Source organism: Actinomyces viscosus, from assembly GCF_900637975.1.
GTDB classification, from domain to species: Bacteria; Actinomycetota; Actinomycetes; order Actinomycetales; family Actinomycetaceae; genus Actinomyces; species Actinomyces viscosus.
The window spans coordinates 2,940,782-3,171,467 of record NZ_LR134477.1 but is presented as its reverse complement, the minus strand read 5'-3'; the positions used below and the strand labels follow the sequence as shown (position 1 = coordinate 3,171,467).

General features: G+C 69.7%; 166 protein-coding genes, 4 tRNA genes, 3 rRNA genes, 2 pseudogenes and 1 riboswitch (2 of these 176 cut by a window edge). Of the genes and pseudogenes, 66 read left to right on the top strand and 109 right to left on the bottom strand.

All coding sequences use genetic code 11. From position 1 onward, the window contains the following. The 10 genes and pseudogenes from ilvA to EL340_RS13325 all read right to left on the bottom strand — a co-directional run. Window positions 1-760: the 5' end (the start) of a threonine ammonia-lyase, biosynthetic gene (gene ilvA, locus EL340_RS13370; RefSeq protein WP_126415027.1), read on the bottom strand. The gene continues 806 nt to the left of window position 1, outside the view; 760 of the gene's 1,566 nt are visible here — the first part of the coding sequence; its start codon is at window positions 758-760; its stop codon lies off the left edge, out of view. Between the two features lie 435 nt (window positions 761-1,195). Beyond that, window positions 1,196-1,492, bottom strand: a pseudogene (locus tag EL340_RS15600) (transposase); the annotation flags it as partial. 694 nt (window positions 1,493-2,186) lie between these two features. After that, window positions 2,187-4,016, bottom strand: a complete 1,830-nt coding sequence (locus tag EL340_RS13360) for an ABC transporter permease subunit (RefSeq protein ID WP_232023100.1) — start codon at window positions 4,014-4,016, stop codon at window positions 2,187-2,189. After that, window positions 4,013-5,575, bottom strand: coding sequence for an ABC transporter substrate-binding protein (locus EL340_RS13355; protein ID WP_126415026.1), 1,563 nt, complete (start codon window positions 5,573-5,575; stop codon window positions 4,013-4,015). The genes EL340_RS13360 and EL340_RS13355 overlap by 4 nt, the downstream gene beginning before the upstream one ends. 69 nt (window positions 5,576-5,644) lie before the next feature. Beyond that, window positions 5,645-6,475, bottom strand: a complete 831-nt coding sequence (locus tag EL340_RS13350) for an ABC transporter ATP-binding protein (RefSeq protein WP_126415025.1) — start codon at window positions 6,473-6,475, stop codon at window positions 5,645-5,647. Further along, window positions 6,472-7,323 carry an ATP-binding cassette domain-containing protein gene (locus tag EL340_RS13345; protein WP_126415024.1) on the bottom strand — a complete coding sequence of 284 codons (852 nt, stop codon included), beginning with the start codon at window positions 7,321-7,323 and terminating at the stop codon, window positions 6,472-6,474. The genes EL340_RS13350 and EL340_RS13345 overlap by 4 nt, the downstream gene beginning before the upstream one ends. A gap of 216 nt (window positions 7,324-7,539) precedes the next feature. Further along, on the bottom strand, window positions 7,540-9,426 hold the full coding sequence (gene ilvD, locus EL340_RS13340; protein WP_126415023.1) for a dihydroxy-acid dehydratase: 1,887 nt from the start codon (window positions 9,424-9,426) through the stop codon (window positions 7,540-7,542). Window positions 9,427-9,674: 248 nt separating this feature from the next. Beyond that, on the bottom strand, window positions 9,675-10,139 hold the full coding sequence (locus EL340_RS13335; protein WP_232023099.1) for a DUF2992 family protein: 465 nt from the start codon (window positions 10,137-10,139) through the stop codon (window positions 9,675-9,677). An 83-nt stretch (window positions 10,140-10,222) separates the two neighbouring features. Next, a complete protein-coding gene (locus EL340_RS13330; RefSeq protein ID WP_126415021.1) occupies window positions 10,223-10,630 on the bottom strand; it encodes an FKBP-type peptidyl-prolyl cis-trans isomerase in 408 nt (135 codons plus the stop codon). A 310-nt stretch (window positions 10,631-10,940) separates the two neighbouring features. Further along, a complete protein-coding gene (locus tag EL340_RS13325) occupies window positions 10,941-11,885 on the bottom strand; it encodes a Bax inhibitor-1/YccA family protein (protein WP_126415020.1) in 945 nt (314 codons plus the stop codon). Between the two features lie 501 nt (window positions 11,886-12,386). On the opposite strand from EL340_RS13325, the gene EL340_RS13320 reads away from it, so the two are divergent. The 4 genes from EL340_RS13320 (at window position 12,387) to EL340_RS13305 (ending at window position 17,084) form a co-directional block, all read left to right on the top strand. Continuing rightward, window positions 12,387-13,352 (top strand): ABC transporter ATP-binding protein, encoded by a 966-nt coding sequence (locus EL340_RS13320; protein ID WP_126415019.1) that lies wholly within the window; start codon window positions 12,387-12,389, stop codon window positions 13,350-13,352. Between the two features lie 73 nt (window positions 13,353-13,425). Continuing rightward, the gene (locus EL340_RS13315) at window positions 13,426-14,325 is read left to right on the top strand and encodes a DUF2705 family protein (RefSeq protein WP_197722316.1); all 900 of its coding nucleotides are present in this window, start codon (window positions 13,426-13,428) and stop codon (window positions 14,323-14,325) included. A gap of 360 nt (window positions 14,326-14,685) precedes the next feature. Beyond that, complete coding sequence (locus EL340_RS13310) at window positions 14,686-16,386, top strand: sensor histidine kinase (protein WP_232023098.1); 1,701 nt, start codon at window positions 14,686-14,688, stop codon at window positions 16,384-16,386. Then, on the top strand, window positions 16,368-17,084 hold the full coding sequence (locus EL340_RS13305; RefSeq protein WP_126415017.1) for a response regulator: 717 nt from the start codon (window positions 16,368-16,370) through the stop codon (window positions 17,082-17,084). The genes EL340_RS13310 and EL340_RS13305 overlap by 19 nt, the downstream gene beginning before the upstream one ends. Window positions 17,085-17,116: 32 nt before the next feature. On the opposite strand, the gene pth is transcribed toward EL340_RS13305, so the two are convergent. From pth to EL340_RS13275, 6 genes are all read right to left on the bottom strand, one after another. Next, window positions 17,117-17,719, bottom strand: coding sequence for an aminoacyl-tRNA hydrolase (pth, locus tag EL340_RS13300; protein ID WP_126415016.1), 603 nt, complete (start codon window positions 17,717-17,719; stop codon window positions 17,117-17,119). Between the two features lie 99 nt (window positions 17,720-17,818). Next, window positions 17,819-18,430, bottom strand: coding sequence for a 50S ribosomal protein L25/general stress protein Ctc (locus EL340_RS13295; RefSeq protein WP_126415517.1), 612 nt, complete (start codon window positions 18,428-18,430; stop codon window positions 17,819-17,821). 320 nt (window positions 18,431-18,750) lie between these two features. Beyond that, window positions 18,751-19,713 (bottom strand): IS630 family transposase, encoded by a 963-nt coding sequence (locus EL340_RS13290; RefSeq protein WP_232022928.1) that lies wholly within the window; start codon window positions 19,711-19,713, stop codon window positions 18,751-18,753. Window positions 19,714-19,977: 264 nt separating this feature from the next. Continuing rightward, window positions 19,978-21,189: a hypothetical protein gene (locus EL340_RS13285; RefSeq protein ID WP_126415015.1), complete on the bottom strand. Its 1,212-nt coding sequence runs from the start codon at window positions 21,187-21,189 to the stop codon at window positions 19,978-19,980. 1,441 nt (window positions 21,190-22,630) lie between these two features. Continuing rightward, the gene (locus tag EL340_RS15595) at window positions 22,631-23,014 is read right to left on the bottom strand and encodes a hypothetical protein (protein ID WP_232023097.1); all 384 of its coding nucleotides are present in this window, start codon (window positions 23,012-23,014) and stop codon (window positions 22,631-22,633) included. Window positions 23,015-23,531: 517 nt separating this feature from the next. Then, entirely contained in the window at window positions 23,532-24,176 is a 645-nt protein-coding gene (locus EL340_RS13275) for a TetR/AcrR family transcriptional regulator (RefSeq protein WP_126415014.1), read from the bottom strand. A gap of 95 nt (window positions 24,177-24,271) precedes the next feature. Between EL340_RS13275 and EL340_RS13270 the strand changes: the two genes are divergently transcribed. Then, window positions 24,272-25,477, top strand: coding sequence for an alpha/beta fold hydrolase (locus EL340_RS13270; RefSeq protein WP_126415013.1), 1,206 nt, complete (start codon window positions 24,272-24,274; stop codon window positions 25,475-25,477). Window positions 25,478-25,618: 141 nt separating this feature from the next. Here EL340_RS13270 and EL340_RS13265 read toward each other — a convergent pair whose 3' ends face one another. Next, window positions 25,619-25,939: a hypothetical protein gene (locus tag EL340_RS13265; RefSeq protein ID WP_126415012.1), complete on the bottom strand. Its 321-nt coding sequence runs from the start codon at window positions 25,937-25,939 to the stop codon at window positions 25,619-25,621. Window positions 25,940-26,098: 159 nt separating this feature from the next. Between EL340_RS13265 and EL340_RS13260 the strand changes: the two are divergent. Beyond that, a pseudogene (locus EL340_RS13260) lies at window positions 26,099-27,488 on the top strand (IS1380 family transposase). Between the two features lie 156 nt (window positions 27,489-27,644). On the opposite strand, the gene EL340_RS13255 reads toward EL340_RS13260, so the two are convergent. The 10 genes from EL340_RS13255 to EL340_RS13210 all read right to left on the bottom strand — a co-directional run bounded on the left by EL340_RS13255 (window position 27,645) and on the right by EL340_RS13210 (window position 40,143). Next, window positions 27,645-27,839 carry a hypothetical protein gene (locus tag EL340_RS13255; RefSeq protein WP_126415011.1) on the bottom strand — a complete coding sequence of 65 codons (195 nt, stop codon included), beginning with the start codon at window positions 27,837-27,839 and terminating at the stop codon, window positions 27,645-27,647. Window positions 27,840-27,997: 158 nt separating this feature from the next. Continuing rightward, the gene (locus EL340_RS13250) at window positions 27,998-28,522 is read right to left on the bottom strand and encodes a hypothetical protein (RefSeq protein ID WP_126415010.1); all 525 of its coding nucleotides are present in this window, start codon (window positions 28,520-28,522) and stop codon (window positions 27,998-28,000) included. 91 nt (window positions 28,523-28,613) lie between these two features. After that, on the bottom strand, window positions 28,614-29,618 hold the full coding sequence (locus EL340_RS13245) for a type I 3-dehydroquinate dehydratase (RefSeq protein WP_126415009.1): 1,005 nt from the start codon (window positions 29,616-29,618) through the stop codon (window positions 28,614-28,616). Next, window positions 29,615-30,652: a Ppx/GppA phosphatase family protein gene (locus EL340_RS13240; RefSeq protein WP_126415008.1), complete on the bottom strand. Its 1,038-nt coding sequence runs from the start codon at window positions 30,650-30,652 to the stop codon at window positions 29,615-29,617. Before EL340_RS13240 ends, EL340_RS13245 begins: the two co-directional genes overlap by 4 nt. A gap of 127 nt (window positions 30,653-30,779) precedes the next feature. Continuing rightward, complete coding sequence (locus tag EL340_RS13235) at window positions 30,780-31,241, bottom strand: DUF501 domain-containing protein (RefSeq protein WP_197722413.1); 462 nt, start codon at window positions 31,239-31,241, stop codon at window positions 30,780-30,782. A gap of 92 nt (window positions 31,242-31,333) precedes the next feature. Continuing rightward, complete coding sequence (locus EL340_RS13230) at window positions 31,334-32,041, bottom strand: FtsB family cell division protein (protein WP_126415006.1); 708 nt, start codon at window positions 32,039-32,041, stop codon at window positions 31,334-31,336. A gap of 200 nt (window positions 32,042-32,241) precedes the next feature. Further along, window positions 32,242-33,528 (bottom strand): phosphopyruvate hydratase, encoded by a 1,287-nt coding sequence (gene eno / locus EL340_RS13225; RefSeq protein WP_126415005.1) that lies wholly within the window; start codon window positions 33,526-33,528, stop codon window positions 32,242-32,244. A gap of 189 nt (window positions 33,529-33,717) precedes the next feature. Further along, window positions 33,718-34,587 carry a hypothetical protein gene (locus EL340_RS13220; RefSeq protein WP_126415004.1) on the bottom strand — a complete coding sequence of 290 codons (870 nt, stop codon included), beginning with the start codon at window positions 34,585-34,587 and terminating at the stop codon, window positions 33,718-33,720. Window positions 34,588-34,907: 320 nt separating this feature from the next. Beyond that, window positions 34,908-38,753: a transcription-repair coupling factor gene (gene mfd, locus EL340_RS13215; RefSeq protein WP_126415003.1), complete on the bottom strand. Its 3,846-nt coding sequence runs from the start codon at window positions 38,751-38,753 to the stop codon at window positions 34,908-34,910. 10 nt (window positions 38,754-38,763) lie between these two features. Further along, the gene (locus EL340_RS13210) at window positions 38,764-40,143 is read right to left on the bottom strand and encodes a hypothetical protein (protein ID WP_126415002.1); all 1,380 of its coding nucleotides are present in this window, start codon (window positions 40,141-40,143) and stop codon (window positions 38,764-38,766) included. 499 nt (window positions 40,144-40,642) lie between these two features. Between EL340_RS13210 and EL340_RS13205 the strand changes: the two genes are divergently transcribed. Further along, window positions 40,643-42,649, top strand: a complete 2,007-nt coding sequence (locus EL340_RS13205) for a chain-length determining protein (RefSeq protein ID WP_232023096.1) — start codon at window positions 40,643-40,645, stop codon at window positions 42,647-42,649. 178 nt (window positions 42,650-42,827) lie between these two features. On the opposite strand, the gene EL340_RS13200 is transcribed toward EL340_RS13205, so the two are convergent. From EL340_RS13200 to EL340_RS13185, 4 genes are all read right to left on the bottom strand, one after another. Next, the gene (locus EL340_RS13200; protein WP_126415000.1) at window positions 42,828-44,768 is read right to left on the bottom strand and encodes a YncE family protein; all 1,941 of its coding nucleotides are present in this window, start codon (window positions 44,766-44,768) and stop codon (window positions 42,828-42,830) included. A gap of 475 nt (window positions 44,769-45,243) precedes the next feature. After that, a complete protein-coding gene (locus EL340_RS13195; protein WP_126414999.1) occupies window positions 45,244-46,236 on the bottom strand; it encodes a ribose-phosphate diphosphokinase in 993 nt (330 codons plus the stop codon). 110 nt (window positions 46,237-46,346) lie between these two features. Further along, window positions 46,347-47,339: a bifunctional UDP-N-acetylglucosamine diphosphorylase/glucosamine-1-phosphate N-acetyltransferase GlmU gene (locus EL340_RS13190; RefSeq protein WP_126414998.1), complete on the bottom strand. Its 993-nt coding sequence runs from the start codon at window positions 47,337-47,339 to the stop codon at window positions 46,347-46,349. Between the two features lie 199 nt (window positions 47,340-47,538). Continuing rightward, a tRNA-Gln gene (locus EL340_RS13185) sits at window positions 47,539-47,610 on the bottom strand. 252 nt (window positions 47,611-47,862) lie between these two features. On the opposite strand from EL340_RS13185, the gene EL340_RS13180 reads away from it, so the two are divergent. The 4 genes from EL340_RS13180 to EL340_RS13165 all read left to right on the top strand — a co-directional run bounded on the left by EL340_RS13180 (window position 47,863) and on the right by EL340_RS13165 (window position 52,206). Further along, window positions 47,863-49,083, top strand: a complete 1,221-nt coding sequence (locus tag EL340_RS13180) for an acyltransferase family protein (RefSeq protein WP_126414997.1) — start codon at window positions 47,863-47,865, stop codon at window positions 49,081-49,083. A gap of 4 nt (window positions 49,084-49,087) precedes the next feature. After that, window positions 49,088-49,891, top strand: a complete 804-nt coding sequence (locus EL340_RS13175; RefSeq protein WP_232023095.1) for a TetR/AcrR family transcriptional regulator — start codon at window positions 49,088-49,090, stop codon at window positions 49,889-49,891. Between the two features lie 278 nt (window positions 49,892-50,169). After that, window positions 50,170-50,829, top strand: coding sequence for a Wzz/FepE/Etk N-terminal domain-containing protein (locus tag EL340_RS13170; protein ID WP_126414996.1), 660 nt, complete (start codon window positions 50,170-50,172; stop codon window positions 50,827-50,829). Between the two features lie 114 nt (window positions 50,830-50,943). After that, window positions 50,944-52,206, top strand: coding sequence for a hypothetical protein (locus EL340_RS13165; protein ID WP_126415516.1), 1,263 nt, complete (start codon window positions 50,944-50,946; stop codon window positions 52,204-52,206). 30 nt (window positions 52,207-52,236) lie between these two features. Here EL340_RS13165 and EL340_RS13160 read toward each other — a convergent pair whose 3' ends face one another. Both EL340_RS13160 and EL340_RS13155 read right to left on the bottom strand, forming a co-directional pair. Then, window positions 52,237-53,256: a glycosyltransferase family 2 protein gene (locus EL340_RS13160; RefSeq protein WP_126414995.1), complete on the bottom strand. Its 1,020-nt coding sequence runs from the start codon at window positions 53,254-53,256 to the stop codon at window positions 52,237-52,239. Next, window positions 53,253-54,332, bottom strand: a complete 1,080-nt coding sequence (locus EL340_RS13155) for a glycosyltransferase family 2 protein (protein ID WP_126414994.1) — start codon at window positions 54,330-54,332, stop codon at window positions 53,253-53,255. The genes EL340_RS13160 and EL340_RS13155 overlap by 4 nt, the downstream gene beginning before the upstream one ends. A 288-nt stretch (window positions 54,333-54,620) precedes the next feature. Between EL340_RS13155 and EL340_RS13150 the strand changes: the two genes are divergently transcribed. Next, on the top strand, window positions 54,621-55,691 hold the full coding sequence (locus tag EL340_RS13150) for a glycosyltransferase family 2 protein (protein ID WP_126414993.1): 1,071 nt from the start codon (window positions 54,621-54,623) through the stop codon (window positions 55,689-55,691). A gap of 72 nt (window positions 55,692-55,763) precedes the next feature. On the opposite strand, the gene EL340_RS13145 is transcribed toward EL340_RS13150, so the two are convergent. The 4 genes from EL340_RS13145 to EL340_RS13130 all read right to left on the bottom strand — a co-directional run bounded on the left by EL340_RS13145 (window position 55,764) and on the right by EL340_RS13130 (window position 62,655). Next, a complete protein-coding gene (locus tag EL340_RS13145; RefSeq protein ID WP_126414992.1) occupies window positions 55,764-56,735 on the bottom strand; it encodes a diaminopimelate dehydrogenase in 972 nt (323 codons plus the stop codon). A 98-nt stretch (window positions 56,736-56,833) separates the two neighbouring features. Then, window positions 56,834-59,899, bottom strand: coding sequence for a LamG domain-containing protein (locus EL340_RS13140; protein ID WP_126414991.1), 3,066 nt, complete (start codon window positions 59,897-59,899; stop codon window positions 56,834-56,836). A 438-nt stretch (window positions 59,900-60,337) separates the two neighbouring features. Further along, complete coding sequence (locus tag EL340_RS13135; protein ID WP_232023094.1) at window positions 60,338-61,003, bottom strand: hypothetical protein; 666 nt, start codon at window positions 61,001-61,003, stop codon at window positions 60,338-60,340. A 140-nt stretch (window positions 61,004-61,143) separates the two neighbouring features. Continuing rightward, window positions 61,144-62,655, bottom strand: a complete 1,512-nt coding sequence (locus tag EL340_RS13130) for a hypothetical protein (RefSeq protein ID WP_126414990.1) — start codon at window positions 62,653-62,655, stop codon at window positions 61,144-61,146. A gap of 710 nt (window positions 62,656-63,365) precedes the next feature. Here EL340_RS13130 and EL340_RS13125 point away from each other — a divergent pair. Together EL340_RS13125 and EL340_RS13120 are read left to right on the top strand one after the other, a co-directional pair. Further along, complete coding sequence (locus EL340_RS13125; protein WP_126415514.1) at window positions 63,366-64,499, top strand: DUF1972 domain-containing protein; 1,134 nt, start codon at window positions 63,366-63,368, stop codon at window positions 64,497-64,499. Further along, window positions 64,496-65,671 (top strand): glycosyltransferase family 4 protein, encoded by a 1,176-nt coding sequence (locus EL340_RS13120; protein WP_126414989.1) that lies wholly within the window; start codon window positions 64,496-64,498, stop codon window positions 65,669-65,671. The genes EL340_RS13125 and EL340_RS13120 overlap by 4 nt, the downstream gene beginning before the upstream one ends. Before the next feature lie 89 nt (window positions 65,672-65,760). Here the strand turns inward: EL340_RS13120 and EL340_RS13115 are convergent, their stop codons facing one another. The 3 genes from EL340_RS13115 to EL340_RS13105 form a co-directional block, all read right to left on the bottom strand. Beyond that, on the bottom strand, window positions 65,761-66,666 hold the full coding sequence (locus tag EL340_RS13115; RefSeq protein ID WP_126414988.1) for an O-fucosyltransferase family protein: 906 nt from the start codon (window positions 66,664-66,666) through the stop codon (window positions 65,761-65,763). An 84-nt stretch (window positions 66,667-66,750) separates the two neighbouring features. Next, window positions 66,751-67,485 (bottom strand): CDP-alcohol phosphatidyltransferase family protein, encoded by a 735-nt coding sequence (locus EL340_RS13110; RefSeq protein ID WP_126414987.1) that lies wholly within the window; start codon window positions 67,483-67,485, stop codon window positions 66,751-66,753. A gap of 197 nt (window positions 67,486-67,682) precedes the next feature. Then, complete coding sequence (locus EL340_RS13105; protein WP_126415513.1) at window positions 67,683-68,951, bottom strand: oligosaccharide flippase family protein; 1,269 nt, start codon at window positions 68,949-68,951, stop codon at window positions 67,683-67,685. A gap of 697 nt (window positions 68,952-69,648) precedes the next feature. Between EL340_RS13105 and EL340_RS13100 the strand changes: the two genes are divergently transcribed. The 8 genes from EL340_RS13100 to EL340_RS13065 all read left to right on the top strand — a co-directional run bounded on the left by EL340_RS13100 (window position 69,649) and on the right by EL340_RS13065 (window position 86,300). After that, on the top strand, window positions 69,649-71,103 hold the full coding sequence (locus EL340_RS13100) for a sugar transferase (RefSeq protein WP_126414986.1): 1,455 nt from the start codon (window positions 69,649-69,651) through the stop codon (window positions 71,101-71,103). Then, window positions 71,103-71,543, top strand: a complete 441-nt coding sequence (locus EL340_RS13095) for an FAD synthase family protein (RefSeq protein ID WP_009398611.1) — start codon at window positions 71,103-71,105, stop codon at window positions 71,541-71,543. The genes EL340_RS13100 and EL340_RS13095 overlap by 1 nt, the downstream gene beginning before the upstream one ends. Further along, the gene (locus EL340_RS13090; protein ID WP_126414985.1) at window positions 71,540-77,866 is read left to right on the top strand and encodes an Ig-like domain-containing protein; all 6,327 of its coding nucleotides are present in this window, start codon (window positions 71,540-71,542) and stop codon (window positions 77,864-77,866) included. The genes EL340_RS13095 and EL340_RS13090 overlap by 4 nt, the downstream gene beginning before the upstream one ends. A gap of 80 nt (window positions 77,867-77,946) precedes the next feature. Further along, on the top strand, window positions 77,947-78,912 hold the full coding sequence (locus tag EL340_RS13085; protein WP_126414984.1) for an AAA family ATPase: 966 nt from the start codon (window positions 77,947-77,949) through the stop codon (window positions 78,910-78,912). A gap of 5 nt (window positions 78,913-78,917) precedes the next feature. Beyond that, the gene (locus EL340_RS13075; RefSeq protein WP_197722315.1) at window positions 78,918-80,309 is read left to right on the top strand and encodes a DUF58 domain-containing protein; all 1,392 of its coding nucleotides are present in this window, start codon (window positions 78,918-78,920) and stop codon (window positions 80,307-80,309) included. Then, window positions 80,306-80,632, top strand: coding sequence for a hypothetical protein (locus tag EL340_RS15590; RefSeq protein ID WP_232023093.1), 327 nt, complete (start codon window positions 80,306-80,308; stop codon window positions 80,630-80,632). The genes EL340_RS13075 and EL340_RS15590 overlap by 4 nt, the downstream gene beginning before the upstream one ends. 5 nt (window positions 80,633-80,637) lie before the next feature. Further along, window positions 80,638-82,875: a transglutaminase-like domain-containing protein gene (locus tag EL340_RS13070; protein ID WP_232023092.1), complete on the top strand. Its 2,238-nt coding sequence runs from the start codon at window positions 80,638-80,640 to the stop codon at window positions 82,873-82,875. Next, window positions 82,872-86,300, top strand: coding sequence for an RDD family protein (locus EL340_RS13065; protein WP_126414982.1), 3,429 nt, complete (start codon window positions 82,872-82,874; stop codon window positions 86,298-86,300). Before EL340_RS13070 ends, EL340_RS13065 begins: the two co-directional genes overlap by 4 nt. 123 nt (window positions 86,301-86,423) lie before the next feature. Here EL340_RS13065 and EL340_RS13060 read toward each other — a convergent pair whose 3' ends face one another. From EL340_RS13060 to EL340_RS13050, 3 genes are read right to left on the bottom strand one after another with little or no spacing between them, the layout of a single operon-like run. Then, window positions 86,424-87,890 carry a serine/threonine-protein kinase gene (locus EL340_RS13060; protein WP_126414981.1) on the bottom strand — a complete coding sequence of 489 codons (1,467 nt, stop codon included), beginning with the start codon at window positions 87,888-87,890 and terminating at the stop codon, window positions 86,424-86,426. Then, complete coding sequence (locus EL340_RS13055) at window positions 87,890-90,265, bottom strand: FHA domain-containing protein (RefSeq protein ID WP_232023091.1); 2,376 nt, start codon at window positions 90,263-90,265, stop codon at window positions 87,890-87,892. Before EL340_RS13055 ends, EL340_RS13060 begins: the two co-directional genes overlap by 1 nt. 8 nt (window positions 90,266-90,273) lie before the next feature. Beyond that, window positions 90,274-90,840 carry an FHA domain-containing protein gene (locus tag EL340_RS13050; RefSeq protein ID WP_232023317.1) on the bottom strand — a complete coding sequence of 189 codons (567 nt, stop codon included), beginning with the start codon at window positions 90,838-90,840 and terminating at the stop codon, window positions 90,274-90,276. 244 nt (window positions 90,841-91,084) lie between these two features. Between EL340_RS13050 and EL340_RS13045 the strand changes: the two genes are divergently transcribed. Next, window positions 91,085-91,630: a hypothetical protein gene (locus EL340_RS13045; RefSeq protein ID WP_009404882.1), complete on the top strand. Its 546-nt coding sequence runs from the start codon at window positions 91,085-91,087 to the stop codon at window positions 91,628-91,630. Between the two features lie 145 nt (window positions 91,631-91,775). Here EL340_RS13045 and EL340_RS13040 read toward each other — a convergent pair whose 3' ends face one another. The 7 genes from EL340_RS13040 to metG form a co-directional block, all read right to left on the bottom strand. Then, window positions 91,776-93,686 carry an ABC-F family ATP-binding cassette domain-containing protein gene (locus EL340_RS13040; protein ID WP_126414980.1) on the bottom strand — a complete coding sequence of 637 codons (1,911 nt, stop codon included), beginning with the start codon at window positions 93,684-93,686 and terminating at the stop codon, window positions 91,776-91,778. Beyond that, a complete protein-coding gene (locus tag EL340_RS13035) occupies window positions 93,686-94,693 on the bottom strand; it encodes a 4-(cytidine 5'-diphospho)-2-C-methyl-D-erythritol kinase (protein WP_126414979.1) in 1,008 nt (335 codons plus the stop codon). The genes EL340_RS13040 and EL340_RS13035 overlap by 1 nt, the downstream gene beginning before the upstream one ends. Beyond that, window positions 94,690-95,787, bottom strand: coding sequence for a 16S rRNA (adenine(1518)-N(6)/adenine(1519)-N(6))-dimethyltransferase RsmA (rsmA, locus tag EL340_RS13030; RefSeq protein WP_126414978.1), 1,098 nt, complete (start codon window positions 95,785-95,787; stop codon window positions 94,690-94,692). Before rsmA ends, EL340_RS13035 begins: the two co-directional genes overlap by 4 nt. 168 nt (window positions 95,788-95,955) lie before the next feature. Next, window positions 95,956-96,822, bottom strand: a complete 867-nt coding sequence (locus tag EL340_RS13025; protein ID WP_126414977.1) for a resuscitation-promoting factor — start codon at window positions 96,820-96,822, stop codon at window positions 95,956-95,958. Window positions 96,823-97,018: 196 nt separating this feature from the next. Further along, complete coding sequence (locus EL340_RS13020) at window positions 97,019-98,014, bottom strand: G5 domain-containing protein (RefSeq protein ID WP_126414976.1); 996 nt, start codon at window positions 98,012-98,014, stop codon at window positions 97,019-97,021. 344 nt (window positions 98,015-98,358) lie between these two features. Next, window positions 98,359-99,285 (bottom strand): TatD family hydrolase, encoded by a 927-nt coding sequence (locus EL340_RS13015; RefSeq protein WP_126414975.1) that lies wholly within the window; start codon window positions 99,283-99,285, stop codon window positions 98,359-98,361. 36 nt (window positions 99,286-99,321) lie between these two features. Then, window positions 99,322-101,169 carry a methionine--tRNA ligase gene (metG, locus tag EL340_RS13010; RefSeq protein ID WP_126414974.1) on the bottom strand — a complete coding sequence of 616 codons (1,848 nt, stop codon included), beginning with the start codon at window positions 101,167-101,169 and terminating at the stop codon, window positions 99,322-99,324. A 335-nt stretch (window positions 101,170-101,504) separates the two neighbouring features. On the opposite strand from metG, the gene EL340_RS13005 reads away from it, so the two are divergent. Continuing rightward, window positions 101,505-102,599, top strand: a complete 1,095-nt coding sequence (locus EL340_RS13005; protein ID WP_126414973.1) for a hypothetical protein — start codon at window positions 101,505-101,507, stop codon at window positions 102,597-102,599. A gap of 166 nt (window positions 102,600-102,765) precedes the next feature. Here the strand turns inward: EL340_RS13005 and EL340_RS13000 are convergent, their stop codons facing one another. Next, window positions 102,766-103,368 (bottom strand): isochorismatase family protein, encoded by a 603-nt coding sequence (locus EL340_RS13000; RefSeq protein ID WP_126414972.1) that lies wholly within the window; start codon window positions 103,366-103,368, stop codon window positions 102,766-102,768. 55 nt (window positions 103,369-103,423) lie between these two features. Further along, window positions 103,424-104,407 carry a 16S rRNA (cytidine(1402)-2'-O)-methyltransferase gene (rsmI, locus tag EL340_RS12995; protein ID WP_126414971.1) on the bottom strand — a complete coding sequence of 328 codons (984 nt, stop codon included), beginning with the start codon at window positions 104,405-104,407 and terminating at the stop codon, window positions 103,424-103,426. A 53-nt stretch (window positions 104,408-104,460) separates the two neighbouring features. On the opposite strand from rsmI, the gene EL340_RS12990 reads away from it, so the two are divergent. Continuing rightward, a complete protein-coding gene (locus EL340_RS12990) occupies window positions 104,461-106,653 on the top strand; it encodes a phospholipid carrier-dependent glycosyltransferase (RefSeq protein WP_126414970.1) in 2,193 nt (730 codons plus the stop codon). Between the two features lie 55 nt (window positions 106,654-106,708). On the opposite strand, the gene EL340_RS12985 is transcribed toward EL340_RS12990, so the two are convergent. After that, window positions 106,709-107,716: a hypothetical protein gene (locus tag EL340_RS12985; protein ID WP_126414969.1), complete on the bottom strand. Its 1,008-nt coding sequence runs from the start codon at window positions 107,714-107,716 to the stop codon at window positions 106,709-106,711. A gap of 84 nt (window positions 107,717-107,800) precedes the next feature. On the opposite strand from EL340_RS12985, the gene EL340_RS12980 reads away from it, so the two are divergent. Next, window positions 107,801-108,406: a TetR/AcrR family transcriptional regulator gene (locus tag EL340_RS12980; RefSeq protein WP_232023090.1), complete on the top strand. Its 606-nt coding sequence runs from the start codon at window positions 107,801-107,803 to the stop codon at window positions 108,404-108,406. 59 nt (window positions 108,407-108,465) lie between these two features. Here EL340_RS12980 and EL340_RS12975 read toward each other — a convergent pair whose 3' ends face one another. After that, window positions 108,466-109,146: an NAD(P)-dependent oxidoreductase gene (locus EL340_RS12975; RefSeq protein ID WP_126414968.1), complete on the bottom strand. Its 681-nt coding sequence runs from the start codon at window positions 109,144-109,146 to the stop codon at window positions 108,466-108,468. Window positions 109,147-109,157: 11 nt separating this feature from the next. Continuing rightward, window positions 109,158-110,081, bottom strand: a complete 924-nt coding sequence (locus EL340_RS12970; RefSeq protein ID WP_126414967.1) for an EamA family transporter — start codon at window positions 110,079-110,081, stop codon at window positions 109,158-109,160. Window positions 110,082-110,159: 78 nt separating this feature from the next. Between EL340_RS12970 and EL340_RS12965 the strand changes: the two genes are divergently transcribed. After that, window positions 110,160-111,041, top strand: a complete 882-nt coding sequence (locus EL340_RS12965) for a LysR family transcriptional regulator (protein WP_126414966.1) — start codon at window positions 110,160-110,162, stop codon at window positions 111,039-111,041. 133 nt (window positions 111,042-111,174) lie between these two features. Then, complete coding sequence (locus EL340_RS12960) at window positions 111,175-112,713, top strand: IS1634 family transposase (protein WP_126413381.1); 1,539 nt, start codon at window positions 111,175-111,177, stop codon at window positions 112,711-112,713. A 116-nt stretch (window positions 112,714-112,829) separates the two neighbouring features. Here EL340_RS12960 and rrf read toward each other — a convergent pair. The 7 genes from rrf to EL340_RS12925 all read right to left on the bottom strand — a co-directional run bounded on the left by rrf (window position 112,830) and on the right by EL340_RS12925 (window position 124,308). Continuing rightward, window positions 112,830-112,946 (bottom strand): 5S ribosomal RNA (gene rrf / locus EL340_RS12955). A gap of 173 nt (window positions 112,947-113,119) precedes the next feature. Then, a 23S ribosomal RNA gene (locus EL340_RS12950) occupies window positions 113,120-116,311 on the bottom strand. 401 nt (window positions 116,312-116,712) lie between these two features. Further along, a 16S ribosomal RNA gene (locus tag EL340_RS12945) occupies window positions 116,713-118,253 on the bottom strand. Together the 16S, 23S and 5S rRNA genes form the textbook arrangement of a ribosomal RNA operon. Window positions 118,254-118,833: 580 nt before the next feature. Further along, window positions 118,834-119,607 (bottom strand): polyphosphate--glucose phosphotransferase, encoded by a 774-nt coding sequence (gene ppgK / locus EL340_RS12940; protein WP_126414965.1) that lies wholly within the window; start codon window positions 119,605-119,607, stop codon window positions 118,834-118,836. Between the two features lie 146 nt (window positions 119,608-119,753). Beyond that, on the bottom strand, window positions 119,754-121,775 hold the full coding sequence (locus EL340_RS12935) for an OPT family oligopeptide transporter (RefSeq protein WP_126414964.1): 2,022 nt from the start codon (window positions 121,773-121,775) through the stop codon (window positions 119,754-119,756). A 266-nt stretch (window positions 121,776-122,041) separates the two neighbouring features. After that, window positions 122,042-122,986, bottom strand: a complete 945-nt coding sequence (locus EL340_RS12930; RefSeq protein WP_269471635.1) for an NAD(P)-dependent oxidoreductase — start codon at window positions 122,984-122,986, stop codon at window positions 122,042-122,044. Between the two features lie 74 nt (window positions 122,987-123,060). Then, entirely contained in the window at window positions 123,061-124,308 is a 1,248-nt protein-coding gene (locus EL340_RS12925; protein WP_232023089.1) for an MFS transporter, read from the bottom strand. A 115-nt stretch (window positions 124,309-124,423) separates the two neighbouring features. Here EL340_RS12925 and EL340_RS12920 point away from each other — a divergent pair, with 115 nt between their 5' ends. Both EL340_RS12920 and EL340_RS12915 read left to right on the top strand, forming a co-directional pair. Continuing rightward, window positions 124,424-124,750, top strand: coding sequence for an ArsR/SmtB family transcription factor (locus EL340_RS12920; protein ID WP_126414963.1), 327 nt, complete (start codon window positions 124,424-124,426; stop codon window positions 124,748-124,750). 107 nt (window positions 124,751-124,857) lie between these two features. Continuing rightward, window positions 124,858-125,310 carry a hypothetical protein gene (locus EL340_RS12915; RefSeq protein ID WP_232023088.1) on the top strand — a complete coding sequence of 151 codons (453 nt, stop codon included), beginning with the start codon at window positions 124,858-124,860 and terminating at the stop codon, window positions 125,308-125,310. A gap of 322 nt (window positions 125,311-125,632) precedes the next feature. Here the strand turns inward: EL340_RS12915 and EL340_RS12910 are convergent, their stop codons facing one another. The 8 genes from EL340_RS12910 to EL340_RS12875 form a co-directional block, all read right to left on the bottom strand. Further along, window positions 125,633-127,147, bottom strand: coding sequence for a glycosyltransferase family 2 protein (locus EL340_RS12910; protein WP_197722312.1), 1,515 nt, complete (start codon window positions 127,145-127,147; stop codon window positions 125,633-125,635). Window positions 127,148-127,194: 47 nt separating this feature from the next. Then, entirely contained in the window at window positions 127,195-128,517 is a 1,323-nt protein-coding gene (locus EL340_RS12905; RefSeq protein ID WP_126414962.1) for a UDP-glucose dehydrogenase family protein, read from the bottom strand. A gap of 87 nt (window positions 128,518-128,604) precedes the next feature. Then, on the bottom strand, window positions 128,605-129,882 hold the full coding sequence (locus tag EL340_RS12900; protein ID WP_126415507.1) for a polysaccharide deacetylase family protein: 1,278 nt from the start codon (window positions 129,880-129,882) through the stop codon (window positions 128,605-128,607). Between the two features lie 216 nt (window positions 129,883-130,098). Beyond that, the gene (locus EL340_RS12895) at window positions 130,099-130,236 is read right to left on the bottom strand and encodes a zinc-binding dehydrogenase (protein ID WP_269471655.1); all 138 of its coding nucleotides are present in this window, start codon (window positions 130,234-130,236) and stop codon (window positions 130,099-130,101) included. A 65-nt stretch (window positions 130,237-130,301) separates the two neighbouring features. Further along, window positions 130,302-130,374, bottom strand: a tRNA-Ala gene (locus EL340_RS12890). A 131-nt stretch (window positions 130,375-130,505) separates the two neighbouring features. Further along, a complete protein-coding gene (locus EL340_RS12885; protein ID WP_126414960.1) occupies window positions 130,506-132,185 on the bottom strand; it encodes a hypothetical protein in 1,680 nt (559 codons plus the stop codon). A gap of 219 nt (window positions 132,186-132,404) precedes the next feature. Then, entirely contained in the window at window positions 132,405-133,196 is a 792-nt protein-coding gene (locus tag EL340_RS12880) for a GNAT family N-acetyltransferase (RefSeq protein ID WP_232023087.1), read from the bottom strand. Then, window positions 133,196-134,407 (bottom strand): molybdopterin molybdotransferase MoeA, encoded by a 1,212-nt coding sequence (locus EL340_RS12875; protein WP_126414959.1) that lies wholly within the window; start codon window positions 134,405-134,407, stop codon window positions 133,196-133,198. The genes EL340_RS12880 and EL340_RS12875 overlap by 1 nt, the downstream gene beginning before the upstream one ends. Window positions 134,408-134,502: 95 nt before the next feature. On the opposite strand from EL340_RS12875, the gene EL340_RS12870 reads away from it, so the two are divergent. From EL340_RS12870 to mscL, 3 genes are all read left to right on the top strand, one after another. After that, window positions 134,503-135,165, top strand: a complete 663-nt coding sequence (locus EL340_RS12870; RefSeq protein WP_126414958.1) for a 5-formyltetrahydrofolate cyclo-ligase — start codon at window positions 134,503-134,505, stop codon at window positions 135,163-135,165. Window positions 135,166-135,476: 311 nt separating this feature from the next. Then, on the top strand, window positions 135,477-136,265 hold the full coding sequence (locus EL340_RS12865; protein ID WP_126414957.1) for an SAF domain-containing protein: 789 nt from the start codon (window positions 135,477-135,479) through the stop codon (window positions 136,263-136,265). Between the two features lie 103 nt (window positions 136,266-136,368). Continuing rightward, window positions 136,369-136,818: a large conductance mechanosensitive channel protein MscL gene (gene mscL, locus EL340_RS12860; RefSeq protein WP_126415505.1), complete on the top strand. Its 450-nt coding sequence runs from the start codon at window positions 136,369-136,371 to the stop codon at window positions 136,816-136,818. A gap of 225 nt (window positions 136,819-137,043) precedes the next feature. Here the strand turns inward: mscL and EL340_RS15585 are convergent, their stop codons facing one another. The 8 genes from EL340_RS15585 to EL340_RS12820 all read right to left on the bottom strand — a co-directional run bounded on the left by EL340_RS15585 (window position 137,044) and on the right by EL340_RS12820 (window position 148,632). Beyond that, window positions 137,044-137,337, bottom strand: a complete 294-nt coding sequence (locus tag EL340_RS15585; RefSeq protein ID WP_232023085.1) for a hypothetical protein — start codon at window positions 137,335-137,337, stop codon at window positions 137,044-137,046. A gap of 31 nt (window positions 137,338-137,368) precedes the next feature. Further along, window positions 137,369-141,682: a PDDEXK-like endonuclease domain-containing protein gene (locus EL340_RS12850; protein WP_126414956.1), complete on the bottom strand. Its 4,314-nt coding sequence runs from the start codon at window positions 141,680-141,682 to the stop codon at window positions 137,369-137,371. Between the two features lie 190 nt (window positions 141,683-141,872). Next, window positions 141,873-141,945 (bottom strand) — tRNA-Arg (locus EL340_RS12845). Window positions 141,946-142,084: 139 nt separating this feature from the next. Beyond that, window positions 142,085-143,023: a universal stress protein gene (locus EL340_RS12840; protein WP_126414955.1), complete on the bottom strand. Its 939-nt coding sequence runs from the start codon at window positions 143,021-143,023 to the stop codon at window positions 142,085-142,087. Window positions 143,024-143,227: 204 nt separating this feature from the next. Continuing rightward, window positions 143,228-144,043, bottom strand: coding sequence for a C40 family peptidase (locus tag EL340_RS12835; RefSeq protein ID WP_126414954.1), 816 nt, complete (start codon window positions 144,041-144,043; stop codon window positions 143,228-143,230). Between the two features lie 3 nt (window positions 144,044-144,046). Beyond that, a riboswitch (cyclic di-AMP (ydaO/yuaA leader) is annotated at window positions 144,047-144,202 on the bottom strand. Between the two features lie 453 nt (window positions 144,203-144,655). Next, on the bottom strand, window positions 144,656-145,327 hold the full coding sequence (locus tag EL340_RS12830) for a metal-dependent transcriptional regulator (protein ID WP_126414953.1): 672 nt from the start codon (window positions 145,325-145,327) through the stop codon (window positions 144,656-144,658). A 220-nt stretch (window positions 145,328-145,547) separates the two neighbouring features. After that, window positions 145,548-146,906: an MFS transporter gene (locus tag EL340_RS12825; protein WP_126414952.1), complete on the bottom strand. Its 1,359-nt coding sequence runs from the start codon at window positions 146,904-146,906 to the stop codon at window positions 145,548-145,550. A gap of 232 nt (window positions 146,907-147,138) precedes the next feature. Next, on the bottom strand, window positions 147,139-148,632 hold the full coding sequence (locus EL340_RS12820) for an NCS2 family permease (RefSeq protein ID WP_197722412.1): 1,494 nt from the start codon (window positions 148,630-148,632) through the stop codon (window positions 147,139-147,141). A 167-nt stretch (window positions 148,633-148,799) separates the two neighbouring features. Between EL340_RS12820 and EL340_RS12815 the strand changes: the two genes are divergently transcribed. Both EL340_RS12815 and EL340_RS12810 read left to right on the top strand, forming a co-directional pair. Then, a complete protein-coding gene (locus EL340_RS12815; RefSeq protein WP_164719397.1) occupies window positions 148,800-149,930 on the top strand; it encodes a DUF418 domain-containing protein in 1,131 nt (376 codons plus the stop codon). Window positions 149,931-150,009: 79 nt separating this feature from the next. After that, window positions 150,010-155,154: a DEAD/DEAH box helicase gene (locus EL340_RS12810; protein WP_126414949.1), complete on the top strand. Its 5,145-nt coding sequence runs from the start codon at window positions 150,010-150,012 to the stop codon at window positions 155,152-155,154. A 16-nt stretch (window positions 155,155-155,170) separates the two neighbouring features. Here EL340_RS12810 and EL340_RS12805 read toward each other — a convergent pair whose 3' ends face one another. Then, a complete protein-coding gene (locus EL340_RS12805) occupies window positions 155,171-156,931 on the bottom strand; it encodes a DUF3027 domain-containing protein (protein WP_232023084.1) in 1,761 nt (586 codons plus the stop codon). An 874-nt stretch (window positions 156,932-157,805) separates the two neighbouring features. Between EL340_RS12805 and EL340_RS12800 the strand changes: the two genes are divergently transcribed. Both EL340_RS12800 and EL340_RS12795 read left to right on the top strand, forming a co-directional pair. Continuing rightward, window positions 157,806-158,444, top strand: coding sequence for a DUF6318 family protein (locus tag EL340_RS12800; protein ID WP_126415503.1), 639 nt, complete (start codon window positions 157,806-157,808; stop codon window positions 158,442-158,444). After that, complete coding sequence (locus tag EL340_RS12795; RefSeq protein ID WP_408608550.1) at window positions 158,441-159,259, top strand: zinc transporter; 819 nt, start codon at window positions 158,441-158,443, stop codon at window positions 159,257-159,259. The genes EL340_RS12800 and EL340_RS12795 overlap by 4 nt, the downstream gene beginning before the upstream one ends. A 473-nt stretch (window positions 159,260-159,732) precedes the next feature. On the opposite strand, the gene EL340_RS12790 is transcribed toward EL340_RS12795, so the two are convergent. Next, window positions 159,733-162,267 (bottom strand): helicase-associated domain-containing protein, encoded by a 2,535-nt coding sequence (locus EL340_RS12790; protein WP_232023083.1) that lies wholly within the window; start codon window positions 162,265-162,267, stop codon window positions 159,733-159,735. Window positions 162,268-162,552: 285 nt separating this feature from the next. Here EL340_RS12790 and EL340_RS12785 point away from each other — a divergent pair, with 285 nt between their 5' ends. Next, window positions 162,553-164,235 (top strand): DNA repair helicase XPB, encoded by a 1,683-nt coding sequence (locus EL340_RS12785; RefSeq protein ID WP_126414947.1) that lies wholly within the window; start codon window positions 162,553-162,555, stop codon window positions 164,233-164,235. Between the two features lie 72 nt (window positions 164,236-164,307). Here the strand turns inward: EL340_RS12785 and EL340_RS12780 are convergent, their stop codons facing one another. The 4 genes from EL340_RS12780 to EL340_RS12760 all read right to left on the bottom strand — a co-directional run bounded on the left by EL340_RS12780 (window position 164,308) and on the right by EL340_RS12760 (window position 167,730). Beyond that, window positions 164,308-165,216, bottom strand: a complete 909-nt coding sequence (locus EL340_RS12780; RefSeq protein WP_126414946.1) for a type 1 glutamine amidotransferase — start codon at window positions 165,214-165,216, stop codon at window positions 164,308-164,310. A 141-nt stretch (window positions 165,217-165,357) separates the two neighbouring features. Then, window positions 165,358-165,795: a hypothetical protein gene (locus tag EL340_RS12775; protein WP_126414945.1), complete on the bottom strand. Its 438-nt coding sequence runs from the start codon at window positions 165,793-165,795 to the stop codon at window positions 165,358-165,360. A 250-nt stretch (window positions 165,796-166,045) separates the two neighbouring features. Beyond that, window positions 166,046-166,468: a hypothetical protein gene (locus EL340_RS12765; protein ID WP_164719396.1), complete on the bottom strand. Its 423-nt coding sequence runs from the start codon at window positions 166,466-166,468 to the stop codon at window positions 166,046-166,048. Between the two features lie 26 nt (window positions 166,469-166,494). Further along, on the bottom strand, window positions 166,495-167,730 hold the full coding sequence (locus tag EL340_RS12760) for a hypothetical protein (protein WP_126414943.1): 1,236 nt from the start codon (window positions 167,728-167,730) through the stop codon (window positions 166,495-166,497). Window positions 167,731-168,502: 772 nt separating this feature from the next. Here EL340_RS12760 and EL340_RS12755 point away from each other — a divergent pair. From EL340_RS12755 to EL340_RS15755, 7 genes are all read left to right on the top strand, one after another. Beyond that, window positions 168,503-170,692 carry a TPM domain-containing protein gene (locus tag EL340_RS12755; protein ID WP_126414942.1) on the top strand — a complete coding sequence of 730 codons (2,190 nt, stop codon included), beginning with the start codon at window positions 168,503-168,505 and terminating at the stop codon, window positions 170,690-170,692. A 241-nt stretch (window positions 170,693-170,933) separates the two neighbouring features. Then, window positions 170,934-171,782, top strand: a complete 849-nt coding sequence (locus EL340_RS12750; protein WP_126414941.1) for a PspA/IM30 family protein — start codon at window positions 170,934-170,936, stop codon at window positions 171,780-171,782. A gap of 379 nt (window positions 171,783-172,161) precedes the next feature. After that, the gene (locus EL340_RS12745; RefSeq protein WP_126414940.1) at window positions 172,162-172,755 is read left to right on the top strand and encodes an NYN domain-containing protein; all 594 of its coding nucleotides are present in this window, start codon (window positions 172,162-172,164) and stop codon (window positions 172,753-172,755) included. 240 nt (window positions 172,756-172,995) lie between these two features. Beyond that, entirely contained in the window at window positions 172,996-173,733 is a 738-nt protein-coding gene (locus EL340_RS12740) for a response regulator transcription factor (protein ID WP_126414939.1), read from the top strand. Then, the gene (locus EL340_RS12735) at window positions 173,733-175,331 is read left to right on the top strand and encodes a sensor histidine kinase (RefSeq protein ID WP_126414938.1); all 1,599 of its coding nucleotides are present in this window, start codon (window positions 173,733-173,735) and stop codon (window positions 175,329-175,331) included. The genes EL340_RS12740 and EL340_RS12735 overlap by 1 nt, the downstream gene beginning before the upstream one ends. A gap of 183 nt (window positions 175,332-175,514) precedes the next feature. After that, entirely contained in the window at window positions 175,515-176,954 is a 1,440-nt protein-coding gene (locus EL340_RS12730; RefSeq protein WP_126414937.1) for an HD domain-containing protein, read from the top strand. Between the two features lie 217 nt (window positions 176,955-177,171). After that, window positions 177,172-177,537 (top strand): WXG100 family type VII secretion target, encoded by a 366-nt coding sequence (locus EL340_RS15755; RefSeq protein WP_126414936.1) that lies wholly within the window; start codon window positions 177,172-177,174, stop codon window positions 177,535-177,537. Window positions 177,538-177,732: 195 nt separating this feature from the next. Here EL340_RS15755 and groL read toward each other — a convergent pair whose 3' ends face one another. The 3 genes from groL to EL340_RS12710 form a co-directional block, all read right to left on the bottom strand. Beyond that, window positions 177,733-179,355 carry a chaperonin GroEL gene (gene groL / locus EL340_RS12720; protein WP_126414935.1) on the bottom strand — a complete coding sequence of 541 codons (1,623 nt, stop codon included), beginning with the start codon at window positions 179,353-179,355 and terminating at the stop codon, window positions 177,733-177,735. 276 nt (window positions 179,356-179,631) lie between these two features. Beyond that, window positions 179,632-181,137 carry a glycoside hydrolase family 15 gene (locus tag EL340_RS12715; RefSeq protein ID WP_126414934.1) on the bottom strand — a complete coding sequence of 502 codons (1,506 nt, stop codon included), beginning with the start codon at window positions 181,135-181,137 and terminating at the stop codon, window positions 179,632-179,634. Window positions 181,138-181,153: 16 nt separating this feature from the next. Beyond that, window positions 181,154-181,801, bottom strand: coding sequence for a LytR C-terminal domain-containing protein (locus tag EL340_RS12710; RefSeq protein WP_126414933.1), 648 nt, complete (start codon window positions 181,799-181,801; stop codon window positions 181,154-181,156). A 119-nt stretch (window positions 181,802-181,920) separates the two neighbouring features. Between EL340_RS12710 and EL340_RS12705 the strand changes: the two genes are divergently transcribed. From EL340_RS12705 to EL340_RS12685, 5 genes are all read left to right on the top strand, one after another. Beyond that, window positions 181,921-182,598 carry a uracil-DNA glycosylase gene (locus tag EL340_RS12705; RefSeq protein WP_126414932.1) on the top strand — a complete coding sequence of 226 codons (678 nt, stop codon included), beginning with the start codon at window positions 181,921-181,923 and terminating at the stop codon, window positions 182,596-182,598. A gap of 366 nt (window positions 182,599-182,964) precedes the next feature. Beyond that, the gene (ispF, locus tag EL340_RS12700) at window positions 182,965-183,621 is read left to right on the top strand and encodes a 2-C-methyl-D-erythritol 2,4-cyclodiphosphate synthase (protein ID WP_232023082.1); all 657 of its coding nucleotides are present in this window, start codon (window positions 182,965-182,967) and stop codon (window positions 183,619-183,621) included. Window positions 183,622-183,881: 260 nt separating this feature from the next. Further along, on the top strand, window positions 183,882-185,525 hold the full coding sequence (cysS, locus tag EL340_RS12695) for a cysteine--tRNA ligase (RefSeq protein ID WP_126414931.1): 1,644 nt from the start codon (window positions 183,882-183,884) through the stop codon (window positions 185,523-185,525). A 110-nt stretch (window positions 185,526-185,635) separates the two neighbouring features. Then, window positions 185,636-186,634 (top strand): 23S rRNA (guanosine(2251)-2'-O)-methyltransferase RlmB, encoded by a 999-nt coding sequence (gene rlmB / locus EL340_RS12690; RefSeq protein WP_126414930.1) that lies wholly within the window; start codon window positions 185,636-185,638, stop codon window positions 186,632-186,634. Window positions 186,635-186,789: 155 nt separating this feature from the next. Then, window positions 186,790-188,031, top strand: a complete 1,242-nt coding sequence (locus tag EL340_RS12685; protein ID WP_126414929.1) for a hypothetical protein — start codon at window positions 186,790-186,792, stop codon at window positions 188,029-188,031. A gap of 99 nt (window positions 188,032-188,130) precedes the next feature. Here EL340_RS12685 and EL340_RS12680 read toward each other — a convergent pair whose 3' ends face one another. From EL340_RS12680 to EL340_RS12665, 4 genes are all read right to left on the bottom strand, one after another. Continuing rightward, window positions 188,131-188,592 (bottom strand): hypothetical protein, encoded by a 462-nt coding sequence (locus EL340_RS12680; RefSeq protein ID WP_126414928.1) that lies wholly within the window; start codon window positions 188,590-188,592, stop codon window positions 188,131-188,133. 6 nt (window positions 188,593-188,598) lie between these two features. Next, entirely contained in the window at window positions 188,599-189,063 is a 465-nt protein-coding gene (locus EL340_RS12675; protein ID WP_126414927.1) for a hypothetical protein, read from the bottom strand. Window positions 189,064-189,176: 113 nt separating this feature from the next. Continuing rightward, window positions 189,177-190,547, bottom strand: coding sequence for a DUF4032 domain-containing protein (locus EL340_RS12670; RefSeq protein ID WP_126414926.1), 1,371 nt, complete (start codon window positions 190,545-190,547; stop codon window positions 189,177-189,179). Window positions 190,548-190,797: 250 nt separating this feature from the next. Next, window positions 190,798-191,925 carry an ABC transporter ATP-binding protein gene (locus EL340_RS12665; RefSeq protein WP_126414925.1) on the bottom strand — a complete coding sequence of 376 codons (1,128 nt, stop codon included), beginning with the start codon at window positions 191,923-191,925 and terminating at the stop codon, window positions 190,798-190,800. 371 nt (window positions 191,926-192,296) lie between these two features. Between EL340_RS12665 and EL340_RS12660 the strand changes: the two genes are divergently transcribed. The 4 genes from EL340_RS12660 (at window position 192,297) to EL340_RS12645 (ending at window position 197,134) form a co-directional block, all read left to right on the top strand. Beyond that, window positions 192,297-194,363 carry a serine/threonine protein kinase gene (locus tag EL340_RS12660; protein ID WP_126414924.1) on the top strand — a complete coding sequence of 689 codons (2,067 nt, stop codon included), beginning with the start codon at window positions 192,297-192,299 and terminating at the stop codon, window positions 194,361-194,363. A 248-nt stretch (window positions 194,364-194,611) separates the two neighbouring features. After that, window positions 194,612-195,571, top strand: a complete 960-nt coding sequence (locus EL340_RS12655) for a DsbA family protein (protein WP_126414923.1) — start codon at window positions 194,612-194,614, stop codon at window positions 195,569-195,571. Window positions 195,572-195,718: 147 nt separating this feature from the next. Continuing rightward, a tRNA-Thr gene (locus EL340_RS12650) sits at window positions 195,719-195,794 on the top strand. A gap of 89 nt (window positions 195,795-195,883) precedes the next feature. Beyond that, window positions 195,884-197,134, top strand: coding sequence for a methyltransferase domain-containing protein (locus EL340_RS12645; protein WP_126414922.1), 1,251 nt, complete (start codon window positions 195,884-195,886; stop codon window positions 197,132-197,134). 49 nt (window positions 197,135-197,183) lie between these two features. On the opposite strand, the gene EL340_RS12640 is transcribed toward EL340_RS12645, so the two are convergent. Beyond that, on the bottom strand, window positions 197,184-198,548 hold the full coding sequence (locus EL340_RS12640; protein WP_126414921.1) for a PAS domain-containing protein: 1,365 nt from the start codon (window positions 198,546-198,548) through the stop codon (window positions 197,184-197,186). A gap of 310 nt (window positions 198,549-198,858) precedes the next feature. Here EL340_RS12640 and EL340_RS12635 point away from each other — a divergent pair, with 310 nt between their 5' ends. Further along, window positions 198,859-200,214 (top strand): serpin family protein, encoded by a 1,356-nt coding sequence (locus tag EL340_RS12635; protein WP_126415498.1) that lies wholly within the window; start codon window positions 198,859-198,861, stop codon window positions 200,212-200,214. A gap of 156 nt (window positions 200,215-200,370) precedes the next feature. Continuing rightward, a complete protein-coding gene (locus tag EL340_RS12630; protein ID WP_126414920.1) occupies window positions 200,371-200,817 on the top strand; it encodes a GNAT family N-acetyltransferase in 447 nt (148 codons plus the stop codon). A 74-nt stretch (window positions 200,818-200,891) separates the two neighbouring features. On the opposite strand, the gene EL340_RS12625 is transcribed toward EL340_RS12630, so the two are convergent. The 10 genes from EL340_RS12625 to EL340_RS12580 all read right to left on the bottom strand — a co-directional run bounded on the left by EL340_RS12625 (window position 200,892) and on the right by EL340_RS12580 (window position 210,815). Continuing rightward, entirely contained in the window at window positions 200,892-201,695 is an 804-nt protein-coding gene (locus EL340_RS12625) for an HAD family hydrolase (RefSeq protein WP_232023080.1), read from the bottom strand. Between the two features lie 109 nt (window positions 201,696-201,804). Beyond that, window positions 201,805-202,668, bottom strand: a complete 864-nt coding sequence (locus EL340_RS12620) for an HAD hydrolase family protein (protein WP_126414919.1) — start codon at window positions 202,666-202,668, stop codon at window positions 201,805-201,807. A gap of 84 nt (window positions 202,669-202,752) precedes the next feature. Continuing rightward, window positions 202,753-203,394, bottom strand: coding sequence for a hypothetical protein (locus EL340_RS12615; protein WP_232023079.1), 642 nt, complete (start codon window positions 203,392-203,394; stop codon window positions 202,753-202,755). Beyond that, the gene (locus tag EL340_RS12610; protein WP_126414918.1) at window positions 203,391-204,170 is read right to left on the bottom strand and encodes an HAD-IIB family hydrolase; all 780 of its coding nucleotides are present in this window, start codon (window positions 204,168-204,170) and stop codon (window positions 203,391-203,393) included. The genes EL340_RS12615 and EL340_RS12610 overlap by 4 nt, the downstream gene beginning before the upstream one ends. A gap of 248 nt (window positions 204,171-204,418) precedes the next feature. Then, window positions 204,419-205,276 (bottom strand): PTS system mannose/fructose/sorbose family transporter subunit IID, encoded by an 858-nt coding sequence (locus EL340_RS12605; protein WP_126414917.1) that lies wholly within the window; start codon window positions 205,274-205,276, stop codon window positions 204,419-204,421. Between the two features lie 18 nt (window positions 205,277-205,294). Continuing rightward, window positions 205,295-206,227, bottom strand: a complete 933-nt coding sequence (locus EL340_RS12600; RefSeq protein ID WP_126414915.1) for a PTS mannose/fructose/sorbose transporter subunit IIC — start codon at window positions 206,225-206,227, stop codon at window positions 205,295-205,297. Window positions 206,228-206,374: 147 nt separating this feature from the next. After that, window positions 206,375-206,866: a PTS sugar transporter subunit IIB gene (locus tag EL340_RS12595; protein ID WP_126414913.1), complete on the bottom strand. Its 492-nt coding sequence runs from the start codon at window positions 206,864-206,866 to the stop codon at window positions 206,375-206,377. Then, window positions 206,866-207,306: a PTS sugar transporter subunit IIA gene (locus EL340_RS12590; protein ID WP_126414911.1), complete on the bottom strand. Its 441-nt coding sequence runs from the start codon at window positions 207,304-207,306 to the stop codon at window positions 206,866-206,868. The genes EL340_RS12595 and EL340_RS12590 overlap by 1 nt, the downstream gene beginning before the upstream one ends. Window positions 207,307-207,590: 284 nt before the next feature. Beyond that, window positions 207,591-209,906 (bottom strand): NAD(+) synthase, encoded by a 2,316-nt coding sequence (locus EL340_RS12585; protein WP_408608549.1) that lies wholly within the window; start codon window positions 209,904-209,906, stop codon window positions 207,591-207,593. 609 nt (window positions 209,907-210,515) lie between these two features. Continuing rightward, on the bottom strand, window positions 210,516-210,815 hold the full coding sequence (locus tag EL340_RS12580; RefSeq protein ID WP_126414909.1) for a PspC domain-containing protein: 300 nt from the start codon (window positions 210,813-210,815) through the stop codon (window positions 210,516-210,518). 277 nt (window positions 210,816-211,092) lie between these two features. On the opposite strand from EL340_RS12580, the gene EL340_RS12575 reads away from it, so the two are divergent. Beyond that, on the top strand, window positions 211,093-213,918 hold the full coding sequence (locus EL340_RS12575; RefSeq protein ID WP_232023078.1) for a GH32 C-terminal domain-containing protein: 2,826 nt from the start codon (window positions 211,093-211,095) through the stop codon (window positions 213,916-213,918). Between the two features lie 137 nt (window positions 213,919-214,055). On the opposite strand, the gene EL340_RS12570 is transcribed toward EL340_RS12575, so the two are convergent. After that, window positions 214,056-215,066 carry a LacI family DNA-binding transcriptional regulator gene (locus EL340_RS12570; RefSeq protein WP_126414907.1) on the bottom strand — a complete coding sequence of 337 codons (1,011 nt, stop codon included), beginning with the start codon at window positions 215,064-215,066 and terminating at the stop codon, window positions 214,056-214,058. Window positions 215,067-215,274: 208 nt separating this feature from the next. Between EL340_RS12570 and EL340_RS12565 the strand changes: the two genes are divergently transcribed. Next, the gene (locus EL340_RS12565; protein ID WP_126414905.1) at window positions 215,275-215,955 is read left to right on the top strand and encodes an HAD family hydrolase; all 681 of its coding nucleotides are present in this window, start codon (window positions 215,275-215,277) and stop codon (window positions 215,953-215,955) included. 170 nt (window positions 215,956-216,125) lie between these two features. On the opposite strand, the gene EL340_RS12560 is transcribed toward EL340_RS12565, so the two are convergent. Next, entirely contained in the window at window positions 216,126-216,929 is an 804-nt protein-coding gene (locus EL340_RS12560; RefSeq protein ID WP_232023077.1) for a TetR/AcrR family transcriptional regulator, read from the bottom strand. 384 nt (window positions 216,930-217,313) lie between these two features. Further along, complete coding sequence (locus EL340_RS12555) at window positions 217,314-218,675, bottom strand: hypothetical protein (protein ID WP_197722309.1); 1,362 nt, start codon at window positions 218,673-218,675, stop codon at window positions 217,314-217,316. A 248-nt stretch (window positions 218,676-218,923) separates the two neighbouring features. Here EL340_RS12555 and EL340_RS12550 point away from each other — a divergent pair, with 248 nt between their 5' ends. The 3 genes from EL340_RS12550 (at window position 218,924) to EL340_RS12540 (ending at window position 221,338) form a co-directional block, all read left to right on the top strand. Continuing rightward, window positions 218,924-219,514, top strand: a complete 591-nt coding sequence (locus tag EL340_RS12550) for a hypothetical protein (RefSeq protein ID WP_126414903.1) — start codon at window positions 218,924-218,926, stop codon at window positions 219,512-219,514. 35 nt (window positions 219,515-219,549) lie between these two features. Next, window positions 219,550-220,140: an RES family NAD+ phosphorylase gene (locus EL340_RS12545; protein WP_232023076.1), complete on the top strand. Its 591-nt coding sequence runs from the start codon at window positions 219,550-219,552 to the stop codon at window positions 220,138-220,140. Window positions 220,141-220,294: 154 nt separating this feature from the next. Beyond that, the gene (locus EL340_RS12540) at window positions 220,295-221,338 is read left to right on the top strand and encodes a DUF3152 domain-containing protein (RefSeq protein ID WP_126414902.1); all 1,044 of its coding nucleotides are present in this window, start codon (window positions 220,295-220,297) and stop codon (window positions 221,336-221,338) included. Window positions 221,339-221,458: 120 nt separating this feature from the next. Here the strand turns inward: EL340_RS12540 and clpB are convergent, their stop codons facing one another. Continuing rightward, window positions 221,459-224,137 carry an ATP-dependent chaperone ClpB gene (clpB, locus tag EL340_RS12535; protein WP_126414900.1) on the bottom strand — a complete coding sequence of 893 codons (2,679 nt, stop codon included), beginning with the start codon at window positions 224,135-224,137 and terminating at the stop codon, window positions 221,459-221,461. Between the two features lie 397 nt (window positions 224,138-224,534). Here clpB and EL340_RS12530 point away from each other — a divergent pair, with 397 nt between their 5' ends. The 5 genes from EL340_RS12530 to EL340_RS12510 all read left to right on the top strand — a co-directional run bounded on the left by EL340_RS12530 (window position 224,535) and on the right by EL340_RS12510 (window position 227,519). After that, window positions 224,535-225,269, top strand: coding sequence for a hypothetical protein (locus tag EL340_RS12530; RefSeq protein WP_126414898.1), 735 nt, complete (start codon window positions 224,535-224,537; stop codon window positions 225,267-225,269). A 209-nt stretch (window positions 225,270-225,478) separates the two neighbouring features. Continuing rightward, entirely contained in the window at window positions 225,479-226,243 is a 765-nt protein-coding gene (locus EL340_RS12525) for a hypothetical protein (RefSeq protein ID WP_126414896.1), read from the top strand. Then, the gene (locus EL340_RS12520) at window positions 226,240-226,449 is read left to right on the top strand and encodes a helix-turn-helix domain-containing protein (protein WP_126414894.1); all 210 of its coding nucleotides are present in this window, start codon (window positions 226,240-226,242) and stop codon (window positions 226,447-226,449) included. The genes EL340_RS12525 and EL340_RS12520 overlap by 4 nt, the downstream gene beginning before the upstream one ends. Window positions 226,450-226,641: 192 nt before the next feature. Beyond that, the gene (locus EL340_RS12515) at window positions 226,642-227,109 is read left to right on the top strand and encodes an MmcQ/YjbR family DNA-binding protein (RefSeq protein WP_126414891.1); all 468 of its coding nucleotides are present in this window, start codon (window positions 226,642-226,644) and stop codon (window positions 227,107-227,109) included. A gap of 227 nt (window positions 227,110-227,336) precedes the next feature. Then, on the top strand, window positions 227,337-227,519 hold the full coding sequence (locus EL340_RS12510) for an Rv0909 family putative TA system antitoxin (protein WP_003780734.1): 183 nt from the start codon (window positions 227,337-227,339) through the stop codon (window positions 227,517-227,519). A gap of 226 nt (window positions 227,520-227,745) precedes the next feature. On the opposite strand, the gene EL340_RS12505 is transcribed toward EL340_RS12510, so the two are convergent. The 3 genes from EL340_RS12505 to EL340_RS12495 form a co-directional block, all read right to left on the bottom strand. Next, the gene (locus EL340_RS12505) at window positions 227,746-228,900 is read right to left on the bottom strand and encodes an ABC transporter permease (protein WP_408608588.1); all 1,155 of its coding nucleotides are present in this window, start codon (window positions 228,898-228,900) and stop codon (window positions 227,746-227,748) included. 106 nt (window positions 228,901-229,006) lie between these two features. Then, window positions 229,007-229,771 carry an ABC transporter ATP-binding protein gene (locus EL340_RS12500; protein ID WP_197722308.1) on the bottom strand — a complete coding sequence of 255 codons (765 nt, stop codon included), beginning with the start codon at window positions 229,769-229,771 and terminating at the stop codon, window positions 229,007-229,009. Beyond that, window positions 229,768-230,686 carry the 3' portion of a peptidoglycan-binding protein gene (locus tag EL340_RS12495; protein WP_126414889.1) on the bottom strand. Its footprint extends 191 nt past the window's final position, so 919 of the gene's 1,110 nt are visible here — the last part of the coding sequence; its start codon lies off the right edge, out of view — the gene reads right to left on this strand; the stop codon is at window positions 229,768-229,770. Before EL340_RS12495 ends, EL340_RS12500 begins: the two co-directional genes overlap by 4 nt.

Here is a 230,686-nt window from a genome sequence, read left to right as displayed (position 1 = left end):
CCTCGCCGATGCGGCGCACGGCCACTCCCTCGGCGAACAGGCCCACGTGGTGCAGGGTGATGGGCTCGCCGGCGAGCATGGCGGCCTTGAGGCAGGCCGACTCCTCGTGCTCGACGCCGATGACCTTGATCCCGGGCATGAGCTGCTTGATGAGGACGGCGACGCCGGCGGCCAGACCCCCGCCGCCCACGGGCACGAAGACGCGGTCGAGGTGGGCGTCCTGCTGGATGAGCTCCAGGCCGATGGTGCCCTGGCCGGCGATGACGCGGGGGTCGTCGAAGGGGGCGATGAAGGTGCGTCCCTCGGCCTCGGCGAGGCGCTGGGCCTCGGCCTTGGCGGCGTCGAAGTTGTCCCCGTGGAGGCGGACCTCGCCGCCCAGGGCGCGCACGGCGTCGACCTTGATCTGGGGGGTGACCGTGGGCATGACGATGATGGCGCTGACCCCCAGCAGGGCGGCGGAGCGGGCCACGCCCTGGGCGTGGTTTCCGGCCGAGGCGGTGACGACGCCGCGCTCGCGCTCGGCCGGGCCCAGGGAGCGCATGGCGTTGTAGGCGCCGCGGATCTTGAAGGAGTGGACCGACTGGAGGTCCTCGCGCTTGACCTCGACCGTGTTGCCCAGGCGGGCCGACAGGGCGGGCATCTCCTGGAGGGGCGTGTGCTCGGCCGCCTCGTAGACGGGGGCCTTGAGGATCTCCCGCAGGTAGCGGGCGCTGTCCCAGGCCGGGGTTCCGTTAGTGCTGACGCTGTCGAGCTCGTTCACGGGTGACAGCGTAATCGGCGGGGAGCCACCCGGCTCAAGCAGGACTACCGCGCCCGGCGCTCACGAGCGCTCGCGGCCATCGACGACTGCGGTCCGTCACAGGACGTATCTTCTCTTCGCGCCGAGAACCGCCTTCTCTTACGGACCGCTGATCTGCCACCCCAGCGGTCTGCGCGGAAACGCGGTCCCCAGGGGGCAGTACGTCCCGACGGCCACAGGAAACAGTGACGACCCTTATGTACTGCACGACTATGTATTGCACGGCGGTTAGAGGCTACTGGCCGATACATGGGCGTACTCCACGATGGTCGGGGGTTCGTGCAGTGCGGTTAACTGTCCTCCAGTAGGACCCGAGGTTCGTGGAGCAGCCCCTTAGGAACGGCGCATGAGCGGAGGCTGATCCGGCTCCGACCAACTCCGGCCGCCCCAGAGCGCCCCGATCAGTCCATCACAGATGACGAAGAACACGTCGGCCACGCCACGGTTGCGCGGGTCGGTCGGCACGGCCAGCTAGAACTTGGCCGATTCCCCACCGCCCTGGCCGGGCCAGATCCCCAGGATGTTCTTGTGGCCCTCCGGGTCGGCCCCGATCGCCGCATAGAACGGCTGGTTCCCGACCTGGCCGTCACGGCCCTTGACCCCGATCGCGTCGATGAAGATCGCCGCATGGACGCGCTCGAGCGGACGCGCTCACCACGACGGCATCTCCTCGACGATCTTGTCGGTAATCCGGCCTGGCAGCAATTGTGGTCTTAGTGGTTCGTGCGGTCCCTGTTTATGGAGCGCTCATAGCACTGGTGGCGGCTATATTGTGCATCGTCGCAGGTTTCGAAGTTGGAGGCGACAACACTCGTCATTTTAGGAGACAGAACCTCACAGCCTCACACCTGGTTCTTGGTGAGCTTTTGAGTTCTCGAATGGCCCACATAAACTTACTCGCGCTTATCGGTGCTGGAATAGTCATCAACTTATCGCTTCGCCGCCACAGCTCAACCTGGTCTCTCGGTTTCATTTTGGTGGTTTCAAATACTCCTCTAAACTCATATTTTTCTAGAAATCCAAGTAGCTGGCTTATGACCAAGTGTTGTCCTCGAACGTGGTTGTCTTACTGGCGCTTCGGTTTTCAACTCGCCGTATGCCACACAATCTGCATCATCATCGTGACACTTGCGCCGGGCTGGTCGACCACGACTCTCCTCAATCTGGCTGTGACCATGGTTGCTGCTATCGCGGCAGCCGCGACCGCCGCCATCATGGAGATGTTTTGGCCGCACACAAACTGGAAATCGGAGCGCGAAGTGCTCCGCCATCCCCGTAAATACGTTCCCGGGATCACAGCTTTCATCGCAGCGAGTTGCGTGTGGTTTCTCAGTGTTGTCTGACCTGAATCGAATAAGTTAAAAGTGAGTATGCACACTAGAAAAGCTCAGTTCGAGCGGGAGGCGGCGACCGCCGTCACCGACAGCACCACCAGCGCGAGCGCAGGGGCGCTAACCGCCCAGGGAGCGCGCTCGATGTAGGGCAGCGCCTCGGACAGGACCAGGCCCCACTCGGGAGTCGGGGCCTGCGCGCCCAGCCCCAGGAAACCGAGCCCGGCCAGGGCCAGGGCGATACCGGGAAGCCGCAGCGCCGCGTGACGCACCAGCGGAGGAATGACGGCGGGAAGCACCCGGGTCAGCATGATCCGCACGCGCCCCTCCCCCAGGACCGGAGCGATCCCGATGTCGGGACGTTGACGGGCCTCCATGACGAGGGATGCCGCGTGAGAGCCCATCGGAGCCCAACCGACAGTGGCCACGGCGATCACCGCGCCGATCTCGCTGGGACCGGTCACGGCCGCCACGATCAGTCCCGCCAGCACCGGTGGCGCCGCGTTGGCGACCTCGACGAAACCCACCGACGCTCTGGGGAACAGCCCCACCAGCAGCGCGATGACGAAACACACTACCATGACCGCCAAAGCGCTGAGCACGGTGGAGACCGCACCGTGAGCAACCCTGGCCAGCACGTCGCGCCCCAAGGCGTCGGCTCCCAGGGGCAGCGCCGGGCTGGGACGCTCCAAACGGCCTGCGACCGAGACCGTCGGATTGCGCGAGATGCCCGCCAGCACCATGAGCACCAGCGCGGAAGCACCCGCGATCGCCACCATCCGCGCCACCCGGTCCGAGTGCCCGACAGGCGGCGAGGCCGACAACCCGCCGGCGCCGGCCGCCTGTCCCAGCAGGGCGCGACGGACCAGCTCGGCGACGGCGCCCGTGCCCAGAGCCAGTGCCAGCAGCAGGAGGATCCCGGCCTGGAGCACGGGCACGTCCTGGGATATCGCAGCATTGAGCAGGCTGCGGCCGATCCCGGGAATGGCGAAGACCTTCTCCACGGCCACCGCTCCACCGGTCAGGCCGACCACGACCAGCGCCACCTGCCCGATCAGAGGAGTCAGAGCGCGCCGCAGCACCGCGACGGCCATCGCCCGCCCCGACACTCCTGCGGTCGCCCAGGTCGCCACCCAGCGCTCACCGAAGGTGGCGGTGATGGCGTCAGCGGCGAGCCCTCCCAGCAGTCCACCCGCGGGCATGCCCAGAGCCAGAGAGGGCAGCACCATGTTCTCGGGGCCGTTCCAGCCCAGCGGTGGCAGCAGCCTGACGTACACGGCCAGGAACAGGATGAGGATCGGTGCGAGGAGATACTCGGGCAGCGCGGTCAGGATCGCGGCCAAGGCGCCCCCGCTCGGCCGCGACCTGCCCCGAAGACCGTTGCGCAGGGCCGAAGCAGCCAGGGCGCCGCTGATGACGAGGGCCACCAGCAACGTGGTGCCCATGAGACTCAGCGAGACGCCGAACTCCTGCCACGTCGCCGCTCCGGCGTCGATCCCGCTCACCCAGGAGGTGCCCATGTCGCCACGGAGGAGCCCCGCCAGCCAGTGACCAATGGAGCGCAGTGGCCCGCCGTCCAGGCCCAGGCTCCGACGGATGGCGTCCAGAACCTCGGGAGTCGCCTCCCCCTCGGCGGAGGTGGCCCGGAAGATCGACAGCGCCGGGTCCTTGCTGGACAGCCAGGGCAGCATCCCCACCAGAGCCACCAGCGAGGCCAGGGCGACGACGCGCGACGCCGTGGTCACCCCGTCGTAGCGGCTGCGGGCTCGGGCCAAGGCGCGACCGACCCGGCCCCACCACCTCGGCTCCGAGACGGCGTTCGAATCGACACCCGGTACGACGTCTAGAGCGGCGTCGCCGCGACGCCCGGCCGCCGGCCGGCTCACTTGCCCAGCGTGGTGGAGGTGGTGACCAGGGCGCGCTCACGCGGATCGAGCGCGACCCCGGTGAGTTCCTTAGCGTGCCCGACCCGGATCCGCTCGTGGAGGATGGGGACGACGGCGCCGGTGGCCAGAATCGCATGCTCAGCCTCCATCGTGGCCTTCTGGCGCTCCTGACCCGGCTCGGTGACAGCCGCGTTGCTGATGGCCGCGTCCACGGTCCCGTCCTTGAGGAAAGTCAGGGCGTTGGTTCCCGTGGAGGAGTAGTCCGAGGCCATGTAGGCCACCGAGTCACCGGTGTCCAGGACCGTGTTGCGCGACATGAGAAAGGCATCGAATCTCCCCGCCAGGGCATCGGTCTCGATCTGGCTGTAGTCGCGCACGTCTTGAGTGACGGTGAAGCCGATCTGCTCCAGTTGCTGTGCCAGGAGGACAACGGCCTCCGGTAACTCGGGACGGTCGCTGTAGGACCCCAGAGTGATGCTGGTACCCGCGGGCACGGCGGTGGCGGCGGGGAATCCCGGCACCTTCCCCGCCGCAGCCGCACCGGAGGCGCCGGAGTAGACGTCGCGGCCCCAGGCCCGCAGGTCGGCGGCCCAGCTCACCATCGAGCCCAGGAGCCCGGCCGAGGCGTCGGCGTGGCCCTCGTAGACCTTGTCCACAATGTCCTGGGCGTTGATGGCGGCGCAAACCGCGGCTCGCAGACCCGGGTCGGAGAAGACCTTGGAGGTGTTGAGGTAAAGGGTGCAGGCGCGCGAGATGGCGATCTCGTCCACGGCAGCGCTCTGCTCGACGCTGGAGAGCTGGGCGATCGGTATGGCCTCGACCAGGTCGGCATTGCCCGAGATCAGCGAGCTGGCCCGGGTCGATCCCTCGGGGACGAAGGTGACGTCGAGGCCCTCGGCCTTGGCCTTGTCCCCCCAGTACTTGTTGTACCGGTCGAAGGTGGCCGAGGCCTTGCCAGTGATCTTGGTCAGCTTGAAGGCGCCGGTTCCATGGCCCACGGGGTCGACACTCCCGCCGGCGGCGTCAGGATAGGCGGCCGGGGAGAGAATGACCAGCGAGGGACCCGAGAGCCTCATGGGCATGAGCGGGTCGGCAGTCTCGGTCTTGATGACGACGTCCTTGCCCTCGGCGGTGGCGGTGAGCGTGACGCCGTTGAGGACCCGCGGCTGCTTGGGGGCGCTGGCGGTGAAAGTCAGGGAAGAGGCGACGTTCTCCGCACTCAGGACGGTTCCGTCGTGGAAGGTGACCCCATCGCGGATGGTGAAGCGCCATGTGGTGTTGTCCACCCGCGTCCAGGCGGAGGCCAGCAGCCCCTTGGCATTGCCCTCCTCGTCGAGCATGGTCAGGGTCTCGGCGCAGGAGCATCGGGTGAGGGTGAAGGCATCATCGGACAGGGGACTTAGGGCGGCCTTGGGCTCGGAGAACATGACGAGCCGGATACGTCCGCCGGCTTTCGTTCCTTTCGCTCCGAATGAGCAGGCGCCGACCGCGGTGGCGCCAGCGCCGATCCCCAGGGCTGCGAGGACCTGGCGGCGGTTGGGGCTAAGACGAGAGGACATGAGTGCTCCTTCTAGGGCTGGTGGTCGGTGCTACGGTTCGTACAGGGTCTGCGTCAGCCGGGGTCGGGGTCACGGCAGGTTGGGGACCGCGTCGCGCAGGGCGCGCGCGGCGGGGGTCTCGGGCGAGCTCAGCAGCCGGCACATGGGAGCGTCCTCGACCAGCGTGCCGTCGTCCATGACGATGCCGCGGTAGCAGATGCGGGCGACGGCGGCCAGGTCGTGGGACACGACGAGCAGGGCTGGGGCGGGCACGGCGCTGTCACCAGCCAGAGCGGCGTCGTTCTGCTCGTCGGCCTCGGGGGCCGCCTCGATACGGGCGAGGAGCTCGAGGACCTGCCGGCGCAGGGCGGGGTCGAGTCCTGAGACGGGTTCGTCGAGCAGGAGGTAGCGGGGGCGGGGTGCCAGCGCGCGGGCGATGGCCACGCGCTGGGCCTGACCGCCGGAGACCCGGTGCGGCTTGCTGCCCCATATGTCCTCGGGGATCTCGAGCTCGGTCAGGAGCGCACGGGCCCGCTCCTCATGGTCGCTGCGGGAGCCCGGGATCCCGAGGGCGCGCAGCGGCCGGGCGACCTGCTCGATAACGGTACGGGCGGGGTCGAGGCTGGCGGCAGCATCCTGAGGCACGTACTGGACGGTGCGCCGGTAGGGCAGCAGGTCGCGCACGTTGCGGCGGCGCACGACCGGCTGCTCGTCCAGGAGGATCTCACCGCCGTCGTGGGGTCCCAGGTGGTCCAGGAGCAGCAGAGCGCGCAGGAGAGTGGTTTTGCCGCAGCCGGAGCGCCCCAGCAGGGCGACGCTCTGGCCCGGGGGCAGGTCCAGGTCGACGTCGTGGAGGACCTGGCGGTAGCCGTCGAGGTCGGGGTGGGAGCGGGTCAGCCCGCGGACGGACAGGCCCTTCATGCGGCGGCACCGTCAACGGCGTCGTGCAGCTCGACCGCCGCCAGGGCGCCGTCGAGTGTCTCGTCCGCGGCGGCATCGCGCATGGCGGCGGTGACCGGGTGAGCGGGGTTGCTGAGGACCTGCCGGGTCGGCCCGGTCTCGACGACCTTCCCCTCGCTGAGAACGGCGATGGTCTCGCAGATGGTGGCGGCGGGCAGGTCGTGGGTGATGAAGAGGAGGGCGGGGGCCGTGGGCGAGTCGGTGAGGTCGGTCAGCAGCCTGAGGATCCTGGCGCGGGCGATGACGTCGAGCGCCGTGGTCGGCTCGTCGGCAAGGATGAGAGCGGGTTTCCCGGCCAGGGCAAGGGCCAGGCAGGCCCTCTGGCGCTGACCGCCGGAGAGACGCCCGGGCACCCTCGTGCCGACGGCCTCGTCCAGTCCAACCGCGTCGAGCATCTGGGTGGCACGCGCCCTGGCCTCGTCATCAGTGAGTCCGGTGGCAACGGCAGCCAGAGCGACCTGGCGTCCGACGGTGATGAGGGGGTGCAGAGACGCGGTGGGATCCTGAGGAACGAGGGCGATGCGCGATCCACGAGGACGCATGGCTGCGGGCAGGCCGAGCAGGTTGGGTGCGCGGGGCGGAGGAGTTGTCGCACCCGACTCGTCGCGTGGGAGTGAGACGGTGAGACTTCCGGTTGCGGTCAGACCGGGCGGAAGGGTACCGGCCAGGGCGGCGCACGTCAGGGACTTGCCGGCTCCGGAGCAGCCCACAAGCGCAGTGCGGCTGGCGGGGTTCAGGGTGAGGCTCACCTCGTCTACGAGCCTGCGTCTCCCGCTGCTGACGCACAGGGATCTAAGAGCAGTTACCACGAGAAGCACCTTAAGCAGAGATGAGACTCGTTTTCAATTCACCTTTAAGATACTTCCGTTAAATGACGTGAATAAAGCGTGTTCGTCCTCACTGGTTTGCCATGACGCCCTGTCCTCGATCCACAGTCAGCACCGGCCCCGCTCCGAGCGGGACAGCCCTATGCTGTCCCGCTCCCTGCACACCGAATGCTCCGTCATTCCCCGCAGGATCAACGATCACTTGACACCGAGCCGTTTGAGATCACGTACCGCACCCAGGTCGGCGCTGGTGGCGAGCATGGCATAGGCGCGCAGCGCCGCGGAGACCTTGCGGGGTCGGTCCACGTGCGGGGTCCATGCGGCTTCGCCGCGGGCCTCCTCCTCGGCGCGGCGACGTTCGATTTCCTCGTCGCTCAGGCGCACTGAGATGGAGCGGCGCGGGATGTCGATGTCGATGATGTCGCCGCTGCGCACCAGGCCGATGAGTCCACCGGCTGCCGCCTCCGGGGAGACGTGGCCGATGCTCAGGCCCGAGGTGCCCCCGGAGAAGCGCCCGTCGGTGAGCAGAGCGCACTCCTTGCCCAGGTGCATGGACTTGATGTAGGTCGTCGGGTAGAGCATCTCCTGCATGCCGGGGCCGCCGCGCGGGCCCTCGTGGCTGATGATGACGACGTCGCCGGACTTCACCTGCTTGCCGAGGATCCCGGCGACGGCGTCCTCCTGGGACTCGAAGACGACGGCGGTCCCAGAGAAGGTCAGGATCGACTCGTCCACCCCGGCGGTCTTGACGATGCAGCCCTTCTCGGCGATGTTGCCGAACAGGACGGCAAGGCCGCCGTCGGCGGAGTAGGCGTGCTCGACGTCGCGGATGCAGCCGGCGGCGCGGTCGGTGTCAAGGGACTCCCAGCGCGAGGCCTGGGAGAACATCTCGGTGGTGCGCGCGCCGGCGGGGGCGGCGAGGTAGCCGGTGCGGATCCTCTCACTGACCTGGGAGCCGGGGACACCGTCGGGGCCGGGGCGAGCGATGTCATAGGCGGCGAGCTCGTCGCCCAGGGTGGAGCGCAGGACGTTGGAGGTGGAGGTCTCCAGCAGGCCGCCGCGGTCGAGCTCGCCGAGGATGCCGAGGATGCCGCCGGCGCGGTGGACGTCCTCGATGTGGTAGAGGTTCGTCGACGGAGCCACCTTGGCCAGGTGGGGAACCTTGCGCGAGAGGCGGTCGATGTCGGCCATGGTGAAGTCGACCTCGGCCTCCTGGGCGGCGGCCAGCAGGTGCAGGACGGTGTTGGTGGAGCCGCCCATGGCGATGTCCAGGCTCATGGCGTTCTCGAAGGCGGCCTTGGTGGCGATGGAGCGCGGCAGGACGGAGGCGTCGTCGTGCTCGTAGTAGGCGCGGGTGATCTCGACGATCTGGTGGCCGACCCGCTTGAACAGCTCGCCGCGGTCGGCGTGAGTGGCCAGCAGAGTGCCGTTCATGGGCATGGCCAGTCCGAGCGCCTCGGTGAGGCAGTTCATGGAGTTGGCGGTGAACATGCCCGAGCAGGAGCCGCAGGTGGGGCAGGCCAGGCGCTCGATGGCACTGATGGTCTCGTCGGCGACCGTGGGGTCGGCGGCGTCCATCATGGCGTCAATGAGGTCGAGCTTACGGGTGGTGCCATCGGCGGCGGTCATCTTGCCCGACTCCATGGGGCCGCCGGAGATGAAGATGGCCGGGATGTTGAGGCGCATGGCGGCCATGAGCATGCCCGGGGTGATCTTGTCGCAGTTGGAGATGCACACCAGGGCGTCGGCGCAGTGGGCGCTGACCATGTACTCCACGGAGTCGGCGATGAGGTCGCGGCTGGGCAGGGAGTAGAGCATGCCGTCGTGGCCCATGGCGATGCCGTCGTCGACGGCGATCGTGTTGAACTCCTTGGCCAGGCCGCCGGCGGCCTCGATCTCGGTGGCCACGAGGCGGCCGACGTCGCGCAGGCCCACGTGCCCGGGGACGAACTGGGTGAAGGAGTTCGCGATGGCGACGATAGGCTTACCGAAGTCCGAGTCCTTGACGCCCGTGGCCCGCCACAGAGCACGGGCGCCGGCCATGTTGCGGCCGTGTGTGGAGGTAGCGCTGCGATACTGCGGCATGAGCGGTTCCTTTTCGGGCAGGCGGACCGGAACGGCGTCGCAAGGCGCCGGCCTCAGGGGAATGGCCGGCACGTCACGACGCCGTGTTGCCACAGCGTATCCCCAGCCGGCCCCCGGCGCCGCGCCGTACTCTCTCCCTGGGACGTGATACCGCTGACCCCGCGCGGTCCCGTGCCCCTCCCCGGCCTCTATTCCGACGACGGTCGGCAGGGTCTCGAAGGCAATATTTCCGGAACGCTCCTCTTGCGTCATCGGCTGCTGCGGCGGCGCTGGGCCCGCTGACGACGGCGGTCCCAGGCCTCGTCCGACTCCTGGCGGCGGCGTTGGCTCCGGTTGCGGGCCACTCGGGCCGAGATCTCCTCGCGGGCAGCGCCCAGGGCGGCCTGCGCGCCGGTGGAGGGACGCGCTCTGGCGGCCTCCTTGGCCGCCTGCCGAGCGGTGCGCTTGGGGCTGAGCGGACGCGCCGTCGTCGGGAAGTCCGCCGACCTGGATGCCGGAACCGGCGCAGATGCGGCAGCCCGGTCGATGAGGTCGCCGCCGTGGTTCAGGAGGAAGTCGTAGAGCTCGACGTCGCTGAGCTCGGCCCCGACGGCGTCATCCGGACTTCCTCCGGACCGTGCAGTTCGTGCTACCGGGTGTGGCGCGAGCGCGCCGCCCCCCAGAGTATCGCAGCCGCCGCAGCCCTGGGCGCCGCAGCGAGTACGCGTTCGCACGGAAGGCACCATAGACGCACTCCGATGGTGCGCCGAAGGCGCCTACCGTACGAACGCGCGTAGAGCAAGGTGAGGAAGCCGGCTCAGATGACGCCGAGGATCTCCGTGACGAAGACGAGGGTGTCGCCGCCGCGGATGCCGGCCTGCGGGACGCCGCGGTCGCCGTAGCCGAGCTCGGAGGGGATGGACAGCAGGAGGCGCGAGCCCACGCGCTGACCCACGAGGGCGTCGTCCCAGCCGCGGATGACCATGCCGACGCCGACCTGGAAGTTCAGCGGCTGGCCACGGTCGTAGGAGTTGTCGAAGACGTCACCGCCCCAGATCTGCCCCAGGTAGTTGGCCACGATCGTGTCGCCGGCCTCGACCACCTGGCCGTCACCGGCGTCGAGCACCTGGACCTGCAACCCCTCGGGGGCCTTGGCCCCGGGGAAGGTGAGCGTGGGCTTGGCGCCCATGGCGCCCTCAACCGAGGGCATGTTGATGTTGATCATGCGGCGAGCCTACGTGAGGCCTCTGGCCCGACGCCGCCGCGGACCTCGGCCCAGCGCGAACTGTCCGGGCGGGGTCGCCCAGCGTTCTGCGCGGGTCCGCTACAGACCCTGTGCGGGACTGCGCTTCGGGCGGCCCAGGACAGGTGGCAGCAGGTGGCAGCAGGCGACCCTGTCGAGGGGCGCGCGGCGGGTACCCACCGGACACGCAGCCGGGGCCGGGACACATCACCTGGGTGATACGTCCCGGCCCCGGCCGAGAGGATAGCGCGGCCCCGGAGACTCGGAACCGGATCCGGTCGCGCGACTCGAGTCAGTCGCGGAAGTAGCTCAGCAGGCGGAGGAACTCCACGTAGAGCCACACGATGGTGACGACCAGGCCGAAGGCGGCGGCCCAGGCGTAACGCTGGGGCAGTCCGTTGCGGACCCCGTTCTCGATGGACTCGAAGTCGATCGCCAGGAAGAGGGAGGCCAGGACGACTGCGAGAATCCCCAGCGGGATGCCCAGCGGGATCCCCATAACGGTCATGGAGCGCAGGCCCCAGGCCCCGCCGGCCAGGCCGGTCATCGACAGGCCGAGGTTGATGAGGCAGAAGATCGCGTACCCGAGCGTGGCCACGACCACCACTCGGCGGAACCGTCCCTGGACCCGGAAGCCGCCGTAGGAGTACGCGGCGAGCATGGCGCCGAAGGTGGCCAGCGTCGCCAGCACGGCCTGGACGACGATGCCCTCGTAGCGGGCCTCCATGAACCCGGACAGGCCGCCGAGCAGGAGGCCTTCAAAGGCCGCGTAGGCCAGGATGAGGGCCGGGGAAGGGTCCCGCTTGAAAGAATTGACGATTCCCAGGACGAGGCTGCCGAAGATGCCGGCGAGCATCGCCATGCCGCCCAGCGCGGCGGTGGACTCATCGGTGCTGGTCACCAGGTTCCAGGACAGAGCGCCCATGACCAGGATGACGGCGAACATGCCGCCGGTGCGGATGATGACGTCGTCGTAGGTCATGCGGCGCATGTCCGCGTTGGTGGCCGACGGCGCCTGGTACTGGGCCTCCAGGCCGGCCATCTGCTCGGGGCTCACCTGGCCGTAGCCGGTGGCCTGCCCGTACCGGTTTGCGACCTGACTGGTCTGGCCGTACTGCTGGCCGGCCTGGTAGCCGGGCATGGTGGGGTAGCCGTTGGGCGTCCGGGTCGGGGCCGACCCGCCCACCCGGGCGCCCTCCTGGAAGGCGGTGCTACGGCTGAAGAATGGGTTGCTCATGATCCTCTCGTCCTCTCTGAGGGGTCTGGGGCGAACGGTCCGCAGGAACCTCCGCTCACAGCCCGGCCGACCGGTTGAGGGCCGTTACCGGAGACTGTGCTCATTATGCGCACCCCTGGCGTGGTGAGGGAAACCCTTTTCCCTCAGGACGTAGTCCTCAGGGGAGAGATACCCACCCTGTTCGGGTCCTGTTCGGGAGGCGCTGGCGACTTTCTCCGACCGATCGGCTCATCCTCCAGGAGGAGCCGCCTCCCTCTGGCGGCCCGGGCCTGTCCGGTTCCGGGTTCGTCACCCCGGCCGATTCGCCGACGACGGCACGTTCCTAGGCTGGAGCCATCCGGTTGGACCCCGGGAAAACCGGGCCGCTCAGCCGCTGCCAGACACCAGCCATCCCACAGTCCGTCCCACAGTCACCGAACTGCTCGGGCACCTGTCCCGGTGTCCCCATCCCGAACCCGCTCCACCCGCCTCACCAGAGGTCTACGTCGAAGAGGAAGCATCATGATCGAGGCAGCCAATCTCACCAAGCGCTACGGCGACAAGACCGCGGTGGACAACATCTCCTTCACCGTCCAGCCCGGCACCGTCACCGGGTTCTTGGGCCCCAACGGGGCCGGCAAGTCCACCACCATGCGCATGATCATGGGCCTGGACAAGCCCACCGGCGGCACGGTCACCGTCAATGGACGCCCCTACCGCGACCTGCCCGCTCCCCTGTGCGAGGTCGGCGCCCTGCTGGACGCCAAGGGCCTGCACGGGTCGCGCAGTGCCCGCAACCACCTGCGTCAGCTGGCCGCCTCCAACGGCATTCCGGCCAAGCGGGTCGACAAGGTCCTGGAGATCACCGGCCTGACGTCGGTGGCCAAGAAGCGCGTCAAGGGCTTCTCCCTGGGCATGAGCCAGCGCCTGGGCATCGCCGCCGCCCTGCTGGGTGATCCCGGCGTGCTCCTGTTCGACGAGCCCGTCAACGGACTGGACCCCGAGGGCGTCAAGTGGGTGCGCGAGACCTGCCGCCGCCTGGCCGGCGAGGGCCGCACCGTCTTCATCTCCTCCCACCTCATGAGTGAGATGGCCCAGACCGCCGACCAGCTCCTGGTCATCGGCCGCGGCCGCATCCTGTCAGCCGGCCCGGTCGACGACGTCATCGCCTCGGCCACCACCGACCGCGTGCGGGTGGCCTCCCCCCAGGCCGGCCGGCTCGCCGAGCTCATGGCCGCCCGCGATCTGGCCGCCCGCCCCGTGGCCCCCAGCGTCCTGGAGACCACCGCCGCCACCGCCGCCGCCATCGGTGAGCTCGCCGCGCAGGGCGGCGTCGTCCTGCACGAGCTCACCACCATCCACGCCAGCCTCGAGGAGGCGTACCTGACGCTGACCAACGACTCGGTCGAGTACCGCACCGATCCCGCCGGCCAGGCAGCACCTCGGCCATCGGACCAGGCGCCTCAGCAGGGCCTGCCCCGGCACTGAGGCTCGTACTCCGGCAAGCCATCGACCGCCACGCACCCACCATCTCATTCGACTCGCGCCAGAAAGTCCTGTCATGACTGTCACCACCCCTACGCACGCCCCCACCAGCTCCATGCTCCAGACCCCTGCGAACACCTCCGCGCCCACCGTTGTAAGCACCATCCCCCGCCCCACGAACCTGCGCATCCAGGGCCGCCAGACCGTCCTGCGCTCCGTACGCGCGGAGTGGCTCAAGATCTGGACCCTGCGCTCGACCTGGATCATCTGCTTCATCGCCATCACACTGACCGTCCTGTTCGGTGCCGGTATAGCCGCCGCCGTCGGACAGACGGACCAGTACCAGGACATGGCCAAGGACGCCGTCACCGCAGGCCTGAGCTTCGGGCAGATCGTCATCGCGGTCCTGGGAGCCCTCATCATCACCGGCGAGTACTCCTCCGGACAGATCCGCTCCTCCCTGGCCGCCGTCCCCCACCGCGGGCGCATCCTGGTGTCCAAGGCCGTGGTCGTCTCCGTCATCTCCTTCATCCTGGGATCCGTATCCGTCTTCCTGTCCTGGGCGATCTCCAAGCCCTTCCTCGGCGAGCACGCCGGCTCCCTCACCGACTCCCACTACCTGGGCTACATCTGGGGATCGGGCCTGGCCTTCGCCGTTATCACCCTGATGACTCTGGGCATCAGCTTCCTGCTGCGCTCGACCGCCGGTGCCATCACCGTGGTCGTCTCCCTCCTGTTCGTCGTCATCGTCCCCCTCCAGCTCGCAGCCGGCAGGTGGGACTGGGCCAACAAGATCATCGGCTGCCTGCCCAGCACCGTCTCCACGGCCGTCTCCGATCCCTTCCAGCTCTCCACCCAGTGGGGCGGGGAGGGCTCCCAGTTCCTCACCCACGGCCAGGCCATTGCGGTCTTCATCGCCTGGGCGATCGTCCCCCTCATCGCCGCCTGGATCGTCTTCTCCCGGCGCGACGCCTGAGTCGGCGCCCGCCGAAACCGACAGGAGGTCATGACCCATGTCAGTCCCCACACCTCCTTCCTCGGCCTCCTCACCCGCCCCGCCTCGGGAGGATCCCGGTTCTCCCGAGGCGGGGGGGCGTCGGTCCGCTCGGTCCTGACCAACCCGGCTCTTCTGCGAGCCATGGTCCGTTCGTTACCGATGACGACCTCGTCCAGTCACTCGGCCCCCGCCAACGCGCAGAGGCCTCAACCCCGGCCCCAGCGGTCCCGGTCGTCCCAGCCGCTCAAGTTGCCGTCGATGACACCTCCGTGGAATGACACACTGAGCCCTATGCCCAGCCCGCTGCCCACTTCTCAGCCCGGCCGTACAGCCACAAGCATGCCCGAGGACGACGATCCCGAGCTCCGGCCGGAGCCCCGGGGCCTGCTGCGCGCGATCAGTCAGTGGTGCCACGGTCACCCGATGGTCGCGGATGCCCTCATCGCCCTCGGGACCCTCGCCTTCAGCATCCTCATGGGCATCACGGTTCTCTTCCGACATGACAGCCCCGTCAGCGCCTATCCCATCCTGCCACCGGCCTTGAGCTCGCTAACGCTAGCAGGAGCAGCACTGGCCTTGCGTAGACGATTCCCTGTCTGGACGTGGGCCGTCATCCTCTTCATCCCGGAGATCTACCAGTTCGGAGTCATATGGACCTTCGACCTCACGGAGGAACAGCTGTTGTACGCGGCCAGCGGCGTCAGCGGCATGAGCCTGCTGGCTGTCCCCATCACGCTGGGCACCATTGCCTCGCACCGAAAGCCGGCCGTCGCATGGACCGCGGGAGCGGTCTCCCTAGTCACCCTTGCCCTGGATGTCATCCTCACGAGCAACTTGACGCTTGAGCAGTTCCTGCGCAACGCGGCCCTCCTCATACTCCTCCTCAGCGTGGGTATCCTGGTGGGCCTCAATACCCGCTCAGCCCGCCTGCGACTCAAGACTCTGGAGGCCCATTCGGCCCGGATGGCCCTGGCCAGTGAGCAGGCCACACTGCTGGCTGCTGCCGAGGAGCGCAGTCGCATCGCCCGGGAGATGCACGACGTCGTCGCCCACTCCCTGGCCGTCATGATCACCATGGCCGACGGCGCCGCCGCCACCGTGGAGCGCAACCCGGCCACCGCCAAACAGGCCATGGAGACCCTGGCCGAGGCCGGGCGCAACGCTCTGGCCGACACCCGCCGCCTGGTAGGGGTCCTGCGGGAGGACCCCTCGGTCGCAAGCAGCTCCGCCTCCGCCCCAGCCGGCTCGACGAGCTCGGCGTCCTCATCCGGCTCGGGGCGCACCGCAACCTCCCCTGACCGGGTCCCACCGGCACCGCCAACGACTCCTGCCGCCAGTATCACCTCGGAGGTCCCCATGGCCTCCGGCCGGCCGCCCACTGCTGCGCGCCACCTCCGCTGGAACCTGAGAAGAAAGGCCGCATCCCCGGAGCTGTCCATACCCTCAGCGTCCTCGGCGCCGTCGGCCCGAAGCCACGAGGTCCGCGACGTGCCAGTACCCGAGTTCGCACCCCTGGGGACCGTGGCACCCGTCGAGCCCAGCGCTCCCATAGCCAGCCTGCGCCGGCAGGCCACCGACGCTGGAAGCGACCGGTCCCAGGGCGACCTGCCGCTTGCGCCGGCTCCCGAGCAGGCCGACATCACCGGCCTGGTCAAGCGCTTCGAGGCGGCGGGCGTCCCCGTCAGCTACCGGTGGGTCGGTACGGCGCTCCCAGCGGACAAGGCGCTCCAGCTCACGGTGTTCCGCATCGCCCAGGAGGCTTTGACCAACGTGCTGCGCTACGCGCCGACGACGCCGGCCGTCAGCGTCGATGTCGAACGACACATCGGCACCGTGGTCCTCACCGTGGACAACGAGACCGCCCCCGACACACGCCCGGTGCACGGATCCGGCAAGGGACTCATCGGCATGCGCGAGCGCGCATCGGTCTATGGTGGGACCGTACAGGCCGGCCCGACCCCCACGGGCTGGCGAGTCCGCGCGGTCCTGCGCTGGGACGAGCATGACGAAGGGACTTCCTCATGGCACACGCCCCTGTGAGTAACGGCGGGGCCCAGCGGCCCGGCGGGGTCAGCGGCCCGATCAACGTCGTGCTCGCCGACGACCAGGCGCTCATGCGCATGGGCTTCCGCATGGTGCTGGAGGCCGAGGACAACATCAACGTCGTCGGCGAGGCCTCCGACGGGACGTCCGCCCTGGCCCAGGCCAAGGCCCTGCACCCCGACGTCATCCTCATGGACGTGCGCATGCCGGGCATGAACGGCATCGAGGCCACCGAGCTCATCGCCCGGGAGTGCCCGGGCACACGCGTCCTCATCCTGACCACCTTCGACCTGGACGAGTACGCCTTCGCCGGGCTGCGCGCCGGCGCCTCCGGGTTCCTGCTCAAGGACACTCGGCCCGCCGAGCTGGCCGAGGCCATCCGCACCGTGGCCTCCGGGGAGGCGGTCGTCTCGCCACGCATCACCCGGCGAATGCTGGAGATGTTCGCCTCCTCGCTACCGAGCTCGGGCGCGCCGGACCAGGCCGCGGACCCGCGGATCGACTCGCTGACCCCGCGCGAGAAGGAGATCCTGGTGCTCGTGAGCCAGGGCATGTCGAACGCGGAGATCGCCGAGCACCTCGTCGTGTCGGCCACCACCGTCAAGACCCACGTGGGCAACGTACTCGCCAAGCTCGACGTGCGCGACCGCGTCCAGGCCGTCGTCGTCGCCTACGAGACCGGCCTCATGGCCTGACGATCATTGCTGGCGGAGTGGGCAGCGCCCCGTCAGCGGGGGGCGTGCAGGCGCTGCTGGGCGTCGTCGAAGCCGAGGGTGACGACCTGCTCGACGGCGTCGGCGGCCCGCTCCAGGGTGACGCCGAGGTCGGCGCGCTCGCGGCCGGGGAAGTCGGACAGGACGAAGTCGGCAGGGTCCTGGCGGCCCGGCGGGCGGCCGATGCCCACGCGCAGGCGCGCATAGTCCTTGGTGGAGACGGACTTGCTGATGGAGCGCAGGCCGTTGTGGCCGCCCTCGCCGCCGCCACGCTTGAGGCGCAGCTCGTGGGCGGGCAGGTCGAGCTCGTCGTGAATGACGAGCAGGCGGGCGGCGGGGTCGATGCCGTAGTAGGAGACGAGCCCGGCCACGGGGCCGCCGGAGAGGTTCATGAGGACTGAGGGCTCGGCCAGGATGACGCGGGGGCCCGGCGCCCCGCCGGGCATCATGCCCAGCCTCCCCTCGGCCACACGGGCACGGGCCTTCTTGTGGTTGGAGAACCGGGACCCGGTGCGCTCGGCCAGGACGTCGAGCACCATGTAGCCGACGTTGTGGCGGTTGCGGGCGTACCGGGCCCCGGGGTTCCCCAGCCCGACGACGAGCCAGGCCTCACTCATGCGGGCCGCCCCGGGGTGGGCCGGGTGCAGGCGCCGCGCAAGACGCCGAGGGCTCCGGCCGGCGCGTCGTCACGACTGTTCATGCGGGTCACGCGTGGTTCACTCGGCGGCGGCCTCGGCGTCACCCTCGGCGGGGACGGCCTCGGGGACCTCGGAGGCGACCGCGTGCTCGTTGGCCACGTTGACCACGGCGGTCTCGGCGTCGGAGACGGCCTCCAGGCCCTCGGGCAGGGCGATGTCGGCGATGGTCAGGACGGTGCCGGCGGCGACACCGGTGATGTCGACCTCGATGGCCTCGGGCACGGAGACGGCCGGGGCGGAGACCACGATGGTGGCGGCCTCGATCATGTGCATGGTGCCGGGGGCGGCGGTGCCGATGACGGTGACCGGGACCTCGACGTCGACGCGCTCGTTGCGGTTCACCAGGAGGAAGTCGACGTGCTGCACGCCGGGGCGGATGGGGTGGCGCTGCACGTCCTTGGCCAGGGCCAGGAGGGTCTCGCCGCCGTCGATGACCAGCTCGACCAGGGCGTTGTCGTTGTTGCGCAGGGCCAGGCGGGTGGCGTGCTCCTCGAGCAGGAGGTGGCGGGGCTCGGTGCCGTGGCCGTAGACGACGACGGGGACCTGGCCGGCGCGGCGGGCCTGGCGAGCCGAGCCCTTGCCGAACTCGGTGCGGTCCTGACCCTTGAGGGTGATGGCGTTGTTGGCCATGAGGCTCTCCTTGCGGATGAGGCGGGGCCCGGTGCCCCGCGGCTGATGGTGGTCCGGCTGGGCGCGACGACGCGCAGTACCGCCAGGTACCACCACGTCGATCACGGATGCGCGCCTGTGGGGCGCGTCCCTCGCCGGGGCAACGTGGGCAAGACTACGGCATGGGCGCGCCCCGCGAACAGCCGCACCCCCGGTGAGCCGCCCCACCTGGCGGGCCCGTCCCGCGCGCATCGCGTAACCGAGCCGAATCCAACAGTACATACGACAGCGCAGCAGCCCCTACCCGCCAGTTCCACCGCTATAGTGGAGTTTAAACGAGATTATTTTGTGAGTCGGTAGGGGAACTTGTTTGCCTGGATGAAGGTCTCGAATGCTTGTCGGGTTTGGGGGAATGTGGCTCTTTGGTGGTTGCTGATACTGTCCTTTGCTTCTTTCCAGACGTGCTCGATGGGGTTCTCGTCGGGGCTGTAGGCGGGTAGGTTGATCAGGTGGATCCTCTCGAGGTTCTTGATGGTCTTGAGGCTGTTTGTGAGCTTTGCTGAACGGTGCCAGGAGGCGTTGTCCCACACGATGACGATCTTCTTCTTGTCGGGGTGCTTCACGGTCAGGTCGATCAGGGCCTGGGTGATGGTGCCGGTGTCCTGCCAGTCGAGGGTCATCAAGTCGACGGTGCCGTCGGTCTCGTGCAGGAAGCCGATGTAGGACTGGGCCTGGCGGCGGCGGTCGACCTCCAGGCGGGCGGCGTCCCCCCGGCGGATCCACGCCCTGCGCACGATCGCCTCGTGCTCGATACGCACCTCGTCGGCGCACACCACCATCACCTCGGGATCGGACCACTTGCGGACGATCTCGGAACGGATCTGGCTCATGCGCTGGTCAACGTCCGCCTGGGGCGGGCGGCGCTGGTCAACGGTCTGGGGGCGGTGGAAGGACAGGCCCGCCATGTGCAGCAGGAACCGGTAGGAGGCGGCAGAGGCGTACTCCACCTCGAAGTGGTCGTAGACCCAGGCCGCCAGATGGGGCACGTCCCAGAACCCGATGGGCAGGCCCTGCTCCGACGGGGGCCGGGACAGTACCCCGGCCACCTCCTGGCGCTGGGTGGCGGTGAGCCTGGAGGCGTTGAGGTTGCCGGCGTGACCGGTGTGGATTGAGGCCAGGCGGTACCGGTTCCACTCCCGAGCCCAGCTGCGCACCGTCTCGGGCGTGCGCTCGACGACCTGGGCCACGACCGCGGTATCCACACCCTTGGACAGCAGCACGACCGCCTCGGACTTCAAACGCATCAACCTGTAAGGCGCCTGGTGCTTATAGCCCTGCAAAACAGTCCACTCATCATCACTAACCACGACCCTGTCCATCCCAGCATGATATTCCGCCCTCGACCCGAGAGCTCACACGAAACGCCGACAACACAAGAGACGACAACAAAAGAAGCCAGCACCAGCAGCCAAGCACCCCACGAGAAAGAGACACCCCCACATCGGACGCCCCACGAATACCCGATCACCAACCCAACAACAAAACCAGCAACACGAATCTTGTTTTAATCACACTATAACATGTCCGTCGATGTATGGCGGCTCCTCACCCACCTTCCAAGAATAAACCCGCGTTATCGTACCGCTTGTATCAAAGCTCCTGGCCCACCCCAGCTCCTCAAACCTACCATTCACAGCATCAGGTGCACCCGACATTATATCCCTGGCACCCTTATTGAAGTTCCAGCGATCCCTAGCCGTCATCGTTGTCGTCAGAGTGACAGTATCACCATCTACTTTCAACTCTGAATCACTGTAATAAAAATACGAACCAACGGTTTTCTGCCAATTTTCGGTCTCAGGATAGTTCGCATCGGCAGATGACTTCACTCCCGAATGAAAATCCGCAGAAGTATGCCCCTCCTTGACTAACTCATTAGCCGCCGTCAAGCTCTCGTTCATTTCACGGTCCACCTCTCGGCGCACCCCCATATCTTCCCGGTACCCCTTCTCGAAATCGAAATTCTTATCAGTCCCTTTACCGCTCAAGTAATGCTCATACATATCATTGGCGTCCTCACGCCCAGGAGTGGTTTTAGACAAATAAAGCAAGAGATGCCATAAATTCCACGAGTCAAGATCCACACAAGTGAATAGCCACTTGGAATTGTACGGAAAATCGTTGTCAAAATTAATTGTGCGATCAGGAATCTTGCCGACTACGTACCCGTTAGATGTGACATGTGGAGCACTATTCGCTCCAAGAAGAACTGAATTTAATGCCTCACTCCCGTTCAGCAGCGAGGTAGCCTCCACATCAACCAGGTCAATCATGCTGACATGCGAATTGATGACAACCTGAAGAATATTCATTTCGACAAGGTCAAAAGCAACATTACCTCCCACAAGTTGTAGCGGAGAAAGAGACAGCAGCCATACATCCGAGACAATGAAACCTTTGGCAGCCGCAAGATCCGCCATGGATACAGCCTTTTTACATGCCAGCTCCTTGGCTGCTGCGTACCAGTTCAGAAGCTGCGAGTGTTGAATAAGACTCCGTGACAGCCGCCAACCAGAGTTCTCCACCGTCCGAGATCGTTCCGAGAAAGCGCTAGCAGCGACCCCCTGCCACCCTTCGGCAGCCAATGTTCTCACGCCAGATAGGTCCTGACTCGCCTGCTCAAGCGTATGCCCTTGCAATTCCAGACCGCGCGCAGCAGAGAAATACGGGTTGGCATCAAAGGTGCGAGCAGCCGACAGTGTTACAGTCATATCAATCATTCTCCTCGAAGAAGTTGCCTAGCTCTGCTGGCAACAGATGAGTCAGCGTCAGAAAGTAGGGCGACAGCAGCTTTTACTCCAGAGACGAGAGTCTCGATGCCGTCCACAAGCGAAGTCATATCAGTACTGAGCCGGCCGAGCGAGGAGTTGAATGCCTCGGAGAACATTATTGCAGAAGCGTGAAGTGGCACCTCATGGTCTGAGGGAGAGAATGCCAGATCCTCCGCAGTTCGACTCATTCGAGAAGCCGCATGCTCGAGAGCCTCGTATTGAATAACTAAATCATGTGCCACGCAGCACCCCTTTCGTTGGGTAAATTCGTCAGAGGCGACAACCTCTGCTCTAACATAAGAATGCAGGCTGTCGATGTACTAAAACCCAGAAATCATTTTGACGTTTGGGACGACTTCACCACACATTAGATAGCCTCCTTCGCTTCAATCATTACGTCAACCAATGCGGATTCAAACCTGCACACAACACCTCCGCAATTTACATCATTTATGTACGACCCCCTTTTTTCTCAATCACTTTCAGCGGCAGGGATTGCGGCGCTGCCGAGCTGAAGCGCCCACTGCAAGCACATGCCGGAGGCGGCTCTCGCAAAGTTGTGTCCTTCGCAAGATCCAGGGAAACCATGCCGATACATGATGGCCCCGCCCATGGGTAGAACTACCAATTGACCACTCGAGAGGTTTCGCATGGGCACCGCCCTCTCCACCACCCTCAGGCACTTTGCCCCGATATTCTGCGGAAGTGTTGCTCGAAAGTCAGGACTATGACGACTCAGGCAAACAACTTAATCAAATACTCAACGTCGACAGGCTACCTTTGCTCCGTCGCCAATCGGGTTGTCACGACAATGATCCTAGGGGTCGTCGATTCAATCATCATCATATACTTAAGTTTAATGAGATTCCGGATTTCATACCCAACCTCCTGCAACCTACCATAACGAGTTCTCCTCTTTTAATGGTGCATTAAATTAACTGTGAGACTTACTCATAGGATGCGGATGAATATGATTCCGGGAACTGCTGTGATGGCTGTCGGGAAGGTTTGCAGTGGTCTTCTGTAGCCGATGTACAGGACACGCCAGGCCTTGATGTTGGCGATGAGTCTCTCGATCTCGTAGCGGATCTGGCTGGCGGCCCGGTTGCAAGTCTTGTCGCTGGGGTGGAGGGCTAGGCTCGCGGTTTTCTCCTCGGGGAGATCATGCCCAGCCCGATGTAGCCCTTGTCGCCGATATGCAACGGCGCCTTTGCCCCGTCGGGTAGTTCCTGAGGTAGGACGTCGAGCAGGCCGGAGCGGCGCAGCGCCTCGACGAGATCAAGCCCCTCGCGTTCGTAGGGTAGGTCGCGCGGTCGTACCCTCTACCCCTCGAACGCGCGATATAACCTACGACCGCATGGGCAGCAGGCCTGCAGCTGGGCCTGCCGAATCACATGTGCCACTCCTTCGCAATGAGGATCAGGAGGTTGGAGTCGGCGCAGATGACGGCCTGATCGGTTTGGAAGTGGTGCGGCTCAGCAGTATTCGGGTCATCCTGAATCATGTGCTCGACGTCGAGGATCTCTTCAGCCTTCGTCTTCGGGACTGTGGTGAAGGCGTCGTCCTTCGGAACGTACTGGCGCAGGTCGGGATAGATGCCCGGGAGCGGTTCGGCCGGGCCGCTCGAGGCCTCGGCAAGAGCCTGGGCGCTGCCGGGCTCGACGGTCATGACCACGTGAGTCCAGATCGGGCGGTCCTGCGGGGGCAGGAACTCACGCTCCTCCTGCCAGTACTGGGAGACCCAGTGGGCGGAGGAGATACCGATGCCCGGCATGCGTCTTCCAGGGGCCCCATATCGGTCCTGATCTCCAGCTTCTCCGGAACGTACTCGGTGAACTCCGCGAAACGACCGTCTGGCGTCTGCGTCGTCGGGCTTAACCGCCGCTGTCCGCTCCCCGCCGGTACGGCGCATCCGCTCAGTACCAGCGCGACTCCGCCGAGCACGCCCATGCCGACAACGCTGCGCCGCCCGTATCCGGCCATGCTCGCCTCTCCTTCACGCCCGAGCCCCCACCTGCGACCCGAGCTGTCGAGTGACACCACGGGCACAGTAAATGGTACTGGCGGAAGGCGGCCAGAAACCCGCGATCCCCTCGTCAAGCAACGAGCAGTTGTCCCCTTGCTCCAGACAGCACCGCCCATGGTTACCGCAACCGCAGGCAAGACGGCCTTCCACAGGTGTCCTGCGCCGGCTGGACGTCTAGCCCCTCCCTACGCGCGGTCATACCTTACAGCTCGAGGTCGTACCCTCTACCCCTCGAACGCGAGATATAACCTACGAACTCGCGGGGCTACGACAGTCCTGCGGCGGCGAGTGCGCGCCGCACGATGAGTCGGGCGGCGGCGTCGTCAATCTCCTCGCGCCGGAACAGGGCCCGGAAGTAGGTCTGCGCGGCGATCAGCTCGCCGACGGAGACGATGGCGGAGCGGTCGACGTCGTCGTCCAGCTCCCCTCGCGCGACGGCTCGGGTGAAGACCGGCTCGAAGCGCAGCAGGCGGGTGGTCCAGAACTGAGGCCAGTCGACCAGACGCTCAAGAACCTCCGGAGGCACGTCGATGAGGGCGCGCGCCATGGCGGCGCCAAGATCCGTACGCAGGAAGGCGGCCACCGACGTCACCGTTGCACACAGATCCCCCTCGAGGGAGCCGGTGTCGGCGACCTCGATGGCATCCAGGCTCAGGTCCTGGGCCGCGTCGAGGATGAGGACATCGACCCCCAGCCAGCGGCGGTAGATCGAGGAGGCGTTGACCCCGGAGCGCTTGGCGACCTCGGCGATGGCGACCGCCCGGACCCCGCCCTCGTCAAGCAGCTCGACGACGGCGCCGAGCACCGCCCGACGCACGCGCGCGGAGCGTCCCCCGGGGCGCGGACGGGCAGTCCCGTCGGGGCCCCTCACCCCGCCGCTCTTCCCCGTCTCCTCACTGTCCGCCCTCATGCCGTCAGCCTAGGACAGCAGCTTGCGCCGGTGGAGGATCACGCACTACAGTCGCTAAAAGCGATGAAATTGCTTTTAGGGATCAAGGGGACCTCATGGACGTCACGCACTCATTCGACCTGAACGCACCCGCCATCGGCTTCCGCCGACTGAGCGGTAACGCCTTCCTCAACCTGCAGGCCAACCGGTGGCTCGTCAGTGAGCAGGCGGTCGCCGACTTCCTACCGGCCGTCCCGCGCACGACCCGGATCGCCGAGTGGGTACGGACCTACCTGGACCTGGCCGATCGCGCCCAGGAGCAGGGCCATGACCTGGAAGCCGCCTTCTTCGCCCGCGGCGCCGAGTTCTTCATGCAGCCCGGCAACCCGCTCAAGGCCCCGACCCGCCGGAGGTTCGTCTCCTCGCTGCGGAGCTGCTTCGCACTGGATCTCGATCCGGTTCCCTTCGAGGGCGGGTTTCTGCCCGCCTATGAGCTGGTGGCCCCCGGCGCCGCGGTGCCCCCGGCGAGCACCTGGGTCGTCTTCGGCGGCTTCGACTCCTACATCGAGGAGACCTTCCCCGTCCTGGCCGCGGTGGCTCAGCGCGGCCGGAGGGTCATCGCCTTCGAGGGGCCCGGGCAGGGTGGCGCCCTGGAGGCGGACACGGCGCCCGGGCCCACCGGAGGCAGGCGTCTTGCCATGCGCGCCGACTGGGCGGAGCCCCTCTCAGCGGTCCTGGACCACTTCGACGTCGATGAGGCCACGGTCGTCGGCATGTCCCTGGGAGGCGGGCTCGTCATGCACGCCGCCGCCGGCGAGCCGCGGGCCAGGCGCGTCGTCGCCTTCGACGTGCTTGACGACTTCCTGGAGGTCCTGGTCTCCCAGTCGCTTCCGCCGGCGCTGGCACGCGGCGCCGGCCGGGCTCTCTCGCGCCTCGAGCCGCTCATCACCCACGCTCCCACAAGTGTCCTCAACCGGGTGCTGGCCGACAGGGCCCGCCACAGCCTGATGTCCTGGTGGGGCATGTGGCAGGGCATGCACGTGACAGGAGCACAGTCGCCCGCCGAGTTCCTGCGCGCCGCGGCCGCCTTCTCCACGGCCGACGTCTCCCCACGGATCACCGGGGACGTTCTACTGCTGCGAGGAGCCGAGGACGAGTTCGTGCCGCCGCACCAGATGGTTCGCCAGGCCGAGCGCCTCACCGCCGCCCGCTCGGTGACCACCCGCACCTTCACGCGGGCCGAGAGCGCGGCCAGCCACTGCCAGACCGGCAACACGGGTCTCATGGCCCGCACGGTCCTGGCCTGGGAGGAGGGGCTGTAGGGCCGAGCCACCGAGGAGCTCACGACCTCGTGCCTGACGGCTTGAGGTCGCCCGCTCTACCCCTCTAGCTCAAGACCACCCTGCGAAGCCACGGGGCTGCGGGACCCCTGGAAGGGCCGGCCCGTCACCTCGTCAGCGGACTCACATGTGATGTTCCGTCGCAATGAGGATCAGGAGGTTGGAGTCGGCGCAGACGGCAACCTGGTCCGTCCTGAACCGGTCGGTATCCGTGGTGCTGGGATCATCTTGAACCATGTGCTCGACGTCGAGGATCTCATTGGCCTTCTCCTTCGCCACCGTGGCGAAGACGTCATCCTTGGGAACGTACTGGCGCAGGTCAGGGTAGATCCCTGGAAGACGCTCGACCTCACCGGTCGAGGCCTCAGTGAAAGCCCGGGTCGCTTCCGGATCAAGCGATACAACCGCGTTAACCCAAAGAGGCCGGTCCGGGTACGGCAGCATCTCGCGCTTCTCCTGCCGGTACTGGGCGACCCAGCGAGCGGAGACGAAGTGAGCCTCGAGATTTCATCGTTGAGGTGGTGAAAGTGGGGTGAAGGTGTCGCTTCGCCTGGAATAATGCGGGTTGCTGAAATCCGAGAACTCCAGGGGGAGGACACCTTCGTGGTGAAGAATAGCGGGTTGTACCCGGTTGTGGGTGTGGAGTCCGGTCAGGTGCCGGCGGTGGGTCTGGCCGGGGCGAGGCTGCTGACCGAGACGAGCGGGGTCACGGGCCTGGGCAACGAGCTCTCGCAGGCCCTGTCTACGTGGCGGCGGCCGGGGTCGGTGCACGACCCGGGCAAGATCATCTTGGATCTGGCGGTGTGCGTGGCCCTGGGAGGCCGGTGCCTGTCGGACCTTTCGCTGCTGCGGTGCGACAAGGAGGTCTTCGGGCTTGTTGCCTCCGACCCGACGGTCTCGCGACTTGCAGGGGCCCTGGCCGACCACGTCGAGGCTGTCGAGGCCGCCGTCAACCGGGCCCGCAGGACAGCGCGGCATCGGGTGTGGGCCCTGGCCGGCGAGCACTCACCGACCGCCGGCGTCTCGGCGAACCGGCCGTTGGTGATCGACGTCGACGCCACCTTGGTTAATGTGCACTCAGACAAAGAGGGTGCGGCCCCGACCTTCAAGAAGGGGTTCGGCTACCACCCGCTGACCGCGTGGTTCGACCACGGCCCCGACGGTGGGGGTGAGTGCGCGGCGCTCGTGCTGCGTCCCGGTAACGCGGGATCGAACACTGCCGCCGACCACGTCGAGATCATCCGCCGGGCACTGGACCAGGCCGGGCTCGGCCCCAGACCCGGTAGAAAGGTGCTGGTGCGCATCGACGGGGCCGGAGGCACGAAGGAGACCATTGAGCTCCTGGCCCGTCGGCGGGTGTCCTACAGCGTGGGGTTCACGCTGCCGGACCACACGCCGCAGATCCACGGGCACCATCCCCGAGGCCGCCTGGGACCCGGCCTACAACGCTGACGGACAGCCCAGGCAGGGTGCGGACGTCGCTGAGATCACTGACCTGCTGGACCTGACCGCTTGGCCCAAGGGGGTGCGGGTCAACCGTGCGCCGAGAGCGGCCCCACCAGGGAGCCCAGCTGCGCTTCGAGGACGTCGGGGGCTACCGGCTGACCGCCTTCGCCACCAACACAAAAGTAGGTCAGCTCGCCGATCTCGAGGTCCGCCACCGGCTACGGGCCCGCTGCCAGGGGACCGTATCCGCTGTGCCAAGGACACCGGGCTTGACCGCTTTCCCTTGCAGGGGTTCGCCCAGAACCGTATCTGGTGCCTGATCGTGGCCCTGGCCTGTGACCTGCTGGCCTTCTCCCAGCCGCTCGCCCTGGCCTCCACCCCCGCCCGCACCTGGGAGCCCAGGACGATCCGCCTGCGCCTGATGAGCATCCCCGCCGTCATCACCCACCGTGCCCGCCGCACCGTCCTGCGCTACAAGGCCGACCACCCCTTCACCAGCCTCCTGCTGACCGCACTGAGCAGCTTTCAGGCCCTACCCGCACCATAGGCACCCGACCGCCGCCTCCTGCCCACCACGACCCTGAAGGAACAACCCTGGCCCCTGGAAAGGCCCGACCACCGCGAGACGACACGCGGCAGACCGTCACACCCAACCAGCATAATCGCCCCCACGACACCGGCAACGACGCCACCCACACCCCACTCAACCAACCAATGAAAGATCGAGGCTAGCGCCCGGCATGCGCTTTTCAAGGGGCTCCAGATCGGTCCGGACCTCAAGCTTCTCGGGGACGTACTCGGAGAACGTCTCGAAACGATCATCCTGTGTCTGACGCCGACGCCCCAGCAGAGAGGCGCAGCCGCTCAGCGTCGAGGCCGCGCCAACCACCACCGCCATGATGACGATGGTACGTCGTCGGCATCTGGTCATGGTCGGACACTCCTGTTTCCACTTCCCTCAGCGATCACCCTCATATTCAAACAGCAAAGGCACTGCTGCACAAGGAACTGAACAAGGACGAGAGGTCAACACCCACAGCAAAGGATAGGCCTCATTTACGGCTTGACTCCACTTCCGATAAGAATCATCAGGTTGGAGCCTGAACAGACCGCAAGCTCGTCCACGCCGAACGTTTCACTTCCCGAACCTTCATCACTGTCTTGCACGAGATGCTCGACATCAAGGATCTCATCGGCCTTCTCCTTCGCCACCGCGGCGAAGACGTCATCCTTGGGAACGTACTGGCGCAGGTCGGGGTAGATTCCCGGCAAGGGATCCGCCGTACCGTTCGAGGCCCCGACGAGACGCTGGGTACTATTAGACTTCAGCTCTATGACCGCATGGAGCCAGTACCTGTCCTCGGGCGCCGGGAGATCGAGCCGGCCACTTCCTTGACGTTGCGCGACCCAGTGAGCGGCGGATACCTGAACACCCGGCATACGTCTATCGATGTTCTTCAGATCAGTCTTGACCGTCAGCTTTTTAGAAGGTTCTGTGAACTTCGCGAAGTGAGGGCCGCCGCCTCGCAACCCCTCAAAAACCGAGGAGCAGCCACCGAGAAGACCACCGATTCCCGCCACGAATCCAGCCCCAATAATACTGCGTCTCCTGCAGGAACACATTCAGGTAAAGCCTCCACGGAAAATGCGATGCTTAAAGTAAGAGACGGGTTCAGGCACTCAGGAGCTCCAGGCAGCGGCGCACGTCCTGGATCGGCAGCTGACCGGGGGCGGAGGCCTGAGACTCCCCCAGCTCATCGGGGACGACGGCGAAGGTGAGCGCCGTCCCGAAGGCCGGGGCCACGCGGCTGACCGCGCCGAGCGCCCCCATGGACATGGCGGCCACGGGCACGCCGAGCCCCGTCCCCTCCCCCGGGCCCGCGGTGGCCCTGGCGCACACGCTCAGGAGGCGGGCAACGTCGTCGGCACTGGTGGGCCATACGGCAATCTTGGCGAGGTCCGCCCCCTCGGAGACCATCCGGTCCAGGACCTCCTCCAGGACGGCGTCGGCGGGAGTGGCCTCGAAGTCGTGGAAGGAGGCGACGACGTCGATACCCAGGCCGTGGGCCTGCTCAGCGACCTGCGGCAGGCATCCGCGCTGGACCTCGACATCGATAGCTCTCGGGCGGCGCTCGGGCGCCCAGTCGGCCAGCTCGTCGAGCACGGCACCAAGGACCGCGCCGTAGCCGGCGTCGTCCAGCTGGGCCCGTCCGCCCTCGGCGGCGGTGCGGCACGTGAGCAGGAGGGGGGCGCCGTCGACGACGCCGGCCATGCGGCGCAGGCACTCCAGGACCTGAGCGGCCGCCGTGGACACGACCATCGGGTCGGGGGCCGGCGCCTGCTCACCGGAGGACTCGGTAGCGCTCTCGTCGTCGGGCTCGGCTGCCGGGCCGGCCGTCCCGCGCCACCCCGCGGGCGACGTCGTCGGAGCCAGGATCGAGGCGCTCGCCGACGCCGCAGCGGCCGAGGCCTCGGCGAAGCCCACCAGGGCGTCGGCCTCCTCAAGCAGGTCGACCCGCAGCTCAAGAACGTCGGCGCCGGCGTCGATGGCGTGACGGGCCTGGACGCGTGCACGGGCGGCGGTCGGCCCGGTCAGGGAGACGGCCACCGCGGGCAGCTCCCCGGGGCCGCTGGTGATGGTGCGCCCGCCCCAGGTCAGCGAGGACTCCCGGCTCATGCCCCGACGCCTTCCGTGGGGCTCTGCGCGGGCACGAGCGACAGGGCGATGCCGTCGAGGATGTCGTAGAGGCTGGTGGTGACCCGTTCCAGCGGGTGCCCGGCGGCGGTGGTCCGCTCCACCACCCGGGAGACGACCTCGCTCCACACGAGGGCCCCGGCGGCGATGACGTCGCGGCGCCCGGGAGCCAGGTAACCCCAGGAGGCGCGCTGCTCCGCGGTGGAGTGGACGATCGCCTCGCAGGAGGCCAGGACCGTCTGCGGGCTCAGCTCGGCGCCGCTGAGGGCCTCGGGGTCGAAGGTCTGAAGGCCCAGGGCGTGGGCGGTGACGGTGGTGATGGTGCCGGCCAGGCCGACCAGCTGCCCGGGGGCGGACAGGTCGACGACCCGCTCGGCGCCGTCCAGCAGGCCGCGCACCTCGGCGCGGGCGGCGGCCTCGGCGTCCGGGGTGACGCCGCCCGACAGGAAGCGCTCGGTGATGCGCACGCTGCCGGTGTCCAGGCTGATGGCGGCGCTGGGGGCGTCCACGCCCAGGACCAGCTCGGTGGAGCCGCCTCCGAGGTCGACGACGAGGCGCGGCGCCTGCGCGGAACCCGCCCCGCCCTGCGCCTCCTCGCCGGGGTCACCGCCTGCGCGGGCCCCCAGGAGCGAGCCGCTGAAGGACAGGCGGGCCTCCTCCTGGCCGCTGACGACCTCGGGCTCAACGCCCAGCAGCCGGTTCACGCCGGCCACGAAGTCCTCCCGGTTGCGGGCGTCACGGGTGGCGGAGGTGGCCACGAAGCGCCGGGTGCCCTCCCCGGGGGCGACCCCCAGCTCGGCGCAGTCGGCGGCGTAGGCCTCCACGACCCTCAGCGTGCGCTCAAGGGCGGCGGGGTCGAGCCTGCCGGTGCGGTCCACGCCCTGGCCCAGGCGCACGATCTCGTTGCGTCGGCGCAGAACCTCCAGGCGGGGGCGCCCGGTCTCGTCGCGGTCAGCCTCGGCGATGAGGAGGCGGATGGTGTTGGTACCGCAGTCGATTGCGGCGACGCGGGTCATGGCGGCGGCCTCCTGGGCTGGGGCGGGATGGAGAGGACGGGGACGGGTAGGGGCCGGTAGGGCAGTGCGGACGGCTGACCGCAGTGGCCGGCGGGACCGCGACGGGTCGGGCGGGCCGCCCGGCCGGTCAGCAGAAGCAGCGCTCAGGATCCCACAGTCCGCGCTCCCGCAGCACCTCCAGCGTGCAGTCGCCGATCGGGTTGACGCCGGGCCCGGCGGCCAGGGCGTGCCCGAGCAGGGCGTGGAGGCACTTGACGCGGGTGGGCATGCCGCCGGCGGAGACACCCTCGATCTCGGGGACCAGCCCCAGCTCGGCCCGTCGCGCCAGGTAGTCGGCGTGGGCGGCGGCGTAGGCGGCGGCCAGCTCCTCGTCGGCAGCCAGGTCGGCGTTGAAGGTCTCCATGAGGTGCTCGGCCTCAAGGGTGGAGCAGCCCTTCACGGCGGCCGGGTGGGTGAGGTAGTAGCTGGTCGGGAAGGGGGTGCCGTCGTCGAGGCGCGGGGCGGTGCGCACCACGGTGGGGCGCCCGCACACGCATCGGACCGCGATGGCGACGACACCGCGCGGCACCCGCCCCAGCTGGGCGGCCAGGGCCTCGAGGTCGGCCGGCGTGACCGCCTCAGAGTCCTGCGCAAGGGACTGCTCAGGAGCCGGTTCGCTCTCCGGAGTCTGAGGGTTCGAGGTCACGGGGTCTCCTTCGTCTGCGGGGTGGCGGCCGGGCTCGGAGAGGTACTGGGCGGGTCCGACGGCGCCTGACTGGGTGCACCCGTCGGCAGCCCCGTCCCGGTGGGGTTGAGGGTCTTACCGCCCGTGTCGCTCTGAGAGCCGCCCTGCCCGGCGCCGTCGGCGGAGTCCTCGGACTGGCCGGCCGCCTGGGAGGACTCGCGCAGCGCCTGGTACCAGGGGACGCTCTGGGAGCCCTGGGTGGCCCCGCCGCCGGCGCCGGGCTGCTTGACGGAGTCGGCGCCGACGACGACGTAGCTGGTGTCGCCGGGCATGACGTAGCCGAGGCGCTCACGCACCTGGGCTCGCACGTAGGTGTCGTCCTTCCACTGGGCCAGCTCGTTCTCCAGGCTGGTGGAGGTGTCGGAGGCCTCCTTGATCTTGGCGACGACGGCGTCGTACTGGGCCTGCTGGGACAGGTAGGCGCGCAGCGAGGTGAAGACGACGACGAAGGCCAGCAGGCACACGACCGCCAGGGTGACGATCCGGGGCGGCAGGACCCGCTCGGGCGCCGTCGTCGGCAGCCCCTGGGGCTCGGAGTCGACCGGGTCCGAACCGGCCGCGCCGGATGAGGAGGCCGCCCGCTCGGTCGGGACCTGACGGGGTCGGGCGCCGCGGGCGACGCGGCGCGTCCCGGACTGGCTGGAGGTGGGGCGGCGCGGAGTCATACCGGCATCCTGCCTCACCTCAGGGCGCGCGAGAGCGCACCCCACCGGGCGCGTTGCTCACTCGCGCCCGTCAACCGCTCCGGCCGCTGACGACGCTCCGGGGCAGGCGGGAGGACCCGTCTGCCCCGGAGCGGGAGCGTGCGCCGTCGTCGAGCGGATGCGTCAGTCAGCTGCTCGTCGTCGGCAGGCCGCTGTCAGGCTCAGGCCTGGAAGCGGGGGAAGGCGCCGGCGCCGGCGTAGACCGCGGCGTCGCCGAGGGCCTCCTCGATGCGCAGGAGCTGGTTGTACTTGTTGACGCGCTCGCCGCGGGCGGGGGCGCCGGTCTTGATCTGGCCGGAGTTGGTGGCCACGGCCAGGTCGGCGATGGTGACGTCCTCGGTCTCGCCGGAGCGGTGGGAGGTCATGGACTTGTAGCCGGCGCGGTGGGCCATCTCGACGGCCTCAAGGGTCTCGGTCAGGGAGCCGATCTGGTTGACCTTGACCAGCAGGGCGTTGGCGGCGCCGAGCTTGATGCCCTTGGCGAGGCGCTCGGGGTTGGTGACGAAGAAGTCGTCGCCGACGAGCTGGACCTTGTCACCGATCTTGTCGGTCAGGGCCTTCCAGTCGTCCCACTCGTCCTCGGAGAGCGGGTCCTCGATGGAGACGATCGGGAAGTCCTTCACGAGCTTCTCGTAGTAGTCGACCATGAAGTCGTTGTCGCGGGCCTCGCCCTCGAACTGGTAGGTCTTGGTCTTCTCGTCGAAGAACTCCGAGGAGGCGACGTCCATGGCCAGGGCCACGTCCTTGCCGGGCTTGTAGCCGGCCTTCTCGATGGCCTCGACGATGAGCTCGAGGGCCTCGCGGTTGGAGTCGAGGTTGGGGGCGAAGCCGCCCTCGTCACCCAGGCCGGTGGACAGGCCGCGCTCCTTCACGACCGCCTTGAGGGCGTGGTAGACCTCGGCACCCATGCGCAGGGCCTCACGGAAGGTGGGGGCGCCGATGGGGGCGATCATGAACTCCTGGATGTCCACGTTGGAGTCGGCGTGGGAGCCGCCGTTGAGGATGTTCATCATGGGCACGGGCAGGATGTGGGCGTTGGGGCCGCCGACGTACTGGAACAGGTCCAGGCCGGCGGACTCGGCGGAGGCCTGGGCGGCGGCCAGGGAGACGCCGAGGATGGCGTTGGCGCCGAGCTTGCCCTTGTTGGGGGTGCCGTCGAGCTCGATCATGAGCTGGTCGAGGCCGCGCTGGTCGGCGGCGTCGAAGCCGATGATCTCGGGGGCGATGACGTCGTTGACGTTGGCGACGGCCTTCTCGACACCCTTGGCGCCGTAGCGGTCCTTGTCGCCGTCGCGCAGCTCGACGGCCTCGAAGGCACCGGTGGAGGCGCCCGAGGGGACGGCGGCGCGAGCGGAGGCACCGTCCTCCAGGAGGATCTCGACCTCGAGGGTCGGGTTGCCACGGGAGTCGAGGATCTCGCGGGCGTGAACGTTCTCGATGAGGGCCACTTGGTGCTCCTTGCTGAGGGGTCGTAATGAGGTCGTCGGCGTCGGGCACGCTCGCGCGCGACTGCCGAATGCAGGCCCAGCCTAGCGGGCCGGCCACCTCACCACGAGGGCAATGGTCCTGGGGAATACACAGTGTTCACGCCCGGCGAGAACACTGGACGGCGTTACGTCCCCGGTTCCGCCGGTCCCTTACCGGGCGCCGCCCTCGGACTGGTCGGCACCGCCGTCGGCCTGATCTGGCTGCGCGGCACCGTCAGCAGCACCGTCAGCGGCGCCGTCGCCGGTGCCCGACTCCGTCTCGCCTCCGGCCTGGCCATCCGTCTGACCGGAGTCGGAGGGCTGCTCGGCCCCTCCCTGCGGGACGGTCTGCTGGCCGTCCTGCTGGGGCTGCTGCTGACCGCCTTGTTGCGGGGCCTGCTGCTGGGGCTGCTGCTGGTCGCCCTGCTGGGGAGCCTGCTGCTGGTTGCCGCCGGTGGGGTTGTTGGTCGCGCTCAGGCGGGGGTCCTCCTGGGTCCACCAGGCCGGGGCGCTGTCGGGGTAGCGCGGTGAGCGGTCGCCGGTCATCGTGGCGCGGAGCTTGCTCAGGTCGGCGGCGATGGCCTGGGCCTGGTTCTGGTCCTGCTGCTGACGGAACTGGTTGAACAGGATGTTCGCCCGCAGGTAGGCGAGCGTGCTGGCCTCGCGCGGCTCGAAGCCCAGCTGCTCCTTGGCCAGCTGCACGATCTGCGCGTCGGTGACGGTGATGCCGTGGGCCTGGCCGACCTCCGTGATGATGGGGGCCTCGATGAGGGCGCCGGCGATGTCCACCCGCGTCGGGGTCTGGCGCTCCTGCTCCGTTCCCTGGGTCGCCTGGCCGGGCTTGGGCTCCATGTCCTTGGCCACGACGTCGATGTCCTTCTCGGTCACGACGATGGAGTGGCCGGCTCCGTCCAGGCCGGTGTACCGCATGTCAGCGGCCTGGCCCGGGCGGTCGTTGCAGCCGGTGAGCGCCCCGACGGCGATGAGGAGTGCAGCGCCGGCGGCGAGGACGCGCGTGCGTGCGGTGAGGCTTCGGGTCACGGTCTGCTCCTGGAGGGGACGACGCCGGAAAGCGGCAGGATGGGGCGACAGGGTGTCACAACGTTGCTGGCCCCAGACCTTACCGCCCCGTCTCCGACGGCGCACGCAGCCCTCCCGCCCCTCCTTCGTTGAGCTCCTTCGTAGAGTACGGCCCTCACACGGCGGCCCCGCTCCCACTCCACGAGGGTCGGGTCCTACTGACCAGGGGTTGACCGCACTCCACCTGGGTCGGAATCCCGTGCAGTGCGGTCAACCCCCGTGGAGTGGCCCCCAGCCCACGTGGAGTACCCGCGGATCAGGAGCCGGTACCGGAGCGGCCCTCAGCGGCGCCTGCGGTAGGTGGTGGCCTCGGTCTCGTAGGCAGCATCGCCCTCGACGACGGCGTGCAGCAGCACCTCAGCCCACCGCACGACCTCCTCGCCGGACAGGGCCGCCCCGCCCATGCGGTTGGTGCCCGGCGCGGGCACCACGATGGTGCGCGTGGCCGGTTTGAGGACCGTGCCCGGGTAGAGGCGGGTGACCTTCATGCGCGCCGACTCGGGCAGGTCCACCGGGGCGAAGCGCACCGACTTGCCCTGGGCGACGATCTCTCGCACCCCTAGCTCGGCCGCCAGGGCCCGCAGCCGCGCCAGCGCCGCCAGGCGGGCGGTTGCCTCGGGCACCGGCCCGTAGCGGTCGGCCAGCTCCTCCAGGACGTCGTCGACCTGCTCCGCCGAGCGCGCCGCCGCGAACTTCGTGTACGCCTCCAGGCGCAGGCGCTCGTGGGGGATGTAGTCCCCGGGGACGGTGGCGTCCACGGGCAGCTCGATGCGCAGCTCGACGTCCTCGTCGTCGCCCTCCTCGAAGCCGACGGCGGCGCCGGCCTTCCCGGAGCGGGCCAGGGCCTTCTTGTAGGCGGAGACGGCCTCGGAGACCATGCGCACGTACAGGTCGAAGCCGACCCCGGCGATGTGCCCGGACTGCTCGCCGCCCAGCAGGTTGCCCGAGCCGCGGATCTCCAGGTCCTTCATGGCCACCTGCATCCCGGCCCCCAGGTCGGTGTTGGTGGCGATGGTGCGCAGGCGCTCCAGGGCGGTCTCGGTCAGCGGCTTGTCCGAGGGGTAGAGGAAGTAGGCGTAGGCGCGCTCGCGGCCGCGCCCCACGCGCCCGCGCAGCTGGTGGAGCTGGGACAGGCCCATGCGGTCGGCGCGGTCGACGATGAGGGTGTTGGCGTTGGAGACGTCCAGGCCGGTCTCCACGATCGTGGTGCACACGAGCACGTCGGTCTCCTTGCGCCAGAAGGAGTCGATGACCGCTTCGAGCTGGTGCTCGTTCATCTGACCGTGGGCGGTGGCCACGCGCGCCTCGGGGACCAGCTCGGCCAGGCGCGCGGCGGTGGCGTCGATGTCCTCGACCCGGTTGTGGACGAAGAACACCTGCCCCTCGCGCAGCAGCTCGCGGCGGATGGCGGCGGAGACCTGCTTGGTCTCGTAAGCGCCCACGTAGGTCAGGATCGGGTGGCGGTCCTCGGGCGGGGTCGCCAGGGTGGACATCTCGCGCAGGCCGGTGACCGCCATCTCCAGGGTTCGCGGAATCGGGGTGGCCGACATCGACAGGACGTCCACGTTGGTGCGCAGCGCCTTGAGGGTCTCCTTGTGCTCCACCCCGAAGCGCTGCTCCTCGTCGATGATGACCAGGCCCAGGTCCTTGAACTTCACCTGGCCGGTGATGAGGCGATGGGTTCCGACGACGACGTCGATGCTCCCCTGCTCCAGGCCCTGGAGCACCTTGGCGGACTCGGCGGCGTCCTGGAAGCGGGACAGGGCCCCCACGGTCACCGGGAAGCCGGCGTAGCGCTCGGTGAAGGTCTCGGCGTGCTGGCTGACCAGCAGCGTCGTGGGCACCAGGACCGCGACCTGCTTGCCGTCCTGGACGGCCTTGAAGGCGGCGCGCACGGCGATCTCGGTCTTGCCGTAGCCGACGTCGCCGCACACGAGCCGGTCCATCGGCTGGGCCTTCTCCATGTCGGCCTTGACCTCGTCGATGGTGGAGAGCTGGTCGGGGGTCTCGGTGTAGGGGAAGGCCTCCTCCAGCTCGGTCTGCCAGGGGGTGTCGGGGCCGAAGGCGTGGCCGGTGGTGGCGGCGCGGGCGGCGTAGAGGCGCACGAGCTCGCCGGCGATCTCGCGCACGGCCTTGCGGGCCCTGGACTTAGTCTTGGCCCAGTCGGCGCCGCCCATCCTGCTCAAGGCGGGACTGTCACCGCCGACGTACTTGGTGACCTGGTCCAGGGCGTCGGTGGGCACCAGGAGGCGGTCGCCGGGCTGGCCGCGCTTGGAGGGCGCGTACTCGATGACGAGGTACTCGCGGGTGGCCGACGAACGGGCCCCGCCCACGGTGCGCCTGCTCAGCTCGATGAAGCGCCCCACCCCGTGCTGGGCGTGGACCACGAGGTCCCCGGCGTGCAGGGACAGGGGGTCCACGGAGCGACGGGTGCGGCGGGCCGGCAGGCTACGGCGCTCACGGGGGCCGGCCGAGGCCCGCCCGGTGAGGTCGGACTCGGCGATAAGGGCCAGGCGCAGCCCCTCGGCGAGGAAGCCGTGACCGGCACTGGCCTGAGTGACGCGTACGACTCCGTCTCCCGGGCCGGCCACGGGGCCGCCGGCCGGCCCGTCAGTCCCAGTACCGGCACTACCGGCGGCACGATCAGCGCTGTCGACGACGACATCAGCCGCTCCCTCCGTCTCGCCGGCGATCGCATCGGTGGAGACAGCTGGGTCGGGGGCCCAGTCGCCGTCGCGGCCGAGCTCGCCGACCTCAGAGAGCTGGTCGACGATGCGGGCGGGCACGTCGCCGTCACCCAGGAGCTGGGCCATGCGCCGGCCGGGCCCGGGCCCGTCGGTGGCCACGACGACGGTCCAGCCCTGGCGGACCCATTGGCCCAGGTCGGCCACCGCCCGATCGAGCTCGCCGCGGTAGGTGCGCGGGTCACTCAGAGGCAGACGGGTGGTCTCGGGGCCGGCGGCCAGGGCGGTAAAGGACCACCAGCCGCGGTTGGTGGACATCGCCAGCGCCCGGGCCTCGGCCAGGTGGGCGAAGGCCGCTGCGGACAGGTCGACGGGGGCCGTACCACCGGAGGCCGCCGAGGTCCAGGCGGCGGCGAGGAACTCGGCGGTGGTGGCCGTCAGGTCCTCGGCGCGCTTACGGACCCGTTCGGGCTCCAGGAGCACCGTGAGCCGGTCGCCGACGAGGTCGAGCAGCGGGACCATCGAGTCGACCAGCACCGGGGCCAAGGACTCCATGCCCTCCACGGCGATGCCCTGGCTGATCCTCTCCAGCATGTCAGCGGCGCCGGGGACGACGTCGGTCAGGGCGGCGGCGCGCTCACGCACGCTGTCGGTCAGGACCAGCTCGCGACAGGCGGTGGCGGTGACGGAGCCCAGTGCCTCGATGGTGCGCTGGTCGGCGACAGCGAAGGAGGAGACCTCATCGATCTCGTCACCGAAGAAGTCCACGCGCACCGGCCTGGGCTCGGAGGGCGGGAAGACGTCGAGGATCCCGCCGCGCACGGCGTACTCGCCGCGGGACTCGACCATGTCGACGCGGGTGTAGGCGGCGGCCTCCAGACGACGGGCGGTCTCCTCCAGGCCGAGGGCCAGGCCGGGGGCGAGGTGAACGGGTTCGAGCTCGCCGAGTCCGGCGATGACGGGGGCCAGCAGGGCTCGCACAGGGACGACGAGGACGCGGATCGCCCCACCCTCCTCGGGGTGGGCCAGGCGACGCAGGACGGACAAGCGCTGGGCGACGGTATCGGCGCGCGGTGAGAGGCGCTCGTGGGGCAGGGTCTCCCAGGCGGGCATGACGGCGACGTCGTCGGCCGGCAGGTAGCTGCGCAGGGCCAGGGTGGTCTCCTCGGCCTCGCGGCCGGTGGCAGTGACCACCAGCAGGGGCGTGCCGGAATCGGCGTCGGCGTCAGAGTCCTTCGGCCCGACGGCGTCGTCGGAGACGACATCGCCGGCGACCCGGTTGACACCCTCCACCCCCAGGGCCATGGCGGCCAGGACGGCGGGTCGGGCACCCGGAGCGACGACGAGGCTGCGGTCGGAGCGCGAGCGCGAGGCGGCCGCACGAACGGTGCGGACGATGCCGGTGTCGGCGAGCAGTGGGGGCAGGAGCGCGGTCAGAAGCACGGCCGCGAGTCTAGTGACTCCCCGCCCCGGCACCACTCCCCGGACGGACCAGTCGGCCGGTGAAAGCGCTGCGGGGCCGGTCCCTGCCCCGGACGCGGTTCCAGGGGTTGTCCTGCCCGGCGACGACGCCCACGCCCACTGCCCCGCCCGCGGTGTTGTCGTGGCTCTCCAGGAGGACCGAGACCTGCGCCGAGGCCGCCATCCCGGCGATGAGCCACACGACGGTGCCGATCTGGGTGATGAAGGCGACCGTCCCGTAGGCCGGGATGAGGCTGAGCAGGGCGATCTGGGCGGGGTTGGAGCGCTGGACGAAGGCCCGGGCCAGGTAGACCACCAGCCCCATCATGATGAGGACCACGGGGATCCAGCCGAAGCGCAGGGCGGTCAGGAGCAGGTGGTTGTCGATGGAGCTGTAGCCGCCCCAGGCGACCGAGTCCCCCGACTTCTGGTAGGCCGAGGACAGCCCGAGCGGCTTGAGCTGACGCACGAGGACGAGGATGTCGCCGCGGTAGCCGGCCGAGTCCTCCTGCTCACGGCCGGCGGAGTCGAAGACGCCCAGGACGTAGGGCAGCAGGACGCTGCCCACACCGACCAGCACCATGAGGAAGCTCATTCGCCACAGGGCGGGGATATTGGTGTGCACCTGCATGAGGCTGAGGATGACGGCGATGACGGCGCAGGCGATGGCCGCGCGGGAGAAGGTCGGGATGGTCGCTCCCAGGACGAGGGCACCGGCCGCGATCCGGCAGCCCGGCTTCCACCGCGTCGCCAGGATCAGCGGGATCCCCGCCGCCAGGCACACCCCCAGGGCGATGGGGTGACCGAAGGCCCCCTCGACGCGGGTGAGGCTCCCCCTCGCCAGCGGCGGGGCCCACTCCTCATAGAGGTTGTTGTGGACGGTGATGTAGCTGAAGGGGTTGATGGTGGTGACGGCCTCGAGCAGCGCCAGCACGGAGACCACGATCCACACGAGTGCCAGGACCTCGGCCATGGGCCGCAGCCCGAGCCGCTCCACGAGCAGCCGCCCGGCGAGATAGGCGGGCAGGGCTCCGAAGACGACGTCGGACAGGACGTAGTTGAGCGGCGACCCCACGGCGACGGACAGGCCCGCCAGGCCCCAGGCGGTGGCGACCATGAGGTCCCCGCTGGTCAGGCGCCATGAGAAGCCGGGCAGAAGGGCCACGGTCACGAGGAAGCAGGCCAGGGCGGCGGGAGGCACGTTGGGCTCGAAGGGGATCATCACCCACACCGGCACGAACCCGATGGCGCACACGACCAGCCCAGCCCCGATGGCGGGGCGGCGATGGATGCGGTCGGCGACGAAGATGAGGACGGCCAGGGCGGTAGCCGCCATGGGGAGGACGATGAACAGGGTCCTGGCCAAGGACATCGTGCCTCCCTTGTCATAATGGTTGTCGTGGTGACTTCGCGGTGACGTCACCGCGGCTGATCGGTGAGTCGGGCAGCTCACCGATGGTGCGCCGCCAGCGCGTCTGCGGCCGCAGCCCCACCGCAGGGTCGCCGTGAGAAGCGTCTGGGAAGATGCTGAGAGCACCTTCGCCGTCCTGACCAAGGTCAGGCGAGCCCGGAAGAAGTCCGACGACGTCGACCGTACCCGATCGGCTCCGGCGCCCTCTTCACCGCGTCGGCGGAAGTCCTCAGGACCCTCGCCTGACGCACGGCTCCGGTGAAAGACTCACCACATCGCCCGGTGCCACATGCCGGAAGAACCCAGGCGTGACCGGGGGCGCAGCGAAGGCTACTACAGTCACCGAGACCTGAGCGCGATCTTATAGTTAGGGTTGGGCCGTAGCCTTTCAGCATCCGCCGGGTCCTCGGATCCGGCCGGCCGCCGGAACCGACCAGACCCGGACCAGATGGGGAGCAGCGTGCAGCCTTCGCAGATCCTTCACGCCATCCGCAGGAACCTCGTTGCCTGCCTTGTCATCCTGCTCGTATGCACCCTGGTCGGGCTCGGAGTGGCCCTGTCGACGAAGCCGGTCGCTGCGGCGACCACCACCGTGGGCATCCAGCCCAAGTCCAAGGAGACCCCCTCCTTCTCGACCCAGGCCAAGGACCTCATGCCCACCCTGGTCGAGCTCTCCAAGAGCCCGAAGGTCCTGGATCCGGCGGCGACCTCCCTGAAGATGAGGACCACCGACCTGTCGGACGCCCTGACGGTCACCAACCCGCCCGAGACCCTGGTCCTGTCCATCGCCGCCAAGGCCGACAGCAAGCAGAAGGCCGTTGACATGGCACAGGCGACGGCCGCTTCCCTCAACAAGGAGCTCTCCTCCGGTGATCTGCTCGGCAAGGAGGCGCTGGGGATGACGACGAGCACCACCTCGCCGGCCACCACGGCCAACGCCACGATGGAGCGTCCGGGAGCCCGCGCCTCAGCGGTCTCCGGGCTCCTGCTGGGGCTGCTGGCCTCCATCTCCTACGCCATGTTCCGCCACCGCCGCGGCACCGAGCACAGTACCGGGCACAGCGGCAAGGGCGGCACCGGGCGGGCCGCGGTCGCTCTGCTTGCTCTGAGGCGGAAAATGGCCGCTCTTCTGCAGCCGAGCCCGGCCCCGACCCAGTCTCAGATGCAGGCGCAGGACCCCTACCAGTACCAGCACCTTCAGGCCCAGTCGCCGGTTCCCACTTCTCCGGAGGGCGTCTTCGCTCAGGCACCCGGGACCATCGCCCTCCAGTCCGCCTCCGCCTCGATGACAGCCCCCGCCTCGGTGCCCGCGGCGTCGGGATCGTCGTCATCGTCGTCGAGCCCGGCGCCGGTTGCGGCATCCCAGCCGACGGCGTCATCCGCCGCGGCCCCGGTCTTCTCCGCGCAGCAGGCCCCGGAGCAGACGGCCGCCATGCCCACCGCCATGCCCGCGGTCTCCACCCCGGTGCCCTCATCCGCTCAGGAGCCGTACCGGGCCCCTCTGCCGACGCCGTCCTCGATCTCCACGGCGTCCTCCACCGCGCCCCCCACATCGTCAGCCGGTTCCGCGGCCTCCGTGGGCTTGACGACGTCGATGCCCTCGGCCGCCTCGCTGTCGTCGGCGTCTGCGGCCTCGGCCCCCGCACACGGATCCTTCGCCTCCGGCATCACGTCGGCCATACACCGCCAACAGGCCGGCGAGCAGGCACCCGCCACCTCGGCCGGGACCGTCCCGTCGGGCTCGGGGGTCGAGAGTGCGTCGTCCTACACCCATGCGCCTCTGCCTCCGTCCCTTCCCACCCCCGCGGACCTGACGGTCCCGGTCTCCTCAGCGTCCCCGGCACCCCCGGCCGGGACCTCCCACCTTCACCCGTCCGCTCCGAGTGCCTTCGCGCCGGCGTCCGGCCGGCGGCGGGCCTCGACCCCGTCGACGACCTCCGCACCGGGCGTGCCCACCCGACGTCGTATCACCTCCCCGTCGGTGGACCGTCCGGTATCGCCGACCGGCTGGCAGGACGCGTCCTCCCTCCCGACGACGACGAGTCGCCGCCGGGCCCAGAGCTCGGCCTCGGCTCCCGACACCACGACTGCCGCAGGGGCCGCGCGTCCCGCCGCCCGCAGTCAGGAGTCGGCCTCCGAGGCGGATTCCTCCTCGTCCTCCGTCGCCCGCCCGACGTCGGTGCGTCAGCAGGCGCCCTCACGCCGGCAGACCCTCGCTCGTCGTCGGCGGATGTCCAAGCCGCGCCTGACCCTCGTGGCGCCGCTGGCCGAGGAGACATCCTCCGACCAGACCCGCCACCTCACGCCGGTTCCGGCCTCAGCCGGCGGTCGCCACCGCAGCCCCGACCCGCCGGATGCCCCACCGCCGCCTCCGCCGCCGTCGATCCAGCCCACCCAGCAGATGGCCTCGGCGTCGTCGGCGGCCTCGGCCCGCCGCGGCGCGCAGCCGCCGCGCCGCTCCTGGTAATCCTGTGGTAATCCTGCCGCAAGTCCCGGCTTCAGGGCGGACCCGATATGAGCCTGTATGAGGCATCGGGCCCGCCCTGCTCATGTTCTCCGCTCAAGCCGGCCGCCCGAGGCCGGGACCAGTTGACCGGCGCAGACTCGCCCGTCGGCTCAGCTGTCGTCAGTTGTCGCTACTGTCCTCACCGCCCCTCGGACTTCTTCTCCATGGCCTGCTCCTTGGCCTGCTTGTTGGCCCGCTCGGCGTTGTCGCCCTGGTTGTCGTCGTCCCGGCCCGCCTTCTTGTCCGCGTCGTCCGCAGCCTGAGCGTTCCTCGCGTCCTTGGAGACCTTGACGCTCGAGGTCTGGGCGGTGATCGTGTTGCCGCTGGGGTCGGAGACCACAAGGCGGTAGGTGTGCTCACCGGCCGGGCAGCCGGTGTCCTCCAGGCCGTGGGTCTCCAGCGCCCAGCGGGTGTCACCGATCTTCTCGGTGGCCACCGGTTCGGTCTCGTCATCCCGGTAGAGGCTGTAGGTCAGGATCGGATCGTCACGGTCCCACGTGGCGGTGAAGGAGACCTTGACCGAGCCCGACGTCGTCACCTCGGCCTTGGCGGCCAGAGTCTCGGCCTTGCCCTCGGGCGGCTGCGTGCGCTGCCTCTCGCGTCGGGGGTAGCGCACGACCCCCTGCTGGCCCTTGCCGGCAGCCTCGATGAACTCACCCACCATGAGGACGTACTTGTCGGTGACGTCCACCTTGTACGCGGCCTGAGACATGCCGGTGACCTTGCCCGCCTCCAGATCCGGGTACCAGCCGACGATCATGGGGCTCTTGTAGCCCGAGGTCGACCAGTCCTGGTAGCCGTCGACCACCCCCTGGGAACGGATAGTGATGTCGGGACTGTTGGTGAAGGCCATGGCCCGCACGTACAGGGGGTGGGGGCCGTCCTTGCGCACCTCGGGCATGTTGGGGAAGCCGTAGATGGTCTCGCAGGAGTGGGCGTGTCCGACCGTATAGACCATCTTCTTGGTGGGGGCGATCCCGTAGGTGTCACCGTGGCAGGGCTCGAGCCAGACGAGATCGCCGTTCCAGTCGGCCTTGAAGCTTCCCTCAAGGTTAGCCTCGTCCAGGCGCCCGACGGAGGAGTAGGCCGTGCCGTAGAAGCCGGTGTCATCCACGGCGATATCGAAGATGGCGGCGTGCTCCCCGGCCGTGCGCACGGTGTCGTTGACAGCCATAGGCAGCAGCTCACCGTTTGAGGCGTCCAGGAGAGCCAGCCCGTAACCCGGCTGGCTCGAGCCGTTGACCGAGGAGAAGGAGCCGCCGATGACCACCTTGGAGTGGTCCGGCGAGACCTCGATCGCGTAGACCTGAGCGTTGGGTCCCTCCGCCGAGGGGGCCCAGTCTGTGAGCTCGCCGGTGGATGCCTTGAGCGCAGCCAGACGCCCCCGCTGCTGGCCGTTCACCGTGGTGAAGTAACCCCCGACGTAGAGGGTGTCCCCGGCAACCGCGATGTCCTTGACGGTCGTGCTGAACACGGGGCGAAAGGAGGAGATGAGCGTCCCGTGGCCCTGTGAGATGTCGAAGGCGGCCAGGCGGCTGTGCCACTCGTCGTTGACCTTGTCGAACTCACCGGCGACGTAGAGGGTCTTGCCGTCCTGGGACACGGACAGACTCCGTCCCGCACCGTTGAGGGTGGGGGCGAAGTCCTCGATGAGCTCCCCGGTGTTGATGTCGTAGGCCAGGATGTTGGAGCGCGGAACCTCCTGCTGCCCTTTGGGCGCCCCGGCCGGCCGAGCGTTCTGGAAGCTGCCGACGACGTAGACCACCTCACCGACGACGAGCTGCCCCCAGGCGACGCCGTCGATCTGGGCCGTGGGCAGGGGCGCGGCCGTGTAGGGGGGCTCCTGAGGCGACTGGCCGGTGGGGTCGGAGGCCTGATCGCCGGCGTCGCCTCCGTTGCTCCCGGAATCCTCCGCGCCGTCACCCTTGTCACTTCCGCCTGCGTCGGCCTCGGAGCCGGCCTCTGCCTCCTCCGACGCCGACGCCACCGGAGCGACGGGAGTGAGGACGACCATGGAGGCGAGCAGGAACGGAAGGAGGAAGACGATGAGGAGACGAGGAGCGCTGGAACGGCGGCGCATAGGAACCTCCGGGAGATATGACTGTCAATGAGCACTCAGGACGATGGGACATCGGCGAGCTCAACGGGGACGCACGCAACACACCGCCATTGGAGTGTCCGTGGCGACATTCAATTTAACCAGTAGGGCGCATTGCCTCGGGAGAATACGCCCCGCACCAGCAGGACACGCATTGATGACGGCCTCACGTTACTCAACCGCACGGTCGGATCGCAATGAAATAGTTATCTAGTTGGTCAAATCACTTGAGCGCGGGGAGCCGGCTCACCGTCATGGCCAGCCCTACCCACGACTGGCACCGACTGCCCATCCAGGTCAGGACTAGCCGTGACTGCCCGCGCAAAAGCCTTCGCCGGGCCCGAGGACGGGACCCGGCGCGGGCAGAGGCGCAGCAGTGCGCAGTGGGGTAAGCGCAGGCGAGCACAGAATCGGCGCCGGTGTGACGCCGATCTGAGGCCGGCACAACGCGCCAGCCTCAGGCGCCGGAGACGCCGACGGTGTCGAAGAGCGAGGCGACCGATCCGTCGTCAAAGACGGCCTTGATGGCCCGCGCCAGCAGCGGCGCGATCGGCAGGACCGTCAGCTGCTCGAAGCGCTTGCCGGCGGGGATCGGCAGGGTGTCGGTGACAATGACCTCGCGTGCGCCGCAGGTGGACAGCCGGTCCACAGCCGGCCCGGAGAGCACTCCGTGGGTCGCAGCGACGATGACGTCCTTGGCCCCGGAGTCCAAGAGCACCTGGACGGCCTTGGCGATCGTGCCGCCGGTGTCGATCATGTCGTCGACCAGGACGCAGGTGCGCCCCTCGACGTCACCGACGACGCGGTTGGCCACGGACTCGTTGGGGCGGGTGACGTCACGGGTCTTGTGGACGAAGGCCAGCGGTGTGCCGCCGAGCTGGTTGGCCCAGCGCTCGGCCACCCGGATGCGGCCGGCGTCGGGGGAGACCACCGCGGCGTTGGCGGGGTCGATGCGGGTGCGCACGTAGTCGACGAGCACCGGCTGGGCCCACAGGTGGTCCCAGGGGCCGTCGAAGAAGCCCTGCTCCTGGGAGGTGTGCAGGTCCACGCTCATGAGGCGGTCGGCGCCGGCGGTCTTGTAGAGGTCCGCCACGAGGCGGGCGCTGATCGGCTCACGCCCCAGGTGCTTCTTGTCCTGCCGGGCGTAGGGAAAGAAGGGGGCCACCACGGTGATGCGCTTGGCGGAGGCTCGCTTGAGGGCGTCGACCATGATGAGCTGCTCCATGAGCCAGTCGTTGACGCGGTCGCCGTGGGACTGGACGACGAACACGTCGCAGCCGCGCACCGACTCGTTGAAGCGGACGTAGGTCTCCCCGTTGGCAAAGTCGTAGGCCGTGGAGGACAGCACCTCGGTGCCGAGCTCGCTGGCCACATCCTCGGCGAGCTCGGGGTGAGCGCGCCCGGAGACGACGACCAACCGTTTCTCGCCCTTGGTGATGATGCCCGTCATGACGTGGTTCCCTTCTCACGGCCGGTGCGGCCCTCGGTGTGACTGTTGGAGGAAGAGGTGGAGGCAGGCAGCTGACCCAGCCGGGACCGACGGTCCGGTGCCTTCATGCGTCAGCCCTGAGCGCCGTCGGCGTCGAGCTGGCTGAGGGGGGCGACGACGCAGCCGGCCGGGATGATGGCGTCGGTGAGGATCGAGTAGGCGCCCACGCGGGCGCCCTGGCCGATCCGGGTGGTGCCGCGTACGAGGACGCCCTGCTCAAGGGTGACGTCCTGGGCGAGCTCGGCGGTGACGTCCACCCAGGTGGAGGACGGGTCGACGACGCCGACGCCCTGGGCCATCCAGTCGCGCAGGACCCGGCGGTTGAGCTCGGCGCCGAGCTCGGCGAGCTGGGCGCGGTCGTTGCAGCCCTCGACGAGCCAGTGGTCGGTGACGACGAGCGCGCTGGTGGACAGGCCCGAGCGGTGGGCGTGGGCAACGACGTCGGTGAGGTAGACCTCGCCCTGGTCGTTGTCCGTGCCCAGGGTGGCCAGGGCGGTGCGCAGGTGGGCGGCGTCGAAGACGTAGACGCCAGCGTTGATCTCCCGGATGGCGCGCTGGGCCTCGGTGGCGTCGCGCTGCTCGACGATGGCCGAGACGGTGCCGTCGGCCTCGCGCACGATGCGCCCGTAGCCGCTGGGGTCGTCGAGCTCGGTGGTCAGCAGGGTGACGGCGTCGCCGCGCTCGGCGTGCTGGGCCAGCAGGGCCTGGAGGGTGGCGGTGTCAAGGAGGGGGACGTCCCCACTGGTGACGACGACGGGCCCTGTCAGCTCCTCGGGCAGGGAGGCCAGCCCACAGGCCACGGCCCGTCCGGTTCCGGGGACCTCGTCCTGGTCGGCGGGGACGGCGTCGGGGGCGACCTCGGCGAGGTGGGCGACGACGGCGTCGCGCTCGTGGCGCACGACGACGACGAGGTGGCGGGGCTTGAGCCCCCTGGCGGCGGTGACGGCGTGGTCCACAAGGCTGCGACCGCCGATCCGGTGCAGGACCTTGGGGGTGACCGATCGCATACGAGTTCCCTTGCCTGCGGCCATGACGATGACGGCGGCGGGTGCGGTGAGGGTCACGTGTCCTCTTCTCACAGGGTCGTGCCCGGGCTCCCCACGGATCCGGCCGGCGACCGGACGGGGGCGGACTCCAACGGTTTCTGATCAGGTACGGATGGACGGACGAGTCGGCGCTCATCCCGCAGGCGGCCGGTGGGCCGCTGATGGGTGCGAGAACGAGACAACCCGAACGCCGTGAGTACTACGGAACAGTACGCCGCTCCGCCCCCAGGATTCGAACCCGGGCCTCAAGGCTCCAAAGGCCTGCGTGCTGCCGCTACACCAGGGCGGAAAGGCACGTCCCGTCCTCCGACCGGGTGGCCTGGGGCGCGACGCCGGGACAGTCTCTCACGTCCCGATGGCCCTCGGCACCTTCGACACCGTCCAGTCCAGACCGCCGCGCCCCAGGCCGCCTCCAGCCGGCTCGGCTCAGCTCATTGCCGTGCCGGCCTAGGCCAGCCCCGTGTCGGCGGAGAGTCGGTCGGATCGATGCCACACTCGCAGGACTTCACGGCCGGCCGGGTCAACAGGGCAGGATGGGCCCATGTCCAGTTCCCCCTCCAGCTCCCCCGCCTCCCTCCCTCTTTCCTCTCGCAAGCCGGCGGCCGTGCGGCTCGTCGAGCTCGACGGGCTGCGCGGACTGGCCGCCGTCGTCGTGCTCATCCACCACGTCCTGGAGACCGTGCCGGCCCTGGCGGAGGTCGGCGCCCGTCCCGGCGTCGTCCCCACCGGGACCTTCAACCGGATCCTGACCCAGAGTCCGCTCCACCTGCTGTGGGCCGGTCACGAGGCCGTTCTCATCTTCTTCGTCCTGTCCGGCGTGGCCCTGACCTACCCGGTGGCTCGACGCCACGCCCAGGGCCGACGCTTCGACTGGGTCGACTACGCCCCCCGGCGCTTCGTGCGCCTGTGGCTGCCGGCGGCGGCCTCCACCACCTTCGCGGTTATCGCGATGCTGCTCGTACCACGCTCGACCGATCCGGCGCTGGGGCACTGGATGACCGTCACCCACCCCACGGGACTGAGCGCACGGCAGATACTCATGGAGTACCTGCTCATCCCCAAGCACGCCTACCGCAACACGGTCCTGTGGTCGCTGCACGCCGAGGCGATCTTCTCCTTCGTGCTGCCCCTGACGATCCTCGGGGTGGCCCTGTGCGCTCGGTGGCGGATCTCATGGCTGCCGGTGGTGTCCGCCCTGGCCGTGCCGGTCATCACAGCGAGCCCCGGCTCGGGCAGCTACCTACCGGTGTTCACCATCGGCGCGGTCATGGGCTGGGCCTGGGGGCATGCCCCCGCCCCCGTCCCGGACAGGGTCCGCCCCTGGGCGACGGTTCAGGCCCTGGTCTGTCTGCTGCTCATCACCCTGGCCTGGTGGCCGGGAATGGAGAGCCACACGGCCCAGCGCGTCGCCAACGCGGTCACCCTGGCGGCAGCCGCCTGCCTGGTTCACCTCGTGGTGCGAGCCGGGGCGCTGCGCGGCCTGCTGCGTTCGCGCACGGTGCAGTACCTGGGGCTCATGTCCTTCTCCCTCTACCTGGTGCACGAGCCGGTGGTGGTCTCCCTGCGGCTGCTGACGCAGTCGATCTCACCGTGGTGGCTGCTGGTTCTGGCCCCGCTGGTCTCGGCGCCGCTGACCTGGCTCTTCCAGTGCTACATCGAGGCCCCCAGCCACCGGCTGGCGCGTCGGACCGGCGCCCTGGCCTCGGCGCGCTTCGCCCAGTGGTCCGAACGCCGTCGGGTCGGACCAGTCGGGGAGGAGTAAGGCCGTGGCCGCCAAGCGCACGCGCATGAGCGCCAGTGAACGGCGCGAGCAGCTCATCGCCGTGGCCCGCGGGCTGTTCGCCGAGCGCGGCTTCGACGCCACCAGCGTCGAGGAGGTGGCCGCCCGCGCCCAGGTCTCCAAGCCGGTGGTCTACGAGCACTTCGGCGGCAAGGAGGGCCTGTACGCCGTCGTCGTCGACCGGGAGATCACCACGATCTCAGCCGCGATCTCCTCGGCGATCACCGACCCGGCCGCGGGCCCCGGCTCACGGCCCGCCGCCGACCCCGGCCCCGAGGGCCCGTCCCGTCCGAGCGGATCGGACACCTCCGGATCCGCGTCCCAGATCGCCGAGCGGGCGGCACTGGCCCTGCTGACCTACATCGAGGACTCCCCTGACGGCTTCCGCATCCTCTCGGCGGGCTCGGACCGCGCCGCCGGCACCTACTCCACGCTGCTGGCCGACGTCGCCATCGAGGTCTCCGGGATCCTCGCCTCGCAGCTCGCGGCCCACGACCTCGACCCGCGAACGGCGCCGCTGTACGCCCAGATGCTGGTGGGGATCGTGGCCATGCCGGCCCAGTGGTGGCTGGAGAACCGCGCGATGAGCAAGGAGGAGGTGGCCGCCCACATGGTCAACCTCGCCTGGAACGGTCTGCGCGGTATGAAGGCCAGGCCCACGCTCCACTCCGACCCCACCCACGTCCCAGACGCCTCCGAGGACTCAGAGAACTCAGAGGAGACCGAGGAGACCGGCGCCTCGCGCGCCGACAGTCCTGACGTCCCCGAGATCATCTCCGACCGACTCTGAGCGAGGCGCTCGTGACCGACCAGAACCACTCAGCACCAGCACGTGCCGGCCAGTACCGGCCAGTGCCGTCACGCCGCACATCCCCACCGGACGGAAGGCCGTCAGGTTCATCACTCCCCGGCCGGTCGGCCGCCTTGCGAGTGCCAGCAATCCACGAGCATCGAGCCCTAGTAGGCGCTGAGAAGTGCCCGGGAACGGGGTGATTCACTTCTCGCGCCCGGTTCGCGTGCTGATGAGCGCGCTATTCTGTTGCTCCCGCAATCACCGAAACGGAACCCATGGACCCGGAAACCCTCATCGTCGCGCTGCGCAAGAACGCAGTCCTTGTGATCATGCACGTTGTGCTGGGCATGATCATCGGCCTTGTCTTCGGCCTGCTGACGCCGGCGCAGTACACCTCCACGGCCAACGCGAACCTGAGCGTGGAGAACAGTGAGGCCAACCCCACCAACACCTTCAACTACCTGACCTCCATCATGCCGACGCTGGTGGAGATCGGGACCTCGGAGAGCACCTTCGCGGAGGTCTCCAAGACCACGGGGATCAGCCAGCAGGAGCTGCGCCAGTCCGTTTCGGTGACGAGCAAGACCGGCACGACACTGGTCGAGATCCGGGCCACCAGCACCGAGCCCGAACGCGCCCACAGGATCGCCGAGGCCGAGCTGAGCGCCCTGGACAAGGTCGCCCGCGACCTGTCCAACTCCGGGCAGCCGGGGAACACGACCGCGACCCTCAAGGTGGTCGACTCCCCCACGACCCCCACCTCGCCCTCCAGCCTGTCGGCCGTGTCCACCGCACTCATCGGAGCCGCCATCGGCCTGGCGGCCGGCGCCGTCATGGCCATCCTGCTGTACTTCCTGAGCCAGAAGAACCCCCAGGACAAGGTCGAGGACCCGCTGCTCATCATCGGGCGTCGGCGGTCTCGGGAAGACTCCTGACCGGCCGTGGCCCAGCCCTGGTCGCCGGCCGCGTCCCACGCCGGCTCGCAGACGCCGCCCGAGGCCGACCTCGAGCCGGGCTCTGAGCCGAATCCCCGGCGTCGGAGGCTGGAGATGGCGATCGCCATCGTTCTCCTGGCCTGCATGGGGGTGCGCCGCGAGCTGGCCGCCGCGCTGAGCGTCGGCGACTGCGTCGCACTCGCCTCGATCCCCATCACCTGGACTGCCGTGCGCCACGCACGCCGGTTCTCCCTGCTGCTCGTGCTGTCCATCCTGGCGGCGGGAACGGCCTATATCATGTCCCTGCTGGCTGAGAGCAGCTTCGTCGTCGAGGCCTGGGCGCGCCGCGTCACCACCCTGAGCCTGCTGGCGGTGCCGTGCGCGGTGGCCGTCTTCGTGTGGGGGGCTCGCCGGCTGGGAACGAGGCGCGCGGCTCTGGCGGTCGGCTTCGGCATGTTCCTGGACTCGCTGTCACTGATCCAGACCAGCACCAACCCGTGGAAGTTCGGCATCGGCGCGGCGGTATCGATCATGATCCTCAGCCTCGTGGCCAACCGACGTCGACTCGTGCAGATCATCGCCCTGCTGGGGCTCAGCGGTATCTTCCTCGTCTCCGACTCCCGCTCCACCCTCGCCTTCCTGGCCATCATCCTGGGCACGGTCATCTGGCAGGCCCTGGCCTCCTGGGCGCGGTGGCACGTGCCCGCTCCGAGGCGGCTGGCCGTCTCGCAGATCATCGTGCTGGCGGTTGTCGGGGTGACGGCGATGGCCGGGGTCGTCGCGGCCTCGGAGTCCGGAACCCTGGGCGAGGACGCCCAGAACCGGACCATCGCCCAGTCGTCGAGCTCCTCGGGCCTGCTGCTGTCCGCCCGCCCCGAGCTGGGCGCGTCCTGGGCCCTGTTCCGCAACCGCCCCTGGGGGTACGGCGCCGGCGTCAAGCCCCGCTTCGAGGACCTGTGGGTGGCCAAGCGGGGCATGGCCGCCCTGGGCTACGACCCGGAGAACGGCTACGTCGAGAACTTCATGTTCGGCGGCCGCATCGAGCTGCACTCGGGAGTCATGGACATGTGGGCGGCAGCCTCGATCCCGGGGGCGCTCCTGCTGCTGCTCATCGCCGGGATGGCGCTGGCGGCGATGATGCGCGACCTGGGAAGGCTCAAGGCCACGCCCTGGCTGTTCTTCGCGGCGCTGACCGTGGTGCAGAACGTGTTCGTGGGGCCGTGGACGGTGCTGCCCGCCTACCTTCCGATCGTGCTGGGGGCCGCCGTGCTGCAACCGGCCCTGCGCGACGCCGTCCAGCTGGGAGTCGACGACGACCCGTCTGAACTCGGCCGAGGACATCCTGCGCCTGCGGGGACGGAATTTCTGTCCCCGTAGGCGTCGATGGCACCCGCCCGCGGATAAGCCTCAGTGGTCGTACTCGCGGTGGACGCCGCCGCCGATGCTGGCGGCCAGGATGCCGCGGCCACGGGCCAGGAGCCGTGCGCCCTTGGCGGCGTGCCGCGGACTGCCGATCAGCGTCCCACCGGCCGTCCGCAGACCACCCACGACGATCCGTACCAGGCCCCCCGCCGCGGCCCGGGCCCGGATAGCCGGCTGAGCGCCGCCGCCGGCCAGGGCCAGCTCGACGCGCACCGAGGTGGCGGCATGAGACCGCTGTCGGCGCAGGATCCAGGGGTGGGTGAGCCGCGAGGCCGGAACATGGTCACGCACGCGCGCCTCATCGCACCAGCGAATCACGCCCCCCGCCGCGGTCAGCCGGCGGGTGAAGAGCGTGTCCTCTCCCCCGGTGGCGCCGAAGGCCTCGTCGAAGCGCAGCCCCGCCCCTCGCACGAAGCCCAGGTCCAGCAGCAGGCAGTTGGAGGCGGCCACCGGGCGGACCGTCCCGGTGGGCCAGGTCCTGCGCACGAAGAACTCCCCCTGGCGCACCCACTGATCCGGCTCGACCTCGTAGACCGGGATGACGGGCCCGGCCACCGCCTGGCAACCGGTCGAGGCCCACAGCCCCACGAGGGCGGCGAGCCAGCCGGGCTCCGGCTCCTCGTCGTCGTCGATGAAGACGAGCAGGTCGCGCTCGGCGGTCTCATCGAGGGCGCGATTGCGCACGGCCGCCACCCCGGGGCGTTCCTCGACGACGTAGCGCACGCTCACCGCCCCGGGCTCCACCGGCTCGTCCGGCGAGGTGCGCACCGGCATCCCGGCATCGGCGGCCGCCGCGAGAGCCGCCTCACGCCCGGAGCCCTGCGCGTCGTTGTCGATGACGAGGACCTCGACGTCGGAGACGGTCTCGCCGCCGGACCTCCGGACGGCCTGTTCTGCGGCCTGCTCAGCGACCTGTTCAGTGGCTTGCGTCAGAACCCCGCCGACGGCCCGCGCGAGGTCCTCGGGGCGCCGGAAGGTGGGGATGGCGATCGTCAGCCGGCTCATGCGCTCTTCCCTCCGGTGTGTCCCCGGCCCCGCCGGCTGCGGGGTCGGCCGTACTCGCGCACGTGACCGCCCAGCGCGCCCACGACCATGCCCAGGCCCCCGCGCGAGGAGACCTCGTAGCGGGCCTGCGCGGGCACGTTTCCGCGAGCGCGGGCCACCCCGCCGCGCGCCCCGTCGACGCCGGCCTTGGCCAGCCCCTTGGCACCGTAGCCCAGGCGCAGCCTCAGGCGCACCAGGGTCCCGGACGCGCCGCCGCCGGCGGGCCCGGCCGTATCGATGCGCACCCGGGCCCAGGACGAGCCCGAGCGCAGTGAGCGCTCCAGCACCCAGGCCCGGGTGGCGCGGGCGGCGGGCACGCGCTTGGTGACGACCGCCCCGGCCGCGAAGCGTATGACACCGCCGGCCCGGGTGAGCTGGCGGGTGAAGAGGGAGTCCTCCCCGCCGGTGAGCCCGTAGCGCGGGTCGAAGCGCAGCCCCAGGCTCTCGACGACGCCCAGGTCCAGGAGCAGGTTGCCGGTGTCGGCGCTGCGCACCTGGGCGCCGTCGGCGGCCTCCCAGGAGTCGAAGGCGCCCGAGGCGGTGACCCATGCGGAGGGGGGCACCTCGAAGGTCGGCGGCGTGGGGCCGGTGACCGCGGCGCATCCGTGGTCGCGCCAGGTGCTCACCAGGGCGGCGAGCCAGCCCGGTGAGGGGATCTCGTCGTCGTCGATGAAGACGAGGGCGTCGGAGCCGTGGGCCTCGCTCAGGGCTCGGTTGCGTCCGGCCACAATGCCCGGCTCCGGCTCGTGGACGTAGGCCAGCCCCGACGCCGCAGCCGAGTCGGTTGAGCCGGCCGGCTCAGCCCGGTCGCCCGCCCCGGACTCATCAGCCGACTCCAAGGCCTCACTCTCCAGGGCCGCCCGCCGGGCGGTCTCGACGACGGCTCGTGCGCCAGCCCGCGGATCGTTGTCCACGATGAGGATGCCCACCGTAGTCTCCGGCCCGGAGAGGTCGTCGGCCTGTGCCAGCAGCTCGGGGATGACCTGCGTCAGGTACTCGTTGCGCCGGTAGGTGAGCATCGCAATGGTCAGGTGCACGTCCAGCCCCGTCCTTTCTTCCGCCTGCCGGCGGCTCACGGCGTGATATCAAGGTCTAACGGTACTATCACGAACCGGGTGCGCTCCGCGGTCCGGCCCCGTCCGACGCCGTCGCAGCACCGACCTGTCGGCGGCATCACGCCCGCCACGCCATCACGCACTGACATCGCACTAACCCGCAGACACCTCACGTACACCTTGCATGCACCTGACAGACACAGCACTGACGACCTCTTCATCCTCGGTTCGCACCTCGACCCGTCCTGCATCCGGAAGGCCCCTGTTCCCATGACCGCCACCCCTGATCCCGCCCAGCGCACCGACGCCGCCGAGAGCGTTGAGTCGGCCGCGTCCAAGACCACGGGCGGGCTCTCCGGCCGCGAGCTGCTGTCCCGCACGGCGGTCGTCGTGGTCAACTACGGTTCAGCAGCGCTGCTGGAGCGCACGCTGGCGCGCGTGGCCGAGGACTCCCCCGAGGCGCGCATCGTCGTCGTCGACAACTACTCCACGCCCGCCGCCCGCTCCGAGCTCATGGCGCTGGCCTCCTCGCGTGGCTGGGAGGCGGTCCTGCCGGAGACGAACACGGGCTTCGGCGGTGGCATGAACCTGGGCGCGGCCCGGGCCCGGGGGCTTGGCGCCGACCTGCTCGTCCTGCTCAATCCCGACGCCGTCATCGCCCGGGCCGACCTCATCCGTCTAGCGGCCCGAGCGCACGCGGACCGGCTCGCCCTGGTAGCGCCGGTCCTCAAGGACTCCACCGGCCGTATCGTCTCCGACGGGATCGTCGTGTGCCTGGCCGACGGCTCGATGCGCTCGCGCCGCTCACCGCATCCGATCCCCCCGGGCGGCACCCAGCCGTGGCTCTCGGGCGCCTGCCTGGCTCTGTCGACGGATCTCTTCGAGGCCGCCGGCGGCTTCGACGCGCGATACTTCCTGTACTGGGAGGACGTGGACTTCTCGGCCCGGGTGCTGGCCGCCGGCGGCAGCCTCGACCTGGCGCGCGACGCCGTCGCCGTCCATGACGAGGGCGGCACCCACTCCGAGTCGCAGAGATCCGACGGGGCCCAGGGCTCCAAGCAGGAGGACCGCGCCAAGTCCGACATCTACTACTACTACAACGTGCGCAACCGGCTGCTCTATGCCGGCCTGCAGCTGGACCGGCCCGTGCAGCGCCGGTGGGTGGCCACTGCTGGCCGGGCCGCCCGCGAGATCGTCCTGCGCGGCGGTAAGCGCCAGCTCCTGCGCAGCCGGCGCCCACTCGTCACGGCCGCACAGGCCACCCGCGACGGCCTGAAGCTCCTGTGGGCCGCCCGTCGCGGCGACCTGCCCGACGTCGATAAGCCCATCCTCCGCAGTTGAGTCTGCCGGCGCCCCTTGGCGTCCCACCGCCTGCTCGCCGCTGACGGCGGGACGTCCCCGAGTGTCGGCGCATCACAGGTAGCGGGCGCGCAGGTCCTCGGGGGCCTTGGCGGACAGGTCGGCGAGCGTCACGTCGAAGACGGTGCGTGCACCGGACTCACCGCGAGCGGCCAGCTTCGTCACTGCGCGCCCCATGGCGGCCACGACCGAGCCGGTGAACTCCGGGTTGGAGCCGAGCTGCAGCTCGAAGCTCACGGTCTCGGCCACGTCGTCGGAGGTGTGCCCGCGGCGGATGACGGAGCCGCCGTGCGGGATACCGGCGTGCTCGGCGGCCAGCTCGTCGGCGGTGATGAAGGTGACGGTGGTGTCGTAGTCGGCGAAGTAGTTGGGCATCTCCACGATCTCCCGCTCTATGCGCGCCAGGTCAGCGCCCTCCTCAGCCACCACGTAGCAGTCGCGCGTGTGCATGGAGCGGGTGGTGAGCTCGACGTCGTCGCCGGCCTTGACCGCGGCAACAGTCGCCTCCACCGGGCGGGTGTACTGCTTGGCGTCCTGGACGCCGTCGATGCGGCGCAGGGCGTCGGAGTGCCCCTGGGAGACGCCGGGCCCCCAGAACGTGGTGGTGGCGCCGTCGGGCAGAACGGCCTCACCCAGGACCCGTAGCATGGAGAACAGGCCCGGGTCCCAGCCGGTGGAGATGAGGGCGATGCGCCCCGAGGCCTTGGCGGCGGCGTCGACGGCGGCGAAGTGCTCGGGGATGCGGGCGTGGGTGTCGAAGGAGTCGACCGTGTTGAACAGGGCTGCCACGGCCGGAGTCTGCTCGATCAGGTCAGTGGCTGAGCCTCCGCAGTTCAGGCAGACATCGACCTTGTCGACCCAGGCGGGCATGTCGTCCACGTGGACCACGGGGGCTCCCTGAGTGGTGACCGAGGCCGGGTCGCGCCGAGTGAAGACGACGACAAGCTCCATGTCCTCGTTCTTGGTGATGGCCTGCTCGGCGCCGCGGCCGAGGTTGCCGTATCCGTTAATCGCTACTCTGATCATGATCCCTCCTGGTGGGTTCTCTCTAGAGGGCAATCCTAGAGGTGGGCCGGGCCGAGAAGAACGATGAGTCTTCTCGGCCCGGCCCGTGCTGGCACTGGTCAGTGCTGCTTGATGGTGATCTTGTCGACCGACAGGGCGACGGTCTCAGGTCCCGCCGAACCGGACATGTAGGTGGTCAGACCCACGGTGCCGGGCTCATTGAGGGTCTTGTCGTTGTCGACGACCTCGATTCCCCACTCAGCCGGCTCGGTATCACCGGCCCAGAACTTGGTCTGGATGTTGGTCGACTCCGCACCGTCGACCAGCATGCGCAGGTGGAGCTGCTGGCCGGCCGTATAGGCCTGGGGCAGCACGTAGGTGCCCAGGGCGGTCTCCCGTCCCTTGACCACCCGCGAGACCGTGACGACCGGGTTGCCGGCACTGCCGATGCGGGCCGTGGCCTGGTACTGACCGGCCTTGGTCGCGCGAGCGACGTAGGAGATGAAGGCACCGTTCCCGGAGGGCACGGAGTCCAGTGAGAAGTCCGCGACGGCGTCAGTGGAGGTCGACTTGATCTCCTCGGAGATGATCGAGGCCGAGGAGCGCGGGCCGGCCATGGCGATGCGGCCGCTGGTGCCATCGGTGGAGAAGGCCGCGGCGTTCCAGGCGGTCTTCCAGTCGCCTCCGGTGTTGGCCTTGCCCCATCCACCGTTCACGCTGCGCTCGAAGGAGTCGTCCAGTAGGGCCTTGCCCTTCTCCGGCTTGTCCTGACCGCCCTTGCCGGCGTCGCCCTGACCGCCGTTGTTGTCACCCTTGTCGTCCTTGCCGTCGGGCTGGACCTCCTTGCCGGTGGCGGCGGTGTAGTGCTCGGCGATCTGGCGGGCGGACAGCGGCGTGCTGTAGACGGCGGCCTCGTCGATATCGGCCCGGATATTGGTGTTGGAGGGCTGGCCGTTGACACCGCTGAGGGAGTCTCCTCCGATGCGCCAGTACCCGGAGTAGCTCTGCCCCGCGGTCATGGTGCCGTCGAAGGCGGCGAGGACACCGTCCACGTAGAGCATCGCGCCGGTGGTCGGGCTCATGGAGGCCACGATGTGGTGCCACTGGCCGTCGTTGTAGCTCTTGGGCGTCGTGACAGTGGTCAGCTTGCCCGGGTAGAGCATGAAGCTGAGCGTGCCGTCATTACGCATGTACACCAGGCGGTCGCGGCTCCACGACTGCCTGGTCGCGGAGGAGCCGTAGCCCATGATCTCTCCGCCCGAGGTCGAAGTGGTACGAACCCACGCCTCCATGGAGAAGGCGGTAGGCGCCTGGGAGGCGACCCTCGTCGCGGCGTGGGACTTGTTCCTGCCGTCCGAGGTCATGGACAGAGAGGCTCCGGAGCCCAGAACGGACTCGCCTCCGCGGTTGTAGGCGTTGCCTCGGATCGTCATGTTGCGCTGTGCCACGAAGTCCTCAGCCTTGTCGCCGTCGGTCTCGTCGAAGGACCAGTAGTGGGCGGCGCCGTCCGCCAGGACCCGGGCCCCGTACCTGCTCAGCCCCTGACCTTCAGCGGCCGTGACGGTCACCCAGTCCGAGACCGTGGAGGCCCCCCACTGGTCAGTCACCTGGACCCGGTAGCGGTGCGTGCTTCCGGGATCGACGACGTCAGTGGCGCTGAGGTCGGAGCGCTCCCAGAAACCGGCGGTCACCGACTGGCTGGACACCGGCTGGCCGTTCATGGAGTCGCGGTAGACGTTGTAGGTCAGGGTCTTGTCGTCACGGTCCCAGTTGGTCTTGAAGGACAGGGAGACGACGCCGGCGCGCGGTGAGGAGCCGGAGACCTTGAAGGCTCCGCCCTTGTTCACGGGTCCTTGCCTGTTGGGGGCGATGTCGCGGCGGGCGAAGCGCACCAGGCCCTGCTGGGCGGTGCCGTTGACGGCCAGGAACTCGCCGCCGTAGACGACGTACTTGTCATTGCCCTCAACGGTCCAGGTCGCCTGGGTGGCGCCGGAGATCTTGCCCGGCGTGAAGTCGGGGTAGAAGTTGAGGTTGGTGGTGGCGTTCTGCCCCTCGTAGCTTCGGTAGCCCCTGTTGTGAGTGCGCTGAACCGTCCCGGTGGGGGCGTTCGTGTAGGCCACCGCGTTGTGGTACTGGTTGGTGACGTCGGGGAAGCCGCCGATGTTGGAGCAGTCGTGGGAATGGCTGGCGGCGTAGACGACGTCGCCCGCGGGCAGCACGTCGTAGGAGTCGCCGTGGCAGTCGGCCATGTAGTCGATGTCCCCTGTGACCCAGCTCAGACGCATGACGCCCTCGAAGGAGCCGGTCTGGGAGTAGCTTGCGGTGTACAGGCCCTGCTCATCGGCCTTGACGCTCATGACCGAGGCCCGGGCGCCGGCGCCGCGCACCACGTTGGAGGCGTTGTTGTGCCGCAGGCTGCCGTCGTTCTCGAGGATGGCAAGGCCGTAGCCGGGCTTGTCGCTGCCGTCGACGGACTCGAAGGCCCCGCCGATGGCGACGGCCGAGCCGTCAGAGGCCCCGACGATGCTGCGCACGTAGTAGTTGTCGACCTTCGGTGCAAAGCCTGTCAGCTGCTGGGTGCTCAGGTTGAGCGCGGCGGCGCGCTGGCGGGCCGAGGAGTTGATCTGGGTGAAGGCACCGCCGATGTAGAGCGTCTGACCGTCGGCGGAGACGCTGAGGGCCTTGACGCTGCCGTTGGCGGCGGCGCCCAGAGGCGTCCGCTGACCGTCGGCGGCCCGGACCGCGCCGACGCGCCAGGTCGTCTGGCCGTTCAGCGTCGTGAACTCGCCGCCCAGGTAGATGGTCCGACCGTCGGCGGAGGCGGCGATCGCGTTGATGGTGCCGTTGGTAGTGGGCGCCCAGTCGAGGATCTCGCCGGTGTTGATGTTGTAGGCCATCGCGTTGCCGCGCGGTGACTCGTTCTGGCCGGCCGGCGAGCCCGCCGGCCTGACCGCGGAGAACTTGCCGACGGCGTAGACGATATCGCCCACCACGACCTGGTCCCAGACGATGCCGTTGATCTGGGCGGTGGGGAGGGCGTCAGCGGAGACAGTGGCGGGCGTACCAGCGGCACCGGAGGGGGCCGGGTCCGCGGCAGCGGGGGCCGCCGGGGCGAGAGTGACGGCGCCAATGGGAACAAGAGCCGCAGCCAGGAGGCCGCTCAGGAGTCGTCGGGGGAGATTCACAGGTATTCCATTCAGAACATGCGCAGATCACGGACACACAACCTTACGAATGGCTGGTATTCCGCGCCCATCCAGGGTCGACGGGCTGGCCCATAGTACACCCTCGACAACTCCTCTGGTGAACATTTAGCGCATACCACAGCACGGGACATCCTTGTACGACGATGACCTTTCGGTCAGATCGCGCCAATCGCGAGCCTTTTCAATGATTCCACCCTTCCATAGGCCTCAACCATCAGAGTCGCCCACCCATATAGACGTCACTCAGGTTGACTTCAGGGATGGCTCAGGTGATATCACGACGAGGCAACGGACGGCAGGCCGCACTCGAGTGGATCCGCCTCAACACGTCGAGGCGCCGCCCGCGCTCGCTTCAACGAGCTGCAGACGGCGCCTCGATCGGAGAGTCGCAGGACGATGCACCCGAGCCGACTCAGGTCAGCCGGCTGTCCCCCGGAAGGTGGCGGCACCGTGACCCGCTCCCAGATCGACGACGATCTTGACGCTCTCGCGGCCCTCGGTCGGAATGACGAAGGCGCGGTTGATGGTCACCGTCTGGCCGGCGGCGAGCGTCGGGGGCGCCGCGTCCGAGGCCGAGATGATCTCGCTGGCGGGCGTCCCGGCGCCCTCACCGTAGCTGACGGTCGTGGACAGCACACTGGCCAGCGCCAGGTCCCGACCGGAGTTGTTCGTTACCGTCACCGGAACCAGAACGCCAGGGCCTCCCACCTCACCAGGGCCACCGGTGAAGTTCTGGGCCGTCAGTTGTCCCAGGGAGATGAGCACGTCTCCGTCGATGCGGACGGACTTGTCCAAAGGCACCTCGGGGTACTCATCCTTCGACAGATCACCGTTCTCGACTGCATTGGGGTCGATCGAGGAGGAGTCCGGGGTGGCGACATCGTCCGACGACGAGGGGGGAGCCGCCATGGGCTGGGCAGTTTGAACCGTCGGCGTGGCGGCGGCCGACGACGCAGCAGGAGCGGAGGCCGAGCCACTGGCGGGGGAGCTGGCGGCACTGTGGGAGCTTCCGCCTCCGCAGGCGGCCAGCCCCAGGCCCAGCACCATGACGGTGGGAAGAATCAGCATTTGGGTTCGTGACACATGCCGAAGCGTACGACCTCCACCGCACGGAGCGGTGCTCTCGGCGGGCACTGAGTTCGGGAGCACACCTCCACCGACCGTAGATCCGGATGACTCAACGGATAAACCACGGCGGTCTGCAGACCCGACGGGCCTCATGGTCACCACCACCACCAACCACCGCCCTGGTTGTTGTTCCCGTCCTGGTCGTCCCAGCCGTCCTGGTCGTCCCAGCCGTCCTGGTTGTCCCAGCCGTTCTGGCCCTTATCCTTCTTGTTCTTCTTGTTCTTCTTGTTGTCGTTCTTGTCCTTGCCGTTGTCGTCGTCGTTGCCGCCGTTGTTGTTCCCCTGGGCGTTGGGGGTGCCTCCACTCATGGAGAAGCGGACGAGCCCCTGCTGGGAGGAACCGTTGACGGCCACGAACTCACCGCCGTAGACGAGGTACTTGTCATTGCCCTCCACGGTCCACACGGCCTGGTTCAGCCCGGTGTAGCTACCGTTCTCGAAGCCGGGGAGGAAGCCGTCGTACTGGGTGGGCGCAGGCTGACCCGCGTAGTCACTGTAACCCCAGGCCGTGTTGGAGCCCACGGTTCCGGTGGCCGTGCTGGAGAACCCGACGGCGTGGTGGTAGACGCCCTCGCTCGAGCGGTCGGCGAAGCCTCCGATGTTGCTGCAGTCGTGCGTGTGACTGGCGATGTAGATGACGTCGTTGGTGGGCAGCACGTCATAGGTGTCACCGTGGCAGTCGGCCATGAGGTTGATGTTCCCGGTGGACCAGTCAGCCCGGAACATCCCCTCGAAGGTTCCCTCCTGGGAGTAGCCGGTGCCATAGAGCCCCCTGGAGTCCGACTTCAGGCTCATGATCCCGGAGTTCTTCCCCGCGTTGTGGATGACACTGGCGATGTTGGTCTGCCGCAGGGACCCATCCTTCTCCAGGATGGCGACGCCGTAGCCGTCAGAGGATCCCCCCACCGAGGTGAAGGAGCCGCCGATCGCCACCGCGGAGCCGTCAGCCGCCACCGTGATGGAGCGCACCATGGAGTCGTCGACCGCGGGGTCGAAGCTGTTCACGGTCTGGGTCGTGAGGTCCACCGCCCCTGCGCGCTGACGCGATGAGGAGTTGATCTGGGTGAAGGAGCCGGACATGTAGAGGGTGGAGCCGTCGGGTGAGAGCTCCAGGTCCATGACGGCGCCGTTGGCCGAGGCGCCCAGCGGCTTGCGCTGGCCGGCGGCGTCCACCGCGGCGACCCGGTAGACCGTCTCATCGTTGACGGAGGTGAAGTTACCGCCGAGGTAGATGGTGGACCCGTCGGACGAGGCCTCGACCGCACTGATCTTGCCGTTGACCTTCGGCGCCCAGTCCAGGAGCGCACCAGTGGTGATGTCGAAGGCCATGGCGTTGTACCGAGGGGACTCGTTCTCACCGGCAGCAGCGCCGGCCGGGCGAGCGTTCTTGAACTCCCCGACGACGTAGACCGTGTTGCCCACGACCGCCTGATCCCAGACGACGCCGTCGATCTGAGCGGTGGGCAGGGCCTGCGGGGAGGCGAGAGTCACCTGCCCCTGGGCAGCAGCAGCTGGAGGCGCAGCAGTAGGGGCGACAAGCGCACCAAGAGCAAGAGGGAGGGCGGTCAGGACCGCCCCCACGCTGGAGACAGCACGGGAAGGATGCACGAGTGCTCCGTTCTTAAGACGTGAGGGAACATGGGTAAGTGGCGCAGCGTGACGGGGCAGCCCCGCCGCAGGCCCGATCGGCGGACGACGAGACCGGCACCAGTCACGAGGCTATTACAGAGGTAACGCTTTGATAACGGTTCCGGGAGAGATTGTTTCGCCCCTCGTTGTGCAGTCAATCACTCGCCGCACGAGGGCACACCCCCTGCTCGCTTTTCTCACAGAGAGCCTCTCATTAATCCGCGTCGTCTTCCATACTTGATTCTTGGCTCGAATGCCCAGCCCTCATTCAGGTGGAGTAGACCACTTGCCCCGGAGGTCCTCCGGCCGTGCTCCCTATGACGCCCCTGACGACCTCGGCCGCACTCCATCTCGGCCCCGACGGCCCCGCGCCTGAGATATTCGATGGGCCGGCACTCGTTTCACCCGTGCCGGCCCTCACCTGCCTCTAGACTCCTGACCAGGTGTACCGGGGGTACCGGGTGCAGGCGGCGAGACCCGCTCACCGGGTGCCGGCACGAGCTCGTGGGCAAAGGCCTCCGATCCCTCGCGCCACCTGCCCGCCACCCTCCTCGGTGATCCTCCACCGGATACCGCACCTCGGCGGCCGCATCCGGTCGGGATCACCGGTTCCCATTCCCTGACCGGCCCCGCCGCCCTTCGAAAGGACTCCGTTGACTGCAGTGAACCCGGACCGGCTCCGCATCGCCATGATCGGGACGCGAGGCGTCCCCGCCAGGTACGGAGGTTTCGAGACCGCCATCGAGGAGGTGGGCCGCCGCCTGGCCGACCGCGGCCACCAGGTCCTCGTCTACTGCCGCAACCCAGAGCCGGACACTCCACTTCCCGGCACCTACCTGGGAATGCGGCTGATCGAGCTGCCCTCGGTCAAAAACCGGAGCCTGGAGACCCTGTCGCACACGGCCCTGTCGGTGGTCCATCTCCTGCGGCGCACCCACCCGGATGCCGCCTTCGTCTTCAATGCCGCCAACTCCCCCTTCCTGCCCGCGCTGCGCGCCGCTCGCGTCCCGGTGGCCACCCACGTCGACGGCCTGGAGTGGCGTCGCGGCAAGTGGGGCCCCACCGGCAAGCGCTACTACCGCGCGGCCGAGGCCCTGGCCGTGCGCTACTCCGACGCCCTCATCGCCGATGCCCAGGGCATTGCCGACTACTACACCGACGAGTTCAACGCCCCTACCGACCTCATCGCCTACGGGGCGCCCCGCATCGCGGCCGATACCTCACGCCTGAGCGAGCTGGGCCTGACCCCCAAGGGCTTCCATCTGGTCGTGGCCCGTTTCGAGGTGGAGAACCACGTCGACGTCATCGTCGAGGGCTACGTGCGCTCCGGCGCCGCGCTGCCGCTGGTCGTCGTCGGCTCGGCACCCTATGCCGATGAGTACACCGCCCGCATCGAGTCCCTGGCCGACGGCCGGGTCCGGCTGCTCGGCGGCCTGTGGGACCAGGAGCTGCTCGACGCCCTCTACGCCGGCGCCCTGGTGTACTACCACGGTCACTCCGTGGGCGGCACCAACCCCTCCCTCCTACGCGCCATCGGCGCGGGGGCCGCGGTGGACGCCTTCGACGTCTCCTTCAACCGCGAGGTGCTGGGTGAGGCCGGCCGCTACTGGACCTCGCCCGACGACGTGGCCGCCCTGGTCACCTCGGCCGAGTCCGACGTCGAGGCCCAGGCCGCGCGCGGCGAGGAGTCCCGCGAGCGGGCCGCCCTCTACGACTGGGACGAGGTGGCCTCCGGCTACGAGGCCCTGGCCCGCCGCCTGGCGCTCGAGGGACCCACGCGCCACCGCCCCTCCGGGCGCCGCACCGGGAAGGCGAGCCTGTGAGCCGGGGCGAGGCGGGCGGCAAGCGCGCCGGTGGCGCCCGGATCCTCGTGGCGCACCCCTCCCCCGACCTCTACGGCTCGGACTGGCAGCTGGTCGAGACCATCCACGGACTCATCGAGGCCGGCCACGAGGTCCTTGTGGCCCTGCCCCTGGACGGCCCGCTGGTGGAAGTGCTTCGCGACGCCGGTGCCCGCGTGGCCGTCATGCCCTTCACAGTCCTGCGCAAGGCCCTGCTGAACCCCCGGGGCCTGGCCGGGCTGTCCGCCCAGGCCGCTCCGGAGATCGCGCGCCTGCGCGCAGTCATCCGCGCCAGCCGGGCCGAGGTGGTCCTCACCAACACGGTGACGATCCCCTGGTGGCCGGTGGCCGCGAGCGCGGCGGGCGTCCCCGTGCTGGCGCACGTTCATGAGGCGGAGGACACCCAGCGCCGGATCATCCGCGCCGGGCTCAACGCACCGCTGCTGGCGGCCTCCCGGGTCGTGGCGAACTCCGGTGCCGCCCGTGACGCGCTCCTGGACGTCCAGCCGCGCCTGGCCTCGCGCACGGAGGTTGTCCACAACGGGGTGGCCGGTCCAGACCAGCCCCCGGAGCCCGTGCGCCGGCGCAGGTCCGGCGACCCGTTCCGGATCGCCATGGTGGGACGCCTGTCCCCGCGCAAGGGCGTGGACGTGGCCTTGGACGCCGTCGGGCTGCTGCGTCACTCGGGGGTGGACGCCTCCCTGATCGTGTGCGGGTCGGTCTTTCCCGGCTACGAGTGGTACGAGGAGGAGCTGCGCGAGCGCGCCGCCGCTGCGGACCTGAACGGCCACGTCGAGCTGCTGGGTTACGTGCGTCCCACCTGGCCGGTGCTGGAGGCCGCTGACGCCGTCGTCGTGCCCTCACGGGCCGAGCCCTTCGGAAACACGGCGGTTGAGGCCATGCACGCGGCCCGGCCGCTCGTGGCCTCCAGGGTCCAGGGCCTGGCCGAGGTCGTCACCGACGCGGTCACCGGACTGCTGGTGCCGGCCGACGACGCTGCAGCCCTGGCCCAGGCCCTGGGCGCCCTGGAGGCGGACCCGGACCTGGCGGCCCGGCTGGCCGAGCAGGGCGAGCGCGAGGCGGCCGAGCGGTTCTCCGTGGCCGGCTACCGCGCCACCATGGCCGGCATCGTCGGCGAGCTCCTCAGGCGCTGAGGCCCCGCCTCCATCGACCTGGGCGTTTTTCGCGTAGCCCTGCTGTTTTTCGGTCGGGCTACGCGAAAAACGCCCGGCTCGGCGGTGGGTCAGCGCTGGGCGGGGCACAGGGGATCCTCCGCCAGTCCCAGGGACAGGCTGACGTCGCCCTCAAGGGGCTGGTCGGGCCTCTCGAAGGGGACGACGCCGTCGCACAGGAAGACGGCCATCTCCACGAAGCTGGAGTAGGAGGCCCCGATGAGGTGCTGGGAGCTGGCCAGCAGGTAGAGGTCGACCAGTCCCGCCCGCACGCCGGCGGTGGTGTTGTAGCCGCCTTTGTCAGTCAGGAAGATGCAGCCGTCGAACTCTTCGGCCAGCTGTGTCTGGGCCTCGGGGGTGTCGCAGGACAGGAAGAAGGGGACGTCGGGGTAGTCGGCGCGGATCTGGCGCATCCGGTTCGCGAACCACTCCACCGGGGAGGACTCGATGGTCTTGGCGTGCGAGACCGCGTGGGTGCGCACCTGGATGCCGACGTAGGGGCGCCCGCGCAGGTGGGCGTCGTAGATGGAGCGAACCTGGTCGGCAATCTCATCAACCGGGGTAAGCTCGCGCAGCAGCTCGGTCCAGGAGCGTGGGCCGGTGCGCGCGGCCCCCTCCTCAGCGCCCTCCTTCCAGGCCGGGTTCTCCCAGGTGACGGGCAGGCCGTGGGAGTGGATCTGCCACAGGTGGGCGCGCCTCAGTGCGGGCGTGAGTCGAACCCCCTTGGGCTGGCGGTAGCGGGCCAGGGGAAGGAGCGCTCGAGAGGTCAGGCGCGATACCGAGGTTCCCGCCTGGAAGTGCCACAGCTCATCCATACGAGGACCGAAGTACTCGTCGGTGCTCCACACGTAGTAGAGGTCCCGGTCTTCAACCCGGGCGAGCTCCTGGGCGGACAGCAGTGCACGCACACGGTTACCCAATCCGTCCTTGCGTCCTGTATGGACCAGTAGCGCCTTACGGCCGGTAAGCAGAGCCATGGGATTCCTTAAGAGAAGATTGTGGAAGAGGTTGACTGATGCATTGCCGGCCTGATGGCGCAGGTCCGGCGAGGTCGCCGGAGGCTACTGGGCGTCACGCCGCAGATCGCGGTACCACTTGGGCAGAGCCAGGGCCACGTAGCCCGCGTAGCCCAGGAGCATGACGCCGTAGATCCACAGGAAGACCGCGGGGGCGAAGCGGGTCATGAGCACGAAGCACATGAGTCCGTAGTCCGTGGGGGCCGACAGGACCGACTTGATGATGCCCGGGCGGGCCTCATCCTTGGCCAGGGGCGTCCCACCGTGATAGCGCAGCTGATAGGTCAGGATGTAACTGAAGAAGTGGATATTCTGAACCGCTCCGAAAGCGAGCGGAATAAGCAGAACCCAGGACGGCAGATCCGTAAACCGGAACAGAGAGATCGCAATAGCTCCATGAATTGTCGAGAGCTTAATGACGTCGGCAACATGGTCGAGCCATTCACCGGCTTTTGACCCGCCATTGCGCAGCCTTGCCAGCTGGCCGTCCGCGGCGTCGAGGGCATAACCGAACATGAGCAGCAGGGCAGTGGCCACGGTGGACACGACTGTAGGACGCCACAGGGCGATGAGAGCGATGCCACTGTAGGTGCACAGCGCCGAGAGCACCGTCACCTGGTCCGGGGTCGCGCCGAGCCGGTGGGCGACGGCGGCCAGGACCCGGCCGGCGGGACGGTTGATGATGCGGGAGTAGAGGGGGGCACCGGCCTTGGACTTCTGGGCGCGGGACAGCGCCCTGATGTTCTCGGCGATGGTGGGGGAACCGGCAGGGGAGCTCATGAGGCATCTCCTTGGATGAGGCCCGCCGAAGCGGGTCGGGGTGGAGGACAGTGAGAAACGGTGAGGAACGGTGAGAACGTGAGTCGGGAAGTGGTGGGAACTGACGGGCAGGGCGGGACGGTTCCGGCACGCAGACGGCACGGGTCATCCCCGAAGCGGTCGGTCGGCAGGAAGGACCAGGAGGGGCGAGGAGGAGCTCAGCGCCCCACCTCCTGCGCCAGCTCGTGGCGGCGTCGGGCCACGTCCCGACGCACCCACCAGGCGTAGGGGATGATCTGGCACAGGATCACCGAGATCACCGAGCCCAGGATAGGTCCGGCCGCGTCGAAGGGCCCAATGAGGACCCAGGAGATCGCGAGATTCATCGGCACCAGGATGAGGACCGGGATCACCTGGAACTGCAGACCGCGGGGGTCGGTCATGTACATGCCCAACGGCTGCTTGCCGGCCTCAACGGCGACGTAGACGGCGAAGGCCCACACCAGAGCGGCCGGCAGGACGATCTTGCCGTGGGACATGACCCGGGCGGCCCAGGGGGTGACGGCCACCAGGGCGAGCGCCAGGAGGAAACCGCCCCCGCTGAAGATCATCGCCGGCCTGAAGGGGTTCTCGATGCGCTTGTCGGCCCGGGCGCGGGCGAACATCGGCCACATGGCGACGCCGGCCGCCATGACGGTCTGGGTCAGCATGTTGAACAGGTTGTTGGCCAGGTTGTACTCGGCCAGGGCCTGCGACTGGCCCAGGTGGGACAGGAGGAGCCGGTCGGTCTGGAAGGCGATCGGGACGGCCAGGGACTGGAGGAGCTGAGGACCGGCGGTGTTGACGATGCGCACGCCCCGCACGCTGCGCAGACGGGGCACGTCCTTGAGCGCGCCTGCGAACAGGGGACGGGTGGCCCGCCAGGCGACGACGATGCAGATGATCGAGACCAGCGCGTTGGCGATGTAGGAGTAGACGGATACCGCGTTGCCGCGCCCCAGGCCGGTGACGATGGCCAGCAGCAGGAAGCAGGACATGGCCGGGGAGACGACCCCCTGGCTGATGACCTGCGTGGCCGAGCGCCCCAGGCCGATGATGACGCGCTGCCCCACCGACAGCGGCAGGGCCGCCGCGTAGATGATGAGGCAGACGGTGGCGGTGAGCCCGCCCCCGTCCATGAGCTTGCTTCCCAGAAGCCAGGGCCAGGCCCCCAGCAGCATGATGACGATGCCGACGGTGCTGATGACCAGGGCCGAGCCGAGCAGGACCCGGATGGCGGTGGTGATCGTGCGCCGCACGGTCGAGTCATGGGCCGGGTCGGTCGAGCTCGCCACCGTGTTGAGGATGACCGCCCCGATCCCCAGGTCGGTGAAGGGCATGAGCGTGGGGAAGGTGGCCAGCAGCCCGTACTGGGCGAAGGCGTCGGCACCGAAGTGCCTGATGATGAGACTGGTATTGACCAGGCCGAAGACACCCGAGATCCCCATGACCACGACCTTGGCCACCGCTGTGGTTCCCACAGAGGACCAGCTGGCGCCCGCGGACGATCCCCGCCGCAGAGCTCCCCCGAGCCGCCGCAGCGGCGAGCGCCGCGAGGCCGACGTCGACCCCGGCCCGTCGTCCGGCTCAGCCACCGAATGGCTTGCGGCGCCTGCCGTATCCGCAGCTCCCCGGCGGTCGGCGGGGCCCGCTGGATCGTCACTCGCCGAAGAGGTCGGCGTGGGCACCGAAGAACTCGACTGGGTCACATCGCACTCCTGATGTTGTAGGAAGGTCACAATCCGGCATCGGGGGGACGCCTGAAGACAGGCACGAGAGTAGACACATCATGATCAGCAACCTGCTATCTTTTGTTTATCGAGTTGTGACATTGACCGACCCCTACCCACCCCCCTTGGCACAACCCCAGCAAAACGGCTCTGACCAGGCAAAACACTGCCTGCTGAGAGAACCCTGAAAGGTCCCTCATAGGTGCATTGGCGTCTCCATATCGTTGCGCACCTGTAACATACAGTCATCCCAAACACATCTCGACTCCTCGCCCCAACCCTGCGATCTTGGCCACTTCCCACAAATAACGCCCGCCAGAGTTAGTAGCATTCTAAAACTGCTGCTGTTCACGACGTCCCGTCAGCACTACTCGACAGTTATTGCCCACCCTCGATCATCCCTGCGGAGTCCACCTTGTCTAGTTCGACCCTGACACTGCCTCAGCGCGAGCAGCACCGGCGTCCCTCGACAGCAGCAGCCGACGCCACCTCCCCCACCGCTCCGCGCAGTCCTTGGGCACGCACGCGCCAGGACCTCGTCATCTGGCTCGTCCTGTCCGACCTCTTCGCCATCGCCACGCCCATCTGGGTCGCCCTGCTGGGCGGCCACCTGCCACTGGTCTGGTCCGCCGCGACCGTGGGTACCACGATGGTGCTCACCGCCTGGTCCCTGGGAGCTCTCGGCATCGACGCCGTCGAGCAGGCCGGCCCCGGCACGGGCCGTTTCGTCGCCGCGACCGCCGTGAGCGTCCCGGTGGCCCTGCTGCTGGCCGACCTGTCCGGAGTCGCCCGGACCACCCTGCTGACCGCCCTGGCGGTTCAGCTCCTCCTGGCCATCACCGGGCGCTCCATCGAGTCCGGCTGGCTGCGCCGCCGCCGCCTCGAGGGCCACGCGCTGCGCCGCACCCTCATCGTCATGGGCTCCGGCGCCCAGCCCATGCTCACCCAGCTGCGCCGCCACCCCATGGACGGCTTCCTCATCGTGGGCTACCTGTCCTCGGGCCAGGACCGCGCCTTCCACTCGGCCGAGCCCGTGCGCAGCCCCCAGCACATCGCCCAGACCCTGCACGCCGAGCGCATCGACGCCGTGATGACGGTCGGCTCGGTCACGCCGGAGGACCTGGTCACCCTCATGCGAGGCCTGGAGAACACCCAGGTGCGCCTCGTCGTCGCCCCCGGGCTGCAGGACGTCGTGCCCGGGCGCATGCGGGCCCTGACCGTCACCCACGGCTGGACCGGCCTCATCGCCGTCAAGACCCGCCGCACCCGCGCCGTGGGCAAGGCCCTGTTCGACCACCTCGCCGGCGCCGTCGGGCTGGCCCTCATCTCGCCGCTGCTGGCGGCCACCGCGGTCGCGATCCGTATCGACTCGCCCGGACCGGTCTTCTACACCCAGACCCGGGTGGGCCAGAACGGCAGGCCCTTCACCATGTGGAAGTTCCGTTCCATGTACATCGACTCCGACGCCCGCCGCGCGGCGGTGGTCAAGTCCGGCGGCGACGCCGGCAACGAGGTCATGTTCAAGGACCGCCAGGACCCGCGCATCACCCGCGTGGGCCGCTGGATCCGTCGCCTGTCGATCGACGAGCTGCCCCAGCTCATCAACGTCGTGCGCGGGGACATGAGCCTGGTGGGGCCCCGCCCCGCACTTCCCGTCGAGGTCGCCAAGTACGACGCCGAGGCACTGCGTCGTCTCCTGGTCAAGCCCGGGCTGACCGGCCTGTGGCAGATCTCCGGACGCTCGGACCTGTCCTGGGCCTCCACCGTGGCCCTGGACCGTCACTACGTGGAGAACCGGGGCGGAGCCCTGGACGCGAAGATCTTCGCCGGAACGCTGCGCGCGGTTATCGGCGGAAAGGGAGCCTACTGATGATCACCGGCTACGTCCCCGGCGGCTTCGACATGCTGCATGTGGGACACCTCAACATCCTCACCGAGGCGGCCAAGCGCTGCGACCACCTCATCGCGGGGGTCGCCACCGACGAGTCGCTGGAGCGGATGAAGGGGCGCGGCCCCATCGTGCCCCTGGCCGAGCGCATGGCCATGGTGGCCGCCCTGCGCATGGTGGACTCCGTGGTCCCCGACTACGACCAGGACAAGCGTCTGGCCTGGAAGCGCTCCCCCTTCGACGTGCTGTTCAAGGGCACCGACTGGGAGGGCACCGACAAGGGACGCCGCCTCGAGGCCGAGATGGCTGAGGTCGGCGCCTCGGTGATCTACCTGCCCTACACACCCACCACCTCCTCGACGATGCTGCGCCGCACCCTCGTCCAGGAGGTCGCATCCCGCAGTCCCCAAGGGGCCCAGTGACCACTTCACGTAACGACTTCGAGGCGCCCGACGAGCCGTCGAGCGGCATCGACTCCGCCGCAACCGCCTCCGGTGCCGGTGACGGCGGAAGCCACCGAACCGACTCCAGCACCGCTCAGACCGATCAGTCCGCAGCAGACCGTCCCGGTCTCCTCGCCCGTGCCGCGAGCGCCCTGCGCCCTCGGCGGCGGGCCGGTACCTCCAAGGCCTCGGGCACGGGCTCGACCACAGCCCCCACGTCCACCGACGACGCTCAGGGCATGGGGTCGGGCCTCACCTCCGGAACCACCACCTCCCGTCTGGCCGCCACCTTCCGCATCCCCCAGTCACGGGCCCAGCGCCAGCGGCTGCGCAAGCGCCTGTCCTCCCTGGCCGCGGTCGTGTGCGTCGCCGCCCTGGGAACGGCCGCCTGGCTTCACGAGGGCGTGGCCCAGGCCGATCTGCACCTCAACGACGGCGGCGTATGGGTCACCTCCACCTCCAACCACCTGGTGGCCCGCCTCAACTACCCCTCCCGCGAGGTCGACGGAACGATCCGCACCTCGTCATCCTCCTTCGACGTCACCCAGAACGCCGAGGACGTCCTGGTGCCCGACTCCGGCGACGCCTCCGTCTCCTCGGTCGACCCCGCCCAGGTCTCCTTCTCCGGACGCACCCAGCTCACCAAGGGCGTGACGATCGCCCAGGGCGGTGACCGGGTCATCGCCATCGACAAGGTCCAGGGCACCATCCGGGCGGCCAAGACCAAGTCGGCCGGGTCCCTGACCGCCGCCGCCCCTGTGGTGACCGGCATGCCCGACGTCGTGGCCGTCGTCGGCAAGGACGGCGCCGTCCACGCCACCTCGGCCACCAGCAAGTCCCTGGTCTCCCTGGAGGCCGACGACAAGGGCTGGAAGGAGGCCACCAACACCTCCCTGACGCTGACCTCCGGCACCGACCTGGCCATCACCGCCGTCGGTGACAAGCCCGTGGTCCTCGAGCGCAGCACCGGCATCCTTCACCTGCCCGAGGGCAAAACCGTCAACTTGGACGCCTCCGGCCTCGCGCTCCAGCAGCCCGGCCCCGACGCCGACTCGGTGCTGGTCGCCTCCCGCACCGAGCTCATCTCCGTCCCCCTGGACGGGGGCAAGGTCACCAAGACGCCGTCGTCCAAGGAGGACCCGGCCCCCGAGGGCGTTCCCGCCCAACCGGTGCGCCTGGGCAAGTGCGTCTACGCGGCGTGGTCCGGGTCGGGCCAGTTCGTGCGCAGCTGCTCCGGCCTGTTCAGCGGCGACACCGACACCATCCACGACGACAAGCTGGCCTCGTCCTCTGCCCCCATCTTCCGGGTCAACCGCGACGCCATCGTGCTCAACGACCTGGACACGGGCTCGGTGTGGCTGCCCAACGAGGACCTCGTCCTCATCGACGACTGGACGGACAAGACCGCCCAGACCGACGACAACGCCGACCAGAAGGACGACTCCGCCAACACCTCGGAGTCCCAGACGCCGCCGGAGCGCACCGAGGAGAACCACGCCCCCAAGGCGGTCGACGACAACTTCGGGGTGCGTCCGGGCCGATCCGCGCTCCTACCCGTGCTGGCCAACGACTCCGACCCCGACGGCGACGTCCTCACCGCCACCCCGCAGGACAACGGCGGGTCGCTGGCGGCCACCAAGGCCCAGGGCGGTCTGGCCCTGCGCATGGACGTCCCCGATAACGCCTCCGGCAGCTACTCCGTGCCCTACACGGCCGACGACGGTCGCGGCATGAGCGACTCCGCCGTCGCCACCGTGGACGTTCACGGCTGGGACGTCAACGGCGCCCCGAACCAGATCACCACCCCGACCCTCACCGTCGCCGAGGGCGCCTCCGGGTCCCTGGACGTGCTGGGACACTGGCTGGACCCCGACGGGGACGACCTCTACCTGGTCTCCGCCCAGGGCGAGGGGCTGGACACCAAGGTCTCCAACGAGGGCACCGTCACGGTGCGCGAGCTCGGCGCCGGCACCGGTACCCGGGACCTGACCGTCACCGTCTCCGACGGTCGGGAGACCACCTCCGGCGTGGTCAAGGTCGACGTGCAACCGGCCCAGTCGGCCAAGCCGATCGCCAACGCCGACCACGTGCGCGTCGTCGCCGGCACCAAGGCCGTCGTCTCTCCTCTGGACAACGACACCTCCCCCTCCGGAGGGACCCTGCGCCTGGCCGCGGTCCAGGAGGCCCCGGCCGGGACCTCGATCAGCGTCGACCAGCAGGCCGGTGTCTTCACCTTCTCCACCGACGCCAGCGCCCAGGCCCAGACCTACTACCTCACCTACGACGTCATGGACGGGGCCAACACGGCCCAGGGGATCGTGCGCGTCGACGTCACCCCGAAGGCCGACGCCACGGTGCCGCCCGAGGTGGAGAACGACACCGCCCTGCTGCGCAACGGCGGCTCGACGACCATCGCCCCGCTCAACAACGACTTCGACCCCTCAGGAGGGATCCTGGTCCTGCAGTCGGTGAACGCCCCGCAGGACTCCGGCGTCACCGTCACGGCCGTGGACCACTCCCTGCTGCAGATCACCGCGGCCAGCACCGTCCCAGCCAACCTGACGGTGGACTACACCGTCACCAACGGGACCTCCAGTGCCACCGGGAAGGTCGCGATCGTCCCGGTGACCCAGTCCCAGCCCCAGCCGCCGGTGGTCACCGACGACACCGCCGTCGTGCGAGCCGGCGACGTCGTCACCGTGCCCGTCCTGGACAACGACTCCTCCCCCTCCGGGCTCAACCTGTCGGTGGACTCCCAGGTCAGCCTCGTCGGCGACGAGCTGGGCACCGCCTGGGTCAGTGAGGACACCGTCCGCTTCCGCGCCGGCAACCAGCCCGGACGCACCTCCTACGCCTACACGGTCAAGGACGATCAGGGGCAGACCGCTTCGGGGGTCCTCACCGTGGAGGTGCGCGCGCAGGACGCCGAGCACAACTCGGCGCCCTCACCGCGCAACCTGGAGGCCCGCACCCTGGCCGGCTCGGCCACGAACATCACCGTGCCGCTGGACGGTATCGACCCCGACGGCGACTCGGTGAGTCTGGTGGGCCTCAACCAGGCCCCCTCCCTGGGCTCGGTGGAGGTCAACTCCTCGTGGCTGACCTACAAGCCCTCCGAGGGCGCCACCGGCACCGACACCTTCACCTACGTCGTCGAGGACCGTTTCGGCGCCCAGGCCACCGGCACGGTCCGCGTGGGCGTTGCCCAGGCCTCGCCGGTCAACGTGGCCCCGGTGGCCACCGACGACCTGGTGGTGGCCAAGCCCGGACGCACCGTGGCGGTCGATGTCCTGTCCAACGACCTGGACACCGACGGCGACACCCTGTCCCTGGAGGGCGACCCGGTCTCCAGCGACCCGTCCCTGGGCGTGTCCACCCGCGCCGGCCGCCTGGTGCTCAACCTGCCGGACAAGGAGGGCAACCACTCGGTCACCTACACTGTCTCCGACGGGCGCGGCGGCACCGACACGGGCACCGTCACCGTTCAGGTCTCCAACAACGCCCCCTTGGCCAACCCGGTGGGCGTGGACGACTACGTGACCGTCGACCAGGTCGACGCCAACGGCCGGGTGACCGTCCCGGTCCTGGACAACGACAAGGACACCGACGGCTCCCCGTGGGACCTCAAGCTGTCCTCCTCCGACCCGGACGTCGAGGTGGGCAAGGACTCCCTGAGCCTCACGGTGGGCGAGACCCAGCGGCTCGTGCTCTACACGATCACCGACGCCGACGGGCTGACCGGCCACGCCGTCGTCGTGGTCCCGGCCCGATCCGCCCTGCGGCCGCGCATCAACCCCTCGGCCGTGCCCGCCCACGTGCCGGCGGACAAGACCACGGACATCAACCTGTCCTCCTACATCCTCACCCGTGAGGGCACCAGGCCCGTCATCACGGACACCTCCTCGATCCACATGGCCAAGGGCACCAAGGACGCCAAGACCACCTCGAACGGGACGGCGCTGTCCTTCACGCCGGAGTCGGGCTTCACCGGTCAGACCTCGGTGACCTTCACTGTGGCCGACGGCACCGGCTCGGACGCCCTGAGCTCCACGCTCACGCTGCCGATCGTCGTCGACTCCTCATCGAACAAGCCGCCGACCTTCACCCCCACCGAGGTGACGGTGGCGCCCGGAGAGGGGGCCGTCACGGCCAACCTGGCAGCCATGACCACCGACCCCGACCCCAGCGACAAGCTCTCCTTCCAGGCCGGTCCCGCCCCCGCGGGCTTCGACATCTCCCTGAGTGGCTCGACGCTGTCCGTCAAGGCCTCCGACAAGGCCACCGAGGGCACCACCGGCTCCATCCCGATCACGGTCTCCGACGGCGTCAACCCACCGGTCAGCGCCTCCCTGCCCGTACGGGTGAGCGCCTCCAACAAGCCGCTCATGACGACGGCTCCGATCAACCTGGAGTCCCGCAACGGCGAGGCGGTGAGCGCCGACGTGTCCACGGCGGTGAGCAACCCCTTCCCGGACAAGCCGATCACCCTGTCCGGCACACCGACGATCACCTCCGGTGAGGGCACGGTGAGCGTCTCGGGCACCACCGTCACCATCACCCCGAACGCCGGCTTCCACGGCACCATCACCGCCCAGTACAAGGTGCTGGACTCCACCGGCTCGGAGTCGCGGGCCGTCACCGGCACGATCACCGTGCAGGTCGGCGGCGTGGTGCCCACCGCCCCCTCCGGGGTGAGCGTGGCACCCGTGGACGCGGACTCGGCACGCGTGTCCTGGACCGACGGCTCCGCCAACGGCTCCCCCATCACCGGCCACAAGGTGAGTGTCAACGGCACGGAGCAGACCTGCGCGACCTCGAGCTGCCTCATCAACAACCTGACCCCCGGTCAGAGCTACAGCATCCAGGTGGTGGCCACCAACAAGTACGGCGACTCCGAGGCCGCAACGGTGCCCTACCAGCACAACGCCACGGCCAAGACCCCGGCGGCGCCCACGCTGGCGGCCGGCTCGGGGAAGGTCACCGCCAGCTGGACCGAGGTCGACGACCCCTTCGGGGGTGCGACGACCTACGACGTGCGCCTGTCGGACGGGACGATGCTCACGGGCCTGTCCGGGTCATCGGCGTCCTTCGACGTCACCCCGGGACGGGCGTACACCGCTCAGGTGCGCGCCAGGTCGAGCCAGGGGACGGTCTCGGAGTGGTCCTCCTCGTCCAACGCGGTGACCCCCTTCGGGGAGCCCGGCGTCCCCGGGACCCCCGTCATCACCCCCAGCGGGGACACGGTCACCGTCGGCTGGCAGGCGGCCAACGGCAACGGCAGCCCCGTGAGCTACACACTGCACTACTCCAACGGGAACACGAGCGACTCCAAGAACGTGGGAGGCGCCACCTCCACCACGGTCTCGATCTCCCGCGGAACCTGGACCTTCTGGGTCGAGGCCGACAACGGCTACGGGACCAAGACCTCGGCGCAGGCCAGCTACACCTACAAGCCGACTCCGCTGACCCCCTCGACCCCCGCCGTCAGGGCCACCGGCAACAGCGGCGAGCTGGCCGTGAGCGCCTCGCCCCGAGCCGGCAACGGCTGGAGCGTGGGCGACCTGACGGTGGAGTACTCCGTCGACCAGGTCAACTGGACCAGCTCCTCGACCATCCGGGGCCTGACCGACGGACGGGCCTACACGGTCTACGCCCGGGTCAACGGCGGCGGACAGTACTCCGACGTCGTCGCCTCCTCCCCGGTGGCGCCCTACGGTCCGCCGTCGGCGCCCTCGGTCAGCTGCGAGCTCGGCGGCAAGAAGCAGAAGAAGGCCGTGTGCTCCTGGTCCCCCGGGGCCAACAACGGCGCTGGCACCTCCTACGAGCAGAGCGACGACGGTGGCCAGACCGTGGAGAGCATCGAGGTCGGGGAGACCTACGAAAAGAAGCTCAAGGCCGGACAGGCCGTGACCTGGTGCGTGCGCGCCAGGACCAACGCCGGCACCTCGGAGTGGGGCTGCGACACGGTCGCCAGAGCGCCCAAGCCGGACGATGACGATGATGACGGCGATGACGACAACAAGCAGACCGTCCCGGTCGGCACCCAGCAGCAGTTCTACGTGGACTACACCCAGACCTGCCGCCCCTTCGGCCCCTGGGGCACCTGCTACCAGATGGTCTTCGACCTCTCCGGCAACCCCAACAGCACCCTGTCCTGCGGCTACTGGTACTGGGACACCTGGAACTGGCAGCCCGCCTGGAACGAGGAGGAGATCAGCCTCGATAAGAACGGTTACGCCCGGCACAAGTTCCCCCATCGGACGCCGAACTGGAACCAGTCCATCACCTGCACCCAGCAGTAACCGGGTCATTAACCGGATCGATGCCCAGTACGCCACAAGTCACACACTCACCTCTCTCCACCCGAAGGATCATTGATTCCATGCCGATGACCCCCGAGAACGCGACATGGTTCGCTGACGCCTTCTCCACCATTGTCAACAACGTCGGTCAGGCGCTGCTCGACAAGGAAGACGTGATCAAGCTGGCCCTGACCACCATGCTCTCCGAGGGCCACCTCCTGCTCGAGGACGCCCCCGGCACCGGTAAGACCGCCCTGGCCCGGGCCCTGGCGGCCTCGGTGCAGGGGACGCACTCGCGCATCCAGTTCACCCCCGACCTGCTGCCCAGCGACATCACGGGTGTGACGATCTATGACCAGAAGACCGGCTCGTGGGACTTCCACGCCGGCCCGATCTTCTCCTCGATCGTCCTGGCCGACGAGATCAACCGGGCCAGCCCCAAGACCCAGTCGGCCCTCCTGGAGGTCATGGAGGAGTCCCAGGTGACGGTCGACGGCGTGCGCCACACGACCGAGCGGCCCTTCATGGTCATCGCCACCCAGAACCCCATCGAACAGGCCGGCACCTACCGCCTGCCCGAGGCCCAGCTCGACCGCTTCCTCATGAAGGCCTCCGTGGGCTACCCCAACCGGGAGGCGCTCACCCGGATCCTGTCCAGCTCGGCCCACCCCGACCGCTCCAAGAGCCTGTCCGCGGTGGTGGCCTCCTCCGTGGTGGCCTCCATGGCCGACCTGGCCGCCACCAACCACATCGAGAACTCGGTGCTGGACTACATCGGCGCCCTGGTCGAGGCCACGCGCGCCGCCGAGGAGACCCGCATGGGCGTGTCCACCCGTGGCGCCATCGGGATGGCCCGGGCCGCCCGCGTGTGGGCCGCCGCCCAGGGCCGCAGCTTCGTCCTGCCCGACGACATCAAGGACCTGGCCGAGGTCGTGTGGGCCCACCGTCTGGTCATGGACCCCGACGCCGAGTTCACCGGCGCCACGGCCTCCGGCGTCATCACCGCCGCCCTGGCCCAGGTCCCCGCACCCACGACCCGCGATTGAGCCGCATGCCGCCTCGCACGACGTCGCCGAGCTCTGCCCGCCAGGCCCGCCCAGGGTCCGCGGGCCGGGCCGGCTCCTCCTCCCCCTCCACCGCGCCGTCCCCGAGGTCCTCGGGAGCGTCGCCGTCCGCAGCCTCCCCGGCATCGGCGGCCTCCGCCGTGTCGTCGGCGTCCGCGAGCGCCGCCCTGACCGCCAGACCGGCACGGTCCCGGCTGATCGACGCCGTCGCCGCGGTGCTGCGGCCGCTGCGCTGGCTGCTGCACACCATCACCCCGATCGGATGGGGAAGCCTGGTGCTGCTCGCGGCCTGCGGGCTGACCGGTGCCGTCATGGGCTGGCAGGAGGCCTGGAGCGCCGCGATCGTCGTCGGCATCGTCGTGGTGACCGCCTGGCTGTGGCTCATCCCCCGCGGCGGCTACTCGGTCAACCACAACCTGCTCGAACCCCGCGTCACCGTGGGCGACCACGCCCTCATCCGCCTGACCGTCACCAACCCGCGCCCCCGGCCGCTGCTGCCCTCGCGCATGGAGATGCCGGTGGGTCCGGGGCGCGCCGTCTTCGTCGTCCCCACCCTGACCCCCCGGGCCGTCCACGAGCGCGGCTTCGTCCTGCCGACCCAGCGTCGCGGCATCGTCACCGTGGGCCCGGTCCTGGCGGTCCAGCGCGACCCGGTGGGGCTGCTCCAGCGCGAGCGCTCCCTGACCACGCCGCAGCACATCCACATCCACCCGCGCACCCTGCGCCTGGGGACGGTCCTGCACGGTGTCCTGCGGGACATCGAGGGCGCCGTCACCCAGGACCTGTCCAGCTCCGACGTCGCCTTCCACGCCCTGCGCGACTACGTCCCCGGCGACGACCGGCGCAACGTCCACTGGCGCACCACCGCGCGCACCGGCAGGCTCATGGTGCGTCAGTTCGAGGAGACGCGTCGTTCCAGCCTGCTCGTCCTGCTGTCCACCCGTCAGGACGACTACGCCGGTGAGGAGGACTTCGAGACCGCGGTGTCCATCGCCTGCTCCCTGACCATGGACGCGATCCAGGACGGGCGCGAGGTCCGCTTCATCACCCAGATCGGCGCCCTGCCCACCTCCTCCTCCCTGCGGATGCTGGACACGTCCTGCCTGCTGAGCACCGGGGAGGACGATGTCAGCTGCGACCTCCTGGTGCGCCACGCCTGTACGGCGCACCCCGAGGCCTCTATCGTCGTCCTTGTCACCGGTCAGCAGGTCGACCGCGCCACCCTGGCCCGGGCTCGCGGCTTCGCCCCCCTGTCCATGGTGGCCGTCACCCTGCGCGCCGGTCAGCAGGGACTGTCACGTCACCACGCCGGGACGATGCCGGTCGTGGACATGGACCGTCTTGAGCAGCTTCCCACCGCCCTGAGGCGAGCACTATGACCCCGTCGACGACTTCCACCACCTTGCCCCCGCGGACCGCGGACTCTCCGCTCTCCGGCTCCCCCGCCGGAGCGCCGTCCCCGGCCGAGGCCCCCTCGCGCGCCACCGGATGGCCCTCCGCGCGCTCGCCCGAGGCGGCCTCCTCGACGTCGTCGCGCACGCGCAGCCTCTACAGCACCGAGACGACTCGTCCGGCGCGGTCGATCACCGGTGCCGGACCGCTCCTGTCGCGTCCGTCGCGACCGGCGCTGTCGGCCCGCCGCTTCCTGCCCCCAGGCGCGGCGCCAAGCCGCCCACACCGGCGGTCGCCGCCCTGGAGCTGACTCTCATGGCCGGGGTCATCGCCGTCGGCGCGGTCCCCTTCCTGCCGGTCTTCGCCTCCGTGGTCGGCTGCCTGGCCGTCGGCTACGGGGCACTCATCGGCGCCCTGACCGCGATAGTCTGCTCGCGCCTGCGCCTGTCGGTGCTGCCGAGCATGGCCGCCCTGGCGCTGGTGCACGTTCTGGTGGCCCCGTGGCTGCTGACCGACGTCGGCTCCGGGCTCACGGCGGTCAAGACCGTTCTGGCCTCCACGGTCACCGTGTGGCGCGACGCCCTGACCGTGCCGATGCCGCTGAGCTCCTTCAGCGGCATGACGGTGCTGCCGTGGCTGACCGGACTGGTCGTATCGGCCCTGGCGACCCGCCTCATTCTGGCGGGCCGCGAGGTTCTGGCCGGGCTGAGCCTGGTCCTGCTGCCCGTGGTCGGCATCGGCTGGGGCGGCCAGGAGGCCGTGCGCCCCACCGCGCTGGGCGTCCTGTTCGTCACCGGCATCCTGGCCCTGTGGACCTGCGGCTCCCTGCGACAGCGGCGCAGCCGCGTCATCGAGGCCCTGGACCTGAGCTCCTACTCGACGACCTCGGGGACCACCAGCGCCCGCTCCACCGGTGACCTGGGCCGGGCGGCCCTGCGCGGTGCCGTCATCGCCGCCGTGCTGCTCCTGGTCACCTCCCTGGCGGCCATGGCCTTCACCCCCTCCGCCCCCGCCTCCCGGACGGTGGTGCGAGACCTGTTCCAGCCGCCTCTGGACCTGACCGAGTACGCCAGCCCGCTGTCCCTGGTGCGCACCCTGGAGACCGATAAGGCCCACACCCGGCTCATGAAGCCCACCAACCTGCCCTCGGGCGGACGCATCCGCATCGCCGCCATGGACTCCTACGACGGCCTGTCCGCCCACATCGGGCAGAACGACAACGGGCAGTCGCGCTTCGAGCGCATCGGTGACAAGACCCAGCTGACGACGAGCCGGCTCGACGGGCACAAGCAGACCTCCTCACTGACGATCGAGGACTACAGCTTCCCCTGGGTCCCCACCATGCCCGAGACGATCCGCATCGAGTCCTCCGGCCCGCGTCAGTCCGCCCTGCGCGAGGGCATGTACTACGACAAGTTCTCCTCCACGGGGATCGCCACCAGCGGCCTGGCCGAGGGCGACGTCCTCACTGAGAGGGTCGCCCCCTACACCCCGCCCTCCGAGGCCACCCTCAACAAGGCCTCCCTGGCTCAGACCGCGCTGGGGCCGGTTGAGCAGGTGCCGTCGTCGGTGGCCTCCCTGGCCAAGGAGATCGTTGGGGCGGAGTCCAACCCCATCTCTCAGATCCGGGCGCTCCAGCAGCGCCTGCGCACGAGCTACTACTCCGACGGCACCCAGAGCCCCTCCCAGCCGGGGCACGGGGCCGCCCGCATCGCCCAGATGGTGGAGGCCGACTCCCTCATCGGCGACGACGAGCAGTACTCGGTCCTCATGATGCTCATGTGCCGCTCGCTCAACATCCCGGCCCGCGTGGTCATGGGCTTCGACCCGGCCACCGACGGCGATGCCAAGACCGTCACCGGCGAGGACGTCAAGGCGTGGGTGGAGATCCCCTTCGAGGGGCTGGGCTGGGTGTCCTTCGACGTGACCCCGGACCGTGACCAGGTTCCTCAGCAGCAGACCACCCAGAAGGTCTCCAACCCCGAGCCCAATGTCCTCCAGCCCCCGCTGCCCAACGAGGACCCGGCCCAGCTGCCCCCCAACTACGAGGACCCCCAGCGGGACGACCCCGAGGACGACGACAAGGGCGGCCTGCCGACCGCGGTCATCGTCGTCGGCGGCTCCATCCTGGCGGTCGCGGCGATCGTGGGCTCCGTCCTGGGCTGGAAGGCCTGGAGACGCAGTCGCCGGCGCGGCCGCACCGGCGTCGGCAAGGCCCTGGGGGCCTGGGAGGAAATCCTCGACCGAGCCCGAGACCTGGGGCGCGTTCCCGGATGGGGGGCCACACGGCGTGAGGCGGCCGCGCAGCTGGCACCGCACTTCCCGCAGGTCGACCTGCCCCGTTTCGCCGGAGCAGTTGACACCCAGGTCTTCAGCTCTGGGGAGCCCGCGTCGTACGCTCTAGGGGAGTTGTGGGATTCCTCAGACGCGATTGTCCGCTCCATGGGTGCGGAACGCTCACGGCTGGGGCGGGCCATGGCCCGCCTGTCCCCACGCTCCCTTGTCCATCCCGCCGGGAGGCGGTCACGTCGACCCAGGAGGTTGCGGTCATGACGATCACGGCCGGCGCCCGTAGCAGCGCCCCGACCGCTGCGGGACCACCGACGTCCTCTCACTCGTCCGGTGATGCGTCACAAGCCGAGATCGAGAGCACGTACGGCATCGCCCCGGGTGCTCCGGCCGGCGCCGGCGAGTCCGGGGGCTCCCCCCGCTCGCAGGCCTCTGAGCCCTCAGCGCGCACGCCGCACCAGCCCCGTCGGCGGCTCCCCCCGGCCCCGGTCGGGGCGCGCGTCGTCGCCGGGGTGATCGACCTCGTCACCGGGTCGCTTCTGGTCGGGGGCCTGACCACCCTCATCTGGCAGGTGGCGGGCCGCCCGGTCCTGACCAGCGGGCTGATCGCCTTCGGGGTGGTCGTCGTGCTGCGGTGGATCGCCATTGCCGCCACCGGCTGGTCCCTGGGGGGACTGCTGCTCAGGATCCGCATGCTGGGGGCCCGCAACCAGACCCCCTCCCCTCTGGGCTCCTTCCTCCACGCGGACCTCATCCTGGCCGTCAGCATCACCACGCTCGGCCTGGGCACCATCGCTCTCATGCGCACGGCGGCCGCCGATCCCGAGGGCCGCGGCTGGCACGACAAGCTCTCCGGGATGGCGCTGCTCCACACCAGGAGGGCGAGCCGGACCGGCCGGGCCGCCACCCCAGCGACCGGCCCCGTCGGCTACCCCGCGGCCGCACCCGCCACCAGCGATGACGCGCCCGCCGCTTCTCCAGCCGGCTCCGCACCCGGCTCGACCTCGGGCTCACAGGGCGGCCCCGACTCCGCAGCCCCCCAGGACGCCATCGAGCGCGCAGCCGTCTACATCCAGCCCGCTGATCCGGCCGCCACCGCACAGGCCACGACTTCACAGTCCTCTTCGCAGCCCTCCACGGATCAGCCGCATGACGGCTCCCGGCCCCGTCGTCGGCGCTCTGAGAAGGCCGACAGAAGAGCCGACGCACGAGCGGAGAAGAAGAGAGCCTCGAAGCGGGCCTCACGGGCGGTTTCCGCGGACACGCGGGCCGACGAGCAGGCCGCAGATGACGCCGCCGAGGCCACCACCGTGGGCGCCCAGAGCGCCACCGAGGCCGGCATCGTCACCTCTCCCGGCGGGACCGCCCACCCGACGACGTCGGACCCGGTGTCCTCATCGATCCGCCGGCCCAGGCCGGCCCGCCCGGGTCAGCCCGCACGCCACGCCGGCCGAGCCATGGCGGCCGGTTCACCCAGCAGCGCCCCCTCCCGGAGGGCGTCGGCCACAGCGGCCGCCTACACCTCAGCGGTCTCCGGCGGCCCCGTCTCCGCCGACGGTTACGGCGTCATCATGGCCCCCAGGACGGCCGGAACCACACCCCGGACCACGGCCAAGGCCGCCAAGGCGGCGACCGTGTCATCGTCCTCCGCGGCGTCGGCCTCCTCCGCCAGCCCGGCCGTCTCCGACACCGACGCCGCGGCCGTCGCAGCGGCCTCCGCGACCCCCATGGACCCTCAGGCCTCCGCCACGCTGGCCGCTGCCGAGGCCTCCGCCAGATCAGCGGCTCAGCGGCAATCGGCTCCGTCCACCCAGTCCGCGCAGTCCGCCCAGTCCGCACTCTCAGCCGCCGAGGCCGCCCAGAGCGCCGCCGAGGACTCCCCCGCGGCTTCAGCGCCTTCTTCCTCCCAGGCCCCCCAGGCCTCCCAGGCCCCGGACGCCGGGAAGGAGACGAGGACGCAGACCGCGACGGCGGGAACGGCACCGGAGCCGGCGGAGGCGGGCGCAAAGACCGCAGAGGCCTCAGAGACCCCTGAGACCACGGCGACCACGGCTGCCTCCGTGAAGCCGGCCGGCAGGCAGGCAACGGTCAAGCCGTCAGGATCGGGTGGTGCTCCCTCAGCCCCGGCCAAGCAGTCCTCACCGATGGACGCCGAAACCGCTACCCTCGAGGCGGTGGAGGACACACCGGAGTCATCCGGCCCCACCGACGAGCCCGAGACGCCGTCAACCCATGCGCCTCCCTCACCACAGCACCCGGCCGACCAGGCTCCCACGGAAGCGACGACGCCCTCAGCGGAATCCTCCAAAACAACGGCCAATTCCGGGGCCTCCCAGGCCTCATCTTCGCAAGATGCGACACCATCGACACAAGTCCCGCGCTCGAAAGCCACAAAACCCGTAACATCACAGACGATGGAACCACGACACGCCCACTCCCAGCGCTGGAGGATTCAGTCCGGTCACGCCGGCAAGAAGACCTCCGGCTCGTCTGCTGCACCTGCTGAGGATCAGCGAGATCCGGCGTCACAACCCGGTGTTCCTCGCCGCGAGAGCCTCTTCACCTCCGAGCGGCACCGCTTCGCCTCTGGGGCGGGCTCCGCCCCAGAGGTCGCGCACACCTTCGACACCTCCAGCATCCTGCCCTCCGGGGACCGCAACACGCAGGCCCTCATCGACTCGGTGCCCTGGTCCTCGGTCCCCACCTCGGTGGACGCCGCGACGGTGGACTCCCTCCCCGACGGAGTCATCGTCTCCGACGACGGCCTGTCCCGGAGGCCTTCGACGGCCTCGCCCCAGGCGTCCCCGGTGGACCTGACCAACCCCGCCACCGTTCCCGGTGGTGTGCCGGCGTCGTCGGGGAGCACTCACCCGACCGTGCACAGTCACCGCAGCCACGCCCAGCCCACCACCAGCAGCGGCTCGGCGAGCTCGGCGGCCTCGCAGGAGGCGTCACCCCGGCGCTCCCACGCCTCGCACCGCTTCCAGGGGCCGGGGATCCCCTCGCCCGCGGAGGAGCACTCAGCGTCCGGCGAGTCGGGCCGCGAGTCCCACAGCGAGCCTCGCACTGAGTCTCGCAGCGATGCAGCGGCCGCCCAGGCCCCAACCTCACGTCGTGAGCGCCGCGACGCCGCCCAGGCGTCGGCACGGTCCCGGACGAGCACGTCGAGCCGCCTCTCGACCCGTACCGGGCACAGTGCCAGCAGCACGGCCAGCAGCACAGCAGGTAGCGCGACGGGCTCTGCGGCGCCCGGTGCCGCCCACGCAGCCGCCTCTCGGCCCTCCACCCCGCCTCCTGCCGCGAGCGCCCAGACGGCCACGCCGTCGCTGCCGTCGGCCTCCTCGGCCGCTCCGGCCCTGTCGGTGCGCCTCGTCCCCCTGCTGGGCGGCAACCCGATCCTCATCCACGAGCCCACGGTCGTGGGCCGCGACCCCGACAACATCTCGGCATACCCCGGTGCGGAGCGCGTCTCCCTCGATGACCCCACGCGCTCGGTGTCCAAGACGCACGCGGCGATCTTCCCGCTGCTTGACGGGGTGTGGGTCACCGACCTCCACTCCACCAACGGCACCCGGGTGGAGTACCGCGACGGACGCAGCGTCGAGGCCGTTCCGGACAAGGCACTGTCGGCCCTGGAGGGCAGCACGATCTTCTTCGGTCGCATCGCCTTCAAGGTGGAGGTCGTCTGAGCTCGGCCACCACCGCCGGTTCCCTCAAGGAGTTGGGGCCCGCACTCACGTGCGGGCCCCAACTCCTTAACTTCCTTGCTAACTCCTTGCCTCGTCACCTCACTGTCGGGCCGGAGGCCGCCCTCAGGGCGTGTCGACGCAGGCGGTCTTGGCCTGGGAGGCCTTGCCGTCGGAGCGCACCGCAGTGACCTCCAGGCAGGTGCGCCCCTCCTGGGCCTCGACGACGACCTCGTTGGTGCGGATGGAGTCCACCTCGGTCTCCTCGTCGGGCAGCTTGACCCGGTAGAGGTAGCTGCCGGTCCAGCCCGTCTCCGGCTCGCCCCAGGTGAACCGCACCGTGCCGTCGCCGAGCGGCTCGCCCTCGATGTCGCCCACCATCGGCACTGATGCCTGCAACGGGTTAGCGCCCGGCTGCGGGGCGATGGTGGCGATGGGGTTGTCGGGCTTCTTCCTCGTGTCCTGGTTCCGGGAGAAGACGATCGCGACGATGACGGCCGCGACCATGGCCACAACCAGCAGGGCGGTCAGGACGGTCCTCATCCGGTTCGGGCGGCCCGAGTCGCCGCCCTCCGAGCCCGACGACGAGTGCTCGTCGTCGCCGTCGGGATCCACTCGCATGGCGATGTGCTCGCTAGTGACATCGACCTGGTTGAAGACGCCCAGCTTGGTGGCGGTGTCGTTCTCATCGGAGCTGGGTCGCCGCGCGGTCTTCGCGGCCTTGTCCGGCTCCTGGAACAGGTCGACGGTGGTGATCGGCAGGTCGAGCTCGGCCTGGACCTGCTGGAGCGCCCGGGCGAAGGCCAGCGCCGTCGGGTAGCGCGAGTCCGGGTTCTTGTCCATGGCCACCGACAGCACGCGGTGCAGGGACGGTGGAGCGTCCTGCCGACCCAGTGGGGGCAAAGGGTCCTTGACGATGCGGCGGGAGAGCTCATAGACGTCCGGGATGCCGTCGGTCTCGAAGGGGCTGCGCCCCGTGAGCATCGCGAAGGTCGTCGCCCCCAGGGAGTAGATGTCGGAGGCCGGGTTGGCCGAGCGCATCCCGACCAGCTGCTCGGGAGGCGCCCAGGGCACACTCATCCCCCGCAGCTCCTCGGAGGCCTCCGGGCCGCTCATGGCGGAGATACCGAAGTCCGAGAGCACCGGGCGGCGGTAGGTGGTGAACAGAATGTTCGCGGGCTTGATGTCCCGGTGGACGATGCCGGCCCGGTGGGCGGTCTCCACCGCTCCGGCGATCTGGATCGCCGTCGACAGGGTCTCAGCGACGTTGAGAGGACCCTGGCGCAGGATGGCGCCCAGCTGCGGCGGCGGACAGTACTCCATGACCAGGAAGGGGTGGCCATCGGCGGAGACGCCCGCGCCGTAGATGGACAGGATGGCCGGGTGGGAGGAGACCCGCGCCATGAGGTTCGCCTCCGACTCGAAGCGGGAGGCGGTCTTGTCCTCGACGTCGGCGTTCATGACCTTGACCGCGACCTCGCGGCGGGGCATGTGCTGCTCGAAGAGGTAGACCGTGGAGTAGCCTCCCGCTCCGAGTCTCTCCAGGTAGGTGAACCCAGAGATAACCGGAGGCGGTCCCTTGTGATCCAGCATCAGGGGAGGTTCTCAAAGGCGAGGGTCTGGCCGTCGCCGAGGTCGAGGACGTCTCCGCTGCGCAGGAGCACCGGGGTTGCCGAGGACAGGCGCACAGGCGCCTCGTTCTGGCGGTTGAGAACAGTGCCATTGCAGTTGCCCAGGTCCTGGGCCAGCACGCTCCACGCATCCAGGTCAATGAGGATGTGGTTGCGCGAGACGAGCTGGTTGGGGCTGGCGACGGTCAGCGGACGGAGGGGCACCTCCGCGACGCTGGTGATGTCGTCGGCCACAGGGTTGCGACCCACCAGGAGGGGACGGTTGAGCTCGATGCTCTCGCCGCCGGAGGTGACCACGCGCCCCAGAGGGGGGCAGGCCACCGACTTGGCCGGACGGTTGAGCTCGGCTCCGCAGACGCGACACACGGTGTAGTTCGTGGGGTTGGGGTGGCCCTGCGGGCACACCGCCGACAGCACGATCCGGATGGCGTCGGGTTCACCGGGAGAGCTCGCCGAGGCCGGTGACGCCGGGCTGGAGGGCCCGGAGCCCACGAGGGAGACGAGCTCGCCCACAAGGTCCTCGGGCAGACCGTTGATGGTCTGTCCGTCATGGTCGCCGCGGCCGAGGTCCCCGGTGGAGGGCTCGCCGGCGGGGGGCTGCACGAGCTCGATCACCGTCTCAGCCGCAGCGGCGGATCCGGCGGAGGGGGCCGACTGACTCGGCTCCAGGGGGCCGAGCCCCTGGTTGAGCAGCTCGGCACGCAGCTCCTGGGAGAGGTCCTCGGGCAGACCGTTGATGGTCTGTCCGTCATGGTCCCCGGAGCGGACGGGCTCGTCCTCGGCATGCGCCTGCGCGGCGGCCTCGGCGACCGCAGTGGCCTCCGCGACCACGGCGGCCTCAGCGGCCTGGGCAGGCACGAAGTCGGCCGGGGTCGCAGCGACCTCGGTGACCTCGACGGCAGCGTCCTTGATACCAGCAGCCTCAAGATCCTCGCTCGACGGGGGTGGCGGGGGCGGGATCATGGCCTCTGCCTCCGAAGCGGAGGGGATCGGCAGGGCCGGGATATCGAAGACGGGGGCGATCAACAGGTCCTCGTCGGATGTCTCCGGTGAGGACGGGGTGGCGACCTCGGCAGCCTCAGGAGACTGGGCGTCCAGGGTCACGACGGGAGCCTCGAAGGGCTCGGCACTGTGGGCGCTGTGGGCGCTACCGGCGCTGTGAGCCGAGCCGACGCTCTGGTCGGACTGCTCATCCACCCGAGCATCCACCTCGACGGCCTCGACGGCCTGCACGCTCTCGGCGGGCTCCGCGGGAGGCTCGGCCGACGCAGTCGACTCGGGCGAACCGATCACCTCAGCCGAACCGATCACCTCAGCCACCTCGGTGGACTCGGCGACCTCAGTGACCTCAGTGGCCTCGGCGACGTCGGTGACGTCGGTGACGTCAGTGACCGTGGTGGCCTCGGTGAGGCCGGCGACGACCGCCAGCAGGTCGGCGGGCCCATTGGACTCGGCGAGCGGGAGAGCCCCTTCGGGAGCACCCGAGACCTCGGCGGAGGCCGCGGACTGATCCGCCTCAGGAGCCTCGATGGACGCGGCGAGCTCGGCGCCGTCAAGGGCCTGCTGCTCGGCGTTGTCCTGCGCGATCTCAATGAGGTCGTCGACGACGTCGGCAGAGCTGCCGGCCTGGGCAGGCGCCCCTTCAGATGAGTCGTCCTGCTCCGAGCGGTCCGACGAGGCGGACTGACGGCGCGAGGAACGGCGCGATGCCCGACGGGAGGTCCGAGAGGACCTCACAGCGGCAGCGGGCGATCCGGCGGAACCGGCGGAGATGGCGAAGTAGTCAGGACCGGCCGGGTCAGGGTCATCGTCGTCGGAGTCACCGGACCCCTTCGACGATGCACGGCTGGGGGACGGGGTCCCGCTCGACTTCTCGGATCCGCGCAGCACCAGGTGGCCGGTGCTCACGACGGCGTCGACCGCAGGGCGACGCACCTGACCGGCGCCGTCGGGCGCGCTGACGATGACCGAGTTGGGGGCGGTCACCGTCGTCTCGAACCAGGTGGTGACCGCGGAGGCGTCCAGCGCCTTGCCGTCGACCTCCATCTGCGGGGCACCGCGCAGCGCCACGTGGAAGACGTCCTCGGGCGCCGAGACGGCGAGCACGAAGTCCGGGATCGCACCCAGACGTCCGCCCATCCCCATCACCAGCTCATCCAGGGCCCGCGTCAGCGAGGCCTCCTCACTACGCAGCAGCCGCCACAGGCGCTCGGTGAGGTCCTGCGGCACCGACGGGGGCAGGATCATCACAGCACGTGGCGTGACCACGCCTGTCCACGAACCCTCGGTCCACCAGACCTCGTTGTTCGCGCTGCTGTTCGGGCTGTTTGTCATCATATTTCTCCTCAACGGACGATACAGACACCGTCACCCAAGTATGCCTGCCGTCCCCGGTGCACGTGTTCCGGTCGACCCGGTGAGAGTCGATGGACCCCCTCCTCGTCCTCGATGTGGGTGCCGTTGGTCGACCCCAGATCTGTGACGAGCACCCCATCGGAAGCGGGGACGAACAGCGCATGGGTCTTGGACACGGAGTCCTCCGACCGGAGCACCGCAACGAGCTGAGCGTCCGGGTGGGACTCGATCGGGGCCGGTCGACGCCCCAGGACAATCGGCCCCAGAACAGGGATTACTGAGCCCTCAACCACCAGGGAGCAGGTCGACACCGAGGTCGGTCTGGCACTGAGGAGGACCGTCCCGGCCAGCCTGTCGAACCAGGTGCGCTGTTCAGCACGCCATAGTGAGAGGATCCACAAAATCAGGGGGGCCAACCCTGCGGTTGCCACCAAAGAGAGCCCCAAAAATGCGACGTAAATCACCGCAGAACGACCGGGAGGTCCATTGGGGTCCGTCACCTTCCGAAGTCGGACCCCTGTCACCAGACCCCCGGGTGTGGCGCCGGTTATCGCCATCATGGCAGTCATCACAGCAATAAGCAGCACAACCGCCCCAACAGCGAATAAGATTCCACAGCAGCGCTCCGTGACGGCACAGAGTGCGATGATGAGCCCGGCATCCACCAGCACGCGGACCACACGGCGGCGGGCGGATGCAGGCATAATTGTCGTATGTCGCTCTCGGGTCCTCATAGGACAGACATGGTAGGCGCCCAGTCCACTGCCTCGCAGTCAGACGAGGTCTCGGAAGGAGCACACAGTGCAGATCGCGGTCACGCCTGATCCCCAGCGATGGGTGATCATCCCGCCCTTCCCACCTCCGGGATGGGCACGGGAGGAGGCGAGGCACCGCAGTGCCCACCTGGGAGTGACCGGGCCTCAGTGGCGCTCCGAGCTGGAGTCCCTGCTCAATGAGCTGCAGGCCATGGAGCGTCAGGGGCGCTTCGCCCGTCTCATGCACATCGACGACGTCGCTCATCCTCCCTTCGTCATCGACCTCAGCCTGGAGATCGCCAAGGATGACGGGTCCAAGGAGGGGCGCCGGGCCACTCAGCGTCAGATCGTCGCCGCGCTCCTGCCCGAGGCCGAGCTGGTGCGCCTGCGGCCAGGACCGGACATGGTGGGCTTCTCCGCCTTCTACGAGTCCAACGGCCCCACCCAGGGCGTCGTCGTCCTGCGTCTGGCGGGACTGCCCACTGTCCCGGTGGACCTGGTGATGCGCCTGTGGGGCGCCGCCGCCGAGGACATCGCCCCCAACCTGGAGCATCTCGTCGAGCTGGCCCGTCAGGTCGCCCCCGTCGTCTAAGCGGCCTCAGGCCTCACCGATCATGCGCACCGAGGCGGGATCGCCGCCAGGATCACCGCAGCCCACTCCCATCCCCTTCCGTCCCGCTTCTCTTCCCCGCCCCGCCCCATCCAGTCCTCCGCAAGGTCACGGTGACCGCGCCGCCTCAGGACTCCAGCATCTCCGCGGCCTCGAGCCACTGCTCCTCCAGCTCGGCGTGGGCCGCCTGGGCGGCCACGAGCTCGCGGCCGAGCTCGGCGAGCTCCCCCACCCGAGCCGGATCGGCCGAGACCTCCTCCATGCGCACGTGCAGCGCGGCGACGGCCTGGGCCGAGCGCTCCATCCTCCGCTCGATGCGTCCCAGGGCCTTCCTGGCCTCATGGCGCCTGGCCCCGCTCGGGGCGCTGCGCTCGGCCCGGGCCTCACCCGCGGAGCGCGTCGTCGCGGAGCCCGCTGAGGCTCCCGAGCCTCGAACCGATTCCGTGGCCTCACGACGCAGCTGCAGGTACTGCTCCACCCCGCCGGGCAGGTCGCGCACGCTGCCGTCCCCCAGCAGGGCCACCTGGTGGTCGGTGACCCGCTCCAGGAGGTAGCGGTCGTGGGAGACGACGACGAGGGTGCCGGGGAAGGAGTCGAGGATGTCCTCGACGGCGGCCAGGGTGTCGGTGTCCAGGTCGTTGGTGGGCTCGTCGAGCAGGAGCACGTTCGGCTCGGTCATGAGCAGGCGCAGGAGCTGAAGACGGCGGCGCTCCCCACCGCTGACCTCGCCGACCCGGGTCCAGGCGCGCTGGCGGGTGAACCCGAGGCGCTCGACGAGCTGGGCGGCGGTCATCTCCCGGTCCCCGACGACGACGCGCTCCCCCACCATGGCCACGGCCTCGACGACGCGCAGGTCCGCGAGCGCGTCGAGCTCGTGGGTGGACTGGGACAGGGTGGCCACCTGGACGGTCTTGCCGCGCACGACGCGGCCGTCGGTGGGCTCCTGGACGCCCTCGAGCAGGCGCAGGAGGGTGGTCTTGCCGGCTCCGTTGACGCCGATGACGCCGACCCGCTCGCCCGGGGCGAGCCTGAGGGTGACGTGGCGCAGGACCTCGCGCTCCGCCGGGGCCCCGGCGGCGTCGGCCTGACCGGCGGAGACCGGGTAGCGCACGGTGACGTCCTCGAGGTCGAGGACCTTCTTGCCCAGGCGGGCGGTGGCCATGGCGGTCAGGGCCACGGTGTCGCGCGGGGGCGGCACGTCGGCGATGAGGGCCTCGGCGGCCTCGATGCGGAAGCGGGGCTTGGAGGTGCGGGCCGGGGCGCCGCGGCGCAGCCAGGCCAGCTCCTTGCGCAGCAGGTTCTCGCGCTTGACGGCGGCCAGGGCGGCCTGGCGGGCGCGCTCGGCCCGGGCCAGGACGTAGGCGGCGTAGCCGCCGTCGTAGGTCTCGATGCGGCCGGCCACCTGGGGGCGCCCGCCGCCGGGGTCGACGCCGGGGACGACCTCCCACACGTTGGTGCAGATGGCGTCCAGGAACCAGCGGTCGTGGGTGACGGTGACCAGGGCGCCGGAGCCCCGTCCGCCGGAGCCGGAGAAGCGGGCCCGGAGGTGGCGGGCCAGCCAGTCCACGCCCTCGACGTCGAGGTGGTTGGTGGGCTCGTCGAGGATGACGACGTCGGCGCGTCGGGTGAGGACCGCTGCCAGGGCGACGCGGCGGCGCTGGCCGCCGGAGAGGGTGGTGACGTCGGCGTCGAGGTCGAGGTCGGCGATGAGTCCGGCGTGGATGTCGCGCACGGCCGGGTCGGAGGCCCACTCGTGCTCGGGGGCCTCGCCGTGGATCGCGGTGCGCACGGTGGCTCCCGGCGGAAGGTCGTCGGCCTGGCTGAGGACGGCCACGCTCACGCCGTTGGTGCGGGTGACGCGTCCGCCGTCGGGCTCGCGCCGGCCGGCCAGGGCCGCCAGGAAGGTCGACTTGCCGGCACCGTTGGGTCCGAGGACCCCCACGCGGGTGCCGTCCTCGAGCCCCAGGGTGACGTCGTCCAGGAGCAGGCGCGAGCCCACGGTCAGGCGCAGGTTCTCCACGCCGAGCAGGTGCGCCATCAGCCCACCACCCGGGCCCCGGCCACGGGGGCGTCGGCGCGCAGGACGTCGGCGACCAGCCCCGAGGCCGTCAGGGCGCGTGAGACCCGCTGGGCGCTGCCGGGGTCCTCGACCAGGGCGGCGATGGTGGGGCCGGATCCGGAGACGATGGCGCGCAGGGCTCCGGCGTCCTCGGCCACGGCGATGACCCGGGCCAGCTCGGGGCGCAGGTCGAGGGCGGCGGCCTGGAGGTCGTTGTGCAGCCAGGCGGCCAGGGCGCGGGGATCGCCGGCGCGCAGGGCCCCGGTGAGGGCCTCGGGCACCTCCCGCACGGCGGGCCCGCCACCGGGACCGGCCGCACCAACACCGGTCAGCTCGTCGAAGCGGCGGAAGACCGCCGGCGTGGACAGCCCCTCCTGGGCCAGGGCGAAGACCCAGTGGTAGGAGCCCCGGGTCATGATCGGGGTGACGAGGTCGCCGCGGCCGCTTCCGACGGCGGTGGCCCCGGTCAGGGGGAAGGGCACGTCGGCCCCGAGGCGGGCGGCCAGGGCTGAGAGCTCTGGCAGGGACAGGCCCGTGCCCCACAGGGCGTTGCAGGCCACGAGGGCGGCGGCGGCGTCGGCCGAGCCTCCGGCCATGCCTCCGGCGACGGGGACGCGCTTGCGCAGGAGGAGGTCGACGCCCTCGCTTACGCCGGTGGTCTCGGCCAGGAGCATGGCGGCCCGCACGGCCAGGTTGGAGTCGTCGGTGGGGACGTCGGCGTCGGGCTCCTCGAGGGTGAGGGTGACGGCGCCGTGGTCCTGGGCGGACTGGCGACGAGCGGTGACGGTCTCGATGAGGCGGACCGCCTGGAACACCGTGGTGAGCGGGTGGTAGCCGTCGTGACCGGGGGCGCCGACGGACAGGAAGAGGTTGACCTTGCCGGGCGCCTCGACGCGCACGGAGCTGGCCGAGCCGCTGCGGGGCGGCGGCATCGAGGGATCGCGGGGACCGGTGGGACCGCCGGGAACGGCGCGCAGATGACTCATGACTGCTCCTGTGAGGTGGCGGGAGGCGTTGGCGCGGCGGTCTCATCGGCGTCGATGGGGTGCAGCGCCTCGGCCAGGGCGGCGAAGGCGGTGATGTCGAGGGTCTCGCCGCGCCGCGCCGGGTCGATGCCGGCGGCGCGCAGGGCGGCCTCGGCGGCTTCGGCCCCTCCGGCGAGCCTGGCCAGGGCCCGGCGCAGGGTCTTGCGCCGCTGGGCGAAGGCGGCGTCGACGACGGCGAAGACCTGCTCCCGAGTGGCTCGCGTGACCGGGGGCCGGCGGCGGACGAGCTCGACGAGGGCGGAGTCGACGTTGGGGACGGGCCAGAAGACGTGCCGGGAGATGGTCAGGGTGCGGCGGGCGGCGGCGTACCAGGCGGCCTTGACGCTGGGGACGCCGTAGGTGCGCGAGCCGGGCTGGGCGGCGAGGCGGTCGGCGACCTCGGCCTGGACCATGACGGTGATGGTCTCCAGGCTGGGCAGGGCCTCCAGGACGGTGAGCAGGACCGGGACGGCCACGTTGTAAGGCAGGTTGGCCACGAGGCGGGTGGGCGGCTGCGCCTCGGCCTGTCCCAGGGACCCGGGGCCGGTGATGCTCAGTGCGTCGGCCGCGATGACGCTGAGGCGGTCGGTGGCCGCGGGCATGCGGTCGGCGACGGTGACGGGCAGCGCCCGGGCCAGGACGGGGTCGATCTCGACGGCGATGACTCGCGCCCCGGTCTCCAGGAGGGCCAGGGTCAGGGATCCCAGGCCCGGACCGATCTCCAGGACCGTGTCACCGGGGCGCACGCCCGCGCTCGTGACGATGCGGCGCACGGTGCCGGCGTCGTGGACGAAGTTCTGCCCCAGGGTCTTGGTGGGGCGGATGCCCAGCGCCTGGGACAGTCCCCGGACCTCGGTGGGGCCCAGGAGTCCGGCGGCCCGTGAGCCCGGCGAGGCGGCGAGCTCCCGAGACTCGTGAGGATCCTCCTGCTGGAGGTCACAGGCGGGGTCGGGTGAGGCCTCAGCGGTGGCCTCGCGGGCTCCTGCAGGGCCGCGCTCGTCCGAGCGGGCGGCTCCTGCCGGGGGCACCTGCGAATCGGGTACCGGCGACGTCATGGGGACACAGTAACCGGCGTCCACCCGTTGTCACTGTGAGATATCTGGGAACACTCCGCATGCTCTCTGATGGCTGATCGGGCTGAGGGCCCGCGCGCGACTGGCGGGTTCCGCTCATGCGCAGCCGCGGCCTCACCTCGAAGCTGCCGCCCGGGGCCTCCGGGCGGCTCAGCCCAGGCCGAGCTTGTCGGAGCAGCCGGGCCACTGCCCCCAGCCGGCCTTCGCCTGGAGCTTCTTGGCCATCTCGGTCTGGGTGGCGGCGTCGGCCTCGTGGGGGTAGCCGGTTCCGCCCAGGGACTGCCAGGTCTCCAGGGTGAACTGGTACATGCCGTAGAAGCCGTTGCCGGTGTTGGTACGCGGGTTGCCGCCGGACTCGCACTGGGCAAGCTTGGCCCAGACGTCGTCGCCGACCTCGCTCTGGGTGCCGTTGCTACTGCCGGATGCGGAACCGCCGGAGTCGCCGGAGGACTCCGACGGCGTCGAGGTGGCGGGCGCCTGCGCCTGGGGCTGGGACTGCTCCTGCTTCTTGGCGCCGGTGCCCACGAGGACGACCTCGTCCACCTTCTGGGTGACGACGACCTGCGCGATCGGGGTGCGGGAGACCTCCTTGCCGTCAACGGTGGTGACCTCGTAGGTGGTGCGCACGACGCCGTCGACCCCCGGGGTGGCCACCTTGGTCTCCCCCTGGGGCAGGTCGCTGCTCTCCTGCTGGGTGGAGCCGTGGGCGTCAGTGGTGTCGACCGTCTCGGTGGTGAGCGTCGAGGTACTCGGCGCGACCGAGACCCCGCTACGACTCCCTTCCGCACCCAGGGCGTCGATGCGCTGGCTCGCCGCGTCGGCGTCGGCCGCCCGACCGTGCTCACCGACGCGCACGGCGGCGTAGGCACCGCCGGAGACGGCGACCGCCAGGGCCAGCGCCGCCAGGCCAGCGCGCAGCGCCATGGCGCGCGTGCTTCTGCGGTCCTCGGTCACCTCCTGCGAGACCGGTGCTTCCGGGTCCTCGGGCAGGGCGTGGCGATGGGTGGTGGGAGTCACGGGGAGACGTCCTTCCGATCGACGGCGGGTGCCACGGTAGTGGAATGACGAAGGTCCTGACAATAAGCCATCTCACTTCAATGTGAGGCGCCTCTCGTCCTCTGCGTGCGCGACGGCGCCCGCCCCCTGAGGGTACGGGCGCCGTCGCGGACCTGGCGGGCACATGCCGACCGTGACGGGCCGGCGGGCCCGAGGCTCAGTACCAGCCGACGGACTCGGAGTGGGCCCAGGCCGAGCAGGGGCTGCCGTAGCGGCCGGAGATGTAGCCCAGACCCCAGGTGATCTGGGTGGTGGGGTTGGTCGCCCAGTCGTCGGCGACCTCGCTCATCTTGGTGCCGGGAAGCGCCTGGGGGATGCCGTAGGCGCCTGAGGAGGCGTTCTCGGCCTGGTAGTTCCAGCTGGACTCGCGGGTCCACAGGCTCTCCAGGCAGGAGAACTGCGAGTCGTCCCAGCCGTAGCCGCTCATCATGGACCGGGCGATGGCCTTGGCGCTCTCGGGGTCGGTCCCCGCGCCGGGGTCGGCGGCCGGGGCGGGCGTGCTGGCGGCGGAGCCATCGTTGCCGCCCTGGGAGGCCTGGGCCTGAGCCTCGGCGGCGGCCTGAGCGGCCGCGGCCTCCTGCTGGGCCTGCTGCGCACCGGTGCCCACGAGGACGACCTCGTCCACCTTCTCGGTGACGACAGCCTGCGCGATCGGGGTGCGGGAGACCTCCTTGCCGTCCTGGGTGGTGACCTCGTAGGTGGTGCGCACCATCCCGTCGACGCCGGGGGTCTCGACCTGGGTCTGCCCGGCGGGCAGAGCGTCGCTCTCCTTCTGCACCGTGCCGTGAATCTGAGGCTCGTCGACGGTGGTGGTGGAGATCTCCGCGCTGGCGACCTTGCCGGTGCCGGGAGTCTCGGTGGCCTTCGCCTGCCCGTCAGACTCACCGCCGATCAGACCGAAGGAGCCGCCCGAGGAGGAGCGTCCCTCGTCATCGTTCGCGGAGATGGCCGCGTAGGCGGCACCGGAGACGGCCAGGGAGAAGGCGGCTGCGGCACCCCCTGCCTTGAAGAGCATGGGGGTCAGGGCGGTCTTGGCAGGGCCCTCGGCGCGGCGGCGGCCGTGGACGCCGGAGGCGGTCCGCTTCTTGGAGGCCATGGAGCCGAGGCCGGAGAGTGTAGTACTCAGGGAGCTGGTCTGGGAGTGACGACCCACGATAGAACTTCCTTCGTTTGACAACTGCATGTCACCGTAACCGATGACCCAGGGGCGTGCCAATGCACCTGCTCACACCCCGGTGGCTTGTGACCGAACCGTGCGAAGGCGCCCTGATTCCGCACTGTCCCCCACCTGAGACGACCCTGGAAGAATGGTGGCAACCTGGGAACGGCTCGTCCGGACAAATCCGGTCCCCACGCACCGTCCGCACCCTCTTTCCCAGGAGCCTGCTCACGCAGGTCGCACCCCGCAGGACGTCAGGGATCGGCTCTCGGCGCCTGGTCCCGCTCAGCAGCCCCGGGCAGCGTCACGCAGCTCTACCCCCGCCCCGCCGACGGCGATCACCAGCGTCCGTAGACCGCCTCGGTGGTGGCCTGCAGGCGCCGGCAGAGCCGCTCCTCGTCCAGTCCTCGCTGCTCGGCCAGGAAACGGACTGTGTCGCCCAGGAGGTAGGAGGCGTTGGGCCGTCCGCGCCAGCGCCGGGGAGGAAGGTAGGGCGCGTCGGTCTCCACCAGGAGGAGCTCGTCGGGCAGGACGGCGACCGCCTCCCGCAAGGGGCCGTTGGCCGGGTAGGTGATCGGACCCGCGATCGAGGCGTACCAGCCGCGCTCGGCGCAGGCGGCGGCCAGCTCCGGCCCGCCGGAGAAGCAGTGGAAGACGGTGCGCTCAGGGGCGCCGTCGGCCTCCAGCACCTCCACGCAGGCGGCGTGCGCGTCGCGGTCGTGGATCTGCAGCGGCAGGTCGAGCTCCTTGGCCAGGGCGATGTGGGCCCTCAAGGCCTCGCGCTGGACGGCGGCCCCCTTTTCACCGGTGCGGAAGAAATCCAGTCCGCTCTCCCCGACGGCGACGACGACATCGGCGTTCGCCCTGAGCGTCTCCTCCAGCCGAGCCATGACGGAGTCGAGCGGCTCGCGGTGGTGCGCCTGCGCGCGGGGCTCGAGCCCGTCGGGGCCGCTCTCGCGCACTCCGGCGTGGAGGACGGCCTCATTGGGGTGCACGGCCAGGGCTACGCGCACGCCCGGCAGCTGCCGGGCCAGGGACAGGCTCTCCTGCCAGGTGGTGACCTCGCAGGCGGAGGTCACCACGTGGGTGACGCCGACGGCGGCGGCGCGCTCGACCAGCTCGGCGGCGCTCAGCGGCGCCTCGGAACCGGGGCCGCCGGCGTCCGCGGCGACCGGCAGGTGCGTGTGGTTGTCGGTGACCGGGGCCGCCAGCGGCGCGACGGCGTCTGCCGGCGGCCAGGAGCGGTCGCGCTTCCTAGAGCTCATACGGACTCATGCAGGCTCATGCAGACTCATGCGGGTTCAGGCGCCGGTGACGTCGTCGGGCACGGAGTCGGCGTAGCGGGCCAGCTCGGCCTCGACGATCGACTCGTCCAGCTTGGTGAACACCGGGGTCGGCTTGGCCACGGGCGTTCCGACGACGACCGGGTGGCGCTCCCAGGTGGGGGCGCCCTCGTAGTCGCCGGTGATGATGGGGTAGCCGGTGCGGCCGTCGAAGGCCTCGGGCAGGCGCTCGGGGTCGAGCTCGTCGACCTCCTCGATGCGGGGCATCGGGGCGATCTCGCCGCTGCCGCCCAGGACCCGGTCGACGTCGTTGGCGGCGTGCGGCAGGAAGGGGGAGAGCATGAGGTTGAGGTCGGCGACGACCTGGGCCAGCGTGTGCAGGATGGTGGCCAGGCGGGCCTGGGTGTCGGGGTCCTCGCCCTTGAGCTTGAAGGGCTGGGTGTCGGCCACGTACTTGTTGGCCTCACCGACCAGCCGCATGGCCTCGCCCAAGGCCGCCTTCTGACGGTGCTGGGCGATGAGGTCGCCTACGGTGGTGAAGCCGGCCTCGACGGCGTCGAGCAGGGCCCGGTCGATGTCCTGGAGCTCCCCCGGCTCGGGGATCCGCCCGAAGCGCTTGTGGATCATAGAGGCGGTGCGGTTGACGAGGTTGCCCCAGCCGGCCACGAGCTCGCCGTTGGTGCGCCGCACGAACTCCGCCCAGGTGAAGTCCGCGTCCGCGGTCTCCGGGCCCGCCGCGCAGATGAAGTAGCGCAGGGCGTCGGCCTGGTAGCGCTCGAGGAAGTCGCGCACGTAGATGACGATGCCGTGGGAGGAGGAGAACTTCTTGCCCTCCATGGTCAGGAACTCGCTGGAGACGACCTCGGTGGGCAGGTTGAGCACGCCCAGGCGGCCGGGCTCACCGCCGCGGTCGCCCTGACCGTTGTAGCCCAGGAGCTCGGCGGGCCAGATCTGGGAGTGGAAGACGATGTTGTCCTTGCCCATGAAGTAGTAGGACAGGGCCTGCGGGTCGTTCCACCAGGCGCGCCACGCCTCGGGGTCACCGCTGCGGCGCGCCCACTCCACGGAGGCCGACAGGTAGCCGATGACGGCGTCGAACCAGACGTAGAGGCGCTTGGTGGGCTGGTCCTCCCAGCCGGGCACCGGGATGCCCCAGTCGATGTCGCGGGTCATGGCGCGCGGACGGATGTCCCCCAGCAGGTTCTGGGAGAACTTGATGACGTTGGGCCGCCAGGTCCCGGAGGCCTCGCGCTCGTCGAGCCAGGCGCCCAGGGCCTCGGCCAGGGCGGGAAGGTCCAGGAACCAGTGGGTGGTCTCCACGAACTCGGGGGTCTCGCCGTTGATCCGCGAGCGCGGGCTGATGAGGTCGGTGGGGTCGAGCTGGTTGCCGCAGGTGTCGCACTGGTCGCCGCGGGCGCCCTCGGTGCCGCAGATCGGGCAGGTGCCCTCGATGTAGCGGTCCGGCAGGGTGCGTCCCGTGGAGGGTGAGATCGCCGAACGGGTCACCTGCTGGACCATGTACCCGTTGTCCCGCACGGTGGTGAACATGTCCTGGACCACGTGGTAGTGGTTGCCGGCGGTGGTGCGGGTGAACAGGTCGTAGGACAGGCCCAGGGCCACGAGGTCCTCGACGATGAGCCGGTTGTTGCGGTCGGCGAGCTCGCGGGCGCTGACGCCCTCCTCGTCGGCGGCGACGAGGATCGGGGTGCCGTGCTCATCGGTGCCCGAGACCATGAGGACGTCGTGACCGGCCATGCGCATGTAGCGCGAGAAGACGTCTGAGGGAACACCGAAGCCGGCGACGTGGCCGATGTGACGCGGGCCGTTGGCGTACGGCCAGGCGACTGCGGACAGGATGTGGGTCATGGGGTCAGCCTATCCGGTTCCCGGCCGCTTCAGTCCCCACCGGTCTCATCGGCCGGCACCCAGCCGCTCGCGCCGCGGCCGGGGCGAGCGGGACCGCGTCCCGGTCACAGACCCCAGCCACAGGCTCAGCCGCGGGCTCAACCACTGACTCGGCCACTGACTCGGCCACTGACTCGGCCACGGCCTGCGAGGTCTCGCCGGCACCCGGTAGTCTGTCCCGAGTCATGCAGCACCCGCTCGTCGCTCGCCGTCTTGTCATGACCGGGCGACGCCCGTGATCATGACGTGTTCCCGCACGCCTCTGACATGGACACGATGGACCAGGAAGGCCAGTTATGTCCCAGTACCCCGGCTCCCCGTACCCCGGCTCCGCGCCCGACCCCCAGTACTCCCAGTACTCCGCGAGCTCAGCGGGCTGGCCGGCGAACGGGTACGACCCGGCCACGGCCGGCGGCCAGCCTTCGCAGTACCCATCGGCCGCGCCCTTCCAGGCGCCTGCGGAGGGCTACCCGGGGGCCGTGAGTCAGCCGACGCCGTCGAGGAGCCTCGCGGCCCCGACGGCCTTGGCGGCGGCCGGCCTCGCCATCGTCCTGCTCGCAGTCATCGGCGGGTTCGGCTCAGCGGTGACCCGCGGGCAGTTCAACGCCACCGTCACCAGCCTTCCGGACGACCAGGCCGCCACGGTGGAGCTGGACAAGGGCAGCAGCTACGGGCTCTTCTACAGCGACGGCGACGACGCGCCGGACTGCTCGGTCACCTCGCCCGACGGCGACGACGTCGCCACGAAGTCCACCTCGTCGTCCACGAAGGTCAAGGGCGGCAAGCTCTTCACGACGTTCTCCTCCAAGGAGTCGGGCTCCTACACCGTTGACTGCAACAACACGTCGGGGGTCTCCGTGGGGGAGATCGTCGCCCCGTCGTCGGCGAAGAGCACCTTGCTGTCACTGTTCGGGCTCGTCGGCTCGATCATCATCGCCGCCATCGGTATCGGCATGGGCGCCGGCGGCATGGCCTGGCGCTCCAAGCTGGCCGCATCAGCAGCGGCCTCCTCACCGGCTGCGGCAGGTGGGTCGTTCAACGCGATGGCCGGCGACCCGATGGCCGGGGCTGCGCCCGGGGCCCCGGGCGTCTACACGCAGGGAGCCTGGCAGGCGGGCCAGCAGGCTCAGGGCGGGCAGTACGCGCAGCAGCCCCAGTACCAGCAGCCCGAGCCGGTGGCCCAGCAGGCCCCCTACGCCGCCTCGGCGGCTGGAGCGGGAGCATCACCCCAGTACCCGCAGACGGCTCCGACCGCACAGTTCGGCTGGTCGGGCCAGCAACCGGCTCAGCAGCAGCCTCAGCCGGAGCAGCCGTCGGTGTTCACTCAGCCCGTGCAGCCGGGCCAGTACAACCAGCAGGGCCAGTACAACGGTGGTTGGCCGGCGCAGTAGCGCCCCGAGCCGCCCCGGTGACACCACGCGGGTGCCCTCGCCGAGCAAGGACTCGGCAAGGGCACCCGTGTGCTCATGACTCCGGGTTGATCCCAGGTCGGGTGGCGAAAGCCTGTCGGACGCCGCGGACGCACCTGAGAGGCAAGGCGGCCCGTGACGACGGTCCTCAGCGGGAGGGGGCCAGCTCGATGCCGGCGGCGCGCATGTCGGCCCGTGCGGCACGCCCCAGCTCGGGGCTGACCGGTTCAGTCAGGTCGGTCAGGACCCGTACCCGGTAGCCCTGCCGGGCGGCGTCCAGGGCCGTGTCCTTGACGCAGTGGGACTCGGCCAGGCCGACGACGTCGACGGCCTCGATCCTGGCGGCGCGCAGGATCTGCGCCAGGGTGCGCCCGTTGTCGTCGACGCCCTCGAAACCGGAGTAGGCGGCGGAGTACTGCCCCTTCTTGACGGCGGCGTCGGCGCTCAGGCCGTCCAGGGCGGGGTGCAGCCGGGCCTCGGGCGTGCCGGCCACCCCGTGGACGGGCCAGGTGTCGATGAAGTCGGGTTCGTGCGAGAAGTGCGCACCGGGGTCGATGTGCCAGTCCTGGGTGGTGACCACCAGGTCGTAGTCCTGCCTGCTGGAGGACAGGTGGGCGGCGATCCGCTCGGCAACGGCGTTGCCGCCGGCCACGGCCAGGGCTCCGCCCTCGCAGAAGGTGGGTTGGACGTCGACGACGATGAGGGCCCGGCGAGCGCGGGAACCCGGGCCGGTGGGCTGCTCGTTGCTCATGGCCCGACCATAGCCGGGCCTGCCGCTCCCGGGGCCTCGGTGGCCGAATCGCGGTTCAGGCGGTGGTCTCGCGCAGCTCCAGGGCGGCGCGGTAGACCTCGTTGGGGCGCAGGCCGTGCTCACCGGCCGTCCAGGCGGCCGCAGCCTTGAGACGCATGCCGGTCCCGGCCAGTGCCAGGGCCTCGCGCGCGGCGTCCTCGGGGCCGGCGGGGACGGGCTCGGCGCCGGCGACCACGAGGACCACCTCTCCCAGGACGCCGTCGGCGGTTCCCCGGGCGAGCTCGGCCAACGGGGCTCGTCGCACCTCCTCGTGGGTCTTGGTCAGCTCCCGGCACAGTGCCGCCGGGCGCTCACCGCCGAGGACCTCGGCCATGGCGGTCAGGGAGTCGTGGACGCGGCGGGGTGACTCCAGGAAGATCATGGTGCGCTCCTGGGTGGCCAGGGACTCCAGGGCTCGGCGCCGCTCCCCCGGTTTGCGGGGCAGGAAGCCCTCGAAGCAGAAGCGGTCGGAGGCCAGGCCGGACAGGGCCAGGGCGGTCAGGACCGCGGACGGCCCCGGGGCGACGGTGACGGGCACCCGGGCCCGGACGGCGGCCTGGACGAGCCGGTAGCCGGGGTCGGAGACCGACGGCATGCCGGCGTCGGAGACGACCAGGACGCGCTGGCCGGCGCGGGCGGCATCGAGCAGCTCGGGGGCGCGGTCGCGCTCGTTGTGCTCGTGGAGGGCGATGATGCGCCCGTGGGGCTCGACGTCGAGGCGTTGGGCCAATGCGCGCAGCCTGCGGGTGTCCTCAGCGGCGATGAGATCGGCCTGCTCCAGGCCACGGCGCAGCCGGAGGGAGCCGTCGGAGACGTTGCCGATCGGGGTGGCGGCCAGGGTGATGGTGCCGCCGCGCAGGTCAGGGCTGTGGGCGACGAGCTCGTCAGCCGCGCCGGCGGCAGGGTCGGCGACGTCGTCGGCCCGGCCACCGTGGGCGGACCCGTCATCGCGGCCGTTGTCGACGGCCGGGTCCTGTGCGGGCGGGATACTCTCGGTCATAGGACACAGTATGTCGCTGCGATCTCGATGGCGCCGCCGCCTAGACTCGAGGCGTGACGACTCCGAGCGCGCTGTCTCCCGAACAGTCCCCCGAGCAGTCCCGTGGCGGTTCCGCGGACCCGTCCACGGAGCAGGAACGACCGACACCGGGACAGGAACCCGACCCGATACAGGCTCAGGCGCCGCATACCGCGCCGGCTGATGCCGCTGGCGGCAGTGCCGACACCGGCGGCAGTACCGGCGCCGTCGGTACGGGGAACGACGAGACCGGCAGCGGCACCGATCATGAGGTGCGCAGCGAGAACGAGCTGCGCGCCCTGCTCGGGCTCGGCCCGGTGGGCTGGGTCGAGCCCCGCGCCGTCAGGATCCGCGGCTGGATCGCCACCGGCGCCGTCGGCGTCATCGCCGCCCTGCTGCGCCTCGTCGGACTGAGCCACCCCAAGACACTCATGTTCGATGAGATCTACTACGTCAAGGACGCCTACGCCTTGTGGCACCTGGGCTACGAGGCGAACTGGGCGGCGAACTCCGATGCGGCCTTCGCCTCCGGGGACTTCTCCGGCATGTCCACCCAGGCCGCCTACGTCGTTCATCCTCAGCTGGGCAAGTGGCTCATCGGTGCCGGCATGGAGCTCTTCGGGCCGTCGTCGTCCTTCGGCTGGCGCGTCATGCCGGCCGTCGCCGGGATCCTCACGGTCATGCTGCTGGCGCGCCTGACGATGCGGCTGACCCGCTCCCCGCTGCTGGCGGGCCTGGCCGGGCTGTTCCTGGCGATCGACGGCGTGGCGCTGACCGAGTCCCGCATCGGCCTGCTGGACGTGTTCATCGGGTTCTTCGCCACCTTGTCCCTGTACTTCCTGGTGCGCGACCGGCAGTGGTCGCGGGCGAGGCTGGCCCGCAGGATGGCGTGGACGAGTCCCGGGGCGAGGCCGCCGCACGCCACGATCCGCCCCTGGCTGCTGGCCACCGGCGTCGCCCTGGGGCTGACCTGCTCCATCAAGTGGTCGGGGCTCTACCTCGTCGCGGTTGTGGGCGTCGTCGTCGTCGTGTGGGACACCCTGGCGCTGCGGCGGGTAGGGGCGCGGGCCTGGTTCCTGGAGGGGACGGTCGCCCAGGGGGTGAGCGACTTCCTGCAGACGGTGCCCGTGGCAGCCGCGGTCTACGTCGGGTGCTGGTGGTCCTGGTTCATTCACCCCCGCGCCTACAAGCACGGCTGGGCGCTCGAGCAGATCGAGAATCACCAGCCGGTTCCCTTCCCGTCGCTGCCCCACAGCATCAACGACTTCATCGCCTACCACCAGCAGATGTACGAGTTCCACGTCGGTCTGGCCTCGCCGCACACCTACCAGTCGAAGCCCTACGGCTGGCTGCTGCAGACCCGGCCGACCTCCTTCTACTGGGAGGACAAGGCCCAGGTGCCGCAGACCTGCTGGGGCGGGGACTGCATCCAGGCGATCACCTCGATCGGCAACATCGTCATCTGGTGGTCCGCCGTGGTGGCACTGGCGGCCATCATCATTCTCGGGGTCAGGAACCGCGACTGGCGGGCGTGGGCGCCCCTCATCGGCTACCTGGGCCTGTACGTGCCGTGGTTCCAGTACCGGGACCGGACGATCTTCACCTTCTACACGGTGGCCTTCGTCCCCTGCGTCGTGCTCGTCCTCGTGCTGGCGCTGGGCATGGCCGCGGGCCTGGTGCCGCCGCTGCCGGGGTCCAAGGTGGCCCAGGCGCAGGTGGCGGCCCTGAGGAACGGGCAGATCGGCGCGGGCGTGCGGCCCTGGCGCGGCGTGGGCGCCAGGTTCCTGGGCTTCGGCCCGCAGTTCGGGCGCACGCCGACGTGGACGCCGCCGGTGGTGGAGACCGACCCGGGCATGTACCGCATCAGCACGCAGGCGGGCGATGCCCCCGCCGAGGGCGAGAGCGATGCGCCCGACGACGACGTCGGCACCGGATCCCGAGCCGACCAGGCCGACGCGGCGCAGGCCATGGCCGAGCTGACCGGCTACCCCGCGCCGGACTCCCCCGGCGGCCAGAGCCGTGGAGACGGTCACCGCACCCGGTGGCGGGGCCTGGCGAGCTGGACGATGGTTCCTACCTGGCAGATCCGCAGCGAGGGCATCGCCCTCATCATCGTGGTCACGATGCTGGCCTGCGCCGCCTCGGCCTTCTGGTGGCCGATCTGGACCGGTCAGAACGTCTCACGCACCTTCTGGCTCTACCACATGTTCCTGTCGTCCTGGATCTGAGCCGGGACAGCAGGCCTCGCCGACCCGCCGAAGGACCGGGTGCGCGCCTCCAGGATCAAGCGCGGCGAGACTGCACTCGCCGGCGGTCGACGATGGTCAGCAGTCCGATACCGGCCACGATCCACGCGAGCGGGACGATATAGCCCCACTGCGTCCCCGCGCCGCTGAAGTAGGCCCGGTCCAGGACGGCGCGCACGACGTTCCCGGTGGGGATCAACCTGCTGATGACCTGATAGGGCCGAGTCAGGAACGGCATCGGCAGGATCCCGGTGGCTGTGGCGTTGCCCAGCGTCACAAACAGCACCGCCGTCACCACCTGGCCCAGAGGACCGACCAGGTCGAGCAGAGCAGAACCCGTCGTCACCGCGGACAGGCACAGGAGCGAGACCATTGGCCAGCTGCTCCAGAAGGTACCCGACGCGATACCGAACCAGGGATCAAGCATGAGAGACACCAACAGGCCTGCGACGGCGGACACGCCGACCATGATCGCCAGCCTGGCCCGCAGCGACAGCCCGACCTGGGAGGCGACGGAGGACAGGGCCTGCGAGAGCACGAAACCGGTCAGCGCCGTACCGAATACCGCGAAGAACACGCTGCGGCCCGGTGACGCGTTGGCGGCCACGCCCGGGGTCGTGTTGGTAATCCGAAGCGTCATCCCCGATCGCTCCGAGACTCGCTCAGCAACCGGCTGCATGTAGGCCAGCACGGAGCTCCCATCGACACTGGTGTGGGCCAGCTCCACGCTCCGACTCTCCGCATCGACCGTGATGACGCCGTAGACCTCGTGGCGCGAGAGGCGATCGAGCCCCTCCTGACGATGAGTCACCGGAATCAGCCGGTATCCGTCTCCCACCGCATCCTGCAGGTGCGTCGAGTCCGTACCCGCGACGGCCACGGGTAGGCGGTGCGGCGTCGGGGCGTTGAAGACCTCGATGTAGAAGTAGCTGAAGAGCGCTCCAGTCAGCAGGGCGGACAGGGCGACGGTGAGCACCGCCCGGACAACCACCGCGCGCGGAACGAGACGGGTATCGGCCGAGGCCTCGGCAGGCGAGGAAGACATGCGAACCTCCTGTAGTCATTGAGTGATAACCAGAGGAGGTTATCACTCAATGACTACAAACGTCATGGCGACTAGACTGTCCTCATGAAGGAGTCACCCGTATCCAGCACGACGCCAAGGACATCGGGCCGCGACCGCATCCTGGCTGCAGCGCTGCACCTGTTCAGCAGATACGGGTTCTCTCGCATCACCACTGACCGCATCGCCCGCGAGGCCGGCGTCAGTCAGGCGTACGTCGTGCGCGCCTTCGGCTCCAAGACCAAGCTGATCCGGATCCTGTGCGAGCAGGCCTCCACCCACATTGAGGAGCTGTTCCGTGACACCGCTCCCCTCAGCGACCCGGGCCAGCGCAAGGAGTTCAGCCGGCGGTTCCAGGACCTGGCCTTCACCTCCGATGAGCTCAGGCTCCTGGCCCAGCTGTTCGTCTGCGGCACTGATGACAGGCTCGGCCCTCTCGCGCGGGACGGATTCGCTCGGGTCAGCCACCTGCTGCACGACGACCTGGGTATTCCGCGCGATGAGACCCGGAGCATTCTCGCGATCGGGATGCTGGCGACGACGTTGTCCGCCCTGGACTACGACCGGCCGGCCGATCCTCTCATCGAGTACCTCTTCACGGGAGAGAACGCCGCCTCGGACGACTCCGGCGACTCCGGCGACTCTGCCGCCGGAGTCCGTCGTCCGTCGTAGTCCACGCCACGGCCTCAAGCTGCTGCCGCAGATGGCGCACGTGCCCACGACGGACCCATTCAGTCCGTCTCCCCTCCTGCTGTTCCGACCGCCGTCGCCTCGGGCACGGAGGCGATGACGGTGAAGTGCTGCTCGCCGCCGGGCCGCTCCAGCTCGTCGACGACGGCGCAGGCAAGATCCTCGGGGCTGATCCGGGACTGGCCCTGATCGTCGACGAGAAGCATCGTGGTTCCGCGCCGGTAGGAACCGGTACTGGCTCCGGGCCCGAAGAGTGCCGGAGGGCTGAGATAGACCCACCCCTGGTACTCGTGCGTCTGGCAGGCGCGCAGCTGCGTGAGGCTGGCCTGCGCCACCTGTCGCCATGCTGGCGGCACAACGGCCAGGTCATCGACGACGAGGGTGCCGGGTCGGGTAGGCGAGCTCAGTGGGGCGGCACCACCGATGATGAGCAGTGGCGTTCCGCTTCTCGATGCGGCTTCCAGGACACCCCTTGTCAGCTCAGCCAGATCATTCTCGCGACCAGGAGGAGTACGCAGGGAAACAACAGCGGCGTCGCACGCCTTCAGGAGGCTTTCGACGGCGTCGACGTCGGTCACGTCCAGCAGGCAGGGAGTGAGATGGCTGCCGCCCTGAAGGCGACGCCGCCGGGATACGGCCGTCACGTCATGACCGCGACGCGCTGCCTCGTTGGCAACGGCGGCGCCGGCCATGCCGGTGGCTCCGAGCACGACGATTCTCATGAGAAGTCCTTTCAAGAGGAGCGCGGGGAGGACGCAGGAAGCTGCCCCGCAGTCATGGCGGTCAGGGCGGTGGCGAACCCCAGGAGCTGAAGGGCAGTAAGCACCTCGCCGGCCACGGCGATCCCGAGAAGAGCAGCCGTCAGTGGCGAGAGCAGGCCCAGCAGCGCCGTCGGCGTCACCGGTAGTCGGCGGACGCCTTCGAACCAGACGACGTAGGCGGCCAGTCCTCCCACCAGTCCGAGCCAGCCGTATCCCGCGACCGCGACAGTATCGATAGCCTGCGGAATCCCGTCGACAAGCAGTGCGGGGACGGCGAGGAGTAGCCCGGCGCCGGTCAGCTGCCAGCCGGCCAGGCTGAGGACGCCGGCACCGTCGGGACGGCCCCAGCGTTTGGTGAGCACGACCCCCAGCCCCATGGAGACGGATCCGCCGAGGCCCGCCGCCACTCCGAGAGCGTCAAGCTCAGCCTGCGGTCCCAGCACCACCAGTGCCACGCCGACGACGCCGATCGCCGCCCACCCCAGTCTGCGCGCCGACGGACGCTCCCCCAGGACGACGACGGCGAGGATGGCGACGACGATCGGCTGCGCAGCTCCAAGCGTCGCAGCCACGCCACCGGGCAGGCGCTGCGCGGCGACGAAGAGCAGCGGGAAGAAGCAGGCCATGTTGAGAGCGCCGAGCACGAGGCTTCTCCACCACCAGCCGCCTCGCGGCAGCTGCCGCGCAACCAGGAGTGCAAGAACACCGGCGGGCAGCGTCCTCATGAAGGCGGCGAAGACCGGGTGGTCCGAAGGCAACGCGCGGGTGGTGACGATGTATGTCGTGCCCCACACCACCGGTGCGAGGGCTGTCAGGACGATCCAGCCGGTGCGCTGACGGGTGCTGAATCCGGTGGGCCTGCACCCGGTGGACTGGGCGCCCTGAATCGTCGTCATGACTTCAGGCTGCCTGCTGCGCAGCCATGTGTCGATGACATAGATGTGATGGGAGCGATGCGCCAGTAGCATTGATACATGGAGCTTCAGCAGATGCGCTATGCCGTGGCCATTGCCGAGGAGAAGAGCTTCACTCGTGCGGCTGAGCGCTGCTTCGTGGTGCAGTCGGCGCTGAGTCGGCAGATCAAGGCATTGGAGAGCGAGCTTGGCGTCACGGTCTTCGCACGGACCAGCCGGAGAGTGACGGTGACTCCTGCTGGGGAGGCGTTCCTGGCGCAGGCGCGCCTGTGCCTGGCGGCGGCCGAACGGGCCGGAGCCGATGCCGCTGCCGCCCAGGGCACCGTGAGGGGCCCACTGAGGGTGGGGGTGATACCAACAGTGACGGCCGTGGACGTCGCTGCGACCCTGGGCACCTTTCATCGCCGGTACCCGGACGTGAAAGTGCTTGTCCGCAGTGGTGGCAGTGACCGTTTCCTGGAGCAGATCAGTGGCGGGCAACTCGATGCCGCCTTTCTCGGCCTTGCCGAGGAGGTGACCCCCATCGACGTGCACGCACACCGGCTCGCGAGGGAACGGCTGGTGGCGATACTTCCTGCGGACCATCAGCTGGCAGGACGACGTCGTCTTCACCTTGACGATCTTGCTGACGAGCCCTTCGTGGACTTTCCCGCCGGTTCGTCGGGACGGGAGCAGTCGGACCTGGCCTTCCGCAGAGCCGGCCTTCGGCGTGAGGTCGGCTTTGAGGTGACCGATGCGGAGCTGTTGATCGGTTTGGTGAGGCAGGGACTGGCAGTTGGGTTCCTGGCGCCCAGCATTGCCCGGAAGGTGCCGGGCTGTGCTTTCGTGGACGTGAGTGACGGACCCGTGCGGGTGGAGTACCTGGCGTGGGACTCGTTCAATCCGAGCCCTGCTGCGCGGGCGTTCGTCGAATCGGTGGTGAGCAACAAGGCGGGGCGCTGAATAGAGGCGGCCTCCGGCGTGCAACTGCTGAGACCTGACTTGGCTCATTGCGGGGTGGTTGGGTCGCTGGGGGTGTGGTTGTGGTTGGGATTGTGCGGGTTGCGTGGGTGGGGGTGCGCACTAACGTGGGGGTATGAGTCCGTACGTTCGCGCGGTCAGGACGGCGTCGGGGGCCCGTGCGGTGCAGATCGTGTACTCCTCCCGCAAAGGAGCCCGCAGCATCGAGCACATCGGCTCAGCCCATGACGATGCTGAGCTGGCGGCGCTTAAGGAGGTCGCCAGGCAGCGTCTCAACGCTGGCCAGCTCGGCCTTGACCTGCCGGGCCTGAACGGTGCGGACGTCGGGGGAAAGGGACCGCAGGCGCTGGCTGGGGCCGGGCGCGTAGCGCCGATCACCTCCAACCGGATGGGAGTGCTCCTGGAGACGCTGGAAGCGGCTTGGAAGGCAGTGGGCCTGGACGGGCTCGGTGGTGCTGACGAGGTCTTCCGCCAGCTCGTTACCGCCAGGCTGATCGAGCCGACCAGCAAGCAGGACTCCCTGCGGGTCCTGGCCGAGGCAGGTCTGACGCCGGTGTCCTACGCCACGGTCAAGCGTCATCTGCCCCGCTACGCCGCTGAGGAGTTCACCCGGGGCCTGTCGCGCCTGCTGGCCGGACGCGCCCGCATCGACCGGGCCTCGCTGGTCCTGTTCGACGTGACGACCCTGTACTTCGAGACCGACAAGGCCGACGGTTTCCGCGAGCCAGGCTTCTCGAAGGAAAGACGCCTGGAGCCGCAGATCACGGTAGGGCTGCTCACCGACGAGACCGGGTTCCCTCTACGGGCCGAGGCCTTTGAGGGCAACAAGGCCGAGACCGCCACCATGATCCCGACGATCAACGACTTCATGAACGCCTACAACCTCGACGACGTGGTGGTCGTCGCCGACGCCGGGATGATCGGCGCCGCCAACAAGCAGGCCCTGGAGGCAGCCGGCCTGTCTTACGTGCTGGGCTCACGCACCTCACGCGTCCCCCACGTGATCAGCTCCTGGCACGACAGCCACCCCGACCAGGACGTCCCCGACGGGCTGACCCTGACCCAGCCCTGGCCCGCCGGAGCCAGCGACCAGCGCCGTGACGAGACCATCTGCTACCGCTACAGCGCCGACAGGGCCCGACGCACGCTACACGGGATCGACACCCAGGTCGCCAAGGCCGAGAAAGCCGTCGCAGGAAAGATCCCCGTCAAACGCAACCGCTTCGTGCACCTGTCCGGCGCCACCAGGAGCATCAACCGCGACCTGGAGACACGGGCCCGGACCCTGGCCGGGTGGAAGGGATACGTCACCAACCTGCCCAACCCCGACCCCGAGACGGTCATCGGTGCCTACCACCGCCTGTACAACATCGAGAAGTCCTTCCGCATGTCCAAGTCCGACCTGAGAGCACGCCCCATCTACCACCACCTGCGCCAGTCCATCGAGGCCCACCTGACCATCGTCACCGCCGCCCTGGCCATGGCCCGATGGCTGGAGAACACCACCGGCTGGTCCATCAGACGCCTGATCACCACCGCCCGCCGCTACCGCACCATCACCATCAACATCACCGGACACACCCTCACAGCCGCCGACCCACTCCCACCCGACCTCATCCAAGCCCTCAACAACATCCACCACGACACTAAATGAGCCAACTCAGGGAATAGAGGCGGCCTCCGGCGTGCAACTGCTGAGAGCAGCCATAAACAACGACGCGGGGCTTATGAGATCCGGGATGGATCTCATAAGCCCCGCGGGTGGTGTGTGCTCGGTGGTGTCCTACTCTCCCGCACCCTGGCGGGTGCAGTACCATCGGCGCTGTCAGGCTTAGCTTCCGGGTTCGGGATGGGTCCGGGCGTGTCCCTGTCGCTGTGACAACCGAGACGACTGGTTAGGCAGTGCAGGAACCGTCGCCATACGTGTGTGGTGTGCTCTATTCACGGTTGTGGCTGGCTGCCGGCCGGGTTGGGTTGGTTGTGGACCGTATAGTGGACGCTTCCGCACCTGTGTGCACCCCCCCCTTCTCGCCACCAAGGGTTTGATGGTTGTGGTGGGGGTTGTTGTTTGTGTTGGCCTATTAGTACCAGTCAGCTCCAACCGTTACCGGTCTTCCACTTCTGGCCTATCAACCCAGTAGTCTGCTGGGGGCCTACCAACAACACCGGAGTGTCGTTGTGGAGACCTTATCTTGAAGATGGTTTCCCGCTTAGATGCTTTCAGCGGTTACCCTTCCCGAACGTAGCCAACCAGCCGTGCCCCGGGCGGGACAACTGGCACACCAGAGGTTCGTCCGTCCCGGTCCTCTCGTACTAGGGACAGGCCTTCTCAAGTCTCCTGCGCGCGCAGAGGATAGGGACCGAACTGTCTCACGACGTTCTAAACCCAGCTCGCGTACCGCTTTAATGGGCGAACAGCCCAACCCTTGGGACCTGCTCCAGCCCCAGGATGCGACGAGCCGACATCGAGGTGCCAAACCATGCCGTCGATATGGACTCTTGGGCAGGATCAGCCTGTTATCCCCGGGGTACCTTTTATCCGTTGAGCGACGACCCACCCACACGGGATCGCCGGATCACTAGTTCCTACTTTCGTACCTGCTCGACCCGTCGGTCTCACAGTCAAGCTCCCTTGTGCACTTGCACTCAACACCTGGTTGCCGACCAGGCTGAGGGAACCTTTGAGCGCCTCCGTTACACTTTAGGAGGCAACCGCCCCAGTTAAACTACCCACCAGGCACTGTCCCTAACCCGGATCACGGGCCCAGGTTCAGGCGCACGCCATAACCAGAGTGGTATTTCAAGGACGACTCCACCACCACTGGCGTGACGGCTTCACAGTCTCCCACCTATCCTGCACAAGCTATAGCGGGCGCCAATACCAAGCTGTAGTAAAGGTCCCGGGGTCTTTCCGTCCTTCTGCGCGAAACGAGCATCTTTACTCGTACTGCAATTTCGCCGAGCTCATGGTTGAGACAGCGGGGAAGTCGTTACGCCATTCGTGCAGGTCGGAACTTACCCGACAAGGAATTTCGCTACCTTAGGATGGTTATAGTTACCACCGCCGTTTACTGGGGCTTAAATTCACCACTTCACCCCGAAGGGTTGATGGTTCCTCTTAACCTTCCAGCACCGGGCAGGCGTCAGTCCGTATACATCGCCTTACGGCTTCGCACGGACCTGTGTTTTTAGTAAACAGTCGCTTCCCCCTGGTCTCTGCGACCCACCCCCCTAGCCCGCGACGGGGCTTCAGGGAATCGGGCCCCCCTTCTCCCGAAGTTACGGGGGCATTTTGCCGAGTTCCTTAACCATGATTCACTCGTGCGCCTAGGCATACTCTGCCCGACCACCTGTGTCGGTTTAGGGTACGGGCGGCTGGCACCATCGCGTCGAGGCTTTTCTCGGCACCCCAGGATCACCCTGCTATCCCCCACCAGCGTGGGGTCACCATCACGCCTCACCCTCACCCAACCAAATGGGTCGTCACCCCGGATTTACCTGGAGGACGGGCTGCGCGCTTGAACGGACCAAGCCATCAGGTCCGCCGGGCTACCACTGTGCGTCACCCCTGTTAACACGCTTGCCTACCTGCACGGAGGATCCCCAGACCCCACCACCACAACCCCCACCAGGTCCGAAGACCCGAGTTGAGGGCTTACGTGGTGGCTGGGCGTGGGTTAGCACCCGCGCGTCAGCATGGGCGGTGCTTCGCCGGTACGGGAATATCAACCCGTCATCCATCGACTACGCCTGTCGGCCTCGCCTTAGGTCCCGACTCACCCAGGGCGGACTAGCCTGGCCCTGGAACCCTTGGTCATTCGGCGCTAGGGCTTCTCACCCTAGTATCGCTACTCATGCCTGCATTCTCACTCCCGCACCGTCCACGCCCGGTCACCCAGACGCTTCCCCCGGTGCAGGACGCTCCCCTACCACCCACAGCCCCTGCCACCACACGCGCAACGGCGCACGGTGAAGGGAGCAACGCTGTGGGTCCGCGGCTTCGGCGGTGTACTTGAGCCCCGCTACATTGTCGGCGCACGATCACTTGACCAGTGAGCTATTACGCACTCTTTCAAGGATGGCTGCTTCTAAGCCAACCTCCTGGTTGTCTGCGCGACCGCACATCCTTTCCCACTTAGCACACGCTTAGGGGCCTTAGCCGGCGATCTGGGCTGTTTCCCTCTCGACCACGGAGCTTATCCCCCGCAGTCTCACTGCCACGCTCACACCCTGACGGCATTCGGAGTTTGGTTGACGTCAGTAACCCTGTGGGGCCCATCAGCCACCCAGTAGCTCTACCTCCGCCGGGCAACACGCAACGCTGCACCTAAATGCATTTCGGGGAGAACCAGCTATCACGGAGTTTGATTGGCCTTTCACCCCTACCCACAGCTCATCCCCCCAGTTTTCAACCTAGGTGGGTTCGGTCCTCCACACGCTCTTACACGTGCTTCAACCTGGCCATGGGTAGATCACCCCGCTTCGGGTCCAGAACGCGCCACTACAACAACGCCCTATTCGGACTCGCTCTCGCTACGGCTACCCCACACGGGTTAACCTCGCGACACGCCACTGACTCGCAGGCTCATTCTTCAAAAGGCACGCCACCACCCCCACACACCAAAGCATGCAGAAGGCTCTGACGGCTTGCAAGCGCCCGGTTTCAGGTACTATTTCACTCCCCTCCCGGGGTACTTTTCACCATTCCCTCACGGTACTATCCACTATCGGTCATCAGGAGGTATTCAGGCAGCCAAGTGGTCTTGGCAGATTCACACAGGATTCCACGAGCCCCGTGCTACTCGGGCACCATCCCAGACACGCACCAACCAGTTACACCTACGGGGGTATCACCCACTACGCCACGCCTTCCCAGACGTTTCAGCTACCAGCCAGCACACGCGCCCCGCCTCCGGCAGAAGACGACAGAACAGCCCCACAACCCCGCACACGCAACCCCTGCCGAGTATCACACGCACACGGTTTAACCATCATCCGCTTTCGCTCGCCACTACTCACGGAATATCTTCTCCTACGGGTACTAAGATGTTTCACTTCCCCGCGTCACCCCCCACACCCTATACAATTCAGATGCAGGTGACACGACATAACTCGTGCCGGGTCCCCCCATTCGGAAACCCTCGGATCACAGCCCGCCAGCCGGCTCCCCGAGGAATATCGCAGGCCACCACGTCCTTCATCGGCCCCTGATGCCAAGGCATCCACCGAACGCTCAACAAAAACAAACAACAAGAACCACAACAACACACAAACACACACGACCCACACAAGACCATGCGCATCCACGCGCTTGTCGCAGAAAACACTTACAGTAAGATGCTCGCGTCCACTATACAGTTCACAACCAACCCACCCACACCCACAAGACCCACCAGCAACAAACCAGCAGACCCTACAGGCCAGGCAACCAGGGCGCACTGCCCCAGAACCCCGACAGCATGCCACCCCCACACACACGCACACCAAGCACGCACACGCAGGGGCACCCACCCAGACCAACCAGCCCAGGCAGGCGTGTTCCTTACACCATCATCTTCCCCACGGCACCCAGCACCCCAGCCACCCCCACAAGAACAAAAGGGGTGAAACAAACCAGGACACCAGGGGCGCCGCAAGCACAATCAATCCCTAGAAAGGAGGTGATCCAGCCGCACCTTCCGGTACGGCTACCTTGTTACGACTTCGTCCCAATCACCAGCCCCACCTTCGACCGCTCCCCATAGGGCCACGGGCTTCGGGTGTTGCCGACTTTCATGACGTGACGGGCGGTGTGTACAAGGCCCGAGAACGTATTCACCGCAGCGTTGCTGATCTGCGATTACTAGCGACTCCAACTTCACGGTGTCGAGTTGCAGACACCGATCCGAACTGAGACCGGCTTTAAGGGATTCGCTCCACCTCACAGTATCGCAGCCCTCTGTACCGGCCATTGTAGCATGCGTGAAGCCCAAGACATAAGGGGCATGATGATTTGACGTCATCCCCACCTTCCTCCGAGTTGACCCCGGCAGTCTCCCGCGAGTCCCCACCACAACGTGCTGGCAACACGAGACAAGGGTTGCGCTCGTTGCGGGACTTAACCCAACATCTCACGACACGAGCTGACGACAACCATGCACCACCTGTGAACCAGCCCCCAAAGGAGGAAACCCCGTCTCCAGGACCATCCGGCACATGTCAAGCCTTGGTAAGGTTCTTCGCGTTGCATCGAATTAATCCGCATGCTCCGCCGCTTGTGCGGGCCCCCGTCAATTCCTTTGAGTTTTAGCCTTGCGGCCGTACTCCCCAGGCGGGGCACTTAATGCGTTAGCTACGGCGCGGAAGACCCGGAAAAGGCCCCCCACACCTAGTGCCCAACGTTTACGGCGTGGACTACCAGGGTATCTAATCCTGTTCGCTCCCCACGCTTTCGCTCCTCAGCGTCAGTAACGGCCCAGAGACCCGCCTTCGCCACCGGTGTTCTTCCTGATATCTGCGCATTCCACCGCTACACCAGGAGTTCCAGTCTCCCCTACCGCACTCAAGCCGGCCCGTACCCACCGCAAGCCCCCAGTTAAGCCAGAGGATTTCACGACAGACGCGACCAGCCGCCTACGAGCTCTTTACGCCCAATAATTCCGGACAACGCTCGCGCCCTACGTATTACCGCGGCTGCTGGCACGTAGTTAGCCGGCGCTTCTTATCCAGCTACCGTCAACCCACCCACAAGGAGCAGGCCTGCTTCACTGGCGAAAGAGGTTCACAACCCGAAGGCCTCCATCCCTCACGCGGCGTCGCTGCATCAGGCTTGCGCCCATTGTGCAATATTCCCCACTGCTGCCTCCCGTAGGAGTCTGGGCCGTGTCTCAGTCCCAGTGTGACCGTCCACCCTCTCAGGCCGGCTACCCGTCACCGCCTTGGTAGGCCATCACCCCACCAACAAGCTGATAGGCCGCGAGCCCATCCCCCACCGGAACAAACCTTTCCCAGGCCCACCATGCGACAGACCCAGAATATCCCGTATTAGCCACACTTTCATGCGGTTATCCAGAAGAAGGGGGCAGGTTACTCACGTGTTACTCACCCGTTCGCCACTCATCCAGAACCAGCAAGCTGGCTCCTTCACCGTTCGACTTGCATGTGTTAAGCACGCCGCCAGCGTTCGTCCTGAGCCAGGATCAAACTCTCCAAACAAAACCAACAAAAAAGGCACCCCAAGCCAACCACCAAACAAGGCAGCCAACCAGAACACCAACAGTCAGCACACAGTCCAGAAAACCAGACCAGGCCCAACCCAACCCCCCACACAGAAGAGCCAGGCAAACCAAAACAAAACAAGCCCCAGAAACCACACACAACCACCCAAACCACCCACCACACAAGACAGGCAACCCAGACAACCACGCACAGCCCCCAGGACCCATGGCATAAAAAACATGACACACTATCGAGTTCTCAAACAACACACCCAGCAAGATTTCGGCGGAGAGATTATCTTCGCTTGCCTCTCGAAGGCGACCGGACTAGAATAAGCAGATAGGAGTTCTGGAATCAAATTCGGATCGCGTGACCCTGATCTCTGAACTTTTCCGCTCTCGCCGCCCCAGTCGGGCTCTCACCCGCTGACTCGACGATTCCTTCGTCCGGTACCACCGTCGGACCCTTGGGTCGCTCCGGCAGCGAGGAGTACTATAGCCAGACGCCAACCCGGCCTGTCAAACAGATTTCGCATGACCTGCACCACATTTACTGTGGTGTCCTAACAGGCCCCGACTCAGGCCACGGTGGCCCGGGAAGCCTGGTATGCGGCCCCGACGATGCCGGCGGTGTTGAGCAGCTGGGCCGGGACGATCGGGGTCTTGAGGTCGAGCAGCGGCAGGTACTTCTCGTGCTTGCGGGACACGCCCCCGCCCACGACGAACAGGTCCGGGGAGAAGAGCATCTCCACGTGGGAGTAGTAGCGCTGGAGGCGCTTGGCCCACTTCTTCCAGGACAGGTCCTGGGCGGTGCGCTGGCCGGCCGAGGCCCGGCTCTCGGCGTCGTACCCGTCGATCTCCAGGTGCCCGAGCTCGGTGTTGGGGACCAGGGTCCCGTCGACGACGACGGCCGAGCCGATCCCGGTGCCCAGCGTGGTGACGATGATGGTTCCGGGCACGTCCTTGGCGGCGCCGAAGGCGACCTCGGCCATGCCGGCGGCGTCGGCGTCGTTGAGACCGGTGACCGGCCGGCCCAGGTGCTCGCGCATGAGCTGGGTGAGGTTGACGCCCGTCCACGACTTGTCGAGGTTGGCGATGAAGGGGACGATCCCGTGGACGATCGGTGCGGGAAGGGCGACGCCGACCGGGACGTCGGCGGCGACCTGAAGCCGCTCGAGAAGCTCACGGCACACCTCGGTCACGGCCGCGGGGGTGGACTCCTCAGGCGTGTCGATGCGCACGCGCTCACCGATGAACGTTCCCGTGGTCAGGTCGACCAGAGCGCTCTTGACGCCCGAGCCGCCGATGTCGATCCCGCATGCCACTGATACTGCCTGTGCTGTCGAAGTCATGAGGTCCTCCTGGTACTACGCGTCCTCGCGGCTGCCGCCCAGCCTAGTGCAGGGACGGCGGCCGCGAGGACGGTCGGGAGGATCGACGGCGATGAGAAGCCGATCAGGCGGATCCGGATGGATCCGGACAGGAGCCGGACAGGGTCTCAGTCGCGGGTGCTCTCCTGTCGGGCACCTCGGTAGAGGTACCACAGGGTGCCGACGAACAGCACCACGCCAACCCAGGGGGCGACGCCGGCGAAGCCCTCGGGCATGATCGCCAGCGGGTCCTCCTTGCCGCCGAAGGCCACGACGATGCCGGCGTAGATGACGCCGGCCAGGCTCTCACCGACGATGAGGCCGGTGGCCATGAGCGTGCCCATGCGCTTGGCCCGCTCGGGGTTGGCGGTGCGCTGGGCCCAGCGGTCGTAGAAGTGGCCGAGGGCGGCACCGATGGGGATCATGACGGTGACGCCGGTGGGCAGGTACATGCCCATGCCGACGGCGAGCGGCGGCAGGGAGTACTTGCTGTTGCGGCGCAGGATCTCGTCGATGGCGATGACGACAGCGCCGATGAGGGCGCCCAGCCCCAGCAGGCTCCAGTTGAGGTCGCCGCCGAGGACGCCCTGGACGAGGTGCTTGATGAGGTTGGCCTGGGGCGCGGCCAGGGCGTTGGGGCCGGCGTCGGGGGCGCCGGCGAAGCCGAAGGCCCCCTGCATGAGGCTGAGCACCGGCGGGATGACGATGGCGCCGAAGACGACACCGATGACGAGGGCCACCTGCTGCTTCCAGGGGGTGGAGTCGACGAGCTGACCGGTCTTGAGGTCCTGGAGGTTGTCGTTGGAGATGGTGGCCACGCCGAAGACGACCGCGGTGACGAACAGGGTGTAGGCCACCAGGGTGCGCACGTCGTCGGGCGAGGAGGAGGTGGCGATGGTGCGCACGAGCGCCGCCGCGGAGACGGCCACGAGGATGCCTACCCCGGAGATCGGCGAGTTGGAGGAGCCGATGAGGCCGGCCATGTAGCCGCACACCGAGGCCACGACCAGGCCGGTCAGCAGGATGAACAGGATGGAGGCGATGATGAGCCCCGCCGTGTGGTGGGCCATGGAGGTTCCGTGCAGGAACAGCCACAGGAGCACGCCGATGGGCAGCATGGAGCCCACGGTGACGCCGATGACGGTCTTCATCGACAGGTCGCGCTCGGTCAGGGGGATCTCCTGGCCGGCGTCGCGCTTGGCGCTGGAGGCCAGGGACTCGCGGATGCCGGAGGCGATGGGGCCGAGGATCTTCAGGAAGGTCCAGATGGCGGCGATGGCGATGGCGCCGGCGCCCACGATGCGCACCTCGCTGGCGAAGGTGGTGCTCACGAAGTCCGCCAGGTCGGTGGCGGAGGCGGCGCCGCCCCAGGTGCGCACCGGCAGCAGCACGCCGTAGGAGATGAGCAGGCCGACGATCATGGCGATGCCGACGCCGATGCCGACCAGGTGGCCCACGCCGGCCAGGGCCAGGGACAGGGAGGTGCCCATCATGGTGGCGCCGGAGCCGACCCGGAAGACCCCGGAGATCTCGACGCTGATGGCCCTGAGGGCGTTGAGGAAGTAGAGGGCCGCCGAGGCGACGGAGCCGCGCACGATGATGCCCAGTCCGCGTCTGGACTCCTCGGCCCCCTCGCTGGTGTCGCCCACGCGAAGCACCTCGGCGCCGGCCACGCCCTCGGGATAGGGCAGGTCGGAGTTGGTCACGAGCGCGCGCCGCAGCGGGATCGAGTAGGTGACGCCGAGGATGCCGCCCAGGATGATGACCAGGACCGTCTGCAGGTAGGGGAAGCCGGTCCACCACCCCACGATGATGAGTCCGGGCAGGACGAAGATGATGGCGGACAGTGTCCCGGCCGCCGAGGCGATCGTCTGGACGATGTTGTTCTCCTGGATCGTGTGATCAGAGAAGCGGCGCAGGATCGCCATGGAGATGACCGCGGCCGGGATGGAGGTGGCGAAGGTGAGCCCCACCTTGAGGCCGAGGTAGACGTTCGCGGCGGTGAAGACCAGCGTGATGACACCGCCAATGATGATGCCGCGGATCGTCAGCTCCTTGACCGGGCTGGAACCGGTGCTGGACGGTTCGGCCGGGGCGGAGCCGGTTGTGGAGGTTGTGGAGGTTGTGGAGGTTGTGGAGGTTGTGGACATGGTGAGATCTCTCGATGTCGGGATGATTCCGGGGGGAGAGTAGCACCACTATCGAAATCGACCGGAAGAGGTCCGTTCCGTGCAGGTCAGATCAGGCCCAGCCCTCACTCACGTGGCGCTCGCACTACCGGATCTTTGTTCCCGGACCCACCAGCGCTCAAGAACAACAAGAACGTCATGGAAGACACGGCTCCGTGTCTTCCATGACGTTTCTGTTGACGTTGATGGGGGCTGTACGCCGGCCCCGGGGCGGGCCGGAAGCGGGACTACGCCGACTCACCGTCCTTGAGCCCGGCCAGGTAGGAGGCGGCCATGTCCTCGTGGGCGTGGCCGGCGGCGGCGACGCGGTCGAGCCGGGCGGAGAAGGCCTCCATGCCGTCGAGGCACAGGCCCGCACCGCGGGCGAGGTCAAGAATGAGGTGGGCGTCCTTGCCGGAGGTGTCGACGGCGAAGTTGGCCGGGCTCAGGGCGTTGCGCTCGACGAGGTCGGCCTTGATGCGCAGGAAGGGCAGGTCCAGCCCACCGCCGTCGAGCACCTCGAAGAACTGGGCCGGGGGCACGCCGATCGCCTGGGCCAGGGTGACGATCTCGCCGGCGGCGTTGGACACGGCGATGACCCAGGAGTTGACGACCAGCTTGAGTCGGGTGGAGGTGGCGGCGGCGCCGTCGTCGCCGGTCCACACGGTGCGCGACCCGACAGCGTCCAGGACCGGGGTGACGAGGTCGCGTCCCGAGGTGGGGCCGGCAGTCATGATGACGAGGGTGCCGGACTCTGCGGGCTGGCGGGTGCCGGAGACGGGTGAGTCGTAGAAGAGGACTCCGGCGGACTCGGCGATGGCGGCCAGGGCGGTGATGTCGTCGGGACCGACCGTGGTCATCTGCAGCCAGGCGGCGCCGGGCCGCATGGCGGGGGCGGTCTCACGCATGATCTCGGCCACGGCGGCGCCGTCGAAGAGCATGGTGATGACGACGTCGGCGCCCTCGACCGCCGCGGCGGCGGTGGGGGCGACCTCGATGCCGTCGTCAGCCAGAGGCTGGGCACGTGAGATCGTGCGGTTCCAGGCGCGCACGGCGTGGCCGGCGCCCGCGATGTTGCGGGCCATCGCCGAGCCCATGATTCCTGTGCCGAGTACGGCTACCGTCAGCTGGGACATGCTTCTCCCCTGATCGTCTCTGATCGTCTTGTCTTTCTCGCCGGTAGGTCGACCCACAGCCCGCTCGGGAGTGCCTCGGCACGCGGGGGCGGGCTCGCTGCCGTCCTTGCCGACGACGATAGGCGCTCACGTCATTCGGGCGCCAGGGCGCCGGCGATCCTGTAAACGGCGATGGCCAGGAGGAACGCGGCGGCGGAGACGACACTGGGACCCCAGAAGCCGGGGACTCGGGAGAGAAGCCCGCCGCCGATCGCTCCGGCGATGGTCGCGCCCAGGTACATCGCGGTGTTGGACAGCGAGGAGACGGTTCCACGCGCCTGGCCGGCGTGCGCCTGAAGCTGGCCCATGAGGACGGGCAGGAGGAAGCCGGCCACGACCAGGGCGGCGGCGAAGGCGACAACGGCGCCCCACATGGTGGGCACGATGACGGGCATCGCGGCCGCCAGGAGGTAGAAGGCGCCCTGGGCGAGGACGCCCGTCCACAGCGAGCGTCGCTCACCGATCCTCGCGACGAGCCGTGGGCCGAGCAGCGATCCCAGTGCCGTTCCCAGTCCGATCATCATCATGGCCTTTCCGATACTGGTCTGCGAGGCGCCGAAGTCCTTGGCCAGCCAGGAGCCGATGAAGGAGAACGAGACGTAGTTGCCCGTCTGGAAGACGAGATAGGCCAGCAGCGACCAGGACAGTACCCGCGAGCCGAAGACCCTCCGGTAGGAGCCGACGACGTCGGGCGGGTCCCCCGCCGGCCTCACGTGGGGGAAGGCGACGCAGAGGAGTCCCCACAGGACGACGCTGACCGCCGCGACGACGAAGAACGGCAGCTGCCATCCCCTGACCGACAGGTAGGAGCCGATCGGCACGCCGGCGACCTGCGCAACCGCCAGCCCCGCGGTCGCGTAGCCCATCACCCTGATGATCGAGGGGCGGGGCACGGTCATCGGGATGGAGGCCCAGATCTGGGAGCTGACGAAGGCCGCGCTCACTCCGGCCAGGAACCGGGCGGCGACCATGCTCCAGAAGCTCCAGGCCAGGCCGCACGCGCAGGTGAGGAGCGCGAAGGCCGCCAGGCCCGAGAGGATGACCCGACGTCGGTCGTGGCGGTCCGAGACGGGACCGGCCACGAGGGCGAACAGCGCGTACCCCAGGGCGTAGGCGGAGACCAGCCAGCCCGCTCGGGACAGCGGAACGTCGAGCTCGCGCTGAAGCAGGGGCAGCAGCGGCGCGACGAGGAAGGTGTCGGTCCCGATGACGAACATGGTGAAGAAGGACAACCAGCCCATGGTGGAGACGCGGGTGCCCGCTGAGGGCGGCGCACCGCCGCCCTCGGGCGCACGAGGTGCGTCGCCGGGCGTCTCAGCTGTCTCTCTTGTCCCTGACATCTCCAACCCCCTTAGTTCGATGTTTGACGTACTAAGAATCGTAGGAGATGCTGGCCCTGTCAACCCCGGCCACAGGTGCCGGGGCAGAGATCGATGAGGCGGACGGAGGTGCCCCGTGAAGGACAGGGAGCTCTTCCACCCCGAGGCGGGCGAGATCTCCCTGGACGTCGTCCTGGGCGCGCTGTCGGACCCCATCCGTCGTGATGTCCTGCAGAGGATCGCGGCCGACGGCCCCCTGTACTGCGGGGACCTGAGCTACGACGTCGTCAAGTCCACGATGTCGCACCACTTCCGGGTGCTGCGCGAGTCCGGGCTCATGCACACCGAGAGAGAGGGCAAGCACCGGCGCATCACCCGGCGCGACGCGGTTATTGAGCAGCGCTTCCCGGGACTGCTGGCCGCCGTCGGCCTGCCGGCGGGCAAGGGCCAGTGGCCGGACTGAGCCAACCGGGCGAGTAGCCTGGCGGTGTCAGGAATAGTGTCAGGAGGCACACGACGCCAGCGTTGGAGCACTGCCCCGCCCGGCTGACGCGGGCGAAGTGCGCCTTCGTGCAGGCACTGACGGCCGCAGAGATCAGCTCCCAGGTCATCAACCCTCCGGCCTACTTCTCCGACATGATGGAGGTACTGGCCATGGCCAGGCGGGGCCTGGTGACTCTGTTCCGCCCGCAGGTGCGGATCAACCCGATCCACGGGGCGGACCTGGCGGCCTACGTCCTCGACCGGATGGAGGAGGGACAGCCCGGCGCGTGGGACGTCGGCGGACCGGACGTCCTCACCTGGCGCGAGCTGACGCAGCTGGCCTTCGACGCCGTCGGCAAGCGGCCGCGCATCCTCACCGTCCCGACGTGGGTACTGCCGCCGGCACTGAGGCTGACGGCGCTGTTCAGTCCCCGCCTGGCGGACACGGCCCGGTTCACGACCTGGAACATGCTGCGCGACTGCGTGGCCCCGACAACGAGCGCCCATCACCTCGCGGACTTCTACGCGAGATTCGTGTGAGACGAAGACTTATTCATTGGAGTATCCGCTGCATGGTTGCCGTATTCCTCGGCATTCCTCGGTCTGCGGTGAGTGCGTCAGCCCTCCGGCACTGGCTCATGCCCTGAATACCGTTCTCGACGGAACTGGCCTGCGAGCCAGGGGTGTCACAGCAGTTCCCCCTTCCTCTGCAGGGACACCGCTAGAGTGATCGTGCACCTCAGGTGCACAAGAGTCGATGAGCCAAGGAGATGTCAGTTGAGCAGCACGCGATCGGCTGTCATCGGACAAGCAGGTCCCTCACGAGGGTCGGAGGAGTCAGAGGAGAGGTCGGCACCTAGCTTCACCGGGAGGTGACCTCGACCTGCTGGCGGGTGTTCCACCCCATCTTCCAGCTGGTGACCATGCCCCACAGCCGCAAGGGGCGCAGGATCACCGCCGACCAGAGCGTCGCCACCGGGGACAGGATGAGGCTCGCGCGCCTCTGGAAGCCGGTGGTGTCCGACCGCCACACGTTGAGGTACCTGGAGTTCTGCGCCAGCCCGATCATGAGGGGCACCAGCGCCACCGCGAGCGGGACCCCGTTGCCGGTGGTCAGTGGGCGCCAGAGCACCAGGTAGACGAACACGGAGCTCACCGCCCAGATCTGCATCCAGCCGGTGGCCTGCCTCCACCACCCCCACGAGAGGACCGGCAGGAAGCGGACGCGCCAGAGCCCACGGATGAAGGAGCCTCGGAACCAGCGCTCCTGCTGGCGGTAGTGGTGGCTCCACCGGTCGGGCATCCACGCGAAGGCGAAGGCCGAGGGCTGCTGGACGGTCCTGCCGTGAAGCAGGGCGAAGAGCGTCAGCATGGAGTCGTCGGAGAACTCCACGTGCCGCCCCAGGTAGCTCTCACGCATGTAGACGTCGATGTTCTCGGCCAGGATGCTGCACCGGTAGGCGGCCAGACCGCCGGAGTTGACCATCACCGACCCGAGCTGCGACATGAAGGCGCGGTCGATGAGCTGCTGCCCCACGAAGATCACGTCGGTCACCCGCGCCAGCAGGTTCTCCCGGTTGTTGATCGCCAGGATGACGCCGGCCACCGACATGACCCGGGGATCGCTGAAGGGCTGGACGATCTCGCGCAGGGCCTCGGCGTCGAGCATGGAGTCGGAGTCGACGGTCACGAACAGGTCGGCGTCGCGGATCTTCCTGAAGCCATGGACCTGAGCATGGCGCTTGCCCTCGTTGGGAGTGCGTTGCCAGGTGGCGTAGATGCCGCTGACCGCGGCCTGCTCGATGAACCAGTCCCGCTGCTCCAGATAGGAGCCCTGGGTGGAGCCGTCGTCGACGACGTGGATCTCGGCCGGTGGGGAGGTCTGGTTCAGCAGGGCGGAGAGCATCCGCACCACGACGTCGGGATCCTCGTTGTAGAGCGGGATGAGCACGGCGACCCGATACGCCTCTCCGCTGCCGATCAGGCGCCCCTCGAAGCAGGCCAGCACCAGCTGGACCGCGACGAGGAGGAAGAGAACATCGAAGGTCCGCACCGCCCACGGGTCCAGGACATGGTGCCGACTGAGCAGCACGCGCCAGGACAACCAGCCGGCCAGGCCGATGGTCACCATGATGGCGGGCGAGGGACGGCTGATCCCCATGAGCGCCCGAGGCAGCCCGGTGACGTCGGCGCTGCGCTGCGCCTCAGCCGGCGTCGTCACCGGTGTGCGTACGGCCACCACCTGCCTGCTGCCCGCGCTGCGGACCCGCACCGCCCTGAGCCTCAGCCCGCGCTTGAACAGCAGCTTGACCGCTAGGCAGGCCAGGAGGATGAGAAGGCAGCCGAGCATGACGAAGAATCCGAATGACCAGGACATGCGCCAGTCCTTCCGCGTTGAGTTGAAGAGCCTGACGGCCGCAGTGACTACCGGGAGCCGACAGCCGCGTAGGCGAAACCCGCGCTCCGCCAGGCCTTGGGATCCAGGGCGTTACGCCCGTCGACGACGTTGCGCCGGTCGACCAGAGCAGCCGCCCAGGCGGGGTCACAGCTGGTGTACTGGTCCCACTCGGTGGCCAGGAGGACCAGGTCAGCCGAGGTCAGCGCCTCCTCGAGATCGGCTGCGACGTCGTAGGGCAGATCGTCGTCATGGGCCAGGATCGGCGCGGCAGCGGGGTCGGTCACGACCACTCGGGCGCCCTCGTCGGCCAGCTCGGCGGCGATGGCCAGCCCGGGCGAGCACCGCATGTCATCACTGTCGGGCTTGAAGGTCGTCCCCAGCACCGCCACGCGCGCCCGGTTCACCGACCCGCCGAGCATGCTCCTGGCCTTGTCCAGGGTCTGGTGACGGGCGTCCTCGTTGATCTGGTCCACCTCGGCGAGGAAGTTCAGCGCCTCGCCGACGCCGAGCTCGTCGGCCCGGGCCCGGAAGGCACGGATGTCCTTGGGCAGGCAGCCGCCGCCGAAGCCGATCCCCGCCCGCAGAAAACGACCGCCGATCCGGGCGTCCATCCCGATGCTCCGGGCCAGCGCGGTGACGTCCCCGCCGGCGGCGTCGCACACGCTCGCCATGGCGTTGATGAAGGAGATCTTCGTGGCCAGGAAGGCGTTGGCGCTGATCTTGACCAGCTCGGCGGTGGCGTAGTCCATGACGAGGCGGGGCGTTCCCGACTCGATGATGGGCGCGTAGAGCTCGTCCAGGACGGCCGTGGCGCGCTCGGCGTCGGCGGGGTCCTCCGGCAGGCCGTAGACCATGCGGTCAGGACCCAGGGTGTCCTCGACGGCGAACCCCTCGCGCAGGAACTCGGGGTTCCAGACCAGGACGGCTCCTGATGCGGCGATGGTCGGGGCCAGTCGCGCGGCCGTGCCCACCGGAACGGTCGACTTGCCCACGACGACCTCGTCGCCGTCGAGGCACACCCCCAGGTACGGCTTCATCGCCTCAACGGCGGCGTCAACGTAGGTCAGGTCCGCGGCCCCATCGGGGCCCTCCGGCGTGCCAACGGCGATGAAGTGGGCCTGCGCCCCGGATATCGCCGAGAAGTCGGTCGTGAACATCAGTCCGCCGGACTCGATCCGTCGTCGCAGGATCTCGGTGAATCCCGGTTCATGGAAGGGGGCCCGCCCTTCGCCGAGGGCGTCGACCTTGTCCTGGTCGACGTCGACGCCGACGACGCGGTGCCCCAGCTCGGCCATGGCGCAGGCGTGGACGGCTCCGAGGTAGCCGCAACCGATGACAGTGATGTTCATGCAGTCAATCCATCCGTATCGGGCGATTCGGGAAGGTCGGAAGGGAGGACCGGGGATGGGCGCTCGGGGCGGCGCGCGACGTCGGCCTCAGCCCGGGGCGGGGGCGGGCGCCTGGCTGCGCATGACCTCCGGAACCGTCTTGACGGGCAGGCCGGAGTCCGCCACCTGCTTCATGAACCGCTTGAAGCTGGCTGCTTTCACCGACTCGGGAGCGTCGTCAGGTTCCTTGTCAACGCGATGGAAGACCATGTGGGTCCAGCAGCGGTGCTCCCGGCACTTGGCCAGGGTCCGTTCCACCTGTTCCTCGGTGGTGTAGGCGCCGCAGTAGAAGACGCGCAGCCGGAACGGGTCCCCCGGCGCGAGGGTCTCCGGGGCGACGTCGATGGTGCGCAGCGAGTCGAAGTAGCTCTGGGAGGTGCGCAGCACGAGGTCGTTGTACCGCCCCATGGGCAGGGCGAAGTGGGCAGCACCCTCGGGGTATCCGTGTTCAAGGAGGAAGGACCTGATCGTCTCGAACTCCTTGCGCATCCCCGCCTCGTCGAGCGTGGTGAGGTCGGTGGAGGCGTGGGCGGCAATGTCCCAGCCGTGAACCTCTCGCATCTCAGCGAGCTGGTCGGCGCTCATACGGCCCGGCAGCCCGACCTTGTCGGCGATGACGTAGGAGGTTGCCGCCGGGATACCGTACCCCTGCATGATGCCCCGGGCCGTGTCGTAGTCGCTGTCGTAGCCGTCGTCGAAGGAGATGGAGACGATACCGCTGTCGGCCGAGGGCAGGGTCGCCAGGTAGCCGAGCCACAGCCGGCTCGAGGAGGAGTCGGATTCGGGGACGACCTTCAGCCTCACCCTCGTCACCCGCTCCAACGGTGGGCTGCCGACGACGGAGCGCGCCGCAGCGCGGTTGACGGTGACCCGGCACCAGGTCCCGGTGCGCAGCGTGCGCATGTCGGGAGCGACATCGAGGCGCAGGCAGTCCTCTCCGTCGCCGCCGAGCTCGAGCAGGATGCTTCCGATCTGCCGGTAGTCCTCAGCGCGAAGCCACAGGTCCCACTGGCAGTCGGTCATGTTGACACCCACCAGGGCGAGGTCGGCGCTGGTGGGCCGGTCGGGATCGCCGGTGGTGGTGATCTCCAGCGACTGGCTCCCGTGGGAGTAGGTGGAGGTGTCGGGCCGTATGGAGCCGTCGTCGGAGGAGAGGACCCAGGCGCGCGGGTCCTGCATGTCGGAGAGCACCGTCTGCGGCTGCCACATGGGAGGGGCGGCGGCCGGAGCCGGGGAGGCGTGGGCTATCGGCTGGATACTCCTGGGCAGGAAGGTAGCCGACGCGGTCCAGGCGAGACCGCCCATCAGGAAACTACGGCGGCCCATCCGATCACGCTGCAGCACGGTGCCTCTCCAGTTAACAGTCCACTTGGTTGGTTTCTGTTCCAGGATACGCACCACATGGCCGACACCGACCGCCTTAGGGGCAAGATCCCCATCCTGGCCGGTTGCCACAACATGCCGACAGCCATGGGAGTCCGCGCAAATCCGCGCACTTCCATCGACCAACATCGATTTCAGGTGACTGAAATCACTGTGCCGTCACGGGAGCAGGACGACCTTGCCGGCGCCGTGGCCGGACTCGACAGTACGGTGGGCGCCAGCGGCGTCGGCGAGCGCGAAGCTCTCAGAGACGGGAAGCATCGTCTCCCCTCTCGCAGCCAGGTCGACGACGGCGATGATGTCTCGCAGACGGGAAAGGGGCTGCCCCGCCGATCCTCTCGGCGGGGCAGCCCCTCATGCGGTGGAGCTAGGGGGATTCGAACCCCCGACCTTCTCATTGCGAACGAGACGCGCTACCAACTGCGCCATAGCCCCAAGTGCGGGCTGATCCTAGCACCGCCGCGGGGCGTGCTGGCAAGTTCGATGGCGGTGAGCCCGCCCACCGGCACCAGAACCTGCCCCGCAACAGCCTGGCCTGAGGGAGTCTCCCGCTCCCCGCGGCAGGACTACTCGCCGGCCGCCCGCCGCCCCTCAAGGATGGCGTCGAGGTCGATGGGGTGGAAGAGCTCTTCCTCGTCCTCCACCGGAGCGGGGACGTAGGCGCGAGCCGTCTGCGGGCGCGCGGGCACCGGCGCCGAGACACCCGGGTCGACCACCGGGTCGGCGTAGGAGCGCCGGGGCGCCCTGGCCGCCAGCGTGTAGGTCGGGGCGGGGACATGGACCGGCCGCCAGCCCTGGGGCGGGGTCGACGTCGTCGCCTCCTCCTTGGTGACCTCCTCCGCCTCCGCGGGCGCACTGGCAGCGGGAGCCTGGTAGCGGGCGGACGGGCGAGCCGGCTCGGAGGCGGTCGAGGAGACCGGAGCGGCGGGCTGCCGGGCGCTCGTGGGAGCCTCGGGGGCCGACGCCGCAGCCTCCTGGGCCTGCGCCTCCTGCTCGATGGCGCTGGCCTCGGCGAAGAGCCTGCCCCAGCCGGTCAGGCGGCGGGAGGTCGCCGTCGACAAGGAGGCGACGAAGTCCTTGGTCCGCGGCGAGCTCTGCTCGTCGCCATCACGCGAGACCGCCTCGCGCATGTCGCGGGAGACCTTGCCGGCGTGGCGCGAGGGCACGTGCACCGAGGCGCGCCGGGTCGCCTCGCGCTCGGCGGCCACGGCCGCGGCGGTCTCCGCATCAAGGTCGGCATCGAGCCGAGCCAGGCGGTCCGCCTCGGGATCAGCGGCGAGGGAGGGCTGAGCGGCGGCTGCGCCGGCCGCCTCGGCGGACTCAGCGGCCGGTGCGGCGGCAGGCGCCGTTGAGGCAGTCGCCTCGGCGGCGTCAGCAGACGTCGCGCCTGCGGCCTCCTGGGCCGATACCGCCGACGTCGCCGAATGCGTCGCTGAGCGGCTCGCCGTCCGCTGGGCGCCTTCCCGGGCGAGGCGTTCCATGAAGGGATCCTGCGCCGCACTCGCCTCACCGGCGGGCGCGGCGGGTGAGGCGGCACTGACGCCGGAGGCGCTGCCGGCACTGCTGGAAGCACTGGAGGCGCTGCGTCCACCGTCGACGACGGAACGGGGCGCGGCCACGACGGAGGCGGGGGAGCGTCGGCCGGTCAGGGTCACCAGGGTGTGCTCGAGCTCGGCAATGCGACGGCGCTCGCGGCGGTCCGCTGCCGCGGAGGCCAGGGCGGCGCGACGTCCCGCCACCATGGAGACCCCCAGCAGCGCGGTGGGCAGCAGGGCCGGCCACCACGGCAGTGCCGTCACGAGGCCCAGCACCCAGGCCCCCAGCGAGACTCCGAGCAGGACACTGGCGACGATCCCGCGGTGCGAGGCGGCGACCCGACGGCGCTCACGCCCCTGCGCGTGAACCTGACGAGCATGGTCGAGCTCGCGCTCGGTGCGCAGGGCACGCACATTCCTCACGGCGGGCCTGTTCATCACCCTCACCTCCGGTCGACGTCGAAAGAGCTCCGCATGCCCACTGCTCGCACAGGTGTCGTCGCGCTCGACGGCGGCAGCCCCCGTGGCCAGGACGCGCAGCTCGGCCGAGTAGCGGTCCTGGACGTTGGAGCGCCACGTCATCTCGCGGCGCCCCACCAAATACGGAAGGAGGTACACGGAGAGAATCGTGATGAGGGCAATGACGGCCCAGATCTCGATTCCCACACCGTAACCGTAGGCGTGCAGGGCCTTCTCCCCGCGCAGGAACACTCCGGTTTTCCTGCGAAATACCTGGGATTCAAGACGTCACACTGTCAGCATTACATCTCTGTTATCACACGAGTCACATACGTTTCTTCCGCACCTGTCTCCCCGCCTCGGTCCCCTGGCCGCCCTCCCCACGCCTGGCCCACCGCGACGCCCCCGATCACCTCACGAGCGCCCCATCCGGACGCCGCCCCCGCCTCCGGCACGAGCCGTGAGAAATCGTCATCCTCGGGTGAGCCGACGCTGGAAGCCGACGCCGTCGGGTCCGCGGGTCTCCTCGGCGAGGGCGGCGAAGGAGACGTGGTCGGCCCAGGCGCCGTTGATGTGCATGTAGCCGCGGCGCAGCCCCTCCTCGCGCAGCCCGAGCCCACGGCACAGCGCCAGGCTCCGCTCATTGTCGGGGCGCACGTTGATCTCCACACGGTGCAGCCCGACCGGCCCGAGGAGGTGGTCGAGAACCATGGCCACCGACAGACGCATGAGGCCCCGCCCCTGCCACGCAGCTCCGATCCAGTAGCCCACCTGGGCGCTGCGCGTGGCGCCCCAGGTGATCGGGTCGACGGCGACCTGGCCGGCGAAGGCGCCGTCGACCTCGACGACGAAGGGCATCGCCTCCCCCAACCTGGCCCGGCGCGTCTGGCGGCGCACGAAGTCGGGAAAGGCGCTCAGGGTCTCCCCGCCGCCTACCGGCAGGGTGGCCTCCCAGGGGGAGAGCCGGTCATTCTCCGCCAGCCGCAGCGCTCTCCAGGCCCCCTCGTCATCGGCCCGCAGCTCGCGCACGACGACGGACGGGCGACCGGGACCTGCCGGCGAGCCGGGGTCCCGGCCCTGCCTGACCGGTTCGGGCTCAAGGCGCACCGGCCAGGCGAAGCGCTCGGACGAGCCCGCCCCGAGGAGCAGACCGGCCACCGCCCGTCGCAGTCCCCCGCCGCGGACGCCCCGCGCCCCGGCTCCTGAGGGCCTCCGCTCGGCGTCATCGCGGGGTTCCTGGTGCGGGGCCGGGACGCCTGGCATCAGGCGTCCAGCAGGAGGCAGTGGAGGGTGTCGCCGGCCACCACGGTGCTCGTGTCCTCGGGGACGACGGCGATGGCGTTGGCCTCGGACAGGCCGTGCAGCCGGACGGTGCCGGGTGGCGTCGTCGGCTCGGCCCGGTAGCCGCGGGTCGGTGAGCCGCTGACGTGCACGGGGACGAACTCGCGCTTGCCCACCGGTGAGTGCCAGCCCTCGGAGATGGTGGCGGGCAGGCTGGAGCGGTGCAGGGAGGTGCGCCCGGCAATCTGGCGCAGGACCGGGCGCACGAAGGTCTCGAAGGCGATCTGGGCGCTGACCGGGTCGCCGGGCAGGCAGAAGATCGGGGTGCCCTCGACCGTTCCCACGCCGAGCTGGCGGCCCGGCGACATGGCGACGGCGTCGAACCGCACCGAGCCCAGGGGGGCCAGGACCTCCTTGACCGTGTCGCCCTGGCCGACGCTCAGGCCCCCGGTGGTGATGAGGACGTCGGCGCGCACGAGCTGGTCCTCGATGGCATCGGCCAGAGCGCGCAGCTCGTCGGGGACGGCGGCCACGCGGAAGGCCTGCCCGCCGGCGTCGGTGACCGCGCAGGCCAGGGCGTGGCCGTTGGCGTCGAAGACGTCGCCGGCCTCGCGGGAGTGGCCGGGCTCGACCAGCTCGTCGCCGATGGAGACCACGACGACGCGCGGGGCGGGATGGACGCGCACCCGGTGCAGCCCGAGGCCGGCCAGGAGCGCGACCTGGCGGGCGCTGACGCGCGAGCCCCGCTTGAGGACCGTGGTTCCGGAGCTCACGTCCTCGGCGCGCCGGCGCACATTGGCTCCGGCTGCGACGGCGCGGTAGACGCTGACGCGGGACTCGCCGCGGTCGGTGTCAGTCCAGGGGATGACGGCGTCGGCTCCCAGCGGCAGGGGGGCGCCGGAGTCGATGAGGACAGCGGCCCCGGGCACGAGGTGGCAGGGGCGCATGTCCCCGGCACGTACCGCGTCGACGACGTCGAGCACGAGCGGGCTGTTCTGAGCGGCTTCGGCGACGTCCTTGGCGATGACGGCGTAGCCGTCCTGGCCGGCCAGGTCCACGGCGGGCAGGTCGATTCCGGCGGCGACGTCCTGGGCCAGGACGCATCCGACGGCGTCGGGAAGGACCACGTCGAGGGGCGCGGCCGCCTGGGCGATCTCCAGGCAGGCGGCCAGGTGTTCGGCCACTGTTCTCATGGCACTCAGGTTACCGTCAGGTTGGCGACACGCGTTGTGCCCCGCCGGGACGAACGGTTCAGACAGGGTGCGTCATCACCTGGGAAGATGACCCTATGACGACCGGCGCGCTGGACCTTCCCGATACGAGCCGACTCGAGGTCGACGACGCCAAGGACGAGCTGCGCAAGGTGCTGCGGGCGCATCGGCGCGCCCATCACCACCACCCCTCCTTCGGGCACGCACCGGCCTGTGAGGCGCTGACCGAGCACGCCCTGGAGGCGGTGGCCGGCGCGGCGAGCGTGGCGACCTTCGTGTCGATGGGCGCCGAGCCCTGCACCCGCCTCCTGCTGGAGAGGCTTCATGAGGCCGGGGTCGAGGTGCTGCTCCCGGTGCTCGGACCGCACCTGGCGCGCTGCTGGGGCCGGTTCCAGGGAGCCGCGGACCTCGCGGAACGGGCACCGAGGCGCCCACCGGAGCCCAGCGGCCCGGCCCTGCCGGCGGATGCGGTCGGAGAGGTCGAGGTCCTTCTCATTCCGGCGCTCGCCGTGGACCACGACGGTCGGAGACTGGGACAGGGAGGCGGATGGTACGACCGGATGCTGCCGCTGCGGGCCCCGAGCACCCACACCTTCGCGATCATCCACCCCGAGGAGCTGGTGGCCGGGCCGCTGCCCGTGGAGGAGCACGACGAGCCGGTGGACGCCGTCATCACCGCCCAGGAGTGGTTCCTGCTGGCCGCCGGCTCACCGGCGCACACCAGGTCGCCGGAGTCCTGAGGCTCCCGGCGGCCGAGAAGGGACGCACAAGAAGGAGCACGCAGGGCCTGGGCCGGGGGCCACAGGAGCGCTGGTGCAGTCTCCGTCCACAGGGCTGACGGTGCCGGGATGCCGGGCCGCGGCGCTGCCTCGAACCTGGTGGCATGAGACTTCATCGCCGCCTCTCCCGCCGTCACGAGTCCCGTCAGGGATCCCACCGCCCGTCCCCGCGATCGACCCGTTCAGCCGGCCGCGCCGCTCAGACCTCCTCCCACGGCGCCCGGCCGACCGCGCCACGCCCCTCCGTCCTGCTATGGCGGCACCGTCACCTGGTGGTGGCACTCTGCCTGGGAACAGCGGTCCTCGTGGCCCTCAGCGTGCTGCGCCCCGGCCCCGAGCGGGGACAGGAGGTGCTCGTCGCCGCCCGCCAGGTCAGCGCGGGGGCAGTCATCACCGAGCAGGACGTCTCGACCAGCAGGCTTCCGACGTCGGCCCTTCCCAGCTCCGGCCTGGCATCCAAGGATCAGGTCGTGGGAACCCGGGCGGCTATCGCACTGGAGCCGGGAACCGTCCTGACCACCCCGATGACCAGCGGAAACATCGCTCAACAGCTGGGGTCGGACGAGCGACTGGTCCAGGTGCCCGTCGATGTCGGAGCCGAGCTCGCCCGCCCCGGAGCCCGGGTCGATGTCATCGGTCAGGCGTCGCAGGACTGGTCACCGCAAGCGGCATCGCCTCAGGGGCAGGACGGCGCGACGGCAGACGAAGCCGATGGGCAGGGCAAGGACTCCTCGGCACCCGCCAATACGGAAAACAGCTCGACAAATGCACCCTCTTCCGCTCCCGGAACACCTTCTTCATCACCCGATCAGGAATCACCAGGATCTCAGAAGTCTTCTCAAAGTCTTTCTCAAGGAATGTCTGTTGGGACATTTGGAGCCCACAGCACAGTGCTCTGTTCCGGGGCGCGAGTCGTCATGACTCAACAAGCCGGAGAGGAGAGTCGCTGGACAGGAAACAAGAAAGTAACACTTATCACACTGGCTATTCCAGCCGGTAGCGCTATTCTGGTAGTTGGCGCGGCTACGAATAGCACGCTCGGCATTGCGCTGAGCCCGTAATGCCGCTGCGGCGTCTTACACAGATGATAAGGCGCTATCACTTTCAGTCCCCGATGGCGCACCCATGGCAGACGTCTGCCCGCGCCGCTACGAAAGGATCGCCATGATCAAGGGATTCAAGGAGTTCATCGCGCAGGGCAACGCCCTCGAGCTCGCCGTCGCCGTCATCATCGGTGCTGCCTTCAAGCCGATCGTCGATGCCATCACGAAGGTCATCATGACCATCATCGGTCAGCTGATCGGCCAGCCGAACTTCGACTCGCTGGGAGCATTCTCCCTGTACCAGAACGGCAGCTACACCTTCCACCTGGCCACGGCTCAGGAGGTTGCTGCCAACCCTGACGCCTACGTGATGCCTGGAACGATCATCACCACGGTCATCAACTTCTTCCTCATCGCCGTCGCCGTCTACTTCGCCATCGTTCTGCCGATGAACACGGTCAAGGAGCGCATGGCCAAGCAGAAGGCCGAGGAGGAGGCCAAGGAGGTCACCGACGTCGAGCTCCTCACCGAGATCCGCGACCTGCTCTCCGCCAACGCCGCCAAGCAGTGAGTCCCTCAGCGATCCGATAACCGCATCGCCTCAAGGCCCCGCCGATCCGCATGATCGGCGGGGCCTTCCGCATGCCTTCGAGCGCTGCTCCACGTATTCCATTTCTGCGCCGTGCTGCTGCTGCGCCGTACTGCCCGGCAATTTCGAGGCGCACCTTGACCGCCTCACGTCAGTGGCGCGGTCTCACGTCAGTGGCGCGGTCCCGCATTCGCGGGTCAGGCGGTATCAGCCCCAGTGCGGGGGGACGTCGAGCCTGAGGCGGGCGTCGTTGGAGCCGGCACCGCCCGTCTCGGCTGCGTCGAGTCCTCCCGCGGCGCCGCTGAGGGCGTCGTGCTCGTAGTCGGCCCGGGCCAGGTCCTCAGGATCCTCGCCCCGGGCCACGCGCTCCCGGTCCCGGGCGGACAGGGCCACGACCCGGCGACGACGCCGCGCCTTCCCGTGCGCGACCGCCCCCTCGTCAGCCGGCTCGGGGGCCGTCCTCGCGCTCGGGGCCCGGCCGCGATCTGAGCCGCCTGTCATCACTGTTCGCCCAGCGTCCGTCTCAGGCGGTTCAGCGGGTGCGCCGCACGGCGTTGGCCAGGACGGCATCGATACCCGAGCCGCGGCGGCGCAGAGCCAGGGCCGATCTCAGCTCCTCGACCTCCCGGGCCTCGGAGCGGCCCACGCCGTCGGAGCGGATCCAGGCCATGAGGTCGTCGAGCTGGTCGTCGGAGTAGGCCTGCAGCGGCAGTCCCTGGGCGATGCGGGGGCGCTCGGTGCGCTCAGGTGCCTCACCGGGCTCGGGCTCGGGCGCCTCCGGGACGGCGCGCGCCGAGTCGTCAACGCGGTCCGGCACGGCCTCCATGGGCGGGGCCGCATCCCCCTGGCGCTCCACGAGGACGGCCAGGACGAGATCCTCGACGGCCTTGGCCTCGGCCTCCGGGTCCACGAAGACCCCGGCGGAGAAGGCCATGTGGACCCGCCAGCCGCGCCGCTCAAGGCGCTCGACGCGGTGGCGGTCACGCCGGCGCAGGCTGGGCTCGGAGATGTAGTCGACGTCGTCGGTCAGGACCGCCACCAGCAGCTCGTCGGGGTAGTCGGGGTGGCCGATGGCCAGCGGGATGCGTACGCCGCCGTCGGTCCCGTAGCGGGGGACGACGGACAGGCCCTTGCGCCACAGGTGCTCGGCCAGGTCCACCAGGAGCCGGTCGGGCACCTTGCCGGCGGAGTTGCCGGTCTGGGAGGCGTCCTCGGCGCGGGCCAGGACCTCGCGCAGCAGGCGCGCCCCGGGCGCGCGCAGACGGTCGCGGTCGATGTCGGCGGCGGCCAGGCAGGAGACCACCTGGGTGCTGCCCCGCGAGGCGCACAGGGCCTCCACGAGCCCCACCATGCCGCTGTGGTCCGAGACGGGACCGAAGTTGTGGATGGTGCGCCCGTGCGGGGTCTTGGCGTAGCCCACCGAGATGATGATGTGGTCGCGTCGCAGGGCGCGCGCCTCGGCCAGCTCGACGACGGTGAAGGGCTCGGCGGCGCCGGGGGCGAAGAACTCCTCCAGGGCCGGGGCCCCGGCGGCCGCCCGGGTGATGGCCGAGCGCAGGGCGTCGGCGTGCAGGCGGTTGAGGGCGATGACGCCCAGGGACTCCTCGGGCCGGGTCAGGGCCCGGTCGATGACCATGTCGACGACGCGGGAGACCTCGGCCTCCACGGTCTCGACCGCGGTCTGCCCGGGGGCCGGCATGCCCCGCCCGTCCACGAGCTCCAGGGACAGGTAGGCCTCCCCCGGCGGTGAGGGCACCGCCTCGACGACGCCCTCGTAGCCGTTGGCCGCCAGGAAGGAGGCGATACCGGCGTCCAGGCTGTTGCGGGCCGTCGGCAGGGTGCGGGCCGGCAGGAGCGGGCCGAGCTCGGCGGCCAGGCCCGTCGTCGCCCGCCGGGAGTCACCGACGACGAGCACCTGCTCGGCGCGCACGAAGGCGGGCAGCACCTGCGGGACCGGCATGGGCGTGGAGGCGTCCAGGACGGCCAGGTCCACCACCGCCGTCGGCGAGAAGATCTGGGGCACCAGCGTGGGCGGGACGATCCAGATCGGCCGGGCCAGCAGCGCCATGGGGTGGGCGTCGATGATCTCGCGCAGCGGGACGCCGTCCTCACGTGCCAGCGCGATGTACAGGGCGCGGGCGTCGGCCTTGTCCTGCTCGACGGCGGCACGCACCCTGCGGGCGCAGGCCTGGGCCACGGGGCCGGACAGGGAACGCGTGTGGGCGGCGTCGAGCTCGCGCAGTGAGACGGCCATCTGGGACAGGGCACGCGCGTCGAGACCACCGAGGTCGGGGTCGGCCGCGAGGGTCTGGGCCAGCAGGGAGGACCACCAGCAGTAGGTGAGCTCGGGCTCGAGCTGCTCGTCCTCGACGCTCCGGGCGGCCATGTCGGCCACGAAGTCGCTCAGGCCCAGAGCCTCCAGATCGGTGCGGATGCGGTTGACCTCCGGGAGCATCTGGGCGGTGAGGTCGTCGGCGGCCAGCGAGCCGGCGAGCTCCAGGAGTTCCTCCAGGGGCATCTCCATGAGCACCGGGGAGTCCGGGGCCCTCCCCAGGAGCGGCTGGACCTCGGCGACGGCGCCGCGAGCCCGGCCGGCGGTGCGGCGCATCTCGTCCAGGCCCTGGGGCAGGCGGGGCCAGCCTCCGTCGGGGTCGTGGCGGCGCCACACCTCGCGGCGGCGCTGGACCTTGACCAGCTCTGCATGCAGGTCGTCGACGACGCGGCCCGGCCGCACGAGGTCATTGGCCTGGCGGGTGAAGCGGCGGCGGCGCGAGCCGTCCATGTGGATGCCCCGGTCGTCGCGCCAGCGCTTGGAGGCGGTGGCGATGACCATGTCGGCGGCGGAGCGCTCGAAGACCTCGGGCAGGAAGACGTCCAGGGACTCGCGCACGCCGTCGAACATGTCGAGCTGCTCGATCCACTGGCCGAGGTTGCGGGCACGGCTCAGTCCGGTGGTGCGGGCCACCGTGGCCGTGTGCTCCTCGATGGCGGGCAGCAGGTCGTTGGCCAGGGCGCGCAGGTGGACGAGCGCGTCGGTGGCCTCGTCCATGTCGGCCACCGGGATCCCGTTCCAGGCGCTGGAGGAGACCTCGGGGGTGAACAGGCCCAGGGCGTGCCCGCGGTGCAGGAGGGCGAGGGCCCCGTCCCTGCCGTCCTCATCGAGTCGCCCCAGGTGCTCGGCGTCGATACGGGCCCGGGTGGTCGCCCGGTCGCGGCGGCTGGTGAGCTCGGCGAGCTTCTGGAGGGCCTCGTAGGCGGAGACCGACCAGGGCTCGCGGGGCCGGTGCAGGGCTCGCACGTAGCGGTCCAGGCGGGAGCGGACGGTGGTGAGACGGTCGCGCTGGGAGATGATCTCGGCGACGTCGAGCTGGGGCGGCTGGACGCCCAGGCTCTCGCGGATGCCCTCGGAGGCGTGCTGGCGCCAGGCGGCGTCCTCGGTGAGGTCCAGGACCATGGATCCCAGGCCCTCCTCACGCAGGGCGGCCGCGACGGCGTGTCCGTCGGCGCTGGTGGCGGGCACGTGCAGCACGGTGCGTCCGGAGGCGGCGGCGTCGGCGAAGACGGCGGCCAGAGTGCCGGCGACGTCAGAGCCGGGGGGCGCGTCGATGAGGAAGCTCGCCCCGGTGCCCACCGCCTCGATGACGTCGAGCTGGGCGGGCTCCAGGTCGCCCACGCCGCGCTCGGCACCGGGGACCCGGTCGGTGGGCACCGGCGGAGGCAGCTCGATGCTGAGGGCCTCGCGGGCCCCCTCGTCCCCGGCGATGGCCGCGACCAGGGCGGAGGTGCGCGAGCGCTCCAGGACGGCGTCGAAGTCCTCGACCAGCGCCTGCCCGGGGTGAACGAAGGCGCCGACGACGAGTCGCTCGTGGATCTCGAAGCCGGGCAGGTACTGGCGTCCCAGAGCACCGATGCGGGCCAGGGCCGAACGGGGCGTGAAGCCCGCCGAGGACAGGGCAGCACGGGCGATGTCGCCGATGTCGGTCGTGCACTGGTAGCGGCGCAGGGCGCGGGTGAGGACCGGGTTCACCTCGATCGTGGGGTCGAGGGTGAGGGTGGCGTCCGCGGTGGCGCTGGTCAGGCGGACGGGGCGCAGCAGCACGGGGGCGTTGACGGTGCGCACGCGCGGGCCCGAGGGGACCTCGGGGACGGTCAGACCGGCGGCGGCCAGGGCGTTGCGGGCGGCGTGCTCGGCGGCGATGCGCTCGACGTGCGGGATCTGGGCGGTCAGGTCGGCCTCCGGCGAGGCGCCGTCGACCAGGTGGACGCTGTCATCGTCCTCCCCGTCCTCGGGGACGGTCTCGTTCCAGGTGGCGACCCCGATGGCCAGGTAGACCGGTGCGACGCCGAACTGGCGGGCGAGGACGTCGGTGCGGGCGGAGACCTCCCGCAGGGACTGGCGGGCCTCCCCCAGGGCGTTGCGCTCGCGCACGATGCTGGACAGGTGGGTGGGGCGACCGGCGTAGAGCTGGGCCAGGCCCGAGGGGTGCGCGGCGGTGAGGTCGACGACGCCGTCGAGCAGGGTGATGTCGTCCAGGCTCGCCACGCCTCCCAGGTCCACGAGCTGGCTGCGCCACGTGGACAGGGCCGCGTCGATGCGCTCGCGCCGCTCGACATCCGCCTCGCTCAGGGGCGGGGCGGGCGCGGGGCGCACGGGGGCGGGAGGCGTCGGTTCGGGAGCTGGCTCGGGCTTGCTCGGCTCCGCGGCCAGGGCTCCCAGGTCCGCAGCGAAACGCCGTCGACTCGCCGTTTGATCCGACCCGCTCAGGGCTGCGGCACCCTTGCGCTCATCCTCCCGGAGGGCAGCATCACGCCGCTTACGGCCGAAGGAGAAGAACGAAGGCGTCATACGGTCAAGATATAGGCCGATGGGCCCTTGGGCGTGGAGACGCACCGAGGCGTGGCTCGCCCATAGCGGCAGGAGCCACCGGCACCGGCTATCCCTGCGCGCGCCGTCGACCAAGGTCTACCGATACCGGCTGAAGCCGACCGGAGCCGCCCGACGTCAGCGGACGCGGACAGGAACCGGCCGGTGTCAGTGCCCTCGATTGGATTCGAACCAACGACACCCGCTTTAGGAGAGCGGTGCTCTATCCCCTGAGCTACGAGGGCCTGGGCGGAAGACTACCAGTGGTTCGGCCCGTCCATGACCAGTCGGGCCCCGGGGTGGCGCCGTACTGCTGTATCCGCGGGCCTGCTGTGCCGACCGGTGTGATGACGGTCGGCACGGCAGGCCCGTTGACGGAGGCTTTCAGGCGCGGCCCCACGGGGTGGAGGTGCGCGAGGCGCGCCGCTCGCCCTTGAGGTGGTGCGAGGGCGCCACCAGTACGGGGCACGAGGCGTGGGACAGGACGGCCTGGCTGGTGGAGCCCAGCAGGAGCCCGGAGAAGCCCCCACGGCCGCGCGAGCCGACGACGACGAGGTCCACGGCGGTGGAGAACTCGGCCAGGAGCTCGGCCGGGTTGCCGTCCAGGGCGTGACGGCGCACCGTGACGCCCTCGTGGCCCTCAAGGGCCTCACTGATGGCCCGGTCCAGTCCGGAGCGGACATCGGCCAGGACCTGCTCACGGTCGACGGCGGCCGGAAGCCAGGCCAGAGCACCCGCCCCGGAGGCCATCGGCACGGCGGCGATGGCGGTGAGCTCGGCGCCCCACGCCTCCGCCTCAGCCACGGCCCACTTGAGGGCCTTGCGGGCCGAGGAGGATCCGTCCACGCCGACGACGATGCGGCGCACCGGTGTGTAGTCGGCCCCCTCGGTGCGCTGGGGCACGACGACGGCCGGGCAGTGACTGTGCGCCGGCAGGGCGGAGGAGACGGTTCCCAGGAGGCGGTCCGCGAAGCCGCCGCCTCCGCGGGTACCGACGACGGCCAGCGTCGCCTCCTCGGAGAGGTCGACGAGGACGCCGGCCGGGTCCCCGGTCTCCAGGGAGGAGGTGACGGCGACGCCGGACTTCTTGACGCGTTCGACGGCCTCGTCGATGACGGCCTGGGCGCCGGACCTGATGGCGGAGTCGTCAAGTGCTGCGTAGCCGCCGTCGAGGGAGGCGGTGGTGAAGGAGGGCAGGGAGTAGGCGCACAGGATGTGAACGCGCCAGCCCTGGCGCTCGGCGCGCGCAACGGCCCAGTCCACTGCTGCCAGGGACTCGGGTGAACCGTCGACTCCGACGAGGATGACGTTGCCATCAGTCATGGGATCTGCCCTTTCTCGAGATACGGTCTGCGACCCATGGAACATTCTGCCCCGAAAAGGGGTGTGGGGACCACCACATGGCGAGGTTGTTGTCTGTTTTCCTCATCAGACTCCCCTCCGCGCCCTTCAGACCTCGCGACAACGCCGTGAGGGGTGGGTACCGTCAGGCACCCACCCCTCACGGGAGGATTTCAGCGTCTGGGATCAGGAGACGCGCACGAAGCTCGGGGAGCCCCACAGCTCGCGGTAGACCACACCGGTGGACTCGTTACCAGCGTCGATCACCATACCGTTGCCGGCGTAGATGCCGACGTGGCCGGGCCAGGTGACCAGGTCACCGGGCTGAGCCTCAGAAGCGGACACCGGGGTGCCGGCCGCGGCCTGGGCGCCAGAGGTACGGGGCAGGTTGATGCCGACCTGGGCGTACACGTAGGAGGTGAAGCCGGAGCAGTCGAAGGCGCTCGGGCCGGAGGCGCCCCACACGTAGGGAGCACCCACGTACTGCATGGCGATGGCCACGACGGACGAGTCGGCGGTGCCGGTCTGAGTCGAGGAGGCCTGGGTCGTCTGGGTCTCAGCGGCGGAGTCGCTGCTGTAGTCGGCCGTAGCGGTGCCGGCGCTCTCGGTGCTCTGCTCGGCCTGAGCCTCGGGAGCAGCGGGAGCCTCGGGGGCGGCGGGCGCCTCAGGGGCCGCAGGGGCGACAGCCTCGACCTGCGGAGCGGCCTCGGTGACCCAGCTGGCCTGACCGATAGTGATCTGCTGGTGCGCGGCCAGCGCCTCGCGAGCGTTCGCGGCGAGGACACCGACTCCGGGGGTCACGCCGGAAGCCTCGATGGTTCCGGAGGAGGAGGACGTGACCTCGGCGCGGCCGGCGGCGTTGGCACCCGAGGCGATCATGGTCAGGGCGAGACCGGACGAGGCGGCGACCGCCAGACCTCGGCGCGCGGTGGGAGCAAAGTCATCCAGTGGGGTAAGGGCGCGGGTGGCTTTGCGGTGACGTGCGATGGTGCGTGAGGACATGAATGCTTTCTCCTGTTGAGCCGACGAGGTGAGCTGTCGGGTTCGGACTGGAGACGTCCGGCCCGCGGGTGCGGGCTTCACCCCAAGGTCGCTCGGGCTGTTCGCCTGGGCGACCGGTAGTTGGTTCCCCCGTTCCTGCCACTTGAGTTGTTGGTTCCACTTGCCTCAGACCGAGTGGCAGGACTAAGCCCCGATCCGAGACGCCACCGAGACGGTTGTCTGCGGCGACGACCTGAACGCTACATGACAGACCAGCGCTTCGTCACGGCAAGGTGTCACACACTGTTGTGAGCCGAGACACTATGTGGCGATTTTCGTTTTCCTCCATATAGCTCCAGGGACCTCGGTCCGCCGCAGCCCGCGGACCTAACCGTGAAAATAGCGGAATCACGCGGAAAGATCGGGAACACCTATCGGAGTCGATACAGCAGCCCCTCCGTCCCGGCTCGGTGAGACCCGCAGTGAGGGAGGCCGCTCGGTCGCAACCCGGGCCACACAGCGGCGCCTCACATCCCACATGTCGGGACGTGAGGCGCGGGCTGAAACCTCTTCCTGCACAGGCGTTTTTCAGGGTTTTAAAAGCCTTCTGACAGAGAGACCCTTGGGTGCCGCTCAGCGCTGGACGAAGAGGTGGCGGGCGACGTCGTCGGCCAGGACAACGGGATCGCCGGAGGCGCCGACAAGCCGTACCCCGCCGGCGCTGACACGCAGCTCCACCTGAGCGCCGGCCGTGATCGCGGCGTCCTCAAGGGTGGCGATGAGCTCGGCGTCCGCCTGGATCGGTTCTCCGATCCGGCTGACGACGGCGGTGACGGTCTCGCGACCGGCAAGACGGTCGACACTGACCTCGTCAGACGACGGGCGGGGGTGCTCGGCGACCTGCGGCGGGATGGGGTTGCCGAAGGGGTCGGAGGAGACGTCGTCGAGGATGACGGCGAGGCGCTCCTCGACCTGCTCGCTCATCACGTGCTCCCAGCGGCAGGCCTCCTCGTGGACGAGCCGTCGGTCCATGCCGATGACGTCCAGCAGCAGCCTTTCGGCAAGCCGGTGCTTGCGGATCACCTCTGTGGCCCGACGGCGCCCCTCGTCGGTGAGCTCGAGGGAGCGGTCGTCGGCGACCTTGATGAGACCGTCGCGCTCCATGCGCGCCACCGTCTGGGAGACCGTGGGCCCCGAGTGATCGAGGCGCTCGACGATGCGGGCGCGCAGCGGTGGAACGCCGTCCTCCTCAAGCTCGTAGACGGTCTTGAGGTACATCTCGGTGGTGTCGATCAGCTCGCTCATGAGGTGGGCTCCTGCTTGAGGTGGGTTACCGCCGCCGCTCGGGCTCCTCAGGAGGGCGCATCCGCTGGGCCGCGTTCCTTGAAAGGATAAGCAGCACTCTGGGATATGGGCCAATATCGCCTGAGAACGCGCCGATTCGCGGCTGGGGAGGACTCCCCAGTGCCTCGGAGATGCGCGACGGGTAGCGTGCGTATTACTCGTTCCGCTCGGTCAGTCGGCGTCAGTCGGCATCGTCGACACTCTGGGTCTCGGCGCCGCGAGCCTCCGGATCCGGGGCCTGCGGCGGCGCCTCCCCCGCCTTCGGGGTGGCCCTGAGGTAGGGACGGGTCGAGGAGTAGTGCAGGGACAGGTTCCAGTGCCTGTAGCTCCAGGCGGCGGCGACCAGGGCGGCGAGGACAGCGCTCAGGCCGCCGGCCGCGATCGCGATGCGAGGCCCCCAGGAGTCGGCGACCCAGCCGATGAGCGGGGCGCCTACCGGCGTCGAGCCCAGGAAGAACATCATGTAGATGCTCAGGACCCGGCCGCGCATGGCCGGCTCGGTGGTCATCTGCACGGTCTGGTTGGCGCTGGTCAGGAGCGTGAGCACGCACAGGCCCACCGGGATCGTCATGATCGTGAAGGTCAAGTAGGTGGGCATGACGGCCAGCAGGAGGGAGAAGACTCCCAGGGCGAAGGCCGCCAGGACGACAGTGCGCGGACTGGGGTTGCGACGTCGGGCCGCCCACAGGGCACCGGACAGGGACCCGACGGCGAAGACCGAGGAGACGGTGCCGTAGGCGTCGGACTCCAGGTGGAAGACGGTGCGCACGGTGGCGGCCATGGTGACCTGGAAGTTGAGGGTGAGCATGGAGACGACCGCCACCACGGCGATGATGACGACAAGGTCGGTGCGGCCGCGCAAGTAGGCCAGGCCCTCACGGAGCTGGCCGGCGGCACGGCTGGCACGGGGCATGTCCACGAGCTCGCCCAGGCGCATGGCGGCCAGGGCCGCGGCCGGGAAGAGGAAGGTGGCGGCGTTGACGGCGAAGACCCAGCCGGCGCCGACCCAGGTGATGACGACGCCGGCGAGCGCCGGTCCCAGGAGCCGGGCGGCGTTGAAGGAGGCGGAGTTGAGGCCGACGGCGTTGGACAGGTGCTCGGCGGGCACCATCCGGGCCACGAAGGTCTGGCGGGCCGGGGCGTCGTAGGCGGCGGCGATGCCCGTGAGGAAGGCGGCAAGGTAGACGTGCCACAGACGCGCGCTGCCCGCCAGGACGTCGACGGCGATGACGGCGGAGACCAGGCCCATGGCGCTCTGGGTGATGATGAGGAACCTGCGCTGGTCGACCCGGTCGGCCACGAGCCCGGCGTGCGCGGACAGCAGGAGCATGGGGAGGAACTGCAGGGCCGTGGTCAGGCCGGTGGCGGAGGCGGAGTCGTTGGTCAGGACGCGCAGCACCAGCCAGTCCTGGGCCACGCGCTGCATCCAGGTCCCGGTGTTGGCCACGAGGGCGGACAGGAACCAGATCCGGTAGTTGTGGAACCGCAGGGAGGCGAAGATGCCGCCGCTGGGCTGGTGCGCTGAGGTCGTGCGGGTCATGTCCTGGGGGTCGTCGAAGAGGTGGAGGTGGGTGGAGCGGGTTGACGGATGTCAGGGGTAGCGCCGAAAGGTGCTGGGTGTGCGGCGGGCACCCCGTCCTGTGAAGGGTAGCCCTGAAGCGCCAGCTCTTACCGGTAGCCGCCGAGCCGGGCGGTTTTCGCGTAGCCCCACAGAAAAACGGTGGGGCTACGCGAAAAACGCCCGGCTCGGCGCGAAAGTGGAAAGGCCTCTGTCAGGAGACGCCGAGGATCGCCTTGATCGGGGTGAGGGTGAAGTAGATGATGAACATCGCGCAGGCCACCCACATGAGCGGGTGGATCCTGCGGGCCCGCCCCTGAGCCACCTCGATGACCAGGTAGGAGACGAAGCCGGCCCCGATGCCGTTGGTGATCGAGTAGGAGAAGGGCATCATGATGATAGTCAGGAAGGCCGGCAGGGCGATCTCCGGGGACTTCCAGTCGATGTCGGTCACCTGCATCATCATGAGGAAGCCGACGACGACGAGCGCCGGGGTGGCCGCCTCGTAGGGGACCATCTTGACCAGAGGGGCGAAGAACATGGACAACCCGAACATGCAGCCGGTGACCACGGAGGCCAGGCCCGTGCGGGCCCCCTCCCCCACGCCCGCGGCGGACTCGACGTAAGAGGTGTTCGAGGAGACGCCTCCGACGCCACCGGCGATGGCCGCCAGGGAGTCGACGACGAGGATCTCGCGGGTCCTGGGCGGGTTGCCGTGCTCGTCGAGCAGGTCGCCCTCGGCACCGATGGCGACCATCGTGCCCATTGTGTCGAAGAAGTCGGCCAGCAGCAGGGAGAAGACCAGGAGGATCACGGAGACGATCCCGACCTTCTGGACGCTGCCCAGCAGGCTGAAGTGGCCCAGCGTGGACAGGTTCGGCAGGTCCACGGGGAAGCCGGTCAGGTGCGGCTCGGACAGGGACCAGCCGGTGAGGTTGAGGGGGCCGTTGTCCGGGTCGTCGTTGAAGGGACCCAGGTGCGCGAAGGCGTCGATGACGATGGCCAGCACCGTGGCCGAGGCGATGCCGATGAGGATGGCTCCGCGGACCTTGCGCACGTAGAGCACGACCATGAGGAAGAGGCCGAAGAGGAAGACGATGACCGGCCAGCCCTGGAGGGAGCCGCCCAGGCCCAGCTCCAGAGGGGTGCCGCCGCGGCGCACCATCTTGGCGTCCACCAGGCCGATCAGTGCGATGAACAGGCCGATGCCCACGGAGATCGCGGTCTTGAGCTGCTCGGGGACGGCCTTGAAGACGGCCTCGCGGAAGCCGGTGAGCACCAGGACGAGGATGATGACGCCCTCGATGACGATGAGGCCCATGGCGTCGGCGTAGGTCATGCCCTGGGTGCCCACCAGGGTGTAGGCGACCATCGCGTTGATGCCCAGTCCCGCGGCCAGGGCCATCGGGTAGTTGGCGACGACCCCCATGAGGATCGTCATGATCGCGGCGACGAAGGCCGTGCCGGCCGCGAGCTGGGCCTCGGTTCCCGGAGGGCTCGCCTTGGACAGGATGGCGGGGTTGAGGACGAGGATGTAGCTCATCGAGAAGAAGGTGACGATGCCGCCACGCACCTCGCGGGAGATGGTCGAACCGCGTTCGGTGATGCGGAAGTACCGGTCCAACCAGGATGCGGTGCTGGAAGAGGACGAAGACGATGAGGACTTCGTGGGAGTAGGTGTGCTCACGGCGACATTCTTCCAGATCACCAGGCTCTGAGCGAAACCAGGCGGGCGCACCGCCCGGATGAATCATGCTATCGACCTTATTGGACCTTACTGGATTACTGGAATGGTCCTGCCCCATTTACGCCGCCATAACGGCGCCCTTTCTAGCGTCCTGTCCCGTGCTCACAGCAGATGCAACCGAACAGACCATGACACCGACGACGTCGAGCCCCACCTCTCCGGGCCGGTCTCCAGCCGCGTCCCCGGATACGGAGGCGGGAACGAGTCCCGGGGCGTCGTCGGCCGCCCCGCCGGCCAGGCCGCGCATCATCGGGCTCGACGTGGCCCGGGCCCTGGCGCTGCTGGGCATGATGGTCAACCACCTCATGGAGCCCGACGGGTGGGCCGGCGAGATCTTCCGGGGATTTCCCTCGGCGCTGTTCGCGGTCATGGCCGGGTTCTCCCTGTCGATCATGGGCGCGCGCGGGGTGCGTGAGGGCGGCGGGTCCCTGGCGGGCTCGCGGCACGGCCTCATCGTCCGAGGCGCCGTCCTCATCGCCCTGGGCGCGCTCATCGAGCCCTTCGCCGGCACCATCCAGGTGGTGCTGTCCGCCTTCGGCATCTGCTACGTCGCCCTGGCGTGCGCGCCGCGCTGGCGCACCTCCACCCTGGCCGTGGTGGCTGGCCTCCTCGTGGCGCCCTGCGCGATCAGCCACGTCCTCAACATGACGGTCGGGGTGCCGGCCTCCCTCGTCCCCGTCATGTCCGGCCCCTACCCGGCCGTCGTCTGGGCCGCCTACATGGTCATCGGCGTCATCGCCCACCGGCTCCTGACCCGCAGCACCCGGACCCAGCTGCTCACCGTCCTCATCGGTACGCCCCTGGCCGTCGTGGGGACGGTGCTGCGCGGCTACGTCGACCTTGACGCGATGCTCGATTCCGGGGACCTGGGTGCCCTGGCCCTCACCAGCGTCATCGACCCGACCGCCCACTCCGGCGGACTGATCGACATGGTGACCTCGGTCAGTGGGGCGCTGGCCGTCATCGCGCTGTGCCTGCTGGTCTTCAAGGGAGGCTGGTGGTCCTTCCCGCTGCAGGCGATAGGCTCGATGTCCCTGACCGTGTACGTCGCCCACGTGCTGAGCGCCGGCCCCTTCCTCGTCGAGGACGCACCGGAGCGTCTGCCGGTCCTGGGGGCCGCGACGGTCCTGCTGAGCCTGGCGCTGGCCACACTCATCCGCCTGCGCTTCCGGCACGGCCCGCTGGAGTGGACGATGCGCCGGCTCATCCGGTTGGCCACCGACCGCAGCCGCCCGGGCATCTCACGGAACCAGGCGTAAGAGGCTCGAATTGCTGTCACACCCCCGTGGAAAGATGGTCGTCAGGACCGAGGGCGAACGGAAACGGGGGTGATCGGAGATGGCACCAGGTACGACGTCGGACGGTGACGCGCCCCCGCCTACGGGCGCACGCGGACCGGGGTGGTCGGGCTTCTCGCCGACTACCAGGACCTGGTTTCTCGGCGCCTTTCCCAGCGGGCCCACCAGTGTGCAGGAGCGGGCCTGGGCCGCGATCGGCCGGGGCGAGAACGCGCTGGTCATCGCCCCCACCGGCTCGGGCAAGACGCTTGCGGCCTTCCTGTCCGCCATTGACCGTCTGGGCCGGCTCGACGGCGGTCGGGACGGGGATGACGGGACCGGCACGGGTGAGGAGCCGGCCGGCGGCGTGAGGGTCCTCTACGTCTCGCCGCTCAAGGCCCTGGGGGTCGACGTCGAGCGCAACCTGCGCCGGCCGCTGGCGGGCATCGCCGACGTCGGTCCCACCCGTCCGGTCTCGGTGGGGGTGCGCTCGGGGGACACGCCCGCGCGGGAGCGCCGTCGGCTGCGCACGCATCCGCCGCAGATCCTCATCACGACGCCGGAGTCGCTGTACCTCATGCTCACCAGCGCCGCGCGAGAGACGCTGCGCGCGGTGGAGACCGTCATCGTCGATGAGATCCACTCCTTCGCCGGTTCCAAGCGCGGCACGCACCTGACCCTGTCCCTGGAGCGCCTCGACGACCTCCTGGAGCGCCCGGCGCAGCGCGTGGGCCTGTCCGCGACGGTCTCGCCCCGTCAGGAGGTGGCGAGGTTCCTCGGCGGGCCGCACCCGGTGACGGTCGTCGTCGACGACGGCCGGGCGACGCCGGAGGTGACGGTGAGCGTTCCGGTGGAGGACATGGCCCGTATCCCGGCGATCGCGGACCGACGCACCCGGATGGAGCGGGCACTGCGGCCATCCGCGTCCGGCGGCGCGGTGCGGCCCTCAGGGCCCGGGCGGGCCGGGGCCGAGCAGGCTTGGCGCTCGGACCGGACGCTGCGCCGGGCCATGGCGACGGGGCAGACGGGTCAGGCCGGAGGCACCGGCACGGCTCGGAGCCCCGGGTCGGCGGGGCCCGTCCGGGTGTCGGGCTCCATCTGGCCGCACCTGGAGAACGCGATCCTCGACCAGGTCCTCGCCCACCACACGACCCTGGTCTTCGTCAACTCCCGTGGGGCCTGCGAGCGCCTGACCGCCCGCCTCAACGAGGCCTATGCCGCGCGCTGCGGGTCGAGGCCGGCCGCACAGGCTGTGTCGCAGTCCGCGTCGGGGACTGATCCAGAGTCGGATGCTGAGTCGGAGTCCCACGCAGCCGCCCCGGTGCCGGTTCACCACGAGTCCTGGGAGATGGGCACCGGTACGCGCGCGGAGCCGACGCCGAAGGGAATGCCCGTCATCGCTCGGGCGCACCACGGGTCGGTCTCCAAGGAGCAGCGCCTGGCCGTGGAGCGCCGGCTGGCCTCGGGCGAGCTGCGGTGCGTGGTGGCCACGGCCTCGCTCGAGCTCGGCATCGACATCGGCTCGATCGACCTCGTGCTGCAGGTGGCGCCGCCGCCGTCGGTCGCGGCGGGCCTGCAGCGGGTGGGGCGGGCCGACCACCGGGTGGGTGGACGGCCCCGTGGCGTCATCTACCCGGTGGAGCGGACCCACCTGGTGGATGCCGTCGTCGCCGCCGAGGGGATGCGGGCCGGGACCATTGAGGACACGGCCCTGGTGACCAACGCGCTGGACGTCCTGGCCCAGCAGACGGTTGCCGCGGTGAGCGTGGAGGACCTGACGGCGGACGCCTGGTTCGCCACGGTCACGCGTGCGGCGCCCTACGCCTCGCTGCCGCGGCGGGCCTTCGAGTCGGTGCTGTCGCTGTTGTCCGGCGGCTTCGCGTCGGCGGACCTGGCCGACTTCTCACCCCGGATCGTGTGGGACCGCGCCACCGGCCGGCTCAGCGCCCGGCCGAACGCGCAGCGGCTGGCGGTGACGGCGTCGGGCACGATCCCGGACCGGGGCATGTTCCCGGTGGTCCTGCCCGAGGGGGCCGAGGACGCCGGGCGGCGCCGGGTCGGGGAGCTCGACGAGGAGATGGTCAACGAGTCCAGCCCGGGTGACGTCATCACGCTGGGGACCTCGAGCTGGCGGATCCGGCAGATCACGGGTGATCGCGTCGTCGTCGACCCGGCTCAGGGGCGCAGCGCCCGCCTGCCGTTCTGGCGGGGTGAGGGCCTGGGGAGGCCCGCGGCCACCGGGCTCGCCAAGGGGGTCTTCCTGCGGGAGGCGCAGGCCGGGTTGCCGGCGCGAGAAGGTGCTGGAACTGCTGCTGGTCCGGAGGCCGGGCCGGTCACCGAGTCGGGCGCGGGAGAGTCGGAGGCCGAGCGGGCGCTGCGGCGTCGGCTCACGGAGGCGGGCCTGGACGCCTACGCCCGGGACAACCTCGTGGTGCTCCTGCGCGAGCAGCGGGAGGCCACCGGGGTCCTTCCCACCGACGAGACCCTGGTCCTGGAGCGCAACCGGGACGAGTCCGGCAGCTGGCGGCTCATCCTCCACAGCATGCTGGGGCGGCGCGTCCACGAGCCCTGGGCGATGGCGATCCGGGAGCGGGTGCACCGGGTGCTGGGGGTCAGGCCGCAGGTCGTCGCGGCCGACGACGGCATCGTCCTGCAGATCCCACCGATCGAGGGGCGCGTCCCGGGCGCCGAGCTCGTCATCCTCGACCCCGCCGAGGTCTCCTCCCTGGTGCGCGGCCGGATCGATGAGACGGCGCTGTTCGCCGCCCGGTTCCGTGAGTGCGCCGCGCGCGCCCTGCTCATGCCCTCCACGCAGCCGGGGCACCGCACACCGCTGTGGTTGCAACGGGTCAAGGCGGGTCAGCTGCTCGAGGCCGCCCGCCAGTTCCAGGACTTCCCCGTCAGCGTGGAGGCGGCGCGCGAGTGCCTCCAGGAGTTCTACGACCTGCCGGCGCTCACCGACCTCATGGAGCGCCTGGGCTCCGGCCAGGTGCGGGTCGTCGAGGCCGTCACCGCTGAGCCCTCGCCCTTCGCTCACCCTCTCCTGTTCGGGTACGCCAGCTCGCTGCTGTATCAGGAGGACCTGCCGCATGCCGAGCACCGGGCCCGGCTGCTGTCCCTGGATCCCCGGGCGCTCAACGCGCTGCTGGGGGACGGGGGCATCGCCGAGCTGCTCGATGACGAGGTGATGGCCGAGGTCGAGGCCGAGCTTCAGCACCTGACGCCCGGGCGGCAAGTGGGCGCCGACGTCGAGGGCCTGGCCGACCTGCTGCGCGAGCTCGGTCCGTTGACCGTCACGGACCTGGTCGAGCGGTGTGCCGGCGGCGGTGAGAGCGCGGTCGACCTGCCCACGGCAGTCCGGGCGGCTGCGTGCGAGCTCGCCGGTGCCGGCCGGGCCATGACGGTGAGCATTGGCGGGCGCGAGCACTGGGCGCGGATCGAGGACGCCCGAGACCTGCACCTGGCGCTGGGGACGGAGCTGCCCGAACAGGCCGTGGAGCAGGCGGGCCTCGACGGCGGCGGTGCACCTGTGAAGACGGCGGAGGCTCGCTCCCCCTTGGGGAACCTCGTGCTGCGGTACGCCAAGGTGCATGCGACCGTCACGCCCGAGCGGGTGGCGCAGGCTTTCGGTGTGGGGGTGTCGGTGGCCGAGGCCGCTCTGGGCGAGCTCGTCGAGGATGGCTCGCTGGTGAGCCTCGGCGAGGCGGGCTGGATGGAGGCCGCTGTCCTGACCCGGGTGCGCAACCGTTCCCTGGCCCGGGCGCGGGCCGCCGTCGCACCGGTGGAGCCCGCGGTTCTCCAGCGCCTGGTGCTGGAGCGGGCCGGGATGGGCGAGGCGGGCAGCGGTGTCGACGCCCTGGCGGAGGCCCTGGCCGCGCTGGAGGGGGTGTGGCTGCCGGCCGACCTGTGGGAGTCGGTGGTGCTGCCCGCGCGGGTGGCCGACTACCGTCCGGCCATGCTCGATGAGCTCATCGCCGCCGGGGAGGTCGTCTGGCAGGCGCGCCCCAGCGGGGAGACGGCCTCGGGCCGGACCAGCCCCGGCCGGACGGGATCAGGCCGGCGGGGCTCGGAGTCGTCGGCCGGATCCGACGACGTCGCCGCGCCGGGAGAGATCGCCTTCTTCCCCACGGACTCGGCTCTCGCCCCGGTCGTCGGGGAGGCGCTTGCGTGGTCTGAGCCCCGCAAACCGCAGGACGGCAATGGTGGTGACGATGTCACGGTGAGCACTGAGAAGGGCACTGAGGGAGACCCTGAGCCGGCGCGCTGGCAGCTGGTGCTGGAGGGGGCCGCCACGGGCCGTTCCTTCGAGCCGGTGCGCAGGTCGCTGGAACCGGCTCCCAGGGCTCGCAGTGCGCCGGCGCGGCGGGTCCGCAGTCGTCGCGGCCGACGCGCCATGGTGGAGATGCCTCGGGCCGCCGGGCAGGCCGCACCCGGGCGGCTGTCCTCCGTGCTCTCCTCGACCTCGTGGCTGCGGCTCTCGGCCGCCCCGGTGTCCCAGGAGGAGCAGGCGATCGCCGAGGTGGAGTCGCTGCTGGACCGCTACGGGGTCGTCTCGCGCGACGTCGCCCTGGCCTTCGGCGGCGCCGGGGGTCTGGCGCCGTTGATGCCCGTGCTGCGGCGCATGGAGGACACGGGGGCGGTCCTGCGCGGTGGTTTCGTCGATGGGCTCGGTCCCGCCCAGTTCGCCGAGCGGGAGACCATTGACCGGCTGCGGCTCCTGACCCAGGGCCCGGCCGGCGAGGGTGAGGCCGACGTCGTCCTCGACCTCAAGGACCCGGCCTGTCTCGTCGGCCGCACGGTGGCGTGGCCCGAGCCCGTGCTGCCCACTGGCATTGGCAAGGCCGGTACGGAGGACAAGGAGGAGGCGGGAGGCACGCCGCTGCGGCGCCAGGGCGCGAGCGTCGTCCTCATCGAGGGCGCACCGGTGCTTTACGCCTCGGAGAATCTCAGGGGGCTCATCTCCTACACACCTGAGCGGGAGATGCTGAGGCGTGCCCTGAGTGCCCTGGTGGCCGCGCGGCAGCGCGCCTTGGCGCGCGAGGGTGCGTCGCCGGGACGGAACCGCACGGTGGTGGAGTCGCTCAACGGGGTCAGCACCCTGGATCGCACCGTGAGCGACCTGCTGCGTCAGGCCGGCTTCGTCTCCGACCCCCGGGGGATGCGACTCCCCGCCGGTCCTGTCGGGGCGCAGGCGGGAACCCGTTGAAGCCCCGTGGGATTCGTCAGGAGCGGTTGGGCAGGATGGCCTCGAGCTCGGCGAGGGTGCGCGGCGCGTGGTGGACGTCGGCATCCGCGTTCTCGTCGTCGGGCGCGTCGGCGGACCCGCCCTCCTGGGGAACGTCGATCCCGAGAGCGAGGGACAGGCCGGCGACGGCGGCGCGGGCCGAGGCGGCGCGCTCACTGGGCGTGTCCCCCGATCCGGCGCTGGCGGGGGCCGACGCTGCCTCGACGACTGCCGACAGGACGTCATCGGCAGGGCTGGTCGGGCCACCGGCGGTGCCGGCCGCGTCAGGGGCCGATGAGACCGACGCCGCGGCGGCCGCCGTTTTCGCAAGTTCCTCGATGTCGAGGTCCAGCCCACGGCTGCTCCGGTCGGTGGCGGTCTCGTCCGACGAGTCAGCCGTGCCGCGACGACGCTTGGTCGAGGACGATGTACGGCGGGTGCGCTTCGCAGCCGACTTCCCCTTCGTCTTGCTGGGAGTCTCAGCCGCCTGCGCCTCGGCTGAGGAAGCGGAGGCCTCCGCACCGGACGAGGCACTGTCCGAGTCGGAAGCGCCGTCGATCGCAGCAGTGCCCTCGATGCCCTCGGCGGCGGTGACGGAGTCTGAGTCGGAACCGTCATTCGCGGCGTCGACCGACCTGCCGGTGTCCTGGGCCGAAGGTGCCGAGGGCTCCGCCTCGGAGTCCGGGGCGGGCGTGCTGTCTGAGTCTTTGACCTCGTCGTCAGCGTCGTCCGACTCGTTGCTGTCGTTCTTGACGTCGCTGCCGTCGTCCGGCTGCTGGGCGGCAAGCTCGGCGATGGTCCGGCCCTCGCGCAGGTCGAGGCCGTTGGTGCTCAACGGCACCATGAGGTGGTCGTCGACCCGGGAGGGGTTGATGGGCCATTCCGGGCCCTGGTCGGGCAGGTCGGTCTCGGAGTGGGCGCCGCAGCCGTGGTCCAGGGAGACGACGCTGCCGTCGTCGGTGGCCCACTCGTTGGCGCACACCCCGAAGATGGCGCGCAGGGCGCCGGCCATGGGCAGGAAGAAGCCGCAGGTGGAGCAGGTGGCGTGGGCCTTGCGCACCCCCTCGGCGTCGGGTCCGTGGTCGCCACCGTACCAGCGCTCGGCGGCGCTGGACACGCCCTGGGCGCTGAGAACCCGGGGGCGGCTCAGGTCGAGCTGGTCCACGGCGACGGCGTCGGCGTCCTCACCGGTGGCCTCCCAGCCGGGTTCGAGGCGCTCGTCGGCCTCCTTGCGGGGCAGGCGGTCGGAGCGGGTGACGTCACCGGGTTCGAGGCGGTCGGCCCACGGGATCCAGGCGGGGGCCAGGAGGGCGTCCTCACCAGGGAGCAGCTCCATCTCGCAGACGGTGGCGGTGCGGCTGCGCGGGACGCGGCTGAGGGTAACGGCCCAGTGCCAGCCGTGGTATCCGCTCAGGGTGCAGTCGAACAGGTGGGTGACCAGGCGCTCGGCACTGGGCGCGGCGGCCAGGTACTCACCGACGGTGATGGGGCCGGTGATCTCCTCCAGCGCGCGGCGGGCGAGCTCGACGGCGGCCGGGGAGGTGAGGGTCTTGTCCTTGGCGGCCTGGGCCTGCTCGCTGGGGGTGGGCAGGGCGCCGGCACGGGGCACGGGTGCCGGGATCGGGTAGGGCGAGGCCGGTGCGGTTGCAGGGCGCTCCAGGGTGGCTGTGGCGGTGCGCGCCGAGGAGCCCGAGCCGGATCCGGCCTCGGTCGAGGGCTCGCCTGAGGCGTCGGTGTGAGAGTCGATCGTGTCGGTCACTCGGCCAGTGTAGGGGAGGCACCTGAAACTGCCCTGGCCTGCATGGGTTGGTCTCGGCACACCCACATCCGTCAGTGCCATGACAAGAAGGCCGGGGGCGAGGAGTCGCGGAACCGTGCCACTGAGCATGCCGTGGTACGCCTCAAGGCACGGGCGGAGTGCCGGCGCTGAAACTGATGTCTACCGATGTCTTCGGAGCCGCCGGGTTCGGAGCCGCCGGGTATCGCGGCGGGGCTTACGGGTTGCAATGTCGGCTGCGTGACGATTGCTGGAATCGTGCGAGGTGAGGTGGCACGGATCCACCTGGGGTGGACAGCGCGGCGGCAGCCTGGGCGAATGTGGTGCGGCGGCCGCCTCGACGGGTGCGGCGCGGCGGCAGCCTGGACGGATGCGGTGCCGCGGTCGCCTCGACGGATGCGGCGCGGCGTTGGGCCGGGGGTGAGCCGGGGTTGATCCGTGCCAGCTCAGATGGCCGGATGCGAGCAGGCGTCACGCAGCCGAAACAGCTCCCCAGCCCCGGGCCCCGGAGCCGGAGCGCTGCAGAAGCAGGTCCCGCAGACCACGGGCCCGACGCCATCCGACAACGGGCGACCAGGCGCCGCCCAGGGGTTTTCCACAGGGTCGGGTCGAGGTCTGGCGGTGGGGGCGTTGGTGCGGGTAGTGTCAATACACCGCCCGGACGGACAGCGTTGCCCGCTCCCGGCGGATGTGGAGTTGTTTCGGTGGCGAGGAGGCTTCCGTGATGAGTACGTCCCTACGATCCCCTGTGACTGCGCGCCCACGACAGTGGGCGGCCACCCATGCCCGGAGGTCAGTGGTTGGGCGCAACCGGCCTGGGGCGCGTCGCAGGCCCCGTCGCGTGGCGGCCGGCCTGGTGGCGGTGTGCGCGCTGGCACTGGGTACGGCTGCCTGCTCGTTGAGGGACGCGAAGGCTGAGGCCAGTGTGAGTGCCAGTGCCAGCGCCTCGGCGGCCATCGCCCGGGCCGAGCAGGGCCTGGTCGACGCCCAGGCCTCCGCGACCGCCTCCCGCGAGGCCGCCCTGCCCCCCGAGCTCAAGGCCCAGCGCGACACCGCCCTAGCCGAACCCGCACCCGTCAAGCCTCTGCACATGGATGAGGAGACCGCGCAGGGCGCAGCAGGCAGTGTCTACTACTTCCTCGACCTCTACCGCTACGCCTTCATGACCGGCGACACCACCGAGCTCGCCGCCATGAGCGAAGACGTCTGTGTCTTCTGCAAATCAGTCATCGACCAAGCAACCGAGCTCCATGAAGGTGGAGGTTGGGCGAACAAGTGGGAGCAGGAGATCACGAACATCCGCTACTACGAAAAACTCGAGGGCTACAATTACAACCTCATTCACGTCCACATCAACTACGGACAAATGACCTGGTGCCACCCGGGCGAAAACCTAGAGACTGCTGAGCCAATTGAGGATCAGGAGCTCAAGTTCGGTGTTCGATACGTCAATGGACGCTGGATGATCGGCGAAGGGGAGGTGATTTCAAAATGAGATGTCTTCTCACAATGACACTAATTTCCTCTCTTGCATTACTTCCAGCCACCTCAGCTCGAAGCGAACCTCACCCAGATACCCCTACTATCGGCGGCAAGAACTCCGGGGACAGGACAGGATTTACCGGAGAAGCGTCTGAAAGCGTTGAGCTTCCCGGCTCGGAGCCCGGTGGGGTGCCGAGTCAGGACCGCCCGGCTGTGACGGCGTCGGACCCCTCGATGTGGGAGGAACAGCCCCACGAGGACTGCGTCAGTAACGGCGGCCACATCCCGGACATCGACTGCATGCGCAACTTGATGCGCTACCCCTCTCAGCCCCAGGAACCCGCCGACGGGGGCGGTGGGCCCCGCACCATCACCGTCACCACCCGCCAGGCCGCCACCCTCATCGCCCAGGGCTCCGGCATCACCCGCCAACCACCCGGCCCCAGAGTCATCATCTCCAAGGCCTTCATCGTCTACACCGACCCCAGCCCCCGCTACCAGACCACCACCATCCTGAACACCCCCATCGACGTCGAGTTCACCCCCACCTCCTACACCTGGGACTGGGGAGACGGCACCACCCTGACCACCACCGACCCCGGCCATCCCTACCCCCACCAAAGCGTCACCCACTACTACCAGCACACCGCCACCGCCGTCACCACCACCCTGACCACCACCTGGACCACCCGATACCGCCCCCAAGGCGAAACCACCTGGCGCACCATCGACGGCACCATCACCACCACCGAGACCTCCACCCCCTACGACCTCGTCCGCATCGTCACCTACCTCACCGACGACGCCGAAGAAGCCCAAGGCCACTAACCCACGGACGCTCCGCGGCAAGACAGACGACAGACGACCACCTTCACCACCACAGACAGGACCTCATCTGCACCGCGGACGCACCATAGGCCCCGTGGACGGGCCCCGAGGGTGCAGTCGCCGGACCCTATGGTGCGTCCACGACCAACCGAGCACCGTCAGCCACCCCTCCTGGGCGGGGCACCGGCCCGGACCTCAGAGGGCCTGAACAGAGCCCGTTCAGCCCACGCCGAGACCGTCCATCCCTCCTCAATCCGTGCCAGCTCATCTGTCGGGATGCGAGCAGACATCACGCAGCCGAAACAACCTCCCACACTCGGGGACCGGGGCGGCCTGATAACCGGCCGCCATCAGGCGCGGGAACAACCTCCACACACCCGGGGACCGGGAACTGGAGCGAGGCCGGATGCAGTATCCACAGGCGACGGGGCTCGGTGCGAGCCTGCAGCGGAAGGGGCTGCCAGGGCCGTCCGTCACCCCGCCTCGACCGAGACGATGCGGTGGACCGCCACGGTCAGCTCGGTCTCGCGCACGACGTCGCGCAGCCGCACCCGCCCGGGCTCGACGGCCATGACCCGCACCTGGCGCTCCTGCACGGCGCCGTCGGGACCCGCCAGGCTCAGGCGAACCCGCGAGCGCGAGGACTGCGCCTGGCGCAGCACCGCCAGGGCGTGCACGGGGTCGGTGGCCACCGCGGCCTCCCCGGCGGCCTGCATCGCCTCCTGCCCCACGCGGAGCCTCCCCACCAGGATCGCCAGCTCGCGCCGGCTCGGCCGACGTCGTCGCACCGAGTGCTCGCTGCCGGGGCGTGACGGCTCGGGGGCCCGGCGCGCCTGCTGCGCGGTGGCCGGCCCGACCACCAGGTGCCCGTCCGCGTCCTCGGTCACCGGCGCCAACCCGGTGGCGCGCAGCTCGCGCAGCACCTGGCCGGCGCTCGCCGTGGCCACGAGGATCCCGGGCGCCACCTCAGCCAGGCCGAGGTCCTTCAGTCGCGGCTCGGCCATGATCCCGGCGGCGGTGGCCTCGTCGCCGATCCGCAGCAGCGCGGCCACGGCCCTCACCCGCACGGCCCCGTGATGGCGGGCCGCGTCCTGGATGAGCACGGTCAGTGAGTCCGGCAGGGGCGCGGGGCTGTAGCGCCCGATGGCTTCCACGATCTCCTCAGCGCTGTAGCCGACGTCGAGCGCGCCGCGTACCGACTCGGGAGTGAACCTCACGGTGAGCGCCCCGCCGCGCGACTCCACGACGCTCGTGCGCTCCAGCAGCGCGCCCAGCTCGGGGGCGGGCCGACCCGGCACGATGGCGGTGAGGTCGGACTGGACGAGGATCATGTCGACGGCGGCCGGCAGGTCCGCGGCGAGCGCGGCCTCCAGCGCCCCCAGGGCCTCCTCATCCGACGGCGCCTGCCCGGCAGCGCCGCCAGACGCACTACCGGCGCCATTGGCGCTGCCCTCGCTCCCCATGACGTCGTCACTGGCGGCATCCGGCTCGTCGAGGCTCGCCGCCGCACGTCGGGCGAGGATCCGGCCGGCCTCGGTCAACGCGCCGCCGCCGGTGATTCCGAGGGTCTCGGCCTCGGCCAGGACCGCGGAGATCGCCCCGCCGGGGATGGTGCGCCGCGGGCTCTCCCAGGTCAGGGCCGCCCGTACGAAGGCCGGCGTCGCGCTGGTGCCCGGGGGCAGGCCTCCCAGGAGCGCAAGCACGCGGGCGCGCAGGCGCGCGGCCCAGCCGGCCTCCAGGTCCGGGCCGAGGGCGGCGCGCAGTACACCGTCGTCGTCGCGGGTGCCCGTTAGCCAGGGGGTGCGGGCGCTGACGGTCCAGGCCAGGGCCAGCGGCGCCCAGCGCTGGGGGAGGCTGTCCGCGAGCCAGCCGGCGGCCAGGGCGGAGGGCACCCAGGTGGCGCCGTCGTCGTCGAGTCCCAGGAGCCCGGCGCCCGCGGCGATCTCGATGACGCGCGCGGCCTCAACGGTCTCCAGGCCCAGAGCCTCGGCGGTGCGGGCCAGGGCGCGTACGCTCACTCCCCCGCTGCGGCGGATCGTCCCGCCCTCGCGGCCCCACTCCTCCAGGAGCGCGGCCACGAGCCGGACGGTCTCCTCGGCGTGGAAGGAGGACTCGGAGGCGACGACGTCGCCGCCGACCGTCTCCAGCTCGCTCGCCTCGGGGGCGGACAGGTCCTCGCGCGTCAGCAGGCCGCCGCGCAGGGCGAGGGCCACCTGGCGCGGCAGGATGAAGCGGGTGCGGCCCCGGGAGTCGCTGCTGCGCTCCAGCCAGCCGCGCTCGATGAGCGGCGCCGCCCCTGGGGCCCGCCCACCGGCGCGCAGGGTGCCGGCGGGCGGGCCCCAGGTGAGGGCCTGCAGCATCTCGACCGAGGCGGCCGGGACAGGCGGCTCGTCGGCGGCCCGGCTCAGCTCCTCCAGCTCCTCCAGCTCCTCCAGGGTGGACGGCAGCTGCTCGGCGCTCGGAGGCTCGGCGGCCCAGGGCCCCAGGCCGAAGGGGTGCGGCCCGAAGACCGTCTCCAGCGCCGCCACGGGGCGGCCCTCGATGACGAGCGCCAGCCGGTTCAGGCGTTCCAGGGCCTGAGCGACCTGCTCGGTCTCCAGCGGCAGGTGGGCGGCGATCAGCCCGGCGAGGTTGCGGGCAGTCTCGACGTCGGCCGGCTCATCATCTCCGCCGGCCCCCTCCCCCTCGGCGGCCTGGGCAGCGCCGGTCTCTTCGACCCCTTCGACCCCCTCGACCCCCTCGGTCTCCTTGAACTGCCCGGACTCCTCCGCCCCCGTGGGGCCGTCCAACGCCACGACCGCCGCGGCCACGGCCAGCGTCGGGGCGTCCAGCCCCGCCAGTGCCTGCTCGACACTGCCCTGTGCCCCGGCCCGGGTCGCCAGCGCCAGGAAGGAGGAGGACGGCGGCGCGGCCAGGTCCGGGCGCGCCGCCAGCAGGGCGGCGACCTCGCGGTCCGGCAGCGCCGTCAGGTGCACGGCGAGGTCCTGGGTGGAGGCGGAAGGGCTCATCCGCACAAAAATACGCCCCCGGTCCCTGCTCACGGACAGGGCCGGGAGCGGGGATGCAGAGCAGTGGCGTCCATATCTGTCACAAAGGGACCTGAGCACCCCTACTACCAACGACATGATCCGCAGAATCATGCGGTTTTCTTTCGCAGACCGGAGCCCGTCTCGCGCCTTTGTGACAGATTTGGACACGATCTCGCATTCACCGTTTCCAGTCGCCTCCCGCTGGAAGAGGAACGTCTTGTCCGTCACGGCGGCCCGGCTCCCCTCCTTGGGATACTCCCGCCCATGTCCGCCACGCCCAGCGATTCTGCGTCACCGGCGTCGTCGGCCCCCGACGGCCCCCTCATCGTCCAGTCCGACAAGTCCGTCCTCCTGGAGGTCGCCCACCCCGGGGCCGCCGAGGCCCGCCGCGCCATCGCCGCCTTCGCCGAGCTGGAGCGGGCCCCCGAGCACATCCACACCTACCGGATCACCCCGCTGGCCCTGTGGAACGCGCGCGCCGCGGGCCTGGACGCGGAGACGGTCGTCCACGTCCTCATCACCTACTCGCGCTTCCCGGTGCCGCACGCCCTGCTCACCGAGATCGCCGAGACGATGGGCCGTTACGGCCGCCTCCAGCTCATCACCGACCCCGCCCACGGCCTGGTCCTGCACGCCACCGACGTGCCGGTCCTGGAGGAGGTCATGCGCTCCAAGCGCACCAAGGGCCTGCTGGGGACCCGGCTGGGGGACGCCGACGTCGTCGTGCATCCCTCCGAGCGGGGCCACCTCAAGCAGGTGCTCATCAAGCTGGGCTGGCCGGCCGAGGACCTGGCCGGTTACGTCGACGGCGAGGCCCACCCCATCACCCTGACCGACTCCCCCGACACCTTCCAGCTGCGCCCCTACCAGGGCGAGGCGGTGGAGAGCTTCTGGGCGGGAGGGAGCGGCGTCGTCGTCCTGCCCTGCGGGGCCGGCAAGACCCTCGTGGGCGCCGCCTCCATGGCCAAGAGCTCGACGACGACCCTCATCCTGGTCACCAACGCGGTCTCGGCGCGTCAGTGGAAGGAGGAGCTCATCCGCTTCACCACCCTGACCGAGGAGGAGATCGGCGAGTACTCCGGCTCGCGCAAGGAGGTCCGCCCCGTCACGATCGCCACCTACCAGGTCCTGACCACCAAGCGGAAGGGCGTCTACCCGCACCTGGACCTGCTGGACTCCCACGACTGGGGGCTCATCGTCTACGACGAGGTCCACCTCCTGCCCGCCCCAATCTTCCGGATGACCGCGGACCTGCAGGCGCGCCGCCGCCTGGGCCTGACCGCGACCCTCGTGCGCGAGGACGGCCGCGAGGACGAGGTCTTCAGCCTCATCGGCCCCAAGCGCTACGACGCCCCCTGGAAGGACCTGGAGAACCAGGGCTGGATCGCCCCGGCGATCTGCACCGAGGTGCGCCTGACCCTCGACGCCGGCGAGCGCATGGCCTACGCGACCGCCGAGCCCGAGGAGCGCTACCGCCTGGCCGCCTCCTCCCCGCGCAAGCTGCCGATCATCGACGCCCTCCTGGCCCGCCACGAGGGCGAGTCGGCCCTGGTCATCGGCCAGTACGTGGACCAGCTCACCGAGATCGCCGAGCACCTGGACGCCCCGGTCATCACCGGCTCGACGACGGTGCGCGAGCGCCAGCGCCTCTACGACGCCTTCCGCTCCGGTGAGATCCGCACGCTCGTGGTCTCCAAGGTCGCCAACTTCTCCATCGACCTGCCCGGGGCGAGCGTCGCCGTCCAGGTCTCGGGCTCCTTCGGCTCGCGCCAGGAGGAGGCCCAGAGGCTCGGCCGGATCGTGCGGCCCAAGGAGGACGGCCGTCAGGCTCACTTCTACACGGTGGTCGCCCGCGACACCGCCGACCAGGAGTACGCGGCGCACCGGCAGCGCTTCCTGGCCGAGCAGGGCTACGCCTACGCCATCACCGACGCCGAGGACCTCTGAGCCCGACGACGGACGGACCGGCAGCGCGAACCGGCAGGGTCAGCGGCTCCGGCGGCGGGCTCAGCGGCAGACTCAGCGCGCCAGGCGGCGGGCGCGCACGTTGCGCACGAGGACCCGCGCCAGGGTGCGACCGAAGGTCTGGATGACGGGGTCGACGCCCTCGGCCTCCTCGCGGGCGGCGGCCCCGGCGCTAGCGGCCGACTCGGGCAGGTCCGCCGCCGTCGCCCCGTGGGTCCCGGCCGCGCCGGGCGCGGAGCTGCGGCCCGCGGCCACCTCCAGGGCGTCGCGCGCGGCCGCGAGGGAGGCGGCGTCCATGCTGCCGGCCAGCTCGTTCAGGGCGTCGCGGGTGCGCCAGTAGGCGACGCGCGCCGGATCCGACTCGGGGTGGTGCTGGAAGGCCAGGAGCCGACCCGCCCTCCAGGTGTGGACGGGGGAGCGGTCGGAGGAGGCCAGGAGGACGGCGGCCTCGGGCAGGTGGGTGACGGCGTCGTGGTGGGAGACGATGACGGGGAAGCGGGTGCCGTCGGAGGTGGAGATCCCGGCGCGGTGGGCGGCGCGGATGGTCTCGGCGGCCACCTCCCCGAAGACCGGGTCGCTCTCGCCGGCGGCCGTGATGGTCAGCTCGACGACGCCGACCTCGTCGTTGCCCAGCGCCGGTACGGCCGTGGTGCCGCCCAGGGCCTCGGCGGCCACCTGGGCGCCCAGGCAGATGGCGATGGTGGGGACGTCTTCGGCGACGACGTCGCGCAGCAGCTCACGCAGGTCGGCCAGCCAGGGGTGGTCGCCCTCGTCGTGGGCGCTCATGGAGCCGCCCAGCACGACGAGGCCGTCACCGACCTCATCCAGGGACGGGACGGGGTCGCCCTGCCAGGGGCGCACCATGCGCAGCGCGGCCCCCTCGGCGAAGAGCCACTCCCCCAGGCGTCCCACAGGTGCGAGCTCCTCGGGCTCGATGACGGTGATCGTGAGCGTGTCTGTCATGGGTGACATTCTGCCGGTGGTTCGGTTGCTCGCAACCGGCGACAGGCCTGCGCGTGCCGCCTGAGGCGAAACGACTTGCTCACACCCGCTTGCTCACACCCGCACACTGAGAGCCGTCGGCGCGAGCGTCGTCCACGGAGGTCAGCCGGGTTCCCGGTGCTCCTCGTCATCCTCATCATGCGCCCCAGCGCCGTACCTCGCCTCCCAGTCGGCCTGCTCCGCGCGAAGCCAGCGCCTCTCCTCATGCCACTCCGGGTACATCGGCCCCGGCAACCGCACCGGAATCAACCCCAACACCGCCACCACCAAGCAAGTCAGAAGAGCAAAAACGAAGAACCACCAAATTCCCGTATCCTCTAAACCAGCATTGTCGACGATCACCCCACAGCCACCAAATAGCATAAAGCCTCCCACAGCAGGTTCAATGACCGCAATGGTGTTACGCCCCAAATTGAAGGCCCCCGACAGCATCTCGCGAACCGCCTCCCCCCAGTCACTGCCCGAAAACATCGCAAACCACCAGGACACAATCGCAAAGCCCCCCATAAGAATGCCTACAATACCGTAAAACACACTCATTCACATCCCGGAAATTCGCAACAATAACGATCAATGAAATAATTTATGAATACCCTTATTTGCGAGATCAGCAAATGCCTTTCCAGCCCCGGACCCGATAGCCCCACCGACGACGCCACCGACCACGGCACCCACCGGACCACCGACACAGGCACCGACGGCCGCCCCGGCCCAGCTGCCGGCGGCCGAGCCACCCGCTAACGCCTCGACCCAAGCAAGCTCACCGGTCTTAGCCGCTGGGCAGCACCCATTACTTCTCACCCCCATCACGAGAGCCGTACCTGGCCTCCCAGTCGGCCTGCTCCGCGCGAAGCCAGCGCCTCTCCTCATGCCACTCCGGGTACATTGGCCCCGGCAGCCGCACCGGAATCAACCCCAGCACCGCCACCACCAACGACACCATGGTAGGGATACCAAAAAGAAACCTGATGGGACTGTCGCCATCAACCCCAAAAGGATCAGCCAACCCCAACAATCCTCCAAACAAAAAAAACAACCCCACAGCGGGCTCGATGACCGCAATGGTGTTGCGCCCCAGGCTGAAGGCACCCGACAGCATCTCACGAGCCGCCTCACCCCAGTCGCCGCCCGAAAACATCGCAAACCACCAGGCCGCAATCGCAAACACTCCCAGCAAAATGCTGATAGTCCCAAATAAAATATCTTCACCCACAGCGACTCACCTCACAAGAAATGCGATCAATGCCACAAATCATGAAAGAAATCATTCGCTTTACCAGCCGCCCATTTACCGACACCGGACCCGATGGCTCCACCGACGACGCCACCGACCACGGCACCCACCGGACCACCGACACAGGCACCGACGGCCGCACCGGCCCAGCTGCCGGCGGCCGAGCCACCCCCGGCCACCGTCGCCCGGGCGACCTTCTCGCCCTGGCTGATCGACGGATTGTGGGAGTCCTTCTCCCACTGCTGATAAGCATCGACGCCGAAGCTCACCGCAGTACCGGCCCTGCCGGCCCACTTCAGGGCGTCGCTGGAACCAACCTTGCGCGCCAGGTCGACGGCCTTCGCCGCTCTCGACCCCTCGGCCCCCTCCGGCACGGACCAGCTCGAGAGCTTACGGTCACTGAGGGCATGCCTCCACTGTCTCGTCCCCTTACCTCCGGCTTCAGTTGTGACGTCACGATTCACCTTCACCGCACGCGTATAATCGTTCGGTTTAGCAAGGTCGTGCGAGGGCATGTTCTCTTTAACCCCCACAGTCACCCTACGAGTCACGCTCGCGCCACTCGCGCGCAGCCCTGCTGCCTCGACCAGGGAAACACCATCACCGGTCCGGCTAATTGCCCATGTACCGACTCCGGCGGCAGCCCGCCAGCCGCCGTCCTTGGTGTTGGGCGCAACATACCCTCCGACCGTGCTTGCCACGGCCTGGGTAACGGGATGCCCATCCGTGATCCTTGAGCACGCATCGGCGAAGGCCTGGCGCGCCTCGGTCTCCCGGTCGCGAATGTCGCTCGTCTCGGTATCCAGGGTGTTGTACAGAGTGATCTTTTTCTGCTCCTCGTCGAAGGCCTGCACCTCTGCAGAATTACTGGGGTCGGGTCCCAGGGGGAAGGAGCTCGTCGGCTCCCCGATGCTCTCCCCGTTGAGCGTCAGCCCGCCACCACTTGCTCTGCTGCGGATTCCCTCCAGGTCCGTCTTCACCCTGCTCATTGCGAAAGCAAAGTCGGTCAGCGCGTTCTTGTAACTGCTCAGATCGGAGACCAGGTCCTCACAGTCATTGACTGCCGAGCTGATCGAGATCGAAATATTGAGTGCCGTTTGCCCCTCAAGCTCGCAGGCACTCCTCCGAGCGCTGATCAGGTCATCCTCAGCGTTATCAACATTCGTCTCAATGTTTCCTATCGCGGTGGCCGACTCCGTGATCTCCGACGGCGTCGCATCCAGATGCGTGTCAATAGCCATAATCGTCTTCCTTCAACCCAGGAGTACTTGTCATCAGTTTCGGAGTGGATCTGAACCCGTTGTCGGGTACGTCGGCCGCGTCGCGGTAGAGCGCCCCGCCCCTCCTGTGCCTGACGACCCCGATTGAGGAACCGAGAACTGCGGCGTGACTCCTCCGGCACCCGGGCCCGGCGCTGAACTGGTGGAAGAGCCTCGAGTTGTCAGAGGCCCCGAACTCGTCATGTGAGAGGGAGGCACAGCCGGCGACGGCACGCTGCTGGCGCTCTGCGAGTCCACCGCCCCCATGTTCTTATCGGCTGTTGACAGGTTCGTCGACATCGTCGGAATGCGTGATTGAAGGCTGGACAATCGTGACTGCAGGTTCGACACCACCGTCGACGCCGAGGACGCAGACCACCCGCACCCCTTCGGCGACGTCACCGAGTCCCCGCTGATATCGTTCTTCGCCGCATCCAGGCTCGATACGGCAGATGTCGCCTGGTCATGATCCCACTTCAACTGGCCCGACAGCCGACAACCTCTCAGGATCGTTACCGTCAAGAAACAACCGACACAGTACGCCTGATATCGATTCGACCGCAAGCACCATTAGCTCGTTTAGCTCGTTTCTTCCGGGCGGCGTCGCACAGCCATCAGCCGGCACATCGGCCGCCTCCGTCACATGCCCGTCTTCCCCCATCGAGCGCGTCCCTGACGTGCACGCGCCGGGGCTCCTGCCGCCCGAGGCGAAACGACTTGCTCACACCCGCGCCCTGCGGGGACCATGGCCCGGATGAAGCACCCACAGATCCCCGGCCCCCGTCCCTTGCGTCACCTGGCCGCCTCCGGCGCCGCGACGGTGGCCGTCCTGGGGCTGCTGGGAGTCTCCGCGAGCGCCGCGGCGGCACCGACGGCGGCGGGCGCCGCGTCCCTGCGCCCCGCCTCCTCCGTCTCGGCGCTTGCAGCCGATTCGCCGGCCGCGCCCCGTGCCCTCCCGGCGGCGTCGACCACCCTGACCAAGCACGTCACCGACGACCTGGGGATCCTGGACGCCTCCAAGGCTCAGCAGGCCGTGGACACCATGTCCTCCAAGCACGGCGTGGGCCTGTGGGTGCTCACCGTCTCCGACTCCAGCCGCAAGGCCTCGGCGATCGCCGAGCAGGCCTTCAAGGCCTCCAACCTGGGTCAGGACGATATGCTCCTGGTCATCAACATCCCCTCGGACGGCTCATCGAAGAGCTACAAGCTGCAGGCGCACAGCAGCTCCTCGAAGTTCTCCGAGTCCGACTACCGGCGGATAGACTCCGCCGTCAAGGAGCAGCTGAGCGCCGGCAACTACGACGCCGCCGTCACGGCGATCCCGGAGAACATGTCCGGGTCCTCCGGCTCAAGCGACTCAAGCGGCTCGGGCTCCTCCGCCCTCCCGCTCCTGCTGGGCGGAGGAGCGGTCGCGGCGGGCGGAGCCGCCGCCTGGACGGTGTACAAGCGCAGGAAGAACAAGGAGAACGACGACATGCTGTTCGGCAAGCGCAGGAAGCAGGCCGCCGCGGGCGGCGCCCCCGGGGACCCGGCCGCAGGCCCCGCCGCGATGACGGTGGAGCAGCTGCGCACCCAGGCCGGCAGCGCCCTGGTCCAGGCCGACGACACGGTGCGCGCCGCCGCCGAGGAGCTGTCCTACGCGCAGGCGCAGTTCGGGCTGTCGGCCACGGACGCCTTCACCGCCGCCCTGGACAGCGCCCGCAAGCACCTGTCGCGGTGCTTCGAGCTGCGCAAGATCCTCGACGACGACATCCCTGAGACCGAGCCGCAGCAGCGGCAGATGTACACCGAGATCCTCCAGCACTGCTCGGAGGCTGTCAGCGAGATCCGCGCCCAGGAGGAGGCCTTCAACAAGCGGCGCGGCATCGAGGCGAACCTGCCGACGTCGATCGCGGAGACCACCCAGCGGGCCGACGAGACCGAGCAGGCCATCGTCATGGCCGAGACGATCCTGGTGACGCTCAGTGCCGCCTATCCCGCCTCCTCCCTGACCAGCGTGGCCCAGGCTCCCGAGCAGGCCCGCCGCCTGCTGACCGCCGGGCGCACCGCCCTGGACCAGGCCCGCGCCAGCGTCGAGGCCTCCCAGGAGGCGACGGCGGTGGAGCAGGTGCGCATCGCCCAGGGCTCGATCGCCCAGGCCGGCGAGCTGGCCGCCCAGGTCACCGGCGCCCGTGAGCGCCTCCAGAGCGCGGCGAAGGACCTGGAGGCCGCCATCGCCTCGATCTCCTCGGACCTGGTGGACGCCAAGCGCCTGGAGGGATCGGTCCCGGCGGCCACCCTGGCCCCGCTCGTGGCCGACGCCGAGGCCGCCGTCGCCGAGGGCCGTCAGGCCAGCGGCAGCTCGCCCAGTGGTGATCCTCTGGCCGCCCTGGACCACCTGGCCCGGGCCGAGGCCGCCATCGACGCCGCCCTGGCCCCGGCCCGCGAGCGCGAGGAGAACGACTCGCGCGCCCGGGCCTCCCTGGGCTCGCGCCTGGCCCGCCTCAACTCGCAGGTGGAGTCGGTGACCTCCTACATCACCACCTACCGCGGCGCGGTGGGCCCCTCGGCGCGCACCGCGCTGAGTGAGGCCGCCCGCCACGCCACGGCCGCCACGACCATCCAGACCACCGACCCGGTGGCGGCCCTGGCGGAGGTCGCGGCGGCCGAGCCGCTCGTGGCCCAGGCCCAGGCCCTGGCCGAGGCCGACGTGCGCGGGTCGTCGTCGAGCCCATGGACCCCGCACTCCGACGAGAACCACTCCGGCGGCTACGATCGCTCGGGCGGCGGCCTCGACCTGGGCTCCCTCCTGCTGGGCGGGCTGCTGCTGGGCGGTGGACACAGCTACGGCGGCTGGGGCGGCTCCCACCACGACGACGACTGGGGCGGTGGCGGAGGCTTCTTCGGTGGGGGCGGTGACTTCGGCGGCGGTGGCGGCTTCTTCGACGGGGGCGGTGACTTCTGAGCCTTACCAGCCGCGTCATTGCGCCGACCGGTCGTGACCACTGCGCGGTCGCGAGCCAGTCATGCCCTGAGCGATGAGAATCCCTCCCGCGTGACTCCGGCCGCCAGAACCTGAGAACATGACGCCTGATCCGCCCGGCCCACCCGGCTATCACCTGGCAACCATCTGGTAACCATCTGACAACCACTGTGCCCATATCTGCCCATACCGACGTCGCACCTCGACGGAAGGACGAACCACCATGGCTGAGAAGCAGTCGATCCTGGGACGCATCGCCCAGCTCACCCGCGCCAACATCAACGCGCTCCTGGACCGCGCCGAGGACCCGGAGAAGATGCTCAACCAGCTCGTGCGGGACTACACGGCCTCCATCGCCGAGGCCCGCGACGCCGTCGCCCAGACGATCGGTAACCTGCGCCTGGCGGAGAAGGACCACGACGCCGACGTCGCCGAGGCCAGGGACTGGGGCAATAAGGCCCTGGCCGCCTCCCGCAAGGCCGACCAGCTGCGCGCCGGCGGTGACACGGCAGGGGCGGACAAGTGGGACTCGCTGGCCAAGATCGCACTGACCAAGCAGATCACGGCGGAGAACGAGGCCAAGGCCGCCGAGCCGATGATCGCCTCCCAGCGTCAGGTCGTCGAGCAGCTCAAGACCGGCCTGCAGCAGATGGAGGTCAAGCTCGGCGAGCTGCGCTCCAAGCGCGATCAGCTCATCGCCCGCCAGAAGACCGCCGAGGCCCAGGTCAAGGTACAGGGCGCCATCCGCTCCATCAACGTCCTGGACCCCACCAGCGAGCTGTCCCGCTACGAGGACCAGGTGCGTCGGGTCGAGGCCCAGGCCGCCGGGCAGATGGAGCTGGCCGGCTCCTCCCTGGAGGCCCAGTTCGCCGAGCTCGAGTCCTCCGGTGCCGGCCTGGAGGCCGAGGCCCGCCTGGCCGCCCTCAAGTCCGGGCAGAACCCAGCGCTGCAGTCCTCCCCGCAGCAGGCCCCCGCCCAGATCACCGACGGAGACGACGCCGCCATCAACGCCGCCTTCGAGGCCCTCAAGAACCAGGGTCAGCCGGCCGGCGAGGAGAAGTCCTCCTACTGAGCCGGCCCGGCCACCGAGGCGGCGCCGCACCGTCGCATCAGCCTGACAGCCGTCCGGTCCTCGTTACCACGACGAGGACCGGACGGTTGCGTTCCCGTCGGCAACAGCCCGGCGTCCTCCTCCACCTACGCCGGCATCTGTTCCGTCCTTGAATCGGGCTCCGCCTCTGCCTTCGCTCCCGATCCGAGGGCTACTGCACGACCGTTGGGTGCTACTGGTCGAGGGTCAGCCCTACTCCACGACGGCGAGAGGGTCGTGCAGTACAGCTAACGGTCCTCCAGTGAGATCTGAGGTTCGTTTGGAGAAAACCTGGGATCACTGGAGCCTCTCCGGGCGTCGCCGAAGGCTGTTTGACACTGGGACCGGTAGCATGGAGCCCATGAGTGTACCGACTTATCTTCTCGTCGATGGCGAGAACATTGACGCTACTCTCGGCATGAGCGTGCTGGGGCGGCGTCCTGAACCTGAAGAGCGGCCCCGCTGGGACCGCGTCCTCGCATACTGCGATGAGCTGTCCTCCGCCGAGAGTGAAGGGGACGAGGCCCGTGCCCTGTTCTTCCTCAACGCCACCAGCGGCCACATGCCCATGAGCTTCATCCAGGCCCTGCTGGCCATGGACTACCGGCCCGTTCCGCTGGCCGGATCAGGAAGCAATGAGGAGAAGGTCGTCGATATCGGTATCCAGCGCACCTTGGAGGCGCTGGCCGAGCGCGTCGAGTCCGGTCAGAACGCCCACGTCCTGCTGGGCAGCCACGACGGCGACTACATCCCTCACATCGAGCGGCTCCTTCAGGCCGGTGCCAAGGTGGGGATCCTGTGCTTCCGCGAGTTCCTCAACGCCCAGCTGGCCGGGATGGAGGGCGAGGGCCTGACGATCCACGACCTCGAGAGTGACGTCAAGGCCTTCACCATCCCGCTGCCGCGCGTGTGCATCATCCCGCTGGAGGACTTCGACCCACTCACCTTCCTCTAACCGCGTCGGCGGGGCGGCCACTGCCGTCGCCCCGCCACGTGCCACACTCCGACTCGCCGAAGAGCTGCAGCAGTTGCCTCTGTTCGGCAGCAACCACATAACCTCCGCTTTTTTGTGGGAATCCCAAGGTTTTTGAGCCTCGTAAGGTACTCTGGATCACATCAAGCACTTGACCCATCAACAGCAACCATTCGGAACTCGTTCAGGAAACGACCAGGAACTGAAGGGATGGTGTGGCGCATGGAGCGTTCCCAGCAGTCCCGCACCGAAGCTCACCTCCTTGTCGTCGACGATGAACCCAACATCCGCGACCTGCTCGCCTCGTCCCTGCGCTTCGCAGGCTTCGAGGTCTCGATCGCCGGAGACGGCAACGGTGCCCTCAAGACGGTGGAGAAGACCTCCCCTGACCTGGTGGTCCTCGACGTGATGCTGCCCGACATGGATGGTTTCACCGTGGCCCGGCGCCTGCGCGAGCGTGATGTGACCACCCCCATCCTCTTCCTGACCGCCCGCGACGACATGGCGGACAAGGTTCAGGGCCTGACCGTCGGCGGCGACGACTACGTCACCAAGCCCTTCGGCCTGGAGGAGGTCATCGCTCGCATTCGTGCCATCCTGCGCCGCACCCACGCCATCGAGAACGAGGACGACGGCGTCGTGCGCGTGGCCGATCTGGTTCTCGACGAGGATGCTCACGAGGTGTACCGAGCCGAGGTCGAGGTGGACCTGTCCCCCACCGAGTTCAAGCTCCTGCGCTACCTCATGCTCAACGCCGGTCGCGTCGTGTCCAAGGCCCAGATCCTCGACCACGTCTGGGAGTACGACTGGAACGGCGACGCCGCGATCGTGGAGTCCTACATCTCCTACCTGCGTCGCAAGGTAGACCAGATCCAGGGGGGTGACGGCCAGCCCGTCACCCCGCTCATCCAGACTCGTCGTGGAGTGGGCTATATGCTGCGCGAGCCCAAGGCCGAGTGATGGTCGCGGCGCGTGGGGGGAGCACGCGCCCGGCCAAGTCGTCCGGCAAGCAGCACCGCCCGATCAAGCGGGGCCGATGGCACCCGATCACCGCGCTCCAGCGGCCCTGGCAGGCGATGCCGCTACGCACCCGTCTGACTCTCATGACAACGGGACTACTCACCATCGGGCTCATCGTCGTCTCCTTCGTGGTGACCTCACTGCTCTACAGCCACATGATGGGGCAGATCGACAGTCAGCTGCGCACCACCTCGGTGGCCATCGGAAGCCAGGGCCTGGCCCAGATCCGCGAGGGCGGAACCAGCAGCACCACCTTCCCCTCGAGCTACTACGTCAAGGCCGAGTACCTCGATGCCAGCCGCAACGGGGAGTGGATCTCACCCGACACCGCCGCTACGTACGGCCGGCCACAGATCGAGGGCCTGGACTACCGACGCGCCCTGACCCACGCCGAGAAGGGCGACTACCCGATCACGACAGTCAACTCCGATCAGCCCGGTCACCAGTGGCGGATGATCACCCTCCTCATCAAGGACCAGGACACCGACCAGTACACCGGTGCCGTGGCCCTGGCCCTCCCGCTGAGCGACGTCATGGAGACCGTGGAGCGGACCCGCCTGGTGGTGGCCCTGGCCGACGTCTCGATCATCTCGGTGGGCGCGATCTTCGCCACCTACCTGGTCCACCGCTCCTTCCGCTCCCTGCGGCAGATCGAGGGCGTGGCGGGGAGGATCGCCCACGGCGACCTGTCGGCCCGCATCCTGGTGACCGAACCGCGCACCACGGAGGTCGGCTCGCTGCAGCGGGCGATCAACGCGATGCTCACCCAGAACGAGAGCGCCTTCGCCGCCCAGGTCGTGGCCCAGGAGCGGATGACACGATTCGTCTCCGACGCCTCCCACGAACTGCGCACGCCCCTGGCCGCGATCCGCGGATACGGCGAGCTCTACCGGATGGGCGGGGTGCCCGCGAACAAGACCGGCGAGGTCATGGGGCGCATCGAGACCGAGTCCAACCGTATGGGGCGCCTGGTCGACGACCTGCTCCAGCTGGCCCGGATCGACGAAGGCCGGCAGATGTCGATGGAGCCGGTCAACCTCACCGAGCTGGCGGCCGGGGCCCTGAGCGACATGATGGTCCTGGCCCCCGAGCGTGACTGCGGCCTCATCCCGCTCGACCCGCGTGACGAGGCCGCCGGCAGGGAGGCGCCCTCGCTCCAGGTCATCGGTGACCGCGACCGTCTCTCCCAGATCCTCACCAACCTGCTGGGCAACGTGGTGCGCCACACCCCGACCGGGACGCCGGTGGAGATCGCCATCGGCATGGCTCCCCCGCGCACCAGCCCGACGGCTCAGTCGGTGGTCGTCGTCGAGGTCCGCGACCACGGGCACGGGGTCCCGCCGGAGGCGGCTGAGAAGGTCTTCCAACGCTTCTACCGCTCGGACACCTCCCGCAACCGGGAGACCGGAGGCTCCGGCCTGGGCCTGGCAATCGTGCTGGGCATCGTGGCCGCCCACCAGGGTACGGTCCAGATGCTCCAGACCCCCGGCGGCGGCGCCACCGTCCACATCGAGCTGCCACCGGCACCGGCTTGGTAGGCCCGGTAGGCCCGAGCAGCCCCCCGCGCCATCACTGATCGATCAGAGCCGGACACGCCGTCCCCCGAGGACCCCGTCGACGCCCCTGCAAGAGTGGTGCGCGAGACACTGTGTCACGTCGACGTTGCGGCAAGGACAGTTCTACGATGACACGCGTTCCATTTCCAACACGGAGACTGACCCATGGGTGTCATCGACGCACCGCAATGGCTCCTGCCGGCCTTCACCCGCTCAGTGAAGGCGCTCGGCGCCACGCAGCCCCCAGAGGCGATCCGCTCCGCCGGCGAGCTCCTCATTGAGCGCTGGTCCACGCCGGACCGTCGCTTCCACAATCTTCGCCACCTCATCGACATGCTCGCGCGCGTCGACGAGCTGGCTGAGGAGTCCCACAACCCGGACATCATGCGGGTCGCCTGCTGGTACCACGGGTGCGTCTTCTCCTCCGACGCCGAGGAGGTCAGCCGGGGCAACGGCGGCGAGGACGAGTCCGCCTCGGCGGCCTTCGCCGAGGCGGACCTACGCCACCTGGGCCTCCCGATGGAGACGGTCAAGCGGGTGTGCTGCCTCATCGTCAACCTCAAGCGCCACATGCTCGATGACAACGACATCGACGCCCAGGCACTCATCGACGCCGACCTGGGAACCCTGGCCGTGGATCCGCAGACCTATGCCGAGTACGTGCGCCTGCTGCGCGAGGAGTACTCCCACATCCCTTTGGAGAAGTACCTGCGCGGTCGTCTGACGATCGTCTCGCGGCTCCTGGACCGGGAGCACCTCTTCCACTCCCCGCTGGGCGAGCGCTGGGAGCACGCGGCCCGGGAGAACTTGTCGGCCGAGCAGCGACGGCTCAAGGAGAAGCTCGTCAAGCTCGCCGTCGAGCAGGACGGCCGGGACACTCAAGACCACCAGGAGACACTCGCCCTCCTGGGCGCACCGACGCCGTCACCTACCGTCCCCGCAACCACGTCGGCTGAGCCCGCGGGCGGTGCCGCCGGTTCGATTCCTCATCGACTCGACGACGTCGCCGGGACCGCTCCGCGCACTCCTCCGCTGGGTCTGCGGGCGCTGACCCCGACCGCGCAGCCGGCGCCCGGCCTACCCGGCCCGTCCCGGGACGGGAACACCCTGCGCATCGACACCGCTGAGCTCAAGGCCCTCAGGCCCACGGCCTCGGCACCGAGCCCGGCCGCGGCCGTCTCCTCGGCACCGACCGCATCGTCGTCCTCAGTGTCGTCCTCACTGTCGTCCTCACCGTCGAGCGCGGCCTCGCCACGCACCCCCGCCCGGGGTATTCCGGCCGTCTCCACCGCTTCGTCCACTCGCCGCCCCGGCGAGGCGCCCACCGAGCGGGGCGAGGCACGTGAGGACAGGGATGGCGAGGAGCCGATGGCGCACACGGCCTCGATGGAGTCCTGCATCGCCGACCTGGACCTGCTCATGTGCTCGCGCAGCCGCTCCGATGAGGCCGAGGACCGCCGCGCCAGGGTCCAGGCCGAGCGGGACAAGCTCGCCGAGAGGCTGCGCGCCAAGACCCAGGAGGCCAAGGAGCTGCGCGAGGCCCGTACCGGTGAGATCACCCCCATCACCGAGGAGATCATCGACGACGGCGCCGGGGACCTCTGAGGCGATCCACCCGCCCGCCCCCGGCTCGTCGCGGCTCCCCCGGGGCCACAGGCCGCTATCGGCAGGCCCAGTCCACAGGGCCGATCGCCCGCCCGGCGCCTACCCGGGCTCGGCCCCTACCGTGAGAGGCACAGCGCGCACCCCGGTTCACCGCAGTGCGCACCAGCGGACCATCATGCCCGGCCATCGGGCCGCCTCTCACGAAAGGACCCCCGTCATGCCCGTCTACTCCGTCGACACCGCCGCGGTGGCCGACACCGCCGCCAGGACCCGCACCCGCATCTCGACGATCCAGACCGAGGTCGATGCCATGCAGGGCGATATCGGCCTGCTGCAGTCCTCCTGGACCGGGACGGCGTCGGACTCCATGGCCACCTGCGCGGCCGACTGGCACCTCACCCAGCTCCAGGTGCGGTCCAACCTCGACCAGATCAGCCTGGCCCTGGACAACGCCGCCGTCTGCTACGACGACGCCGAGACCACCAACCAGGGCCGTTTCTCCACCCCCACGCCGGCTCCCGCCCCTGCGCCGGCACCGGCACCCGCACCAGCCACGAGCCCCGGGCCCGTAGCCGGCTGGTAGGCGGCGGGCCGAGTCAGCCGGCTCCTGGCCGCATCCGTTGCGGCTGCTGCGCCAGCAGCGCGCACGAAAGCGGCGGGCCGCCCCTCACGCGTGTGAGAGACTGCCCGCCGCCGGGTCCCGGGCCCGGTCGCGCAGGGCGGCCGAGGCTACCGGGGTGTGACTGGTTCGTGACGAGTCACGTCGATCAGCAGTCGATCAGTACATGCCGCCCATGTCACCGGCACCGCCCTCGGCCGGAGCGGCCGGAGGCTCGGGCTTGTCGGCCACGACGGCCTCGGTGGTCAGGAACAGGCCGGCGATGGAACCGGCGTTCTGCAGGGCGGAGCGGGTCACCTTGACCGGGTCGGCGATGCCTGCGGCCAGGAGGTTGACGTACTCGCCGGTGGCGGCGTTGAGGCCCTCACCGGTGGGCAGGTTGCGCACGCGGTCCACGACGACGCCGCCCTCAAGACCGGCGTTGGCCGCGATCTGCTTGAGCGGGGCCTCCACGGCGACCTTGACGATCGCGGCACCGGTGGCCTCGTCGCCCTCGAGCTTGAGGGAGTCGAGGACCTCGGCGGCCTGGAGCAGGGCGACACCACCACCGGCGACGATGCCCTCCTCGACGGCGGCCTTGGCGTTGCGCACGGCGTCCTCGATGCGGTGCTTGCGCTCCTTGAGCTCCACCTCGGTGGCGGCACCGGACTTGAGGACGGCCACGCCGCCGGCCAGCTTGGCCAGGCGCTCGGAGAGCTTCTCGCGGTCGTAGTCGGAGTCGGAGTTCTCGATCTCCAGGCGGATCTGGGCGGTGCGGGCGTCAATGGCGTCCTTGTCGCCGGCGCCCTCGACCAGGGTGGTCTCGTCCTTGGTGACGACGACCTTGCGGACCTGGCCCAGGTCCTCCAGGGTGGCGTTCTCGAGCTTGAGGCCGACGGTCTCGGAGATGACCGTGCCGCCGGTGAGGATCGCCATGTCCTGGAGCATCGCCTTGCGGCGGTCACCGAAGCCGGGAGCCTTGACGGCCACGGACTTGAAGGTGCCGCGGATGCGGTTGACGACGAGGGTGGCCAGGGCCTCGGCCTCGACGTCCTCGGCGATGATGGCCAGCGGCTTGCCGGTCTGCATGACCTTCTCCAGCAGCGGGAGCAGGTCCTTGACGTTGGAGATCTTGGACTCGACCAGCAGGACGTAGGCGTCCTCCAGGACGGCCTCCTGGCGGTCGGGGTCGGTGACGAAGTAGGGGGAGATGAAGCCCTTGTCGAAGCGCATGCCCTCGGTGACCTCGAGCTCGAGGCCGAAGGTGTTGGACTCCTCGACGGTGACGACACCCTCGTGGCCGACCTTCTCCAGGGCCTCGGCGATGAAGGCGCCGATCTGCTCGTCAGCGGCGGAGATGGAGGCGGTGGCCGCGATCTCCTCCTGGGTCTCGACGTCCTTGGCGTCGGCGAGCAGGCGCTCGACGACCGCCGCGACGGCCTTCTCGATGCCGCGACGCACGGCGATCGGGTTGGCGCCGGCGGCGACGTTGCGCAGGCCCTCACGCACCAGGGCCTGGGCCAGGACGGTGGCGGTGGTGGTGCCGTCACCCGCGACGTCGTCGGTCTTCTTGGCGACCTCCTTGACGAGCTCGGCGCCGATCTTCTCGTAGGGCTCCTCGAGCTCGATCTCCTTGGCGATGGTCACGCCGTCGTTGGTGATCGTGGGGGCGCCCCACTTCTTGTCGAGCACGACGTTGCGGCCCTTGGGGCCCAGGGTGACCTTGACGGTGTCGGCGAGGGTGTTGAGGCCGCGCTCCATGCCGCGGCGGGCCTCCTCGTCGAAGGCGATGATCTTGGACATTGAGTTTCCTCCACTGCGTGGTAGGGGCGGCCGGTTCGTGCCCGCGACGGACGGATCGGTCCCCGGGCGTTCACGTCACGCCCGACGCCGGTCCTCACGTTCCAGCCTGGATGAACTTGGTGCATTCGTGGATGCATTGTCACTCGAGGACTCCGAGTGCTAACCGCAATGCTGGCACTCTCAGCCCTTGAGTGCAAGGCGCTCAGATCTGATCGGCACCGAATCCTCCGACGGCGAAGCAGAGGACCGTCGGCCCCTCAGCAGCACCCCATCGGCTCACGCCCCCTCGCCCGCGGATCCTGCCGCAGTGGCCAGCAGGATGAGCGCGCAGGTCCAGGCCAGAGGCGCGGGGCCCGCCGGGGCGCCGTCAGCCAGGACCTTCTCCGGCAGCGCTCCGGCGCCGGTGCGGTACGTCTCAATCCACGACAGCAGCCGGGTCCCCTCGTCCTCCATCCCCAGCGTCAGGGCCGACCAGGCCATGAGGGCGGTCTCCGGTGTCCAGGAGACGCCGTCGTCGCGCCAGCCGGAGCCCGGGGCCAGGCCGCCGGCGGGGCGTCGCATGCGCGCCGCGGCCGTCCGCCTGACCTCGCGCGCTCCCGCCAGCGGCTGAGTGAAGGGCGGCAGCACCAGGGTGATGGCGGCGTCGACGTCGTCGCCCCGCACGTGACGCCCCCAGGCCGGGGCGAAGCTCAGCTCCATGGCGCGGCGCACCACCGCGGCCCGGTCGGCCAGGTCCTGGGGCGAGGCCCCCAGGTCGACCCCGGCCCCGGCCAGCGCCGTCGCCGCCTCAAGCCCCAGGAGCACCGGTGCCGCCGTTCCCAGGGTGAGCACCCTCTCGGCGATCTCCCAGTAGTCGGGCGTCACCGCGGGCAGGTGCGAGGGCGTGTCGGTGATCGTCACGAGCCGGGAGGCGGCGCGCGCCAGGTGCGTTCCCAGAGAGCCGTTCAGGTCGGGGGCGGGAAGGCCGTCGGCCAGGAGCCGGGCCGCGGCCCACAGGAACCAGCCGACGCCGTCGGTCTGGGCAGGGCGGTTGTCGGGAGCCTGACCGTAGCTGGTGTACCGGGCCTCGAAGCCGCCGTCGGCCCGCTGCCAGGAGGCCAGGTTGGTCAGGACGCCGAGGGCCTCTCCGGGCAGGTTCACCGCGCTGAGGGCGGCCGCGGCGAAGGCGGCGTCCCGCGGCCAGACGTAGCGCCAGTTGCCGACCGGCGCGGCCACCACCGCGCCCGGGGGGAAGACCTCCGCGTCCAGCGGCCGCCCCTCGGGCTGGGAGGCTGGCTGGGAGGCTGGCTGGGAGGCGGGCTCGGAGGCCTCGCCGGTGGCGGGGTCGGCACTAGCGGTGGGGCCGGGGCTCTGGGGCGGCGACGCCGTCGGCCGGGTGGGCGGCCCGGTCATGAGCGCCGGCCCGGTCAGGGTCAGCAGGTCGGCCAGGGCGCCGTCGGCCAGGTCCTTCCAGCGGCCCGCTGGAAGGCGGGCCGTCTGGCGACGGGCGAGTGCCTGACGCGCCAGGGTGTCGCGCTCCGACGTCGTCAGCCCCCACGGCTCGGGGTCCTCGGGAAGGCGGGTCCCCGGCACGTAGGAGATCGTGTCGCCCGGGTTGCCCGGAGGCAGGGGATACAGAGCCCCTCCCCGGCCTACGACGAGGCCGCTGCTCCGCAGGGTCGGGTGACGGCGAGCCAGACCCTCCAGGCGGGGGCCGGCCCAGAGGGCCGCGGCGGCGGTGAGCGGAACCGCTGCGGCAAGAGCCAGGACCCGGCGGCGTCCGGGACGCGCCAGCGGCCTCATGGGCCTGTATTACCTGCTACGCCTTGTAGTCATCGCGCAGGATGACGACGATCGGGTTGGACTGCGCGTTCTCAGCGCTCTCCACCACGTTGGTGATCCCCAGCTTCTTGCCGACCTCCTCGGCCGCGGCACGGTTCTCCGGGGCGCTGAAGTAGACCGTCGACTTGGCCGGCTCCGCGTTCTCATAGATCCCGGGGGTGACCTCAACCGTGGTGAAGCCGCCGTTGGTGAGCTTGTCGCCGGCGCCCTTGGCCAGACCGCTGGTCTCCGTCCCGTTGGACACGGTGACCCCGGTGTTGAAGTCGACGTTGCCGGAGGCGCTGGCCGACGCGCTGGCACTGGGCTTGGCCGAGGCGTCGGCGGACTTGTCGTCAGCGGGCTTGGAGGCCTCAGCGGACTTCCCGCCCGAGGCCTGGTTGTTGGCCTGTCCGCTCTGGGCGGGCTGGGCCGAGGAGGCCGCATCCGATGAGCCCGAGCCCGAGCCGTTGAGGAACAGCGTCACGGCACCCCATGCGAGCGCCGGAACAATGATGATGATGGCCAGCAGCGGCACCCAGCTGCGCCACCGGGGCGCCTGAGCGCGGTGCACGCCCACCGGAACCGGACCGTCATCATCGCCGACGTCGAACTCGTCCTCGGGGTAGTCATAGTTGCTCACCCTCACAAGATACCGGTCCGAGAGCCGTTCGTCGGGTATTGCTCGCCACGTCCGGCTCACAGAACCGTGACATCGGGGTCGGCAAGATCCTGCAGGCGCCGTCACTGGGCCGTTAGGCTCGCAGCGTGACAACCGCCAAGCCCCTGTCCGAGCTCATTGACCCCTCCTGGGCGCACGCCCTGGCACCCGTGGAGCCCACCATCCACGAGATCGGGGGGCGGCTGCGCGAGGAGGTGGCCGCCGGCGTCGGGTACCTCCCAGCGGGAACGGACGTGCTGCGCGCCTTCACCTACCCGATGGACAAGGTGCGCGTCCTCATCGTCGGCCAGGACCCCTACCCCACACCGGGCCACCCCATGGGACTGAGCTTCTCGGTGGCCCCCGGTGTGCGCCCCCCGCGAAGCCTGGAGAACATCTTCCGCGAGCTGGTCAGCGACCTGGGCGTGCCCCAGCCGACGTCGGGGGACCTCACACCGTGGTGCGAGCAGGGCGTCATGCTGCTCAACCGGGTTCTCACCGTTCGCCCGGGGGCTCCGGCCTCGCACAAGGGCTGGGGCTGGGAGAAGGTGACGCAGCGCGCGATCGAGGCCCTGGTTGAGCGCGACGCCCCGCTGGTGGCGATCCTGTGGGGGCGGCCGGCGCAGTCCCTGACTCCGATGCTGGGGCACACGCCGATCATCGCCTCGCCGCATCCCTCCCCGCTGTCCGCCTCGCGCGGGTTCTTCGGCTCGCGCCCCTTCAGCCGCGCCAACACGATCCTCACCGAGATGGGGGCCGCCCCCGTGGACTGGCGCCTGCCCTAGAGTCCTTGGAGTCCCTGGAGTCCCTCGAGTCCGTGCAGCAGCCTCCTGCCGCCGGCGCCTCCACGGCCAGTGTCCTCTTGTTCTCTACCACCTGATCTAACACCCTCGCCCTCCCGCCCCTACTCCACCGGCCTCGGGTCCCACTGGACGGGAGCCGACCGCACTGCACGGGGTCCGGACCCTCGTGGAGTACACCCGCACCTCCCCCAGTAGCACCCGCCCCTCGTGCAGTGCGCTCTCCCACCGGCCGATCGCGCGGGCCCGGGCGCCGTCGGGCAACCCGAAACCCCGCTTTCCCACGATCGCCGACGACGATCAGGCCTTCCGCGTGGAACGCGGGCGGAGCCCATCTGGTAGACACGGCCCATGTCCGAGCACCAGTCAGAGCAGTCTCCTCAGTCCTCTCAGCCCCCAGTTCAGCCCGTATCGGCCGACGACGCCTCCGCCGCGCCGGCCTCGTCCCGATCCCGGGCGCGCCACGCCGCCGGCCCGGCCACGATCGACCTGGACAAGATCGCCCAGTACCTGCCGCGCACCGGCATCGGTACCGACGTCCACGCCTTCGCCGCCCCCGACTCGGGTACCCCTATGCGCCTGGCCTGCCTGGAATGGCCCGACGAGGTGGGCCTGGCCGGTCACTCCGACGGCGACGTCGTCGCCCACGCCTGCTGCGACGCCCTGTTCTCCGCCGCAGGTCTGGGCGACCTGGGCTCGAACTTCGGCACCGCCGAGCCGCAGTGGAAGGGCGCCTCCGGGGCCGCGCTCCTGAGCGAGGCCGCCCGTCGCGTGCGCGAGGCCGGCTTCGAGATCGGCAACATCGCCGTCCAGCTCGTGGGCGAGCGCCCGCGGGTGTCCGCCCGCACCGCCGAGGCCTCCCGAGCCCTGTCCGAGGCGGCGTCGACCCGCGTCTCCTTCACCGCGACCACCACCGACCACCTGGGGTTCCTGGGCCGCTCCGAGGGCCTGCTCGCCCTCGCCACCGCCCTGGTCTACCCGGTCCCCGGGGCCACTCGCTGCGACTGACCCGTCGAGGACGCGCGCGACCGCACCTTGCGGCCCGGATCCTGGGCTCCCGAAGCAGAAACCGGGCCGTGAGGTGCGGTCGCGCCGACATGAACGACCATGACCGGCCATGACCGGCCATGAAGAGCCACCAAGAGCCCGCACAGACCCAGCACACCACGCCAGTGCGCCACCCGCGCAACAGGCCCCGGCCCGGACCTCGGAGAAAACCCTTGAGACCCGGTGGACACCGGTGGCACGCGGCCAGGTAGCCTGTGCCCGTGAGCACCGCACCCACTGAGCCCACTAAGTCCACTGAGTCCGCCGCGCCCATCGAGCCGGCGGCGTCGGCGGCGTCCACGGGCACCGCCGAGCCGACCCTGCGCCTGTACGACTCCGCCGCCCGCGCGGTTGTGCCGCTGGCCCCCACGGCCACCCCCGGCCTGGTGACGATCTACCTGTGTGGTGCCACCGTCCAGGGCTCGCCCCACATCGGCCACATGCGCAGTGGCATCTCCTTCGACGTCCTGCGCCGCTGGCTGGAGCGCAGCGGCCAGCAGGTCCGTCTCATCCGCAACGTCACGGACATCGACGACAAGATCCTCAGCAAGTCGGCCGCCGCCGAGCCGCCCGTGCCGTGGTGGGCCTGGGCCCAGCGCTTCGAGCGGGAGTTCGACGCCGCCTACCGCGCCCTGGGCGTGGCGGCCCCCACCTACGAGCCGCGCGCCACCAGCCACATCCCCGAGATGATCGACCTGGTCCAGCGCCTGCTGGACGCCGGCCACGCCTACATCGGGGAGTCCGGCAACGTCTACTACGACGTGCGCTCCCTACCCGGCTACGGGGCGCTGACCAACCAGCGCCTGGAGGACCTGGCCACCACCGAGGACGAGTCCCAGCTGGACGACGACGTCGAGGCCGACAAGCGCGACCCGCGCGACTTCGCCCTGTGGAAGGCCGCCAAGCCCTCCGAGCCGGCCGACGCCTCCTGGGACGCCCCCTGGGGCCGGGGCCGGCCCGGCTGGCACCTGGAGTGCTCGGCCATGAGCCGCCGCTACCTGGGCGAGACCTTCGACATCCACGGCGGCGGCATCGACCTGCGCTTCCCGCACCACGAGAACGAGCAGGCCCAGTCCCACGGCGCCGGTTGGGGCTTCGCCCGCCACTGGGTCCACAACGCCTGGGTGACCATCAAGGGCGAGAAGATGAGCAAGTCGCTGGGCAACTCCCTGGTGGTGGCCGAGCTGCTCAAGCGCTACGACGCCGCCGTGCTGCGCCTGGCCCTGGGCACCGTCCACCACCGCTCCACCGTGGAGTTCTCCGAGGAGACCCTCGCCGACGCCGAGGCCCTGTGGGAGCGCCTGTCCGGCGCGATCCTGCGGGCCTACGAGCTGACCGAGCCCCGGTCCGACGACGGGCGCTCGGGCGCGTCCGGCGGGCTCAGCCCCGTCGACGCTCCCGCCGCGCAGGTGCGCGCCCGGGCCCTGCCCGATGAGTTCACCGCCGCGATGGACGAGGACCTCAACCTGGCCGGCGCCATGGCGGTCGTCCACGCCACCCTCAAGGCCCTCAACGTGGCCCTCGCCAAGGCCGAGGCAGGCCCGAGCGGCAGCCAGGAGGCCGACGCCGGCCTGCGCGAGACGGTGACCGGCCTGGCCCTGGACCTGCGCGCCCAGCTCGACGTCCTGGGCCTGGACCCGCTGGCCGACCCCTGGCGCACCCACGTCCTCGACGGCGTCGGCTCCTCCCAGGGCGGCGCCGCCATGGAGACCCTGGACCGGCTGATCCAGCACGACCTCGACGAGCGGGCCCAGGCCCGCGCCGCCAAGGACTGGCCGCGCGCCGACGCCCTGCGGGACAAGCTGACCCAGGCCGGCGTCGTCGTCGAGGACTCACCCTCGGGCGCCCGCTGGCACCTGGCCTGAGCGACCCAGCACCTCGCCGCCCCGCGGCGACTGTCTCCCCCCGCACATTCCCCGCACGTTCCCACCCCACGTTGAATCACCTCAGCACCATCACGAACAGGAGGCCCCGAATGCCCGGCAACGAGCAGTACCCCGGCGCCAAGCGCCGCCCCGGCTCGAAGAAGGGCCCCACGAAGGGCTCCGGCGGCCAGCGCCGCAAGGGCCTGGAGGGCAAGGGCCCCACCCCGCGCGCGGAGAACCGCGTCGGCCACCCCAAGGCCCGGGCGAAGGCCCGCGCCGAGGCCCGGGCCGCCCAGCCCACGCGGGCCAAGCAGCTCGAGAAGCTCAAGCGCCGCTTCGACGTGCCCGAGGACCACGAGATCCTGTGCGGACGCAACGCGGTGGCCGAGGCCGCCTACGCCTCGGTGCCCATCACCCGGGTCTTCATGGCGGTCTCCGCCCAGTCCGACGAGCGCCTGGGCGCCGTCGTGCGCCGCGCCGCCCTGCTGGGCGCCCCGGTGCTGGAGACCACCAAGCTGGACCTGGACGCCCTGACCGACTCCGCCGCCCACCAGGGCGTGGCCATCGAGGTGCCCGCCTACGAGTACACCACCGCCCGCGACCTGCTGGACCGCGCCCGCTCGCTGGGCCGCACGCCGCTGCTCGTGGCCCTGGACCAGGTGACCGACCCCCACAACCTCGGCGCCGTCCTCCGCAGCGCCGGAGCCTTCGGGGCCGACGGCGTCATCATCCCCGAGCGCCGCTCGGTCGGCGTCAACGCCACCGTCTGGAAGGTCTCCGCCGGCGCCGCCGCCCGGGTGCGCGTGGCCCGCGAGACGAACCTCGTGCGCGCCCTGGAGCAGCTGAAGAAGGAGGGGTGCTTCGTCGTCGGCCTGGACGGCTCGGGCAGCACCGCCATCGAGGACCTCACCCTGGCCGACTCCCCCCTGGTGCTCGTCACCGGCGCGGAGGGGGCGGGCCTGTCGCGCCTGGTGCGCGAGACCTGCGACGTGCTGGCCTCGGTGCCGATCAGCCGGAGCGTGGAGTCCCTCAACGCCGCCGTCGCCACGGGTATCAGCCTCTACGAGGTCGACCGCCTGCGGCGCCGGGCCGCCGGCGGCAGCGACTGAGCGGACCAGCCCGGCCGCCCAGACCTCCCCAACCATCCCTCCGGACCGGCCGCTCCGGCTGACCTGGTCACAAACGCCCGGCATTACCCGAACACTTCCCCATGAAGGCCCCGTTGCTGACACAATGGGCCGCATCCGATCCACAGGAGGTCCCCATGGCCCAGGACGCTTCGCAGCGCTGGAACCGCACCGACGGCGTACTCATCGCGCCGGGCACGACGCCGGAGGCGGTCGCCGACGCCTTCGCCGCGCGCGGGGTGGTCGTGCGCCTGGAGTGGTTCCCGGCCACCACCCACCTGCTCAGCCTCACCCTCATGACCGACGTCGAGGGCAGGGTCGCGGTGACGCCGCCCTCGCGCGGGGGCGTCGTGCCCGGCCCGCGCGTCAGCGAGCTCGTGGAGTCCCTGGCCCGGGAGTTCACGGCCGACGTCGCCGTGGGCCCGGCCACCTTCAACGCCCTGCCCGACGACGTCGAGCTGCCCACGATCTCCAGCCACGGCTCGGCCAGCGCCCGCACCGTGGTCGTCTCCCCGATGAGCGCCTACATGGTGCCGCTGCAGGCCACCCTGCTGGAGCGCCCGCTGGCCGTGGCCTCGACGCCGAGCCTGGACCGCCGCATCGTCATGTACTCCGGTGAGGGCACGGACCTGGGCACCTTCGGCTGGGACGACGAGTCCCTGCCGGCCCTGGTCCTGACCTCCGACGCCGAGGACATGTCCATCCGCGCCATCCCCACCGGGGACCCGGAGGACGACGCCGTCTTCTCCTGGGGCATGACCTCGCGCTACGTCTGGGGCGGGGTCGACGAGCCCGGACCGGCCCTGAGGTCCCTGGTCGACGAGCTCCTGGCGGACCTGACCGACGCCTCGGGGATCGTTGACGCCATCCCGGGCGCGGACCTGGAGGCCGCGACCGCCGCCATCGTCCAGCCCGGCATCGATGGTTTCGCCGCGATGCTCCAGGCCCTGGGGCTGCCCGACTGGGTGCTGGAGGTCCTCACCGGCCGCCTGGCCCCGGTGGAGGTCCCCGGCGTCGTCGTGCACGAGCCGCGCGGACTGTCCAACGCCGTGGGTCGCAGCGTGGGCCTGCTGCTGGCCGACCCCTCCACCCCGGGATCGGCCTTCTGGCAGGGTTACGTGCGCACCGTGACGGACAAGCCGTGGGCGGTGCGGGGCGCCGCGCTCCTGGAGGCGGGCCTGGGCGGCGCGCTCCTGGGGGCCGCTGTGCGCCGTCGCCGCTCGACCGGGAACCTTCCGGGCGGGGTGGCCGCGGTGGGCGCCTTCCTCCTCGTGGACGCCATCACGGAGGTCTCCCTGGCCTCCTGGACGCGTCACCGCGAGCTGCGCCGGCGCGCCGACGAGGAGATGGCCCTGGTCGCCGAGGAGCTCGGCGCCTGAGAGCCCGAGCCAGCCGGCTCGAGCATGTGGAGGGGCCTGTTCACGAGCTCGTCGTCATGGCTGCCGCCAGGGGCGGGCAGACTGGACGCACCGCGTGACCTACGGGGCGACTGAAGTCATCGCGAACCAGCTGACCAACGCTATAGGCAACGCCGTCATCAGGATCATCAGTAGCACAACGAGAGCGAAGATCAGCGATCCCTTCTCGGACCGGGACATACCGCGGAGCTTTCCGAAGCTCAGGGCGCCCGGATCGCCTTGGAGAATGGAAGCGCGGTAGAACACCGGGACCATCTGACCGGGCTGCACCGCGAACTGAAGACGCGGCTTAGGGCTCAGGAATGCTGTGAAACAGTCGACGACCACGCTCACCGGCCCCGGCGGCACAGCGAGTTTTATCGAGCCTTCGTAAGGTAGTCGCACCTGCCAACCATTAACAAGAAGATTCACGTGGGTCGTGAAGTAGAGGCGAACAGACGTATCGAAGTACAGGTCGATGAAGGCGCTGTTCTCCGGCGTCGCCCCGGGAAGCGCTTGAAAACTGGGGTCGTTCGCGCTCACCGCCACTCACCACCCGCCCCGCAGTGGCTTGACGATGACGAGGATCATGATGAGGGCCAAGAGCGCAGCCCATCCCAGCATCACCGCCGAGATGATGAGAGCCGTATTCCTCTTCTTGACGATGACCCCGTTTCCGATTCCGAGTCCCTCCACGGTCATCGTGGGAGTGGCCAGATCGAGCTGGGAGTCGCGGTAGACGATGCGCACCTCCTGCCCCGGGGCCAGCGCGAACTCGAGCCTGTTGCTCGGTCCGAGCAGGTCGCTCGGCCTCTCCTCGGTGATGACCACCGGCCCCGCCGGAACCACGACGCGCACCGAGCCGGCAGCCGGGATCCTCACGCTGTGCCCGTTGAGGGTCACCACGGGGTCCTCCGGCCTGGACATGGGGACGTAGGGGTCGCAGAGCAGGTCGATGGCGCTGCTGCGACCGGCGGTCACCTCCGGCAACGTGATCACTCCGATGGACGTCATACCCGTTTCCAGCACCTTTCATCTCGCAGGTGGCCTGAGAACCAGGCTATCAACCGCTCGGGTGGCAGGAGGCCCGACGGCGCGCTCGCTCCCTCTCTGCCGCTCCCCCGCCTCTACTCCCCTTTGAACTTCATGCCGGCGGTGAAGCCGAAGGGGTTGGCCGCGTAGTCGGCCAGCGTCTGCTCGTCGCGGGCCGCGAACTCGGCGTCGTCCTCGGGCAGCGGCTCCTCGTCATCGATGACGATCGCCTCCATCTCCTGGGTGTCCCCGACCCCGAGGTAGGCGCGCTCGTCGCGGTGCTGGGGCAGCACCGTGGCCACGTAGTCGTCCACCGCCTCCTGGGTGGTGACGAAGCGGTCCTGGGCCTCGGACATGTACCAGCGGTGCTCCAGGATCTCGTGGAAGATCTCCGCCGGCTCGAGCTTGCGGCGCATCTCCATGGGGACCGCGTGGATGGTGGGCTCGAAGACCTCCGCCAGCCAGGCGTGGGCCACGAGCTCGATGGGGTCGTCACTGCGCCCGGACATGGCCCGGTAGGCCTCCAGGTCGTTGAGCATGCGCTGCCCCTGACGCTCCTGGACGTCCAGGCCGGTCAGCCGCATCACCTGACGGTGGTAGTGACCGGCGTCGACGACCTTGGGCTGGATGGTGATGTGCTCGCCCTGGGAGTCGGTGTTCATGGTCAGCTCGGCGACGTCGTAGCCCATCTCGTTGAGTCGCTGGACGCGGCGGCGCAGGCGCCAGCGCTCATCCATGGAGAAGGACTCCTCGGCGGTGAGGACGTCCCACAGCTCGGTGTAGCGGCTGACGATGCGGTCCCCGACCTCGATGGTGTCCACGCTCGGCTCCAGCAGGGCGCCGGCCTGCAGGTCCATGAGCTCGCCGATGATGTTGGTGCGGGCCACGTCGATGTCGTAGAGGCGCTTGCCCTCGGTGAGCCCCTCGGGGTGGAGCTCACCGGTCTCAGCGTCCACGAGGTAGGCGGCGAAGGCACCGGCGTCGCGGCGGAAGAGCGTGTTGGACAGAGACACGTCACCCCAGTAGAAGCCCAGCAGGTGCAGGCGCACCAGCAGCACGGCGAGCGCGTCGATGAGCCGGGTGGCGGTCTCCGGCCGCATGTACTGGCTGAACAGCGCCCGGTACGGCAGGGAGTAGGACAGGTGCTCGGTGATGAGCACGGAGTTGAGCTCCTCCCCGCTGACGCTGCGCCGGCCGGTGATGACCGCCGTCGGCTGCACGCAGGGCGCCCCCAGCCGCAGCAGGTCGCGCAGGAGCTCGTACTCGCGGTGCGCCACGGACTCGCCGATCTCCTTGACCGCGATGACACGCTCGGAGAGGTTGACGAAGCGCACGATGTGGCGGGACAGACCACGGGGCAGCGCGGCGAGGACCTCGGTGGGCCACTCCTCCAGGGCTGTCTCCCAAGGGAGGTCAAGCAGCGCCGGATCAATCGTCGCTGCCGTGATCTTCATGGACTGGGACATGACGTCATTCTTTCAGGCAAGGGTCCCCTTCGCCTTTCGAGGCGTGAGCAGCAGCCCACACCCTTCACGACGTCGGGGGCGATCCGTTTCTCACCAGGCGAGGCGGTCTGCGGTCCGGTGTCCGACGGCGCCGCACCGCCATCCGCCGGCCCTCACGGACGCTCCAGTCCGTCGGCCCGGCTCCGCCTCGGTGAGCGCGACGACGGCGCCGCCCCCGCAAGAGGGGACGGCGCCGTCGTCGTCAGCATCCTCAGGCAGGCAGGCGCTGACCGGTGGAGGCGGAGAAGATGTGCTCCTGACCGGGACGGATCCGCACGTAGACGGTCTCACCCGGCTCGGGGGCGGTACGCGGGGGCACGCGCACGATGATCTGGCTGGAGTCCTCACCGGAGCCGAGCTTGGCCTCGGACTCCTCGGCACCCACGAGCTCGCCGTAGATGTAGGCGTCGGAGCCCAGCTCCTCGACGAAGGACAGGCGCACCGGGATGGAGTGCTCGTCCTGGGCGGAGACGACGTCGAGCGACTCGGGGCGGAACCCGATGGTCACCTTGCCGCCGTCCTCGGGGGTGATGGCGTCCAGGGTCGCCTTGGACAGCTGGATCTTGGCGGCGCCGACGGTGGCGACGTCGCCCTTGACCGTGAACTGCCCCAGGTTCATCGCCGGCGAGCCGATGAAGCCGGCGACGAACTCGTTGGCGGGGTGGTCGTACATCTCGCGAGGGGTCCCGACCTGCTGGAGCACGCCGTCCTTGAGGACCGCGATGCGATCACCCATGGTGAGGGCCTCGGTCTGGTCGTGGGTGACGTAGACCGTGGTGACGCCCAGCGAGCGCTGGAGCGAGGCGATCTGGGTGCGGGTCTGGACACGGAGCTTGGCGTCCAGGTTGGACAGCGGCTCGTCCATGAGGAAGACCTTGGGCTTGCGCACGATGGCGCGCCCCATGGCCACACGCTGACGCTGACCACCTGAGAGCGCCTTGGGCTTGCGGTCCAGGTACTCGGTCAGGCCCAGGATCTTGGCGGCCTCACGCACGCGCTTGTCGATCTCGGCCTTGGGGGTGCCCGCGATCTTCAGGGCGAAGCCCATGTTGTCGTGGACGGTCATGTGCGGGTAGAGCGCGTAGTTCTGGAAGACCATGGCGATGTCGCGGTCCTTGGGCTGAACGTCGGTGACGTCGCGGTCACCAATAAGAATGCGACCGGCGTTGACGTCCTCCAGGCCCGCGAGCATGCGCAGGGAGGTGGACTTACCGCAGCCGGAGGGGCCAACGAGTACGAGGAACTCGCCATCGGCGATCTCGAGGTTGAGAGCGTCAACACTGGGGCGGTCATTGCCCGGGTAAATGCGCGTGGCGTTCTCGAAGGTAACAGTTGCCATGGGTGGTGCTTCCCTTCACCGGCAGGTACGTGCCGGACGATCCGTCGTGAAAGGTGCCGATGCGTGTCCGCATTGACACGTACCGCGGTCAACCGATCGACCGTGGACGGGTTCATCTTGACATACGTTCCCCACTTTGACCAGCGATTCACAGTGAACTTCCAGGGTGATCTTCTGCGGTGATGGCGAAGAAAGACCGCCCTCCACCCGGTGTACGCCTCCCCATCCGCGCCGTCGACGACGACCTCCCCGACCACCGGGAATGACGCTCCAGCACTGGCTTTTGTCCCGCGACATGGCCCACAGTCGGGCGAAGAGCCCCACAGGGACGGGGCGCCCGCGAGCCGATATAGCCCGGTACTGTGGGAGTCATGACGCAGAACTTCGACGCGCAGCCGGGCGAGCCGGTCACCCTGAGCAAACTGCGCGCTGGCACCCTGGTGGGAGGCTACCGACTTCTGCGTCGCCTGGGCGCCGGGGGCATGGGCGTGGTGTGGGAGGCCGCCGACGAGGGCGGCCGCCACGTGGCCATGAAGATCCTCCACCCCCAGATCGCCGCGGACCCCACGGCCCGACGTCGTCTGGACCGTGAGGCCAGCGTCCTGGCCCGGGTGAGGGACACGCGCGTGGCCCGGATCCTGGACATCGAGACCGGGGACGGGTCCCTGGGCATCACCTTCGTCATCACCGAGCTCGTCGAGGGCCCCACCCTGCAGCACGAGGTGGAGCACGAGGGCGTCTACGACCTGACCACCGACGCCCGGGACCTGGCCGACCTGGCCCACGGGCTGGTCGACTCGCTGCGCGCGGTCCACTCCGCCGGTGTCATCCACCGCGACCTCAAGCCCTCCAACGTCATGCTCGGCGCGCAGGGCCCGGTTCTCATCGACTTCGGCATCGCCCAGGTGGCCGACGACGTCCGACTCACCCAGACCGGTCAGGTCACGGGCACGCCCGGCTTCATCCCTCCGGAGATGCTCGACGGCGGGGAGCCGACCGCCGAGGTCGACTGGTACGCCTGCGCGGGCGTGCTCCTGTTCACCGTCACCGGGCTGGCGCCCTTCGGCTCGGGGGCGTGGCAGGTGGTCTTCCGCCGCGTCTACGCGGGCACTCCGGAGCTGGGCGACCTGGAGCAGGAGAATCCTGCGCTGGCGCGGGCCTTCACGGCGGCGCTCGCTCCGGAGGCGGAGGACCGGCTCAGCCCGGACGGCCTGCTGGAGGTGCTCGACGAGATCGCCGAGGGCGGCACCGGCCAGGAGGCCGTCGACCGCCTTCTGGGGCCGGAGGAGCCCGAAGACGACTCCGAGGAGTCGGAGACGAGTACCAGCACGTTCGTCCCGGGGTACGGCACCACCCCGGGTTACGGCGTCGCGCCGGGTTATGGCGTTCAGCAGAGCGCCGGTAGCGCGTCCTCGGCCTCCCCGGCCGTCTACGGCAGCCCCGTCTCTGCGGGCTCGGCCGCTGAGGGCGGGTACGGCTACGGTGCGCCGTCGGCGTCCTCTGCCTCATCGGTTCAGCCCCCACCGGCTATTCCGCCTCGGTCGTGGTACCGGAACAGCGGCTCGATGCCGATGGGTCAGGCCCAGTCGATGCAGTACGGAGTGGGAAGCCCCGCGCCTGTCACGCCGTCGGGAGCCTACCCGCGGCCGGCGCCATCCGGGCAGGTGCCGATGTTCCCCTACTCGGGCTACCAGCACACCAGGCCCCAGGCCGCTTACCCACAGCCTTTCGCCGGACCGCCGATGAATCCGGCGGCCGGCGCCATGGTCCAAAGAGGGCCGATGGCGCCGACTCCGCACCCAGCCGGTGCCATCCGCCACGACGACCTGCCTGACTGGGCCCAGGAGCCAGAGAGGCGCCCGCTAGTCGTGCTGGCTTTGGGATTCGCGCTGTCCGCTGTCGGGGTCCCGAGGCCGGGTTGGACGGCCATTCTGGCGGCATTGGTGATCGTCATCGCCGGCGTGGTCGGGCGCGCCCAGGACGCTCGACGGTGGAACCGGCTGCAGCGAGGGTCCGCCTCCCCGGCCGACACCTCCCGAATGTGGGCCATGACTCCCTGGTACCTTGTGCGTTCCCTGCTCTCCGTCGGCTGCGCCTTCGCACTCGGCCTGGGGGCGGCGCTCCTGATCCTTTACATCGCCCTCTCGACAGGCATCATGGGTTCGGACCCCACAGTCCTCACCTCACTCCCAGTCACTGTCCGCTACACCTTGATCATATTCACGACAGTAGCCTCCTATCTGTTGGTCCAGTGGCTGGCGCCGTGGGGAACAGCGACCCGCCGCGGCGGCGCGCACATCATCAACATGATGATTCCCAGCAGTCACCGGAGGAGGACCGTCACCCTGGTGTTGATCGCCATCGGCCTGATCGCGCTTCTCCTAGCCTTCGTGGGAGCGGTACCGTCCCCCAGCTTCCGTCCCTTCACCAGCATTTGATCCCCGCATCAGTGCCGTAATCTCTCCCGCAGCTCTCCCTGCCATGACCACGAGGCGCCCGGCGACGATTCGTCCGCCCCGGCTCCCGACGACCGATGCGTCACAATCCGCCACCGGCAGACGTCAGGCGTGGTTTCCCACAGCGTCGTCGGGCAGAATGGCATCGCTACAGCCACACCTTATTGACGGTTCACCTACGTCGTCAGTCCGCCCGCCACCGCACTACAAGGAACCACAAGGAGCTCCGCGTGTCCACAAACCAGCCCCGCCAGACCAAGGCCCAGCGCCGCGAGGCCGCACGCCTCAAGGCCAAGGAGCTGCGAGAGGCACAGGCCCGCCGCGCGCACCGCAACATGATCGCCCGCCGCAGCTTCATCGGAGTCGGTGGCGCGGCAGCGGTCGGGGGCCTTGGCTACCTGACCTACCTGGCGGTCAACCGGAACGAGAAGGACTTCCCCGCTGCGGGCAAGGGCCTGGCCACTGAGAAGGCGAACCAGAGCGGTGTTCCCAAGCAGGTCCTGGCGGACGCCTCCTGGACCTACGGGGACGGCAGCCAGCTCGACACCGTTGCCGCCTCCGCCCCCGTCCTGGACATCTACTTCGACTACTCCTGCTCGCACTGCGCCCAGTTCGAGGGCACCCACACCCAGGAGATCAACCAGCTCCTGAGCGACAAGAAGATCACCCTGGCCCTCCACCCCTGCAAGATCCTCAAGCAGCAGTGGACCAGCGTGGTCATGAACGCCATGGGCGTGGTGCTCGACGAGGCCCCGGCGCAGTCCCTGAGCTTCCACGGCGCCGCCTTCGAGATCCTCTCCCAGGTGCTGCAGAGCAAGGACCAGAGCCTCATGACCGTGGAGAACCTGGTCGCCGCCGCCACGAAGGTGAGTGTCCCCAGCGAGGTCTCCGCCAAGTTCAAGTCCGCCGTCGACTCGGACAAGTACAAGAACTGGGTCGAGCTCGGCGACAAGGCCTTCGCCGACAGGGACCTCCAGGGCACCCCGACCGTCTTCTTCAAGGGCGAGCAGGTCGACCTGAGCAAGCTGCAGTCGCCGACGTCCCTGACCGAGCTCGTCACCGGGTCCACGCCGACCGCCCAGCCCACCGAGCAGTCCTCCCAGCAGCCCGCTCAGCAGTCCACTGAGCAGCCTGCCGAGCAGCCCGCTGAGCAGCAGGGCGCCGACGAGGGTGCGGAGCAGCAGGGCTGAGCCCGAGGCGGCTCCCGCCCGCGTCCCGCACGGATCTCTCCGCGGGCCCGACGGCGCCGAGGCGGGTTCACCCTCCCCCGGTTTCCCGCCCCGGTGCGGTCTGTGCCAGACTGTCCCACGCACCCGCGGCCGCCTGGCCGGCCGCACGCCGCTTTAGCTCAGTTGGTAGAGCAGCTGTCTTGTAAACAGCAGGTCGTCGGTTCGAGTCCGACAAGCGGCTCCACTCCTTGGCAGCAGCCGTCCGGGGCCTGGCGCACTCCCGTCCCAGACCTGCCCCACGGCCCGGCAACGAACGCACCACCGGGAGGGGACATGTCGGTGACCGCCGCACCGCAGGCGCCGTCGTGCCTCCTCCACGACGCCGGCACCTGCCGCTCCTGCCCTCACCTGTTACTGCCACTGCCCGATCAGCTGGCCGCCAAGCAGTCCCGCGTGGCCTCTCTGCTGGCCGAGCAGGTCCCGGTCGACCTGTGGGAGGAGCCGGCCGCGAGCGCCCCGGAGCGCTTCCGCAACAAGGCGAAGATGGCGGTGGCCGGGACCACCGCCCGCCCCACCCTGGGGATCCTCGACGGCGCCGGCCACGGCGTCGACCTGCGCACCTGCCCGCTGCACGTGCCCGCGATCGAGGCTGCGCTGCCGGTGCTGGCCGACCTCGTCACCGACCTGGGCCTGCACCCCTACGACGTGCCCGGGCGGCGCGGCGAGCTCAAGCACGTCCTGGTGACCGCCTCGCCCGACGACGACCTCATGGTGCGTTTCGTCCTGCGCTCCCGCCGCCACCTGTCCCGGCTGCGCGTCGCCCTGCCGGACCTGCAGCGGTCCCTGCCTCAGCTGGCGGTGGCCGGCGTCAACATCCAGGGCGTCCACCAGGCCGTTATCGAGGGTCCCGAGGAGATCGTCCTGACCGAGGAGGACCGGCTCCTTATGCGCCTGAGCCTGTCGTCGCCGGGCCCGGGTTCCTCGGCCGGCCGGGGCGCCGACGACGTCGAGCTGCCGCTCTACCTGCCCACCCGTTCCTTCTTCCAGACCAACACGGCCGTGGCCGAGGCGCTCTACGCCACCGCCCGGGTCTGGGGCGAGGAGTCCGCTCCGGCCAGGGTGTGGGACCTGTTCTGCGGCGTCGGCGGGTTCGCCCTGGCCCTGGCCGCGCCGGGCCGCCGGGTGCTGGGGGTGGAGGTCTCGGCCCCGGCCATCGACGGGGCGCGCGATGCCGCCGCCCTCATGGGACTGGATCCGGCGCTCGTGCGGTTCGAGGCCGGTGACGCCCGTCTCCTGGACCCGGCCGTCCCTGGTGACGGCGGCGTCGGGGCACCCGGGGCCGCCGGGGCGCAGCGGCCGGATCTGCTCGTGGTCAACCCGCCGCGACGCGGGGTCGGGGAGCAGCTGGCCGGACGGATCGAGGCCTCCGGTGTGGAGCGGGTGCTCTACTCCTCCTGCAACCCGCGGACGCTGGCCGCGGACCTGACGCACCTGCCCTCGATGCGGGTGGCGCGGGCCCGCCTGTTCGACATGTTCCCCCACACCGACCACGCCGAGGTGCTCGTCGAGCTGGTCCGCGCCTAGCTCGTGCAGCTCGTCGTCGCGCGGTGCTGCGTGGGTCTGCGGTAGCCGGCTACTCGAGCTCGTCCAGGGCGGCGCGCACGTCGGTCAGGCAGGTGTTGATGGCCTCGGCCTCGTAGGGGACCTCGAGGTCGCGCACCCGCACGGCCAGGTCGGCCAGGTCCCGGGCCTCGGCGAAGCCGGCACCGGCCAAGGTGCGGGCGGTGGCCACGGAGTCGGCCTGCCCGGCGCCGGCGGCCGCGGCCGCCTCGACCAGCTCCAGGATCGGGCCCTGGAGGACACCGAGGTCCTCGGCCACGAGGTCCAGCTCGCCGCCGACCAGCTCGCGGCGCGCGTCCAGGAGGGCCACGCGCTCGGTCAGGGTGCTGGCGCCGTCGCTCAGGGCCGCGCACAGCTCCTTGAGGCTGCCGACGGCGTCGTTGGCGTCGGCCTCGTCCTGGCCCTCGATGATCTGGAGGGCGAAGATCCCGGCGGCCAGGTTGTGCAGGCGGGCCAGGGCAATGCGGAAGCTCACCGAGTCCAGGTCGCCGCGCAGCGCCTCGATCTGGCTGCGCAGCGGGTGGAGCTGCTCGGAGCATTCCAGGACCAGGGCGTCGACCTGCCGGCAGCGATCGGCGACGTCGTCGGCCTGGGGCCCGTGGCCGAGGACCGCGACGTCGGTACCGAGGGCTCGCATGGCCTCGCGCAGGGCGCCCAGGCGGGCCGAGAGCGCCTCGATCTCCCCGGCCCGCGTCCCCAGGAGGTCGACGAGGCGCCGGCCCTCCTTGAGGATGCCGACGAGCCCGGCGGTATCGGACTCGATCCGGCTCATGGCCGCCAGGATCCGGGCCACAGGCCCGTCGGCCTGCGGGCTGTCGGGGATGCCGACGCCGTGGGCCAGGAGCGCTCCGACCTCGGCGACCAGCACCCGGCGGGTGAAGTCGATGGCGTCGGAGTAGCCCAGGGCCCGCAGCTCGGCCAGGAGGGCGGCCTGCCCGGCGGCGGCCACCTCCCGACGGGTGGAGCCGGCCGCCGCGGAGGCCTCCTCGACGTCGCGGACCCGGGCGTAGGCGGCCTCGACGTCGTCGCGCAGGTCGGTGAGCATCGGCAGGGTGCGCACGGACAGGTAGCCGGAGCCGGAGGGCACGATCGTGGCGAAGACGCGGTAGCGGCCGTCGTCGGAGGAGCGGTTGGTGATGTAGGCGCTGGTGGCCCGGCCCTCCTCGATGGCGTCCCAGATGCTGCGGAACAGGCCTGCGGGCATGTCCGCGTGCCGCACCACGTTGTGGGCCCGCCCCACCAGGGCGCCGCGCGGGTAGCCCGACAGGCGCATGAAGGTGGAGTTGGCGCGGCGGATACGGCCGTGGGAGTCCGTGGTGGAGAAGAAGAGCTCGTCGGCGGCGAAGACGTGCTCGACGGGAGCGGCGGACTCGACCATGAGTGACCTTCCTTGAGGGCGGGGCAGGCGCCGGGTGGCAACGAGGCGGACGCGAGCGGCGCCTGCGGGGGCCGTCGTGGGACCTTGGTCGGAAGCCTACTCGCGGCCGCTCTCCGCGGCGGCCGATCACGAGAGGTCGACGCATCACAGTGATCCGGCCGAATCCTGCCGGTCGACCGGTCACCGGCGACGACGGCGCCGTGCTGGGCCGGCAGCCGGGCGGGGATGACTCCCCATGGCGGGCCCGCGCCAAGGCCCTGACAGGTCCCGGCGGGCTCCTTAGCCTGGCCTCATGACCCCGCCCGAACCCATGAGACTGTCCGGCTCGAACCTTCTCGGCCCCTCTCGCCGTCACCTGCTGGCGATGGCCGCCCTGGCTCCTGCAGCCGCGGCGCTGCTGGGCGCGTGCTCGTCGGCCTCCGGCAAGGCGCTGACCTCCAAGGCCGCCCATGAGACGGTCTCCCCCTCCGACGTCGCCTCGCAGGTGGCCGGCGCGGCCGCCGCCTGCGACCAGCTCGGCGGCCGGCTCCTGTCCCACTACCTCAAGGCGGACTCCGCGACGACGGCGATGGCCTCCCCCGTCAGCCTCGCCCTCGTCATGGCGATCCTGGCCGACGGCGCCACGGATGCCGCCGCACAGGGCTACGACGCGCTCCTGGGGCTCTCGGGGGGCGAGCGGGACCGCGCCTGGTCGGCCATCCAGAACTCCCTGAACCGCTACGACGGCGACCTCAAGGGCTTCGACCCGGACCAGGCCCCGGACACTCCGCTCGTCCACCTGGCCAACCACGTCCTCATCGCCGACGAGAAGGACCTTGAGGTCAAGCAGTCCTACCTCGATGAGGTGCTGCGCTGGTTCTCCGTCGAGATCGAGCAGATCGACGTGTCCTCGATGAGGAAGAACCTCGACGCCTGGGCCTCGCGCAACACGGCCGGCCTCATCCCGCGAAGTGGCCTGACCATCACGAAGGACACCCGCCTGGTGGTGCAGAACGCCCTGCTCTTCGCGGCCCAGTGGAACGCCCCCTTCAAGGCCGAGGACACCTCGCAGAAGGACTTCACGCTCGCCGACGGCAAGACCGTCAAGGCCGACCTCATGCACGACACGCGCTCCATCCCCTACGCCACCGGCCAGGGCTGGGCGGCGGTGCGCCTGGACTACGCCAGCGGCCAGAGCAACGCAGACGGGTCCCGCAAGGACTCCCAGCTCGCCCTCGACGTCGTCCTGCCCGACGCCGGAACCCTGCCGGCGGCCATGGACGCCGGAACGTGGGCCGCGGCGTCGGCCGCCCTGGACTCCGCCGACGCCCGCGAGGTGAGGGTGGCCCTGCCCAAGCTGGATCTCACCTCCGAGCCCAAGCAGCTCCTCGACTTCCTCAAGGAGCAGGGCCTCGACCCGCAGGGCCTGGACCGGATCGCACCCGACCTCGCGCTGGCCCAGGTGGTCCAGCAGGTGCGCCTCATCCTGGATGAGGAGGGCACGGTGGCGGCCGCCCTGAGCGAGGGAGAGGTCGCGGTCATGGCGGCTCCGGAGCCGGACGATCCGGTCGAGCTCACGGTGGACCACCCCTACGTGCTGCGGCTGCGGGACCTGACCAGCGGCACCGCGCTGGTGGAGGCCGCCGTCATGGATCCCACCGTCAAGACGATCGGCGCCTCGGCCTGACGGCGCCGCACGACCCCCGGCGAGAATCTTCCGGTCGGTGGGGCCGCTTCGCCGCCCGCAGCACCCCGAGGCGGTAGGCTCCGGGGCTGACAGGGAGCCGTTGCCGGAGCACCCGTCTCGGCCCGCCGCCGCATCCAACCAGCAGGAGAACTCCTCATGACCGTCGAGCTCGTCACCGCCTCCAGTCCAGAGATCGTCGAGGCCATGGAGCGCCTCATCCCGCAGCTCTCCCGCAGCGCCCCGGCGCTGAGCGCCGAGCAGTGCGAGGCCTTCATCGCCCAGGAGGGGGTCTTCCTCTTCGTCTTCCGCCCCGAGGCCGACGCCGGCCGGAGCGCCCCGATCCTGGGCATGCTGACGCTGGCGACCTTCACGATCCCCACGGGCCTGCGCGCCTGGGTGGAGGACGTCGTCGTCGACGGCGAGGCCCGCGGCCAGGGCGCCGGCCAGGCCCTCGTGGAGGCCGCCGTCGAGTACGCCGGCAAGATGGGGGCGCGCACCGTGGACCTCACCTCGCGACCCTCGCGCGAGGCGGCCAACCGCCTCTACCGCCGTGCGGGCTTCGAGCTGCGGGAGACCAACGTCTACCGCTACGCCCAGGCCTGAGCGCTGCGGCGCACGTTCTGCGAGTCCGTCCTCTTCCCGGTCCGGGTGGAGGACGGACCCTTTTCTCGGGGCCTTCAGGCCATGAGTGCGTCGATGAAGGCGGCCACGCTCGGGGCGGTGCGCCCGCCGGCGGCCGCGACGACGTCGGCCGGGGCCCCGGCGATCGCGCAGGGGGTGTCGGCGTGGGTGAACATGGAGATGTCGTTCCACGAGTCGCCCACGGCGGCCACCTCGCTGACCCCCTGGCCCTGTGAGGCGAGGAGCTCGGCAAGGCGTTCGAGCCCCGTTCCCTTGGACTCGCCCGCGGCCGTGACGTCGACGAAGCCGGTCGAGCGGGTGCAGCTGATGCCGTCAACCGTCTCCTCCAGCGCCCGGGCCAGCGCCTCGGCGGCCCGTGGGTCGGGCACGTGCAGCGGCATCGAGGTGACTCCCAGGGCCGCGACCCGGGACAGGGGCGCCGCGGTGAAGCGGTCGGCGGGGGTGCGCTGGTCGGTGGACAGCCCGATCGGGTCGTCCAGGACGTAGTCGCGCTCCAGGGTGGAGGCGAAGACGGACACGGGCGCGTCGCTGACGATGCCGACCGCCCGAGTCACCTCCCGCACCTGGTCGGCCTCCAGCATGCGCGTGCGGCGGACGCGACCGGCGGCGTCGATGACGGTGGTGCCCGTGGCGCACACGGCGTAGTCGAAGTCCAGGCCGATGCTCGTTGAGGCGCGGGCCACCTCGACCGCGTGCTGGACCAGCTGCACCGAGCGGCCCGTGGCCAGGACCAGGAGGTTGCCGGCCTCGCGCCAGCGCACCAGGGCCTCGGCATCGGCCTGCCCGACGGCGTGGTGGAAGACGAGGGTGCCGTCAAGGTCCGTGGCGAGCAGGCGCATGGCGGCGAGCATAACGCGCGCGGTCAGCGGCACACCTCAATATCAGCAAAATCTTCACAGACGACGCGGCTCCGCGTCACGCATGACGATTCTGTTGACGTAGAGGTGTCTAGGCGGTCGGGCGGCCCAGGATGGAGTCGATGAGGTCGGCCAGGCTGGAGACGGTGCCGTCGCACTGGGCCACCACCTCCGGCGGCGACCAGGGCAGGGCGTAGGCGTGGTCGGCTGCCTGGTGCATGGAGATGTCGTTCCAGGAGTCCCCGATGGACCAGGTCTCGATGGGCTCGACCGACGCCTCGGCAGGCGCAGGGGCGGCCTCGGCGGAGTCTGCGGGGTCACCGTCACCGGAGTCACCGGACGGGGCCGGCGGCTCACCGAGGTCCGCCACCAGCCGCCTGAGGCCGGCGCCCTTGGAGGCCGCAGCGGGAACGACGTCGATGAAGTCCTGGTTGCGGAAGCCCACCGCCTGCCCGTCCCAGCGCCGGCGCAGGTAGGTCTCGGTGCGGGAGGCCGTCTCCGGATCGGTGAAACGCATGGGCACGCCGATGATCTCGCGCCCGTCCAGGTCGCGCCGGGTGGCGGGGCGGAACAGGGTCAGCAGCTCGGACCCGGTGCCGATCGTGTCGTAGATGAGCAGGTCCTCATCCAGCCCGGTGGTGAACACGGTGACGCCCGGGGCCCCTTCGACGAAGTCGAGGATGTCCTCGACGACCCCGGGCGGCAGGGCCGTGGAATGGCGCACCCTGATGTCCTCGTCCACGATGGCGGCCCCTGTGTAGAGGATGGCGTTGTCGAACTCCAGGCCCACGGGCACCACGACGTGCTCCAGCGCCGAGACCGACCTGCCGGTGTTGATGACCAGGAGGTTTCCGGCCTCCCGCCAGCGAGCCATGGCCTCGCGGTCGCGCAGCGGGATCGTCCCGTTGAAGACGATGGTGCCGTCCAGGTCGGTGGAGATGAGCCTGCGTGGCATGGGAGTCCTTTCCGTCCGGGTCCTGCGGATCCTCAGACGCCTCGGAGGGGCCTCGGAGCCGTCTCGGGAGCCTTCACAGCGGGCCTATTCTCCTCGACCGTCATCGGATGTGTCAGCGGGCTCATCGGGCTGGTTGCCGGTCCGCCCGCCGACGTCCCCCTCGGCGCCCTCATCGGTTTCACGATCGGATTCCCGCACGGCAGTCTCCCGGCGGGTCTTCTTCTCCGCCTTGCGGGCCTTCTTGGCCTGCTTCCTGTCCTCGCGCTCCTGGCGCTCGCGGGCCCACTGGGCGTAGTCCTCCAGAAGCCTGCGCGAGTCGGGGGTGAGGATCTTGTTGTCCTCCAGCAGTCCCTCGGCACGCAGGGTCATGAACTGCAGGTACTCGGGGTTGCGGGTGAGCCCGTACTGACGCTTGGCCTCCTCCAGGTCGGAGACGTCGCGACTCACCTGACGCTCGATCATGGCCCGTCCGCCCATGAGGAAGATGGCCACGACGAGGGCCAGGATCGAGCCGATCCCCCGGGTGAAGGGGTAGAGGACGCAGGCGATGACCATGAGCCAGGTGACGTACTTGCCCATGGAGTGGGTGTAGCCGCGCCAGCGGCCGTCCTCCCCGGTAGCCCAGGTGCGGATCTTGGTGCGTCCGTCGGGGTCGCCGCCGTTGAACCAGTCACGCACCCGGGAGCCCAGTGGCTTCCCGCTGTTCGTCTTGCTGTTCTCGCTCATGCGTGCTCGCCTTCCAGGATCGTATTGATGAGCTCGGCCATGGAGCCCACGGTCGTCTCGCACGCGGCCGTCACCTCCGGTGGGGACCCGGGCAGGGCGACGGCGTGGTCGGCGACGGCGTGCATGTCCAGATCGTTCCAGGAGTCGCCAATGGTCCACACCTCGACGTCCCTCCCGGCCAGGAGGCCATCGAGGAGGGTTCGCAGGCCCGCGCCCTTAGTGGCCCCGGCGGGCACGAAGTCGAGGAAGTCCTGGTTGCGGTGGCAGTCCACAACGCCTTCCCAGCGCTGGGAGAGCTCGTGGTACAGGCGATCGCGCAGAGCGGCGTCGGTGACGCGCAGGGGCACACCGATGAAGCGGTGAGCATCCATCTCCTCCAGGGTCAGGTGCTCGAAGACCGCCAGGATGGAGGAGACCTCCTCATTGTTGTCCGCCAGGATGTAGTCGGTCTCGATGGTCGTGGCGTAGGTGGTCACGCCCGGTAGGTCGACGGTGCGGGTAGTTACGTCCCGGGCGACGCCGTCGGGCAGGTAGCGGGCGGAGAGCACCTGGTAGCCGCCGTCGATGAGAACCGCCCCGGTGAAGACGATGCCGTAGTCGAAGTCGACGCCCAGTGGCTCAAGGACGTCGCGGGTGGCGAAGGAGGACTTGCCGGTGTCGACGGCCAGGAGGTTGCCGGCCGCCCGCCACCGGGACATGGCCGCGCAGTCGGCTGGGGAGACGGAGCGATCGAAGACGATGGTGGCGTCCAAGTCGGTGACGAGGAGTCGGGTCACACTGGTTCCTTGCTGCAGAAGGGGCGCTAAGGGCGAAAGCTGGCAGGCGGGGGTCCCGAGGAATCGGGAGACGACGTCGGAGGATTGAGGCGGCTCCCTGACGGAGCCCTGGCAGAGCACCGACGGAGCTGACGGTGGGATCTGAAAGGAGCCTTGGGCATTCTACCGAGCGCGCGGGGCGGGGAGGGCACCGGAGATGAGTCGCCCGGTGCCCTCCCCGCCCCGAGACGGGCTGGCCGATGCAGCCGTCAAACCCCCAGGAAGCCGGTCCAGCGCCCCAGGATGCCGACGACGAACATGCCCAGGATGATCCACAGGGCGTTGACCTTCTTGTTGAGCAGCCACATGCACAGGAAGGTGAGTCCCAGCGCCGCCAGGCCGGGCAGCAGCTGATCGAGGATGGACTGGACGGTCGTCACCTTGACGATCTCCGTGTCCGGATCAGTCACCTCCGAGACCACGGTGGGGAACTTGATGGTGGTCCACTTGGAGACCAGGGCCCCCATGACGAACAGACCCATGATGGCGGCCATCTGAGTGATCTTCTTGAGCTGGCCGCCACCGACCTCGGTGACCATCTCGGTACCGCGCTCGTAGCCGAACTTCAGGCCGTACCAGCGGGTAAGGACACGCAGGAGGTTGATGCCGACGAAGAACAGCAGCGGACCGACGATCGAGCCGTTGATGGCCAGGGAGGCGCCCAGCGCCGCCAGGACGGGACGGGCGGTCCCCCAGAAGATGGGGTCGCCGACGCCGGCCAGCGGTCCCATGAGGCCGACCTTGACGGAGGTGATCGTCTCCTCGGTGATCTCCTCGCCCTTGGACTTCTGCTCCTCCATGGCGGCGGTGACACCGAAGACGACCGAGGAGATCCAGGGGTGGGTGTTGTAGAACTCCAGGTGCCGCTTGAGGGCGGCGGCCTCGGCAGCCTTGTCACCGCGGTAGAACTTCCTGATGGCCGGCATGAGCGTGTAGCAGAAGCCCATGGCCTGCATGCGCTCGAAGTTGAAGGAGGCGAGCAGGAAGGTGGAGCGCCAGTACATCCGGCGCAGGTCGCGGGTGGTGAGCATCTTCTCCGACGTGGCCGGAGCGTTCTGAGTAGTCATAAGAGTCTTCCTTCCGGCTCAGTCGAGCTCGTCGTCGAGGTCGTCGTCCAGGTCGCCGCCGGAGCCACCGCTGGCCGCGGGCGAGGCGGCGGCGGGCAGACGCACGGAGTCGTGGAACTCGGGGTTGAGCTGGACGTAAATGACGGCGAGGCAGGCGCCGAGAATGCCCAGGGCCACGAGGGTGACGCCGTTGGGGGCGAGCTCGATGACCCAGTTGGAGATGCCCTTGCTGTGGTCGGTGACCGAGGCCGAGCCGCCGACGGTGGTGGCGAAGGTGGCGAAGATGAAGCCCAGGAAGAAGAAGGGCATGAGCTTGCGCGCCCTCATCATGTTGATGACCATGGCGTAGCCGACGACGACGATGAAGCCGCCGGCGATCCCCAGCCCCTCGGTAATGACCTTCGGGATGGCATCGAGGGCGTTCTTGACCGTGTCGCCGGAGGCGAGGGCCGCGACGGCGGCGGTCGGGATGGCCACGCGCAGTCCCTGGAGGCCCAGGGCCGTGAAGTGCATGATGGCGATGCCCCGGTAGTTGGCCTGCTCGGCGTAGCGATCCGCCTGGTGGGCGAAGAAGATGGCGATCGTTCGTACGAAGATCGTCAGGGCCTGGCCGGCGACGGCCAGGGGGACCGCCACGGTGATGGCGGCGTCGATGGCCGCCTTGGCGTTGCTGACGTCACCCAATGAGGCGATGGCGATGACGGTCGAGACCGTGGAGGCCAGCGCGGCGTCGGGAGCCATGGCGGCACCGACGTTCAGCCAGCCCAGGGCGATGAGCTCCAGGGAGCCACCGACCATGATGCCGACTGCGGGGTTGCCCATGGCGATACCGGTCAGGGTGCAGGCGACGAGCGGGCGGTGGAACTGCCGCTCGTCCAGGACACTGGCCATACCCGCGACGAATGCCACGAGCGTGACCAGAATGATCTGGATCAGGTTGATGTCTTGCACGGTATGTCTCTCTCACGTGAGGGTTGACAGGACACCCCTCCTGCTCCCGCCACCGGAGGGCGCGGGATGGGAGTGTCGAGGGAGATGCGGGGAATGGACGCAGGAGACGTCGGAGGCCCACAGGGCTCAGAGTCGTCCTCTGAGTCCTTAGAGCAGGCCCTTGTCCTTGAGAGCCCCCATGAGGTCGGAGCTCGCGGTGGAGGGCACCTGCTGGATGTACTGCTTGATGCCGCGCGAGTCGATCTCCTTGAAGGCCTCGACGTCCTCGGGGCTGGCGTAGACGGCCTGGGAGACCTGGCTGGTGCCCTGCTTGAAGGTCATGCCGCCGACGTTGACCTGGTCGACCTCGATACCCAGGTCGAGCAGACGCACGATGTCGGCCGGGGTCTCGACGACGATGACGGCCTTGAGGTTCTCATACTTGGGGTTCTTGTAGACGCGGGCGGCCTTCTCGACGCCCAGCACGTGAACCTTCACCTTGCCGCCGCCGGTCTGCAGCATGAGGGTCTTGCGCAGCTCGTCGTTGGCGGCACCGTCGGAGACGGCCAGGATGGCCTCGGCTCCCAGGGATCCGGCCCAGTTGTTGGCGACCTGTCCGTGGACCAGGCGGGAATCGATACGCAGGAGCTTGACATCCATCAGAGCTCGTCTCCTTCATCGTCAGAAGTGGTGGTGGGTGCAGGGGTGAAGACCTCGGAGAGGACCTTGACGCCGTCGGTGGCGGACGTCCGGGCGGCCTCTACGAGCTCGGCGAGCCCGGCGCCGGCGAGGCGACGGGACAGGACCTCGATGACCATGGGCAGGTTGACGCCGGTGACGACGTCAGCGTCGTCGCGCCCCGCCGCGAAGCGGGCCGCGGCGTTGTAGGGGCTGCCGCCGAAGAGGTCGACGAGGATGAGGTGCTCCTGGCTGGAGGAGGCCTCGACTGCGGCGGTGTACTTCGCCAGCAGGTCGTCGGGCCCCTCCGAAGGATCGAAGGTGACGGCGACGACGTCGTCACTGGGGCCGACGATCATCGCAGCGGAGGCGAGGAGGCCTTCAGCCAGGTGTCCGTGAGCAGCTATGACCAGGGAAGCCATGGGCGGGAACCTTTTCCAATCCGGGCTGCCGCCAGGCATCCGTGAGGCCTGGGCAACAGCGATGTGTGTGACATGGCGACGATAGGGACGATCGGCGTGATGACCACCACTCAGAAGCCCACCACTTTCACACAAAAGCACACAGAACCAACACTGCTAACTCGCGTTAGCGTTGAGCAACATCAACCTTTTGGCGTAAATACGCGTTTTTAACTCACCAATCCCAAACAAGGAATGCAAAAACCGGTTGGTTGTGTTTTGCATCACGTCGTAGGACGATGGTCCTAACTCTCGTCGGTGGGCGTACCGCTGGGCACGTTGCGCTCAAGCTCGGCCAGCCAGGCCGTCGCCGCGGCGTCGGAGGGCATGCGCCAGTCCCCGCGCGGAGACAGCGAGCCGCCGGCCACCACCTTGGGCCCGTTGGGCAGGGTGGAGCGCTTGAACTGGTTGGTGAAGAAGCGCCGGTGGAACAGCTCGAGCCAGCGGCGGATCTCGGGCAGGTCGTAGGCGACCTTCTCCGCCTGCGGCAGCCCCTCGGGCCAGTCCCCGGCGGTCGCGTCCGACCACGCCCGCTGCGCCAGGAAGGCGATGCGGCTGGGACGCGAGCCACGGCGCAGCACGTGCCACAGGGTGAAGTCCTGTAGGGCGTAGGGCCCGATCTTGGCCTGGGTGGACTGGATGGCGCCGCCGGCCTCGGCCGGGACCAGCTCGGGGCTGATCTCGGTGTCCAGGATGGACAGCAGCGTGCGCCCGACGGCGTCGTCGAACAGCTCCTCGGCCACCACCCAGCGGATGAGGTGCTGGATGAGGGTCTTGGGGATGCCCGCGTTGACGCCGTAGTGGGCCATCTGGTCCCCCACCCCGAAGGTGCACCAGCCCAGGGCGAGTTCGGAGAGGTCGCCGGTGCCCAGCACGATGCCGCCGCGGTGGTTGGCGATGCGGAAGAGGAAGTCGGTGCGCAGGCCCGCCTGGACGTTCTCAAAGGTGACGTCGTAGAGGTCCCGCTCGCTCACGCCGTCGGGAAGGACGCCGGTGCGCGCGTACTCGCCGTAGGGGTGGCCCATCTCGGTGAGCATCTGGGTGGCGGTGGCCCGGATGTCGAGCTCCTCGAAGGTGCAGCCCAGGCCGACGGCGAGGTCCTCGGCGTTGCGGCGGGTGCCGGCGCTCGTGGCGAAGCCGGGCATGGTGATGGCGTGGATGTCCGAGCGCGGCCGGCCCAGGCGGTCCATGGCGCGGGCAGCGACGATGAGGGCGTGGGTGGAGTCCAGACCGCCGCTGACACCGATGACGATCTTGGGGTTGCCGATGGCCCCCAGGCGCTGGACGAGGGCGGCCACCTGGATGTTGTAGGCCTCGTAGCAGTCCTGGGCGAGGCGGGCCGGGTCGTCGGGCACGAAGGGGAAGCGATCCACGCGCCGGCGCAGGCCGATGTCGGTGCGCGGGACCGTCAGGTCGGCGCCCCCGATGGCGATGCGCCGGAAGGCCGCCGGGTCGGTGAAGGTGGTGGCCCGCACCGGGACGCCGGCGCCCGGGGCGCTCAGGGTGCGGGCGTTGTCGGCGAAGGTCCCCTGGCGCAGGCGCTCGGCGCGCAGTCCCTCGATGTCGACGTCGACGACCGTGGCGCGCGGACCGTCCGGGAAGCGCTCGGTGGAGCCGAGCAGCTCGCCGTTCTCGTAGACGAGGGTCTGGCCGTCCCAGGCCAGGTCCGTGGAGGACTCGCCCTGCCCGGCGGCGGCGTAGACGTAGGCGGCCAGGCCCCGGGCCGACGACGAGCGGGCCAGCAGCTCGCGGTCCTCGGCCCGCCCCACGGTGATGGGCGAGCCGGAGATGTTGACCAGGACCGTCGCCCCGGCCAGCGCCGCCAGCGACGAGGGCGGAACGGGCACCCACATGTCCTCGCAGACCTCGACGTGGAAGACCAGTCCGGGGACGTCGTCGACCTCGAACAGGAGGTTCGCCCCGAAGGGGACCCGGGCGACCGGCCGAGCGGGGGCGGCAGTGGATACATCGCCTACGTCGCCGTCGGAACCGGAGTCGACGGCATCGCTGACATCGCCGACATCGCTGCGCACGCCGGGCAGCTCGATATCCTCCACCCCGGCGGGCAGGGCGTCTCCGGGCGCGAAGTGCCGCTTCTCGTAGAACTCCCGGTAGGTGGGCAGGTAGGACTTGGGGGCGACGCCGCGCACCCGCCCGCCCTGGATGACCAGGGCGCAGTTGTAAAGACGGTCACCCAGGCGCAGGGGCGCGCCGACAACGAGGGCGGGCAGGAGGTCGGCGCTGGCGGCGCGCAGGGTCTCGATGGCCGCCAGGACGTCGGACAGGAGCACGTCGGACAGGAGAAGGTCGTCGATGGCGTAGCCGGTCAGGCACAGCTCGGGGAAGGCGGCCAGGCAGACGCCGTCGTCGGCCAGGGCGCGGGCCTGCTCGATGATCGCGGCAGCGTTGGCGGCCGGATTGACCGGCACCACGGGCAGGGTGACGGCGGCGACGCGGGCGAAGCCCTGGTCGTAGGCGGAGAGGAACTCGATATCGGCCGCGGGGCGGGACACGGCAGCGCTACCAGGGGCATTCACAGGGGCATTCACAGTCTCGGTCACGGCTCGATCCTCCCATCGACCGGGGATTCCTGCGAGACCGCCGCCGTCGTGTCACCGACGGGGACCTCCTGCGCGCTCGGGTGCGCTCGGGTCCGGGCGGGGACATCCCACACGTACGGGGACAGAATTCCCGTCCCCGTACGCGTCACGCGTCCCCGCCGAGAAGACGACCCACCCGGCCACGTGGAACGTCCCCGCCGAGCAGCAGGCTGCGCCCGCCACGTCGCCCGTGGAACCGGGGGCGACGAGGTGGGCGCAGTCCTGGCCTCACGCATGCGCCCGAGGCACCGCCTGGAACCGGTGGCGGCGGGGTCGGGCACGGGTCAGAAGAAAACGTGTGATGCACAGGCGACAGGACAGGAGCAGTGAGGAAACGGCGATCACCTTTCTTTCGGCGCAGGTGGGCGGCCCGACGCCGCCAGGGTTTGTCAGCGGGCTTGACTTGAGTGGTCCTGATTCTGGTACAGGTCATGTTGCCGCGGCGCTAAAGACCGCCGAAAGGTCGTCGTGGACCGGGGCCCGGCCGATCCCGGCGCTCCCGAGCCGGCCTGAGCCGGTCTGAGCCGACCCGAGCCGACTCAGGACCGGTCTGCATGGATCAGTGCCGGCTCAGTACTGGGCGGGAGCGGGTTCGTCGAGCATGAGGCACCAGGCCGCGATGTAGACCAGGAACATGGGGCCGGGAAGGAGGCAGGCCAGGATCGCCCCAATGCGCACCGCGGTCACCGGCATGCCCCAGGCCTCGGCCAGGCCTCCGCAGACGCCGCCCAGGATGCGGTGCTTGCGGGAGCGCCGGGGCAGTGAGCTGCGGAAGCGGCCGAACTCGCCGGTTCGACCGGAGGAGGAGCCGGCGTCGCTCTCGTTGCGGGCGGACTGGCTGAACTGACCGGGGTACTGCTGCTGTGTCATGTCCACAAGTCTGGCGAAGACGGTCCGCCGACCGCCATCGGGGAGCACCCTGAGAAATCCCCGATGTTTCTCGGGATGCGCCCCTGAGCGCTTGCTCGAGCCCGGAGGGCCGCGTACTTTTGTTACTGTCGCTAACGCGCGTTAGCGGATGTGGGCGAGAAACAGAGCTCCAGCACCTCCTCACCGCCCCGCCGAATCGGCCCGTGCCGGTCCGCCGCTCATGCGCGTCCTCACGCAGCCCCCATCCATGCCGAACCCGTTTCCCGGAGGACATGCCATGAGTCGGATCAGCCGACCACTCAGCGCCCTGACCGCTTCCTGCCTGCTTGCAGCCGGCTCTACGCTGGTCTCCATGCCCGCAGCCGCAACCAGCCAGGCCCGACTGGCCCCAGCCGCCCCGGCGGCCCCAGCCGCCCCGAACGCCGACCAGTCCGGCGAGCAGTGGCGCCCGCAGAACCACTACACCCCGCAGAAGAACTGGATGAACGACCCCAACGGGCTCGTCTACTACGACGGCGAGTACCACATGTTCTACCAGTACAACCCTGAGGGCTCGGACTGGGGCAACATGTCCTGGGGCCACGCGGTCTCCAAGGACCTGGTCCACTGGGAGGAGCTGGGCGTGGCGATCCCGCACACCTCCCAGTACGGGGTGTTCTCCGGCTCCGCGGTCATCGACACCCAGAACACCTCCGGCCTGGGCAGCCCGGACAACCCGGCCATGGTGGCGCTGTGGACGCGCGCCGACGTCGGCGGCAACCAGTCCCAGTCCCTGGCCTACTCCACGGACAAGGGCCGCACCTGGAACCTGTACAACAACGGCGACCCGGTGCTGGATATCGGCTCCAACGAGTTCCGCGACCCGAAGGTCTTCTGGGACGAGACGGCCGGCCGCTGGACCATGGTGGTCTCCCACGCCACCGAGCACCGCATCTCCTTCTACTCCTCCCCCGACCTCATCCACTGGACCGAGCAGTCCAGCTTCGGCGGTGAGGGCATCACCTCGGCGGTGTGGGAGTGCCCGGACTTCTTCCCGCTGCCGGTCGACGGCGACTCCAAGCAGGTCAAGTGGGTCCTCGTCGTCACGGTGGCCGACTCCGCCCAGTACTTCGTGGGCAGCTGGGACGGCTCCACCTTCACACCCGAGGACATCCCCCACTACACCGGCGAGGAGGGCACGACCCTGGCCGACTTCGAGAACGGCTACGCCGGCTGGAAGGCCGACGGCGCCGCCTTCGGCTCGGGCCCGGCCACCGGGGACCTGCCCGGCCACCAGGGCAAGGCCTACGTGGACTCCTTCGGCAGCGGCGACGCGGACACCGGCACGCTGACCTCGGACGAGTTCACCGTCTCCTCGTCCTACATCAACCTGCGCACCGCCGGCGGCAGGCACCCCTACAACCCCCAGGCCACCGGCGACAACGGCGGCGGCAAGCTCCTGGCCGGCTTCGACGGCACCTGGGACGGCTGGACCGTGGAGGGCACCGCCTTCGGGGCCACGCCCCCTCAGGGAGCCACCCCGGGCCAGCAGCCGCTGGTCAACCACTCCAGCGCCGGACTGCTCAACACCTACTTCGACGTCTCCACCGGGCAGGGCTCCGACACCACCACCGGGACCGCGACCTCCCCGACCTTCACCATCGACTCCACCTACCTCAACCTCCTCATGGGCGGTGGCAACAACCCGCGCCCCGAGGGAGGCGCTGACGACGGCTCCGGAGCAACCGTCGTCGAGCTCGTCGTCGACGGCAAGGTGGTGCGCTCGGCCACCGGCCGCAACCTGGAGGAGCTCAACTGGCAGAGCTGGGACGTCAGCGACCTCAAGGGCAAGTCCGCCCAGATCGTCGTCACCGACACGGCCACCGGCCCCTGGGGACACATCCTCCTGGACGAGGTGCGCGCCTCGGACACGAAGGCCTCCCCCTTCGCGGACAACACCTCGGTCAACCTCGTCGTCGACGGCAGGGTCGTCGCCTCGGCCACCGGCAACAACTCCGGGACCCTGGACTGGACGAGCATGGACGTCTCGGCCTACAAGGGCCGCAAGGCCCGGCTCGCCATCGAGGACCACAACGGCAACGCCGAGGACTGGGGCCATCTCATGGTCGACCAGGTCATCCAGTCCGACACGAGGGCCTTCTCCGGGGCCGACGCCGTCCCGCGCCTGGACTACGGCAAGGACTACTATGCGGCCGTCACCTGGAACGACGCCCCTGACGGCAAGTGCTACCAGGTGGGCTGGATGAGCAACTGGGCCTACGTGCGCGACCTGCCCACCACCACCTGGCGCACCGCCATGTCGACGGTGCGCGAGCTGGGACTGACCCGGGTCGACGGCAAGCTGCGACTGACCGCCCAGCCGGTCACCGCCCTGGACTCCCTGCGCACCGGTCAGCAGGTCACCCAGAAGGACACCGACATCCCGGTGGGCGACACCTCCCTCGGCCAGGCCGCTCAGGGCACCTCCCTGGACATCAGCGTCGACCTGAGCCCGGGCAAGTCCTCCTTCGCCGGTCTCAAGGTCCTCGACAACGGCGAGCAGTACACGCTCGTCGGGTACGACGCCAAGGCCAAGCAGGTCGTCGTGGACCGCACCCACTCCGGGGTCACCGACTTCTCCCCGAAGTTCCCGGACCGCTCCACCGCCCCGCTGTCGCCGGACAGCGAGGGGCAGGTCCACCTGCGCGTCGTCGTCGACGCCCACTCCGTGGAGGTCTTCGCCGCCGACGGCACCCCCGTCATCACCGAGACGGTCTACCCCAAGAAGGGCGCCACGAACGTCTCGCTCTACGCCGAGGGCGGCACCGCCCACGTGGACACCCTGAGCCTGTGGCACCTGGGGTCCGCCGACGACGCCGGTGGCGCGGCCGAGGGGCCCGACTCCCCCGGGCCGGGTCAGCCCGCCACCCAGAGGCCGGGCAACAACGGCCAGGCGGCGGCCGCATCGGCCTCGGCGAGCCCGGCTGCCGCCGCTGCCGGTCAGAGCAAGGGGAGCGGGTTCCCGCTGGCCCGCACCGGCGTCTCCCTGACACTGGGAGTCCTGGCCACGGTGGCCACCACCACCGGCGCCTACATGCTGCGCCTGCGCCGTCGGCAGGTGTGACCGCTGCGCCCTCTATAACGGCCGGGGACGTTCGACGCCGTCGGGGACAGAAATTCTGCACCCGTACGCGCAGGATGTCCCCGCCCGCGCTCTGGGCGCGTGATGGGCGCACAATGGGCAGGTGATGGGCGGCGCGGTCAGGCCGAGGAACGGTGGATGATCTGCCCCGGCAGGAGCGTCTCAGCGGGCACCTCCTCGCCGGCCATGAGAGCCAGCAGGTGGGAGACCGCCACCTGCCCCATCTCCTCGAAGGGCAGGGCGACCGTGGTCAGGGCGGGGTGGACCTGGTCGGCGATGAGCTCCTGGTCATCGATCCCGATGACGGCCACGTCCTCGCGCACCCGCAGGCCCTGCTCACGAATGGCGTCGTAGGCGCCCATGGCCATGCGGTCGTTGCCGCACACCAGACCGGTCAGCCAGGGGTGGTCCGTCAGGAGGCGCGCGGCCGCGGCGTAGCCGCCCCGGGTGGTGCCGTGCCCGACGGCGACGCTCACGGTGCTCCAGGGGATGCCGGCCTGCTCCAGGTAGGCCTCGCAGCCCGCGCGCCGACCCGGCGCGGCCTCGCCGTCGTTCGGGTCCAGCTCGATGACGCCGATGTCCCGGTGGTGCCCCTCCAGGAGGGCCTGGGCGGCCAGGCGTCCCATCTGCTCCTCATCGGGGCGCACGCAGGGCAGGCCGGAGACCGGGTCGATGCAGTGGACCAGGACGGTGGGGATCTCGCGGGCCTGCGCCGGCATGCGGACCTGGCAGTTCCAGCCGGTGGCGTAGATGATGCCCTCGACCCGGGACTTCAGGAGCGTCTCGAAGGCCTCGGAGTCCATCGACGCCTCGGTCGAGGTCGGCACGATGAACAGGGTGTAGCCGGCACGCCGGACCGTGTCCTGGATTCCGCGGATCGTGGCGGCGCCGAAGGGGCTGGTGACGATCTCGGAGACCAGCCCGATGAGAGAGGAGCGGCGCGAGGCCAGGGCACGCGCGCCACCGTGGGGGCGGTAGCCGAGCTCGGCGGCCGCCTGCTGGACGCGCTCGCGCGTCTCCGAGGCGATGCGGGCGCCGTCGCGGTTGTTGAGGACGAAGGACACCGTGGTACGCGAGACGCCGGCCGCCCGGGCCACATCCTCCATGGTGGGCCTGTAGGTGTCGCTCACCCCGCCTCCTCCCGGTCCCTCCGAATCCACCGCCCGCTCGCGCCGGCCGTCCCGGCTGGATCCGGCACGTGCGCCGTCAAGCGGCTTGGAGGCAGTCTGCCAGGCCGACGACGCCGCACATAACCCTGAACGCCAGCAGGCGGGTCATCGACCGGAACCACACCCGCCACCCTGTGCTCCGCAACACCTCACGGCTACGCTGGCTCCTATGACAGCATCCCCCGCTCCCAGCTTCACGGTGCGCGCCGTCCTGTGGGACATGGACGGCACCCTCATGGACTCCCAGCCCTTCTGGGACGAGGCCTTCATCCACCACTGCCAGGCCCTGGGCGGCGACCCTCGCCCTGAGCTCGTCGCCCAGATGACGGGCGCCTCCATCCGCAAGGCCCGCGAGCTCATCGCCGCCACCGGGGCCACGCCGTCCTGGGACGACCCGGCCACGCAGGAGGCCTTCGAGGCGATCGCGCACGACGTCGAGGCCTCGGTGACCGCCGCCCCGCCGCTGCTGCCCGGGGCGCTGCGGATCACCTCGGCGCTGTCCGAGGTGGGGCTGGCCCAGGCGATCGTCTCAGCCTCGCCGCGCAGGATCGTGGAGAAGGTGGCCTCCGCGCTCGGTGACGTCTTCGCGGTCCTGGTCACCGGCGACGACGGCGTCGGGGCCAAGCCCGACCCGCTGCCCTACGCCACGGCGGTCGAGCGCCTCGACCTGCGGCCCGAGGACTGCGTCGTCGTCGAGGACTCCCCGACGGGTGCGGCCTCGGCCAGGGGCAACGGGATCCACGTCGTGCAGATCGGCGCGCAGAAGCACTTCCCGGCCGACCCCGGCCTGGTCGTGGTCCCGGACCTGGCCTCGATCACCCCGCACCTGCTGCTGTGGGCGCAGCGCTGAGGCGGGACCGACGAGGCCGCCGGGCCGACGACGGGCAACCTTGCCCGCTCAAGGCGCCGCCACACGCAGGACCGGCTCGGGAACCGCGGGGTTCCCGAGCCGGATGGGACGAGTAGGGATACGTTGAGGACTGGCGTGAAACGGCTCGACTGAGGGCGTCGTCAGCCCACTCAGGCCGCCTTGGGCCGCTGCGGGGTCTCCGGGGTCTCCTGGGACGCCCACTGGCTGCGCAGGCAGTCGGCGTAGAGGCGGATCTCCGCCACCAGGTCGGTGCCCAGGGACTCCGAGGCGGCCGTCTCGGGCGTCGTCGAGCACAGCCACTGCAGCTGGAGCCCGTCGGTGAGGGCGACCAGGCTGCGCGCCACGAGGCGCGAGGGCATCTGCGGGTCCACGAGCCCGGCGGCCTTGCCGGCCTCGAAGCTGGCCTCGAAGCGCTCGACGGCGCCGTTGAGGTGGTCGGCCATCCAACGGTGCGCGGGGTGCGCGGCGTCGAGGACCGAGACCGCCGTGGCGGTGTAGATCGCCGTGAGGTCGCGGTGGGCGACATTGCGCTCAAGCAGCTCGATGTAGCGGTCCAGCAGCGCCCACGGGTCGGCGTCGAGGTCGGCGGCGGAACCGGCGACATCCAGGGTGTCCACGTTGCCGACGGGGTCCACGGGGACGTCGACGACGTCCTCGCCAGCAGGGGAGTCCACCAGGATGCTCAGGGCGTCCTCGCGGTCGCGACGCTCAAGCACCTTGGCGAAGAGCTCGTCCTTGGAGGAGAAGTGGTGCAGCAGCCCGGCCTTGGAAATGTCTGCTGCGTTGGCGATGTCGGCCAGGGAGGTGCCGGCATACCCGTGCTCTCCGAAGAGAACCACGGCTTCGTTGAGGATGCGTGCTCGCTTGTCCTCACTGCCCGCTCGGGGGCGCCCGGGTCCGCGCCGCCTAGCCGGGGCAGCTGGAGGCGGAGTCGGGGTACTGACAGTGTTCATGGCCGAATCATGGCACCTTCCAGTAAGGGAATTGCAAGGCAGAATGGCGTTCATCGGAATAATCCGCTCAAGTGTGACCTCCACGTGCCCTACCCGTGACGTGGATGACGACTTGATCTCTGTTTTCACACAATTAACCGGCTCCTACCAGCGCAGAGATCTCCTACCGTACGGTCTGTTGCAACCACTGGGATCCACCCCCTCCAGCACGCCCACTCACTGCCCAGATGGCCTTATGAGAACACGCAGGTTCGCATGGCAGAGCCACCCGGGTCACGGTTTCGTAACACTTGCGGAAATCTTGTTTCCGGTTCAAATACATGCGGCGGTCAGCCTCGTGCCGGCACGAGGCTGACCGCCGTCAGCGCCGTCGAGCACGCACCGTCAGGAGACGGTGACGCTCCCCGAGGGCGGCCCGTTGGCCGCCCCGCCGTTGACGGTCGTCACCGTGATGGAGGAGGACGTCGAGCCGGCCGTGATGGCGCCGTCGGAGGTGGTGGCGTCCATCGTCAGGGCGAGGGTGCCGCCGTTGGAGCCGGATGTCCCCCAGCGGTCCTCGCCCGCGGTGGCCAGACCACCGGTGGTGGTCAGCGTGCAGGCGGTCAGGGTCGCCTGCGAGGAGGTATTGGTGACGTAGAGGATCGGGACCGCCTGGGTGCAGGTGAGGCTGACCCTGGTCATGGCCAGGGTGGAGACCTCCGTGGCGGCGTCGGCGTCGGCGGCGTCCCCCGACATGGACTGGTAGAGCATGACGCCGCCCTTGGTGGAGGCGCTGGTGAGCGTCGAGTCCGAGACGGTGGCGTGATTCTTCCCCTCGACGACGACGGCCTGTGAGGCATTGGCCTGACCGGTCAGGCCACTGACGGTGATCTGACCGGTGGAGTAGAGGCACGGGGAGCCGTCGCCGTTGGTGGTGAAGGTGTTGGCGCCCTCGACGGTCACGGTTCCCGAGCCGCGGTCGGTGGCGACGGCGGCGCAGTGGGCGCCCTGGGTCTCGATGGTGAGGTCGGAGCCGTTGATGACACCGGCGTAGGTGGCGTGCAGGCCACGGGAGGACTCCCCGGTGGTGGCGATGGCGCAGGCGGTGACAGTGGCGCTGGCACCACCGGTGGCGACGACGGCGTTGGCGCCCGAGGCGTCGGTCGTCATGGTCGTCTCGGTGACCGTGGCGCTCGACCCCTCGCCGACGACCACGACGGCGGAGTTGAGGCCGTAGAAGTTGTAGGAGTCGTCGACGCCGTGCTGGCCGGAGGAGGTGGCGTCCCCGGTCTTGGCGATCTTGGCGTTGGTAACCGTCAGCCTCCCGCCATTGACCACGAGGAAGACGGCCTGGTCGGAGGTCGTCGACTCGAAGGTGCCGCCGTCGATGGTGGCGGTGGTGCCGTCGACGAGGTAGGCGCCCGAGAGGGTCATCTGCTTGTCTCCGATGGTGCCGCTCCAGGTGCCGGCCGACAGGGAGGTGTTGGAGGCGCTGGCCTCGTGGTATTCGGGGGAGGCGGAAGCCCGGGAGGACCCGGCCGAGGCGGATCCGGCGGTCGAGCCGGCGGTTGCGGCGGAGGAGCCGGCGGCGCTCGCCGCCTCAGAGGTACTGCAGGCTGCGATGAGTCCGGCGGTTCCCAGACCGAAGCCGGCCATCAGGAGGCTGCGGCGTCTCATGGCGAAGGAGACTCCCGGGTCGCAGCCGCGCAGCGCGGCGTCGGCGGACGTGACGGACTCGGCGGAGTTGGTCGGTACGGACAGGGTCATGGTGCATCTCCTCGGATCAGCAGGGCGGTACGGCAGACAGGGCGGTGGGGCTCTGCCGCCGTGCCGACGGTCGTCCTTGTCGTTTGTCCTTGTTGCTGGGATCACCCAGGGGCGCCCGGGTTCCGTGCCTCCACTCTTGGGCGCCGGTCTGTCAGCCCGGCAGCACTCCCCCATGACCGCACTGTGAATCCGGCCGAGACGCATCGCGAACGCATGCCCATGCAAAAACGATGCATTATACTCGTGCCATGACTGCACTCACCGGGCTGCTCGACGAGCTCGACCTCAGCGACCAGGAGCTTGCTGATGCGATGCGCGACGCCGCCGCCCGCACGTCGCACGACGGCGTCGGCCCCCTGACAGCCGGCATGGCCGACTTCCTGACCCGGACCACTCCCCGCGGAGGGACCAAGACCACCTCCCGCAAGGTCGCTCGAATCCTGTCGGACCGTGCCTACGCCGAACAGGTCACCGCCCAGCACGAGGCCGTTCGGGCTGCCTGCGACCTGGCGCGATCCTTGAGCACGCGACAGGTCGCCACCCTGCTCGGCCGCGCGACGACGACGATCACCCGCGCAGCCGGACGCTCCCTCTACGCCTACTCGGAGGGGCGGTCGCTGAGGTTTCCGACGTGGCAGTTCCACGACGGCCACCCGCTCCCGGGACTGGCGACGGTCCTCCCGGCCCTGCGGGAGGGGCTGGCAGCGGCGACCGTCGAGGCCTGGATGACGACGGCGGACCCCGAGCTCCTCGACGGGATGGCCCCCAGGCAGTGGCTGATCGCCGGCGGGGACCCGGCGGAGGTCGTTCAGCGGCTCTCCGACGCGGACCACCGGTGAGCCCCCGCCCGAAGAATCCTCCGCGACCGCCATCGGTGTTCCGGACCCGCCCGGAGGACGTACTGACCGTGGAGCGCGCCGAGCTCGCCCGCATCGCCTTCGCAGCCAGCCGCTTCCCCCTGCCCTGGGGAGAGATGAGGACCTGGGGGCCGCACCCGCGGTGCCGCTGGGACCCTCACCCTCCGCCGTCGGGAGAGCATCCCGACTGCGGCGTCCTGTACACCGCCGGCGACCTGCTCACCTGCGTGGCAGAGGTCTTCGCCGACACCCGCCTCATCGACACGCGCAGCGACATGCCCCTCCTGCAGGTGTGGGAGGCAACGCGCCCGCTGCGCCTGCTCGACCTCACCAGCACCTGGGCCCTGCGCAACGGAGCCTCAGTCAGTCTCGACAGCGCTCCCCGGTCGACGTGTCGCGCCTGGGCCCGGGCCATCAGGGATCAGCTGCCCGACCTCGACGGCCTGCGCGCCCGCTCCACGATGACCGGGCAGGACATGACGGTGCTGTTCTCCCCAGCGCAGGACAGCCTGCCGACACTGCCCCGGGACACGGCTCCGCTGGCCGACGCCACGCTCTACGCCCTGCTGACCGCCCTCGCCCCCGAGATCGGTTACGAGATCATCTAGACCGGCATCCGCCTACGGGCGACCTTTGTCTTGATAAATCAACCGAAAGTCGCTCCGAAGAGCCGTTTCCGCACCCGGAGGCCGCATGTGACCTTGCGCGCGCCGGGGTACCTCCCGGCAGGTTAACCGGGCCCGAGCACCCTACGATGGCGATATGAGCCCCTCGACCCCGCAGCCGCCGCGGCGTCCCTCCCGCTCCAGGCGGGGCCCCGGCCGCGCCTCGTCGTCGGCCTCAGGACGCCGCAGCACTCCTGCCGCTCTGCGCCGCAGTCCGGCCGGCCAGCACTCCACGCACCGCCGTTCGTCGGAGGACCCCGACCCCGCCAGCCGCCGGGCCCTCGTCGTCGCCCGCCGCGAGCGCCAGCGTCGTCGCAGTCGCAGCCGGCTGTTCTACGGCACCACCGCGGTGGTGGCGCTGGTTCTCATCGTCGTCGGTCTGCGCATCTGGGGCTTCCACCCCGGGTTCGCCCTGCCGCTGGACTCGGCCACCCCTGAGACTCCGTCCCCGGCCCCGGCGGAGGCGGGCCCGTCATCCGCCCCACCGAGCGCGAGCCACGCGGCCTCGCCAACGGCCGCCCCCTCGTCGGCCTCACCCAGTTCATCGGCCTCGACGCTGCCGGCCCCGCGGCTGGACGCCGAGGGGTTCGCGCACTCCGACGCCGTCGGCGACGGCACCTGGACGATCGCCCCGGCCGTGCCCGTCTCCCGGCCCGCGGCCGGGACCGTCTACCGCTACGTGCTCCAGGTCGAGGGCGGCACCCACGTCGACGCCGCGGCCGCAGCCCCCATCGTCGAGAGAACCCTCAACGACGAGCGCGGCTGGTCCACCGCGCAGAACACCTCCTTCGAGCCGGTGTCGGACCCGGCCGCCGCGGACTTCATCTTCAACATCGCCACACCGCCCACCGCCGACGCCCTGTGCTCGCCGCTGGACACCGGTGGCATGTGGAGCTGCCGCAACGCCAACAACGTCGTCATCAACTCCGACCGCTGGAACTGGGGCGCCGTCACCTACCCCGACGTCGACTCCTACCGCACCTACGTCACCAACCACGAGGTGGGTCACTTCCTCGGCCACGAGCACGAGTTCTGCGCCGGCGCCGGCCTCAAGGCCCCTCTCATGGCCCAGCAGAGCCACGACCTCGCAGGCGGCTGCGTGTACAACGCCTGGCCCACCCAGGACAACCAGCCCGGCTGAGGCGCGCGCCTCCGCGGGCAGCACGAGGGGGCGGGCCCACCGCACGGGTGGACCCGCCCCCTCGCTGTCGCCCCGGCCCGTTCGGGCCGGTCGCCGCTCAGCTCAGTCGGCCGTCCCGGCTCAGGCCGGTGACGCCGCCGAGGCCGCGGAGGGCAGGTGCGCCTCCCCCTCGGCCCGCAGCGTCAGGCCGTCGCTGCCGTCGACCTTGTCGACGATGACTCGCTGGCCATCGAGGACCTCCCCGGCCAGCAGCATGCGGGCCAGGCGGTCGCCGATCTCGCGCTGGACGAGGCGGCGCAGCGGCCGGGCGCCGTAGGCGGGGTCGTAGCCCTCGTCGGCCAGCCAGCTGCGGGCCGCGTCGGTCACGTCCAGGCTCAGGCGCCGGTCCTTGAGGCGCTTGGCGATGCGCGCCAGCTGGATCTCGACGATCTCGCCCAGCTCCTCCTTGGTGAGCGCCTCGAAGATGATGATGTCGTCGAGACGGTTGAGGAACTCCGGCTTGAAGGAGGCCTGGACCACGCTCATGACCTCGTTGCGCTTCTCCTCGGGGCTGGTGAGCGGGTCAGTGAGGTACTGGCTGCCCAGGTTCGAGGTGAGCACGAGGATGACGTTGCGGAAGTCGACCGTGCGGCCCTGGCCGTCGGTGAGGCGGCCGTCGTCGAGCACCTGCAGGAGGATGTCGAAGACCTCGGGGTTGGCCTTCTCGACCTCGTCGAGCAGGACCACGGAGTAGGGCCGACGCCGCACCGCCTCGGTGAGCTGGCCGCCCTCCTCGTAGCCGACGTACCCGGGAGGGGCGCCCACGAGGCGCGCCACGGAGTGCTTCTCGGAGTACTCGGACATGTCGATGCGCACGATGGCGCGCTCGTCGTCGAAGAGGAACTCGGCCAGGGACTTGGCCAGCTCGGTCTTGCCCACGCCCGTGGGGCCCAGGAAGAGGAAGGAGCCGGTGGGGCGGTCGGGGTCGGAGACGCCGGCCCGCGAGCGACGCACCGCGTCGGCCACGGCGGCCACGGCGGCCGCCTGCCCGATGAGGCGCTCACCGATGACGTCCTCCATCGTCAGGAGCTTCTCGGTCTCACCCTGGAGGAGCTTGCCCACGGGGATCCCGGTCCAGGAGCCCACGACCTCGGCGACCTCGGGGGCGCCGACCTTCTCGGCGATCATGGGGTCACCGACTGCCTCCTCGGCGTCGTCGGCGGCCTCGGCCTCGCGGATCTGGCGCTCCAGGGCGGGCATGTCGCCGTAGCGCAGGCGACCGGCCTCCTCGAAGTTGCCCTCGCGCTCGGCCAGGTCGGCGCGGGTGCGCATCTCGTCCAGGGCGGCGCGCAGCTCACCGACCCTGTTGTGGCCGGCCTTCTCGGCCTCCCAGCGGGCGTTGAGCGAGGCCAGCTCCTCGGAGGCGTCGGCCAGCTCGGCGCGCAGGCGCTCAAGGCGGTCGACGTCGGCGGGGTCGGCCTTGGTCACGTCCTTGATGGACTCATCGAGGTAGGCCTCCTCCATGCGCATGCGGTCCACGCGGCGGCGCAGCTCGTCGATCTCGACGGGGCTGGAGTCGAGCTCCATGCGCAGCCGGGAGGCGGCCTCGTCGACCAGGTCGATGGCCTTGTCGGGCAGCTGGCGGCCGGTGATGTAGCGGTCGGACAGGGTGGCGGCCGCCACGAGGGCGCCGTCGGAGATGGTCACCTGGTGGTGGGCCTCGTACTTGGGGGCGATGCCGCGCAGGATGGCGACGGTGTCCTCAACGCTGGGCTCACCGACGAAGACCTGCTGGAAGCGGCGCTCCAGGGCCGGGTCCTTCTCGACGTTCTCGCGGTACTCGTCCAGGGTGGTGGCACCCACCATCCGCAGCTCGCCGCGGGCCAGCATGGGCTTGAGCATGTTGCCGGCGTCCATGGCGCCCTCGGAGCCGCCGCCGGCGCCGACGACGGTGTGCAGCTCGTCGATGAAGGTGATGACCTCGCCGTCGGAGTCCTTGATCTCCTTGAGGACGGCCTTGAGGCGCTCCTCGAACTCACCACGGTACTTGGCTCCGGCCACCATCCCGGACAGGTCCAGGGCGATGAGGCGCTTGCCGCGCAGGGACTCGGGCACGTCACCGGCGACGATGCGCTGGGCCAGACCCTCGACGACGGCGGTCTTGCCGACGCCGGGCTCACCGATGAGGACCGGGTTGTTCTTGGTGCGCCGGGACAGGACCTGCACGACGCGGCGGATCTCGGAGTCGCGGCCGATGACCGGGTCGAGGCGGCCCTCGCGGGCGGCCTCGGTGAGGTCGGTGCCGTACTTCTCGAGGGTCTTGTAGGTGCCCTCGGGGTTGGCCGAGGTGACGCGGGAGGAGCCGCGGACCTGGGGCAGGGCCTCGATGAGGGCGTCCGGGGTGGCGCCGGCGTCAGCCAGGATGCGGGCCACGGCGGGGGTTGAGCCGGAGGTGTCGCCCTTGGCCAGGCCGATGAGCAGGTGCTCGGTGGAGATGTACTCGTCGTCGAGCTCCTTGGCGACCGAGGAGGCGGCCTCCAGGGCGGCCAGCAGCGCGCGCGAGGGCTGGGGCTGGGTCATCGAGGAGCCCGAGGAGGTGGGCAACTGGGTCAGGATGCGGCGCGCGGCGGCCCCGACGGCCTGACGGGCCGCGGCGTCGGGAGAGACGGCGGCCAGGAGTCCCGCGGCGACGCCGTCGGGCTGGGAGAGGAGCTCAACGAGCAGGTGCGCCGGCTCGATCTGGGGGTTGCCGGCCGCAGCGGCCGCCTGCATGGCCCCGGAGATCGCCTCCTGCGACTTCGTGGTGTAGTTCGTGTCCATATGGACCTCCTTTGAGGTTGGTAACGTCTTGCGTCTTCTGGCCACCTCAACCTTCGCAGGGTTGAGTCTATTCCGCTCAACTTTCTGAGCCGCTGGTGAGGTGGACTACTTCTCAAGGCTCGCCGGAGGCGACGCCGCCGGCGATCACGCCGCGCCCACCACACAACCCGACCACGTGAGACCGGCATGGAGAACATGGAGAACAGAACGCTGCCGTTCAACGACGCCAACAAGGTTGCTCCACGCTAACTCCCCCACCCGGAGAAACCATGAGAACCCCACACATAATCGCCGACCCGACACCGGAGAAGCCCCAAGGAGCCACCACATGGAGAACTCCCAGGAAAAGATGATCTCCTGACAAGGCCCGCTTCCCCTCCTACCCCTTTGGAGCATCATGAGAACCACACGCACCGCCGCGACCCTGCTGGCCGGCCTGGCGCTAGCCACCACCCCCGTTCTGACCGCCTGCTCGCAGAGCGCGACGAGCTCGGGCTCCGACTCGTCCAGCTCGTCATCCAGCTCGGCCGCATCCGATAGCTCTGCGAACTCGACCGAGAGTGACAAGGACAGCAGCGCAACCGCTTCCAGCACCACGAGCAGCAACCTCCCCAAGGAGACCCCCTCGGGATACCAGGAGGTGACCGCCCCCACCGTCGGAGTCAGCTTCGCAGTTCCTGACAGCTGGCAGAGCCTCGGCGACCTCGACCCCGCACAGAAGCAGGCGGCGGCACAGACCATGGGCATCGACGTCAACACCCTGGAGCAGCAGATGGCCAGCCTGGACATCTTCTACCGGGCCACCGAGCCCGATGAGAACGGGTTCTCCAACAACAGCAACGTCGCCAAGACCCTCGTACCGATGCAGCAGGCTCCCACCGAGTCGGACATGGAGACGATCATCTCGCGGACGCCCGGGGCGACGAAGACTAGCTACTCCACCAAGGAGACCGCCAACGGCGAGGCCGCGGTCGCCTCCTACACCATCACGATGAGCGGCAAGCAGGCGAACGGGGCCTACATCCTGGCCCCCACGAAGACCGAGGGCCAGTATGCCGTCATCACCGTATCCGCCGGAAGCGCGGAGAAAGTCGAGGAGCTGGCCACGGTCATCACCGATACGCTCCACTGAGTCCGGACGGGCGCAGCCCCAATCCGATGGAGACGTCTCGCGCGCACGGGAGCGCAATTCCTGCACCCGTACGCGCGAGACGTCTCCGCCCACGAGGAGCACCGCGCCATACCACCAGCGCCAGCTCCGTGGAAACACTTGACAGACCAGGACGCACAGGAACACCATATCGACTATCGATACATCGATAGTCGATATGGAGCGTCGTCATGACCGCCAGCACCGAAGCCTCCTCAAACACCGAAGACACCAACGTCGACGACGACGCCGATCCTGCCGCCAACCAGGCCTCCCCCGACGCCGCAGCCGGCCAGGATGCCGGCGTCGGCCCCGTCAGCCTTGCCTTCACCTCGTTCCTGCTGGTCCTGCTGTGCTTCTCCCCCTTCCTCATGCTCGGATCGAACCTGTGGGACCTCGTCAACGGTCGCGGCCTGCTCCTTGAGTTCACGGACAGCAGCAGCGCGCCTGAGGAGCACCTGTCCTTCGGACGCGCGACGGTGGAGATGAGCTCCGGCTACTCGACGATCTACGGGACCGTGCACGGACTGTCCGGCGGCGCGCAGTTCTTCACCGGCCTGTTCATCACCGTTCACCTCGTCCTCATCGCGGCCTGCGCCGTCGCCTTCGTCCGGTTCATCGCGGCGATCCGCCCGGGTCGGCCGGGATTCGTCGACCAGCTCTTCACCCGGGGAGGGCACCTGTTCTGGCTCCTGCTGGGGCAGACGCTGAGCTCCCTCGCACTGCACATCACCGGGATCGCGATCTCCGACGAGTACCTCACCGTCGGCAACCCCCAAGGGCAGTCACTCACCGGATTCATCCCCACCGGTAACGATCTGCCGACACTGAAGAGCATCATCGTCCTGATCCTCGCAACGCACCTGCTGCTCGCCCTGCACCGCACCTACCAGCACTCCAGCGCCCTGGCCGCGGAGAACACCGCCTTGCGCGAAGAGACCGAGGGACTTGTGTGAGCCACGTCGTCTGTCACCTCGATGAGCTGCTGGCCGCCCGCGGGATGACGCTCGTGGAGCTCTCCGAGAAGGTGGGGGTCACCACCGTCAACCTCTCGGTGCTCAAGAACGACCGCGCCAAGGCCATCCGCTACTCCACGCTCAGTGCCATCTGCGAGGCGCTGGGCTGCTCGGTCGGCGAGCTCCTGGAGGTCGTCCCGGACTGACCTGCCAGGACTGTCGGCACGTACGGGGACATCCTGCGCGCAAGGGTGCAGCAGCCTCTCGGCCGGGGACATGCCGCGCGTACGGGTGCGGGTTTTCCGTCCCCGGCCGCGCAGGACGTCCCCGGCCGGAACAGAAGGTCCCCGACGGCGTCGAGTGCCCCCGGCCGGGAGGACACCGTAGGCTCGACGTCGATGACCAAGCCCGCCTCCCCCTCCGACGGCGCCCGCTCCGCCCGCGTCGACGACGACGCCGTGGCCGCCCGCCGAGACGCCCTCCTGGCCCACGCGGCCGACCTGCCCGGCGCCTGGGCGGGCGACAAGCCCGAGTGGGACATCCCCGTGGCCTCCGTGGGGACCCGCCTGTTCCTGCTGCTCATCCCCCACACCGACGGCCGCCTCCTGGCCAACGTCAAGCTCGACCCCGAGGACGTCGTCGCCGTGCGGTCCGCCTACAGCTGGGTGGAGCCGGGCTTCCACCAGTCCAAGCGGCACTGGGCGAGCATCGACCTCACCAGCCCCGACTACCGGCCCGACACCGCCGCCGACATGGTGGAGGACTCCTACCGGCTCGTCCTGACACTGCTGACGCGCCGAGTGCGCGAGGCCGTCCTCCTGGCCGACGCCGCAGGCGCCCCCGCCCGCCCCACCTGGCAGTGGTGAGGGACCGAGCCGCCCTCGCCGGGGACATTCCACCCGTGCGGGTGCACCCGCCTTCCAGACGGGGACATGCCACCCGTACGGGTGCAGGTTTTCCGTCCCCGGCCGCGCAGGACGTCCCCGGCCAGGACAGAGGGGCCCGCATAGGTGACGCACCACCGTAAACCTGGCACTATTCAGGCGAGGCCGCCGTTATCCGACGTCCGGCCACCCGACGGAAGGAGACACACATGGGACTTGACGACCTGGCGAAGAAGGCCGGTGACGCTCTCAGCTCCGACAAGGCCGAGGCGATCAGCGACAAGGCGCTGGACGCCGCAGCCGGCGCGGCCAAGAAGGCGACCGGCGGCAAGTACGACGACAAGATCGACACCGCCCGCGACGCCGTCGACGGCAAGCTCGGCACGGAGTGATTCGGCTGAGAGCCTGCTTGACCCCAAGCACCGCGGTCTTCTGATCGCAGGAACGAGGGCCCCGCACTGAGCTGTGCGGGGCCCTCGTGCGGTCCCGGTCCATCTGGGCCCCTCTCCCATGCGCCTGCGGCACCGGTCACCGCTGCCCGGTGCCGTCGACGCAAGGGCCCAGTCGTCTCCCACCGGGACGTCTTGACCCGCCTCTCCTCGGGATTCCCAACCCTTCCTACTGCGCGTTGAGCGCGGCGGTCGGAGGAGTGCGGGAGGCGCGAACAGCCGGGTACACGCCAGCCAGGGCGCCGATGACGATGGTGACGCCCAGTCCGCCGGCGATCGCCACCACCGGCAGGCTGAAGGGCCAGCCGTTGGCGGCCGACATCGCGGCCGTCACCCCGATGCCGATGACGCACCCCAGGGAGCCGCCCAGGGTGGCCAGCAGCAGCGCCTCGGTCATGAACTGCACGAGGATGTGACTGCGCATGGCCCCCAGGGACCGTCTCAGACCGATCTCCCGACGGCGTTCGAGCACCGAGATGATCATCGTGTTGGCCACCCCGATGCCGCCGACGAGCAGGGCGATGGAGCCCACGCCCAGCAGCAGGCCGGTGAAGGCCTTGTCGGCCGCGTTCTTGGCCTCCAGCGCGTCCGAGGGCCGCGAGACCTTGACCTCGCTGGGGGCCTGCGGCGAGATCGACGGCGCCAGGAGCTGGCGCACCTGGGCGACGGCGGAGTCCTGGCTGCGGGTGTAGACCGTCGTCGGCTTGGCGTCGTGCCCCAGCAGGTTGGTGGCGACCCCCTGGCCGATGAGCGCGGCCGAGTCGAGCTCGGGGGCCAGGACCACCGGCTTGAGGATGCCGACCACCGTGAACCAGCTGCCGCCGATCCACACCTTGGTGCCCGGCGTGACGACGCCCAGGCGCTGGGCGGCCGTGTGCCCCAGGACCGTGGCCGGGTACTGGCTGGTGGCCTCGTTGAGCCAGGTGCCCCGGTCGACCTGCCCGGCCACGACGTCGAGCAGCGAGCGGTCCGCGGCCATCGTGGTGATGCCGCCGGAGGCGTTCTTGTCGATGAGCGGGCTGCGGTAGACCAGCGCGTTCTTGACCAGTCCGGTGCTCGAGGCGCTCTCGACGTGGTCGATGAGCCGGACCTTGCCGACGGTGTCCTGCGGCAGGGACGAGGAGTTACCGAACAGGTCCTGCCCGGCGGAGGCCGTCAGCAGGTTGGTCCCCAGTGAGTCGAGCTGGGCGGCCAGCTGGGCCCGGCTGGAGGCGGAGATGCCGACCACCGCGATCATGGCCGCGATCCCGATGGCGATGCCCAGGGCGGACAGGAAGGCACGGGTGGGGCGGGCCTTGATTCCGGTTCCCCCCAGGCGCAGCACGTCGGACAGGCGCAGCCGTGAGCGCTGAAGCGGCCTCGCCGAGGTCTCGGGACGCTCGGCGCCGTGGGCGTTGCCGCCCTCCTGCGACCTGCCGGCCGGCGCCGGGTCAGGCCGAGGCGGCGACGTCGGCGCGGACGGCACTGACGTCGGCAGTGGCGACGTTGTCTGCACGATCGACCTCCTTGTGGTTGGACTTGCGGCTGGAGTCCCCGACGACACGGCCGTCGCGGATGGCGATCTGCCGGGGCAGCTGGGCGGCCAGCCCGTTGTCGTGGGTGATGACGATGATGGTGGTTCCCTGGGAGTGGAGCTCGTGGAGGAGCTCGACGATCGAAGTCCCGGAGGCAGAGTCGAGGTTCCCGGTGGGCTCGTCGGCCAGCAGCAGGGACGGCTCGCCAACGACGGCGCGGGCGATGGCCACCCGCTGGCGCTCACCTCCGCTCATCTGATGGGGGCGGTGGTCGAGGCGGTGGGCCAGGCCCACGCGCTCCAGGGCGGCTCGGGCTCGGCGGCGCCGCTCGGAGCGGGGGATGCCACTGTAGAGGAGTCCGTCGGCCACGTTGTCGACCGCGTTGACGCCGTCGGCCAGGTGGAACTGCTGGAAGACGAAGCCGATGTGGCTGGCACGCAGGGCCGAGAGCTTGGCGTCGGGCAGGGAGCCGACGTCGACGCCGTCGATCTCGACGGTGCCCGAGCTGGGCCGGTCCAGCGTGCCAATGAGGTTGAGGAGCGTGGACTTGCCCGAACCGGAGGGGCCGACGATAGCAACGAACTCGCCGTCGTCGACCTCCAGGCTCACACCTGCGCAGGCCGCCACGGGCGGCTCACCGTAAGTGCGGTAGACGTCCTTGAGGGACAGGATGCGGCTCATGTCTGGGGCACCACCACGGTCTGTCCCTCTGAGATGCCGTCCCCGGAGATCTCCACGCGTCCGCCGGCGAACAGTCCGACGCTCACCGGCGCCTTGCGAGTGGTGCCGCCGGACTCGACGATCTCGACGCCGTACTCCCTGGGGGTCAGGGCCAGCAGGGCACCCACCGGTACTGACAGGACGCCCTCACGCTTCTCGCTGGGCAGGGCCACAGTGACCGAGACCTCCTGGAAGTTGGCGGTCGCGGAGGCGTCGGCGAGGGTGATGGTGATGGGGACTACCCTCTCCTTCGTCTCGTTTCCGCCCGAACTGGATCCTGAGCTGGATGTCTTCTCGGTGGGAGTGCCCACGGAGGTGATGGTGCCGGTGGTGGTCATGGCGTCGGGCAACGTGATGGTTACGGCGGTGCCGACGGCGGCCAGCTTCTGATCGGAGAGCTTGACGTTGGCGTCGATCACCTGGCTGGTGGAGGTGACATCGTAGAGCTCGGAGTCGACGGCGGCGCGGTCCCCGACGCGAGCACTGACCGTTCCCACGCGCAGGTCGCCGGGGACGAAGACCATCCGCCCCAGGGGGATGGTCCCGCTCTGGGGCAGCCCAACCGCCTTCTGCCACTTCATGATGGCGCGGGTGGTAGCCCAGCTGAAGTGGTTGTCGGGCTCGTAGTCGAAGTAGCCCAGGTCCCTCAGGACCGTCTCGAGCTGGCGGATGTCCTCACCGTTTTCCATACCGGCCTCGAAGCTGCGCCAGGCGGGCAGGGAGCCGTGCATGAGGTAGGCGATCTCGGTACCGGTGCGGTAGAGGACGTCGCCCTGGGTCAGGACGGTGCCGGAGGCGGGCACCTGGATGAGGACGCCCTCGAAGCCGGCCTTGAGCTTGCGCGCCTCGGAGTAGCGCAGGGTCCCGGTCACCGAG

Bases quoted from the DNA above. Each gene is read 5' to 3' on its own strand.
- EL340_RS13355 (WP_126415026.1), bottom strand. From the start codon at position 5,575: ATGTCCTCTCGTCTTAGCCCCAACCGCCGCCAGGTCCTCGCAGCCCTG.
- EL340_RS13350 (WP_126415025.1), bottom strand. From the start codon at position 6,475: ATGAAGGGCCTGTCCGTCCGCGGGCTGACCCGCTCCCACCCCGACCTC.
- ilvD (WP_126415023.1), bottom strand. From the start codon at position 9,426: ATGCCGCAGTATCGCAGCGCTACCTCCACACACGGCCGCAACATGGCC.
- EL340_RS13330 (WP_126415021.1), bottom strand. From the start codon at position 10,630: ATGATCAACATCAACATGCCCTCGGTTGAGGGCGCCATGGGCGCCAAG.
- EL340_RS13325 (WP_126415020.1), bottom strand. From the start codon at position 11,885: ATGAGCAACCCATTCTTCAGCCGTAGCACCGCCTTCCAGGAGGGCGCC.
- EL340_RS13320 (WP_126415019.1), top strand. From the start codon at position 12,387: ATGATCGAGGCAGCCAATCTCACCAAGCGCTACGGCGACAAGACCGCG.
- EL340_RS13315 (WP_197722316.1), top strand. From the start codon at position 13,426: ATGACTGTCACCACCCCTACGCACGCCCCCACCAGCTCCATGCTCCAG.
- EL340_RS13310 (WP_232023098.1), top strand. From the start codon at position 14,686: ATGCCCGAGGACGACGATCCCGAGCTCCGGCCGGAGCCCCGGGGCCTG.
- EL340_RS13305 (WP_126415017.1), top strand. From the start codon at position 16,368: ATGGCACACGCCCCTGTGAGTAACGGCGGGGCCCAGCGGCCCGGCGGG.
- pth (WP_126415016.1), bottom strand. From the start codon at position 17,719: ATGAGTGAGGCCTGGCTCGTCGTCGGGCTGGGGAACCCCGGGGCCCGG.
- EL340_RS13295 (WP_126415517.1), bottom strand. From the start codon at position 18,430: ATGGCCAACAACGCCATCACCCTCAAGGGTCAGGACCGCACCGAGTTC.
- EL340_RS13290 (WP_232022928.1), bottom strand. From the start codon at position 19,713: ATGCGTTTGAAGTCCGAGGCGGTCGTGCTGCTGTCCAAGGGTGTGGAT.
- EL340_RS13285 (WP_126415015.1), bottom strand. From the start codon at position 21,189: ATGATTGATATGACTGTAACACTGTCGGCTGCTCGCACCTTTGATGCC.
- EL340_RS15595 (WP_232023097.1), bottom strand. From the start codon at position 23,014: ATGCCGGGCATCGGTATCTCCTCCGCCCACTGGGTCTCCCAGTACTGG.
- EL340_RS13275 (WP_126415014.1), bottom strand. From the start codon at position 24,176: ATGAGGGCGGACAGTGAGGAGACGGGGAAGAGCGGCGGGGTGAGGGGC.
- EL340_RS13270 (WP_126415013.1), top strand. From the start codon at position 24,272: ATGGACGTCACGCACTCATTCGACCTGAACGCACCCGCCATCGGCTTC.
- EL340_RS13265 (WP_126415012.1), bottom strand. From the start codon at position 25,939: ATGCTGCCGTACCCGGACCGGCCTCTTTGGGTTAACGCGGTTGTATCG.
- EL340_RS13255 (WP_126415011.1), bottom strand. From the start codon at position 27,839: ATGGCGGTGGTGGTTGGCGCGGCCTCGACGCTGAGCGGCTGCGCCTCT.
- EL340_RS13245 (WP_126415009.1), bottom strand. From the start codon at position 29,618: ATGAGCCGGGAGTCCTCGCTGACCTGGGGCGGGCGCACCATCACCAGC.
- EL340_RS13240 (WP_126415008.1), bottom strand. From the start codon at position 30,652: ATGACCCGCGTCGCCGCAATCGACTGCGGTACCAACACCATCCGCCTC.
- EL340_RS13230 (WP_126415006.1), bottom strand. From the start codon at position 32,041: ATGACTCCGCGCCGCCCCACCTCCAGCCAGTCCGGGACGCGCCGCGTC.
- EL340_RS13210 (WP_126415002.1), bottom strand. From the start codon at position 40,143: ATGTCCTTGGCCAGGACCCTGTTCATCGTCCTCCCCATGGCGGCTACC.
- EL340_RS13200 (WP_126415000.1), bottom strand. From the start codon at position 44,768: ATGCGCCGCCGTTCCAGCGCTCCTCGTCTCCTCATCGTCTTCCTCCTT.
- EL340_RS13195 (WP_126414999.1), bottom strand. From the start codon at position 46,236: ATGACGGGCATCATCACCAAGGGCGAGAAACGGTTGGTCGTCGTCTCC.
- EL340_RS13180 (WP_126414997.1), top strand. From the start codon at position 47,863: ATGTCCAGTTCCCCCTCCAGCTCCCCCGCCTCCCTCCCTCTTTCCTCT.
- EL340_RS13170 (WP_126414996.1), top strand. From the start codon at position 50,170: ATGGACCCGGAAACCCTCATCGTCGCGCTGCGCAAGAACGCAGTCCTT.
- EL340_RS13165 (WP_126415516.1), top strand. From the start codon at position 50,944: ATGGCGATCGCCATCGTTCTCCTGGCCTGCATGGGGGTGCGCCGCGAG.
- EL340_RS13160 (WP_126414995.1), bottom strand. From the start codon at position 53,256: ATGAGCCGGCTGACGATCGCCATCCCCACCTTCCGGCGCCCCGAGGAC.
- EL340_RS13150 (WP_126414993.1), top strand. From the start codon at position 54,621: ATGACCGCCACCCCTGATCCCGCCCAGCGCACCGACGCCGCCGAGAGC.
- EL340_RS13145 (WP_126414992.1), bottom strand. From the start codon at position 56,735: ATGATCAGAGTAGCGATTAACGGATACGGCAACCTCGGCCGCGGCGCC.
- EL340_RS13125 (WP_126415514.1), top strand. From the start codon at position 63,366: ATGATCGGGACGCGAGGCGTCCCCGCCAGGTACGGAGGTTTCGAGACC.
- EL340_RS13115 (WP_126414988.1), bottom strand. From the start codon at position 66,666: ATGGCTCTGCTTACCGGCCGTAAGGCGCTACTGGTCCATACAGGACGC.
- EL340_RS13110 (WP_126414987.1), bottom strand. From the start codon at position 67,485: ATGAGCTCCCCTGCCGGTTCCCCCACCATCGCCGAGAACATCAGGGCG.
- EL340_RS13105 (WP_126415513.1), bottom strand. From the start codon at position 68,951: ATGGGGATCTCGGGTGTCTTCGGCCTGGTCAATACCAGTCTCATCATC.
- EL340_RS13095 (WP_009398611.1), top strand. From the start codon at position 71,103: ATGATCACCGGCTACGTCCCCGGCGGCTTCGACATGCTGCATGTGGGA.
- EL340_RS13085 (WP_126414984.1), top strand. From the start codon at position 77,947: ATGCCGATGACCCCCGAGAACGCGACATGGTTCGCTGACGCCTTCTCC.
- EL340_RS13075 (WP_197722315.1), top strand. From the start codon at position 78,918: ATGCCGCCTCGCACGACGTCGCCGAGCTCTGCCCGCCAGGCCCGCCCA.
- EL340_RS15590 (WP_232023093.1), top strand. From the start codon at position 80,306: ATGACCCCGTCGACGACTTCCACCACCTTGCCCCCGCGGACCGCGGAC.
- EL340_RS13070 (WP_232023092.1), top strand. From the start codon at position 80,638: ATGGCCGGGGTCATCGCCGTCGGCGCGGTCCCCTTCCTGCCGGTCTTC.
- EL340_RS13065 (WP_126414982.1), top strand. From the start codon at position 82,872: ATGACGATCACGGCCGGCGCCCGTAGCAGCGCCCCGACCGCTGCGGGA.
- EL340_RS13060 (WP_126414981.1), bottom strand. From the start codon at position 87,890: ATGCTGGATCACAAGGGACCGCCTCCGGTTATCTCTGGGTTCACCTAC.
- EL340_RS13055 (WP_232023091.1), bottom strand. From the start codon at position 90,265: ATGATGACAAACAGCCCGAACAGCAGCGCGAACAACGAGGTCTGGTGG.
- EL340_RS13050 (WP_232023317.1), bottom strand. From the start codon at position 90,840: ATGGCGATAACCGGCGCCACACCCGGGGGTCTGGTGACAGGGGTCCGA.
- EL340_RS13040 (WP_126414980.1), bottom strand. From the start codon at position 93,686: ATGGCGCACCTGCTCGGCGTGGAGAACCTGCGCCTGACCGTGGGCTCG.
- EL340_RS13035 (WP_126414979.1), bottom strand. From the start codon at position 94,693: ATGAGTCATCTGCGCGCCGTTCCCGGCGGTCCCACCGGTCCCCGCGAT.
- rsmA (WP_126414978.1), bottom strand. From the start codon at position 95,787: ATGACGTCGCCGGTACCCGATTCGCAGGTGCCCCCGGCAGGAGCCGCC.
- EL340_RS13015 (WP_126414975.1), bottom strand. From the start codon at position 99,285: ATGAGCTCTAGGAAGCGCGACCGCTCCTGGCCGCCGGCAGACGCCGTC.
- metG (WP_126414974.1), bottom strand. From the start codon at position 101,169: ATGACCCACATCCTGTCCGCAGTCGCCTGGCCGTACGCCAACGGCCCG.
- EL340_RS13005 (WP_126414973.1), top strand. From the start codon at position 101,505: ATGTCCCAGTACCCCGGCTCCCCGTACCCCGGCTCCGCGCCCGACCCC.
- EL340_RS13000 (WP_126414972.1), bottom strand. From the start codon at position 103,368: ATGAGCAACGAGCAGCCCACCGGCCCGGGTTCCCGCGCTCGCCGGGCC.
- rsmI (WP_126414971.1), bottom strand. From the start codon at position 104,407: ATGACCGAGAGTATCCCGCCCGCACAGGACCCGGCCGTCGACAACGGC.
- EL340_RS12985 (WP_126414969.1), bottom strand. From the start codon at position 107,716: ATGTCTTCCTCGCCTGCCGAGGCCTCGGCCGATACCCGTCTCGTTCCG.
- EL340_RS12980 (WP_232023090.1), top strand. From the start codon at position 107,801: ATGAAGGAGTCACCCGTATCCAGCACGACGCCAAGGACATCGGGCCGC.
- EL340_RS12975 (WP_126414968.1), bottom strand. From the start codon at position 109,146: ATGAGAATCGTCGTGCTCGGAGCCACCGGCATGGCCGGCGCCGCCGTT.
- EL340_RS12970 (WP_126414967.1), bottom strand. From the start codon at position 110,081: ATGACGACGATTCAGGGCGCCCAGTCCACCGGGTGCAGGCCCACCGGA.
- EL340_RS12965 (WP_126414966.1), top strand. From the start codon at position 110,160: ATGGAGCTTCAGCAGATGCGCTATGCCGTGGCCATTGCCGAGGAGAAG.
- EL340_RS12960 (WP_126413381.1), top strand. From the start codon at position 111,175: ATGAGTCCGTACGTTCGCGCGGTCAGGACGGCGTCGGGGGCCCGTGCG.
- ppgK (WP_126414965.1), bottom strand. From the start codon at position 119,607: ATGACTTCGACAGCACAGGCAGTATCAGTGGCATGCGGGATCGACATC.
- EL340_RS12935 (WP_126414964.1), bottom strand. From the start codon at position 121,775: ATGTCCACAACCTCCACAACCTCCACAACCTCCACAACCTCCACAACC.
- EL340_RS12925 (WP_232023089.1), bottom strand. From the start codon at position 124,308: ATGTCAGGGACAAGAGAGACAGCTGAGACGCCCGGCGACGCACCTCGT.
- EL340_RS12910 (WP_197722312.1), bottom strand. From the start codon at position 127,147: ATGTCCTGGTCATTCGGATTCTTCGTCATGCTCGGCTGCCTTCTCATC.
- EL340_RS12905 (WP_126414962.1), bottom strand. From the start codon at position 128,517: ATGAACATCACTGTCATCGGTTGCGGCTACCTCGGAGCCGTCCACGCC.
- EL340_RS12900 (WP_126415507.1), bottom strand. From the start codon at position 129,882: ATGGGCCGCCGTAGTTTCCTGATGGGCGGTCTCGCCTGGACCGCGTCG.
- EL340_RS12880 (WP_232023087.1), bottom strand. From the start codon at position 133,196: ATGCCAGGCGTCCCGGCCCCGCACCAGGAACCCCGCGATGACGCCGAG.
- EL340_RS12875 (WP_126414959.1), bottom strand. From the start codon at position 134,407: ATGAGAACAGTGGCCGAACACCTGGCCGCCTGCCTGGAGATCGCCCAG.
- EL340_RS12870 (WP_126414958.1), top strand. From the start codon at position 134,503: ATGACGACCGGCGCGCTGGACCTTCCCGATACGAGCCGACTCGAGGTC.
- mscL (WP_126415505.1), top strand. From the start codon at position 136,369: ATGATCAAGGGATTCAAGGAGTTCATCGCGCAGGGCAACGCCCTCGAG.
- EL340_RS15585 (WP_232023085.1), bottom strand. From the start codon at position 137,337: ATGACAGGCGGCTCAGATCGCGGCCGGGCCCCGAGCGCGAGGACGGCC.
- EL340_RS12850 (WP_126414956.1), bottom strand. From the start codon at position 141,682: ATGACGCCTTCGTTCTTCTCCTTCGGCCGTAAGCGGCGTGATGCTGCC.
- EL340_RS12840 (WP_126414955.1), bottom strand. From the start codon at position 143,023: ATGACTGATGGCAACGTCATCCTCGTCGGAGTCGACGGTTCACCCGAG.
- EL340_RS12835 (WP_126414954.1), bottom strand. From the start codon at position 144,043: ATGTCCTCACGCACCATCGCACGTCACCGCAAAGCCACCCGCGCCCTT.
- EL340_RS12830 (WP_126414953.1), bottom strand. From the start codon at position 145,327: ATGAGCGAGCTGATCGACACCACCGAGATGTACCTCAAGACCGTCTAC.
- EL340_RS12825 (WP_126414952.1), bottom strand. From the start codon at position 146,906: ATGACCCGCACGACCTCAGCGCACCAGCCCAGCGGCGGCATCTTCGCC.
- EL340_RS12815 (WP_164719397.1), top strand. From the start codon at position 148,800: ATGACACCGACGACGTCGAGCCCCACCTCTCCGGGCCGGTCTCCAGCC.
- EL340_RS12810 (WP_126414949.1), top strand. From the start codon at position 150,010: ATGGCACCAGGTACGACGTCGGACGGTGACGCGCCCCCGCCTACGGGC.
- EL340_RS12795 (WP_408608550.1), top strand. From the start codon at position 158,441: ATGAGATGTCTTCTCACAATGACACTAATTTCCTCTCTTGCATTACTT.
- EL340_RS12790 (WP_232023083.1), bottom strand. From the start codon at position 162,267: ATGAGCCCTTCCGCCTCCACCCAGGACCTCGCCGTGCACCTGACGGCG.
- EL340_RS12785 (WP_126414947.1), top strand. From the start codon at position 162,553: ATGTCCGCCACGCCCAGCGATTCTGCGTCACCGGCGTCGTCGGCCCCC.
- EL340_RS12780 (WP_126414946.1), bottom strand. From the start codon at position 165,216: ATGACAGACACGCTCACGATCACCGTCATCGAGCCCGAGGAGCTCGCA.
- EL340_RS12775 (WP_126414945.1), bottom strand. From the start codon at position 165,795: ATGAGTGTGTTTTACGGTATTGTAGGCATTCTTATGGGGGGCTTTGCG.
- EL340_RS12760 (WP_126414943.1), bottom strand. From the start codon at position 167,730: ATGGCTATTGACACGCATCTGGATGCGACGCCGTCGGAGATCACGGAG.
- EL340_RS12755 (WP_126414942.1), top strand. From the start codon at position 168,503: ATGAAGCACCCACAGATCCCCGGCCCCCGTCCCTTGCGTCACCTGGCC.
- EL340_RS12750 (WP_126414941.1), top strand. From the start codon at position 170,934: ATGGCTGAGAAGCAGTCGATCCTGGGACGCATCGCCCAGCTCACCCGC.
- EL340_RS12745 (WP_126414940.1), top strand. From the start codon at position 172,162: ATGAGTGTACCGACTTATCTTCTCGTCGATGGCGAGAACATTGACGCT.
- EL340_RS12740 (WP_126414939.1), top strand. From the start codon at position 172,996: ATGGAGCGTTCCCAGCAGTCCCGCACCGAAGCTCACCTCCTTGTCGTC.
- EL340_RS12735 (WP_126414938.1), top strand. From the start codon at position 173,733: ATGGTCGCGGCGCGTGGGGGGAGCACGCGCCCGGCCAAGTCGTCCGGC.
- EL340_RS12730 (WP_126414937.1), top strand. From the start codon at position 175,515: ATGGGTGTCATCGACGCACCGCAATGGCTCCTGCCGGCCTTCACCCGC.
- EL340_RS15755 (WP_126414936.1), top strand. From the start codon at position 177,172: ATGCCCGTCTACTCCGTCGACACCGCCGCGGTGGCCGACACCGCCGCC.
- groL (WP_126414935.1), bottom strand. From the start codon at position 179,355: ATGTCCAAGATCATCGCCTTCGACGAGGAGGCCCGCCGCGGCATGGAG.
- EL340_RS12715 (WP_126414934.1), bottom strand. From the start codon at position 181,137: ATGAGGCCGCTGGCGCGTCCCGGACGCCGCCGGGTCCTGGCTCTTGCC.
- ispF (WP_232023082.1), top strand. From the start codon at position 182,965: ATGTCCGAGCACCAGTCAGAGCAGTCTCCTCAGTCCTCTCAGCCCCCA.
- rlmB (WP_126414930.1), top strand. From the start codon at position 185,636: ATGCCCGGCAACGAGCAGTACCCCGGCGCCAAGCGCCGCCCCGGCTCG.
- EL340_RS12685 (WP_126414929.1), top strand. From the start codon at position 186,790: ATGGCCCAGGACGCTTCGCAGCGCTGGAACCGCACCGACGGCGTACTC.
- EL340_RS12675 (WP_126414927.1), bottom strand. From the start codon at position 189,063: ATGACGTCCATCGGAGTGATCACGTTGCCGGAGGTGACCGCCGGTCGC.
- EL340_RS12670 (WP_126414926.1), bottom strand. From the start codon at position 190,547: ATGTCCCAGTCCATGAAGATCACGGCAGCGACGATTGATCCGGCGCTG.
- EL340_RS12665 (WP_126414925.1), bottom strand. From the start codon at position 191,925: ATGGCAACTGTTACCTTCGAGAACGCCACGCGCATTTACCCGGGCAAT.
- EL340_RS12660 (WP_126414924.1), top strand. From the start codon at position 192,297: ATGACGCAGAACTTCGACGCGCAGCCGGGCGAGCCGGTCACCCTGAGC.
- EL340_RS12645 (WP_126414922.1), top strand. From the start codon at position 195,884: ATGTCGGTGACCGCCGCACCGCAGGCGCCGTCGTGCCTCCTCCACGAC.
- EL340_RS12640 (WP_126414921.1), bottom strand. From the start codon at position 198,548: ATGGTCGAGTCCGCCGCTCCCGTCGAGCACGTCTTCGCCGCCGACGAG.
- EL340_RS12635 (WP_126415498.1), top strand. From the start codon at position 198,859: ATGAGACTGTCCGGCTCGAACCTTCTCGGCCCCTCTCGCCGTCACCTG.
- EL340_RS12630 (WP_126414920.1), top strand. From the start codon at position 200,371: ATGACCGTCGAGCTCGTCACCGCCTCCAGTCCAGAGATCGTCGAGGCC.
- EL340_RS12625 (WP_232023080.1), bottom strand. From the start codon at position 201,695: ATGCGCCTGCTCGCCACGGACCTTGACGGCACCCTCGTCTTCCACCAC.
- EL340_RS12620 (WP_126414919.1), bottom strand. From the start codon at position 202,668: ATGCCACGCAGGCTCATCTCCACCGACCTGGACGGCACCATCGTCTTC.
- EL340_RS12615 (WP_232023079.1), bottom strand. From the start codon at position 203,394: ATGAGCGAGAACAGCAAGACGAACAGCGGGAAGCCACTGGGCTCCCGG.
- EL340_RS12605 (WP_126414917.1), bottom strand. From the start codon at position 205,276: ATGACTACTCAGAACGCTCCGGCCACGTCGGAGAAGATGCTCACCACC.
- EL340_RS12595 (WP_126414913.1), bottom strand. From the start codon at position 206,866: ATGGATGTCAAGCTCCTGCGTATCGATTCCCGCCTGGTCCACGGACAG.
- EL340_RS12590 (WP_126414911.1), bottom strand. From the start codon at position 207,306: ATGGCTTCCCTGGTCATAGCTGCTCACGGACACCTGGCTGAAGGCCTC.
- EL340_RS12580 (WP_126414909.1), bottom strand. From the start codon at position 210,815: ATGACACAGCAGCAGTACCCCGGTCAGTTCAGCCAGTCCGCCCGCAAC.
- EL340_RS12575 (WP_232023078.1), top strand. From the start codon at position 211,093: ATGAGTCGGATCAGCCGACCACTCAGCGCCCTGACCGCTTCCTGCCTG.
- EL340_RS12565 (WP_126414905.1), top strand. From the start codon at position 215,275: ATGACAGCATCCCCCGCTCCCAGCTTCACGGTGCGCGCCGTCCTGTGG.
- EL340_RS12560 (WP_232023077.1), bottom strand. From the start codon at position 216,929: ATGAACACTGTCAGTACCCCGACTCCGCCTCCAGCTGCCCCGGCTAGG.
- EL340_RS12555 (WP_197722309.1), bottom strand. From the start codon at position 218,675: ATGACCCTGTCCGTACCGACCAACTCCGCCGAGTCCGTCACGTCCGCC.
- EL340_RS12550 (WP_126414903.1), top strand. From the start codon at position 218,924: ATGACTGCACTCACCGGGCTGCTCGACGAGCTCGACCTCAGCGACCAG.
- EL340_RS12540 (WP_126414902.1), top strand. From the start codon at position 220,295: ATGAGCCCCTCGACCCCGCAGCCGCCGCGGCGTCCCTCCCGCTCCAGG.
- clpB (WP_126414900.1), bottom strand. From the start codon at position 224,137: ATGGACACGAACTACACCACGAAGTCGCAGGAGGCGATCTCCGGGGCC.
- EL340_RS12530 (WP_126414898.1), top strand. From the start codon at position 224,535: ATGAGAACCACACGCACCGCCGCGACCCTGCTGGCCGGCCTGGCGCTA.
- EL340_RS12525 (WP_126414896.1), top strand. From the start codon at position 225,479: ATGACCGCCAGCACCGAAGCCTCCTCAAACACCGAAGACACCAACGTC.
- EL340_RS12515 (WP_126414891.1), top strand. From the start codon at position 226,642: ATGACCAAGCCCGCCTCCCCCTCCGACGGCGCCCGCTCCGCCCGCGTC.
- EL340_RS12510 (WP_003780734.1), top strand. From the start codon at position 227,337: ATGGGACTTGACGACCTGGCGAAGAAGGCCGGTGACGCTCTCAGCTCC.
- EL340_RS12500 (WP_197722308.1), bottom strand. From the start codon at position 229,771: ATGAGCCGCATCCTGTCCCTCAAGGACGTCTACCGCACTTACGGTGAG.